This is a genomic window from Brenneria rubrifaciens, from assembly GCF_005484945.1.
Classification (GTDB): domain Bacteria; phylum Pseudomonadota; class Gammaproteobacteria; order Enterobacterales; family Enterobacteriaceae; genus Brenneria; species Brenneria rubrifaciens.
Genome location: NZ_CP034035.1, coordinates 3,689,542 through 3,920,227, shown reverse-complemented (window position 1 = coordinate 3,920,227; position 230,686 = coordinate 3,689,542). Strand labels below are relative to the sequence as shown.

The following is a 230,686-nucleotide window of genomic DNA, read 5'->3' as shown; positions in this document are numbered from 1 at the left end:
GGCTTCTTCCGGCGGCAGATCATATAGGTTCTTATCCATTGCATCGCCAGGATGGATTTTGTTGATGATACCGTCAACGCCAGCCATCAGTAGCGCGGAGAATGCCAGATATGGGTTAGCGGCCGGGTCCGGGAAACGGACTTCAATGCGGCGCGCTTTCGGGCTGGCAACGACCGGAATACGGATAGAAGCGGAACGGTTACGTGCGGAATAAGCCAGCATTACCGGTGCTTCGTAGCCCGGAACCAGACGCTTATAAGAGTTGGTGGTCGGGTTGGACAGGGCGTTGATGGCTTTAGCGTGTTTGATGATTCCGCCAATGTAGAACAGCGCGGTTTCAGACAGGCCGCCGTATTTGTCGCCAGAGAACAGGTTTGTCCCGTTTTTGGACAGCGACATATGGCAATGCATACCGGAACCGTTATCGCCGAACATTGGTTTCGGCATGAACGTTGCGGTTTTACCGAATGCGTGAGCGACGTTATGCACAACGTATTTGTAAATCTGGATTTCGTCGGCTTTCTTGGTCATGGAGTTGAAGCGGGTAGCTACTTCGTTCTGACCTGCGGTTGCAACTTCGTGGTGATGCGCTTCAACCACCAGGCCCATTTCTTCCATAGTCAGACACATGGTAGAGCGGATGTCCTGTGATGAATCAACCGGAGGAACCGGGAAGTATCCGCCTTTGACTGCCGGACGATGACCTTTGTTGCCGTCTTCATATTCTTTGCTGGAGTTCCAGGCGCCTTCAATATCGTCAATAGTGACATGAGAACCGGAGATGCTGCTGCCGAAGCGCACATCATCAAACAGGAAGAATTCAGGTTCTGGTCCAAATAGGACGGTATCGGCAATACCGGAAGAGCGCAGGAAATCTTCGGCCCGCTTAGAGATAGAACGCGGATCGCGGTCATAACCTTGCATCGTGCCGGGTTCGAGAATGTCACAGCGAATATTCAGCGTGGTTTCTTCAAAGAAAGGGTCGATAACCGCAGTGGTGGCATCCGGCATCAATACCATGTCGGATTCGTTGATACCTTTCCAGCCGCCAATCGAGGAACCGTCAAACATTTTACCTTCTTCAAAGAAGTCAGCATTAACCTGGTGAGCTGGAATAGTGACGTGCTGTTCTTTGCCCTTGGTATCGGTGAAGCGCAAATCAACAAACTTCACTTCATGTTCATTCAGCATCGTCAAAACATGTTCTACGGACATACTTGGTTCTCCCGATTGTCATTTATCGTCGTGGAACGAATATCATTATGGATTGATGTTGTTACCGTGCGTAGACTAAAGCTAAAAGTGTGCCAACTTTTTAAATGCGAGCAATGTGTTGCCCTTTGGGGGCTTTTCGCCTGAAAACCACTGCACCATTATAGCGTGTAGCACCATGTTGGTGCTTTCTTGTAAATCGTAGCACTATAATAGTGCAATAATTTGCGCTTGTAGCGCTTTTGCACCGCGAAAGGGATCACAAAGCTGGCAGTCATCAGTTGTTTATCATTGATGCTTGTGATCTTGTTTAGTCCCTCGATTAATCCGTGTACAATAGCGCGCTATTTCTAAATGCCTGAGGCAAAGCTGTGATCGAAAATTTGCGTAACATCGCCATTATTGCGCACGTTGACCATGGGAAAACCACCCTGGTCGATAAGTTGTTGCAACAATCCGGAACTTTCGGAGAACGTACTGAAGCAACCGAACGTGTAATGGACTCCAACGATTTGGAGAAAGAGCGTGGGATTACCATCCTCGCCAAAAATACCGCCATTAATTGGAAAAACTACCGCATTAACATTGTGGATACCCCAGGGCACGCCGACTTCGGCGGTGAGGTAGAACGCGTAATGTCGATGGTTGACTCGGTGCTGTTAGTCGTTGACGCGATGGATGGTCCGATGCCGCAGACCCGTTTCGTGACTAAAAAAGCATTTGCTAATGGTCTGAAACCGATTGTGGTGATCAATAAGGTTGACCGTCCCGGCGCCCGTCCTGACTGGGTTGTCGATCAGGTGTTCGACCTGTTCGTGAATCTGGATGCAACGGATGAGCAACTTGATTTCCCAATCATCTACGCTTCCGCGCTGATGGGTATCGCGGGTAACGACCACAATGATATGGCGGAAGACATGACCCCGCTGTATCAGGCGATCGTTGACCATGTCTCTGCGCCGCAAGTAGAGCTTGATGCGCCGTTCCAGATGCAGATTTCTCAATTAGACTATAACAACTACGTGGGTGTTATCGGTATCGGCCGTATCAAACGCGGTAAAGTTAAACCTAACCAGCAGGTTACTATCATTGATAGCGAAGGCAAAACCCGTAACGGTAAAGTCGGTAAGGTGCTGACCCATATGGGTCTGGAGCGTATCGAAGCTAGCCTGGCCGAAGCGGGCGATATCATTGCTATCACCGGTCTGGGCGAACTGAACATTTCCGATACCATCTGTGATGTGAACGCGGTTGAAGCTCTGCCGGCGCTCTCTGTTGATGAACCCACCGTGACCATGTATTTCAACGTCAACACTTCGCCATTCTGCGGTAAAGAAGGTAAGTATGTGACGTCTCGTCAGATCCTTGAGCGTCTTAACAAAGAATTGGTGCACAACGTCGCGCTGCGCGTAGAAGAAACCGAAGATGCCGATGCGTTCCGCGTTTCAGGCCGTGGTGAGCTTCACCTGTCGGTTCTGATCGAAAACATGCGTCGTGAAGGTTTTGAGCTGGCGGTTTCCCGTCCGAAAGTGATCAATCGCAAAATTGATGGCCGTATGCAAGAGCCATTCGAGAACGTGACGCTGGATATCGAAGAACAGCATCAGGGTGCCGTTATGCAAGCTATGGGCGAGCGTAAAGGCGATGTTAGGGACATGATTCCTGACGGCAAAGGTCGTATCCGTTTGGATTACCTGATCCCGGCACGCGGTCTGATCGGCTTCCGTACTGAGTTCATGACCATGACGTCCGGCACCGGTCTGCTGTACTCCACGTTCAGCCACTATGATGACGTGCGTCCGGGGGAAATCGGTCAACGTCAGAACGGTGTTCTGATCTCAAACGGTCAGGGTAAAGCGGTTGCGTTCGCCCTGTTCGGTTTGCAGGATCGCGGTAAACTGTTCCTGGGTCACGGTGCGGAAGTGTATGAAGGCCAGATTATCGGTATTCACTCACGCTCAAACGATCTGACGGTAAACTGTCTGACCGGTAAGAAGCTGACCAACATGCGTGCTTCGGGTACGGATGAAGCGACAACATTGGTTCCGGCCATCAAAATGTCTCTGGAACAAGCGCTGGAGTTTATTGATGACGACGAACTGGTTGAAGTTACGCCATTGTCCGTGCGTATTCGTAAGCGCCATCTGACGGAAAACGATCGTAAACGCGCTAGCCGCGGTCCTAAAGAGAGCTGATTTTTATCAGTCATTTCTTTTGTGAATAGCGCACCTTCGGGTGCCCTATTCACGCGTGGCGTTTTCCTGCTTACATTTTTTATACCTTTGCTTCCATTTTTTTCCTGCTTATCCTCCCTGTTCAGTTCTGCGATTTCCCGCTACAGTGAAAAACCAACGGTTACATCATGAGGAGAGGCCATGCTTTATATCTTTGATTTGGGCAATGTCGTCATCGATATTGATTTCAACCGGGTATTAGGTGTCTGGAGTAAGCTGAGCAGCGCGCCGCTGGCGACGCTGAAAGAGCGTTTTGTCATTGGGGAGGCGTTTGAACAGCATGAACGCGGTGAAATCAGTGATGAAGAATTTGCCGTTCGATTATGTGGTGAAATGGGCATTTTGCTGAGCTTTGAGCAGTTTTCCGCAGGATGGCAGGCTATTTTTGTGGCGTTGCGTCCGGAGGTAATCGCGATTATGCAGCAGCTGCGGAAAAATGGGCATCGTGCCGTGATCCTTTCCAATACCAATCGTCTGCACTGCAATCATTGGCCTAACCTGTTTCCTGAGGTGGAGAATGCGGCCGACCGTCTTTATCTCTCGCAAAATATCGGTTTGCGTAAGCCCGAAGCGGCTATCTACCAGCATGTGCTGACGCAGGAAGGTGTCACACCGGAACAAGCCATCTTTTTTGATGATAACCCTGCCAATGTTGCTGCTGCCCAGGCGCTGGGGATCCGCAGCATTCTGGTGACCGACCGTCAGGTGATCCCTGACTTTTTTGCCACTCAGTCAGCGGCGTCCGGCGTGTGAGCCGTTGTTGATCGGAGTCATCGTACATTGCTGCGATGAGTTCTGCCAATGTCATAAAAACAGGAGTGAAAACGTTCTATGATCGCGTTAATTCAGCGGGTATCCAGTGCCAATGTCACCGTGGACGATGCGATTATTGGTGAGATTGGGCAAGGATTGCTGGTATTGCTGGGCGTTGAGCAAGGCGATGATGAACAAAAGGCTGAGCGGCTTTGCGAACGGGTTCTGGGTTACCGCGTGTTCGCTGATGAAAATGGTAAAATGAACCTTAATGTCATCCAGGCGGAGGGCAGCGTATTAGTGGTATCACAATTTACGCTGACGGCCGATACCCAGAAGGGAATGCGCCCCGGTTTTTCCCGTGGCGCTACCCCTGTGCAAGCCGATCGGCTCTATCAGTATTTTGTCGGGCAGTGCCGTGAACGGGCCATTCATACGGAAACAGGGCGTTTTGCCGCAGACATGAAAGTTGCACTGGTTAACGATGGTCCGGTGACATTCTGGCTACAGGTATAATGTATTTTTTGATGAGGCGTGATTTAAGTAATGCACGGTTTTAATGAGGAAAAGTTTCAATGAGGCATGGTCATGTATCACCTGAGAGTACCTGAAAGCGCGGAAGAACTTGATGCGTACTACCAATTCCGCTGGGAGATGCTGCGTAGACCGCTGCATCAGCCGCTTGGCTCTGAGCGTGACGCTTATGACGCGCTGGCGCATCACCAGACGGTGGTTGATGAACAAGGGCGGCTGGTGGCGATAGGACGTCTCTCTATCAATGCCGATAATGAAGCGGCAATCCGGTTTTTAGCGGTGCATCCAGGGGTTCGCGGAAAAGGGTTGGGGACATTGCTGGCCATGACCCTGGAATCGGTGGCGCGTCAGGAAGGCGTAAAACGGGTGGTCTGTAGCGCGCGTGAGGACGCCAAGGGTTTCTTCGCCAAGCTGGGTTTTGTCGATCAGGGGGAAATCACCGTGCCACAGACCACGCCGATAAGACATTTTCTGATGATTAAACCGGTTGAGACGCTGGATGATATTTTACATCGCCCGGATTGGTGCGGTCAGTTGCAGCAGGCCTGGTATGAGCACATTCCGCTAAGTGAAAAAATGGGTGTACGCATTAGCCAGTATACCGGGCAGAAATTTATTACTACCATGCCGGAAGCAGGTAACCAGAATCCTCATCACACCTTGTTTGCCGGGAGTATGTTTTCGCTTGCCACGCTCACAGGCTGGGGATTGATCTGGCTGCTTTTGCGCGAAAGACGTTTGGGGGGAACGATTATTCTGGCCGATGCGCATATTCGTTACAGCACGCCAGTGACGGGCAGGCCCAGCGCGATTGCCGACCTTGGCTCACTGAGCGGTGATTTGGATCGTCTCGCCCGCGGACGCAAAGCCAGGGTGCAACTGAATGTGGATCTGTTCGGCGATGAGAAAAAAGGCGCGATGTTTGAGGGCGTTTATATTGTTTTACCCGCGCATCCCGAAGTACCGCTGGAACAGGGTGGGGGCGGGTCTGAAATACGGTGATGGCGTGGCCGCCATCACCCATGCTTATCTGCCTATTGTGCGGCAGGGGTCAATTCGCCCTGGTCCATTTGCTGATTGATGGGTTGCCCGTTGCCGTCAACGCCCTGAAGCGAACCATTCAGCGTTGGCTTCAACGGCGTACTGGCGGCGAGTCGTCCGTTGAGCTGCAATTGCAGGTTCGAATCGCCTGTGGGGGCTGAAGGTGATGTCGGCCATCCCCAGCGCGTCAAGATAACCAACGGAACGGAACGTCCTGTCATCGTAAATGAAAACGCACGGGCGGGTTGCTGGCTGACAGTGGCTTTGGCTTCCAATAGACCCGTCTGCACAAACGTGCTGAGTTCGGTGATGGAAATCTGATCGTCATTGGCTGTCAGGGCCAATGACGGACGCCGGATATCCACCCTGTTGAAGGTGGCGTCGCTAGCGTTCAAATTCAGACTGCCAGCCCAAATACCCCATTGATGATTACGCGCCAGCGTCAGATCGCGACCATATCCATCCAGCGCAGTAAGTTGGAATGGAAAATCCGGGTTGATGTCGATCAACAGGTTGCGGTTCGCCGTGAATTTTCGGAGGTTCACCTCTGCCAGCCAGTCCGGTAGCGACGTTTGCCAGTATTGACGCCAGTCGCCCGGCAGCGTGTATTCCAAGCCCGCCACCACGAATTCATCCAACTGCAAACGGTGGTTACTGCGCTGCCAACTGCCGTTGGTACGCAGCAGGCCGCCTTCCCAGCGCGTAGTGAACTGTTTGATACCCACGCCGTTCGGCGAGAGCGCCAGATTAACGATAGGATCAATGAAGTGCATGCCGCCGTTGACAATATCAGTGGCGTTGAAAGACAGCTCGCCGTCCTCGCTTTCCCAGTCGCCTTTTTTAAAGGTTACGCCCTGTAGCGTCACGTCAAGATCGTTAAACGCCCAACCCGGCCCTTCAATTCGGGCATCAATCAAATCAAAGCGATTGACCGTCACTGACGGGATGTGGGTCACCGGCTCCCAAAAATCCCGCATGTTTAGTGGGGTTTGCAGACGAACATTGCTGAGTCGCAGATTACCAATTTGCCAACTGCCATCTTCATCCCGGCTGGCGTTGCCCGTGAGTTGGCCTTGCGCGACATCGGCGCCGAAATTACTTAAAATAAGCTGGTTGTGGTTGATTTCACCCTGCATCAGCACCTGACTGGCGGGAATGTCATTAAGGCGCATTGAACTGGCGCTGAGCTGAAAGCGCCCCTGCTTGCCCAGTAAATATCCTGTTTCTGGCCGCCAGGGCGTCATACCGCCGTTGATGATCTGACCATTTAAATGCCAGTCGCCGTCTTGTGCCCGTACTGCCATCGAACGTAATTGTAAAACGTCTGCTTCGACGGGCAGCGTGACGTCTGTCGACGACAGATCCAGCGTGCCCCCTTCCAGCGTCAGGCTGGAGAAGTGACGTGGGTCGGTTATCTGACGCGCGCTGAAGCCTGCCGAGACGGTAGGCGCGGAGAGTGTCGGAGGCTGATCCTTGCGGCCGAAAATCACGTCTTTCAACTGAATATGGTCGGGTGAAGACCAGTCATGATTGATTTTACCTAATGAAAGCTGATAGCGGGTGTTTTGATTCACCCAGTTGCTGACCCAGCCTGCCGCCCATGCCGTTTGCAGTAATACATACAAAACAACCAGCGCCAGCAATGCCAGCAGAAACAGCGTCAGCAACAATTTCCCGAAAAATTTCATTGTGTCTGTCCAGGCCAATCGTCAGAGATAGTGAGTTTATGCCGCAATTACCTATAAGGCTCAATAGATAATGCAGTTATAAACAGTAAAAAGCGACCCGTGTTGCACACGTGTCGCTTCTTACTGTCAGGCGCCGCTATTTACGCTGGTTGATATTATTTTTCTTCCTGAGGGAAAACCAGGTTCAGTACGATTGCCGTGATACCGCCCGCGGCAATACCGGAAGAAAGCAGCGTTTTCATCCACTCAGGCGCGAATTGCAGAATCAGTGGCTGCTGCGACACGCCCAGCCCTACGGCCAGAGAAAGCGCGATAATCATGATGGCGCGGCGATTTAACGGCTCGCGAGAGACGATACGAACGCCGGATGCCGCGATGGTGCCAAACATGACGATTGTCGCGCCGCCCAAAACCGGCTCTGGAATGTGTTGCACAAAGCCGCTCACCGCCGGGAATAGACCCAGAACGATTAGCATCAGTGCAACAACAAAACCGACATAGCGGCTGGCGACGCCGGTAAGCTGAATGACACCATTGTTCTGACCAAAGCAGGAGTTCGGGAAAGTATTGAAAACCGCTGACAGGCAGGAATTCAGGCCATTTGCCAGTACGCCGCCTTTTAAACGTTTCATGTACTTCGGCCCGCTGACCGGCTGCTCTGATACATCGGAGGTCGCGGTGATATCCCCGATCGTTTCCAGTGAGGTCACCATAAAGACCAGCATCAGCGGGATGAGCAGGCTCCAGTCAAAGCCCAGTCCATAATACAGCGGTGTCGGCACCATGATGATCGAGCTTTCCGCCGTCGGCATGTTGTCCGGCAGCATGCCCATGATCCACGCGCCCAGATAACCGACCGCCATGGCGATCACCAGTGACGCTACGCGCAGATAGGGGTTGCGCTGGCGGTTCAGCACAATGATCACGATTAGAACAATCCCCGCCAGCAACAGATTCTTCGGTGCGCCGAACGTATGGTCGTTCATCGCGGCGTAGCCGCCGCCAATGGATGTCAGGCCAACCTGAATCAGAGACAGGCCGATGATCATCACGACAATGCCCGATACCAACGGCGTGATAATACGGCGCGCCAGGTGCAGGAAGCGGGAAAGAATAATTTCTGTGCAGGAGGCGACCATCAGCGTACCAAACAAGGCTGCCATCATGGTGGGAACATCCGCGCCGCCGTTTTTCAGCGCCAATCCGCCCATGATCAAGGGCGTAACGAAGTTAAAGCTGGTGCCCTGAATAGACAGCAGGCCCGAACCCACGGGCCCCCAGGTTTTAATTTGCAGAATGGAGGCAAGGCCGGAGGCAAAAAGCGACATGCTGATGATGTGCTGCGTGTCCTGTGCCGGCAACCCTAACGCCTGACAGATCAGTATGGCGGGCGTGATCACCGCGACAAACATCGCCAGCAGATGCTGACAGGCGGCAAACAGGGTTTGCGGCAGAGGTGGTCTGTCCTCCAGACGGTAGATCAACTCACTGTGCTTAGGTGCTGAAATTAGTTCTGACTGAGGAGTATCCGTGGTGGCGGTCATAAGAATGGGAGTACCTGAAATGACAAAGGAAGAATTTTAAAGATCTCTTTGGCAAAAGCAAACGTTTGCGAAACACTGTTTCTATATAATATGAAATTTGTCTGGCGCGCACTGACAGGTTATTTGAAGGCTATTCGGCAGGCGGGCGTATCACGACGTGATATTCATGCATTGGTATAACGGGCTCTTTCCGGTAACCAGCGTTCAATCAATGCCCTGGCGTGTTGCGGGTAACGTTGATGGAGGTGGCGCGCAACGCGCTGTATTTGCGGAATTAACGCCTGATCGCGTAGCAGGTCAGCTACTTTGAATTCGGTATTACCTGTCTGACGGGTACCTAATAGTTCTCCGGGGCCGCGAATTTCCAAATCGCGTTGCGCAATGACAAAGCCATCGTTGCTGTCACGCAATACCTGAAGCCGCTTCTGCGCGGTTTTACTGAGTGGTGTCTTATAAAGCAGCACGCAGTGCGAGGCAACAGCGCCGCGCCCGACGCGGCCGCGCAACTGGTGAAGCTGCGCCAGCCCCAGTCGCTCCGGGTTTTCAATAATCATCAGGCTGGCATTGGGGACGTCAACCCCAACCTCGATAACCGTGGTGGCGACCAAAAGCTGTAGTTCACCCTGTTTGAAAGCCTGCATAACGGTCTGTTTTTCCTGTGCTTTCATCCGACCATGCACTAATCCGACCGAGAGATCGGGCAGAGCCGCTTTCAACTCCGCGCACGTTGCTTCGGCGGCTTGTGCTTCCAACAGGTCGGATTCCTCAATCAGCGTACAGACCCAATAGGCTTGCCGACCTTCCTGCTGACAGGCACTGTTAACGCGCTGAATAATGTCATTACGGCGTGAGTCGGGGATCGCCACGGTGGTAACAGGCGTTCTTCCCGGCGGCAGTTCGTCGATGACGGAGATATCCAGATCCGCGTAAGCGGTCATAGCCAGCGTCCTGGGAATCGGCGTCGCGGTCATGATCAACTGGTGAGGGTGAAATCCCTGTTCTTCGCCCTTTTCCCACAGGGCCAGACGTTGATGCACGCCGAAACGGTGTTGTTCATCAATAATCACCAGCGCCAGCCCATTGAATTTTACCTGCTGCTGGAAAATGGCATGCGTACCGATCACCATGGATACCTGACCGTTGGCAATGGCGTCCTGCTGCGCCTGTCGCGCTTTTCCCTTTTGTTTTCCGGCCAGCCAGCCAACTTCAGTTCCCAGTGGTTCAAACCACTGGCGAAAGTTGTACGCATGCTGCTCCGCCAGCAGTTCGGTAGGCGCCATGAGCGCCACCTGTTTGCCATTTGCGATAGCGCGTAGCGCCGCGAGCGCGGCAACCAGCGTTTTGCCTGACCCGACATCTCCTTGCACCAACCGCATCATAGGAAAACCGTTGGTCATGTCGGCTTCAATTTCGCCGACGACCCTTGCCTGCGCCGGTGTGGGTGAGAATGGCAGGCTGGCGAGCAAGCGCTGTTTAAGCTGGTCGTTGGCTGGCAACGATATTGCCCGGTAACGCTGAGCACCCGCACGAACCGCCAGCATGCTCAGGTTATGCGCCAACAGTTCTTCCATGATAAGCCTGAGCTGTGCCGGATGTTTACCCTGCTCAAGCTCGCTGAGTTGCATATCGGGCGGCGGGCGGTGCAGGATATGCAAGGCTTCCGGCAGACTGATGAGCGATCGGCTCAGTTCTTCTGGCAACAGCTCATCGATGTGATTGTCATCCAGCATAGCCAGCGCCTGATCGGTTAATTTGCGCAACGTTGCCTGGCGAACACCCTCCGTTGTGGGATAAACGGGTGTCAGGGATGGCTGTAATTCAACCTGAGTGTTATCCCCTTGCAGCCGGTACTCCGGGTGGATAATTTCAGCGCCAATTTTGCCGCGCTTGATTTCACCGTAGGCGGTGACGCGCTGGCCTGGAGCCAGACTGTTCTTCATTGCGGCGTTGAAATTGAAAAAGCGCATGATCAGCAGACCGCTGCCGTCACTGATTTGGCAGGTCAGCATGCGGCGACGCCCAAACGTAATGTCATTGCGCAGGACTTCGCCTTGCACGGTGGCGTACATACCCGGAAGGAGATCGCCGATAGTATAAAGGTGGGTACGGTCTTCGTAGCGCAGCGGCAGATGAAGCAACAAATCCTGGACGGTTTCCAGTCCGAGACGAGCAAGTTTTGCTGCCTGACTGGAACCCACGCCAGCTAGCGAGCTTAGCGGTTGGGTATGCAGCAGGCGGCCTTGCATCAGGACTCCGACGCTTGCATCGCCGTCCACCAGGTGGCGGCGGCAACGATTTGGCCGTGATTGCCGATATGAGGGCGGGGTAAGCTTTTACGTTTGGCCACGCGTGCCAATACCGGATAACCCCCTTCAAACAGCAGCCGCTGCTGCTCTTCCTCCTCCAGCGGGCTCTTGTCTCGTTGATACATGCCTGCTATCTGCCGCTGTCGCTGAGCTTCATATAAAATCAAGGCGGATGCGACAGAGACATTCAGCGATTGCACCATACCCGTCATGGGAATGATGATATCCCGGTCGGCCAGCTCAAGCGCTTGCGCCGTAATGCCGGTTTTTTCCTGTCCCAGCAGAATGCAGGTTGGACGCGTGTAATCAATGTCGCGGAAATCGACGGCCTGCTCGGACAAGTGTGTTGCCAGAACCTGCATGCCTGTCGATTTGAGGTGGCTGACGGCATCATGAATGGTGCGGTGCGTTTTGACCTCAACCCAGCTATTGCTGCCCGCGGCGGAAGAAACCAGCGTTTTCATACGGCTGGTAGGCCAGACGGCATGAACCTGATGAACCCCAACCGCATCGGCGGTGCGGATCACCGCGGAAATATTGTGCGGTTTATGGACCTGCTCCATGCAAACCGTCAGATCGGGCTGACGGCAGGTCAGCATCTCTCTTATACGTGCATAACGTTGAGGGGTCATAACAGTTAATTTCGGTTACGGTTAACTTTTATCACATCCGGCATTACGCGGATCTTACGCATAATATTGGCCAAATGAACGCGGTCGAGCGTGGTGAGACGGATAAACGCACTGTAAACGCGACCGTCTCTTTCTTCCGTATTGATACTTTGAATATTGGAATTCGCGGCGTTGATCGCCGCCGTCAGGTTAGCCAGCGCGCCCTGATGGTTAAACATGTCTACTTTAATTTCGGCGATAAATTCTTGCTCGGTCACTTTATCCCATTCAACCGCCATGAACTTCTCGAGTTCTTTCTGGTAGCCTCGGATGTTACGACAGGATTCATGGTGGATGACCAGCCCTTTACCAGGACTGACGTGGGCAATAATCGGATCTCCCGGGATAGGACGACAGCATTTCGCGAAGGAAATCATCACGCCATCCGCGCCCTTAATGGGCAATTTGCGCAGCCCGGTATTGCCCAACTGGGATTGCTCGTTGAGCAGGTTTTTCGCCACCACCACACTCATGGCATTACCCATGCCGATCTCCGCCATCAAATCGTCCAGCGTCGCGAGCTTCATTCTCTCCAGCTCAAGCTGAATGTTTTTTGCAGGAATATCCGACAGCTTACGACCGCTGCCCAGCGCGTGGTTCAGCAAACGCCGTCCCAGACTGACGGAATCATCGCGTTTGAGATTTTTCAGCATCTGCCTGATTTTGGCGCGCGCACGAGAGCTGACCACAAAGTTCAGCCAGGCGGCATTCGGTCTGGCGCCAGGTGCGGTAATGATTTCAACGGTTTGTCCGCTGGTCAACGATTGAGACAGCGGGTAAGGCTGCCGGTCCACTCTGGCTCCGACGCAGGCATGGCCGATATCGGTGTGTACGGCATAAGCGAAATCCACCGGCGTCGCGCCCGCGGGTAATTCCACAATCCGGCCTTCCGGCGTGAACACATACATTTCGTCTGGAAAGAGATCGGACTTAACGCTTTCAATAAACTCAAAGGAACTGCCCGCGCTTTGCTGTAATTCCAGCAGGCTTTGCATCCACCGTTGCGCGCGAACCTGCGCGGTGGTGCTGCTTTCGCCTTCCTTATAAGCCCAATGCGCGGCAACGCCCATTTCCGCCATCTGATCCATGTCATCGGTGCGGATTTGGACTTCCACCGGCACGCCATGCGGACCAATCAGCGAAGTATGCAGCGATTGATAACCGTTGGCTTTAGGGATGGCAATGTAGTCTTTTACTCGTCCGGGACGCGGTTTATACAGGCTGTGTACCTGGCCCAACACGCGATAGCAGGTATCTACTTCTTTAACGATCACCCGAAAGGCGTAAATATCCATAATCGAATGGAAACGCTGTTCTTTCAGGTGCATTTTGCAGTAGATCGAGTAAAGATGTTTTTCGCGACCGCTGACCCGGCAGGTCATTCCAGCTTCGGTTAAGCGCCCCTTAATTTCGGCGAGGATTTTCTGAATCATCTCTTTACGGTTACCGCGAGCAGCCTTGACGACCTCTTTAATTACGCGGTAACGGTTGGGGTAGAGCGCTTCAAAACCTAACTCTTCAAGTTCGGTTTTGAGATGGTGAATACCCAGCCGATGAGCCAGCGGACTGTATATTTCCAGCGTTTCGCGGGCAATACGGCGGCGCTTGTCCGATCGCAGCGAACCCAGCGTGCGCATGTTATGGGTACGGTCCGCCAGTTTGATCAGAATGACGCGGATATCCTGCACCATCGCCATGATCATTTTGCGAAAGTTTTCAGCTTGCGCTTCTTTCTTATCCCGAAATGTCAGTTTATCCAGTTTGGAAACGCCTTCCACCAACTCGGCAACGCTTTTACCAAAAAGCTGTTCCATGTCCTGGTAGGTGGCGGGCGTATCCTCTATTACATCATGCAATAGCGCGGCCATCAGCGTTTCATAGTCGAGACGCATCTCGGCCAGAATGCAGGCCACCGCTACCGGATGAGTGATATAGGGTTCGCCGCTGGAGCGAGTCTGTCCCTCGTGGGCATCACGCGCAACCAGATAAGCCTGCTGTAAACGTTTTATCTGGTCTTCCGGCAGATAACGTTGAATCAGCAGATTGAGGCTTTCAAAAAGGTACAAGGGCGACTCGTGGTCTAATTAACGGCGGCCTTCAGCAATTGCGGTGACCGCCTGAATTTCAGCGGCTTCCTGCTCCTGCTGCTCCTGACGGTCACGAACGTCCAGAATCTGGGCGTTGATCAGACCTTCTTCGATCTCGCGCAATGCGATTACGGTATACTTATCGTTTTCTTCCGGCACCAGCGGATCTTTTCCGCCGATCTGGATCTGACGGGCGCGGCGAGCAGCGACCAACACCAGGTCAAAACGGTTACCAATTTTCTCTACAGCGTCTTGAACAGTTACGCGTGCCATAATGTGCTACTCCACAGGAAATAAAATGACTGCGCATCATACTGAAAGAGGCGTCAGTCTGCCAATAGTTTGGTGATTAATGCATCATGTCGTACTTTTTGTCTGCCCAAAAGCAGACGCTCCGCGCGAATAATGGTTTTCAGATCGAGTAAAGCCAGATCAAAATCATCATTCACAATTAAGTAATCATACTCGCTGTAGTGCGTCATTTCAGCCACCGCCAGCGCCATACGACGAGCGATGACCTCTTCGCTATCCTGACCGCGGCCTCGCAGACGGCGCGCCAGTTCTTCTTTTGACGGAGGCAAAATGAAAATACTGCGCGCCTGCGGCATCTGGGTGCGGATTTGCTGAGCGCCCTGCCAGTCAATATCCAGGAACACATCCACGCCACTCGATAATATCTGTTCAATGGCCAACCGGGATGTTCCGTAGTAGTTGCCGAAAACTTCAGCATATTCCAGGAATTCGTTCTCCTGAATCATACGCTTGAATTCGTCAACAGAAACAAAGAAATAGTGTTCGCCGTGATTCTCTCCCGGCCTTTGGGCTCGAGTGGTATGTGAAATCGATACCTGCGTGTCATAAAGCGGCTGCGTTTTTAATAACGCCTGAATCAAACTGGATTTCCCGGCCCCACTGGGAGCGGAAACGATATACAACGTGCCTTGAGCCATAGTGAAATTTTGCTAATTGCGATTATTGGAATATACCCCGTCATCTTTCAGCCGACAGGCTTATAGTGACCAGCATGATGAAATATTTGGGTACAGATGCGACAGAATGCGCATTCCCATAGTATACACACCGTTATGCCATCAGTCGCGCTGCGATAAATATCGTCGCGGGATGTTTTTTCTTATGCCATCAAATGCTTTGTCTGCCAACGTCTTTAATTCAATTTGCGTATCGCGTTCCATCACTTTTTCCATAGGTTGCAAGCGATAAATCATCCTGCGAGACGCTTTGCATTTTTTCTTTTTCGCACTCGTTTTATCTCTGTCACTGCGTTTTACTGCAGCTCTTTCTCTGTTGGAGATGAACATAATGTGTCACGGGTTCAGGCGGTTACTCGTTCTGGCGTTGTCCGGGTTTACCTGTTGCGTCTCGATGGCGGCGCCTGTTTGCCCTGATTGGTCGTTGGCGCGAGCGGATAAAGAAATCGATACGTTACAAAAACAGTTGGAAAGCTGGGATGACGCTTACTACAGGCTGGGGAAGAGCCTGGTTGACGATGAGGTATATGACCAACTCAGGGAGCGGTTGAGCCATTGGCAGTTGTGTTTCCAGCCAGATGCCGAAGCCGCTCGTATCAAACTGCCCGATAGCGGCAAACAAGCCCATCCTGTGGCACATACCGGCTTGAAAAAACTGTCTGACCACAGGCAACTGGCGCAGTGGATACAGCAGCGTAGGGATGTCTGGGTTCAGCCTAAAATAGACGGTGTGGCGGTAACGCTGATTTATCAGCAGGGAAAACTGATATCCGCCATCAGCCGGGGAAATGGTCGGCAAGGTGAGGACTGGACAGCCCAAGTACGGGATATTCCGGCGATCCCCCAAACACTGGAAAGCGCCCCGGCGGCACTAGTGTTGCAAGGAGAGCTGTTTCTTAACGTGACCGATCATCGGCAGAAGCTGCAAGGCGGAATCAACGCCCGTGCGGTGGTTGCTGGAGAAATGCGTCGGCACCGGCCTTCTCCTCTACGCTCGCGCATCGGTGTTTTTATCTGGGAATGGCCGGATGGCCCGGTAACGTTGCCTGAACGCCTGGAGGCATTACGCGCCATGGGGTTTGGCATGACAGCTGACTACACCCATCGCATTTCCTCGTTCGAGGAGGCTGAAAAATGGCGGGATATCTGGTATCGCACCCCTCTGCCTTTCGTAACGGATGGCGTGGTGATACGGCAGAATAAGGAACCGGAGGGGCGTCATTGGCGCGATAGGCCAGCCGATTGGGCCATAGCCTGGAAATATCCGCTGGTGCAGCGGGTGGCTGAAGTCAATGGTGTTGCATTCTCTGTTGGCCGGACAGGGAACATTTCTGTGGTGCTGAATATCCACCCATTGCAGTTGGATGACAAAATCGTTCGTCGGGTAAATGTGGGCTCGCTATCCCGCTGGAAGCAATGGGATGTACTGCCAGGCGATCAGGTCAAGATTGGTCTGGCCGGACACGGGAGCCCCCGGTTGGATAGCGTTGTCTGGCGAGTGGCGGAACGTCCGGCGGTCATTTTTCCGAAAGCAGGCGACTTTCACATTTTCAGTTGTTTTCAGTACAGCCTGGGTTGCCGGCAGCAAATGGTCGCCCGGTTGACCTGGCTAAGCGGAGAGCACGGGTTGAATATTAGCGGTATCGGCGAAGGCATATGGCAGCGTTTGGTTAGAAAAGGCATGCTGAATGATGTTTTATCCTGGCTAACGCTGACATCAGAACAATTGAAGTCGGTGGCTGACGTGGGGGACAAGCGGGGAGACAATATCTATGAACGTATGCAAACGGCCCGGCGGCAACCGCTGTCTCGTTGGCTATTGGCGCTGGGTATCCCGGTGCCAAAGTTAGCCAGAGAAGCGTTGGAAAATACTAACTGGTTACAGTTACAACAGCGTACCACATCGCAATGGCGGCAATTTCCCGGCATCGGCCCCAAACGGGCTGAAGAGATCATGGCTTTTTTACAGCATCCGATTATTGTTGAGTTTATTGCCCGGCTGGGCGGTGAAGGGATTAAAATATAATGTGTGGAGAGGAACGGATAAGGGCTGTGGCATGTGGCGGAATGGACATCAATGCTTTGATGTCAGACGCCTGGCGTCCGGGATCTCGAAAAATGCAGCGCAGAGTCACTCTCCTTTCTGGCGTCTGTAAATGGATATTAATTCTGATAAACACTTATTATCGTTTATTATCTGGTAGTCTCTGTTTCTACATAATGTTATTTTATGTAAAGAAAAAATCCCTCTTATTCGATGTTTGAACTCCGGCATAGCGCCGTTGTCGTATAGCTTCAGATAATAAGATCAGTTTTGCTGGAGCATTTGTTGCAATGAAGTTTGTTCATTCTTTATCACACCAGAAGTTGTCATTTGTACTGGCAATTTATGTCGGTCTTTTCCTCAACCTTTCCGTTTTTTATCGGCGGTTTGATGTTTTATCCATTCCCGCAGGCAAAACGCTTCCAATGTTTATTCCTGCGCTGATAGAGCTGACGGCCTGTATATTGTTCACCTTTTTCCTGATGCGCATCATTTCACTCGGAGGTCGCCACTTTTATCGCGTGGTTGCATCATTGCTGGTTCTGATTTCTGTTGCTGCCAGTTATTACATGACGTTTTTCAACGTTGTTATTGGCTACGGAATTATCGCGGCAGTCATGACAACCGATATTGACCTCTCTAAAGAAGTGGTTGGCTTACACTTTGTGCTGTGGATGATCGCGGTGAGCGCATTGCCGCTGTTTCTGATTTGGAAAAATACGTTACGCCATACGCTGATTGAGCAATTGGCTTCGCCGGGGAAGCGCCTGGTGCCCTTGGCGGTGTTATTGGTGGTGGTGGCGCTTGTCTGGTTGCCAATTCGTTATATGGATAAAGTCCAATCAGTGTCTGAAAAGCTCGCCAATGTCGATCTCCCCAGTTACGGCGGCGTCGTTGCGCACTCTTACCTCCCCTCCAACTGGCTGTCTGCACTGGGCTTGTTTGCCTATACCAAATATGACGAAAGTCAGGACTCTTCAAATCTTTTCGATCCGGGTAAGGCGTTCACTTACATTCCGCCCAAAGGAATTGAGGATACCTACGTGGTTTTCATCATTGGTGAAACAACCCGCTGGGACCATATGGGATTACTGGGATACGAACGAAATACGACACCGAAGTTGTCCAAAGAGCGGAATCTGGTTGCTTTCCGCGGTCAATCTTGTGATACCTCAACCAAGCTATCCATGCGCTGTATGTTCGTGCGCGAGGGGGGGACAGAAGATAACCCGCAGCGAACCTTGAAAGAGCAAAACATTTTCGCTGTGATGAAAGAACTAGGATTCACCTCTGAGCTTTTCGCGATGCAAAGCGAAGTGTGGTTCTACAATAGCATTGAGGCGGATAATTACTCTTTCCGGGAAATGATCGCGTCTGAAAAGCAAAACGATGGCAAGTCAGTGGATGATATGTTGCTGGTGGATGAGGTAAAGGATTCTTTAGCCCGTTACCCCACCGGCAAGCATCTGATCGTATTGCATACCAAGGGTTCACACTATCTTTATTCCATGCGCTATCCCCGCAGCTATGCCCGTTATCAGCCGGAGTGTATGGGGGTAGACGCCTCTTGCTCTCGCGAACAGCTTATCAACGCGTTTGATAATAGCGTGCTGTATACCGATAGCTTTATCCAGCGGGTCATCGATCAGGTCAGGGATAAAAAAGCGCTGGTGTTCTATGCTTCCGACCACGGTGAATCCGTTGACGATAACCAGCATCTGCATGGTACGCCGCGTGACATGGCGCCGCCGGAACAATTTCGTTCTCCCATGATGGTATGGGCATCGGATAAGTTTCTGGCTGAACCCAACAACATGAATGCGTTTGATCAGCTAAAGGCTCAGCAGCGGGTTGGTAAAATCCATCGCCATGAAGAGCTGTTTGATACCATTTTGGGATGTCTGGGATATACCTCGCCTGACGGGGGGATCAATCCGAAAAACAACTGGTGCAACAAGCCATCCAGATGATGTAAATACCCGGCAGGGATGCCGGATTAAGGCCGATAGATGGCAGTTTGGATACTTTGCAAACAGGCGTAATCCTTTTTCTAAAAAGGGATTGACGCCTCAATAGGGTAGCAGTAATATGCGCCCGCATTCGGTGAGTGGCGCAGCCTGGTAGCGCACTTCGTTCGGGACGAAGGGGTCGGAGGTTCGAATCCTCTCTCACCGACCATTTTTTCTTCCGCTTTATTTCTTCTTGAATGCTACCCGATTTTCTCCCACTTTCCCGCTGGTTAAAACCTGGGTGTCAGATACCAATTAAAATAATTTAAAAATACGCCTGCTTTGAACGTGAAGCATAACCCATTTTATTTGATCGTCCTTAAATACCATTTAGTGCGTGAAAGAGACGGCATATTATCAATACGTAAGTCATGACACTTATCAGGTTAAATATCATTCGCTCACGGCTGGCCGTCTTATCGTTTTAACGATATTGTCAGCATTTATGGGCTATTGATATTGGTTATTAAGGCACGAAAATTCATGACAACCGCGTTGAGATTTTTAGTGTTGGCGTAGGCCCTCGTTACTGATTTTCTCCTGCTAGTTTAATCGGCAGAACCCCCTCTGCCGGTTATTCACGTTTCTCTCTATTGTCGTTACTCACCATCAGCGCTGTTTTGTATTGTTAAGTCAGCTATCGGTTTATTGCTATTGTAATGAAGCCAGATGAGTAAAGACGCGTTGTCCATTGGTTTGGCATACAGAAAACCCTGTATGCAAATAACACCGCGCTGCCTTAGATAAGCCAACTGTTGTGTGGTTTCTACACCTTCCGCGACCATTTTAAGATTCATGCGATGACTCAAATTGATGATGGCGTCGAGTATCGGAGCTTCCTCGTCTAATGAGGAGATTGCACTCACAAACCCGCGATCGATTTTTAGATAGTCCAGCGGGAAATTTTGCAGATAGGAAAGGGAGCAATGGCCTGTACCGAAGTCATCAATCGCTATAATGAATCCGTCCGATCGTAATTGATGGAGCCGCTGGATAACGTCGGGGCCGTTGCTGATAAGGCTACGCTCTGTCAACTCCAGCGTGATGCTAATTTGATGGACGGAAATCTTTTTTTTGAAGGCGCGTACGTCTGAAATGAAATCGGGGTGCTGTATGTGCTCTGCTGCGACATTCAGGCTCAGATGGAAGCCGGGTTTGACTTGCCAACTATTAATGTCTTCCGCCACCAGCTTAAATAAGTGCCGGGTGATGGGAATGATCATCCCTTCCGTTTCGGCGGCTGCAATAAAAATGTCCGGTTTTATCCATTGGCCGTTATTACGCCGCCAGCGCATGAGCGCTTCCACACCGTTGCAGGATTGCGTCGTTACATTATAGAGCGGCTGATAATAGACGGAAAATTCGTCTCTTACGATCCCTTTTCTCATTTCGTCGCGGAACAGGAGTTTCCGTTTTTGCCGGTACCATATAGTGACGACGAAAAACAGCGACAGAATGAGGGACATGGGTAAAAAGGTGAAAAATATCTGCTTCCAGGCGCGAATGGATTCGGCAGCCGGGGCCACGGCCCGGATGGTAATAGGAAACCGATCTGATTTGAGTCCAATTTCGGAGGTGGGAAACGGACCTGATTCAGATTTGATGGTTGGGCCAACCTGAATCGGATAGCCGTTTTCTAACCTCAATGAGAGTTGATAGCCCCGCGCATGGGCTACCGCATCCATCACATCACTCAGGTATTGCGCCTCAACCATAGCATAAGCGCCATAACCATTAGGTTGCATATGGACGAATATCAGCGCCGGCCTGCTTGTAACGTTTTTTGAAACGGCAATCGACAGACTCCATTTTTCAGGAAGGGGAGAGGGTAACGGTTGTTGAATGACGTCGGTAAGCGAAGTCTGTGCATTGCCGAAAGTTGATGAACAATAGACTTCTGAATGATCGATAACGCCGATAGCGCGGAAATAGGAGAAAACGGAACCCAGACGCTGTAACTCGGCATGGATGTTGTCGCAAGACCGTCCACGAAAGTTCTGAAGATGGCCGACCATCTCCCAAGCCTGTTGCGAAATATTTTCTACATGATGCAAAGCGATGCGTGCGATGGATTCGAGGTCGCGTTTGACCATCACGCGAGATTCGACATAGGTAAACAGCAATCCGAGCAATAAAGGTAATACCCCGGCTATCAATAATGGCAATCCATTATAATGATGTTCGCCCACTTTTAATTTCATCCGCATCTCCTTATTAGGCGGCTCCATGTCTTTAGCAGGATACGTGAGTCGTTTGTGGTAGTAAGCTCATCGATGCGATAAAAAATATTACGTATTCTTAATGTGTCAGCGATCTGAATTCAATGCTATTTTCTCTAAACTTTTCTCTAAATGGCCTTTTTTTCCGCATAGAGGGTCAGACCTGCTTAATAAATAGCCTTTTCCTTCAGTTGCGCGATTCGGGCAGCGCCTGCGCGCAGGCCCAAGCTGAACTCCACGCCCATTGAAAATTGTAGCCGCCGAGCCAGCCGGTGACGTCAACCACCTCGCCAATGAAATAGAGCCCCGGCACCTTGTTGGCTTCCATCGTTTTGGAGGAGAGCTCTCGGGTATCTACCCCGCCCTGCGTGACTTCGGCCGTGCGATAGCCCTCCGTACCGTTGGGCTGTATCCGCCACTGCTGGATGTTGGTTTCAATTTGCTGTTGCTGGGTAGGGGTCAACTGTTTCAGCGTGATATCCGGCAACTGCCCCAGCGTTTGCAGGCATTCCACCAGACGTTTGGGGAGCCACTGAGCCAACGTGTTCTTCAGGCTTTGATTGGGGTGGGACAGACGTTCATCATTGATCAACGCGGATAAATTGTGATTAGGCAGTAAATTAAGGGTGACGAACTCACCGGGTTGCCAATAGCTGGATAATTGTAATACCGCCGGGCCGGAGAGACCGCGATGCGTAAACAGAATGTTTTCCCGGAAGGCGACGCCAATTTCCGCGGCGATCTGGGCGGGCAAAGAGATGCCTGATAATGTCTGCAAATGTTCCAGCAAGGGTTTATGCAGCGTAAATGGCACCAGCGCGGCACGGGTCGGCAAAACGTTCAGCCCGAATTTCTGCGCCAACTGGTAGCCGAATGGCGTCGCGCCCAGCCCCGGCATGGACAGACCGCCGCTGGCAATCACCAATGAGACGCAATGCAGTGTGACGCCGCCGTCCAATTGCAAAATGAAGGTCTTGTCCACTTTCTCCACTGAGATCACTTCGCTGCGCAGCCGTATGGTCACGCTGGCCTCCTCGCATTCAGTCGTCAGCATATCGACGATCTGCTGGGCGGAATCATCACAAAAGAGCTGACCGAGGGTTTTTTCGTGGTAGGCGATTTGGTAGCGGTTCACCAGACTGATGAAGTCCCATTGGGTGTATCGCGCCAGCGCAGATTTGCAGAAATGCGGGTTTTGCGACAAATAGGCTGCGGGCTCGGTATTTAGATTGGTAAAGTTGCAGCGGCCTCCACCGGACATCAATATTTTGCGACCGGCCTTTTTACCCTTGTCGAGCAGCAGCACGCGCAGCCCTCGCCGTCCCGCCTGCGCCGCGCAGAACAATCCCGCCGCGCCTGCGCCAATAATGACAACGTCAAACTGTTCCACGATGCTTTCTCCGGTTAGGGCGTGATATACCCGTTTTGCTGGCAGGTCGCCAGGGCGGAACATTGTCGTGCCCGACTTTGCAGGATGCCAGCGTAACAATTTGCGTGTTTGAGAAAAAAAATGCAATGAGTTGATTTTTATTAATTAAATGTTTTTTCCATTATAAATCACTATATGCGGTGTCAAAAAAAAATTCATATTTCCCTTTTCCCCACCCTGCTTGTCGCAGATAATGCGCCGCGTTCATGACCAATAATGGCCTAACGCTTATGCTGCATTTATTTGCCGGACTGGATTATTACACCGGCCTGATGTTGATTCTGGCTTTGCTGTTTGTACTGTTTTATGAAGCTATCAACGGCTTCCACGATACAGCAAATGCCGTCGCTACCGTTATCTACACCCGCGCCATGCGAGCGCAGTTCGCCGTTGTCATGGCGGGTCTCTTTAATTTTTTAGGGGTGCTGCTGGGCGGTTTGAGCGTTGCTTACGCGATTGTCCACCTGCTGCCGACCGATTTATTACTGAATGTCAGTTCCGCCCATGGTTTGGCGATGGTGTTTTCCATGCTGCTGGCGGCGATAATCTGGAATCTCGGAACCTGGTATTTGGGTATTCCGGCTTCCAGTTCACATACCTTGATCGGCGCCATCATCGGTATCGGTTTAACTAACGCGCTATTGACGGATACGTCGGTGGTAGATGCCCTCAATCTGCCTAAAATGATCACTATTTTCCTGTCACTCATCCTGTCACCGATTGCGGGCCTGATTATCGCAGGGCTGATGGTCTTTTTATTGCGCCGTTTCTGGAACAACAGCAAAAAACGTAAACGCGTTCACCTGACGCCTGTGGATCGTGAGAAACAGGACGGTAAGCGCAAGCCACCTTTCTGGACCCGCACCGCGCTGATTCTGTCCGCCATCGGGGTCAGTTTTTCCCACGGTGCGAATGACGGTCAGAAGGGTATTGGCCTGATTATGCTGGTGCTGATCGGGGTGGCGCCGGCCGGATTTATCGTCAATATGAGTGCGTCCGGCTACGACATCAGCCGTACTCGTGACGCGGTAGTGAATCTTCAGGAATATTCTCAGCAGCATGGCGCCGCCCTGAAGCAGGTTATTGACCTCTCGCCACCGCTGATCCCTGCGCCGGAAAAGACCATTTCCGCCAACAGACAAACTGAATTTCATTGCGATGGCGCACGCGTCATGCTTGCGATTGATCATGCCCTGGCACTGTTAAACAACCTGAAAAGTTACGATCAACTCGATGCGGAAGACCGTAGCCAGGTGCGTCGTCTGCTGATGTGCATTTCCGATTCCCTGGATCGGATTATCGCGTTGTCGGAAACCCCGGCGGAGGATAAACGCTATCTGAGCAATCTGCGTAAAGATCTGTTGCAAACTATTGAATACGCGCCGATTTGGATCATCATTGCGGTAGCTCTGGCGCTTTCGCTCGGTACGATGGTGGGTTGGAAACGTGTCGCCACCACGATTGGCGAGAAGATTGGCAAGAACGGCATGACTTATGCGCAGGGCGTTTCCGCACAGGTTACCGCGGCGCTGTCGATTGGTGTGGCGAGCTACACCGGGATGCCGGTGTCGACCACTCACGTCTTGTCATCGGCGGTTGCCGGAACCATGATTGTCGACGGCGGCGGGGTTCAGAGTAAAACGGTGAAAAACATTCTGTTGGCCTGGGTGCTGACGTTGCCCGTCTCGCTAATGCTGTCCGGCACGTTGTATTGGCTGGCGTTAAAGTTGATCTAGCGCCCAAAAAAGCGTCACGCATAAAAAAGGCGATTCGGTAAGGGATCGCCTTTTTGCGCGTTGAACAATTCATTGTTTCATGACCAAATTGGCTTTATTACCAAATAGATTTAATTAACAAATCAGGTTTCAGTACCAAATCAGCATCGCGATTAAACTGATAACCACCAATCCACATAGCGCCGTCGTCAGCAGGAACTGTCCCCGAACCCTTTCACAGCGGCGTATGAATTCAGGATCGTGATGTTCAAGATAACGTTGAGCGTAGATATAGCGTACCAGCCTGATTTGCTTGCTTGGCTGTCCGTGTGATGTGAAAAAACCACCCCCATCGACGTATTGGTAAAGCAGCGGGTCGCAGTCACGCAGCACCAGCAGCAGTACGCGTAGTGAAGAATAATATCGCGCCATATTGATGATACAGACAACACATAAAGCCCAGAAAAGCGCAAATGTACTGATCATGCTTCCCTCCCGGTAGGTGTCATTCGTCAGATGCCATCGCTTTGCCTGTCTGCCGGCACTGCATCTGCGAATACTTATGCCACACGTTTTCACGCGATTTTATTGTGTCCCTGGTTAGCCGACGGCTCTGACGGCTAGCCTCATTGCCATTTTTCACCTGTCGAAGATGGCGGAATCAATTTGCCGTCTTCCTGGACATTGTAGAAGAGGAACGCCTTTTTTTGCTATACCCGCAGGCACAATCGCGCTATCTGGCGATTTTCTCTGGCGTAATACCCTTTTTGAAAGGAGAACCTGTACGATTTAATGATAAAAATAAGCGATTTCTACTACACTTATAAGGAATATTAAGAGGTTTTAAGGTGTTGCTGCTCACTCTGCGCCATCTGAAGTTCGCTAAAATGCGGCGTTGTGATCTGCTAAACATACCGGTAAGACGGCCCGATGTTATCCTTTTAATCAGCTGATAAGCATCAAATTGGCAGAAGAAATATCTACTAACCATTAATTAGTCTTTACGGAAGGAGTCTTATTATGGCTTACAAACATATCCTTATTGCTGTTGATCTTTCTCCAGAAAGTAAAGTGTTAGTGGAGAAAGCGGTTTCAATGGCAAAACCGTATAACGCAAAGGTTTCTTTAATTCATGTCGATGTGAATTACTCCGATCTTTATACCGGGCTGATTGATGTCAATTTGGGCGATATGCAGCAACGAATTTCCGAAGAAACCCAGAATGCGTTGACCGAGCTGTCTCAGAATGCGGGGTATCCTATTGCCGAGACGCTAAGCGGCAGCGGCGATTTGGGGCAGGTACTGGTGGATGCGATCAAAAAATACGATGTTGATTTGGTTCTCTGTGGTCACCATCAGGATTTCTGGAGCAAACTGATGTCGTCCGCGCGTCAGCTGATTAACACCATTCACATCGATATGCTGATCGTTCCGCTACGCGACGAGGAGGAGGACTAGAAAGCACCTGATTTTGTCATCATTGTCATAGGGGTAACCCATCTCGCGACAGCGGCAGATAAAAATCAAAGCGGTGGCTTTTAGTTTCGAGCATGGATTGTGCCGGTACGCCCGCCAGCGGCGGGGCGTAATCCGGCCGTTTCACTACCACGCGTTTCTTTGCCAGCGTTCTCGCCGGCGCCAGTAAAGCATCGGCATCATCGTCGGCGCCCACCAGTGACTGAAAAACCCGCATCTCTTTTTTCACCAGCGCGCTTTTTCGCCGATGGGGAAACATCGGGTCGAGATAGACCACATCGGGCGCGGGCGCAATATCCCGGAGCGCCGTCAGACTTGAGGCGTGCAGCAGCGTGAGACGCTCTCGCAGCCACGGGCCGATTTCCGTATCCTGATAGCCGCGTTGCAATCCATCATCCAGCAGCGCCGCCACGACGGGGTGACGCTCCAGCATCCGGACGTGGCAGCCAAGCGACGCCAGCACAAAAGCATCACGCCCTAATCCCGCGGTGGCGTCCACCACATCGGGCAGATAATCCTTTTTGATGCCCACCGCTTTGGCGACGGCCTCGCCGCGTCCGCCGCCGAAACGACGCCGGTGCGCCATCGGTCCGGCAACGAAATCGACGTAGATGGCGCCGAGCCTGGGTTCATCCTGCTTACGCAGTTCCAACCGCTGCGGCGTCAGCACCAGCGTTACGGCGGCGCAGGGATCGGAAACCAATCCCCAACGCCCGGCCAGCAGGGACAAGGCGCCAGCGTCAGCGCCGTCTTCTGCCCTCAGGCAAATATTCATCCTTTAATGCCATAATGATGCAGCATGGCATCCAGTTCGGGTTCACGGCCCCGGAAGCGTTTGAAGAGTTCCATCGGCGCTTCGGAACCGCCGCGGGACAGGATGTTATCCAGGAACGACTGACCGGTTTCGCGATTGAAAATGCCTTCTTCTTTAAAACGGGAATAGGCATCGGCCGCCAACACGTCGGCCCACAGATAACTGTAGTAGCCTGCGGCGTAACCGCCCGCGAAAATATGGCTGAACGCGTGCGGGAAACGGCCCCAGGCTGGACTTGGCACCACGGCGACCTGCGCTTTGATTTCAGCCAGCGTTGGCAGGATCTGTGCGCCTTTGGCGGGATCAAACTCAGCATGCAGACGGAAATCAAACAGGCCGAACTCTAATTGACGCAGAATGAACAGCGCTGCCTGATAGTTTTTCGCCGCCAGCATTTTCTCCAGCAGCGCTTGCGGCAGTGGCTCGCCTGTTTCGTAATGACCGGAGATAAAGGCCAGCGCTTGCGGCTCCCAGCACCAGTTTTCCATGAACTGGCTTGGCAGTTCGACGGCATCCCACGGCACGCCGTCGATACCCGCTACCCCGGCGGTATCGATCTGAGTGAGCATGTGGTGCAGCCCGTGACCGAATTCATGAAACAGCGTGGTGACTTCGTTGTGGGTGAACAGCGCCGGTTTGCCGTTGACCGGACGGTTAAAGTTGCAGATCAGGTAGGCGACCGGCTTTTGCAGTTCGCCATTGCCTTTACGCAGGCGGCCTACGCAGTCCCCCATCCAGGCGCCGCCGCGTTTATGTTCGCGGGCATAGAGATCGAGATAGAAGCTGCCGCGCAGTTCGCCGCTTTCATCAAACAGATCGAAGAACCGAACATCCGGGTGCCACACATCCACGTCTTTGCGCTCTTTGGCCGTAATGCCGTAAATGCGCTTCACCACTTCAAACAGACCCGCCACCACACGGTGCTCCGGGAAGTATGGGCGGAGTTGCTCGTCACTGATGGCGTACAGGTGCTGTTTTTGCTGTTCGCTGTAATAGGTGATATCCCACGCCTGTAATTCATCCACACCGAAGTTTGCTTTTGCGAAGGCGCGTAACTGCGCCAGTTCCTCCTCGCCCTGAGGACGCGCGCGTTTTGCCAGATCGGTCAGGAAGTCGATAACCTGCTGCGGGGTTTCCGCCATTTTTGTGGCCAGCGACTGGTGCGCATAGCTGTCAAAACCGAGCAGTTGCGCCAGCTCGTGGCGCAGCGCCAGTTTTTCCGCCATGATTGCGCTGTTATCCCATTTCCCGGCGTGCGGCCCCTGATCGGAGGCGCGGGTCGCATAGGCGCGATACATTTCCTCACGCAGCGCCTGATTGGAACAATAGGTCATGACCGGCAGGTAGCTGGGGATATCCAGCGTCAGCAGCCAGCCTTCCTGTTCTTTTGATTCCGCCAGCGCTTTGGCGGCCGCCAAAGCGCTTTCCGGCATACCATCCAGCTCGGTGATATCCGTGACCAGTTTGCTCCAGCCCATGGTGGCGTCCAGCACGTTATTGCTGTACTGCGACCCCAGCTCTGACAGACGGGCGGCGATTTCACCATAGCGCTTTTGCTTTTCCGGCGGCAGACCGATACCGGACAACTCAAAATCGCGCAGCGCGTTGTCGACGGATTTCTTTTGTGCGACGCTCAGCGCGTGGTAATGCTCGCCGTCCCGCAGGCTGCGATAGGCCTGATAAAGTCCGGCGTGCTGGCCCATCCAGGTGCTGTGTTCGGACAGTAGCGGCAGGCACTGCTCGTAAGCGGTGCGTAATTCCGCGCTATTTTTAACCGAGTTCAAATGGCTGACCGGCGAAAAAACCCGGCTAAGGCGATCGTTGCTGTCTGCCAGCGGTTGGCAAAGGTTATCCCAGGTGAACGCACCTGACTGGGCTACAACGCGTTCTACCGTCTGACGGCACTCCTCCAGCGCGGTTTTTACCGCCGGAACGATATCTTCGATTTTCATGCTGGAAAAGGGGGGCAGCGTGAATGGGGTCAATAATGGGTTCGTCATGGCGCAGTCCTGATGATTGTAGGTTGTTTTGATGCCGTTCTTGACCGACAAGGCGGATGTAACTTGCGGATTAATCACTAAGATGAGGTCAAGTAAAGCGAAAATCAATGGTTGAAACGGCGGATGGAACGGGATCGCGTGGGATTGTTGCGGCATTTTCGGTGTCAGGCGGTTTATACTGTTGTCATACCATCTTTGTCCTGTCTGGCCGCGCCTCAATGACACGGCGTGCGCGCAGCGGGAGCAGCATCCAGGTTAAATCATCATAATCAACTGATTTACCTTGTTAATATCAAGCCATCGGAAAGCAATAATCACTATGCTAAGTTACCGCCACAGCTTCCACGCCGGCAATCATGCCGACGTGCTGAAACACACCGTTCAGAGCCTGATCATCACCGCACTGAAAGAGAAAGAAAAACCCTTGCTGTATCTGGACACTCACGCGGGAGCCGGGCGTTATCAGCTCAGCGGAGAACATGCCGGGCGGACAGGGGAGTTTCTGGAGGGGATCGCCAGGATCTGGCAGCGCGACGATATTCCGGCTGAACTCGAACCCTATATGCAGGCGGTGCGGACCTATAATCACCACGGACAACTGCGTTATTATCCCGGTTCGCCGCTGATCGCCCGTCAGTTGCTGCGCGAACAGGACAAAATTCACCTGACGGAACTGCACCCCAGCGATTTCCCGCTGTTACGCAATGAATTCCAGAAAGACGCCCGTTCCAAAGTGCTGCGCGCAGATGGCTACCAACAGTTGAAATCGCAATTGCCGCCGCTTTCCCGCCGTGGTTTTGTGCTGATCGATCCGCCTTATGAACTGAAAACCGACTATCAGGCGGTGGTGAAAGGCATTCAAGAAGGGCATAAACGTTTCGCCACGGGCGTGTTTGCGCTGTGGTATCCGGTGGTGCTGCGTCAGCAAATCAAACGCTTGCTAAAAGAGCTGGAAGCCACCGGGATCCGCAATATTCTGCAACTTGAACTGGCCATACTGCCGGATAGCGATCGCCATGGTATGACCGCCTCCGGGATGATTGTGATCAATCCGCCGTGGAGACTGGCGGGGCAAATGCAAAGCGTACTGCCCTGGCTGCACAGCGTGCTGGTGCCGGGGGGAACAGGCCACACGCGGGTAGAGCAAATCGTCCCGGAATAAGCCGCGTTAGCCACCTCACCGCTAACCTTGCCGGTTTTCTCTATTGATACCATCGGCATAAATTTTGTGAGGCGCGGAGTTCTGGCGCTACACTCTAGGCGAAATTTACTCACTTAAGCATGGATACCCTGATGACCAAACACTATGACTACCTTGCTATCGGCGGCGGCAGCGGCGGCATCGCTTCGATTAATCGTGCGGCGATGTATGGGCAAAAATGTGCGTTGATCGAAGCCAAATATCTGGGCGGTACCTGCGTTAACGTTGGCTGTGTGCCGAAAAAAGTGATGTGGCATGCGGCGCAGATAGCCGAGGCGATCCATCAGTACGGGCCTGATTATGGATTCGATACCACGGTTAATCAGTTTAACTGGGAAACGCTGGTGAAAAACCGTAGCGCTTACATTGACCGTATCCACCAGTCCTACGAAAACGTGCTGGGTAAAAATAAGGTTGATGTCATTCAGGGTTTTGCTCGTTTTATCGACGCGCACACTGTGGATGTGAACGGTGAAAGAATCACCGCCGACCATATTTTGATTGCGACCGGCGGGCGACCGGCGCACCCGGAGATACCGGGCGTTGAGTATGGCATCGATTCCGATGGCTTCTTTGCGCTGGATGCGTTGCCGAAGCGCACCGCGGTGGTCGGCGCGGGCTATATCGCCGTCGAAATCGCCGGGGTATTGAACGCGCTGGGTTCGCAAACGCACCTGTTTGTGCGTAAACACGCGCCGTTGCGCAGCTTCGATCCGCTGATTGTCGATACGCTGGTGGATGTGATGAGCGCAGGAGGGCCGACGCTGCATACCGAATCCATGCCGAAAGCGGTGGTGAAAAATGCCGATGGCAGTCTGACGCTGCAACTGGAAAATGGGCGGGCACACACGGTCGACTGTCTGATTTGGGCGATTGGCCGTGAACCGGCGACGGATAAGCTGAATCTCAGCGTGACCGGGGTTGAGCGGGATGACAAAGGCTATATTCAGGTCGATAAATTCCAGAACACCAGCGTACCGGGTATTTATGCGGTGGGGGATAACACCGGCGCGGTGGAGTTAACGCCGGTAGCCGTCGCCGCGGGGCGTCGTTTGGCCGAGCGTCTGTTCAATAACAAACCGGATGAGCATCTGGATTACAGCAACATTCCGACCGTGGTATTCAGCCACCCGCCGATTGGCACCGTCGGGCTGACCGAGCCGCAGGCGCGTGAGCAGTACGGCGACGATCGGGTGAAAGTCTATACATCGGCTTTCGCAGCCATGTACAGCGCGGTTACCCGGCATCGCCAGCCGTGCCGCATGAAGCTGGTTTGCGTGGGCAACGACGAAAAGATCGTGGGCATTCACGGCATCGGTTTCGGGATGGACGAAATGCTGCAAGGTTTTGCGGTGGCGCTAAAAATGGGCGCGACCAAAAAAGACTTTGATAATACCGTCGCCATTCACCCAACGGCAGCGGAAGAGTTTGTGACTATGCGGTAATGATTTTTGGAGTCTTGGTTTCCCTAAAAAACACTCATTAGGAAACTTTTGATGGCGGTTATCACCCCCGCCGCCACGATCTTAGCCGCTTTCTTTGTTGCGGGCTTAGAGCGATAACCGGAGGTTTGATTCAATTTCCGCTATCAATGTCTCCGGTACATTCTCCGTGGCCGCCAGTTTTCGCCATTGCGAGACATGGTTGATGGTGTCATCAATCATGCTGTTGATCTTTTCCCGCGTAAAGAGCGGGCTAAGCCTCTCAAGTGAATAGAAATCTCCGCGGGAAAAGTTATCGCGTTTGCCATTAAGACTCATCCAATGGCTATTGACCCAATTGCTTTCGGGTTTGTAGCTGTAAGCGATATCGTAGGCCGGCGCCAGCGCCCATGTGTTTCCCTGCAAAAGAAACGCAAAGTTTTTAGCATGGTCGTCATGATTTCTGGCGACGATGTTAAATACCATGCGCTTAAACAATTGTTCTGCGGCGGTGGCAGGAAGGCGGAGTTGTCTGGCTACGCCAAAAAGTTCCGCGTAGGAAAAGGAACCCGGTTTCTTATAATTTACATGAGCAATCCCATTCAGGGTTTGCACATGAATTTTTTGATTGCCTGCCCGGTCGAATCGCTGGGTGATGAAATGGCGGCGATCGCCTTCGTTCAGCAGCTTACAGGGCATCATGTCTATACCGCAGGCTCTGGCCATCAGATGGTAAACGTACTCCATCGCGCCATAGCCGAGCGGATCGCCGAATGTTTCTTTATTTTTATTGTGTTCGCTTACGCCATCAAATTTCATGAGGTAATGCGTGAACCCTTTGGGAACATCAACCTGACCGGAACGGACCTGAGTAAAATCATCATTAAAGGCCAGGACCGCTTTGGGGCGTGCGCCGCCGGCGCTCATACCGACGGATAACAGCGTCATCATGGCTTCGCGATCGGCCTGACCCGTTTTATTTAATTCCACTGAGAAGTTTGCCCGGCTATCCAGAATTTCCTGAGCAATACTGACTAAGGAAGCAATCTCCACCTGTTGCGAGGCATTCAGGCTTCTCAGCCTGGTGGCAGGCGTGTATTCCAGCGCGCCCATCCCTCGCTTGCCGGTATACTGCAATCGTTGTAATGGCGTAATGTCGCCGGGTTGTTTACCTCTGCTAGCTACCCAGGCGTTGAGTACGGCATTGCCGAAATCATCCGGCAAGGAGTCGGCGATTAATCCCGGCAACCCTTTGAATGTTTCAAAATCAAGCTCGGGGAACGAATATATTCGTTTGCCCAACGGCATTTTAAGGGGAGAGAGTTCAATCCCTTGCCGGATAAATGACGCGCTGTATTCAAATGCGCCAGTACCGGTTTCCGTGTTAAAGCTGACGGCGCCTGCTTCGCTATTTTTGTAATTGACGTTGATAACCTCCATTACCATTCCTGTACGTCCCCATGACTTTTGCTCTCTTTGGGTTTTCTCTGCCCGGACGCTCTTTGCCGCTGCTTGCCTTGCAACCTGGCAAGCTGGATGGGGGAAATAGCCTGAGGAGGCAGAAAATTGTCTAACTGTTCAGTCAGATTAAGCACCTCCATGATAGCAACCAACGCGTCCAGTTGGACTTTACCCTTTTCCGCGTTGAGCACCGCCTTTCTCGATAAACCGGCGAGCGCCGCGACTTCTGTCTGGGTTAAGTTACTGTTCAGACGAGCTTGCTTTAACCGCTCGCCAAGCGCTTCCGCAATGGCTGCCGGTGATTGACTGGCAATGCTCATAATGTTCCTTTATCTGGATATAAATGCGAGTAACACGACGTTAGATTACAATAATAGTACATTATAGTGTGATGATTTGAAGTAATTTATAATGTCCTTTTTATGGAACATAAAGCTGTATTTTTGGAGTTAAAGTACAATTATCTGCACATTAAAATAAATTTTTATCCCTGATACTTCACTTTAATGTCAGGCGCGTTGATGCATATCACGGTGTCATCGTGAATCGAAACCCGTGAGCGTGCCGAGAACCGAGCTGGCGTTATCTGTTCTCCCCAAATTGCCTTGAACTGTGCGTATCCCCCGATTGATTTGAGTTGTACAGTAGTCGGCTATTGGCTGAGATGAAGAGATATTCCCGATGTCGGTAAAAGATGGGTTGCTAGCGCTGTGTGTGGTGGTCTTATGGGGCATAAATTTCGTGGTCATCAAAATTGGCCTGCATGATATGCCGCCTTTTTTGCTGGCCGGATTGCGCTTTTCACTGGTGGCGATACCAGCGATTTTTTTTATCCCCGCGCCTCGCGTTCCTTTTCGCTGGCTGCTGGCGTATGGCATGACCATCAGTTTTGGTCAGTTCGGTTTCCTATTTTTAGCGATCAAACTGGGTATGCCGGCGGGGATCGCCTCGCTGGTGTTGCAGGCCCAGGCATTCTTCACTCTGCTGCTGGGGGTGGCGTTACTGTCGGAAAAACTCCGGTGGGATCACGTCGTCGGTATTCTGGTCGCCGCGGCGGGCATCGTGGTGCTGGCGGAAGGACGCGCTGAAGGGCAAAGCACCGTCGCCATGACGATCACCACGCTGTTGCTCACGCTGGCGGGCGCACTGTCGTGGGCTTTCGGCAATATCAGCAATAAAATCATCATGAGTAACAATCGCGGCGTCAACATCATGTCGCTGGTGGTGTGGAGCGCGTTGATTCCCATTGCGCCGTTTTTCCTGTGCTCCTGGCTGTTTGAAGGCCAGGCTGCCATTGTCTCCAGTCTGGTGAATATTCAGCTTCCTACTATTCTGTCGCTTGTCTATCTGGCTTTTGTCGCCACCATCATCGGCTATGGCATCTGGGGAAGTCTGCTGGCGCGCTATGAAACCTGGCGCGTAGCGCCGCTGTCGTTGTTGGTGCCTGTCGTGGGGTTGATAAGCGCCGCCGTTTTCCTGAACGAAGCCTTATCACCGCTACAAATCGTCGGCGCATTGATGGTTATGTTGGGGCTGGCGATCAATGTGTTTGGCGCCCGTTTGTGGTCATTGCTACCCGTCCGGCAAGGGTAGCGGCGCATCATGATTTTGAATTAACGCGCGCGGGGCGCCTCGCGCGTTAAAATCCAGATAAAACCCAAGATCTCAGAGAGACGCATCAAAACTTATCGACCGTGACGGGCCCTGAGTACGGCGGCATGGGTTCGATATGCAATGCTGCCTGACCTGAGACATGAACTTTATTAACGTGTGCGGCGATCTCTTCGAGCGTGGCGAACCAGACGCCGCCGCGAGACTGCATGTACTCGATGAAACGCACGGTTTCATGCCAGCGCGCCAGTCTGCCGGTCACGAAGGGGTGCCACACCGCTACGATCAGCCCGCCGTATTCCCACATGGCATCGAATTCCGCTTTGTACACCGCAATGGCTTCCTGCGGCGAGCGGATCGGCATCACATAATCGATATCGCTCATATGAACGTACGGCGGCCAGTCGTCCATCGCCCAGTGCGTCGGCAGCTCAACCAAATGTCCGTGTTTGCCGCGCAATAAATAAGGAACGTCATCTCCCATTAGCGAGGCGTCATACTGAAACCCCTCTGCTATCAGTAAATCGGTGGTGGCGGGTGAAAAGTTGTATAGCGGGGCGCGAAAACCGCGCGGACGCTGGCCGGTATGCCGTTCAATGATCTCAATAGACTTGCGCAGCCAGAAAAGCTCCTCCTCTTCACTGAGTTCATTGACATGCTCATGGATATAGCCGTGGTGCCCAACCTCGTGTCCGTCCCTGACCATGGCGTCCACCGCGTCCGGGTAACGTTCGATGCACCATGCCGGTACAAAAAAGGTCTGTTTCAGTCCGAGTTCGCGGTAGGTTTGCAGAATGCGCGGAACGCCGATTTTCGGGCCGTATTGCAGCGTGGAAAGGGTGCTGACCCGCTTGTAGCTGTCGGCCGGGCGATGCAGATGAAGAAAACTGTCGGCATCCATATCGAAGGTGATCGCTACGGCACACCGTGCCCCGTTGGGCCACGGGATGGGGTTTTTTATCATACTCTGTTTTGTTGTCATATCATTTCATCGCCTGATAGTCGGTAAGGTATGCCGTGCGTTATTTACCGCCGCGCTGATAGTGTTCGCCAGCCGCGGCCGGCGGCCTGATCTTCCCGGCGAAGATGATCAGGGCGCCGATCGACGCCACATAGGGCAGGATCACGAACAGTTGGTAAGGTACGCCGGGATGACCGAATTGCAGCCTCAATTGCAAGGCGTCCGCCAGCCCGAATAGCAGGCAGGCCGCCAGCGCGCCGAGGGGATGCCAGCGCCCGAGGATCAGCGCGGCCAGTGCGATGAACCCTTTGCCGGCGCTCATATGTTCGGTGAAGATAAAAACCTGCGACAACACCAGATAACAACCGCCAAGACCGGCAATCATCCCGGAGCCCACCACGCTGATAAAGCGAATGCCGAAAACGGATAACCCCGCGCTATCCACTGCTCGCGGGTACTCTCCGGTGGCGCGCAGATTCAGACCACAGGTGGTGTGAAACAGTAACCACCACGCCAGCGGAATCAGACCGTACATCACGTAGACGAGCACGTCCTGGTTGAACAGCAGGTTGCCAATCCACGGCAGGGAGGAGAGTCCGGGGATCGCCAGCGCGGAAAAACCGCTCAGGCTGTCTGACGCATTTTGTCCACTGAACGCCATGCGTGAGAGAAAGGAGGTGAGACCGATGATAAACATGTTGATGGCAATGCCCGCCACCATCTGATTTATCGCCAGCCAGACCGTCATCACGGCCAGCAATAGCCCGGTCAGCGCTGCGGCGAGCAGTCCGACGGCTAGCCCGGCCCAGGCGCTATGGAAATAGAAACTGCCTAACGCGGCGCCGAAGGCGCCGCTGAGGAGGCTGCCTTCCAGCGCCAGATTAAAAACGCCGGCGCGTTCCGACCAAATGCCGCCTAATGCGGCGAAAATCAGCGGAATCGACAGGCGCAACCCTGTGGCGAACAGCGCGAGATAGGCTTCATCCATCACGGTTGACTCCGGGAAGAAAGCGTTGAAGGGAGGGCGTTATTGTCGTTGACGGCCTGCTGCTGCGATCTGAGCTTCCAGATAAGACCCGCGGCGACAAAGATAACGATCAGGCCGCGCAGTGCTTCAATCGCGGTGACGTCAAGCCCGATGGCGCGTTGCATGTATTGCGCGCCGGTGCTGAGTCCGGCGAGAAAAAAAGCGGACAGCATGGCAAGCAGCGGATTGAGACTCGCCATAAACGCTACCACGATCCCGTCATAGCCATAACCGGGACTGAAAAGGTGATACAGCCGGTATTTGACGCCGATCACTTCAATGGCGCCCGCCAGACCCGCTATCGCGCCGCCGGCGATCATGCTGCCGATAACGTGACGAGGGATCGACATACCGGCATATTGCGCCGCTTTCGGGCTTTTACCCACTGCCGCCAGGGCGAAGCCGACGGTGGTATAGCGTAAAACCCAAAAGATGATAGTGCTGAGTACCGCGGCGATGATGACCCCGATATGGGTATCGGTGTTCGGCAGGAAAATCGGCAGCCACAAATTTTCGCTGATTTCATTGGAATAGGGATAGGGAGCGCCTTCCTGCATCATCGGGCCGCCGGCAAAATAGCTGACAATATTGATGCCGACGTAATTCATCAGGAGCGTCACGATGACTTCATTAATGCCGCGGGCGGCGCGCAGATAACCGGGTATCGCCCCCCACAGCCCGCCGCCAATCATGCCCGCCAGAAGGCACAGCAGCAGATGCAACCCGGTCGGCAGCGCAGGCAGGTAAAGGGCGACGGCCGCCGCAGCCAGACCGCCGATATAAATTTGTCCCTCTCCCCCCACGTTCAGCAAGCCGCAACGCATCGGGATTATCACCGCCAGACCGGTCAGCAGCATCGGACACATCTTGATCAGCGTGTCCGCCAGACCGTAGTAATCAAAGAATGCGCCCCGAAACAGCGCGGCATAGGCTTCAAACGGGTTGTGCCCGGTCGCCAGAATTAACAACGAACCAAGCGCAAAGCTGGCGAATACGGCCCAAACCATGCGTAAACTGTGAAGCCAACGCAGCAGATTATTCATGATGGATTTCCTCGACGGCGTCGCTGGTCATCAGCTCGCCAATACGTTCTGTCGTCGCGTCTTTACGCATGAGTATGCCGGTGATCTGGCCTGCGCACATCACGCCGATGCGGTCGGAAATCGCCATGATTTCGTCCAGCTCAGTCGAAATATAGAGCACGGCTTTCCCTGCCGTCCGCTGTTCGCGCACCACGCGCTGCACCGCTTCAATGGCGCCCACATCCAGTCCTTTACAGGGCTGCATGACGACCAGCAGCACCGGGTCGGATTCCACTTCACGGGCAAAGATCAGCTTTTGCTGATTACCGCCTGACAGAAAACGCACCTTTTGATTAACCCGGTGCATACGGATGTCGTATTTCATGCACCAGTCGCGCGTGATCTCTTGGGTCGTCCGGGCATTGATCACGCCGTTGCGTGCGAAAGGGGCGCGCTGGTAGCCGCGCAGCATGGCGTTTTGCCACAGCGAAAAATCCAGGATCAGTCCTGTGCTGTGGCGATCTTCGGGGACATAGGCGATCCTGAACCGATGCCGCCTTTCGTCCGCGTCGTAGCCTTGCAGCGATTCACCCAGAATGCGGATATCACCGGCGGTCGGCGTACGTAAACCGGTGATGGCCTCGGCGAGTTCAGCCTGACCGTTGCCGTCGACGCCGGCGATACCCAGCACTTCACCGGCGCGAATCTGGAGAGACACGCCCTGTAATGCCTGAATACCGCGGTCGTTGTTGGCGCTGAGCGAGGAGACCTGCAACACTATCTCGCCGGTTGGCATCGGCGGTAGCTCAGGCGGTTTCACCAGATCGCGCCCCACCATCATCCGCGATACCGCCTGTGGCGTGGTATCCGCAATGTCCGCGTGTCCGACGACCTTACCCCGGCGCAATACGGTCACCCGATCGCAAACCAGGAACACTTCGTCCAGCTTATGGGTGATAAACAGCATGGTTTTTCCCATGCCGCGCAGTTTTTCCAGAATCTGTAAAAACGCGGCGATTTCATCCGGGCCGAGTACGCTGCTGGGTTCGTCGAGAATAAGCAAATCCACATTGCGATAGAGCGCCTTGAGGATTTCCACCCGTTGGCGCATCCCGCTGGACAATTGCCATATCGGTCGGTCTGGATCGATATTCAGACCGACCTGTTCGCTCAGTTCAATCAGTTTGCGGCGGTGTTCGGCAAGCCGCAGCCGCAGCCCGCCGGACAAGCCTAAAATGACGTTTTCGAGCACCGTCAGGTTATCCACTAGCATGAAGTGCTGATGGATCATGCCCAGACCGCTCTCCAGCGCCTGTTTGGGGGATGACACCCGCAGCGGTTTGTCCGCAAGACGTATTTGCCCGGAATCGGGCTGATACAGGCCGTACAGAATATTCATCAGCGTCGTTTTACCTGCGCCGTTTTCACCCAGCAGCGCATGGATACTGCCTTTACTCACGTTGAGCGAAACCGTATCCAGCGCGGTAAAATCACCAAACCGCTTACTCAGCCCTTCAATGCTCAGGTAATGCATTACGATTTCTCGGCCGCATTGCGCTGTTTGATTTCTTCAATTAATGCGGCGACGTCGGTTTTTGTCTGTTCTGAAACAGACTTGCCATAGCTGCCAAGACGAAACGCTTTGGGCGTTTCAAAGCCGTAGACGTAGGCTTTGCCGCCCAGTGGCCCGCTTTTGGCGTGAGTCAGAACGGTGAGCAATGCGCCGCGCATATCGAGGACGGCGGATTGCAACAGGTTATCCGGCCAGTCGCTCAAGGCGTCATAGTAAATGCCAAAACCTTGTTTGTTCTTCTCTCTCACCGCCTGCAAACTGCCCAGCACCGCATTATCCATCGTCGGGAACAGCGTATCCGCTTTCTGATCGATCAGGTTCAGCGCCGCTTCTTTACCTTTGGCAAGATCGTCCCAGTCGTTGGTCCAGGCGCTTAAAACCTGTCCGTCCGGGCGGGCGGCTTTAAAGCCTTCGATAAAGCCTTCGTTCAGATCGGTATAGGCTTTGATTTTCTGCGCGCCGATGAAACCGCCGACGCCTGTCTCTGAACTTTTGCCGCCGATAAACCCAATCACATACCCCATATCTTTCATGTCAAAAGCCAGCGTGGAAACATTGCCGCCGCTTTTCGTGCCGTTCACAATCAGGAATTGGGTATCGGCGTTGCGTTTGGCCACCCGATCGACCGCGTCCTGAAATTCGCCGCCATGACCGATAACAATATCGTAGCCGCGGCGGGCGTAATCAGCCAGCGCCCGCGCCTGATCGGGCTGCGGGACTTTCTCGCTGTAGGCCACCTCGATATCCAGCGCTTTTCCCGCCAGCATCACGCCTTCGTAGCCGGCCTGGTTGAATGAGTGATCGGTGATATTGCCCGCCATCACGATGGCGACTTTCAAGGTCGCGGCCTGAACGACGGTGGTGTAAGCGAACGCGATCACCACGGCGGCTGTTGCAGCCAGACGGGTCAGCGCACGAAAAGAACGGGGGTGAAACAAGGCAGCCATCTTCATTTTTCATTCTCCGGTTCAACTATATTAACTTTCTTTCAAGTATCTTGACTTTAATTAAAGCAAATTTCATGCCTGCTTTTTTGTCTAAGGGATTTGAACGGATAAAAACGGCTCAGGGTCGGTGTCTGTCGGTGCGGTGAACGGCGGGCCAGGGCTGGAACCGTCGGGATGAAAGCGGTGTCTGCCAGGCGGCGGACAAAAAAATAAGCGGGATAAAACGGTGTAACTCAGGCGTTCCGGCGTGTCGATCGGGTGAGGCGTTTGTACCGAAAGTGCGCAGGTTGGCAGAAGTTTGCACTAAAAGAGTTCATAAATCGATCATCGGGCGCCGCGGGTCTGTCACAGAAAAAGCGCCCGTCAAACCCGCGCCGCTGTTCACGAAGCCGATGTTAATAAAGCAGATGTTCATGAAACCGATGTTCACGAATAGGGGTCGCTTCAGAAAACGGAATTTAAAGTACGTTAAGCATCAAGCTGCTCATCAATTCATGATGCCAGCACTTTATAGACCGTCGAACGACCGATCTTCAGCTGCCTGGCAATCTCCATCGCACTGACACCCAGATCGGTCAGAAGTCATCTTCTGAGTCTGATTGAACTTCCCTGAGAAGTCTGCCAGCCTCTTTTGTATCAACGTTTACTCCGGCTCTAGCCATTAATGCTTTCATCACTGTGCTTTCTCCTTCAGAGGGGGCTGAATGTTTTGAACCAATGACATTATTAGAAGATATATCTTGTGGTGTTCTCAATGCGCTTCCATTTTTAAAGTCAGGATCCATTTCGAAATACACGCCTTCTGCAAAGGTACGAACAAGTGTTGGCTTCGTGAAATAATTGAAATTCTTTGCTGATTCTTTATCCCTCATTACATAATTAAAATTCTTCGCATTTCTGACAAAAGATTCTTGCATCATGACTTCTTGTGTGAGTCTTGCTGTCGCGCCATCACGTTTTTTGCTTATTTTAAAACCATGTTTACGAATAGATCTTTTGCTATTTTTCTCTGTGGCATGATAAACAACGTTCTCTTCATAAACGGTTCTTGCTATTTTTTCTCTGTGTTCTGCATCTATTAGTTTTGCGCCAGCAGATGAAGAGCTACCACCTGCGCCGCCATTAACGGACGCATGTTCAGGCAGCATCCATACAGGCTCTCCGCTATCGAGTTTTGTTCGCTTCAGAGTGGCGTAGGCCTCTCCTGTACTGTCTTTGACTTCAAAGCGTGAGTTATCGCCTTTCATGTAGTCGCCCACCACCCTGGCTTTTTCACCATACGCAGTGAAAAACGGGACGATGTACATAGCCCTTTGCCAAGCCGCCTTCGGGTCATGACGAGAGTTGGCAAGAATGCTGGATTCATCAGCACGACTCGGTAGTTTTTCACGTGCTTCACTAGCCGAAGCAATCGAGCCTTCATGGCCTAACGTCAGTAGTGAATTGCCTTGGCGGTCCTTCACATCGATAAAGCCGAGAGTATCTGGCGCCTGCTCATCTCGCTGAAAATGAACACTCGTAGCATCATAGCTGGGACGAGCCAGGTTGAACTGACCACCCAGGGCGTCCTGACGTATATCGTTCACTGCGTCCTGCCCACTCAATGCACTGAGCGCTGCGTTCAAAAGCTGTTGCTGGCTGGGGGTGAGTCGTGCTTTTTGCTGATTTAACCAGTTACCAGATAACCGTAAACCAGCCCCACACGTAAGGTGCGGCGCGACAGCAATGTCTTTTTTTTCAGGAAGTTTGAAAGCGTTTTCGCGCTGAGGATTCAGTGCTGAAGACGCTAGATTTGAAATAGGTGCGGGCATGACTCACTTGACTGTTGGAAATGTCAAATGAGTGGACCGTTTTGATCAAATCGTTCCCAAGTTAAGCACCTGCGGCCACTTTCTTAGAAAATTAAGCGGGCCGAAGCTGGCAGCTACGGCGCATCTGTCAAGTTAGCACCTTGCAATGCCAGTACTTTGTAAACCGTCGAGCGACCAATCCTCAGTTGTCTGGCTATCTCCATCGCACCGATCCCCTGATTGCGCAGTGCGAGAACGATGATCTTGTCCACCGTAGGCTTACGGCCAAACTTGACGCCCTTGGCCTTTGCTTCCATACGACCTTCGTTGGTGCGCTCCACTATTCGCAGGCGTTCGGCCTAAGCCACCGCTGATAGGATGGTCACCACCATTTTTCCCATGGTTCCCTCTGTGCTGATGCCATCATCCTAAAAGCGGATGGCCACGCCCATGCCATCGAACTCCTTAATGAGCTGGATCATGTCCGCGGTATCGCGACCCAGCCGGTCCAGTTTTTTTACCAAGACCACATCGCCTTCTTTGACCTTGAGCCGCAGGAGCTTGAGGCCTTCGCGGTTCAGTGGAACACGGTTTACCTGGAGCGGTCCGCAAACGCATTACGCGGACATGGCACCGATATCGATGAATCGCTGCTGCAGTACCTGTCGCCGCTGGGCTGGGAGCACATCAACCTGACTGGTGATTACCTGTGGCGCACACCGCCAAGGTTGGTGGAGGAAGATTCGGCCATTACGACGACTGAAATCAGCTTAACGTGCTTTAAAATCCGTTTTCTGAGGCGATCCCCAATAGCCCAATTGGAGCTTAGCGCTGGCCGCCATGATCACCGCGGCCGACGCTAAGGGATGCTGCGACTCCGTAAAGGCACATGCGCGCTAGAACGTAACCGGGGTGTTGACCCAAAGCACATGAGCGACCGTCTTGCCGATATTGCAATAGCCGTGAGGGATCTGGCTGGGAAAATAAAAGGAGTCGCCAGCGCTTAAACGGTGGGTTTCTTCCCCCAGATACAGCTCGATATCGCCCGTCAGCACAAAGCCCATTTCTTCACCCTGATGCTCAATCAGCCCGTCGCTGGCGACGCCAGGCTCGATAACATGGATATTGCCCTGCAACAACCCGCCTTTATGGTGATAGGTCAGGTTTTCCAGTTCGATGCCGCCTTGTTTATTACGCTGCAAAAACCGTTTCCGCCGCCGCTGCTCCGGTTTAAGCACCGGCGATTCCGTCACCCAGTTTTCGGCCATCAGGTCGGAAATATTGGTTTCCAACGCGCGGGCTAAACGGTGCAACATCGCCAGAGACGGCGTTGCCACCTCATTTTCCAGTTTAGAGAGCAGGCTTTCGGAGCACGCCACCTTCTGCGCCAGCTGTTTTAACGTCAGTTCCTGCGCCAGACGAGCATGCCGCAACCGCATGCCCAGATTGGATAGTACAGTACCGCTGGTATCGCCATTTTTTTTCATAACAAGCTATCAATTATCGAAGTGGAAACGACTCGCCGTCTTCCTGACGACGAGTGGCGTGCTAATTAATTCGTTACACTAAAATGGATTGCCTGAGGATTACAACCATTGATTGGCACGATGTCTTGCGGACAGGCGGACATGACCACGATGCAATCCAGTTCCGCGCGGATTTCGACATAATCGCCCGCTTTGCTCACCGCCGGAAGCCAGGAAATCGAGTAATCGGGATTAACCGGCGTATTCATCCAAAGGTTCAGCGGCTGGGGAACTTCGCGTGCGCGCAGACCGATCGCGTTGAGCGCCAGTCGCATATTATCCGCACAACTATCATGGTATTCCGTGATCCCCATATTGCTATAGCGGAACAGATCGCAGGCGGCAATCAGGGTATCGTGGACGCCCGGCGAGGTGTCGGCCAGTAGCGTGCCAATCGGACGGCGCTGATTGGTGACCAGCACATCGCCCGGTTCAGGGATGATTTTATCGATAAACGCGCGGGTATGTTCCATTGAAGAAAATTCACTCAGGTCTTCACTGTTGAACAACCAGGTATCGCATACCTGGCTGCCCGGCGTGTTGATGATGCGAATAATCTGGCCTTTTTGCAGGCGGACGGCACAGCCGCAACGGGCCGGAACCGTATAGGTTTCCCCAGGCGTCGGCGTGCCGTCGGCCGAAATCGCCGAGGTGAGGGTCGCGTTGCTGCCTAGCGGGGTGCCGTTATCTTTTTCACAGCAGGCAGGATAGTGGATTGTGCTCATAAATTGACTCCTGTTAATGGGTTTGCCAGCTCGGTCAGGCAGCAGGCGAGTGCTCTGGCCCCAAGCCAGAGTGAATGCGGGTCGGTATACTCAGCCGGGTTATGGCTGATTCCTTTGTGGCTGGGAACAAAAAACATGCTGGTCGGACAGTGCCGCGCCAGACACATCGCGTCGTGGAACGCGCCCGAAACCAGTTGCGTGGTCGGGATCGCCAGCGCGTCGCAACACGCCTGCTGTTGCGCCAGCAGGGGGGGATCGAAGGCCACCGGCGCCTGATGCAGCAGTGAGGTCACGGTCACGTTGTCGGCGGCGAACCCGGCGATCACCGTATCGAAACGCGCTAGCACCTCAGCGTCGGGATGGCGAAAATCGATGGTGAAGCTGACCTGGCCTGCGATGGTATTGATGGAGTTCGGCATCACCTGCCAACTGCCAAAGGTGAGCCGCAACTGGTCGGCGGGCACATCGGACAGGGCGTTTTCAATGCGATCGGTCAGGCGTCGAGCCAGCGTCATGGCGTCGGCGCGGCTGCTCATCGGCGTGGTGCCGGCATGAGCGCTCTGGCCGGAACACACAACCTGATACCATCTGACGCCCTGAATTCCCTGCACGGTAGCCAGAGGCAGTCCGGCTTGCTCCAGCACGGGTCCTTGCTCAATGTGCAGTTCGATAAACGCCGCCATCGGGTATTTGGCCCGGCGCGGAAGACTAAAACGGCGGTGACAGTCAGCCAGCGCCTCTTTGAGCGTGACGCCGTTCTGATCCTGATTGTTTTGATATGCGGCAAGATATTCTGGATTGACGAAGGCATTTGATCCCATCGCCCCAGGCGCGAACCGGCTGCCTTCTTCGTTGGTCCAGATGACAACGTCCAGAGGCCGCCGGGTGACGATGCCTGCTTCATTGAGCGCCGTCAGACATTCGATACCCGCCATCACGCCGTAGCATCCGTCCAGATTACCGCCGCTCGGTTGGGTATCGATGTGGCTGCCGGTGACGACCGGCGGCAGATCGTCGACCCCGGCGCGCCGGATAAACAGGTTGGCGGCCTCATCGGTCATGACGTCACATCCCAGCGATTGCGCCAGATCGATCAGCCAGGCGCGGGCGTCCAGATCGTCGGCGGAAAGCGCCTGACGATTGACGCCGCCGTTCGCCAGCGCGCCGAACCGTGAGAGGGTCGCCAGATTATCAAGAAGCCGGGCCTGACTGACGCAGTCGGCCACGTTTTTAGCCTGTTCACTGACCATTGGCGAACTCCGGTTCATTGAGTTGTAACGGGCTTTTGAACCACGGCGCCAGAAAGGTTTGCAGGCGCTCGCTTTTCGGCGTGCGGAACAGCGTGGCGGGCGGCCCGCTTTCTATGATGGTACCGCCGGCCATGAAAACAATGCGCGAAGAGATATGCGCGGCGAACGACATCTCATGCGTGACCATCACCATGGTAATTCCCTTATTGGCGAGGGCTTTGATCACGTCCAGCACCTCCTCGACCCGTTCGGGATCGAGCGCGGATGTCGGTTCATCCAGTAACAGCAGTTCCGGCTCCAGCGCCAGCGCGCGGGCGATGCCGACCCGCTGTTGCTGCCCGCCTGACAGACGCAATGGCCAGGCGGCGGCTTTGTCCGCCATGCCGACCTGAGTCAGCGCGGCGGCGGCGCGCTGCCGGGCCGCCTGCCGGGGCAACTTTTTGCCCAGCACCAATGGCGCGGCGACGTTCTCCAGCACGGTCATATGCGGCCAGAGGTTGAACTGCTGGAAGACCATCGCCAGCGGGCGGCGAACTTGCGCAATCAGCGCGGGGCTGTCGCGGTGACGCCGCTCGCGTCCCGGCCCGCTGTAGCCCAGCAACTGGCCTTTTATCCAGATTTCGCCTTCATCATAGGCTTCAAGAAAGTTCATACAGCGCAAAGCGGTGGTTTTCCCCGAACCGGACGGGCCGATCAGCGTCACAATCTCGCCGGCGCTGACGGCCAGATTGATATTTTTCAGCACCTGATTGCCATCAAATGACTTGCCGACGTTGCGAAGTTCGATAATGGTTTCAGCCATAGGGTTATCCTTTAGAAGTCTGCCCGTTGCCCAGCAGATGAACGCTCAGACTGACGGCCTGCGCCAACAGCCAGTAGCTTAAGATCAGCAGCGCATAGGGCAGGATATAGGTATAGGTATTCGCGACGATTTGCCCTGTCGTCAGGGTGAGTTCGGGAACGGTAATCACTGACGCCACCGCGCTTTCTTTAATGGTCAGAATAAACTGATTGCCGAGCAGCGGCAGACTGAAGCGCATTGCCTGCGGCGTCTGGATATGCCAGAAGCTTTGCCAGCGTGAAATGTTATGAGCGTCGGCGGCTTCCAACTGTCCGCGGACGATGCTTTGCCAACTGGCGCGGAAGATCTCGCTGAAATAAGCGGCGCTATACAGCGTCAGCGATAAAATGGCGGCTTCAACGGCGCTCAGCATGATGCCCGCCGACGGCAGACCGAAATAGATGACCGCCAACTGCGCCAGATAAGGCGTGCCGCGAATCAGCCAGACGTAAAACCGCCAGGCGGCATACAGCGCACGCTGCCGCCGGCATAACGCGTGCAGCGCAAAACCGAGCGCAGCGCCCAGCAACGCGGAACAGATGCTGATCCCCAGGGTGACGCCTATCGCGCGCAGGTAATCGGGTAAATAAAGAAGAAGATCTTTCATGTTCTTTCCTTAACCCAGCGGCGTTCAAAATAGCGGCCCAGCAGTGCGAGCAAGCTGGTCAACAGCAGATAGACCAGCGCGGTGGCGATATAGACTTGAAGCGGTTGATAGGTGGACGAAGCCAACTGCTGGCCGACTCTCATCAAATCGGTAATGGCGATGACCGACACCACCGCGGACGCTTTCACCACATCGATCAACTCGGAGATCAACGAGGGAAGCGTCAGGCGTAAAACCTGCGGCACCTGAATTCGCCAGAGCGTCTGACGGGGACTCAAGCCGCAAATCGCGGCGGCTTCCCGTTGGCCGGGAGGGATCGCGGCAAAGCCGCTGCGCAGAATTTGCGATTGATAAGCGGCGGTGTTCAGCGTCAATGCCATCGCCGCGGCGAAATAGCTGGAAATCTCCAACCCCAGCTCGCCGGGCAAATAAAAGCACAGCAGCATCTGCGCCAACACCGGCGTGCCGCGAAACACGCTGACCCAAGCGTGGGCGATCCCCCGCCAGAGCCGCAGCGGGCTGCGTTCCATCAGGTAAATACCGACCCCGACAAAAAAACCGGCGACGATGGCGGTCAGGCACAGCGATGCCGTGGTAACGGCGCCGCTGAGCAAAACAGGAAGCCAGGAAAGGAATAGCCCGTAGAAATCAACCATGCTGATTCTTACAGACCCGGCGTCGGCATGCTATCGGCTGGGACCGTCATGGTGAAACCAAACCATTTTTCTTGCAGGGATTTCATCGTGCCGTCGCGGTTTGCTTCGGCAATCCCGTCGCTGAACAGTTTCACCAGTCTGGCGCTGTCTTCGTCCTTACGTCCTACCCAGCCGAAGTAAGTCGTGGGGCCAAGCATGGGCTTCAGGGTGCTGAATACGCCGGGACGACTTTTGATCAGCGGGCCGAGATTGGCTAGTGACTGTGCGACGCCATCAAGACGCTTATTCGCCAAATCGGAATAGGCTTCATCAAAGGAAACGTACTGTTTAATTGCTTTAATGCCGGGTTTGCCGCTGGCCTTCAACTGTTCATTGAACGATTGCAGGATCTGAAGTTGGCCGGAGCCAGCCTGTGAACCGACAATCTTTCCACTGAGATCGTCCAGCGACGTGATGGACGTGTCGCCGTCGCGCTTAAGCAGGGCGACGGTAGATTCGGCAATAGGAACGGTGAACGCAAAACGTTCTACGCGCTGTTTGTTAACGGTGACCGCCGTGACCACGAAATCGAACTTCTTGGCATCTAACCCCGGCAGAATTCCCTGAAACGGCAGATCCAACTGTTTCACTTTTACGCCCGGCAGACGTTTTTGCAAAATATGATTCATCAAGTCCACATCGTAGCCCACGATTTTGCCGTCCTGAACAAATTCAAACGGTGCGTAACGGGCTTCGGTGGCGATGGTAATGGTTTTATTGGCGGTAATCTTATCCAGCAGATCGGCGCTGTGGGCAGGAAAAGCAAGCGCGCTGACAGCACACAGCGTGGTAACACAGAAAGCAGTGGCGAATTGGCGTCGTATCATGATATTCCCCTGGTGAAAGTGACATGCTTTTAATTCAAGTAACTTGCATAAAATTACAAAAGCATGAAATGTGCCAGTCTTCGCGCCATGCTGACGAAATGAGTTTTATTTATTTATATTTCTGTTCTTAAAGAGAAAATTTATCGGTCACACTATGGGAGTGGCATGGAAAACGGCATCTATGGAAATGCGCTGGCGGTTTTTTGTTTGATTGTAGGGCGCGATGTACTTTCATGGTGCATGGTGTCGTGAAATTGTCTTTAAAACTGCCGCCGTTTATAGCGCTCTTTGGTTTTATCACGATCAAAAAAGTCTTCATCATCGGGAGCAACCTTCCTTGTTTTCCTTTTTGCTGTGATTGAGTTAATGAAAAAAAGCGCTGACGGGCAAGTTGATCTGCCAGTAAAGCACGGCGTTATCCGGGTGCAGTTCATGCGGGAAAGACAGCGGAACGCCGAGTGAAACGGATTGGTTGATCCAGCGGGAGGCGGCGGATAAACCCAGCGCGGCGCCGGTCATGTCGCCGCCGTCCACTTTGCCGGTTTTGCCGGCGACCCAGCCGCTGTCGAGAGCGGCGGTCAGGGTCAGATTGCCCAATAGCGGCAGGGTGGCGAATTGCCAGTTCAGTTCGTTGCGCCAGTAAAACCCGCGGTTGCCGGTCAGCGTCTGTTCTTTAAAGCCCCGCACGGAATACTCGCCGCCGAGAGAGAGGCGTTCGCTGGGGTAGAGATTGTCGGGGGAGGTTTGCCCGTAGACGGAAGTGAGGAAATACAGCGAGGGCGTCAGCGGATAGAAATAGCTGCTGCTCAACCCGAATTTCCGATACTTGCTGCGCGGCAGTCCGCTCGCTTCGTCTGCCTCGTCGGTCGCGCCCCAGGCGCTCAGGCCGTGGCTCAGCGTTGGGTTGAGCGTCGCATAGCCGCCCGCCAGCGTGGTGCTGTAGCTGAGGCCGACGCTGGCGCCGCTCAGGGTCGGGCTATTGACGTCAAGGCGTTGCCCGGCCACCCGGTTTTCGGTGCGTCGTCGACTGAGCGCCGTGTCCAACGCCAGTTTTTGTTTGCCATCCCGATACAGTGTTCTGCTGACGTTGAGTCGATGCGTATTGCTTTGGCCTGCATAGCGGTACTGTTTATCGCCGATTGGCGTCGGTTGGAAAAACGCATTCCAGGCGTATTGGTAGCTGAGCGTCCAGTAGCCGTAAGGGACGGCAGTCCCGCCGGACAAGGCGCGGCTGCCGTAGCGATGACTGAACGCGCTGTCGCGGCTGGCGGTGAGCCACCAGCGATCGGCAAGCCGCAGTGGGTTGTCGAGCGCGAGACGGGCGGAAAGTTGTTCACGGCCGGTGCTTTGCTGTCCGCTGTTGTCCGCGCCGATGTAAAGTTCAATCGGCAGCGTTCGTGACGAGCGCTTGAGGACCGCGACAGAACTGCCCGCTTGTTTCCCCGGTTGAATATCAATGGTGATTTGCCGGGAGGGAAGGCGGTTGAGTTGCTCCATTCCCTGTTCAAGATCGCGCAGATTCAGGATGCGGCCGATCAGACCGGGAAAGGCCATTTTTATCGCCAGCGGCGTTTCCCCCTCAAGCTCGATCGCCTCAAGCGTACCCTCGCTGACGCTGATGGTCAGCGTACCGCCGGAGAGATCCTGTTCCTGCAAATAGGCCTGACTGGTGATATAGCCATGCGCGAAGTAATGGTTGGTGGTTTCCCGTACCGCGTGATTAATGGCGGTGAGGTCGAGGCAGCGGTGTTGAAAACGTTGCTGAATGGCGGCCCTGTCTTTAACGGGAAGGTGTTCGGCGCCGCTAAAGGCGACATTTTGGATAGGGAAGCAGGGGCCTTCTGTGGTGGTGGGGGCCGCGATCGCCGGGATATTCAGGTCCGTGGCGTTCTCCAGGGACAGACGTTGCTGTCTGGCCTGATCGAGCAGGGCTTTCTGTTGTTGCGCTTGTGCGTCCCGGTCTGCCGGGTTGGTTGCGTCGGCGGCAAAGACTGGCTGGGTGACAGCCAGCAAAGCCAGGCTTAAAAGAGAAAGGGATTTACACAAAATGAACGCAATCCTTACGTTAACTTACATTTTGCGGGTATTTTACGAATGGCATGCGGATTTGCTATTTAAAAAACGGTGTGTAAGGGCAGTTCAGCATAACCGACCGGGCTGTGAAGCTTTTCTACCGGATTGCTCTGTTCACCCCTCTCTTATGTCAAAATACAGCAGGGTAAAGGACGAAAAGGACTGATATGTTTTTGTATCAAAAGCTTATATTTATTAGGTGATTGGCAGGTAGGGTATGTGCGTAGGGTTGCAATGGATTGTTTGCCGGGAGGGTCGGCGTATCCACGGCCGATTTGACCTTTTCATCTTTCATTTGTTCTCTTATGAATGCCAAAATTTCACCATCGGCAGCTCAGGAAATTTACCAAAACCAAAGGGCGTTACCTAAAAAACATCCTGTTAAGGTCGTTGTGTCGGGGGCGGATAAATGCACAGAAAAAGTGGACAATGCTTATCCAACGTTGGAATTAGACATTATCCACTATTAGCTATTTATTTTGACGTTCGGCTTAATAGCGCGATGACGCGGTTATGATTTTATCGTGGCACAGAGTATTGAACGCTCTCTATTTAGTAATCAAGATTAGGTCCGTAATAGGTTTTATCCGGCATCATGATAAGACTGACATAATTGGGGCAATCGTCCTCATCAGCGCCTTGACTAACATGTAGCCTGACTGCCGAAATGTTGTACATGTTACTGAGACTGAGTAAGTTTTTTTCTGCTTCTAAGCTACTTTCATCTTCGTCTTCCAGGGCGCATCCCCCGACAAGTTGAATATCAATACTTGTTTCTCCTCCCATTTCCTTTATTGAATTAATTAAATGTTCTATCGCGTCATTAGCGCTTTCAATACCTGAGTAATGATAAAGGCCCATTACCACATCTCCTGATTCATTTTTACTCCTTCCGCATATTCCAATACAAGGACCAAGTGCTTTGGTGCCGATACTGTCGTAGTGTTGTGAAGTCGTCGCCATGCATTCATCCATACCAACATCCAACACATTTCCGGCTTCCCGCATGCTGGTGCGATTGGTTACTTCGATACCTCCCCTTGTGAATAACGAACGATAGTTTTGTTCCAATCTTTGGTATGGCTTCATATCGATTCTTGTTGAGGACCCTTCCCAGTCCCTGGCGGTAGGGTGCGCCATTTGCGCCAGACTCAATTTGTGTTCATGGTCAGCCGCAGTATTCATGACTTGAGAGGATAATCGTTGTGGAGAATTCGTTATGTTGGGAGGAACAGGAACATCATGGTATTTAGAACGGCTTGACATGCCGGAGTTCGTTACCTCTTGATCGCCAAGATTTTGATTTTCAGTTTGCAAACTGTTTGGATAGGTCATGCTTGTGATATGCATATCTTTACTTTTTAGCTCAAATTGTTGATAATTATCAGTAAAATAATTTACTGTTTTATGCATTTTAACTGTGATGACAAATGCTTTTTTATGTGGTGATAAGGTCGTTTTCATCCCATTTTTATTTTCAGATTGGTGTTTTGAGCGTGAACCGTCCAAAATGTCGTCACTTTTGGTGGATTGATCTTACCCAGCGATAGTAGATACGGTACTCAGTGAGTAAACTTTCTGATCGCGGGTATAAAGCAAAACCTTACACCGACGAAAAACGATTCGTTTGATCACTTTTTCTTAATAACAACAGTCAGTCACAGGGTTATTCGTACCCTGTGACTGGGTTCCAAAAAAAATATAAAAATGAAACTAATATTTGTACCGGACTGATTTCGACCGTCTTCATGCAACTCGAATTATTTAGGGTATGTGCTTATATTTGTAAAGATGAGAGTAAACCCAATGATTTATTCCATTACACATCTCATAAGCAGATCGATAAAAACGTTTATGTTCAAGACGTCGCGTATTCAGCAACCGCCAAAGTGTGCCGTCTGCGTTCTCCGGCGACAAACTAAAACTATGACAATATCATTACAACTCCGATGTTTTTAAACCGTAACTGACGCATTTTCTTTCAGCGCAGCCTGGCTGTTCGAAAGGTTTTTTATTATCGAGAAAAATATTAGGTAAGAAACAGGCTGGTTTAAAGCATCGAGTTGATACGATCACGGTCATAAACGATTGCGCGTAGTTGCGAATTTCCCGCGCTCTGGGCTTTTACCTTGCACGTTCGGCAAAGTGGCGGGCTAAAAGGTGATGATATTTTTATTACGTCCAGTCGAGATAGCCATCGTCCAACACCCAGACCCCGCCGCCGGGGCACTCTTCAAGGAAAAACCAGACGTCTTCATTTTTTGCTTTCCACTCTTCTTCCGTTTTGGGGAAAGCCTGTTTATAACGTGCTATTTGTTCTTCAATAGACCCCTCCAGAAATTGATCGTGTTTGGCGAGTTTGATTTTTCCATCTTCCATCAGGCGCTGGAGAAGCTCGAAGAAAAATGCTTTTCGTTCTTCAAAAGGAAATTTATTATTCCATATGTCAGCATTAGGACAGCATACGTCCCAAACGGCAGCCAATGACATGCCTTCTTAAGCGCTGGCCCTTACTTGATACAGTTCTTCGCTTATCATGTCTCTTACCTGAATTTTATCTCAATACGTTTGACGTTTTCACCAACGACCCTTGATACATTGGAATCTTGCGATATTTCCACTGTCCATCGTGCTTTGGTTTGATCTGCGCTTTTGGATACGTTTCTCAGGCTGACGGTTGAGTTTTTACTTGCACGCCCGGCAAAGTTCCGGGTTAAAGGGTGATGATATTTTTACTACGTCCAGTCGAGATAGCCATCGTCCAGCACCCAGACCGCGCCGCCGGGGCAATCATCGTCCAGAAACCATATCTCTTCATCTCGTGCTTTCCATTCTTCTTCTGTCTTGGGAAAAGCGTCTTTAAAACGTGCTATCTGTTCTTTAATCGTTCCTTCCAGAAAAATACCGTGATTAGCCAACCTGACCTTGCCGTCTTCCATTAGCCGTTGGAGAAACTCGAAGAAAAATGCTTTTCGTTCCTCAAAAGGAAATTTATTATTCCATATGTCAGCATTAGGACAGCATACGTCCCAAACGGCAGCCAATGACATGCCTTCTAAAGCGCTGGCCCTTTCTTGATACAGTTCTTCGCTTATCATGTCTCTTACCTGAATTTTATCTCAATACGTTTGACGTTTTCACCAACGACCCTTGATACATTGGAATCTTGCGATATTTCCACTGTCCATCGTGCTTTCGTTTGATCTGCGCTTTTGGATATGTTTCTCAGGTTGACGGTTGAGTTTTTACTTGCACGCCCGGCAAAGTTCCGGGTTAAAGGGTGATGATATTTTTACTATGTCCAGTCGAGATAGCCATCGTCCAGCACCCAGACCGCGCCGCCGGGGCAATCATCGTCCAGAAACCATATCTCTTCATCTCGTGCTTTCCATTCTTCTTCTGTCTTGGGAAAAGCGTCTTTGAAACGCGCTATCTGTTCTTCAATCGTTCCTTCCAAAAAAATACCGTGATTGGCGAGTCTAATTTTTCCATCTTCCATCAGGCGCTGGATGAGTTCAAAAAAGAAAATCTTTCTTTTCTGAAACGGATAATTATCTTGTGGCCTGATTTCAGGAACACAAGACCACCATATACCGCTAAATGACAGCCCTTCTAATTCTACTTTCATTTCCTGATAGATTTCGTTGTTTAAGAACATATATGTTCCTGAGTTATCTAAATTTTATTTCAGTTGCTTCAGAGTTTTTACTTGCACGCCCGGCAAAGTTCCGGGTTAAAGAGTGATGATATTTTTACTACGTCCAGTCGAGATAGCCATCGTCCAGCACCCAGACCGCGCCGCCGGGGCACTCGTCAAGAAAGAACCAGACTTCTTTGTGTTTAGCTTTCCATTCTTCTTCTGTCTTGGGGAAAGCGTCTTTAAAACGCGCGATCTGTTCTTTAATCGTTCCTTCCAGAAAAACACCATGATTGGCGAGTTTTAGCCACCCTCTATCCATAAATTCATTGATAGTTTTGAAGAAAAGATTTCTACGAGAATAAAAATCACATTGTCCATAGAAGGAAGGTATGTTCCACCAAACAGCATCTATGGCTAATCCCTCACACTCATCCTTAAATTCATTGATATTGATTTTCTCATCCATATGGCTACCTAAATTTCATTTCCACTTTATTGTGAGACATATTTTCATTGTTAATGATATCTACCGTTCATCTGGCCTTAGTCTGATCCGCACTTTGGATACGTTTCTCAGATTGATCTTAGAACCGTCACTCAATGTAGCAGTCCAGACGTTACCCGGCGCGGTTTCCTTGAACGCCGCGCCGCCGGTTAGCGATTGCGCGTAGTTGCGAATTTCCCGCGCTCTGAGCTTTTACCTGCACGCCCGGCAAAGAGCCGGGCTAAAGGGTGATGATATTTTTACTACGTCCAGTCGAGATAGCCATCGTCCAGCACCCAGACCGCGCCGCCGGGGCACTCGTCAAGAAAGAACCAGACTTCTTTGTGTTTAGCTTTCCATTCTTCTTCTGTCTTGGGGAAAGCGTCTTTAAAACGCGCTATCTGTTCTTTAATCGTTCCTTCCAGAAAAACACCATGATTGGCGAGTCTAATTTTTCCATCTTCCATCAGGCGCTGGATGAGTTCAAAAAAGAAAATCTTTCTTTTCTGAAACGGATAATTATCTTGTGGCCTGGTTTCAGAAACACAAGACCACCATATACTGCTAAATGACAGTCCTTCTAATTCAACTTTCATTTCCTGATAGATTTCGCTGTTTAAGAACATATATTTTCCTGAGTTATCTGAATTTTATTTCAGTTGCTTTAAGGTTTTTGCCTTGTAAAGCATTCAATGACTCATTACCAATAACGTCCGCCGTGCTTTCGTTTGATCTGCGCTTTGGGATATGTTTCTCAGGTTGACGGTTGAGCCATCAGCCAGTTCCGCCGTCCAGACTTTACCCGGCGCGGTTTCCTTAAATGCTTTGCCGCCGGTCAGCGATTGCGCATAGTTGCGAATTTGCCGGTCGCTGAGGCTTTGACGGTTAAATATTTTGGTGGCAGTTCAAACAGCCACCAGTGTAGAAAAATAAGATCCAACCAATATTATTGATATGTGATATTAAAACACATCATTCATCACTTCTTCGTGATTCACTGGGCCATATTTCTCCGGCACAAAATTTTCTATACCAATACTCTTTAACATTATTATCATCTAACCGGTCAAAAAAATAAACAAAATCTATTATCTGTTGACTCACGGGGAAATGCTCTTTGTAAACAATGCTTGAGAAAATCCCTTGAAATTGCTCTAGTCTATGAAACTCTTTCTCACATTGAATAAATTTTTTTTTAGATATTGTTTCAATCAATTTCCGGCATTCGTTTTCACCGATATAGATGTATTGTCTCAATCTCGTTGCACTTGATTGATATTCATTTAATGCAATGTTTAATGAGTCTATTGTGGTCATTTTATTTTCCTTATAGGTTGAATATGCCATACTTCTTTAGTAATTGGGTTATAAATCATCTCCAACTCCGCACCTTCGTATTATAGGAATCCTGCTTTTTTGTTTGGATCAGGTGTTACTGTCGGTTTGCTTTTTAAAATCTCCTCTGCTTGTAAAAATGGTGCAGGTCGACCGCCAATACCCCATAGTTTTTCATAATAATTCTTACTAAATTTAAGATTGTCAGCCACGTAATATTTCCCATCAAAAGTAATATAGCGGCCACCTTTTGCTGCTTCAAGAACTAATCCCATTGAGGATAATACAGTGAATGTTTTCTGGAGAGAGTCTTTTGAAAATCCACTGTATTGACTTAGCTTTTCAATGAATTGATTTCGTGCGAATTGTTTGCTATCAGCAACTTCATCACCCGTCGTGTAGGTGGACAACTGCTGCATATCATACCCGGCATTGTTAAATTGGAGTCAAAAATAAAGTGGCCGTGCCAGTTTGGATCGGCAACCGTCACGTAATCACGTTGCCCTTCCTTTCCTAATTCTAATACAGAAAATATCCCGACATTTCGCCTTAAACAGCAGAAGTAGGTTCGATTATCTTCCCAATATACCCCAAATACATCTATCAGATGCCCATAGTAAGTTTTAACTTTCATATTTACTCCTTAACCGATGGTTTGGGTGTTGTTATTTTCATATCATATGTCTTTCCGGTATATTTGTTATACTGATGATGTATCTGCATTACACTGCCTAAATTTTATTTCATAGGGTTTTTGCCTTGTAAAGCATTCAATGACTCATTACCAATAATGTCCACCGTCCATTGTGCTTTCAATTTATCTGAGCTGGAAGAGACACTGCGCAAATTAATCTTCGAGCCATCAGCCAGTTCCGCCGTCCAGACTCTACCCGGCGCGGTTTCCTTGAACGGCGCGCCGCCGGTTAGCGATTGCGCGTAGTTGCGAATTTCCCGCTCTCTGGGCTTTTACCTTGCACGTTCGGCAAAGTGCCGGGCTAAAAGGTGATGATATTTTTACTATGTCCAGTCGAGATAGCCATCGTCCAGCACCCAGACCGCGCCGCCGGGGCACTCTTCATGAAAGAACCAGACTTCTTCGTGTTTAGCTTTCCATTCTTCTTCTGTCTTGGGGAAAGCCTGTTTGTAACGTTCAATTTGTTCCTCAATGCTTCCTTCAAGGAATTTATCATGCTTAGCCAACCTGACCTTGCCGTCTTCCATTAGTCGTTGGAGTAATATTAAAAAAAAGGCTTTCCTATTTTCATAGGTGAATGTTTCCTCGTCGTATTCATCGGGAGGTGTAACCCACCAAACACCACTTAGTGCATGACCTTCAAGTAATTCTTTATACTCTTGATATTCTTCATCACTTATATACATATCGACTGACCTGCTCCCCGTTGATTATTTCCACCGTCCATCGTGCTTTCGTTTTATCTGAGCTGGAAGAGACACTGCGCAAAGTAATCTTCGAGCCATCGGCCAGTTCCGCCGTCCAGACTCTACCCGGCGCGGTTTCCTTGAACGTCGCGCCGCCGGTTAGCGATTGCGCGTAGTTGCGAATTTCCCGCGCTCTGGGCTTTTACCTTGCATGTTCGGCAAAGTGCCGGGCTAAAAGGTGATGATATTTTTACTATGTCCAGTCGAGATCGCCATCGTCCAGCACCCAGACCGCGCCGCCGGGGCACTCTTCAAGGAAAAACCAGACGTCTTCATTTTTTGCTTTCCACTCTTCTTCCGTTTTGGGGAAAGCTTGTTTATAACGTGCTATTTGTTCTTCAATCGACCCCTCCAGAAATTGATCGTGTTTGGCGAGTTTGATTTTTCCATCTTCCATCAGGCGCTGGATGAGTTCAAAAAAGAAAATCTTTCTTTTCTGAAACGGATAATTATCTTGTGGCCTGGTTTCAGGAACACAAGACCACCATATACCGCTAAATGACAGTCCTTCTAATTCAACTTTCATTTCCTGATAGATTTCGTTGTTTAAGAACATATATGTTCCTGAGTTATCTGAATTTTATTTCAGTTGCTTTAGGGTTTTAGCCTTGTAAAGCATTCAATGACTCATTACCAATAATGTCCACTGTCCATCGTGCTTTCGTTTTATCTGAACTGGAAGAGCCACTGCGCAAAGTAATCTTCGAGTCATCGGTCAGTTCCGCCGTCCAGACTCTACCCGGTAAGGTTTCCTTGAACGCCGCGCCGCCGGTTAGCGATTGCGCGTAGTTGCGAATTTCGCGCTCTCTGGGCTTTTACCTTGCACGTTCGGCAAAGTGGCGGGCTAAAAGGTGATGATATTTTTACTATGTCCAGTCGAGATAGCCATCGTCCAGCACCCAGACCGCGCCGCCGGGGCACTCTTCAAGGAAAAACCAGACGTCCTCATTTTTTGCTTTCCACTCTTCTTCCGTTTTGGGGAAAGCCTGTTTGTAACGTTCAATTTGTTCCTCAATGCTTCCTTCAAGGAATTTATCATGCTTAGCCAACCTGACCTTGCCGTCTTCCATTAGCCGTTGGAGAAACTCGAAGAAAAATGCTTTTCGTTCCTCAAAAGGAAATTTATTATTCCATATGTCAGCATTAGGACAGCATACGTCCCAAACGGCAGCCAATGACATGCCTTCTAAAGCTCTGGCCCTTTCTTGATACAGTTCTTCGCTTATCATGTCTCTTACCTGAATTTTATCTCAATACGTTTGACGTTTTCACCAACGACCTTTGATACATTGGAATCTTGCAATATTTCCACCGTCCATCGTGCTTTCGTTTTATCTGAACTGGAAGAGACACTGCGCAAATTAATCTTCGAGCCATCAGCCAGTTGCGCCGTCCAGACTCTACCCGGTAAGGTTTCCTTGAACGCCGCGCCGCCGGTTAGCGATTGGGCATAGTTGCGAATTTCCTGGTCGCTGAGGTTTTCGCTGTTGAAGACCTTGGTGGTGCCGGTCCTGTTGCTGCCGCCTTTACCTGTGGCCTGAGTGAAAGTCTGCCCGTAAAGGGTCAGCGTACTCTGGTTCTGATTTCTGTCGAACAGCTTAATGAGTTCATCCGTGTGATACTTTTGTATATCACGCAGGTAATCCGATGCCTGATACGGGTATTTCCCCGCCGCCGGAGTGCCCAGACTGGCGAATTTGCCGGATTTGCCCAGCGTCGCCAGAGAAACGATTACCGACTCCGTATACCCCAGCGTTTCAATCGTTTCACGCGACCATCCGGTGATATCCGCCGCGTTTTCAATCCACTGGTTGCGGGAAAAAAGCTGACTGTCAGCTATTTTATCTGCCTGAGTATAGGTAAATAACTGCGCCACATCATACCCGGCATAGAGCGGATAATTCCCGGTGCGTTGCCGGGCTTTCTGCACCCAGTAGTTGGCCAGCAATCCATCTTCTTCACGGGTTGCCGGGTATTTTTCCATCAGGGCTTCATAGCGTTGGCGCTCGGCGGAATTTAAAGACTCCTGTGAGGTACAGTTAACCTGGCGACAGGATGCGGCTAACAAGCGTTCTTCTTTAGCTTTGTCGCCATCAGCCAGTTCTTTGATCGCCTTTAGCTCATCAAGGTGTAACTGGCGGTTAAAACGCTCAACCATTTCCGCGGCATTGGCGCCGCTGTCGACGCCACTGGCTTTCCCAGTTGCCAGCGCCCCGGCGAAGGCGCCGGCGACACGGCTGATTTGCGCCTGCTGCTCCTGCCAGTTTTCTGTTTTCACCAGATTGTCGTTGATGATAATCCCCGCCAACTCCGCGGCCAGCGCGCCGGCGGCCGCGCCTTTGGCGTTGCCGCGCCCAATTTCGGCCGCCACGCCGGAGACGACCGCATGACTCAGCATTTTGCCCGGCACCCCCAGCACCTGGCCGTTATCGCCAATCAGACTGGCGCCTTCGGCGTTTATCTGTCCGCCGATATTCGCCAGCAGCGCATCGGTGAAGTTGTCCTTAAAGCTGCCGCCGTTAATGCCGGTGTTGAGACTTGACTGGATAACCGACTGTCCTGCCACCCGCCGGGCGATTTTCCCCCAGTCGCCGACTCTGAGTAGAGGCAGCCTGGCTTTTTCGGGCGCGACGCCGCCGGCTGTCTGGTTGAATGTCATGATGTCATCAAAGCCCGCCAGCGCGCCGCCAATCACCATCGAGGTGACCAGCGATTTGACCGAACCGCTGCGGCCCATTGCCTGCAAGGTTTTGGAGAGGTTGCCTTCGTTCTCCACCAGCGCGACGGCGGCCTGGGCGGTGAGGGCGGTCATCCCCGAATAGGCGGCGCCATAGGTTGCCGGGGCGGCCCCGGCTCCTGCCGCGCCGACGGCGAAGTCGCCCGCTGCCGCCGCCAGCCCCGAACCGGCGGTGACGGCGGCCACGGCAATGGCAATCACCGCGCCGACCGCCGGGTTGAGGCTCTGGCTTTTGTAGTCCCAGTTGCTGTAGGCGTCCTGCACCGCATTCCATTGCACATCTTCGCGGGTGTTCAGCCCCTTCAGCCATGCGGTGCCCGGCGTGTCGCCCAGCGTCAGCAGGGCCTGTTGCAGCGACCGGGCGTTTTGGGTTTTGACATCGGCGGTGATGCCGGTAGCGGCATCGACGGTGAGGTTGCCGCCGGTATAAACGGCGGGCAGCAGCCAGGTGTCTTTGGCGTAGCCTTTGTCGGCGTTCTTGATGAAGAAGCCTTTGGCGGTGGTGATGGTCTGCTCGAAAGCGGTGTTTTTGACCGCCCTGAAGTTGACCTTGCCGTGGGTGCTGGTCAGGGTGGCATTGTTGCCGGCGTTGATTTTGCTGGCTTCGTAGGTGCTGTCGTCACGACTGAGCAGGTTGATATCGTCCCCGGCGGTAAACGCCGTGACCTTGTTGGTGACATCATGGCGTATGCGGCGAACGGTGACTTTTTTGCCATACCATTTACGGTCCTGCTCGATGCGCTCGTAACGGTTGCTTTCCTCCATCGCCTGCGCATAAAGAAAGCCACCGGTGGCCGCGGCGTCGAGCGCGCCTTTGGCGAGCAGTTGCGTGGCCTGGAAAAGGATGCTGCCGCCGGAAAGCAGGGTGAGGACGCCGCCGCTGGAAAGCTGAGTATTCTGCTGGGTAATGGATTCGGTGTGTTCCTTGTCGCCGGCCTGGTAGAGGCGGTTGGCGACGGCGTTGAACGCCATGTCGCCGTTGGCGCTGAAGGTCATGTCGTTGCCGGATGAGAAACGGGCGCCGTCGGCGCGCAGGGTATCCTGGGCGGTGACGGTTAGTTTGTTGCCGGCCTGCAACGCGGCGGCGACATGGCGCTGGTCTTTGTCGCCGTTTTCCGCCGCCAGCGCGTCGTAAGCGGACGCCGGCATCAGCAGGCGGCGGCCGGCGGAGACGGTGACATCCTTTCCGGCGGAAGCGGACAGCGCCTGCGCGTTGATGTCCGCGCCGCTGAACAGGCTGAGGTGGTTGCCCGCGTTCAGCGTGCTGCGAAGTTCGGGCGTGCGTGACGAAGGGAAATGACTCGCCAGCGCGTCAGGGAGCGGATTGGGTGACAGGTCAATGTGCCGCGCCGCGCTCAGGGTGATATCCCTGCCTGCGTCGATACGGGCTCCCCGGAGTGTCAGCGTACCGTTCGCATTGAGCAGAACCGATTCGTCGGCCTTGAGCCGACCGGTGGGGACGAGCGTCTGACCCCATGTCTTCTGCAGGGGTTCATTGCTGAGGGCTGTTCCGACGCGCCGTGAGGAGGATAACGCCACGGTGTTTTCGACAAGCAGGTCGTTGCCCGCCGTCAGGCTGATGTTGCGTCCGGGCGTGAAGACGATGTCGCTCAGGGAGAGGTCGTTGCCTGCCGAGAGGGACATATCGCCGCTGACGGTCAGTGCGCTTTTTTGCTCGTCGCGGGTGCTGTAAATGTCATACGCACTGTAAAACCGCGGACTCAGGCTGGTGCGGAAGGTGACGTCGCCGGTGCGGGCGGTAACATTGAGATTTTCAGCCTGGATGCTGCTTTGCCAGCCGTTGACGTGACCGGCGGCCAGCAGCGAAACGGTGTTGCCGGCGTTGAGTTCGCTGTCTTTAAGGTCGATGTTCTCCCGGGCGATGAGCGTAATATCATCTCTGGCGCCAAGTTTTTCAGTGCTGGTGATATGCTTTGCGGCAAGGGTAATATTCCGGGCCGACAGCGTATTGAATCTGAGTAACGGGTCGATGACCTCATCGGCGTTATCTTGTTCCGCAGGGGTGGGGGTAACGAGATTGATGGTCTCTTTAAAGTCGGCGACAAGGTTGCCTTTGGCGCTGATTTTACTTCTCTCGCGGTCTTTTACATCCCAGACGACGGCATCGCCGATGCTGTTAAAGAAATAGGTTTCAGTCTTCGTCCAGTCCTTCAGAAAGTACTCTTCCATGGTCGGGTCGACAAAGGGGAGGGGCCTATTTTCATAGGTTTTATAGAATTTGATGAACCCCGACGCTCTTCCTTCGATATTCAGCCGCTCCCCGGTCAGTAAAAGGTTGCGGTCTGCGGACATGTCGCCAACGATGTTATTGAGTTCGGTGGCGTGGATATAGAGGTTGGCACCTGCGTTTATTTCAGGTCTGTCGCCGGTCAGCACAGTGTTGTAGCGGTATTTTTTGAAGTTGACGTCGTTCAGGGCGGCGAAGGTTATCATATTGAACCAGTTCTGGTTCTTATGCTCGTCAAAATCTAGCGCGCCGTAAACGCGGACATAACGCTTTTCGTCCGGTAGCCATTTCCAGCCGAGCATGTGGCCTAAAGCCAGCCCCTGCGGGGCGCTGACCTCGGTCTTTTCATCCGTGGTCTGATGAAACACATTGTCCAGCCGCCCGGTGCGAATGACCAAATCGCCTCTGTGGGTTTTTATCGTCCCGGAGCGGTTTTCGACCCGCTGTCCTTTATTACCCTGCGCATCCTTCTGGAGCCATAAGTTGTTTTCAGCCGCAATCGTCGCCTGGGTATTGGTCAGCTGGTCGCTGAACAGGCGCATATCCCGGCCGGCGGAAAGCGTGCCGTGGTTATTCAGCGTGGCCGCGGACAGGGTGATATCGCGTTCGGCCACGACCTTCGCGCCGGGGTCGATATCGGTTTGCTGCGCGTTCAGATTCAGGTCGCTTTTGGCGCTCGCGTCGCCCAACCGAAGCTGGCCGTTGGCGCTGAGCGTGATGCCCTGCCGGGTCGAGGTCAGATTGCCCAGGTTGACGCCCACGCCTTCCTCCGTGGCGACCAGCCGGATTTTATCGGCGTACATTCCGCCCAACGCTTTGGTGTCCACCGCGAGTGGCGGTGTGTCGCCCTGACCGGCGATGGGGGTAACTGAACCGTCGGCGACGTTCACCCGGTTGGCGCCGAGCGTCAGCGAGAGGTTTGCGGCGTTGATTTTGCCGTTGAGTTCGGCGGCGCGGCTGATGATATCGACATAGTCCTGCGTGCCGGCGTCTAATCCGCCGGGGCCGATGACGACGCTGCCTTGTCTGACTGCCAATGCGTCCAGCGCGCCCTGTTTATCCAACTGCGGCTTGCCGGTGGTCAGCGTCACGCCGGGGGTATTGATAAAGCCGCAGCCGTCGCAGGTGATGCCATTGGGGTTGGCGATAAGGACGTTGGCTTTGTTGCCGAACACCTCCAGCTTGCCCTGAAGCTGTGAGCGGGCGGTGCCGGTGACTTCATTGATAATCAAATCAGCGGGGTGGCCTTTGAGGGCGGGGTTGGCCTCAAGCTGTCCGGCCAACGGTGATTTTCCGGCGACCGTACTGTTGTTCAGCACCGCGCCGGGGGTGCCGACGTTGAAGTCTTGATAGGTGTTGTGTGAAATGCCCGCGGCGTTCGGCGTGGCGATGTTCACTACCGGCACTTCACCCGGCAACACCTGGGTGTTGCCGCTGGCGGCGGTTATCCCTGCCGCGAACGCCGGGTGCAGCGGCTGGATGGCGGTCAGGTATATCAGCAGATAGCCGAGGCCGCGTGTGGCGCGGCGGTTGAGTGTTTCCATGTGACTTCCTTGTTTTCCTTTTTGCTGTGATTGAGGCAATCACAAAAGCGATGAGGCAAAAGGGCATATACAAAACGAACGTAACGCTTACGTTGATTTACAATTTGCAAATATTCTACAAATGGCGGGCGGAATGGCTATTTAAAAACAACGGGTAAGGGAAATTCAGGATAACTGACCATGCAGTCAGACTTTTCCGTTGGGTTGTCCTGCGCAAACCCTCTCCAGCGTCGAAAACGCAGAAGAGTACAAGGCAGTAAGGACTGATATTTTTTTCTATCAAAAGGTTATATTTATTAGTCAATTGGAAAACCATTAACGCCGACAGGACTGAAATGGACTGATTAAGGGGGCGGCAATGGCCGTCACTATTTAAAATCGGCTTAAGGCATCAGCGGCTGTGGCGGGCTGTCAAGATCGTCCTGCCAGCCAGCGGGGGAGTAACGCAGGTAAATCATGCCGTGGCTGGGGGTGAAGTCCTTTGCCTGTGGAATATCGACACCGACGCCCAGCGTCCCGGTGTCGAGGCGGTTTTTGTCCGGCGCGGCGGTCGAACCCATGACCGCGCCGTCGAGCCGGGTATGCTCGCCCACCGTCACATCAAAGCCGCCCTTGCCGGCGAAAATGCCGGTTTGCTCAACCACCGAGTCGTAGTTGCTGTGCATCTTGTCCCGGCTCAGGTTGACGCTCGCCGAGCCGCTCATCGAGCCAAAAGTGAAGCTGCCGCCGGCGCCGGCGTTCTGCTGCTTCGCGTCGTAGCGGTCGCTGTCCTGCTCCGAGGTCATCGTCAGGTTACGTCCCACATCGGCTTTCACTGTCTCGCCGCTCACCTGAACGTAAATACCGGAAACGCTGTCGATAGTGGTTCTGGCGAAACGGTTCTGATCCGCGGCGCTTTCCACGCTGCGAAGGGTAGTGGTGGCGTTGATATCGCGTCCGGCGCTGGCCAGCAGGCGGTCGTTGCCCTGAATAATGCCGCCTATATTGTTGATATCCGTCCGGGCATTCAGGCTGACATCGGCCCCCTGAATGGCGCCGGTCTGGTTGGTGATAGTGTCGGCATCCAACTGCAACACGCGCTTTTCAGCACGAGTATGCTACCGCTCCGCCGTGATTTTCCAGACTACAACCACACCATCCTAACAGCGCCATCTGCCGCTGATATTAGCCTTTCCTGTAACCCCCGGCTGGCTCATATCGGAGCTTTTACTCAATTCGCTGACGAACTAAAAACGCATGTAAGCGGCATTACACCGTCGGTTACGCCCCAACGGTGGTAAAAAACCGCCCAGCCCGAAACTTAAGTTCAGCCGTAATTGGCTGGAAGAACTCGGTTTTAACACCGGCCAGCCGGTTATCGTCACCGTTGAGCGCGGTAAACTGGTCATTGAGGCCGAGCTTAGGCTCTAAGCGCCAAAAACGACGATCCCGGCTCAGGGGCCGGGATATTTTTAATAAAAGTCGGGCTCTACTCGCCCTTCCGCTTTTAGGATCTCAAGGAAACGGTTGTAGGCGGTTTCGTCATATTCAAGAAGATCATCAAGAAGCTTTTCTTCTATCAACGGTTTATAAAAAATCCCATCCTCAAAGAATATAAAATCACCAGACATTTCATGATCAATGATCTTCACATTGCTAGCTTTGTAAGCAAGTAGTCCGTTATACCCCTTTGAAAAACCATAAAAATAAGTTTCTCCATTGCTCCAGTAAATAGCATAAACATCAATAATCTTTTCAGATCTATCATTTTTAATTTTCATTACTTACCCTTTAACGATGGACCAGGTTGCAATGGGTTAGCCTGTGGCGTCACCATTTTCATATCATAAGCCTTACCGGTATTTGAGTTGTATTGATAATGTATTGTGATATTAGAACCATCAGGTAATTCATGAGTAACCTGCATTTTCTGGAATCCCGCTGACGCAGGGAAGCGGGGGTCTTTATTCATTCCTTTAAGCACATCCCCAGCCGATGGATTAGCTTTAACCCCATTCCACAGAACCTTCTCATTCAGATCCCTTGGGAACGGATTCTGAATACCCTTGGCCGTTGTTATATATTCCGCGTTTCTGATTAACTGTTGCTGCTCTTTCGTCAAAGAAGATAAACCAGACGTCGAACTGCCACTCATCGGTTTCTCTACCGTCAGAGCATAAATAACACCCGCCAATATCCCTTTATTGAGGTTATCTTTGTGCAACTGCTGGTTATTCGCCACAGGCTCCAGTTCGGATATAGAGTAGCTGACCAGTTCACGACACTGAGCATTACATTCTGATGAGTCCATCAGTACCCTGAGTTTCACTAATTCTTCTTTTTGATCAGCGACCGATATCCCTGTGGTCTCTGCTTGTTGCTGCTGCGCTGCATCTTTTTTCTTCAGGTCAGCCAGAAGCTGCTCTTTCTCCGCGTCTGTCTTTGCGTTGGCGTATTTTTCAGTGAAGTCGGTGATGTCCGTATCACTCAGATAGTTATTCTCAACCGTCGTCTTCCCGGACTGAGCGCCGGCAAGGACGGATGCAGAACTGTCTCCCGCAAGACCTCCGGCCAGACCGGAGGCCAGCGTCGCCAGCGCCGATATCGTCTGCTTCTCGTCCTCGCTCAGTTCACCGACCTTTTTACCATACGCTTCGGTCGCTATCATCCCCATCAACTCGCCCGTCGCCGCGCCTGCCGCCGCTGCGCCATCCTTGCCCTGCATCGCCGCCAGCGCCGCGTTCACCGTCGCATGCGCCAGCACCCGGCCGGTCATATTATTTTCAGGTATTGTCCGGGCGATGACATTTGCAATATAAGGCGCCGCGCCACCGGCAATTGCCGCCTGCATATCGCCGCCAGCCAGCCCCTGCACCGCTGCCGTCGCCGCCTGTATCGCCCGCTGAACCGCGCTGCCCGTGCCATATTTCTGCATCTCGGCTTTGTAGATATCCGTTTCACGCAGTTGCCCGGCGGTATAATCCGGATACGTCTCTTTCGCGGCCTTCGTTGCCTGGATGCTGCCTTCCGTACGCGCAATGTCCGCTACCTGGTTGCCGATTTCGCCTATCAGTTGCGCCTGCTGCAACCGGTTTTGCTCTTTCTCCTTGTCGAATATCGGCGAGAGCGTCTGGTTGGCGTGCGCCACATCGCGGCTGAGTTGGTTTATATCCTGTTGCTGGTTCGCGCCGTCGCGGATAACCATTGTCCCTTCGGAGACCGCCGACCGGGTGGTCGTGCTGTCGTGGCCTTCACTATCGGCCCCGGCCAGCAGGCCGTTCGCCATATTGCCCGCGAACTGACTGCCGATGCCGCCGCCGGTGCTTATGCCGATGCTCTGGTGCTCCGCTTTATAGTCGGCGCGGTTTTCAATATCGCTGAAGCCCAGCGTCCCGGTGTCGAGGCGGTTTTTGTCCGGCGCGGCGGTCGAACCCATGACCGCGCCGTCGAGCCGGGTATGCTCGCCCACCGTCACATCAAAGCCGCCCTTGCCGGCGAAAATGCCGGTTTGCTCAACCACCGAGTCGTAGTCGCTGTGCATCTTGTCCCGGCTCAGGTTGACGCTCGCCGAGCCGCTCATCGAGCCAAAAGTGAAGCTGCCGCCGGCGCCGGCGTTCTGCTGCTTCGCGTCGTAGCGGTCGCTGTCCTGCTCCGAGGTCATCGTCAGGTTACGCCCCACATCGGCTTTCACTGTCTCGCCGCTCACCTGAGCGCCGCTGAGCGCGGTATCGCGCCCGCTCAGCAGGGTAACCCGGCGTCCCGCATCCACCGTGGTTTCGGTATGGGTGACGCCGTTACCGCTCTCGCTGCCTTTGCCTTTGTTGACGCTGGCGGAGACGCTGATGCCCCAGCCGCCGGAGCCGACGCCAATCCCCACGCCGACGCTGCCGCCGCGGCTTTCGTTTTTGCCATCAAGCTGCCGGGTGTTTTCCGCCGAAAGCAGGTTGATATCGCGATTGGCGGCAAGCAGCACGTTGTCGCCCGCGCTGAGCCGGCTGCCTTTCACCGTCAGGTCGCCGTCCTGACCGGTGGCGCTGATGCGGAGATCGTCGCCCGCCGTCAGGCTGCTGCCCTGTGCGGTGTTCTGCTCGCTGCGCTGCGTCTGTAAATAGACCCGTTTTAGTTCCACGCACTTTTTGAGATCCCGGCCAGATGGTGTTGTAATCGGTATTCCTCCGGTGTCAGGTTGCTCAGCGATTCATGTGGACGCTCACAGTTATATTCTGAAAGCCACCGCTCTGTGATTTCTCGTACTTCGTTCAGCGTCCTGAACAGATAGAAATCCAGTATTTCAGTGCGGTATGTCCGGTTAAAGCGTTCAATAAATGCATTCTGAGTCGGTTTACCCGGTTTGATAAATTCCAGCCTCACTGCGTGCATTTCTGCCCACTCAGCCAGAGTCAGTGAAATAAATTCCGGGCCGTTATCCATGCGAAGCATCGCGGGATATCCCCGGTTTGCTGCGATCCTGTCGAGCACTCGAACCACTCGTTGGGCCGGCAGGTTCAGGTCTATTTCGATCGACAAAGCCTCGCGATTAAAATCATCGACGACATTGAATGTGCGAAAGCGACGGCCGCAAATCAGCGCGTCATGCATGAAATCAACAGACCAGCTCTGGTTCAGAGCTTCAGGTGTGGTCAGCGGCGATGGGTTACGTACCGGCAGACGCTGTTTGCCTTTGCGACGAAAATTCAGTTTCAGCAGACAGTAAATACGGTGGATCCGTTTATGGTTCCACTGGTATCCCTGCCGCCGCAGAACCTGAAACAGCTTCGGGAAGCCGTATCGTGGATATCTTTCCGCAGCCGTCTGCAATGCGAAAATAACGGGTTCGTCACGCGTGTTGTCCGGACGGTAATGGAAAACCGTTCTGCTCAGGTTCATGCTCCTGCAGGCCTGACGGATACTCAGTCCGAACGTTGTTATCAGGTGCGTCACCAGCTCACGCTTAAAGGCTGGCTTCAGAGCTTTTTTTCGATAACATCTTTCAATGCCCGATTCTCAAGACTGAGGTCGGCAAACATCTGCTTGAGCCGACGGTTCTCGTCCTCAAGATCCTTTATTTTTTTAATATCAGATGCTTCCATGCCACCGTATTTAGACTTCCAGTTGTAATAAGTGGCTTCAGAGATTCCGGCCTCGCGGCAGACATCTTTCACTGTTCGTCCAGCTTCAACTGACTTAATCACCGTGATGATCTGATGCTCAGTAAAACGGGCTTTACGCATAGCGATCTCCTTCGTTGGCAAAATGAGTATGCCGGAAGATCTCTAAATGTGAATGGCACGATTATGCGGGATACTTACACGTCGACTTCGATGACTGGCTGCCGTAAGAGAGGCTGATGCCCACCGTATTGGTGTTTGCCGCATCCCCGCCTTGCGCCGCGTCCAGACGGACCGCCTGCGTCGCCTGAATGCCGCTCAGCGCCGCTTTCACCCCCTGCAATGCCTTCAGGCGGTCATTGTCGGTGTTTCCGGCCGTCCGCGCCGTGGACACGGCGGTATTCAATGCGCTGCCCGCCGCCCCGGAGAGCGCCAGCGTCAGGCCCGACGTTTTCTGCGCCACTTCGTGCGTCTGGCGGCGTTGATTCTGCGCCGCATCGATGTCGACGCGCCCGCCGCTGAGCGTCATATCGTTGCCCGCCGCCAGCGCTGAGCCGGTCACGGCGAGGTGGTTGCCCGCGCTGAGCGTCAGATCGCCGTTCACGCTGCCGACCGTACTGCCCAGTTGCGTCACGTCCCGGCCGGTATCGGTCACGTTCAGGCTGACATCGGCCCCCTGAATGGCGCCGGTCTGGTTGGTGATAGTGTCGGCATCCAACTGCAACACGCGCTTTTCAGCACGAGTATGCTACCGCTCCGCCGTGATTTTCCAGACTACAACCACACCATCCTAACAGCGCCATCTGCCGCTGATATTAGCCTTTCCTGTAACCCCCGGCTGGCTCATATCGGAGCTTTTACTCAATTCGCTGACGAACTAAAAACGCATGTAAGCGGCATTACACCGTCGGTTACGCCCCCAACGGCGGTAAAAAACCGCCCAGCCCGCAGCTCAAGCTCAGCGGCAGGTGGCTGGAAGAACTCGGCTTTAACACCGGACAGCCGGTTATCGTCACCGTTGAGCGCGGGCGGCTGGTGATTGAGATGGAACTGAGGTTTTGACCGGTCAAAGTGACGATCCCGGCCAAATGGCCGGGATTAACCATTTATAACTCTTGATATTTGATACCTTCATCGTGTTCATATGATGATGATAAAGAGTCACTAATATTTAGTTCATCACCAACATTTACAACAATCAAACTCAAACCACTTTCAAAAACCAGCTTTATTCCTATATAGGCATCCTCTATCGAAGAAAATATCGAATAAGCTTTCAATAGGGATTTTCCAATATAATCAACAAAAAATGTTGAATTTGAAACATCCATAATTATTTCCTTGCCATATTCTCCAAGATCATTTCCCTGAACAGGAAAGTCTGTTACCTCTAGGGTTGAACCATCTTTACCACACCTGAAACTGGCTATGCTCTCAGTATTGGAAAAAATAAACTGTAATTGCTGAGGATGTTCAAAGTCAGGCGTTTCAAAAACATAGATTAACCCTCTCACTCCTGAGAGTCTTTCACCAATAACATGGTTAGCCCATTCTTGATATTTACCTAAAGGATTCATCATTTCGGGTCTCCCTTAAGTGCATTTTTCACCGATGTATTATTAACCCCGTCCTTAAGGATAGTGACAAAACTGCCATCTGGCTTAGTGACAACAACATCATTCCCTTTTATTCTGAAGAATACATCTCCACGGCTAGCGCCGTTTCCTACACCTTGACCTGCAAATTTACCGGCGACGACCTTATCAGGATTAGAACCGATATCATTTATAATATCTAATACACGTTGCCTATCTGCCGCATTCGATGCATTACCGCCGAAATCTTCAACATGTTTTCCAAGTTTTTTACCCAATTGCGCATTAGTAACTGAGAATGCAGCATTAGATCCGACTCCAGAGTTGGGTAAAGATGCATGTCCGGGACTCGGTAAATAGCCTGATATCTCATCACTGGCCTTATTAATCAGCTTCGACGCTTCAGCAACATCCCCTTTCTTCAGCGCCACTTCTGCTGCTTTTATCGCCTTGCCCGCCGCATCACCCGCTACGGGGATCAACCCAGCCATTGCTCCAAGATAATCAATGGCTGACTGCGCTTCAGCAAAGCCCTTGATATCGCCCACAACCGGTATGAAGTCTAATCCAAAACCAGCAGCGCCTTTCAATAATTCATTGCGATGCTCACTTATCTTGGCCGAACACGCTTCTGCACTCATTCCAGCACAGTGCTGTGCCTTGAACTCTTCAACGGCAGCAACCAGTTCTTTTTGCGCATTTTGGTACTTCTCTTCCTGCGACACACCCGAGACTTTATTCTCAATAATGTCACTCAGCGCATTATTCTCAACCGCATTCTTACCAGCCTGTGCTCCCGCCAACGTGTTAGCACTGCTGTCACCCACTACGCCACCCGCCAAGCCTGCCGCCAGGGTGGAAAGGACGCTGATAGTTTGCTTCTCATCTTCTGTTAACGCATCCCGCGATATTCCTGGATAAAGCTGCTGGGCGATATACTCGCTTACCGTCGCGCCTGCCGCTCCCGCCAACGCGCTGTTGCCCTGCACCTTCGCTACTACCGCGCCCACCACTGCGTGGGCCATCAGGTTGGCTTCGGTGTTTATCTTGCCATCGGCGTCGGTTGTCATGTCGTGGATGACTTCCGCCAGATACGGAGCGCTTGCGCCTGCCAGCGCTTTCGTCATATCGCCCCCGGCCAGCCCCTGCACCGCTGCCGTCGCCGCCTGTATCGCCCGCTGAACCGCGCTGCCCGTGCCATATTTCTGCATCTCGGCTTTGTAGATATCCGTTTCACGCAGTTGCCCGGCGGTATAACCCGGATACGTCTCTTTCGCGGCCTTCGTTGCCTGGATGCTGCCTTCCGTACGCGCAATGTCCGCTACCTGGTTGCCGATTTCGCCTATCAGTTGCGCCTGCTGCAACCGGTTTTGCTCTTTCTCCTTGTCGAATATCGGCGAGAGCGTCTGGTTGGCGTGCGCCACATCGCGGCTGAGCTGGTTTATATCCTGTTGCTGGTTCGCGCCGTCGCGGATAACCATTGTCCCTTCGGAGACCGCCGACCGGGTGGTCGTGCTGTCGCGGCCTTCACTATCGGCCCCGGCCAGCAGGCCGTTCGCCATATTGCCCGCGAACTGACCGCCGATGCCGCCGCCGGTGCTCATACCGATGCTCTGGTGCTCCGCTTTATAGTCGGCGCGGTTTTCAATATCGCTGAAGCCCAGCGTCCCGGTGTCGAGGCGGTTTTTGTCCGGCGCGGCGGTCGAACCCATGACCGCGCCGTCGAGCCGGGTATGCTCGCCCACCGTCACATCAAAGCCGCCCTTGCCGGCGAAAATGCCGGTTTGCTCAACCACCGAGTCGTAGTCGCTGTGCATCTTGTCCCGGCTCAGGTTGACGCTCGCCGAGCCGCTCATCGAGCCAAAAGTGAAGCTGCCGCCGGCGCCGGCGTTCTGCTGCTTCGCGTCGTAGCGGTCGCTGTCCTGCTCCGAGGTCATCGTCAGGTTACGTCCCACATCGGCTTTCACTGTCTCGCCGCTCACCTGCGCGCCGCTGAGCGCGGTATCGCGCCCGCTCAGCAGGGTAACCCGGCGTCCCGCATCCACCGTGGTTTCGGTATGGGTGACGCCGTTACCGCTCTCGCTGCCTTTGCCTTTGTTGACGCTGGCGGAGACGCTGATGCCCCAGCCGCCGGAGCCGACGCCAATCCCCACGCCGACGCTGCCGCCGCGGCTTTCGTTTTTGCCATCAAGCTGCCGGGTGTTTTCCGCCGAAAGCAGGTTGATATCGCGATTGGCGGCAAGCAGCACGTTGTCGCCCGCGTTGAGCCGGCTGCCTTTCACCGTCAGGTCGCCGTCCTGACCGGTGGCGCTGATGCGGAGATCGTCGCCCGCCGTCAGGCTGCTGCCCTGTGCGGTGTTCTGCTCGCTGCGCTGCGTCGACTTCGATGACTGGCTGCCGTAAGAGAGGCTGATGCCCACCGTATTGGTGTTTGCCGCATCCCCGCCTTGCGCCGCGTCCAGACGGACCGCCTGCGTCGCCTGAATGCCGCTCAGCGCCGCTTTCACCCCCTGCAATGCCTTCAGGCGGTCATTGTCGGTGTTTCTGGCCGCCCGCGCCGTGGACACGGCGGTATTCAATGCGCTGCCCGCCGCCCCGGAGAGTGCCAGCGTCAGGCCCGACGTTTTCTGCGCCACTTCGTGCGTCTGGCGGCGTTGATTCTGCGCCGCATCGATGTCGACGCGCCCGCCGCTGAGCGTCATATCGTTGCCCGCCACCAGCGCTGAGCCGGTCACGGCGAGGTGGTTGCCCGCGCTGAGCGTCAGATCGCCGTTCACGCTGCCGACCGTACTGCCCAGTTGCGTCACGTCCCGGCCGGTATCGGTCACGTCCAGGCTTTGCGAGCCAATGCTGAAACCGATGCCGCCGGAACTCATCAGGCCGGATTTTTTCTCCTGTTTCTGATGCCGTTCGCTGTTACGCTCGCGCATGCCGCCGACGGTCAACTCGTTGCCTGCCAGCAGGGACACGTCGCCGCTGCCCGCCACGTTGCTGCCCAGTACGGCAAGGTCGTTGCCTGCCGTGATGTCCACGTTGTCGCCGCTCAGTTCGCTGCCTGCAACCGTCTGGCGGGAGACGGCGTCATGCGTGCGGGTGGTGGTCTTCGACAGCCAACTGCTGCTGCCGGTCACCTTGTGGCGTTCATCCAGATCGAGGGTGTTCTCCGCGCCTTTGATATTCACGTCATGCCCGGCGCTCAGTTGCAGCGCATTCTCCGATGAGAGCAACGCCGCCTGTGCGTTGATGTCGTTACCCGCCGCCAGCGTGAGGCCGCCTTTACCGACCACTTCGCTGCCCACGCTGTCGCGCTGGCTTTGCTTCAGGGTGTTGTCACCGTCCCAGACCAGGTCGTCGCGGCGGGCGGTCGTGACGGTATCGAGGTTCAGGTCGCGCCGGGCGATAAGCCGCGTCTGACCCTTTTCGCCGCTGTTCACGACCTGGGCCGCCGTCAGGTTCAGATCGCGTCCGGCCTGGAGGGTCAGCTTGCCGTCCGCGCCCTGAACGTAAATACCGGAAACGCTGTCGATAGTGGTTCTGGCGAAACGGTTCTGATCCGCGGCGCTTTCCACGCTGCGAAGGGTAGTGGTGGCGTTGATATCGCGTCCGGCGCCGGCCAGCAGGCTGTCGTTGCCCTGAATAATGCCGCCGATATTGTTGAGATCCGTCCGGGCATTCAGGCTGACATCGGCCCCCTGAATGGCGCCGGTCTGGTTGGTGATAGTGTCGGCATCCAACTGCAACACGCGCCGTCCGGCGAGGGTACCGCGGTTAAACAGGTCGCCGTCGAGCTTCATCACGACATTGTTACCGGCGATCAGCGCTCCGGCGCCATCGATATCGCCCGGTTTCACTTTGGCGTAGACCTGCGGCACCAGCACCGTGCTTATGGAGCCATCGGGCATTTTCACCTCTCGGTTCACCAGCCAGACGATATCGCCGGTCAAAAGCGCCATCTGATCTGCCGTCAGCGCCACGCCCAGCTTCAGCGAGAACTGTTTGCCGAACGTAATACCTTGATCCATTAATGATTTAAATTGCGCTTCGTCGCTGGTGTAGCCGTCCAGATAGCGCTGTCCGGTCAGATTAATGACCTGCTCGCGCACCAGACGCTGCTCATAGTAGCCGTCGCCAAGGCGCTTGGCCGTGTGATCTCCGTTCTGACTGAAGGCGTTCTGCATATAATCGCTGCCGAGCCACTGTTTCTCATTGGTGAAACGCGGATCGGTTTCCACCAGATAGGGCACATCCGTCGACGGGTTAACGGTGAACAGACTGTTATCCGGCAGCGTGGTGTCCGGGCCGACGATGCGGATTGTCCCTTCTGGTGGATTGACCTCAAACTGCTGACCCGGCGGCGGGGTGACCGGATCGCCAGCGGAAACCGACTGTAATTGGGGGAGGCGGGAGTCGCTGTTCACCTGCGCCGTGACCGCTTCCGTCTGGCCGATGGTCACATCGATACTTTGCGGGGTCAGCGGATTGAGGTTGACCGAGCTGCCCTGAACCTCGCCATTGCTGACAAGCTGGCCCGGCTTAAGCGCAATGGCCTGGATCACCGTTGGCGGGGTGTAGGCTGTGCGATCGGCGCCTTGTTCATCCGTCCCTTTATGGCGGATACGGTAGTAGTGCGTCACCCAGCCCTCATCGTTGGTATGGCGCTCGCCGGATACGTCGTCGTTTTTAATCTCTCTCATGCCGCGGGTTTCCAGCGTACCGCCCGCGATAATCCGGCTTTTATCGTTGAAGATCGCATCGCCGGCGACCGTGATGTCGCCGCCTGCGAGGATCTGCGCCGGGTCGGAGGTTTTAATCCGCGTCTCCTGAACCGTGCGGATGTAGTCGTACTGGCTGAAGCTGTCGTTGTTGGAACCCGTATCTTCCGGCGTGTTCAGGTTGCGCAGGCCGTCTGACGAGTTGCGGTCGACAAAGACGCCTTCTTCGTCGGCCTTCCAGCGATTCGGCGAGCCGGCATGCTGGTATTCAGTCACGGGTCCGCTGGAAACGGTGACGATCTCGGTGGCGAAGTTGTCGTTGACGTTATTAATCTGCCCGGCGGCAATCGTCATATTCCCGGCGGACTCAATGGTGGCGCTATGGTTGTTGATAGCGGCCGCCAGCCCCGTCGCCGCGCCGTTGGCGGCCAGCTCGCCGCCAATCGCCATATCGCCCGCGCTAGAGATCAGGCCGTGCCCGCTGTTGTTAAGGGTTTGAACGCCGATATCCACGCGCTCGCGGCCGGCAAGGGTGGCCGCCGTGCCGTTTTCGGCCTGGTTGTTGAACGTTGCCGCGTTCACGCCGATGACGTCGCCATAAATACGGCCGCTACCGGTGTTGGTGAGCGTACCGGCGTTAAGACGCGTATACCCGCCGTCAATCAGCCCGTGGTTAAGTAGTGTGCCGTCGACATTCAGCCAGTTCTGTCCGGCGTTGATTTCGCCGTCCGCCGTATTCGTCAGGTCGCCGCCGTGCAGATCGAGTTGACTCCCCGCCAGCAGCTTGCCGCTGTTGGTGATGCTCCCCGGTGTGACGAGCGTGAAATTGCCGTTGGCGATCGCCGTGCCGCTATTTGCAAACGACTGATCGCTTTGCAGCGTCATATCGCCCAGCGAGAGCAATTGCCCGTTTCCGTCGACGTTATCCGCCCGGATATCCAGTTGCTTGCCGGCTTGCACCACACCGTCACGGTTGATGAGATTAAGTCCTGAACCACTGATCTTCAACACACCGGAAGAGGCCAGTGCGCCCGCGCTGTTGTTCAACTCGCCATTATTGCCAATCGTCAGCGCATTATCGGCAAGGATACTGCCGTGCTGGTTGTTGAGTCCGCCGGTGTTGAGATTGACGGTCCGGCCTTCCAGCCCCTGATTCGCCCCCTGGGTGTTCTGATTAATGACATTAAGCGCATTGAGGGTAAGATCCGCACCGCTGCGGATAAGCCCGGAGACGTTATCAAGCGCGCCTTGGGCGTTATCGAGCAGCATATCGCCCACCGCCTGAATCTGCCCGCCGCCGTTTTGCAGGTTGCCGGTCTGCAAACTGGCGTTTGATTCACCGATAACGCGCCCACCGTTGCGGTTATCCAGCTCCGCGGCAACGAGGTCGAACGCGCCTTTCGCCGCCAGCGTGCCGCCCTGGTTATTCACTACGCCGCTGTTCAGGGTTAACGCGCCGAGGCTGTTAAGGGTTCCCGACCGGTTGTTGAACGTCTGTCCCTGGTTAGCGAGCGCGACGTTTCCGCCCTGTATCAGACCGGACTGGTTTGTGAACTCCCCGCTTAACGAGAACGTCAATGCATTTGCGGCAATTAGCCGCCCGGCGGTGTTATCAAGCGTGCCGCCGGACAACAAAAATTCGCTGCCGGAAAGCGCAAGGCCGAGGTCATTGGTGAAAGCATCGGCCGCGAGCGCCATTGCGCCCTGACTGATCAGGCCGCCTTTATCACCGCTGTTGCGGTTAGTGAGCTCGCCGGCGTCGACATCCAGGCTATCGCCGCTCTGAATAAGCCCGCCGTCATCGTTGTTGATCTGTTTACCGCTCAGGTGGAGCGCGTTTTGCGCCGCCAGTTGTCCAACGCGGTTGTCCAGCATATCGGCGTTAATCGACGCCGCATCGCCGCTGACCAACGTACCTTGTCGGTTACGCAGTTCACCGGCGTCGAGTGAGAGCGCCTTGCCCGCGCCGATAACGCCGCCGCGGTTATCCAGCCATTGCGAAGCGTTTAGGGTCATCCCGCTGCCGGATTTAATGGAACCGCCCTGATTGCTGAAGGTGGTGAAACTGGCCGCCAGCGCCTGTTCGGAGCCGAACACCCCGTTGCGGTTGTCCACCGCCAGACCTTTGTAGGTGAGCGTTCCCTGGCTGATGATCGATCCGTTCTGGTTATTCATTGCGCCGCTGTTGAGACCCAACGCGCCATAAGAGAGCAGGGTGCCGGACAGGTTATTGAGCGTACCGTCGTTCAACGCCAGTTCGAGCCCCTCAGCCAGCACGACGCCTTGCTGGTTCCCCATCCCGACGGATTCGATACGTTGTGATTTGGCCGCCTCAATACGCCCTTTACGGTTATTGATGGCCTGTTTGCTGCGGAGCTCGCCCTTGCCGGTTGAGGCGGAGACCAACCCTTCTTCATTGTTGAGCTCGGAAGCGTCTACGGTGGTATTTCCGGCCGCGGCAAGCGACCCTTTCCGGTTATCCAGCGTGCCTTTAACCTGCGCGTTCAGGCTGCCGTCCTGCGCCGCCAGTATTTTGCCGCGCTGGTTGTCAAGTGTCTGCGCGCCCAGGTTAATATTACCGTTGGCGGCAATTTTTCCCTGCTGGTTATTGAGCGCGCCCGGCAGGTTCAGCGCCAGATCGCCGCTGCCGGTCTGGACGATTTCTCCCTGCCGATTTGACAAACTCTGCGCTGAAAGCGCCATCGCGTCGGCGCCAAGCGCACCGCCATCGTTATTCAACTGCTTGTCGGTTCGCGCCGTCAACCGCTGCGCAGAAACCTGTGCATTTTGTGTGTTGAGGCTGCCTTTCCCGGCGTCCAGTTCAACATGCGTTCCCTGAGTCTGGCTAGCGCTGAGATCCATCCCCTGACTGCGGATGCTGAGATTGCCGCCCGCCAACATTTTGCCGTGCGCGTTCAACTGGCCGCCGGCGTTCAGTTGCAAATCGCCTTTTTCCGCCAGTTGCCCGTTATCTTTCACGCCTGCCGCCAGCACGCTTCCTTCGCTGCCGGTCAGCGAGTCGGACTGGACCAGCGTATTGTTGCCTGCAATGACGGAGCCGCTGTTGTTGAGCGCGCCTTTACTCTGGATGCTGGCGTTATTCCCGGCGCGAACCGCACCGCTATTGGTTACGCCCGCGTTAGACGTCAGTTGCGTATTGTCGCCGGCACTGATGGCGCCGCTGTTTTCAATTCGCCCGTCAGCGGTGATCACCACGCTTCCCGCCTGCGCGCCGATGGCGCCCGCATTGCGCACGCCCACGCCGCTTTCGGTGCCGACCATGCGGATTTTGCCCGCGAACATGCCGCCGAGGGAGGAGGTATCCAACGCCAGTTGAGGCGTAGTGGCGGGATCGGCGGTGGTTTTCTCGATACGGCCATGCTCGGCATCGACCTTATTGCGTCCGGTGGTGACTTTCAAATCCTTTGCCCACAACCCGGCATTGATTTTTACCGAACGGGCAATGATATCGGTGTAATCCGCACCGGCGCTATCCATACCCGGCCCATCCACCACGACCTCGCCCCGTTCAACGTTATAGCCGGTCAAGTTGCCGTTATTCATCTGCACCTGCCCGGTGGTGAGCGTGGCGCGATTGGCGTTGATAAAGCCGCAGCCGCTACAGGTAATGCCGGACGGGTTGGCGATCACCACCTGCGCTTTTTTACCCGCCACTTCAATGAAGCCGTTCAGACGGCTCGGGTCGCGCGAGTTGACCTCATTGAGGATGACGTTGGCTTCCCCCTTGGCAAGCCACGGGTTGCCGGTCACCATTCCCCCCAACTGCGTCTGCACGTTTTGGCGGGAGTTATTGAGGATGGCCCCCTTCTGATTCACATCAAACTGGCTGAAGTTGTTGCGTGAGACGCCGCCCGCGGAAGGGGTTTGAATATTGACTTGCGGCGTGCCGTTGGCGCTGTTGAGGATGGTCGGCTGCTGGTTTTTCGGCGCGCCGCTGTTAGCCACTATATTCGCCTGAACGGGCTGTATCACCCCCATCGCCAGCCAGAGACCGAAGCCGATGGCGCTGACTTTACCGATAAGACGACCAAGCGTATGCCCAATGCCGGAAGAGGGTGAAGAACCGGCGCGGCCGGAGCGGGCGATATCCGCCACTACCATCAGCATGCCGCGCGCTTTATTGAAAACGATACGATACAGGCTCTTGTTCATCATTGTGTCCTTACTGTTAAAACTTGCGGCAACTCAACGGGCAGGGGATGTGCTTTACACCAGTTTCTTGCCGCCTCGCGGCTTATTCTCGCGCCGTGAAACATCACTACGCGTTTACCGCGCTCCCGCCCGCGGTGGTACAACGCGCGGACGCAATGGTCGGGGAAGAGGTCATCGCGCATCAGCTTGTTCATTGCGGCGGTGTGTCCAAAAGGCGCTATCCAGTCGCAAAACCACATCCGATCGCCGCTGTCCCAGTCCTCTTCCTCCATGTGGATGGCAGGGCGGGTGAGATAGCGTGCTTCCGATTCCAGGTTGAGCCATGCCCAGCTCAGAAAGAAAATGGGGCGCTCCCGCTCGGCGACCAAAACGTACTGCCGGCGCTTGATGATGGGCAGCAGCAGCGTCGGTAGCGCATGTAACGGCGCATCGCGATGCAGCGGCGAATGCATCCACAGCCACACGGAAGCGCCAAGCACTTCCGCTTCGTTCGCTTCGCCGCCCAAGAGCAGCGGCGCTTTGATGTCATAATTTCCGACGCGCATCACCAGCTCCAGTTGAGGTTGAACCCGAAAGTCGCGGAATCGGTTTCAAAGCCGTCCGGCTTTGAGAAGGGAACGCCTGCAAACAGGTCATAGCTGGTGTTGAGCAGGTAGCCGCGCAGACCGGCGACGCCGCCCGCCAGATGATGACCGACCAGGATCTCCGTGCCTGCGCCGCCCACCCCGCCGTAGTCGGCGCCAAGATAGAGTTCCTGATTCGGCAGCGGCGTACTCCAGGCCAGATCGTTGCGTACATACCAGCCACGGCTGGCGTTAAGGGTGCGTTCGCCATCAAAGCCGCGCACTGTCCAACGGTTGCCGATAGCGAACTGATCCTGGGGCGTAAGCGGCGTGTTGCTGATCTGGCGCAGGTACTGCACGTTGTAACGGAACGTCTGCGAACCGATTGCAAAAGGCGCGTTGAGCTGAGCGTTGAACAGAAAGATTTTGCCGAGCGCCGTAGCATCGCCGACAGACTCTTCCGGCGCAGGACGCGCGCCAAACCAGCGGGTGCCGCGCTGGTAACTGACGCCGGCGTCAAGCGTGGTCTGGCCGATATAGTGACGGTGTTGCAGCCCCAGCCGCCATGCGGCGGTCTGGCGGCGCTGCACTTCCACCTCGGTGTCGTTGATAAAGTTACGGGTTTCGCGCGCCAGTAAATCATAGGTGAACGAGGTTTTCTGGCTGCTGCTGCGGTGCAGTACGCGACTTAACTGCACATTGAGGTTTTTACTTCTGCCGCTGTAACGGTAATCCTCATTCAGACCAGCCACCGTCTGGCGGTAGTCATAATTGCTGCCGGTGATCCCCAGCATCCAGTAACCAAAAGGCACCGAGTAGTGTGCCGTATAGTTGCGGCTGCTCTTGCCGCTCTGACCATGCAAATCGCGGCCGGCGGAAACGTAGAGGAGATCGCTAAGCGAAAAGGGATTATCCAGCGACAACGTGGCGGCCCCCTGATAGCGGCCGGTGCTTTTGGTTCCTGAGTCATCAAGCGACAGGCCAAGACGCCACATCTTTTCCTGCCTGCGGGTAATGACGATATCGCTCTCGCCCGGTTGTTCACCGGGAATAATCTCCATGCTTGCCTGAACGTTAGGAAGGCGTTGCAAATTTTCCAGTCCTTGCTCGATATCGCGCAGGTCGAGCAGATCCCCCTCATGCGCCGGAAAAGCACTGTAGAGCGGGATATCGTTATCGCTGTCCGGCGTCAGTCTCACCGCGCGGACATCGCCCGGCATGATAGCGAGCGTCAGCGTACCGCTTTTCAGATCCTGCGGCGGCGCCAGAACGCGCGCGGTGACATAGCCGTGATCGATCAGGCGGTTCTGCAATACGCTCATCAGCAAATTGATCCCTTTCGCCCCCAGGCACCGATCCACCGCTTGATCGGCCAGCCGCTGTAATGGCAGCCAGCCAGGGAAATCCTGAGTTCCTTGCAGATCGACTTTTTTGATCGGGAAGCACGGGGTCATTTCCACGGGGAAATGCAGACGGGTCAGGAAAGCGCTGGGAGGCTGCAAACGAACATCCGGCGCCCGTGGCGTCAGTTGTCGCTCTTGCGCGTGTTGCCGTTCCTGCTGATTGATTTGCTGTTGGTTGATCTGCCTGTTATCGATCTGTGAAGGATCAATCGGCGTAGCCGCACTTGTCGAAAATGTAAAGAAAGGTAAATAAATCGTTAATAACAAATGACGTAAAAAAGCCGTTTCTGCTCGGCCATTATTATTTAATTTATTGATTTTAAATGATAAATAAATAAAAGTAACGATCCTTGTCATTATTTTCATATCGGTGAGTTAAATGATTGCTTACATATTCCCATCATAAATGAATAGTCGCAAATGAAAACAATCTCTTTTGGATATATCTCATGGCCTGATAGACGAAATAATTTAATGAGATTAGCGCGTTGTGATTCTTTGAGGTTTGCCTGGATTCGATGGGGACCGCAATGGGCGGGACTGATTTCACTTGTGACCGATAGGACTGACGGGCGGGATGTTGCGAACAGGGATCGGCATACCCAACAGCGGTACTTTGTTCGATGCTCTCGCCCGTGCCATCGTGCAACAACAGCGAATGCAAGAGCGATGGACCCATGTTCATAGGGTTCGCTGGGATCAGAAAATTTGTGATCCCTATTGATGGTGCTAGAGTTTATTTTGATCCGCTTGGACAGTGAGGATAGACCGGAACGCCCTTCACAAAAAAGAAAATCAACCCATGGTGCAATCTTTTCCATTAGGTATCCGCCAGTTTTGGGATGAGCGGTTAACGTTGCAGTTGCCGGGATTATATTGGATTAATATTGATCGTCAGACTGATGCCACTCTGTTTTGCCCGCAAGTGATTAGCGCACAGACAGAGGACGCTCGGGTGGCGTTAATATGCTGTGGCGGCAATTCAGAATCGGTATTCATACCGTTACCGACTACCCGTTTAAAACGATTACCCTGCTATTTTTGTTACCTAAAAAAGAGCGGCATTGCTCGGCTTTACAGATGATCTAATGCGATCGATGAAACCGAAAAAGCGGTTATTCATTCTTTATATCCCCGCGAGGCTGTGGCGGGTTTTACGCAAGAAAAAAACAGTACTGGGTAATGGAAACGGGCGACGGGCTGCGCCGGCGCCAGTGATGAACGGCTGTTGCTGGCCTGCGGCGTGAATATCATCGTGACGCATTCCGAACCGCTGTCCCGCTTCTTGTCTCGGCTTGTAAACGCGCAGGGGCAACATTTTTCCAGACGGGTTCCCGCGGGTATCGATCAATTACCGACGACGATGCGGCCTTGCAGATCAAGGGCTATCTGCCCGCGGAGACGTTCAGGGTGTCGGTGCGATTGCTGCTTGAAAGCTCGCAGATGCCTGGCGTGGCTCAATATCGTTAACCTCTCCGGGCCGAGGGTGTCGGAAACCACCACGGCCGTCGAGATTCCAATTGGGGCGGTGATGCGTTGCCGCCGACGAATGAAAATCTGGCTGCCTATCTGGATCGGTTTTATACGCGGGAGAAAAGCCGGGTAATAGCGTTTCCCGCGCCGAGTCGCTATCTGGCTATTTCAGCATTGGTCGCGCGTCTGGTTGATGGCGGGTCTTCACCGCGTCTTCGGTTGACTGGACGAAGCTGACGAAAGATTTGCCGCAAACGGAAGCCGTTTCGGAAAACGAAAACGCAACAGTGATGCAATATCAGGATAAACCCTGTATCCGCCTGAATCGCGGGGAATGGGTTGCTTATCCGAATTGGCCACCCCCGCATCTCCGCGCCGTTAGAAGACGTCAGGTTCTCTTTACATTGGAGTTGAAAACACAGGGGCCGTTTTCTGGCTTGTCACGCCGATATACCCTATTCTGAGGCCGTTTGTCATCAGCACGGCGCCATCGTGGAAATGCGGGCTTAAGATTAAGATGAAATCCAGTGGATATCAGCATAAAACCGCATTGAGGCACCGATAAGCTGTCTTATACTACCGTTTTTGTCATATCGGTGCCATCAGTGAGCAAGTAAGGTATTTTCAACCCGTAATTGAGTGAAATTGCGGCATATTGGCGTTTTTTAGGCAATACGGATTGACGGAGAAGGCGCTTGCGGCTCAGACGTTCATTAACGATTAAGCAGATGACTGCCGTGTCCGCAGTGGCACTGGTTACCATCAGCCTTTTTATCGTGATACAGCTCTTTCACTTCGTGCACCAGCGTCGTGAGGATTATGCCAGGCAACTGGAGAGCATCGCTTATTCTGTGCGCCAGCCCTTGACGGAGGCGGTGTTGCAAGGCGAAGTGCAACGCGCCGAAGATATTCTCAATAACTTGCTGCCCGCCGGCTTTCTCAGTCGGGCTGAGGTGCTATTGCCCGGCGAATTCCAGACGCTACATGCCAATTTTCCAACCGAACGCCCGGTGCCTAACTGGATTGCACGCGTATTCAAACTGCCAATCCGTATCTCTGTACCGCTTTATTCGCCACCGCAGACGCAGAATACGACGCCGTTGGCAAACCTGGTGTTGCAGGCGGATTCCTACCGCATGTTTCAGTTTATCGTCAGTACGTTTTCGACCATGCTGGCGACGTATTTGCTGCTGGCATTGATCCTGTCCATTGCGATTACCTGGTGTATCAATCGACTTATGGTGCATCCGCTGCGCGCCATTATTACCGAGTTACAAAATCTGTCGGCGGAAGAGATTCCCCATCATCAATTGACCCTGCCCGCATGGCATCAGGATGACGAACTTGGCGCGCTGGTGCGCAGCTACAACCGCAATCAACAATTGCGGGAACAATGCCTTGATGCGATTGAAGGACGGTATGGTTTGCCGGGAAAAGACGATTTTTTGCTGCGATTGCGGCAACGTCTGTCAGAAAACGTCCCGCTCAGTCTAGTGGTGATCGGATTTGAGCCATCATTGGCGAGGCAGGACAACATGCGTTATACCTTGGTAGAGCAACTGAAATCCGCGCAGGAGGTGCCTGGGGAATCGGTCTTGCTGGCTTGTCTTGGCATAGATGAGTTCGCGATGCTGAGGCAACCGTCGCCAGCGGAGCAGGCGACGGACTGGGTACAGCATGTGGTGTTGCAGTGCAATGCGCCGTTTGCCTCCGCCGTCCAGTCGTCGCTGGCGGCCTGTGCAGGGGGGATTTATCTGATCCCGCCTGTGACGGAAGAACAAAAGGACGCCGCCTTATTACTGGCACGAGCACGTTTTGCGATGCAGACCGCCCGTTATAAAGGAAAAAATGGCATCCATCTCATTACACCCTGATTCAAGCGTTTTTATAGGCTAATAACATTATATTTTATATGGTTTTTGCTGTTTTTCTTGTGCAAGTCTTGTCGTGACTGGCTTTGGCTGTTTTTTACGGCTGCGTTATCTCTGCTGTTATCAGCTATTTGTTACAAATAAATTGCATAACTGTTTATTATTCACATCTATTGAAGCGATTTAGCTCTTGTTTTTAACCTAACGTTCACAAACTAAAGTTATAAAACGTTCCCCGCTTGTTATTGCAATGTTACTTTCCGGCGCAATCACAGGTGGCTGCGTACCCGATTTGTCCTCCTGTGTTTCCCCACCATAGGACATATAATTATGAAACTATCAATTGTTAAAAGTCTTTATTTCCAGGTGATTGTTGCTATTACGGTAGGGATACTGTTGGGTCATTTTTATCCGGATCTTGGTGCTCAGATGAAACCGCTCGGCGATGGGTTTGTTAAATTAATTAAAATGATCATTGCGCCGGTTATCTTCTGTACGGTGGTAACGGGTATTGCCGGCATGGAAAGCATGAAATCGGTGGGCCGTACCGGTGCGGCCGCCCTGCTGTACTTTGAAATCGTCAGTACGATTGCCTTGATCATTGGTCTGATCGTGGTAAACGTCATAAAACCCGGCGTGGGAATGAATGTCGATCCGAGCACGTTGGATGCCTCCGCCGTGGCGGTTTATACCCAGCAGGCTTCTCAGCAAGGTCTGGTTCCATTCCTGATGGATGTGATCCCGTCAAGTGCGGTAGGGGCGTTTGCCAGCGGTAATATTTTGCAGGTACTGCTGTTTGCCGTCATGTTTGGTTTTGCACTGCATCGTCTGGGCAGTAAAGGGAAAATGATTTTTGATGTGATCGAAAGCTTCTCCAAAGTCATTTTCGGTATCATTAACATGATTATGAAACTGGCGCCGCTGGGGGCATTCGGCGCGATGGCCTTCACCATCGGTAAATATGGCGTGGGTTCGCTGGTGCAACTGGGGCAATTGATCATTTGCTTCTACATCACCTGTCTTCTGTTTGTTTTCCTGGTGTTGGGCAGCATCGCCAGAGCGACCGGGTTCAATATCTTCAAATTCATTCGCTATATAAAAGAAGAACTGCTGATCGTGCTGGGCACCTCGTCTTCTGAATCCGTCTTACCGCGGATGCTGGAAAAGATGGAGAAAGTCGGCTGTAAGAAGTCCGTAGTCGGTTTGGTAATCCCCACCGGTTACTCGTTTAACCTTGACGGAACGTCGATCTACCTGACGATGGCTGCGGTGTTTATTGCGCAGGCAACCAATAGCCAGATGGATATCTGGCATCAGGTCACCCTGCTGGTTGTACTCCTGCTCTCCTCCAAGGGCGCGGCTGGGGTAACAGGCAGTGGATTTATCGTGCTGGCTGCGACGTTGTCCGCCGTCGGCAACCTGCCGGTGGCAGGCCTGGCGCTAATTCTGGGCATTGACCGTTTCATGTCGGAAGCCCGTGCGCTGACCAACCTGATCGGTAACGGTGTGGCGACTATCGTCGTGGCGAAATACTGCAACGAACTGGATGAGGAACAACTGAATAATGTGCTTTCCGGTCATAACAAACGCGATAATACGACAGAGCCAACGACGCTGTCATAATTACAACGCGCTGTTCTGAACATTTCCCCACGGTGTGGTTGCATCGCGGGGAATTTTTTATGGCGGGCAATTTAATATTTCGATAAAAATATTAACCAACGCAAATCCCCCAAAGAGAACGTGATGATATTACCAATAACTTTACTACGTTACAGGAATTCATGATTAATATTCTGGATAGAAAATAAATAAACTACTGTGTATAAGAATTTTAATGAAGCGGCATTTGTTCCATGTATAAAATAGCGTAACGTTGGCGGATTATTCGTTAGCGTAACAGTGCCTTATCTGACAGTTAATGATATTTAAATTATCAAGCCAACAAGGGGCGGGTAATCGAACATGACGCGTAAATTAAGCAGTATAAAACTTAGCTCGGTAATTAAGTTTACCCTTAAAATAATCCTTTAACGTTTACTACTTTGGTGATTGTTGCGGTTATTACATTTACCTATACCAGCACACGTAACTATCTCGGCTCTCGCATCTGGGATAATCAGCGAATGGGAAAACGTTACACGACTCAGGAACGGTTGGATATTTCTATTGGTAATTATCTGCAAAGACAAACAGTTATTGGTCTTTTGGACATCGAGTTTTTCACCAACAACAACAGACGAAAAGGTGAATTTTTTGAAGAGTTGGTAAAGCGATTTATCTTGATGCCTTATAACAGCAAAGAGGAGTTTTTAAAAGAGAATCCTCGTTGTTACGAGCGCACCTGGGGACTGGTGGAAGGTGGCCAGTTCGGTTTTTGGGCGCGAACGGAGCAGGTGACGGAATGTTTATCTTTCATCATAAAATTCGCTATATCGACAGAGAAACTGGGTCCCATAAAGAAATGATATCTCGAAATACTTATTACCAGGTTAATGACTGCGGCTATGCCCGGAATTAGGAGTTAGTCAAATTTTCAGCTTCTGGAATCAATGTTTAGATGATTTTAATTGAGGCGCCATATTTCTAAGTTCATCGATTCAAGGAGAGCGTGATGGTACTTCCCTGCGCAGAGCAGGTCACTAATAAGTCTCTGTATGGCACCGACAACAAACCCGAACATATACTGGAACCGTTAATTCTCAATCACCGCAGCGAGTTATTAAAAAAATACAGTTCTTATTAATGCAACCGAATGCATGATAAGTGGTGCGGGACAGTTGTTAATTCAGCCAACTTCGATATGGTTGAAAAATTCTTTAATGTGTCTCTACCGCCCGGTACTTATACCAAGACTGACATTCTGCATCGGTTCGGTTATATTGACCCTCAAACTGGTGAGGGCGTTGGCAATGGCAATGGCGATGGCCGCATGAGTAACGGCAATGAATTATTCGGCAACCACACTATGCTGAGCAACGGCCAGAAAGCCGACAACGGATTCAAGGCGCTCGCCGAGTATGACCACAACAGCGACAATATCATTGAGGCGCAGAACCTCGCCTACGACACCCTGCAAATTGAAACGCGGATGGCGATTGATGGCAAGACCATCCATCTCAACCCTGGCATGAACCTCACCGCTGAAATCAAGACTGGCAAGCGCTGCCTCATCGAATTCATTACCCGTCCGATCCAGCGTTCGGCGACGGAAAGTTTGCGGGAAAGATAAATAGTCGCCCCCCTTTCTGTACCTGCCTCTTTTTTCTGAGCGGTCGTCCTGTCCGCCGCTATCTGTCCAATAACGTAACCAGATTGTTAAATATGAATATTTTTCTTTTTTTGAGGATCATTTCGTTCCGCTGGTGACATAGATAAAAGCACGTGGTCAAAGGGAGTGGTACACTTCGCCTTTCTCATTTTCCGTGATGCATACATGAGCGTGTTCGGTGGCAAACGCAAGGCCGCCATTATTATCAACAACAACCACATTGTGTTGGATAGTTATTTAAGTAGGGGTTCACATGCAGGGCACCAAAATTGGCCTTTTAGTTGGTGGAATGTTGCTGGCGGCTGTCGGCAGTAACGTGCAGGCTGAAACACTACAACCCGATCCGGCCTGGCAACAGGGTAAGCTGGACAACGGTTTTACCTGGCAATTACTGACCACGCCACAGCGCCCTGGCGATAAAATAGAGCTACGGCTGATGGTCAATACCGGTTCGCTGGTGGAGAATGCCCAGCAAATCGGGTTTGCTCATTTTCTTCCCCATCTGGCGCTTGCCTTCGGCGAGAAGCTTCCGGCCCTACAGTCGATGTGGGCACAGGACGATAACGGCATGTTTCCTCTGCCGCCGGTGGTGACGTCCTATGATTTCACGTCCTACAACCTGAGCCTGCCGATTAACCAGCCAGAATTGCTGAAAGAGGCGCTGGGCTGGCTGGCGGAAACCGCGGGACAGATGACGATCGACGATGAAAGTATTCAGGCCGCGTTTAACGCTCCCGATCGGATCACGACCTTTCCTAAGAATCCCCAGGAACCCAGTTGGCGCTACCGGCTGAAAGGATCGGCATTATTGGCCCACGATCCCGGTCAGGACGTGAAAGCGCCGCTGGACAGTAAGCCGTTGCAGCAATTTTATCAAACCTGGTATACGCCTGATGCCATGACGCTTTATATCGTCGGACATGTGGATAGCCGAAGTGTTATCGAGCAAATCGGCAAGGCGTTCTCCGCGTTGCAGGGCAAACGGGAAGCGCCTGCTCCAGTGCCGACATTAACCCCGCTGCCGACACAGGCCATCAGCCTGATGAATGAAGATGCCCGGCAGGATACGTTGTCGCTGGTATGGGACATGCCCTGGCATCCTATTCGTGAGTCGCAGGCGTTAATGCGTTACTGGCAACGTGATTTGGCGCGCGAAGCGCTCTACTGGCATTTAAAACAGGCGATGGAAAAGCAGCAGCAGAAAGACAACAATCTGCGCTTTGATTGCAATGTGTTTTATACCCGGGCGCAGTGCGCGATCCATCTGGATATGCCAAACAGCGGCGGCGCGATAACGGGCGCGACGTTTCTGGCTAAGGAGTTGGCGGTGCTGCGGGATAAGGGACTGACGCAACAGGAGTTTGATGCGTTGGTTTTGCGTAAAAAGGATGAACTGAACAAACTGTTCGCCACCTATGCCCGCACCAGCACCGACATACTGATGTCGCAACGTTTGCGGTCGCAGCAGAATGGGGTGGTGGATATCTCCCCTGAGCAATATCAGGAACTGCGGCAGGCTTACCTGTCGGCGCTGACGGCCGACATGCTGAATCAAGCGCTGTACCAGCAGCTTTCGCAGGACGCGACGTTGATGCTGGTGCAGCAGCAGGGTGAACCGGAGGTGAATATGAAAGATCTTCAGGCTGCCTATGACCGGATCATGACGCCCGCGGCGGATGGCGCAGAAACGCCTCCGTTGCAAGGCGACACGCCCGCTGCCCCGTAGGGGCCAAAGGCCGCGAACGCGGCCTGCTCTTCTTTGTTTAAACCGGCATGGCTGGCTGCGGGATAATCGCCCCGCGATATTGGATAACGGTGCTGGCGATCAGATGACCGTGCTGAGCCGCTTCCTGAACGCCGCCGCCGTTGAGTCGAACCGCCAGATAACCGGCGCTGAAAGAATCGCCAGCCGCGGTGGTATCAACCACTTTTTCTTTCGGCAGCCTCACCGCCGGTACGTCGATGACCGTCTGCCCGCGCACTGAAACGAGACAGGAATTCGCGCCGCGCTTCACCACGATTTCCGTCACGCCAAAGCCGTGGGTACGTTCCAGCACGTCTTCAACCGCTTTTTCGCCCCACAGCATCTCTTCATCGTCCAGGGTCAGGAACGCGATATCCGTGCAGGACAGGATTTCCGTGTAGGCTTGCCGCGTTTCTTCTTTGCTCTGCCACAGACACGGGCGGTAATTGTTATCAAAAATCACGTTACCGCCATTGGCGCGGCAGGCGCGCAGCAAAGATAACAAGCGCTGGCGGCTTGCGGGATTGAGGATCGCCAGGCTGATGCCGCTGAGGTAAAGGTAATCAAAACGCGCCAGACTTTGACAGATTGCTTCCGCTTCGGCGTTGTCCAGCCAGTAACGGGCTGCGGCGTCATTGCGCCAGTAATGAAAGGTACGCTCACCGGCGTCGTCTGTCTCAATAAAGTATAAACCGGGCAGTTTGTTATCCATGCGCTGGATCAAATCGGTTTTCACCCCTTCTTTCCGCCATGCGACGACCATTTCGTCACTGAAGCTATCGGTGCCGAGCGCGGTAACGTAGTGAACGCCCAGCGCGTCGGGCTTTACCTGACGAGCGATGTAGACGGCCGTATTCAGGGTATCGCCGCCAAATCCACGGTGAATCGCCGTGCCTTTTTGCGACAGTTCGATCATGCATTCGCCGATTACGGCAATGTGGTTAGTTGTCATCACGGTGGCCTGTTTAAAAAGAGAAGCCGGTTAAACGCGGAAATCAGCCTCAGTTTTAAGATAACGTGAGACGGAGTCAATAGTGTTGAAACGATGTTTTATTTTTTTATGACAAAGGTCGAAAAACCCGTGCTTTCCGACCCGTTTTATTGAACAAGAGCATGAGCGCTACGGGGTTATTTTTGGCGTAAGCGGGTCACGCTTTCTCCACCGATACCCCAGTTGTCGGTATCGACTTCATCAATGACGACCACGGTGGTGGCGGGGTTTTTCCCCAGCGTATCGACCAGAAGTTGTGTGACCCCCGCAATCAGGGCTTTCTTTTGCTCTGCGGTGGCACCTTCCCGGGTGATTTTGATATTGACGTACGGCATAGGTTCTCCTGTCTGGATTGAGGATCTTATCGGGCTAGGTCGGCGAATCCTTGCTCTGCGTTTCGCTTTGCTGCTCATTACGGTCAGTTGAGGTGTCGCCTTTATAATTGGCGGTGGCAATCCAGGCGGCGCAGAAAAGGGTTAACCGGGCGAAGAAATAGAAAAAGGCCATCAGGCCGATCACGGAACCAAAAGCGGCGCCGGAAGGTGAACTGGCGAGCTTGGGCAATGTGACGGTCATGGCAAACTTGATCACCTCGAAACCAATCGCGGCGAGCAAGGTTCCGCGCAACAATGCTTTACGTTTGGGTTTGTGGCGCGGCAACACAAAAAAGATCCAGAGGAAAAGCAGGTAGTTGGCGAAAATCGAGATCGACAGCGCGATGAGCGTCAGCGCGGGCCGCAGCCATTCGATGCCGCCCAGCCCCAGTGCATTCACAATTATATTCTGCGCGGTGCCGGCCACCGAGGTCAGGAACAGCGTAATGACCAGGGCAACCATCAGCCCGATCAGCGACAGGAAATCGCGGGTGTACTGAAAGTAAATCTTCTCTTCATCACGCGGGTTGCGTTCCCAGACATCGCGCGACTGCGCGCGGATGGCTTCACGTAAGTTACCCATCCAACTGACGCCGGAGTACAGGGCGATCAATAACCCCGTCAGCCCGACGGTGGTGCGCTGCTGAATGGCGGTGTTAACCGTATTCTCCAGTGTGCTGGCCAGACTGGGATCGCTGATGCTGCTGACGATTTTGTTAATAATCCCGGTGAGCAAATCCGGGTTGGAGGCCAGCACGAAACCGACGGCTGCAAAGGACACCATAAGGATCGGTATCAGCGACAGAAAAGAAAAATAGGTGATCGCCGCGCCAAACTGGTTGCCCATACGATCATCAAAGCGTTCGCCGGCACGGATCATATGCGCAACGCTAGGAATGGCCTGAATGCGCTTCATTAAACGTTTGGTCCGGGTTAAAACAGAGCGCGGCTTTTTTGAGCCGCCGCACTCTTTATGGGTGGGGTGGGCCGGTGGTGAATGACGATCCGAGTCTGCCGGTTCGGGCATCGAACTTCTCCTGCGGTCAGGTTTGGGTGATAGAGAACAGATTTGATTATAACCAACATTATGAGAATGCCCTGCTTTCAAGGTTTGCCGCTCTCCTGTTCAAGTTGCTTGTGCTGTGGCTGCGCGCCTTGCGGGCCGTTGCAACTTTACGCCTCCTTGCAAAGATGAAATGAAATCACAAAACGGTTCGGTTTCGGATGAACGGCGTAGTTCACGCGCAATCTGCCAAATCGCGGGCTTGAAGGGGGCGCCTCGGAAAACTGAAAGTAAATCACGCTAAGCTTGCGCTGGGAAGCAGGCTTAGCGACAACGCGTAGGAATACCCCAATCACAGGTATTAGTCATTGTAAACCAATTAATTTTGAACCAGGCAAGGGAACTAAACTTGCCGGTTTTACATTTAAATACGGTTCATTATGGAAAACCTTAACGTAGGTTTTCGTGTCACAAGGAGCTTCCCGTTACGAAAACCAAACCTTTACTTAGAGAACTCGTATGAAAGTAAACAGTACTATTCCCCCACACGCCAATAACCCCTCTGCTTCACCTTCATCATCAAAGAGTGCCGACCGAGTTACGGTGGCCTCAAACGATCCTCCTCATCAGCCGACCGAGTCACTCAGCTTCGCATCTGCGTCCACTCAGGCAATTACTTATGGGGAGCGCGTTCGCGAACAGGTTCGTGTGCAATCAGTTGCACCGGGAATAATCAAGACCACGATAAAACCGTTAAAGCAAGGTGAAGCAACTATCGCGGGCGATAACACGCCGTTTGCACGCATGCAAAACCTTATGAATCCGCATTCTGAGTATACCCGTCTGACCGTTGTAGGCGGCGCCTCGGCGACACGTGTGATTGGCACCAAAGAAGGAGCTTTACCGGAGCGCCCCGAAGCGTTATCCAAAAACACGCCCGCCCCGACGGCAATTGTCAACGGCGGGTATTTTATCCACAAGCCAGGCTTGATAGGTGACGATGGAAAGCACATCACCAACATTGGCGCGACGATCGGCCCAACCTCTCACCGAGGGGATCATCAACCGATCTCCCGGCTCTGGAAGCCGTACTATGGACAAATCATGATTGATGGCAAGACCAGTCTGTGCAGTGGACCGCTGTTAGCCCGAAACGGAAAGCAGGAGGCGGTGCCCTTCGGAGACAAAAAATTTATATATCGGCCAGACGGAAAAAATGAAAACGAACTTAACAAATATGGCGGGTCCATGACGCCATCTGGCGACCCGATCGAACGATCGGCGATTAGCGTTAACCCATCCAAAAAGGGATCGGGCGGTGATGTCGTCATGCATGCCTTAACCGCGGGAGGAAGCCGGAAAAATGGTGTCGCCATGGCAGTCTGGCAAAAGCTTACTCAGATCGGCGCAGACTCCGCTCAAGGCCATGCTCATTCGAGTGGGGCCAGAGGCAATGCGTCTACGCTCGCTTTGGATGGAGGCGGCTCGACGTATCTTGGCATACTAGACGGGAATGGCGTAACGACGCTTGCACATGGTCGCGGAGGTATTTCGGGCGATTCCATCCGGCCAACACCCAACGTCATCGTTTCGACACCAGCATTTCAGCGGCAAGAAGCGGGTCCAACGGAGGGCCGAAGCGGTCATATTTCGATCGATCAGGCGCCACAGGACGAAAAATGATGCAGCTATCAGTCAATGCGCTGATCTTCCTTGGTGAGTCTGCCCCGGATTTAGTGGGTCTGCTATTTTCATCTCAATGACGCCGATTGGTGACGTCTCAGAAAACGGTTAAGCGTTCGTCGCCTCTTAGCTTATTCGATCATGCTGTCGGTCATCTTCGGTTTGCGGATTTTCTTGAGGTCGTTGCAATCGGCTTAATGTAGGTTATTTACCGTTTTCTGAGACACGCCTAAGCATGTTGAAATGTAACGCATTATTCTGCCAACCCCCTCTGTTTTCTGATAAAACCAAGCCGTAGTGCTTGTTTCGGGTGAGCACGGTGAGAGTGGACTCACGTTTAATTCCCTACTTTTTGTGTTGAAATGACGTCAAGCACGCATAACTCAAAAAAATACTGTTCAATTCTCACCTGCCATTGTCCCCTTAGCCATTGTGTCGTCATCCCATGCGCATAGGGGGCGGGGGAAACCGTTGGCGGCGTACACGGCGCCGTCGGGCTTGCAGTATCGCCATGACCTTTGGTCGTCTAGCCGGAAAAAATGCGGCATTAAACGATCGAACGTCATCAATCGCAGGCGCGTTTTCAACGCCACGCAATGACGGTCGCAGGGGGGCGGGCAGAATGCCCGCCATAAAAAAGACAGTCGGCAGATGACGTTATATCTTTGCGGCAGGCGGGGTATTTATTTCAGCTTCAGCGTGTGAATGATGTTTTCCGCTGTAGTCTGTGCCTGCTGTTGATTGTCTGCGGGCAGGGTGATCTGTAAGGTCAGCAGATGGTTGTCCACTTTGCCCAGCACCACCGAGGAATAGGCCTGCTGTCCGCTGCTGGTGATGATACTGTCTAATTGTTGCAGTTTCTGCCCGTCAACCTCGATGGTTTTATTGGTTACAACCTGAAGGTTGGCATCACGGGTTCGCTGTTGATCTTCCAGGCGTTGCGTCAGTACGGACAGCGCCTCCGTGGTTTTGTCGCCCAGGATCACGATCACCGCTTTTTGTCCGTTACCGTTGGCGTACACATGCATATTGTTTGCCTGCGTCCCTAATTTACCGCTTTGATCCTGCATGTCGGCCGGCAGCGTAAACGAGATTTTCCCTGACAGCAGTTCAACCGTCTGATTCGCGGAGGCTTCCGCCGCCGGTTTATCTTGTTCGGGCGCGTTTGCCGCATCGTCCGTTTTGCCATCACAGGCCGCCAGCACGGTCACCAACAGGCTGACACCGAAGTATTTTACTAAGTTAGACATAGGTCCCTTTCTCAGTATTTTTTTAACAGGTGAGCACAGTATGGCACCCTATTCAGACGGCATAAACAAGCATTTTACCGCCAATATCGGCAACACTCGGCGGCGGATTCTGTTAGCTGTGGCCTTTAACCGACTGACAGGACGCCGTATCTTGCTGTTCACTCAGGTATTTCAACACCCTATTTAGCATCACACCATACATCGGTACGAAGAAGGTCAGGCTAATCAACAGCTTGAATGTGTAATCCACCAGCGCTATCTCGACCCAGTTCGACGCCATGAAAGGATCGCTACTGCGATAGAACGCAATAAAGAAAAAGGCCAGCGTATCGCTGAGATTGCCGAATACGGTTGAAACCGCCGGCGCGACCCACCAGGCATTACGCTGGCGCAGCCGGTTAAACACGTGAACATCCAGAATCTGACCCAGAACGTAAGCCATAAAGCTGGCGCAGGCAATGCGGGCAACCACGATATTAACCTGGCTCAGCGAACCGAACCCTTGCCATGTCCCCTGATAGAACAGCGCGGAAATAAAATAGGAAATCACCAGCGCGGGCACCATAACGGTCAAGATGATACGACGCGCCAGCGGCGCACCAAAAATCCGCACCGTCAGATCGGTCGCCAGAAAGATAAACGGGAAGGTAAACGCGCCCCAGGTGGTATGGAAACCGAAGATTGATACCGGAAGCTGTACCAGGTAGTTACTGGAAGTAATAATCAGAATGTGAAACAACGATAGCCAGATCAGCGCGCTAAGCTGCTGCCGGGGAGTAAAACGATACATAATGTGACCTTTTTGGTTATTGGGGTTAGGGAACCCAAGAAATCATCCTGCGCCGTTTTTTCCGGCGATACGGCGGCATAATACGCAACCGCTTTGGTAATGCAATGGTTGCTTTTTACGCAAACGTTGTCGTGGCTTGCGTCACAGAATCTCCGGCGTAAACTAAAGCGGTTTTTTATGACTGCCTGCCACCCTGCCACAGAGAACGTTGATGACCGACCTATTCGCCAATCCTGATAAAACCCTTGATGTTCAGGGACTGCGCTGTCCCGAACCGGTGATGATGATGCGCAAGACGGTACGCCAGATGGCGTCTGGACAAACGCTGTTGGTGATCGCAGACGATCCCGCGACCACCCGTGATATTCCCGGTTTCTGCCGCTATATGGAGCATGATCTGCTGGCGCAAATGACCGAACAGCTTCCCTACCGTTACTTGCTGCGCAAAAAGGGTTAAGCGACAACGCCCTGCATGACAGGGCGTTGAAATGCGTCAATCCTGTTTTTTAAGCAGCCGCAACGCGTTGGCGGTGACCAGCGCCGTGGCGCCGGAATCCGCCAATACCGCCAGCCACAGCCCGGTGATCCCCAATATGCTGGTGATCAGGAAAACCGCTTTCAGCCCCAGCGCGATGGTAATATTCTGACGAATATTCCGGTGCGTTGCGCGCGACAGCCGGATCATGCTGGCTAATCCTCCCAGACGGCTGTGCGTCAGGGCGGCGTCCGCGGTTTCCAGCGCGACATCGGTGCCGCTTCCCATCGCAATGCCGATGGTTGAGGCTTTCATGGCGGGCGCGTCGTTGATGCCATCGCCGACCATGGCGACCGGATGCTGCTGATTAAGCTCACTCACGGCGGCCACTTTGTCGGCAGGCAGCAAGCCTGCCCGGTAGTCGATACCTAAATCGGCCGCGATTGCGGCGGCGGCACGCGGGTTGTCGCCGGTGAGCATGACGCAGCGTATGTTCATATTTTGTAGCGCGGCCAGCGCGTTTCGCGCGTCATTTCGCAATGTGTCGCGCAGGGCCAGCAAACCCTGTACTTGCCCCTCTTCCTGTACGACAACCACCGTTTTGCCTGCGCTTTCCAGCGTATCAACCTGCTGTTGCCAGAGAGGAGCCAGCGTACCCGCGGGCAGTCTGGCGGGGGCGCTAACCTGAACTCGCTTACCCGCGATGGTGCCTTCCACGCCGATGCCGGCTAAGGCGCGGCGATCCGCCGCGATTGGCAGGAAAACGCTGGTGGCGCGGGCGTGTTGCACAATCGCCTGCGCCAGCGGGTGGTGTGAGCCGGCCTCCACTGCCGCGGTTCGCGCCAGCAGCGCCGCCTCACTCACGCCAACCGCCGGTAAAATATCGGTAATCTGTGGTTTGCCTTCGGTCAGCGTGCCGGTTTTATCAAAGGCGATAGTGCGAATTCCTCCCAGCGATTCCAGCGCCGCGCCCCCTTTGATCAGCGCGCCCTGGCGGGTTGCCGCCGCCAGACCGGAGGTAATCGCCGCCGGCGTGGAAATCACCAGCGCGCATGGACAGCCGATCAGCAGTAGCGTCAGGCCGCGATAAATCCACTCTTGCCACGGCTGGCCCATCAGCAGGGGGGGAATCAGAATAACCAGTAACGACAGCAACATAATGGCTGGCGTGTAATAACGGCTGAAGCTATCGAGGAAACGTTCGATTGGCGCACGTCGCGTTTCGGCTTCCTCAATCAGTTGCAGAATGCGATCGATGGCGCTGTTGCCCGGTTGTGAAATGACGCGCAGTTGTACCATTTTATCGACGCACAGGCTGCCGGCGGCGACTTTTTCGCCTGCGCTACGCTCAACGGGCATTGATTCGCCGGTGAGGGCGCTTTCATCAAAGCTGGCTTCCACATGCAGCAATTCCGCATCGGCAGGCAGTCGTCCGCCGGGGGCGATTTCAATCACATCGCCGGGTAACAGACTGGCAATCGGCACCTTAACGCGCCGCTCGTTTCTGAGCACGATGGCGTCTTCAGGGATCAGGGCCATTAAAGCGGTGACGCCTTGCCGCGCACGGTTGGCCGCATAGGATTCCAGTCGTTCACCCAGCATAAAGAGCAGCAGAATCACCGTGGCTTCTGTTGTGGCGCCAATCAGTAAAGCCCCGATGGAGGCCACGCTCATCAGCGTTTCAATCGCGAAAGGGGTGCTGGAGCGGGTAAGCTGTATGGCTTTTTTCAGTACGGGAATGAGGCCGACAACCGTGGTGGCGATAAACGCCATTTCACTGAGCCTATCATCCAGAAATGAAAGCCCCCAACTGATGGCGGTCAACGACACAAAGAGAATCAGGAAACCATATTCTTGAAAATAAGAGCCGTGCATGAAACGGCGTGAATTCGCCGCAGGTGGCGTGCTTGGGGCAAGATCATGCAAGGTGAAACCAATTTGCGAAACTGCGTTTTGTACCTGTGAGCGGACATCGTCGCGGGCGGCGACAACCAGTTTTTCGGTTGCGAACAACACATTGGCGCGTTCGATTCCCTGGAGATTTTTTACTGCATTTTCAACTTTACGGGCACAGCTTGGACAATCCATTCCAGTGATTTTCCAACTGAAATTCTGAAAGGCGCGGGGGCGGTCACTGTCTCCGCCGTCGGGGTCGTCCGAGTCGGCATTATCGCCGCTTTCCGATGCGGTGTTATCGGGAGTGCGACCTGTATTGATTGCGGCGGCAGGGGCGTGTTTTACCGCGCAGCAGCTTTTTTCCGCGCGTGATACCGGTTTGGCATGCGCCTGACAGCAGGCTGACTTTTCACCGCTATGATGGTGGTGCTGATGAGAATGCATATACTCCTCCTGTATTGATGATAATGATTTCCATCAGAAACTTTACACCGTTGTATCGGGTTACTCCAGCAATTCGCGTGCGGGGTGAACGTTAAAAATAGAGTGAGCGCACGATAAGAAAATGTCCGCCAAAATAGCAGGCCGCCACAATGACCTGATGGGCGCGGAAGCTGATGCGATAGTGATGAATAAGCCAGGTCGCGTGGGCGATGAATAGCAGCGCGCAGCCTGCCAGTAATGAGAAATTATAATCGCTTTCCAGTGCAAAATAACGCTCCCCGGCGATCCATACCATTAAGGTGGTCATGAGGATAAAAGCGCATGTCGGCCAGCGTAAGGTATCGAGTCTGCTCCAGATGATGGCGATCAGCACCGCCGCCAGCACCGCGAGCGCCAGCGCCAGCGGCCAGAAGAATGTCAGCGTGATCTGGCTGGTGAAAAAGCTGATGGTGTAAAGCAGGTGAGACACGAAATAGGCGGCAAACGCGTAGAGCAGACGCTGTGTCGGAAGCAGAAGCAGAGTGTCGGCGACCAGCGTGGCCAGCAAGCCTGCGACTACCAAATAACCGGGTACGCTCAGGAGCGGGGTTTGCCAGGCCAGCGCCAGCAATAGTAACAACGTGACCGGTTTGAACAGCCAGCGCTGCCACACCGGGCCGCGATAGCTGGCGTCAACGTATAGCCAGCCAGAGAAAAGTACGGCAATAAATGACCAGAGCATAGATCGTCCTTATGAGAGAAGGTAACCAGTATCAGATGTAACCCTTTCTTTATTCAATGTAGGGGGCTGCTATAAGTATAAACAACATCGGGTGAGACTGATGCGAATACCCGTGCTTCATGCTATTTTATCGACCTGTTTTTACTGCCGATGGGGGCGGTAAAATCGCTTGAAGGAGTGTAGTGTTGAATGAGTAAGGAATCCGCACTGTATCGTATTCAATTCATTAATAATGGTAAGAACTACCAGCTTTATGTGCGTGAATTAGTGTCGAGCACGCTGTTCGGTTTTATTGAAATCGCCGACTTTGTCTTCGATAGCCAATCAACGGTGCTGGTCGACCCTTCGACAGAAAAGCTTAAAACGGAGTTTTCCGGCGTCAGCCGCAGCTTTATCCCTTTGCAGGCAATTATTCGTATTGATGCGGTGACGGAAAAAGGCAGCGCCCGTATTTCCGAACTGGGGGATAACGTGACGCACTTCCCTTATCTTCCCGGAAAAAAAACCTGACCCATGAGCAAGTTTCCTCTGCTGTTGATACTGGTCTTTGCGTTAATTCTTGTGCTGGCTGGGCGACAATATCTGCGCCAGCGAAAACAGGAGGCGTTGAATGATGCCGCTCCGCTGCGTACCGTATTGGTGGAGGTAACAACTAAGTAAGCGGGCGTATCCGCGTAGTCGCAGCCGTTCCCGTGAACATCAGATCGTGGTGCCGCAGGAGATGCGTTATGAAGCAACGTTTCATCCGGTATATGGCGGGACGGATATGACTCTGCGGCTCGATAGTCCCGATTATCACCAACTCAATACGGGCATGCTGGGTATGTTGCAGGTGAAAGGCACCCGTTTTATCGGTTTTGCGCCCCAGCAGGCGTGAAGATTATTTTTTGGTCGATTTGGGCTGTTTCTTTTGCCACGCCAACAGTTCAAACACGCCAAATAGAAAAATACGCGCCTGTTGCGCCCGGTTGAGTGACGGAGTGTCTTTAGGCGGGCTGGATTTCAACAGCAGCAGTTGGAAACCATGCATCAGGATCATAAACACCATCGCCACCGTCATAAAAATATTCAGCGGTCTGGGAAACGGCTGAATCAGGTTAAAAACCAGAAAACCCCACACGCCCAGCATCAACAGTCGTCCCAAATTAATCCATAACATCTGTGCGCCTCTTTATGTTTTTGAGAATGGCTTTGAGCCGATCATTGACGGATGTACAAACGGTAGGCGACCTGACCCGCTATCTTTTCGCGGTGCAGTTGCCAGTTATTCGGAATAGCCAACTGCGTATTTTCTGACTCGGTTTCCACGTAAATCCATGCCTCCGGCGCCAGCCAGCCTTGTTGTTCCAGCAGGGATAGCGTGTTGTTCAATAAGTCTTTACGAAAGGGCGGATCGAGAAACACCACGTCAAAAGGTTCTCCCGGTTGCCCCAGCCAGCGTAGTGTATCCGTATTAACCACCTGTGCGTTTTCCGCCCGAAGCAGAGCCAGATTCTGCGTTAATTGCTGGGCCACCGCTCGCTCGGCTTCCAATAATGTCGCATGGGTCGCATAACGCGACAGGGCTTCCAGGCCCAGCGCGCCGCTGCCGGCAAAACAGTCCAGACACCGGGAATCCTGAATCACCGGCGCCAGCCAGTTGAACAGCGTTTCACGTACCCGATCGGTCGTAGGCCGTAAGCCCGGACTGTCGGGAACCGGAAGTTTTCTGCCGCGCCATTGACCACCGATAATTCGGATCTGGCCGGCGGCTGACGATGCATGTTTTTTTGCCATAGCTCACGGGTTGGTTGGTGTGCCGCATTGCCGGCAGGCACAGTCAGGAAAATTCAGGCGCTATTCTAACGGCGGTTACGTGTAGAGGGAATGTTAAGATGAAGGCTGACATATTTCGTTACGCAGATTGTCTGCCTTTGCCTCTTCCGGCTGCGTGTTGCTGGCGGCAGGAAAGTGTTAAACTCGTTGTTTAGCTATGATTTTCATTGATTCATTCGCTGCGCGGAGCGGCGTGGAGCGCGATTGCACATGACAAAAGAAAAGAAGCGCGGTTTTTTTTCCTGGCTGGGATTAGGGAAACAGGAAGAAGAACAAAAAGAGCAACCGCAAGAGAAACCGGTCGTCGAAGATGTGCCCGCCGCGTCGCCGGATAGTGAGAGTTCGGCTCGGCAGGTTGCTGAAAAAGAAAAGGAACTGGCGGATGCCGCCGTGCAGGAAAAGGAATCCCCGGCGGAAAAGCCGATTGTCGACGTGGTAAAAGAGACGGAACAGGCGAGCGTGGAGGACGCCGCGCCGATGGTCGAAGCCGAACCGGAAGCGGTTCAGCCGGATGATGCCCCGGTCGTGTCGCACGAGCAGGAGCGGCCGTCGAAAGCGGGATTTTTCTCCCGCCTAAAACACAGCCTGATTAAAACTCGTCAAAATTTGGGTTCAGGATTTATCGGATTGTTTCGCGGCAAGAAAATCGACGACGATCTGTTTGACGGACTGGAAGAGCAACTGTTGATTGCCGACGTGGGCGTGGAAACCACCCGCAAAATTATCACCAGCCTGACCGAGCACGCCAATCGTCGACAACTGAAAGATGCTGATACGCTTTTTGCTAAGCTGAAAGAAGAAATGGCGGCGATTCTTGCTAAGGTTGATGAGCCGCTGAATATCGAGGGCAAAATGCCTTACGTGATCCTGATGGTCGGGGTAAACGGCGTGGGTAAAACCACCACCATCGGCAAGATGGCGCGTCAGTTCCAGGCCCAGGGAAAATCGGTCATGCTGGCGGCTGGCGATACTTTCCGCGCCGCGGCGGTAGAGCAGCTTCAGGTCTGGGGGGAGCGCAACAATGTGGCGGTGGTGGCTCAGCATACCGGCGCCGATTCCGCCTCGGTGATTTTTGATGCGATTCAGGCGGCAAAGGCGCGTGGCGTTGATGTGTTAATTGCCGACACTGCGGGCCGATTGCAGAACAAAGCGCATCTGATGGAAGAGTTGAAAAAGATTGTGCGCGTGATGAAAAAACTGGATGAAGATGCGCCGCATGAAGTGATGCTGACGCTGGATGCCAGTACCGGACAGAACGCCGTCAGCCAGGCGAAGCTGTTTAACGAGGCGGTAGGGCTGACGGGTATCGTTCTGACGAAGCTGGACGGCACCGCCAAAGGCGGGGTGATTTTCGCCATTGCCGATCGGTTCGGCATTCCTATCCGCTATATTGGGGTAGGGGAAGGCATTGAAGATTTGCGGCCATTCAAGGCTGACGATTTTATTGAGGCACTTTTTGCCCGAGAGGATTAAAACGGATGATTCGTTTTGAACAGGTCAGTAAAGCTTATCTCGGCGGGCGTCAGGCGCTACAAGGCGTGGATTTTAATCTGCGGCCGGCGGAGATGGCGTTTCTGACCGGTCATTCCGGCGCGGGGAAAAGTACCCTGCTGAAACTGATTTGCGGCATTGAACGTCCCAGCGCGGGGCAGATTCTGTTTGCCGGGCACAACATCAGCCGCCTGAAAAAACGTGAAGTTCCGTTTCTACGCCGCCAGATCGGTATGATTTTTCAGGATCACCATCTGCTGATGGAAAGAACCGTCTATGACAATGTGGCGATGCCGCTCATTATCGCCGGCGCCAGCAGCGAAGATATCCGCCGCCGGGTATCGGCGGCGCTGGACAAGGTGGGGCTGTTGGATAAAGCCCGAAATTACCCTATCCAGCTTTCGGGCGGTGAACAGCAGCGAGTCGGCATTGCGCGTGCGGTGGTGAATAAGCCCGCTGTTTTATTGGCGGACGAGCCGACCGGTAATCTGGATGATGCCCTGTCCGAAGGTATTTTGCGTTTGTTTGAAGAGTTTAACCGGGTTGGCGTCACGGTACTGATGGCAACCCACGATACCGGGCTGATCGCCCGCCGTCATTACCGGGTTCTGACGCTGTCGGATGGCCGCATGATTGGGGGAAATCATCATGGCGAATAATACCCGTAATGCGAAAAAGCCGGTAGCGAAGGCCAAAGCCTTACGCGGCGGCTGGCGGGAGCAATGGCGCTACGCCTGGACCAATACGCTGGATGACATGCTGCGTCAGCCGCTGGCGACGCTGCTGACCGTGATGGTGATCGCCATTTCTCTGGCATTGCCCAGCATCTGCTATTTAGTGTGGAAAAACGTCAGTCAGGCTGCGGCGCAGTGGTATCCCTCACCTCAGTTAACGGTCTATCTGGATAAGTCCCTGGATGACGGCGCCGCGCAGGGGGTGATCGCACGACTTCAGTCTGAAGACGGCGTCGACAAGGTGAATTACTTGACGCGCGATGAAGCGATGGGGGAATTCCGCAACTGGTCTGGCTTTGGCGGCGCGCTGGATATGCTTGAAGAAAACCCGTTACCCGCCGTTGCCATTGTTACGCCAAAAATGAATTTTCAAAGTGCCGACACGCTGACGACATTGCGCGATCGCATCGGTGCTACGCAGGGAGTGGATGAAGTGCGGATGGATGACAGCTGGTTTGCCCGGTTGGTGGCGTTGACCGGCTTGGTCGGCCAGATTGCGGCGACAATTGGCGTCTTGATGGTTATCGCGGTGTTTTTGGTGATCGGCAACAGCGTGAGACTGAGTATCTTTAGCCGCCGTGAAACCATTAATGTCATGAAATTGATCGGTGCGACAGACGGCTTTATTTTGCGCCCGTTCCTCAACGGCGGCGCCGTTATGGGATTTGGCGGCGCGGTATTGTCGCTGGTTCTGTCGCAGGCGCTGGTGTGGAAGCTCGGCGCGGTGGTGGCGCAGGTGGCTTCGGTGTTCGGTACGACCTTTACAGTCAAAGGGCTGAGCTGGGAAGAGTCTCTGTTGCTGTTGCTCGTCGCCGGGATGATTGGCTGGCTGGCCGCTTGGCTGGCGACCGTTCAACATTTACGCCGCTTTACACCACAGTAGTCTTTTTTTGATATACTTTCCCCTGTAGCTTCAACTGTGCGGCAGGGGACGCGCTCCTCGGTAGTTTCTCTTCTTGCCTTGTTCCCGCGTATTTCTCCTGCCTTGTCGACGTATTATTTTCTCGCCGTATCCAGCTTGATATGTAAAATAAGATGGATAATATTGTAGGAACTTGCGAGGGAAATCACAGTCTGAATACTGAGATGCCGTGCCGGTTTTTACCGGTTCGCGTAAAAAGGATGCTAAGCGATGCTGGCATCGCGAGTTGTCGGTGACAGCCGTTTGAGCGGGTTGGTTGAAAAGCACCGCGTAATCGTAGCAATGAGAGGGTTGAATGACTAAAGATATGCAAACTTTCACCTTAGTTCCCCAGGGCAGTCTGGAAGGTTACATTCGAGCCGCCAATGCCTATCCGATGCTGACAGCGGAGGAAGAGCGGGCGCTGGCTGAACGGCTGCATTATCAGGGCGATCTGGATGCGGCCAAGCACTTGATTCTGTCGCATCTGCGTTTTGTTATTCATGTGGCCCGTAATTATTCCGGCTATGGCTTGCCGCAGGCCGACTTGATTCAGGAAGGTAACATCGGCTTGATGAAGGCGGTGCGCCGCTTTAACCCTGAAGTGGGGGTGCGTCTGGTTTCTTTCGCCGTACATTGGATCAAGGCTGAGATTCACGAATATGTGCTGCGCAACTGGCGTATTGTGAAAGTCGCGACCACTAAAGCGCAGCGCAAATTGTTCTTTAATTTGCGTAAGTCCAAAACGCGTCTTGGCTGGTTTAATCAGGATGAAGTTGAACTGGTTGCCCGTGAACTGGGCGTGACGAGTAAAGATGTGCGTGAGATGGAATCGCGGATGGCCGCGCAGGATATGACCTTCGATCCGACGCCGGATGAAGAAACCCATGATGGCAAGGCCATGTCCCCGATGCTGTATTTACAGGACAAGTCCTCCGACTTTGCCGACGGCATTGAAGAGGATAATTGGGAAAACCATGCGGCAGACAAGCTGACGGACGCGTTGCAAGGGCTTGATGAACGCAGCCAGCATATTATCCGTGCGCGTTGGCTGGATGACGACAACAAGTCAACATTGCAGGAACTGGCTGATACATATGGCGTATCCGCAGAGCGGGTACGGCAGTTGGAAAAGAATGCCATGAAAAAGCTGCGTGCGGCGATTGAAGCCTAAACGATAGCAAATAGCAGGACGGCCGGGCATTGTCCGGCCGTCCTGCTTTTATAGCGGCTATCCTGCCCGCCCTTCGGCCGCCGTAAGCGACATTGAATGTCTCCCGAAAAATTTTTAACCCTGGCTACGGATATAACGCCAGCCGCCGGATACCGGTGAAAAGCCGCAGGCAATCATGAATTTTGCCAACACTTCCTCTTTGACCGCGGCGTGATCGTCAGTTGCCAGCCACCATTCTTTAACGCCCGGCAGTTGTTTCCGTACTTCGTCTATCAGATATAGCCCAACGCCGCGTCGCCGGGTGGTTTCACGCACCAGAAGATCGCTTAATTCGGCGTATTCCCCTTTAATCTCAACCAGCACCGCAGCCAGCAGCCGTTCGTTAAAACGTGCGGCAAACAGGCGGCGATCCGGCGAAAGTCCATTTTCCAGAAGGTCAAGATTCTGGTGCGGCCAAATTTTGGCCAGATCAATTTTATCCTGGTGGCTGAATTGGGTGAGGCATTCAACGGTTAGTTTCATTTCCTAGCACTCCATTAAATGAGTCTAAAATTAATGCAATAGTTTTGTGGTGGAACAGGAGTGTAGTTTTTTATGACGGACTACCCCCGCCAACCTCCAGGCCATCGCAAGTGATGTTGGAACATGCTCAAGGCATTTTCTGCTGTAAGGCAACAGGGAAAATGCTTTCCTCTGCGACTATTTTTCGAGTATTGCATCAGCAATGAATGTACAGAGCAGCATAACTGACTATATGTAGGTCAAATACTGGTTTTTAAAACGCATATTTTATGCTGTTTATCTGTTTTGTTTATGATGATGTCAGTTGATTTGCAGCATATTATTCCTGTTTAATAATATGAAAAATAAAGCCTTATTAGAAACGATTAGTAATAATAACCCTAACCTGTTCTTACTTATAAGAAAAAGGTTAAGTTATGACGAATGGCGGTCATATTTTTAGCAATATCCATAATAAAAGATGGGGTAAAACGAATGAAATTGAGTCAAGGCAGAACACTGCTGATGGCCGGTATAGCGGTTGCGCTGAGCCATGCGGCGAGCGCTGCGGATATTAAGGTGGCCATCGTGGGCGCCATGTCTGGTCCGGTTGCACAATATGGTGATATGGAATTCACCGGCGCACGTCAGGCTATTGCGGATCTCAACGCCAAAGGCGGCATCAACGGCGATAAACTGGTTGGCATCGAATACGACGATGCGTGCGACCCGAAACAAGCGGTTGCCGTGGCGAACAAAGTCATCAACGATGGCATTCGTTATGTCATTGGTCATTTGTGCTCTTCCTCTACACAGCCGGCTTCTGATATTTATGAAGAAGAGGGTGTGATCATGATCACGCCCGCCGCAACCAATGCTGATTTAACCACGCGCGGCTATCAGATGGTGCTGCGTACGACCGGTCTGGATTCCGATCAAGGGCCAACGGCAGCGAAATATATCGTCGAAACGATTAAACCTCAGCGCATTGCCGTTGTGCATGATAAGCAGCAGTACGGCGAAGGGCTGGCCCGCTCTGTTCAAGATAGCCTGAAAAAAGCCAGTGCGGATGTCGTATTGTTTGAAGGTGTGACCGCGGGTGATAAAGATTTCTCCTCACTGGTGGCGCGCCTGAAGAAAGAAAATGTGGATTTCGTTTATTTTGGCGGCTACTACCCGGAAATGGGGTTGCTTATGCGCCAGGCTCGTCAGGCCGGCATGACCACCAAATTCATGGGGCCGGAAGGCGTAGGTAACTCCTCTCTATCCAATATCGCGGGTGACGCGTCTGAAGGCATGCTGGTGACGCTGCCGAAGCGTTATGACCAGGTTCCAGCGAACCGACCGATCGTCGATGCGTTGAAAGCCAAAAAACTTGACCCGACCGGTCCGTTTGTCTGGACCACCTATGCGGCATTGCAATCTCTGACTACCGCCATGCAGCGCAGCGGCAGCATGGAACCGGAAAAACTGGTCAGCGATCTGAAAGCCCAGGCTGTGGATACCGTGATGGGGCCACTGAGTTGGGATGAGAAAGGCGACCTGAAAGGGTTTGAGTTTGGTGTCTTTGAGTGGCATGCAGACGGTAGTTCCAGCGAAGCGAAGAAATGATTGCGTGGTGACGATTGCGGCGATGGCAGCCTCCGTATGTTCTGCATGCGCCTGAACCGCAACCGCTTCTGTATTAATTCCTCAATACCGCATGCCCCCGTTGCCATAATGCGCGGGGGCAGAATCTAAGGTTAGGGTATGTCCGAGCAGTTCCTTTACTTTTTTCAGCAGATGTTCAACGGCCTGACGTTGGGCAGCACTTATGCGCTGATCGCCATTGGCTACACCATGGTTTACGGCATTATCGGCATGATTAACTTCGCCCACGGCGAGGTTTACATGATCGGTAGCTATGTCTCCTTTATTGTTATCGCCGCCCTGATGATGATGGGCATCGAGGCGAACGGGGTGTTGATCAGCGTCGCATTTGTGGCCGCCGTCGTCATATCCAGCGCTTACGGCTGGAGTATTGAACGGGTCGCCTACCGGCCGGTACGCACGTCCAAACGCTTGATTGCACTGATCTCCGCCATCGGGATGTCTATTTTTCTGCAAAATTACGTCAGCCTGAATCAGGGCTCACGCGACGTCGCACTCCCCAGCATGATTACCGGACAATGGGTATTGGGCGAGACGAATGGCTTTGCCGCGACAATCAGCACCATGCAGTTGACTATCTGGATCGTGACGTTCCTTGCGATGCTGGCGTTGACGCTGTTCATCCGTTATTCGCGCATGGGACGAGCCTGTCGCGCCTGTGCGGAAGATTTGAAAATGGCCAGCCTGTTGGGTATCAGCACTGACCGCGTCATTTCCCTGACTTTTGTGATTGGCGCGCTCATGGCTGCGGTCGCGGGCGTGCTGCTGGGACAATTCTATGGCGTGATTAACCCCTATATCGGTTTTATGGCCGGTATGAAAGCTTTTACGGCGGCGGTATTGGGCGGAATCGGCAGCATTCCCGGCGCGATGATCGGCGGACTGATTCTGGGGGTGGCGGAAGCGCTGACCTCCGCATACCTGAGCACGGAGTACAAGGATGCGGTATCGTTCGCGTTGCTGATTGGGGTATTGCTGGTCATGCCTACCGGTATCCTCGGCCGCCCGGAGGTTGAGAAAGTATGAAAAAACTCAATCTGTTCAATGCGATTATCTCCGCGTTTATGTTACTGGTGCTTGCCGCGTTTTTAATGGGCATGCAGTTGGGGCTTAACGGCACCAAACTGGTGGTTCGCGGCGCCGATGAGGTTCGCTGGTACTGGATTGGCGCAGGCTGCATTGTGGTGTTTTTTTTCCAGTTGATTCGTCCCTATTTCCAGGCGGGCATGAAAAAGTTTTCTGCCCCGTCGCTGGTCTTGCCAAGCTTTGATGGCGGTACGCCGCGGCAAAAGCTGCTGGCGGCGTTGGTGATCGTCGCGGCCGTCGCCTGGCCATTTCTGGTGTCTCGCGGCACCGTCGATATCGCCACACTCACGTTGATTTATGTGATGTTGGGGCTGGGGCTGAACGTTGTGGTCGGGCTTTCCGGTTTGCTGGTATTAGGCTACGGCGGCTTTTATGCCATTGGCGCTTATACTTATGCTTTATTGAATCACTATTACGGACTGGGATTTTGGGAAAGTCTGCCGCTGGCAGGCATGGCGGCGGCGTTGTCCGGTTTCCTGCTGGGTTTCCCGGTATTGCGTTTGCGCGGGGATTATCTGGCCATTGTCACATTGGGATTCGGTGAGATTGTGCGTATCTTGCTGCTCAACAATACCGAAATCACCGGTGGCCCTAACGGTATCAGCCAGATTCCGAAGCCGACCTTCTTTGGTCTGGAGTTTAGCCGCAACACCCGCGATGGCTGGGATACCTTCCACAATTTCTTTGGTCTGCAATACAACCCCAGCGATCGCATCATTTTCCTTTATCTGGTCGCGCTGTTGTTGGTGGTATTAACGCTGTTTGTGATTAACCGTCTGTTGCGCATGCCGCTGGGCCGCGCTTGGGAAGCCTTGCGTGACGACGAAATTGCCTGCCGTTCATTGGGCCTGAGCCCGACCCGCATCAAGCTGACCGCATTTACCATCAGCGCTGCGTTCGCCGGGTTTGCCGGTACGCTGTTTGCTGCGCGCCAGGGTTTTGTCAGCCCGGAATCCTTCACTTTCGCCGAGTCGGCATTCGTATTGGCGATTGTGGTGCTGGGGGGAATGGGTTCGCAGTTCGCGGTGATCCTCGCCGCCGTTCTGCTGGTGGTTTCCCGTGAACTGATGCGTGATTTGAATGAGTACAGTATGTTGCTGCTGGGCGCGCTGATGGTGCTGATGATGATTTGGCGTCCACAAGGCTTACTGCCGATGAAGCGTCCGCAAATGAAGCTGAAAGTCGCTAAGAAGGAAGAGCAGGCATGAATAGCACGAAGCCATTATTATCGGTCAAAGGCCTGATGATGCGTTTTGGCGGCCTGCTGGCGGTCAACAATGTTGAACTGGATATTTACGCGGGGGAAATCGTATCGTTGATCGGCCCTAACGGGGCAGGCAAAACCACGGTATTTAATTGCCTGACTGGTTTTTATTGTCCGAGCGGCGGCGCCATCATGCTGCGCGATCGCCATCTTGAAGGTTTGTCAGGGCAGGCGATTGCCCGGATGGGCGTGGTGCGGACGTTCCAGCATGTACGTTTATTCCGCGAGATGACCGTGGTGGAAAACCTGCTGGTGGCGCAGCATCAACATCTGAAGAGCGGCGTGTTTGCCGGACTTCTGAAGACGCCGGCGTTTCGTCGTGCGGAAGCGCAGGCGCAGGATCGCGCGGCGGTCTGGCTGGAACGCATCGGTTTGCTGGATCTGGCGAATCGTCAGGCGGGCAATCTGGCTTATGGTCAGCAGCGCCGGCTGGAGATAGCCCGTTGCATGGTGACCCGGCCCGAACTGCTGATGCTGGATGAACCGGCGGCCGGGCTTAACCCGAAAGAAACCGAAGAGCTGGATCGACTGATCGTGGAATTGCGCGATAGTCATCAGGTGTCGGTCCTGCTGATTGAGCACGACATGAAGCTGGTGATGGGGATTTCCGACAGGATTTATGTCGTCAATCAGGGCACGCCGCTGGCCCAGGGTACCCCCGCTGAAATTCGTAACAACCCGGATGTGATCCGCGCTTATCTGGGTGAAGGATAATGTTATGCTGTCATTAAATCAGGTTTCTGCTCACTATGGTAAAATTCAGGCGCTGCATCAGGTTAGCCTGCACATTGAACAGGGCGAAATCGTTACGCTTATCGGCGCCAACGGCGCCGGTAAAACCACCCTCTTAGGGACACTCTGTGGTGAGCCCCGCGCCACGGAAGGCGCCATCACGTTTGATGGCAAAGATATTACCCATCTGCAAACCGCGCAGATTATGCGTGGGTCGATTGCCATTGTTCCTGAAGGCCGCCGTGTCTTTTCCCGCATGACCGTTGAAGAAAATCTGGCGATGGGGGGGTTCTTCGCGGATCGTCATCAATACCAGCAGCGGATAACCCGGGTCTATGATCTGTTTCCGCGATTGTATGAGCGACGCGCTCAGCGTTCCGGCACCATGTCCGGCGGCGAGCAGCAGATGCTGGCGATTGGGCGCGCGCTGATGAGTCAGCCCCGTTTATTGTTGCTGGATGAACCGTCTTTAGGGCTGGCGCCGATTATCATTCTGCAAATTTTTGATACTATCGCGCAACTGCGCGAAGAGGGCATGACCATCTTCCTGGTAGAGCAGAATGCTAACCAGGCGCTGCGTCTGGCCGATCGAGGTTATGTGCTTGAAAATGGTCATATCGTGCTGGAGGATTCCGGCGCGGCATTGCTGGCGAATGAAGCGGTACGTTCAGCCTATCTGGGCGGGTAATTGATATAGAGCCGGTTATCCGGCCCGTTTGATAACGAGGGTTCAAAAAAGATGGCCAATGAAGGGTTACTGGCGCACCGCATTGCTCAGTTGAAGAGTTCCGCGATTCGCGAACTGCTTAAGCATAGCAAGATGGACAATATTATCTCGCTGGCCGGCGGTATCCCGTCTGATGCGCTGTTTGATTTTGAAGGATTAAATCAGGCGACGCAGTTAGCCATTACCGGGCAGCCGAAAACGGCTTTCCAGTATGGGCTGACAGAAGGCAGCGGCGTGTTGCGTGAGCGTATCGCTGATCTGTGCGCCTTGCGCGGTATGAGAACGCAGGCGGAAGACATGGTGATCACCGCGGGTTCGCAGCAAGCGCTGGATTTGATTATGCGGGCGATGGTCGATCCGGGCGATGTCTTTGTGGTTGAGCGTCCGACCTATCTTGCCGCGCTGCAAACGCTTGAACTGGCGCAAGCGCAGGTGATGTCCGTCGCATCCGACGATCAGGGTATGGTGGTGGATGATCTGGAGGCGCTGTTGCACAAGCAGCGTATCAAAGGCGTTTACATCGTCCCGAACTTTGGTAACCCCAGCGGCGTCACGCTGAGCTATGAGCGCCGTAACCAGCTGATTGCGCTGGCTGCGCGTTATGGTTTTGTCATTATTGAAGATGACCCATACGGCGAGCTGCGTTTTACCGAAGAGCGCCAGCCGACGCTGTTCCAACTGGCGCAGGAACAACTGGGCAGCACGGAATATGTGCTTTACACCTCTACGTTTTCAAAGGTTCTGGCGCCGGGGTTGCGTCTGGGGTGGGCGATCCTGCCGCACTGGTTGCTGCATAAAGTCGCGATTATCAAACAGGCGGCGGATCTGCATGCCAGCGCATTGTCACAAACCGTGGCGGAGTGCTATCTGGGACTGGGACGTCTGGAGGCGCAAATCGAGAAGATTCGCCACGCCTACAAACACAAAGGTGAGTTGTTTGCACAGTTGGTGGAACAGGAGCTGGGTGATGTCATCACCTTCAACCGGCCGAAAGGCGGCATGTTTCTGTGGGCGAAGTTCCGTCATGAATTCAACACCACGGAATGGCTGAAGCAGACGCTTCATCAAGGGGTGGTGTTTGTTCCCGGCGAATTCTTCTTTTCCGATCGCCCTGACCACTCGACGCTGCGTTTTTCCTTTGCGACCGCGACGGATGAACAGATGCACGAGGCGGTTGCCCGCTTGCGCCGCGCACTGTAAACGGCAACCAGTGAAAACCGCGGCAGCAATGAACTGACGCGGTTTTTTGTTTATTGGTTATCAACCGCCTTCCGGGAAGGCGGCTTTATCAGAATGTTTCCCAATCTTTATTGGACGAACTCGTCAACGCCAAGGTGGAACTAAGACCTTTAGGCGTCTGCGGTGCGGTACGCTGCGTTTGTCCGCCTTCAATGGTGAAAACTCTCATCAATTCGACCAGATGTCTGGCCTGATCGTTCAGGCTGTCCGCTGCGCTGGAGGATTGCTCCACCAGAGCGGCATTTTGCTGGGTAACCTGATCGAGCTGGTTCACCGCAGTATGAATCTGTGAAATGCCGGATTCCTGCTCCTGAGTTGTGACGCCAATTTCATTAATCAAGTCAGCGACATGCCGAGACTGACGCACCAGTTCATTAATGGTTTCCCCGGCGCCTTCAACCTGTCGCGAACCCGCCGTCACTTTGTTGACGCTGGTGCTGATGAGTTCTTTGATTTCTTTGGCGGCCGAGGCGGAACGCTGGGCCAGCGAACGTACTTCTCCGGCAACGACCGCGAAGCCACGGCCCTGTTCACCCGCGCGAGCGGCTTCCACCGCGGCATTCAGCGCCAGAATATTGGTCTGGAAGGCAATACCGTCGATGACGCCGATGATGTCGCCGATTTTATGCGAACTGTCGGTGATATCTTTCATGGTCACAACGATGTTGCTTACCGCTTCTCCACCTTTGGCGGCGGTGTCACTGGCGGCTTGCGCCAGTGCAGTGGCATTGCGCACCGTATCGGCGTTTTGGCGCACGGTCTGACTCATTTCTTCCATCGACGCGGCTGTCTGCTGGAGATTCGCCGCCTGTTCCTCCGTTCGCTGACTAAGGTCGGCGCTGCCTGCGGCGATTTGATTCGAGCCGGTGGCGATGGATTCGCTGCTCTGACGTACCTGCTCGACGATAGACGTCAGGCTTTCCCGCATGCTGTTCATGGCGGCCAGAACGCTATGGTTGTCGCCTGGACGGAGATTGACGTCGATAGCCAGATTGCCTTGCGCCACCTGACGGGCAATCTGGGCGGCATAGGCTACTTCGCCGCCCAGTTGTCGTTTAATGGTCCGGGTGATTAACATCGATACAAGAAGACCTAACAGCACGGCGATGATGGACAATATCAACATGAAGTTGCCATCGGATTTGGCTTCACGCATGGAGGTATTGGTGACTTCCAGCGTCAGTTTCTCCTGCTGTTTGACCATGCTGTCCAGCGCGGCGAAAACGGGCGCCTGCGTTTGCTGCATATCGTTAACCATCACGTTCAGCGCCTGCGCTCGCTGCCCAGGCTGATCGGATACGCCCAGCTCAATGGCGGTTCTGACGGCCTGCATATAGGCGGGACGCGCGGCGGTCAGACGATCCAGTGAGTCACGGGTTTCCGGCTCGGACAGCCGCTTATACAACTGCTCCAGAATCTCCGTATTACGGATAATCTGCTGATCGATCCGCAGCTTTTCTTCCTGTATACGATTTTTGTCGGTATGCAAACCGATATTGCGCACGGAGCGGGCGACGGTGTCAAAGCCGTTTTTGGCGTTTTGTATCAGCATCAGGTTCGTCAGATTTTTTTCAGAAAGCGATTCGATATTCTCTCCCAGCGAAACTAATTGTACGCGACCGAATATGGCAACCAGCAGGCCGATAATGATCACCGATGCAAAGCCCGCCCCCAGCATGGTTCCAAGCTTCATTTTTTCTATAAAGTTCATAAGTTGCCTTAAACTCCTGCGTCTAATTGATATGTGGCGCGACATTCCAGAGGCAAAGGAAATATCGCTTTCATTTATCATTGAAGTCGCGCCTGCTGCTTAGCTGAACCAGCTTATGGGATTTGCCTCTCCCTCTTTCGAAACCGATAGCGTAGAGATTGTTTTGATTGAAGGCTGTGTTAACTCAGAGTGAACGCAAACGCCATGCTCTGACTTATTTTCGAGTAAATAAAATTAAATAAAATAAAAAACTAACACCAGAAATAATAAAGATAACGGCCTCTCAGCGTGGCGGGGAATACGGCTATAAATTGGGTGCTTTTATTGGTATCGGGACTGGTGTTATGTGAAAAACGCAGGAAAAGGCGGGAGACACGATGAAGTAAGGCCGCATTCGCGGCCTTGGGGTGAGATCAACGGCGAAGTTTTCTGTATTGCTCAGAATGCTTCCCAGCTCTGCTGCGTTGGCGCTTTGCTCGCGAGTTTCAGCGGCTGTGCCGGACGCGGGGCCGCCTGCTGGCTGGCTTTGCGGGTGCCGCCATCAAGCTGGAAGACACTCATCAGTTCCACCAGACGTCTGGCTTGATCGCTCAGGCTGTCTGCGGCGGTAGCGGATTCCTCCACCAGCGCGGCGTTTTGCTGGGTCACTTCATCCAGTTGATTAACCGCATCGTTAACTTGCGAGATACCCTGCGACTGCTCGCGGGTGGTGACCCCGATTTCGGCCAGTAAATCGGCCACGCGGCGCACTTGCTCAACAATTTCGCCCATCGTGGCGCCCGTCTCATTAACCAAATGTGAACCGGTCTCCACTTTCTCCACGCTTTCGCCGATCAACTCTTTGATCTCTTTGGCGGCGGAGGCGGAGCGCTGGGCCAGCGAGCGAACTTCGCCCGCGACAACGGCGAAACCCCGACCCTGTTCTCCGGCGCGAGCGGCTTCCACCGCGGCGTTTAACGCCAGAATATTGGTCTGAAAGGCAATACCGTCGATGACCCCGATAATATCGCCGATTTTGCGTGAGCTGGTGGTGATGTCTTCCATCGTGTTCACGACGTTGTTGACCATGTCACCCCCTTTGATCGCGGTTGAACTGGCGGATTGCGCCAGTTCTGACGCCATATTTACCGTATCGGTATTCTGCTTAATGGTGATATTCATCTGCTCCATCGATGCTGCCGTCTGTTGCAGATTGGACGCCTGTTCTTCCGTTCGCTGGCTTAAATCGGTATTGCCGATGGCGATTTGGCTGGCGCCGGTGGCGATGGACTCACTGCTCTGGCGCACTTGATCGACAGTATGGCTCAGGCTGTCCCGCATGGTCGCCATCGCCGCCAGTACGCTGTTGTCATCGCCCGAACGCAACGCAATTTTCAACGCCAGATTACCCTGCGCCACCTGCTGGGCAATCTCAACCGCGTAGGTGGGCTCTCCCCCCAGTTGTTTCTTGATACGCCGCGTAATGCTCCATGCAATCAATGAACCTAACAGCGCGGCGATGACAGCAGAAATCAACATCAGCGATCCTGACGTGTCCGCCTGCTGCGCCGAGGTGTTCGCCGCTTCCACCGTCAGGGATTTCTGATAGGCGACCATCTCATCCAACGCATTAAATACGTTGGTTTGTGCGACGCGCATTTCGCCGAACACCACAGCGCGCGTTTCTGCCTTTTGCCCTGACATACCCAGATCGATCGCCTTATACAGTGCGTCACGGTAAGAAGGGCTGTGCTGAATAAGCGCTTCAATGCGCTGGCGTGCTTCGGGCGATACCGCTGTCGTGCGTAGCGTGTTAAGCAGTTTGGTATTGATTGACAGTCGTTCATCTACGCGTTTCTTTTCCTTCTCCATTTCCTGGGGATTGTCCATCAACGCGATATTTCTGACGACGCGAGAGATGATATTGACGTTGTCTTTTACCTCTTGCATCAGCAGTAGGTTGTTAATGCGGACTTGAGACAGCAGTTGAATATTGTTGCTTAGTTCGGTGAGTTGAACACGGCCGAATAAGGCAATGAAACAGCCAATCAAGATGACAATGGTGAAGCCGGAGCCGAGCATGGTCCCCAGCTTCATGTTTTTTAAAAAATTCATACGTTTCCTTGGTGGATGAATGCCAGCCGATAAGTGAATTTACCTGCGTGAGCATCAATAAAAGTGTTTATAAATCAGGCCGCGGTTGTGAAAAGTGGGCCTGTTGTTGTGTCTCCGTCACCTGCTTGTCTGGCTGAAAAACGGGCCGAAAAAGAGAAGGCGACAACCTACTATAAAGGGAGATGGCGTAAGTTAATTAACGGATAAATGGGTAAAAAACCGCGTGATTGTCGCCATACAATAGTTAATGTCTATTATTTAAATTGAAATAAATACTTTTGACTATTACTTGAAATTGTTCGTAGGGGTTTTTGACGTTTTTTTCATTGCCGCGATAGGTGTTGCTCAATGGTGTGTGTTTATTAAGGCGCCCTGTGCCGCCTTTCTGATCGCTTTGCTGACGTTGTTCAACGGCGTTATTACCGATGGCGGATTGTCGGTCGCGCCTGGGTGTTACCGAAGCGATGAAAGCGCCTATTTTTAAACAGCGCTTGCCCTCCTTTCTGTCACCTTTTCGTCATCTCTTGGTTATTTTTCTGTCATACGCGCGTGTCATGTTACCTCCGCATAATAAACACAAGGCGTGTTTTCAACGTTGCCTGGCAACGGTTCGAAAGGAGACGGGCAGGACGCCCGCCATAAAAAAAGCGCCTCTGTGATGCGGGCGCACCTATCTATTGCAGGAGACTGGCATGTTTAACCTTAACATCCGTAAAGCAACAGCATGCGTGGCATTGGCGCTCGTATGCAGTGCCAATGCGCAGGCCGCCGTAACCGAAATCCCTTTTTGGCACTCAATGGAAGGCGAATTAGGTAAAACCGTTAATTCGCTGACTGACCGTTTTAATCAGTCCCATAGTGATGTGAAAATTGTCCCGGTTTATAAAGGCGACTACGAACAGAGTTTGGCCGCCGGGATCGCCGCTTATCGTGCTGGAAATGCGCCCGCGATTTTGCAGGTTTATGAAGTGGGCACCGCGACCATGATGGCCAGCAAGGCCATTAAGCCTGTTTATGAAATTTTCAAAGAGGCGGGCATCAATTTTGACGAGTCGATTTTTGTTCCGACTGTGTCCGGCTATTACGCCGATGCGAAAAGCGGCCATTTGTTGTCGCAGCCCTTCAACAGTTCGACGCCGGTACTGTATTACAACAAAGACGCCTTCAAAAAGGCGGGATTAGATCCAGAACAACCGCCAAAAACCTGGCAGCAAATGGCCGAGTACACGGCAAAACTGCGCGCGGCGGGCATGAAATGCGGCTATGCCAGTGGTTGGCAGGGCTGGATTCAGATTGAAAACTTCAGCGCCTGGCATGGTTTGCCAGTCGCCAGTAAAAATAACGGTTTCGACGGCACCGACGCGGTACTGGAATTTAATAAACCGACACAGGTCAAGCACATCCAGCAATTACAGGACATGAACAAGAAAGGGGATTTCACCTACTTCGGTCGTAAGGATGAGCCGACCGAGAAGTTCTATAATGGTGATTGCGCTATCACTACCGCCTCTTCCGGTTCGCTGGCGGATATTCGTCAGCATGCCAAATTCAACTATGGCGTGGCGATGATGCCTTATGACGCTGATGTGCAGGGCGCGCCGCAGAACGCCATTATCGGCGGAGCCAGCTTGTGGGTGATGAATGGTAAAGACGCGGCGACCTATAAAGGCGTAGCCGAGTTTATGCAGTTCCTGACTCAGCCGGAAATCGCAGCCGAATGGCATCAGAAAACCGGTTATCTGCCGATTACCAAAGCCGCGTATGAGCTAACCCGGCAGCAAGGCTTCTACGAGAAAAATCCGGGTGCGGACATCGCTACGCGTCAGATGTTGAACAAGCCGCCGTTGCCCTTCACTAAAGGGCTGCGTCTGGGCAATATGCCGCAGATCCGCACCGTGGTGGATGAAGAGCTGGAAAGCGTCTGGACGGGCAAGAAAACCCCGCAACAGGCGCTGGATAACTCGGTTGAGCGTGGTAATGCACTGTTACGTCGCTTCGAGCAGTCAGCCAAATAAGCTGACGGACAGAGTCTGCCCCAACCCTCCCCATCACTGGGGAGGGAACCGGAACAACCCGTTAGTATCGTCTCCTGTGAGGGATGGGGTTTAAAGGTCTTCACCATTTTTTTCAGCCAGCAATGAGTTACCGCATGACATCATCCCGTCCCGTTTTTCGCCGCAGTTGGCTTCCCTATGCGCTGGTCTTGCCTCAGTTGCTCATCACCATCATTTTTTTCATCTGGCCTGCGGGTCAGGCGCTGTGGTATTCGGTGCAAAGTCTCGATCCGTTCGGGTTATCCAGTGAGTTTGTCGGTATGGAAAACTTCAGGCAACTGCTCGATAACCCCTATTATCTCGATTCGTTTTACACCACGATGATTTTTAGTTTTCTGGTGGCGGGGTTTGGCCTGCTGATTTCGCTATTTCTGGCGGCGCTGGTGGACTATGTCATTCGGTGTAGCCGCCTGTATCAGACGTTGATTATCCTGCCTTATGCGGTTGCGCCCGCGGTCGCCGCCGTGCTGTGGATGTTTCTTTTCAACCCCGGTCTGGGTTTGATTGCTCATTTCCTCGGGACGTTGGGCTACTCATGGAATCATGCGCAGAACAGCGGACAGGCCATGTTTCTGGTGGTACTGGCGTCAGTCTGGAAACAGATCAGCTATAACTTCCTGTTTTTTCTAGCGGCGCTGCAATCCATCCCCCGATCGTTGATCGAAGCGGCCGCCATTGACGGCGCCGGGCCGGTACGCCGATTCTTCAATTTGGTGCTGCCGCTGATTTCGCCAGTAAGCTTTTTCCTGCTGGTGGTCAACCTGGTTTACGCTTTCTTCGATACCTTTCCGATTATTGATGCCGCCACTGCCGGCGGGCCGGTGCAGTCAACCACCACGCTGATCTACAAAATTTACCGGGAAGGTTTTGCCGGTCTGGATCTGTCCAGCTCGGCGGCGCAGTCGGTGGTGCTGATGCTGCTGGTCATCGGCTTGACGGTCATCCAGTTCCGCTTTGTTGAACGGAAGGTGAACTACCAATGATTGAGAATCGCCGAGGGTTGGATATCTTCAGCCACCTGATGCTGGTCATCGGGATTGCCGCCGTGTTATTCCCGCTGTACGTGGGTTTCGTCGCCGCTACTCTGGACAATCAGGAAGTCTTTCAGACGCCGATGACGCTGATTCCGGGGGCGCATCTGTGGGAGAATCTGCGAGATGTCTGGTTGCACGGCGCAGGTAACATTACGACGCCTTTTGGACTGATGCTGCTGAACAGCTTTGTCATGGCGCTGGCGATTACACTTGGCAAGATCACCGTATCGATTTTATCCGCCTACGCCATTGTCTATTTTCGCTTTCCGCTGCGCAGCCTGTTTTTCTGGATGATTTTCCTGACGCTGATGCTGCCGGTGGAAGTGCGTATTTTCCCCACGGTCGAGGTGATCGCCAGGCTGGACATGATGGACAGCTATACCGGGTTGACGCTGCCGCTGATGGCTTCGGCCACGGCGACCTTTTTGTTTCGCCAGTTCTTCATGACCCTGCCTGATGAACTGCTGGAAGCGGCGCGCATTGATGGCGCGAGTCCTATGCGTTTCTTCTTCGACATGGTGCTGCCGCTGTCAAAAACCAATCTGGCGGCGCTGTTTGTGATTACGTTTATCTATGGCTGGAACCAGTATTTGTGGCCGCTGCTGATTATCAGCGATGCCGATCTGGGCACGGCGGTAGCCGGAATCAAAAGCATGATCGCCTCCGGTGACGGCGCGACCCAGTGGAATCAGGTGATGGCCGCGATGTTGCTGACGATGCTCCCGCCGTTGATGGTGGTGCTGCTGATGCAGCGCTGGTTTGTGCGTGGTCTGGTGGATAGCGAAAAATAATACATTCTGGCGGGGGAAGTTTGCCCCGCTCCCCTTTGGGACGTCGCGAGCGACGTTGAAACACACGCGGGGTGTTTTTTTATGGCATGTTTAAAACTTCAGGCTGTCACCAAGTCCTATGATGGCAAAACGCAGACTATTCACCCCATCGATCTGGATGTCGCCAATGGCGAGTTTGTGGTGATGGTAGGGCCATCGGGGTGTGGAAAATCGACGCTGCTGCGTATGGTGGCCGGTCTGGAACGCACGACCAGCGGGGATATCTACATTGGCGACCGGCGTGTGACCGAGCTGGAACCTAAAGATCGCGGCATTGCGATGGTGTTCCAGAACTATGCGCTTTATCCCCATATGAACGTGTATGACAATATGGCCTATGGGCTGAAAATCCGTGGTTTCGGCAAGGTACAGATTCGTCAGCGGGTGGAGGAAGCGGCGCGTATTCTGGAATTGGCGCCGTTGTTGCAGCGCAAGCCGCGCGAGCTTTCGGGCGGGCAGCGTCAGCGCGTGGCCATGGGCCGGGCGATAGTGCGCGAACCGGCGGTGTTTTTGTTTGATGAACCGCTATCTAATCTGGATGCCAAGCTGAGGGTACAGATGCGGCTGGAATTGCAGCAACTACATCGACGGCTGGAAACCACCAGCCTGTATGTGACGCACGATCAGGTGGAAGCCATGACGCTGGCGCAGCGTGTGATCGTAATGAATAAAGGGATTGCCGAGCAGATTGGCGCGCCATCGGAGATTTACCGCCATCCGGCGTCACTGTTTGTCGCCAGCTTTATTGGCTCGCCCGCCATGAACCTGTGGTCGGGGCGAATCAGTGATGACGGTTGCCGCTTCGAGATTAGCGGGGATATCGCGGTTTCGCTGCCGACAGCGAAACCGCAATGGCGCGGGCGGGCATTGACGCTTGGGGTGAGGCCGGAGCATATTCAACTGACCACGCAAGAAACCGGCGGTATCCCGTTGCAGGTTTCAACACTGGAACTGCTGGGCGCCGACAATCTGGCGCATGGTCAGTGGGGCGGACAAAACGTGATCGCCCGTTTGTCTTATGAGCATTGTCCGGCGATCGGATCGACGCTCTGGCTGCATCTGCCTGAGTCATCATGGCACCTGTTTGATTCGCAAAGCGGATTACGGATGGAATAATGGTAACTGTCTGGCCTTACCCAAAAATTGTCGCTCATCGCGGCGGCGGATCACTGGCGCCGGAAAACACGCTGGCGGCGATTGATGTGGGCGCGAGCCTGGGCCACAAGATGATCGAGTTCGATGTCAAGCTGTCGCAGGATGGCCAGATCTTTTTACTGCACGATGACACATTGGAACGCACCAGTAACGGCTGGGGGTGCGCCGGGGAACTGCCGTGGGACAAGCTGGTTGGCCTGGATGCCGGCGGCTGGTACGGGAAAAAATTCGCAGGCGAGCAACTGCCGTTGCTGTCAGAGGTGGCAAAGCGCTGTGCACAGTATGGCATGGCGGCTAATATCGAAATCAAGCCGACCACCGGTCAGGAGCAGGAAACCGGGCGCGTGGTCGCGCTGGCTGCGCGTCAACTGTGGGCCGATCATTCCGTTGCGCCGTTGCTGTCCTCCTTTTCGATTGACGCGCTTGCCGCCGCGCAACGGGCGGCGCCGGAATTGCCGCGCGGCCTGCTGCTGGATGAGTGGCATGACGACTGGCAAAATCTGACCCGGCTACTGGGGTGCGTGTCCCTCCATTTGAATCACGAACTGCTGACAGCGGAACGGGTGGCATTAATAAAGGCGGCGGGCCTGCGAATGCTGGTCTACACCGTCAACCAACCTGCGCGAGCGCAAACTTTGCTCGATTGGGGCGTTGACTGTATCTGTACTGACCGAATAGATTTAATCGGGCCGGGTTTTGCTACCGGCTGAATTTTGTCTGTTGTATACCTCATCTTGGATTTCGCGGTTCACCAAGCCGGCACGCGGGTGATGTGAAAGATGACGGGTACATATGCTTTCCGCTATTGGCGTCCGCAATAAGGAAGTGGTTCAATGCCCGCATTTGTTAGTTCTCTCTGGTACCAGATTTCTCTTTCTTTACCGTTGTTCATTGTGATCGCACTGGGCTACTGCCTGATCCGTTATGGCAAGTGGCCGACCACCATTACCGATGGCATGACCCGCTTTGTCTTCTCTGTGGCGATGCCCGCCATGTTATTCCGCCTGATGTGTGATTTTTCCAAGCGTCCCGTGGTGGATGCCCGGCTGTTGATCGCGTTTTTCGGTGGTTGCCTGATCGTTTTTGTACTGGGCCGCTTTGTGGCGCGCAAGATTTTTCATCTCGACGGCGTTTCCGGTTCTATTTTTGCGCTGAGCGGCATCTTCTCCAACAATGTCATGCTGGGGTTGCCGATCGCCACGCTGATGCTGGGGGAAGAGGCGATACCGTCCGTTGCGCTGGTGGTGGTGTTTAACGGCCTGATTCTGTGGACGCTGGTGACCGTGTCGGTGGAGTGGGCGCGCAACGGGGCGCTGTCGTTGCAGGGATTTACTAAAACCGCGCTGAGCGTGCTGAAAAACCCGCTGATTATCGGCATTCTGTCCGGGACGGCATTCGGCCTGACCGGGCTGTCGCTCCCTTCCTATGTCGATCAGCCGCTCAGCATGCTGGGGCAAATTGGGGTGCCGCTGTCGCTGGTCGCCCTGGGTATGGGGTTGGCCGAATACCAGATCCGCGATGGCTGGCAGATCAGCGCTGTGATTTGCGTCATCAAGCTGATGGTGCAGCCGTTAGTGATCTGGGGGATCGCGATCGCGATCGGCCTGCCTGAAATGGAAACGCGGGCGGTAGTGTTGCTGGGGTCGATGGCGGTAGGCGTGAACGTTTATCTGATGTCGCGCCAGTTCAACGTGCTGGGTGGCCCGGTGGCGTCGAGCCTGCTGATGTCAACGACGCTGGCCGCGCTGACCACGCCGTTGATCCTGGCACTGATGGGCGTGCGGCTGTAAATCGCCGCGTTAGGGCGTTTGCTTGATCGGCGGCGGGGGCGTGGTTTGCTGCGTACGTTGCCGATCCCGCTGTAACTGCTGCTGGCGTTGCTGTTGTAACTGAGAATTGCGCTGCTGCAATTGTTGATTCAGCCGCTGTTGCTGCAATTGCTGACTCTGCTGCATATTCTGCTCTAATTTTCGTTGGCTGGTGATGCCGTTTTCAAGCCGTTGTTGTGTGGAGGGGACTTTCGTCGTGTTGGCCTGGGTGGTCAGCGGCAGGCTAAACAAAGCGCACAAGGATAGGGATATCAGTCGGGTTTTCATTATTGCCTTACCTACATGAACAATCGTGTTACTCATAGTGTAATCGCTGGCGGCGAAAACGTCGTGCGGAGTTATCCGTATTCATTGCCCGCTCTGGTTTTGGGGGCGATGAGGATGTTATATACTGGCGCTGAATTTTTCTTTGCGACTTAAAGTTACCCCATGTTTCATATTGCGCTCTATGAGCCACAAATCGCCCCAAATACCGGAAACATTATCCGTCTGGCCGCCAACAACGGTTGCAGCCTTCACCTGATTGAACCGCTGGGTTTCGATTTTGAAGAAAAGAAGCTGCGCCGGGCAGGGCTGGATTACCACGATCTGGCTAACGTCAGCCGCCATAATAACTATCAGGACTTTCTGGCCGCGGTCACAGGAAGACGCATTTTCGCCTGTACTACCAAAGGTAGCTGTCCGTACGATCAGCCCGCATATGCTCCGGGTGATGTTTTGCTGTTTGGTTCGGAAACGGCGGGTTTGCCCGATGCAATCCGTAACGGTTTCTCAGCGGATTTTCGTATTCGAATCCCAATGCAGCCAGACAGCCGTAGCCTGAACCTGTCCAACGCGGTGGCGATTATCAGCTATGAAGCCTGGCGGCAGAACGGTTTTGGCGGTCGTTCCTGACCGTGCCGGTTACTCCTATCGCTGATCCAGAGGAAGCCAGATCACTAACCGCAAGCCACCCAGCGGGCTATCTTCAGCTTTCACCCAGCCTTTGTGCTGGGTAATTGCCGTCTCGACAATCGCCAATCCCAGGCCCGTACCGCCAGATTCGCGATCGCGGGCCTCATCGGTGCGGTAAAAAGGCCGGAAAATTTGCTCGCGATCTTCCGGGCTGACGCCAGGGCCGTCATCGTCAACTTTGATGGTGATACCCTGGTTATCGACGGCGAAGGCGACAGCAATGTGATGATGGGAATAACGCAGCGCGTTGCGCACAATATTCTCCAGCGCGCTGTCGAGCGCGTTCGGGTTGCCGAAGAGTGTCCACGGGCCGGGGGGATAGGTGACCTCCAGCGTTTTCCCCATTTGCTCTGCTTCAAACGCCGCATCGTCCAGCACGTCGCCCCACAGTTCGTCCGCCCGCAAAAATTCACGGGTCAACTCATTCTTGTGCTGGTTTCGTGACAGAACCAGCAGGTCGTTGATCATGCTGTCGAGCCGCTGGGTTTCCATCTCGATGCGACTAAGCTCGTTCCCCTCTCCCTGCCGTCTGCGCAAGAGCGCGGTGGCAAGTTGCAAGCGGGTGAGCGGAGTACGCAACTCGTGTGAAATGTCCGACAGCAGGCGCTGCTGCGCCGTCACCATACGTTCAAGCGCGCTGACCATCTGGTTAAAGCTGACGCCGGTAGCCTGAAATTCCGGTGGTCCTGATTCCAGTTCAGGATGTTGACGTAGATCGCCACGGGCGACCTCGTCAGCCGCGTGTTTCAGTTTACGGGCTGGTTTAGCAAGGCTCCAGGCGAGCCACAACAACAAGGGGGAGCTGATTAACATGGTGAAAATCAGCAACAGCAGCGGCCGGTCGAACAGCAGATTAATAAAATCTGACTGAGGACTGCTGGCCGGACGTATCAGGTAAAGCTGATAGTGGTCTTCGCCGTCCCTGATGGAGAACGGCCCCAGCAGTTCAACCCGGCCGTACTTTTTCTTCTGCGGATGATCGGCGTTGTCGGACAGACCGATAAAGTTGCGTACAATTTGCGTCTCATTCTTCTGAGCGCCCAGCACTCGTCCTTCGCTGGTGACCAGCAAGAGGCGCTGCCCCGGCGGCGCCCATTTCTCAATGACCCAGAACAGCCTCAGCCACCAGCGCAAATCGTTGGCGGGAGTGTTGGCTAGATCGGCTTCAATATGCTGTTCCAGCATAACGCCTTGCCGCTCTTCACTTTCCAGTAGCGCCGTCAGTTGACGGGAATCCAGCTTGGGCACCATCAGCACCAGCATGAGAACCAAAGCCAGCGTTAGCCAGAAAATAGCGAAAATGCGCGCGGTCAGGCTATTAATCATGCAGCGGATACCATCAGGTAACCCCGTCCGCGCAAGGTTTTAAACCAGGGCAACCCGTCTTTGCGCTCTGGCAACTTACGGCGCAGATTGGAGATATGCATATCTATGGCGCGGTCAAAGGGCGTCAGGCGCTTACCCAGCACTTCCTGACTCAGGTGTTCACGTGAAACCACCTGACCCAGCCGTTGGGCCAGCAGATAGAGCAGCGTGAATTCCGTCCCCGTCAGATCCAGCACGGTATCGTCGAAGCTGGCTTCCTGACGTCCGGGATTGAGCCGCAGACCGTCAACTTCCAGCGTCGGCGCATTGTTTTCGCCGGCCTGTTGCTGATCTGTCCAATTTGAACGGCGCAAGATGGCTCGGATACGCGCCACCAGTTCACGGTCGTTAAAGGGTTTCGGCAGATAATCGTCCGCGCCCAACTCCAAACCGAGTACCCGATCCAGTTCACTGCCACGCGCGGTCAACATAATCACCGGCGTCTGATGTTGTTGCCGCACTTCTTTTAGTGTGTCGATGCCATTCTTTTTCGGCATCATCACATCGAGTAAAAGCAGGTCAATTGTACTATCCAAGGCGCTTAACGCCTGCTCGCCATCATAGGCGACCACGACATTAAATCCTTCCATTTCGAGCAGTTCTCTCAGTAAGGACGTTAGCTCTTTATCGTCATCAACCAGCAGGATCTTATTCATGTGTTGTCTACCTCCAGGGGCAAAATACGTCATAGATTCGTGGCATTCCATGACTTTACGTAGTTTTACATCCTCTGACGCATGTTTGCAGCAAGACAATTAGACTGATACGCATTGATTCACAGAACAGCGAACTAAAAAGGAGATTATAGATGCAACAAGTCACAACGTTATCTCTCGCTTCACTGCTGATGCTGAGTGCTTTCACTGCGTTTGCGGCAGAGCTTGGGAGTGCGTCTGTGAATAACTGGCATCAGGATGACCCTTCCATGAGAAGGATACACGATCAGCAGGCGATGTTTGATGGCGTGAAATTAACCGAGCAACAGCGGCAACAAATGCGCGATTTGATGTATCAAGGGCGTCAGGAGATTCCGGCGTTTAATGTGAAAGATGTTGAAACCATGCATAACCTGGTGACGAACAGCACCTTTGATGAAGCTGCGGTTCGCCAGCAGATTACTAAGATGATGGAAGTACAGATTGAACGTCAGGTGCAAATGACGCGCGTGCGCAATCAAATGTACAACCTGTTGACGCCAGAACAGAAAAGTATTCTGGAGCAGAAACATCAGCAACGAATGCAACAAATGGAGCGGCAAATCTCGATGTTAAATCAGATGCCGATGCCATCGTCAGGCACCACAGTTAACCCTGAGTAGCAGTGTAGAGTAGTCGTTCGAGTAGTGACGTGTAGTGAGTAGTGAGTACGCACCTTTTTTCCTTGCCATAGACACCATCCCTGTCTTTTCGCCCTCCATGATGGAGGGCTTTTTTTTGCGGTTTTTCTGGAAAATCGTCTTAAAACAACCGCTTATTAAGCGATTACAAGCAACTATAAACGGTTAGAAAGTGGTCAAAAACCGGTCGTTTTTGGCAAATGTGGTCACTGAGTGGTCACTGATAAACGGATATTTTCCCCCGCAACGGGTTGAGCGTAATAGCGTTTTCCAGATAGTCCGGTGCCAGGTGCGCGTAAGTCATGGTCTGCTGGATGCTGGCATGACCTAAAATCTGCTGTAGCGCAACCAGGCTTCCTCCATTCATCACAAAATGACTGGCGAACGTATGCCGCAATATGTGTGATGCCTGGCCTTTCGGTATATCCGGTTTCACCGCTCTGATTTGTTCGCAGAACGCCGAATAGTCCACCTTAAACAGCCTGCCGGTTTCGCGGGTTTTGATAGCCCGTTCCACTTCTTCCGAAATGGGGATGGTTCTATTTTTGCCGTTCTTTGTTTCCGTAAACGTAACCCGGCAGTTTATCACCTGATCGGCGCGCAATGCGCTGGCCTCTCCCCATCTTGCCCCGGTGCTCAGGCATAACACCGCCAGCCTGTACGAGTCGTCTTCCAGCACGGCCAGCAACCGCGCGATCTCCGCTTCCGTCAGGAATGTGACCGATGCCGGTTTTTCGGTTAGCGGCGGCAAGCCTTTTAGTGGATTATCACCCGCGTAGACTTCCAGCTTAATCAACGCTGAAAACATGCCGGAAAGCCGGTACATGTCGCGGTTAATAGTTGACGGGTTAATGCCGCCAGTAAGCCGCAGTGTACGAAATTCCAGTATCGCGCGTTTATTTATCCGGCAGATCTCCGGGTCGCCCATCTGTCCGGTTGTGCGCTTCAGGTGTCGCTTTTCAATCATGCCATTTTTCAACGTCTGGCCGTGATAAAGCCACCATAATTCGACCAGCTCGCTGAGCTGGCGACGCTCAACGCCATAGCCGTGCTGCCATTGCTTTTTGTCTGCTCTGGATAGCGTATAGCGCTCAAAGGCTATCGCCTCTGTCTTTTTCTCAAATTTCCGCCGGGTGCGTTTTCCTTGCATTCCGATCGGGCGTATGTCCACTTCATATCGACCATCATCGAGCTTCTTAATTGCCATTACGAAGCCCTCATGATGAGAGTGATATCAACTACAGATATGGATTTCGATGTATAACACTGTTTAAAACGCTGATGCCTGCAAATGTAAGCAACATAGAGACTTATCCAGCTTTTTGGCCTGAGCGCGGTGAGATTGTTTCTTCTGGCCCAATGTGTGCGAGGGCCGGTGCAATTTGACCAGCCTCTGGCGCTGTCTTATCCGTCATTAGCCAGAGGGTGTACTTCTCGAATAGTTTGGTGTTGGTCACTTGTAGCACTACTTGGATCCCCGGCTCTTGGTGCCCTCCTTCATAATTTTTTACTGTTCCCAATGCTATTCCGCTGATTTCACAGAATTTAGCCTGAGTCAGACCCTCAGCTTTCCTGATCGCCCTTAGTTTTTGTGAAATTTTCATTTGACAAGTTCCTGACTTAATGACTATATTCACCTCAAAAGGTTTGTAACTCAGTACCTTTCAAGACACGAAATACCAACCGCGCAAGCAAGCAACAGAAAGCAAGCCTAAGCGATTGGCGATCGAGTGAGAGTATCACGACACAGTGAAGGGGTGAACGGATGGGAAGCGAGAATAAAGCACAACCGAAAATATTCCGGGCGGGGTTGAGTGATGATGAATTGATTGGATTCCTGCGTGATGTGATTAAAAAGATTGAGATCCGCAAGATTTCCGAGGGAAGGCCGGAAAAATTGCGGGCTCAAGCAGTAGAGGCTGAAAAAGACTTAGTTAAACTGGATAAGGATATTAACTCAGCCATCTTTCGGTAAATTCAGGATCCCATTCAGAGTCCTGAAAATAACGCTTTTCATCCGGAACAGATTGAGAATCAGGGTTGTTAGCATAATAGAAATTTTTTCGGATAAATTCATCAACGTCCGTGGGTAAATTGTATGCCGTAATATCATCCCATAGAACAATTAAAGAATCATGAAGCCCCATGTTCTTCGCTGTTTCTAATGGAATACCCTTTTTAGTGAAAAGGTAATGATAAAGCGCGTTTTTTCCAAATAAAACGAGTCGTTCATTATCGAATTTTTCTCTGTGTTCAATAAGGAGAACGTCAAGTTTGAAAATAATTAGCGCTCTATGGGTTATGTAGTTTTTTGCCTCACTCATACAGCTATCTTTGATATTTAAAGAGTTATCAACGCGCGTGACGATTTTATCAAACACGCGGTGACAGGAAGAAATATTCAATTCCATGTTGATTCCTTGTGGTTGGTTGTTTTGCCCGTGGTTCCGCTCAGAACAAGGCGGGCATAGCAAAAATAGCATAGCCCACGCGCCGGGCGTGGTGAAAAATCCCGGCACACATTCCAATAATTGAAAAAAGGAGTCTAGCAATGAGCGACGGTGTTTATGAGATTCGCCACCCGGTTGATGCGGTGCCGTATCAGAAGTTTGCAGAAATGATCGGGAAGTCGGAAGCGGCAGTAAAGGGCATGGTTGATAACGGCAAGTTGCCGCTGATTCCGTGGGTTAACCCAGAAAACCCAAGCCCGCGCCGCGGGGAAAATTGGGTATATATCCCAGAGTTTAATCGCGCTATGCGTGATGCCTTCATGAATCGGCCGAAAGAACAGCGCGACGCATGGTTATTGTGGCTGGGGCTGTAATAAATAAGAGAGGCGCCGTGAATCTGGTTCAGCTAAATAGCAAAACGTCGCTATATCGTGGTTTCACTATTTTAAAGTTGCCACGTAAAAAACCATATAACCGTCAGCGTTATCAAATCACGCGAGAATGCAATTATTTCGGGTTGGACTTTGCGTTGGCAGAAGCATGTAAAACTATAGATAAATTATGTGGGGTTAAAAATGATTAGCATCGCGCGTTTATTAATATCTCAATCACCCGCCCCACAGCCTGAAAATAAAGGCTGGTTGGAATTGCCGAACGGCCGGCGTGTTCAACCAACACCCACGCAAGCCTACTTTGCACCGTCGAGTAAAAAACCTTACGTGCCAACACCGAAGCGCCGCCGCTGGTTTGCGTGGTTGCTAGGTATTACGGCGTAACTGTCATGGCTAACACCGAAGCCGCCCGCGCCGTTCCGCTGAGTATCGCCGCCAGAACTGACGGGCTGAACCATATAGCAATGCTGAGAGGTAAACACTTCAAGACAAATAGCGAAAAAGACATGTGCCGATTTATTGACGATATGCGGGATAAAATAGACGACGATTATCACAAAAATATGCGTGTGCTATCAGCGATATTTGAATTAGCGGATATAGAGATAGAAAGGCATCACTTGAAATTTAATGAACTGACAACTGACGAGAAAGAAAGGCTGATTAAAGCAATGAATAAACTTAAGGCAGTTGTGAGTTTATTTCCCAGACATTTAATTCTTTAACCGTAATAAAAACCCATTTTTTAGGCGTAAACCCGCCGGGCTTTTTATTACCTGAAAAAAGGAAATCACGATGAAAAATGCAGAAATTAAACAGATGCAAATCGCTGGCAGTGACGCGCTTGTTGAACTGCTGAAAAAAGAAAAACAGGGAGAACGTCAAGATCAGCATTTGGCCTTTTCGCTGCGCCTTGCTGCGCTGTCGATCCATGCTCAGAAAAATGAATTTTCTGCCCCTGAAATCATAGAAATACTGCGTAAAGAGTCGGAACGGTTTGAAAACTCAGCACAGGAAATAACGCTATGAACAATGTCATGATCGATCTGGAAACAGTGGGTAAGAAGCCCAATGCACCAATAGCGTCTATCGGTGCCGTTTTCTTTAATCCGGCTGAGTATGGTCTGGGTGAAAAGTTCTATTGCCGTGTTGATTTTGAAAATCATATGAAAAACGGCGCAGTGCCAGATGGCGACACTATCAAATGGTGGTTGCGCCAACCATCCGAAGCGCGCGCCGAGTTAATCAGCGATGATGCCTTGCCGATCTGGGATGCGGTTAGTCAGTTTAGTGATTGGCTGACAGATAACGCTGATGAATTGGAAACGCTGAAAGTGTGGGCGAAAGGCCCGTCTTTTGATTTTGTCATTCTGAAATTAGCATTTGAGTGCACTGATACGGATGTTCCGTGGAAGTATTGGAATGAGCGGGATGTCAGGGCCATTGAAGATATCGGGCGCGAAAAGAATATCGGCACCCACATGTTCGATGGGCGCAAACACCATGCGTTAGATGACGCAGTTAATCAAGCAGGCTTGGTTACTTTCATCTGGAATAACTTACCTTATGAAAAGGCGCTCCCGCAAAAAATAGGCGGTTACGACTGGATTGATTGGAACGAAATAAGCGCGCGAGGATTGTTACAGACGATCAATGAAGAGCTTTTGCATCCGCTGGGGCTGGCCGTTTTTCGCGATCCAGAAACGGGGGTTTCAGCAGGCGCACTAATTTCTAATGATGGTCAATGGGAGTACGACAAGACTCTACATAAGCCGTTAAGTGATTTGGTATTCAGTGAGGTTGCGGATTTCTTTGCAGGATTGGATCAGCCTGGCGAACCATCATCACCCGCAGAAATGCAGAGAGCGCTGCTTGTCCGCTTGGAACAAGTAATCAATGCGAGGGCGCCGAAATGATCCGCCCGTTCATCAAATGGGCGGGGGGTAAAACCCGCGTCCTTCCTGATTTGTTGCCGCACTTGCCGAAAGGCGATCGCCTGTTTGAGCCATTTGTCGGCGGTGCATCGGTATTCCTGAATACCGACTATCCCCGTTATGTACTGGGTGATATCAACGCCGATCTTATTAATACGTACCAGATGGCTAAGAATGCCACCAAACCTTTTATCCGCATCGCGAAAGAGCTATTCGAAAACGGCAATAGCCTGATCGAATTTTGCCGTAATCGCGACACGTTCAACGCCATATCAGACGATGAACATATGTTAAAGGCCGCTTTATTCCTATACCTAAATCGCCACTGCTATAACGGCCTTTGCCGTTACAACCGTGCCGGTTTGTTTAATGTCCCGTTCGGGAACTATAAAAAGCCTTACTTCCCGGAAGCCGAAATAAAGTTATTCGCAGAGAAGGCAAACGACACCACAACCTGTTTTGTCAGGGCCGATTTTCGGGAAGTACTGAAAGCAAGGACGATAAACGAAAATAGCGTTATCTATTGCGATCCGCCGTATTTGCCGGCCAGCGATACAGCCAATTTTACTCAATATCACCACGCCGCATTTACCGGCGAACATCACCGCGAATTAGCAGCGGCATTGCTGAACGTGAACCAGTCACGCGGCGCGGCTGTTGTTATCTCAAACAGCGATACCCCAGCAACCCGCGAGATTTACCAGAACTACCGGTTTCATGAGATCAGCGTAAACCGTTCGCTGAGCGCTGCCGCCGCATCACGGAAAAAGATCGGGGAATTGATTGGCGTGCTGGAGGCAGATCAATGACCGCCTACTACAACGAGATCGATCCCTTTGCAGCCCAATGGCTGCGCAATCTTATTGCCGCCGGCCATATCGCGCCGGGGGACGTTGACGAGCGTTCAATCGAGGATGTAACACCTGATGACCTTAGAAACTACACCCAATGTCACTTTTTCGCCGGGATCGGAGTGTGGTCATACGCCCTGCGCCGCGCGGGATGGCCGGATGATAAACCCGTCTGGACGGGATCATGCCCTTGCCAACCTTTCAGCGCGGCAGGCAAGAAAGGCGGGTTTGCTGATGAGCGGCACTTGTGGCCCGCTTTCTATCACCTCATTAACCAATATCGGCCTACAGTTGTCTTTGGAGAACAGGTTGCAAGTAAAGACGGCCTCGCTTGGCTCGACGTTGTACAAACTGACATGGAAGCATCGTTCTATGCCGTCGCAGCGGTTGATTTATGCGCTGCGAGCGTCGGCGCGCCGCACATCCGCCAACGTCTTTTTTGGGTGGCCGACTACAACAGCGAACAATGGAACCGGGGCGGGAACAAACGGCAGGATGGGCGGCATGAATCTGCAAACGGTGGCGCAGTTAGCGGGGTGGAATACACCGACAGCAACCGATCACAAAGGCGGGTATTTGGGGGGGCGAATGAGAAACGGAAAGTTGAGCACGGATCGGTTGGATGTGACGGCACAACTGGCGGGATGGCCTACCCCGCTATCGGGCAGCAACGACAGATCGGGAGTGCCAGACCGCGCACTGAACATGAAAGATCAGCGCGGGAAAAAGTATCAGCAGCGCTTACAGGATTTCGCGGCGATAGCGGAGCCTTGCAGGTTAACGGTTTTTGGCGTGATGCAGATTGGCTCTTCTGCCGGGATGGAAAGTGGAGGCCAGTTGAACCCGGCACATTCCCGCTGGCTCATGGGATTACCAACCGTGTGGGACGACTGCGCGCCTATGGAAACGCGATCAACGCGGAAGCAGCCAAAGAGTTTATAACGGCATTTCTTGATGTTCGGCGGGGTAATTAATGTCCGAGCAGTGGGCCTACCCCTGGAACGCGCCGCGCCCCGCGATCTCCGCGTATCAGGGGATCGCTGATTCCCTTCCTTCTCTGGCGGTAAATACTACCGAGCCGCATCCCGTCGTCGAGGAGCATCTTAAGCGGCTGGTATCACGCGCTGCTTTCTCTGATCTGGATATCGATCAGGCCGTCGCGCGGCTGGACTATTTCGAGTCTAATGCAACATTGCTGACGATGCGCCGCCGATTCGCTGAAGCGGTGCAGGCAGAGCATCAGGCCGCATTAAAAAACTGGATGGAAACGCCGGAAGGTGTGGAAGCCCGGTTGCGCGAACAACCGTTTTTTATCCGTGATACCTACCGGCAAAAAATAGAATGGCTGTGGGCCAACCGCGAACCGCGACACGTCAGCGCCTTTTTCATGGGAACCGTGAAAAAAGCCCTGCTGCGTCTGGATGCCGTGCGCACAAAACAGGGCGTGCGCGATGGTTTTGTGTCAGAACTCGCGAGCTACTGGCGGGCGCGCTGGGCGCATCTGGCCGAGTTCACCAAGCGTGAAGTAATTAACGCCGGTCATGCTATCGCCGCCAGCGTCGCGGAAATGTTTGAAACCGAATGCGGTAATTCTTCGCCGGAAAATCTGACAAATGAAGAGATACAGACGCTTTTTTGGCATCTGGGGCGAGAAATGCTGGCGCTGCGGGTTACTCCGCCATGCTGGGGCGTGATTATCGGTGATAACGAATCACGAAATCGTATTTACTCCGCCATTCTGCGCATTACTAACCCTGAATGGTGGGGACGTAAGCTATGGCGTTTACGCTGTGAATGGAGAGAAAACCAGTTCCGCGCTATTGGCGTGATCCATAAAAAGCGTATGCCTTATGTCAGCATTGACGCGCTAAACCAGTGGCAAGAGCAGCGCCGCAAAAATCGCGCCTTCTTTAAGGCACATGAATTGGTTGATGAAGATGGCAACATTGCATCACTCGAAGATATGGTGTATGCCAGCATTAGCAATCCGGTTATTCGTCGGCATGAGCTAATGACGCGCATGGCGGGTGTTGAAATGGTTGCTATTTCGCGTAGTGATGAGGGGATTTTTCTTACTATTACCTGCCCGTCCCGCTATCACGCCACAATTCAGAGCGGCCATCAAAATCCCAAGTGGGATACCTCATCCCCTCGTCAGGGACAGCGTTACTTATGCAAAACTTGGGCTAAGGCTATGTCGGCACTCAACCGTCGCGGCCTGCGGCCCTATGGTTTTCGTGTTGCCGAGCCGCATCACGACGCTACACCACACTGGCATGTTTTGCTGTTTATGCCGCCAGAAGACAGAAAAGAAATTACCTGCATTCTGCGTGAATACTTTATTGCCGAAGACCGCGCGGAGTTGGGCCGCAATACCGGCGCCCGTTTCAAAGCGAAGAGACTCGATCCGAAAAAAGGCAGCGCTACGGCATACGTGGCGAAATACATCAGCAAAAACATTGATGGTTACGCACTTGATGGCGAGCTTGATGGCGAAACCGGAAAGCCCCTGCGCGAGACGGCTAAGTTTGCGATGGCGTGGGCGTCACAGAATAACATTCGCCAGTTTCAACCGTTCGGCCTGCCGCCGGTCACGGTATGGCGCGAACTGCGCCGACTGGCGAACCAGCTTACTGCGATGCAGAAAGAAGCCGGAACATTTAAACGCGGTGCCGCTCAACTTGCCGATCCCTCAATGGATGCCGTGTTAGCGTCTGCCGATGCCGGATGTTTTGCTACTTATATTGAAAAACAAGGCGGCGTGCTGATCCCGCGTGAGCGATACACGGTACGCATCGCTTATGAAGAGGCAGACGAGCAAAACACCTACGGCGAAACGCCGGAAAAAATCTACGGGGTATTTTCTCCGCGCCTGGGGGCGCTCTCGCGTATCTGTACCCGGTTAATCAAGTGGAAAATCAGAAAAAAACAGGCCGTTGACGATGGCGCCAATGCCAGCGCCGTGAGGGTTTTGGCCGTTACGTCGCCCTCCGGCGACGCTTGGAGTTCTGTCAATAACTCTACGGTAGGCGAAAAAACAGTCATTCCGGAAGACATAGCTGGGGGTGACTGTGCCAGCTGTGAACCGCCGCACGGAGAGATTGACAGCACATCAGAACAAGAAAGCATCGACTTTGAGCAGATGACGGACGCGGAACGGCGCGAATTGCTAAACCGGCTCAGGTCGCAACCGCCGGATCGGCGACAAAATAAATACTCGTCCACAACTCAGCCCATTAAAGCGAATGAAAAACAGACGGTTAGCAAACTGTCGGACGAGTGGCGCGTCAGCGTTACCGATTTCGCCCGGTCGCTGGGTTGGGATATCAGCCGCGGGGAAGTTCAGCGCCTGGCAATGGGCTATGCGATCACCTTTGCTGGTCGGCCATACATTGCGCGCGCTGACGGGTGCCTGTACTGCGCGCCGGTGAAGGGACGGGAATCTGTGGATCAGGATAAAGCGGTGACGTTATTGAAACGTGTCGCCGCGCTGCGGGAGTTAGCCGCACAGTCGTAAATGGCTGTGTTGGCCAGCGGCATCGATCACCGTCAGAAATGACACTGCTGCAGCACAGATAAACACAGCTATGTGGTACCGAAAGGGGGAAATATGGGGTATTTGGGAAGTAAGGCCGCGTCCGGAGCGTATCAGAAAATTATCGCTAACATGCCGCCGCATGATGTGTATGTTGAAACACATCTGGGCGGCGGTGCGATCATGTTGAATAAACCACCCGCGAGGTTAAATATTGGGATTGATATTGATCCGGATACCGTTGAGGCGTTTTGCCAGTTCAATCCTGATTTTGTAGATCGGCTAGATACGCAGCTAAGAATCATAAATGAGGATGCCATTGATTTTTTGCAAAGCCACGACCTCGAACCAATGGGTCGTACTTTGATTTATGCAGACCCTCCCTATCTGCTGGAGACCAGAACCAGCCGCGCCCGCTATCGGCATGAATACACTGTTGATGATCATCGGGATTTAATCGCTATTCTACAGCAGGTTCCTTACAGCGTAATGATTTCCGGCTATCCGTCAGCGCTCTATGACGAGCTTTTAAAGGGCTGGCGATCGGTAACGTTCCAGGTGATGACGCGCGGTGGGGCCAGGACAGAAAAACTATGGATGAACTATCCAGAAAGCTCGGCCTACAGCGCCAAATATGCTGGTAAAGATTACATTGATCGGCAGCGTATCAAGCGAAAAGCGGAACGATGGGCGGCAAAATACCGGGCTATGATGCCAGCGGAACGGCTGGCGGTGATGACGGCATTATGTGAAGTTGATGTCAGAGCACAAAATAATTAGATAATTATTGATAAGATTAGATAAATATCTTATTATTATCTCATCCCAAGCGGATATGCTCTTTAAAAAACCGAGGAAGCTGATGGTAAAGGTAATCTGGACAAGGAAAGCGTTGAAACAACGTTCAACGATAGACCGAAGATATCAGGACACCATAAGTGAGAAAGTTGCCGAACTGGAGAACTTCCCCGCCGTCAAACTGGATATTACTACGCTGAAGGGTGAGGCGGGTAAATTCAGGCTACGGACTGGAGACTACAGGGTAATTTTTGAAATCATTAAAGGTGAGCCAGTTGTCTGTGAAGTTCAGGCGGTCAAGCGCAGAACATCAACAACTTACTAATTATCAGGCGGGGTAACCCGCCAGTTTCCTTATGACATACACCGCGACTCACTGACACCCGGATGAAATTATGTCAAAACTACAATTTATCAATGACGTGAATGGTAAACCACAGTTCGTGGTATTATCAATCAAAGAGTATGAAAAGATGTTGTCTGATAGCGATTCAGGCTATGAGGACATTCCTTATGTTGCTGATGAGCACGATAACGAAACCGTGCCTAATGACGTGGTAGAAATCATGTTCCGTGATGATGTTAGCCTGCTTGCTGCCTGGCGCATTCATCGCGGATTATCACAATACGATGTGGCCGAAAAGCTGGGGACAACACAATCAGCGGTTTCACAGTGGGAAGCGAAAGATTCCCGCCCGCAGAAAAAAACCCGCGAAAAACTGGCTGAACTTTATCACTGCCGTCCTGAGCAAATGACGCTTTGATGATGTTGCTACTGACCCGCTTCGGCGGGTTTTCTTTTGCCTGAAAAGCACTGCACAATCCCGCACAAATTTGCACAATTTTTTCACATCATTGAATCCCATCCCGCGCCAGTCACGGCGCGGTTTTCTCTACCCTGATATATTGCACAAAAAGAGGCATGTTTAGCGCGCAGGCGAGGCGGGGGAGCAAGCGCGCGCTTTGGGGGGTAGGTAGGGGGCTGATGCCTCCTAAATCGCTTGCTGGGAGGTGCGCACCGCATCGGTGCGTCAATCGGATAGGTGTGAGAAAACGCGCCAGTGTGCCGCCTGTCGCGTCTGGTGTGGGGTTAATGGGCTGCGGTAAATGGATCGGTTGTGGCTATGCTCGATGCATAATGTTTGGGGAGTTATCGGGGCGTTGGCCGGAATAGTCAGCCATGACTATGTTATCCTGATCGCCACGCCGCCGCCGGGCAGCATGGCCGTGATGATTATTTGTCGGTATCCAGCAGCGCGTAAGGGTTGAAGCGTATCACTTCCTCGCCCAGCCATTCATTTACATACTTCATCGCTTCCATGACCGGGGTAAGTTCATTGATGGCGAATACCTTTGCGGCCTTTTCGATATCACCAAATGAACCATTGCCTTCGGGTATAGCGCCCATCAGTTGAGGCGGCACACGATGCGCTGCCAGAATGTCATCACGCGTTGCCGACTTAACGCCAATGAATTCATCCTTTGCCGATATCTGACTAAACGGCAGGATCTGCACGGAGTCTTTACCACCATTTGGCGCATGTAGCAGAATGTTTTTGAAAGCCCCGCCCCGTCGCGTATCCGTCAGCGTCTTTTTTAATTTGTCCAGGCTTTCCTGATCGGCAATGGCGCTGTTAACGTAGACGATGCAGCCCGCATGACTGCCATTGTCGTAGTACAGTTTGCGAAACATATCGGCAGAGTGAGACAGGTTGGCGGACAGCAGCCCCGCCAGATATTCCGGCATCCCGTAGATTTCCTGATGAATATCAGGATTGATAACGTGACAAACATCACCGGTCTTAAACGAATAATCATCCAGCCCAGACTGAATAAACCAGTAGGTATCCAGATCGGAACCGCGCCGGGTGTATTTTGCCAGGACATGACGTAATGATAGCGGGCCACCAAACACGTTCTTTCGTAATTCAAGATAGGCATTGCCGAAAACCAGCCAGTCAAGCGCAAACGCGGAGAACATCTGGCGGGACAGCAGCTTGTGAGGAATGAAACAGCCAGCCAGTACATTGCGCTTGAATATCAGCGCCGACTGGTGCCAACTGGCATGACCGAATTGTCGCGCCAGACCGTACCAATTGATCGGCGTCTCGTAGTACCGGCCATTGTCGGCGCAATACATCGAGTCCAACAAGTCATAGGACGATGTGAGCGGCCAGGGGCCGTCAAACGTAAACGTGTTCAGGCCGGGGAGTTTTTGTAGTTCTGCGGCCAGATCCGTCCCGGATTGCCGCCGCGCACGCGGTGATTTTCGTCTGCTCAATTTAATACTCCATAACCGTCATTGTGCTGCCGCCGTCTTGCCCCAGCGGTTCGTTAATAATTGCGAGCATGGTCGCCCAGGCAAGATCGCCGTGGCTAACGCCTCGTGTGCGATCGGTGTCATACGTTATAACCCCGCCGGGGGTAACAATCTTGCGAACAGCGCTGAACGCTGTGATCAGGTCATATTCTCCCCTGTCATACTCCCAGCGCCCACCCCGGACTATCTGTTGCATTTTCAATACCAGCATCCGCTTGCTGGCTGGTGAGAACTGATAGCAGGCTGCCGCCGGGAATCTTTTCTTTATCAGTTGGTAAACCGCCTCACCAATCCCACTGCCGTCAATACCAATGTGCTGAACGTTGTAGCGTGACAACATGCCAATAATCAGGTTGGCCTGTTCTTCAAACTCCATGCCCCGGATACGTAACGTTTCAATGGTGCGGAATTTGCCTCCGCCGACCAACGGCGCCGCACTGACTGAAATAGCGCCGCTATCACCTTTCCCGCTGGCGCCGTTGGGATCGTAACCAATCCATATCGGGCGATCGGCCATTGGCCGCATTGCATACGGTTTCCAGTCCGGCCAGTCGTCATAACCATCAGCGCCGCAGGTCAGCAGCATGTTGTAGTCGAAAGCCGATTCGCCGTTTTTAATAAACTGGCAATCGTAAAGATTGTTGTATTCCTCCGGGCTGTTCTCCTGGCGGATTTCGTCAATGTCAGTGAGATCCCAGCCGTGATCGATGGCGTCCTGTAGGGTGACAATCTGCCGCCAAATGTTGTCGGGACACATCAGGCCGCTGTTGAGCGTCTTCCATGAGGTATCGAATTCAACGCGCTTTGCGTGTGTGCGCCCCTTGTTGAAGGCTTCCCCTGTCCAGAACGGATAAGCCTCATGACTTTCAGCAGATGGGGTAGAAAAATAGGTGCGCGTTAACCCTTTCAGGGTTGCCATTGCGCCCGCCACTTTTTTGAGGTTGGCGAACCGACCGACCCAAAAAAACTCATCAAAATACAGATTGCCGGTGTAAGACTGCGCCGTCGCCGCCGAGGTGCCGAGAAAATGAAGCTCGCCACCGTTGGCAAGTTGGATCATGTCGCCGCCTTTCAACTCAACGTCAACCTCTTCCGCAGCAGAACGAATAAAGCTGCGGAACTGGTACGCCTGGCGACGGCTGGCCGACAGAAATATCTGGTTGCGCTGATGCTTGTACTTCACCTCATCTGTCAGCGCCCGTAATAACGCTTCGCGGGCGAAATACCAGGTCGCCCCAATCTGACGAGATTTAAGGATTGCCCGATTACGGTGATGATGATTGTCGTACCAGCCCTGCTGATGCCAGTGCAGCGAACTAAGGATGTTTTCACGCAGCGCGGCGATCTGCGCCTCTGAAAAAAAATTCTGTTTCTTGCGGATCTTTTTTTTCGGTTGAGTGGCCGCTGTGCCGTTATCCAGCTTTTTCAACTGACGCGTCAGCAGGTCGATTTCTTTGAAGTCTCCGCCGGTCTTTTTTTCCTTGCTGGTCAGTTGCACCAGTCGCGCATCAATGGACGTGGTGATCCGTTGAATCGGCGGCGTTTCGTCCCATTCGTCGCGCTTTTTCCAGGCATAGACCGTATTTTGGTTGATACCCATCAGACGCGAGATCTCCGCCGGGGGGTATCCCTGCCAGTAAAGCTGTCTCGCCCGCTGCCTGATGAATGCTTCCTGAACCGTCATTGCCGTCCCCTCATTTACTGATGGGGAGGTTAACCCGCGCGCGCGGGTGTTTTCCTGCGGCTACGGTTGTCTGATTTCTCCTACAACAACAAGGTGTTGAGAGGACAGCTACCGCCCTGCCATCATCATCGGGAACTCAACAAATTCGTGAGCAAGCGAACATGGCAGGCAAAACGAGTACCCGTAAAAAATTCCGCGTGATGACCTCCGGCACCACTATTGATGGCCGTAGCGTCAGTCGCGATCAAATTCATGCGATGGCGGCGGCATATAACCCGGCGGTTTATGGCGCTCGCGTCAATATTGAGCATTATCTGTCGCCATTCCCGGACAGCACATTTTGTGCAATGGGCGATGTGATGGCCCTGTCCGCCGAGGATATCGCTGAGGGGCCATTAACAGGCGAAGCGGCATTGTTTGCCGAAATTGAACCTACTGACCGCATGAAAACCATGACCGACGATGGGAAAAAGATTTATTCCAGCGTCGAAATTCACCCCAAATTCTCTCTGACTAACGGCCCGTATCTGGTCGGCCTGGCAATGACTGATACACCGGCCAGCCTGGGAACTGACAAGCTGAAATTTGCCGCTGAAAAACGCAGTGAAATTATGCGGTTCAACGTGGTAGATGCTGTACCAACCATGTTTACCGCAGCTATTGAAGCTGATTTGGTGCAGGCAGAGCAGGCGCGCGCCGACTCCGGCAAAGAGTGGTTTTCCCGCGTGATGGGCATCCTGGGTAAAGGCAAGAAAACCGACGATGAGCGATTCAGTCAGGTGCATCAGGCGGTTGAAGTGGTTGCACAGTCACAGGCCGATTTAAGTGACCAGTTCAGTACCGCAGAGCAGGAATGCGCCAGCAATAAACAGGCCATCGAAAAGCTGACCACTGATCTGACCGCGCTGCAACGGAAGCTGGAAACCACGGACGGTAATTTCAGCCGCCGCCCGCCTGCCAGCGGTGGCGACGCCGGTCAACTGGCTGAATTCTAATTCAATACGAGAGAACCCAGACATGAGAAATGACACTCGCAAACTGTTTGATCAGTATGTGTCCCAACAGGCGTCGCTGAATGGCGTCACCGTGAACTCGGTGGCGGCGCGGTTCAACGTCGATCCCAGCGTACAGCAAAGGATGGAAGCGGCGGCACAGGAAAGTGATGCTTTCCTGAAACAAATCAACGTATTCGGCGTTAATGAACAGATTGGTGAAAAAATCCTGATCGGCAGTAAGGGGCCATTGGCCGGCGTGAACAACAGCACAACCACGCGCCGCAACCCCGCCCCCAACGGCAGCATGACGCCTTACGATTATATGTGCCGTAAGGTCAACTACGACTATGCGATTAAATACGCACAGTTGGACGCCTGGGCGCATCGGCCTAATTTCCAGCCGCTGATCAGCGCGGCGATGGTGCGCCAGATGTCGCTTGACCGCATCATGATCGGCTTTAACGGCACCAGTTATGCCGATCCGTCAGACCGCACAGCCAATCCGCTGTTGCAGGATTGCGGGATTGGCTGGTTGCAAAAAATCCGCAACGAGGCATCACACCGCATTATCAGCGGCGTGACCATCACTTCGCGCGACCAGAACAACGGCATTATCGCGACCGGCACCTATGGCAACGTGGACGCCGCCGTGTATGACGCGAAAAACAGTCTGATGGATGAGTGGCACAAGCGTAACCCGGATAACGTGGTGATCCTGGCCGGTGATCTACTGACAACCAGTAGCTTCCCGACCATTAACGCCATGAGTCAAACCAACCCCAACAGCGAAATGTTGGCCGGTCAGTTGATTGTGGCCCGCGAACGCGTGGGAAACATGCCGACCTTTATCGCGCCGTACTTTCCGGTCAGCGGCATTCTGATCACGCCGTTTAAAAACCTGTCGCTGTATTACCAGAACGGCGGGCTGCGCCGCACCATCAAGGAAGAGCCGGAATATAACCGCGTCGCTACCTACCAATCGTCTAACGATGATTTTGTCGTGGAGGATTACGGCGCCGTGGCATTTATCGACGGCATCACCTTTGCGCAGGCAGAAAACGGCGGTTAATGACACGCAGGCGGGCCATGCCCGCCGCTATTCGGGGACAGGATAATGCTGACACCGGCACAAAAACATTTTCAAAGGGTCATGGCCGAGCGCCACGGCAACGCGGAAACGCAGACGGACACCGCCCGCACCGCACATGAACAAATTATGCACCGGCTGCGCATGGATCAGAGTGCATTGCGCAAAGTGCAGTCCGACCAGGCGAAAGCTGCCATGAAACAGCGGTTGCTGCCGCAGTATGAGGGCTGGATTGACGGAACGATTGAAGGCGACAGCGGGCGACAGGATGAAGTGATTGTCACTCTGATGGTGTGGGCGATCGATGCCGCTGATTATCCGCTTGCGGTGCGTATTGGCCGCTATGTTGTTACTCACGGCCTCGCCATGCCAGACCGCTTTAACCGTACTGCGCCGACCGTGTTGGTTGAAGAAATCTGCGATCCGATTCTGGTACAGGTGAAAGCCGACGATAGCGCCGATATTTCCAGTTATCTGACTGTGCTGGATGACGTCACCCAGATTGTTGACAGCAAAGACATGCCGGATCAGGTGCGCGCCAAACTGTTTAAAACCCGCGCCTTTGCGCTACGTGGCGGAACTGAGGCAGACCAGGCGACGGCGCTGGAATACCTGCGCGAAGCGTTAAAGCTGGATGCGGGCGCGGGTGTGAAGAAAGAAATCGAACGCCTGGCGCGTCTGGTTAAGAAAGCCAGCCAATCCGTTGATGCAGAGGGTAGAACTGACGCGGGTAACGGGGAGGATGCCGGTAATGCTGCCAATAGTGCCGGGGATGCAACCGAAGGCGTGACGGCTGACGGAAACGCTGAAGCATCGTCAAATGCGGCAGTGGTGGCCATGGCAACGAATAAGACCTCAACCCGCAAAACGGCGGCGACAGCCAGGAAAACAACGCCCCGCAAGGCCGCGGCTAAGAAAACAGAGACCGAAAAAACCGAATAAACGACTTGCGCCCCGTGCGCTGGCGGCGCGGGCGGAGATCTGCAACGTATCGCGTGCGCTTTTCTCCACTCGCTCACCGCCAACTTTTAAGGAGATTGGGCTATGAGCCTTGTTGCCGGACGCACCGTCACCGCCGCCGCTGACGATGTGCCTGATATCGATGATAACGGCGAGAAAGTCAGCGTTAGCGCGTTCTGGCCGGATATTTCATTGAGTGCCGCTCGTATGGAAATGCGCATCAATGGTGCGGTGACCACTACCCGGCTAAAACACGTCGTGATTGAAGCGGTCGCGCATGTCACCGACCAGTTGGAAAAGTGGCAGGTTAGCCAGGAAAGCAACAGTTATTCAACGCTGGCTGACGTACCGGCAAAGCAGGTGAACGGCGAAAGCGTGAAAGTACACCGTTACCGCCGCGCCGTGTTCAGTATCGCGCGCGCATTGCTTATTGAGAACTATCGCGATGTTGACACCACCGGGGACGCTGGCGAGAAGCACGCCAGCGCGCTGACTTTGCAGGCGGCAGATCTATGGCGTGATGCCCGCTGGGCGATAGCAGACATTCGCGGCGCTGTACGCAACTTTGCGGAGGCGTTTTAGTGAAAGTGAAAGCGCTACAGGGCGATACCGTCGACCAACTGTGTTACCGGCATTACGGACGCACGGAAGGCGTAACCGAGGCGGTTATTGCCGCCAACCCCGGCCTGAGTGGTCAATTATTTCTGGCTGCGGGTCAGTCAGTCGAAATGCCGGATAGCGTTGAGGCCGAAGAGCCGCAAATCATCCAGCTTTGGAGCTAATTGTGAATGAAGCGGAAAAAAGCGTCGTCACGCTGTTTGTTATCGGTGTGTTGATAGCAGTGGGAAAAGTATTAGCCGGTGGTGAACCGATCACCTTGAGATTATTTATCGGGCGCATGTTGTTGGGCGGGTTTGTATCAATGGTGGCCGGTGTGGTGCTGGTTCAGTTTCCGAATCTGCCACTTACAGCCATATGCGGCATTGGCTCCATGCTGGGGATTGCCGGTTACCAAACCATTGAGTTACTGATCCGGCGGCGTGCCAATCAATTGGGAAAGAAAAACGATGAGGCAAGCGGGGGCGAAAATGGCTAACCATCCGAATGTTATTGCATTTCTTGACATGCTGGCCTTTTCGGAAGGCACGGCCTATCACCCGCTGACGCGTAATTGTGGCTATGACGTGATCGTAACCGGCATGGATGGCAAGCCGGAGGTTTTCACCGACTACAGCGATCACCCTTTTGCATCTGGGCGACCAGGCAAGGTATTCAACAAACAGAGGCAGCGATCAACGGCGGCCGGGCGTTACCAGCAGCTTTACCGGTACTGGCCGCAATACAAGGCGCAGTTGGCATTACCGGATTTCAGCCCCGAATCACAGGACAGGCTGGCGATACAACTGATCACTGAACGCGGCGCGCTAAATGATGTGATCGCCGGACGGTTTGACCGTGCCGTATCGAAGTGCCGGAACATCTGGGCGTCGTTACCGGGCGCCGGATATGGACAGCGTGAGCATAACCTTGATCGCCTGCTGGTTGCCTACCGGCAGGCAGGTGGGCAAATCGCATGAAGACTGCGCTGATTATTGGCGTAGCAGTCTTGCTGCTGCTGTCCGGTCTTGGCGTGCAATCGCTAAGACTCAGTAATGCGCAAGAACTGAATAACCAGCAAAGCGAGACGCTAAAACAGCAGCGGAATGCGTTGGATGAAAAAAATAGCCAGATTACCGCGCTGGCCGGCCAGTTGAAACGCAGTGATGAAGAACAGGCGCGGCTGCGTGAGTTGGCGGCAAAGAATCACGCGGCATTGTCCGACAGGCAGAAACTGATTGAGAGGTTAAAACGTGATAATCAAGAGCTTAAGCGGTGGTCTGATACTCCTTTGCCTGCTGATATTGTCAGGCTGCGGCAACGTCCCGGCTTCACCGGCGGTAGTGCTTACCGTAAATGGTTGTCCGAAGCTGACGCCGTGCCGGTTTCCGGCATCCAGTCCGCAGACCAACGGCGAACTGAATAACCAGCTTGATGAAACAGAAGCGGCCCTGGCTGACTGTGCCGATCAGGTTGATCTCACTATCGCCTGTCAGGATCGCGCAGATGCGCCGACAGGATTAAATCAGAAGCGGGAATAAGGGTTAAACCATGCTAAAGGCTGAATCATTGCGCGCAGCGCTGACAGAAAAAAACCGTTGGTGCAAAGCCAACCCGGAGGGCGTAACCGTCTGGGTTGAAAAAGGCTCTATTGAAATAGCCGGTGATGATAGCTCTTTCATGTACCGCTATCCGATAAGCGTTTTTGCAATGGACTATCCCGGCAATATTGACGATCTCACTTTGCCGATTCTGGACTGGCTGCGCATTAATCAGCCCGACCTGCTGCTAAACCCCGATAAGAACAAACTGATTGAATTCGATGCGGATATTGCCAGCGACGACACCGCAGACGTGCTATTTAAAATCCCCGTCTGGGAGCGAGTCATCGTCACGCGCGACGAGAACGGCGCGGTGACCGCCGAACACCTGGCCGAGTCTCGCCCTCGTCTGGGCGGCGGCGAATGGGACGCTGTTTTTGACGGTGAAATGGCGCAAGAGGCCCGGTCATGAGCAACAATGATGCGCTGTTTCTTCAGCTTGATGAGGTATTCAACGGCATCCTGGCAGGAATATCCGTACAAGGGCGCCGCGCATCAGCCAGGACAATCGCGATCGCCCTGCGCCGTAGCCAGCAGCAACGCATTGCAGGGCAGCAGAACCCGGACGGCTCAAAGTATGAGAAGCGCCGCCGCAAGGTGCTGCGCTCACAGACCGGGATCAGCTTTATCTGGAACGATGAAACACGGCACCTGAAAAACTGGCGTGCTACCCGTGGGAAACGTGGGCGAATGCTGACCGGTTTCGATGAGGATCGCGGGGCTGTACGCTCATTTTATCGCGCCGACATAGCGCGCTATCTCAATATTAATTTTGCTCAAACCAAAAAGGATACGACAAAAACCGATCCGATGTTCCGCCGTCTCAGAGCAGCCAAATGGCTGCGCACTAAAGCAGATGCAGCAGGCGCTACGGTGGGTTTTTCAGGTGTATCCGCCCGCATTGCTCGTGCACATCAGTTTGGGCTGGAAGATAAGGTCGGTGGCAATGCGTCGGTGACGTACCCGCGCCGTGTGCTGCTGGGATTGAGCGAATCAGACCGGCGGATTGTTGCAGATAAAATGATTGAATCAATGAGGTTGTCATGACTGCTGAACTACTCCGGTTGCTGGGGAATGTGCTGCGGGTCGGCACGGTGACAGAAATAGACGTGGACGATTGGCGAGTCCGTGTCAATTCGGGGGAATTGAACACGGATTGGTTGCGTTGGCAAACGACACGCGCAGGCGCTTTCAGTATCTGGCTCCCGCCGTCCGTAGGCGAACAGGTTTTGCTCGGCTGTATCGGCGGAAACCCGGAAACAGCCGTTATTCTCGGCAGTTTGTACAGCGATGAAACCCCGGCCCCAGGTGGCAGCATCAGCGAATTGGTGATCAAAGCCCCGGACGGCGCAACGTTGCGTTATAACGCTGCCGCCGGCGCGCTTGAAGCCAACGGAATGAAAACGGCACGCATCGTCGCGTCAGTGGGAGTCACGATTGATACGCCGATCGTTGAATGCACCAATCATCTGATTGCCAAAACTTTCGCAATCACCGAGGGCGGAGAAATGCGCGGCGACGTCAATCATCAGAGCGGCGCGTTCAAGTCAAACGGTGTGCAGGTTGACGATCACGCGCACGGCGCAGTAGAGAGCGGGCCAAGTTGGACGGCGGGCACAAGATGAGCACGCGCTATACGGGCATGAACCCAGACGGGCTGGGAACGCTGACAGACAGCGATCATCTGTGGCAGTCCGCGCGCGACATACTGACTACGCCGATCGGCTCCAGAGTGATGCGCCGTGATTTTGGGTCGATCGTGCCTGATTTGATTGATGCCCCACAAAACGAGGTAACACGCCTGCAACTGATGAGCGCAACAGTGATTGCGTTAACGCGCTGGGAGCCGAGGATTGCGCTGAACGTGATAGATATTGTCTATTCCGCATCCGGCAAAGTAGAAGCGAATTTAACCGGGCTGATTACTGAAACGATGGAATTAAGCAGCGGATCAATAACGATAAAAGGGGGCGACAGTGGCAACGGTTGATTTATCGCAGTTACCCCAGCCGCAGATCATCGAGACGCTGGATTTTGAAGCGATTTTGTTGGACGTAAAAGCAGTTATGATCGCCGCCTTCCCCGACGATCAGCAGGCGTCCGTGACTGCCGCGCTTGCGTTGGAGTCTGAGCCGTTAAACCAACTAGCGCAGGTCATCACGTATCGCGAATTGATGTTGCGGCAGCGGATTAATGACGGTGCCGCAGCTTGCATGCTAAGTCATGCGGTTTCCGGCGATCTGGATAACCTAGCGGCAAATCTGAACACGGAGCGGTTAGTCATTACGGAAGACACAGAAACGGCTGACGCCATCATGGAGAGTGATGAGGCGTTTCGCCTGCGCGCACAAGCGGCATTTGAAGGGCTTAGCGTGGCCGGGCCAACGGCGGCATATGAGTATTTTGCTAAGAGTGCGAACGGAAAAGTCAAAGACGCTAAAGCGACCAGCCCGTCACCGGCTGCGGTGGTTGTGTCGGTGCTTTCTTCCGAGGGGAACGGCGGCGCATCTACTGAATTGCTGGCTACCGTTGAAGCGGCACTTTCTGCCGAGGATAAGCGACCGGTCGGTGACCGATTGACCGTGCAGAGCGCGGAGATCGTCAGTTATCAGATTAACGCCCTGCTTTATCTTTACCCCGGCCCGGAATCAGAGCCGATACACAATGCGGCACAAAAGGCGCTGGAATCGTGGATCAGTGAGCAAGGGAAAATTGGGCGTGATGTGGTTCGCTCGGCAATCATGGCGGCGCTGCATGTGCAGGGTGTGCAGCGTGTTGAACTGCTGGAGCCTGTGGCGGATATCGTTATCAGCGATACCCAGGCGGGATACTGCGAAGCCTTCACCATAGAAGACGGGGGTACGGATGAGTAATAGCCTGCTGCCGCCTTCTGCCAGCGGTTTTATGCGCAATGTGGCGACGGGTGCCAGCCGCCTTAGCCGTCTGCCAGTCGATCTCAATACGTTATGGAACGCGGATAAATGTCCGCTCGAACTGCTGCCCTATCTGGCCTGGGCGCTGTCAGTTGATCGCTGGGACAAACGCTGGTCGGAGCAAACCAAACGCCAGGTAATTAAGGCGGCATGGCTGGTACACCGTCAAAAGGGAACTATCGCCGCCATACGGCGTGCAATCGAGCCGTTTGGCTATCTCGTTCGTGTTGCTGAGTGGTTTCAGTATGGCGGTGAACCCGGCACGTTTCAGATTGATGTCGGTGTTAACGAGCAGGGTATTACAAATGAGGTTTATTGGGAAATTGAGCGGCTTATAGACCAAACCCGTCCATGTTCCCGGCATCTTACCGCGCTATCCATCAACCTTGACGTTAACGGTGTGATATCTGCTGCTGCGGTGGGTTATCTGGGTGATGAGCTTACTGTTTACCCATACATGCCGGAAGTTATCAGCGCTACCGGACACAGCGCAGCCGGGGCAGGCATTCACATTATCGACAATATGAGCGTAACCGCATGAGCACATACTTTGCATTATTAACAATCACCGGCACCGCAAAGCTGGCAAATGCCGCCGCGCTGGGTACTCAATTAAGTATTACTGAAATGGCGGTCGGTGATGGCGGTGGTATTTTACCAACCCCAAACACTGCGCAAACCGCATTGATTAATGAAAGGCGCCGTGCTGCGCTCAATATGTTGAGCATTGATCCCGCCAATGACAGCCAGATTATTGCGGAGCAGGTGATACCGGAGTCTGATGGTGGATTCTGGATACGTGAAATCGGTCTATACGACGATGAAGGCGACCTAATCGCTATCGCCAATTGCCCGGAAACCTACAAGCCAAGATTGCAGGAAGGATCTGGCCGCGTTCAGACCGTGCGCATGATTCTAATAGTCAGCAGCACTGATGCAGTAACGCTGAAGATTGATCCGTCCGTTGTGTTAGCAACGCGCCGCTATGTAGATGAATCAGTTATTGTAATACAACAGAAAATTGAAAATGATGGCGCGAAGATAATCGGGCTGGCGCAAGGTGGAACGGTTCAGGATGCAATATTGTTTTTAACCCCTGAAATGTTTGGCGCCATCGGGGATGGTGTCGCTGATGATACGATTGCCATACAGACCGCCATTGAATACTTAAAAACGAGTGGGGCTAAACGTGCAATTATTGGTCACGGTGATTATGCAATATCGGCATCGCTGACAATAACCAACTTTGCTTACGGTTTTAAAATGCACTTGCGCAGCCTGCGGGCGCATAACACCTGGCCGAATTATGATAACTGGAAAAATGCCAAGCCTCTGATTTCTGTCGGGGGTAATGGCGGCATGGTTGGTTTAGATATTCGCTGTGATTATGTCAATGGCGGCGATAAAGCCGACTGGGTAAACGTTGTCGCGCAAGGCTGTGGCGGTTCGCATTTTCACGCTGAACGTTTAACCAATGTGGTTAACGGGTATGTCCCGAAAAACATTACCTGGCCGTCAGCGTCAAACAGAATAACTGGGGGATACTGGAGTGACGGAACGGGTATAGGAATATGGCTGCAAAAAGGATCGGATGGTATAAAGCCCATCGTTGAGGGCCACATAATTGATGTGAATTTTATCACTGGCTTTAAACGTGGCGGGACGCTTCTCCGCGACGGGGCACAATACAGTGATGTGCGGGGTTTATTCGATTTTAACGGTCGTTTTTTATCTGAGGTTGCTGTTACCGTTAATCCTGAGGGGGTACTGGTTCGGGGAGATACCGTTACAAACGGATCAAATACAGCAGAAGTTATTGCATTTTACCAGCAGCCTGTTGGCTCCTATAAACTGTTGATCGCAGAGGGCCATGACGTATCTAACGATGGGAGTTATTTTTCTTCTGATGATGAGATCACAAACTCAGACAGCAGTTGGGCTTCTGCTGTTAATTCGGTAAAAACGCCGGATTCTGCGGAATGGTATCCTGATATTATTCACGATTTTACCGGCAGTGCGTTTGGTAAATGTACGATATATGCATCCTATTGCGGCGGTATCGTTGGGGGGCTTCTCCATAGCAGCGTTTACCATTTTGCTAATAGTAACGACGCCAAAACAAACGGAATAAACGGCGCACAATGGGTGCATTCCAGTTCAATTCTTTCCTTACGTGATGCCTATAAAGATAATTATGTATTAGATATTAACGATAAATATATTGCACCCTACCGTCATTTATATATGCGCAGCTATCGTATATATGGAACCGAAGTCTTTTTAACGTTATTACAATCTGCTACCACGGGTGTTCGCACATTTTCAAAAATTGGTGACGGCACAGTAACGGCGACAAAAGAGGTCTGGCGGGTTACGGTTTCTGGGGCATTGAATGGCGTGAGCGGGGAATGTCTGATTTATGTGTCTGCATCGGAAGTGACGTTGGTTGACAACACGGTGACGGGCGTAACTTTGTCCGTCACAAACTTAACGCTTTATGCGGTGCAGGGATCGCAGGCGTCTATGTCGGTCATGTTTAATTTTCAAAGGATACTGTGATGAATATTATTGGCCCATTCAAAAGCTATCAGGCTGTAGATGAAAACCCTGATTTATATATAGGCTATGAAAATGCCGTTGGCCTCGTTGATGAACAAATAGATTGCGGTACGGAGATACAAGGATATATAGCGATATACGCCGATAATAATATGAGAGAGCGAGTTTTTAGTTTCCCTGTGCTCATAACAAAACCTGAAAATAAAGACGACTCCGAAGAAGCACTGCTAAAAGAAGCTATACGTGCGGTTTGCTCAGATATGGTTATTTCTTATTAGTTAATTAGCATAGACGGGAATTGTTTAGGTTTTTACTGAAGCATAGATATTGATGTCTATGTTACCAGCTGACACAGCCAGTTATGACTGTGTCAGCTGGTAGTCAGGAAAGCAGCCCACCGGCCGAAGCATTAACCGCATTATATGCTTCCGTTGCGCTGCTGCGGATATTGGTCAGCATGTCGCTGAATGACTGTGATTGCAGCCGTTCGCGATAATCTTCGTCAACCCGTTGCAGGCTGATGGAAAACTCTATTTTTTTCGCATTGCCGTACCGGTCAAACTCCGCCCCGGTACGCTGCAAGCCGGTTAAAACATACATCCCGTAGATCTTTCCGCTCCCTTCAATCAGCGGCCAGGGACGCCCCATATATCCCATCGTCGTTAGCGCGGAGAGCGAAAGATTACCACCGGTGATTTCCGGGTAGAGAACGCCGCTCAGCGTGATCTGAGATTCCCCGGAGCCGATATATTGCCAACTTGCCGATCGGTTAATGCGATCATTCTTGACATGGCGCCACTGCTGGGACTGCTGCAATTGCTGATAAGGTACGGTTTTGAGGGCAAAAACAAACATACCGAATACCATCATCATAATATTTTCTCCTTAATCCGCATCACGGAATGAACCGCGCTGATTGCGTTCTCTTTCGTTGAGGATTTGCCTTATTTTCTGTTCAACAAGCTGTGCCAGTTCGCGCGGATCTTGTTTGCCAACATCGTTAAATACCAGGCTGAACGATGGCGCCGCGCTGGGTGATGCAGACACAGGCGCGGTTTGGGCCTGCCGGATAGGTTGCGTAGTAATGTCCTGCATCTGCTGAGAAATAACGCGCGGGACTTTCTGCGCAGCGACACGTGTTTCCTGCCAGGCGCCTTGCACGGCAAAAGCGCGGGGAAGGTTTTTAAAAACGATATCCCCCGGCCCTATCTGTTTTTTGGTTTCATCCAGTAATCCGCTGGTATTGTCAGAGATTTTCTGTAGTCTCCGCTGGGTGCCTGTTTCCCCTGTCAATGGCTGCGGCGGGGTTGTAATCACAGGAGGATTGCTGCTGGCACCTTTGGGCGACCAATCCCATCTCTTTTTAACCATCTTCCCTTGTTTTTCGTCCCATTCCCACATGACGGGATCTTTCTTGAGGCTTTCAGCTTTAAGGCGCGCAGCTTCCAGCCCGGAAGGGATAAGATCGAGTTTTTCCAGTACCCAGCCGATACCCTCCATCAGTTTTTGCAGCGGCCAGAGAAGCACATTAAGCGCCGTACCCAGCACGCGCCCGAAAGTTTCCCCGGCGCTGGTGCATTTTTCCAGTGATTCGCGGGAAGACTCTATCGGGGTAAAGAGTTGCTTAAACCAATCCCAGACGCGGGAAACGGCTGCGCCGATGGCATCAAAAACAGGTGATAGAGAAGCGAAAGTGTCGCGGAGTGGTTGCAGCGCCTGCATCACCCCGGAAAAGAACCCGCTGAAAAATGCCTTAATCGGTTCCCAGAATCGCCAGATAAGCAAGCCAGCCGCAACAAAGGCCGCGCCAATCAGACCAATGGGGCTAAGTAGCAATGATAATGCCCCACCCAGAACAGATACCGCGCCACTAATCAGCCCCCATAATGCAGGCAGGCCGGTGAGTCTTAGCAGTAACAGACCAATGCCTTTCGCCAGGGAGACGAGCGACGATAACGGCGAGGTAAATACAGCAAGCAACATTCCGCGCAACGGCATGAGCAATCCCGGCAGACGGCCAAATCCTGCGGCCAGCGACTTCATCACCTGCGACCAGCCGCCGATCCGCGCCATAGAACTGCCCGCCACGCCGCCGAGCGTGCGGAACATGGCGATCGTGCCGCCGATGCCTCGCCCGCCAGTCAACAGAGTGAAACCAAGTTGCAGTTTAGCCAATGGCCCCATCAGTATCCCTATAGCAAGGGAGGTCACGCCAATTGCGGCAGTAAGAGCCAGGGCGCCGCCGCCAACAAGTAGTAATGTCTGCGTAAGTTCGGGGTTTTCTTTAGCCCATTCCATCATGCTATTGATGACGCTACTGAGGCTTTGTGTGAGTAGGCGCAATGGGCCGTCGATAGTCTCTTCAATCTGTATGCGAAACCCTTCCCATGCGCTATCCAGTTCTTTCAGATCACCGCTAAGATTGTCGGCCATTGTTTTAGCAGCGGCTGCTGCTTCACCGCTGGCGTTTTTCATTTCGCTGGCAAGTTTTCCTAATGCGCCACTGCCCGCCGCTTGGACTAACGTTTGCAGGCCTACAAATGCCTCTTCTCCCGCAATATCTTTAAAGAACGATACCTGATCGACGTCTCCGTATTTTTTTGTGGCTTTATACAAATCACCCAATACATCCTGCATTGGGCGCATTTTGCCCTGAGCGTCAGCGACAGATACGCCAAGCTCTTTCAACGCGTTAGCGGCTGCTTTGGGGGGTGATGCCAAACGGGAAAGACTGGCGCGCATTGCTGTACCTGCATCGCTGCCCCGAATGCCATTATTAGCCAGCATACCGGCCATTGCCGCCGCATCTTCAAGGCTGATACCTAGCTTGGATGCAACAGGCCCGGCATACTTCATCGTATCGCCCAGGTTGCGTAAATCAGTGTTGGTGCGGGTGAATGCGGCGGTCAGGGTGTCACTGACGCGATCCATTTGACTGGCATCCAGCGCAAACTGAGAGAGGACGTTAGAACCAATATCAGCGGATTCGCCCAGATCCATACCGCCAGCCAGCGCCATATTAAGAACGCCTGGTAAGGCGTCTTGAATAGATTGCGGCGTAAAACCCGCCATTGCTAAAAAAGCCTGGCCGCTGGCGGCGTCGCGCGTGCTAAATGCTGTCTCAGCGCCAAGTTTCTTCGCCTGAGCGCGCAATGCGCCCATTTGCTGATCGCCTTTATCCAGCCGGGTTAGCGCCTGAACGCGTGACATTTCCTCATCAAAACCCACGGCAGGTGCCAGAAAGCGCCCTCCGGCATACCCCGCGCCAGCCGCGCCCAATGCGACTCCGGTGCCTGAACTACGTAAATTGCCTGCGGTCTGCTGCATCTTGTCATAACGGGCGCGCGCCTGAGTGACAGCGGCAAGCTGGCGCCGCTCTCGTTCAAGTGATTGGCTGTATTGTTCTGTGCGTCGGATAGCGCTTTGTATCGCCCCGCTGCCGCTGGTCAGCGTGATCCCGTGCTGGCGCAATGCCTGCACACCTTCCCGGAGTTTGGCGGTCTGTGCGCTGTAGGCAGTGGTCAGCTTGGTGATCTTTGTTCTCAGACCATCGAGTTTGGCCCGCTGCGCCTCTGACAATGTGCCGGTTTCATTCAGCCGCTGGCTCAGCCCTGCTGCTTCGCGCTGCGCCCGGTTCAGTTTTTGTGCGGTGTCGTTGGTGCTGTTGCGCAGCTTCTGAAAAGAGGTGCTTTGGGATTCCAGGCTTTTGATCGCGGCCTGCGTTTTTTTGATGGATTCAGAAAGACCGCCCGTGCTGTTGCGGGCGGCATTGACTGGGCGGGTAAATTTATCGATGGCGCTGAATGCGACACGGATATCAAGGCTCTTCATCCTTATTGGCTCCACTTCTGATAGCCGCCCGCTCACGCCAGGCTATCAGCTCGCAAAGCTCCATGCCGTACATTTCCGAGGGCGGCCAATGAAAAATTGTGGCGATATCTGCTATCAGATCCTCCACGCGGTCAAACAGCAGGACGGTTACTGATCCTCCGTCTCCGCCTCGCTCTGTTCGGCAGGCGCCTGCGGAGCTAAAAAAGGAACTAACACCTCATTCAGTCGAACAAAATCGGAAGTCGGCAGGCTGGCGATTTCGGGCAGGGTAAGCGCTGGCGCAGTGACGCGGGTTAGCAGCGTTGACACGGCGTCAAAGTCCAGGTTAATGACGTCACCCAGCCGCAACCCGCGCAGCGATCCGGCCTGCTTAATTGCCGGGGTGATTTCAATCTGCGTGATTTCGCTGCCCTTGCGCTTGATGGGCACCGAAAGCGTGATTTTGCTTACAGTCATGTTTTTTATCTCCGGGCGGCGAGTGCCACCGTTTAAATATTGAGAGTTGGCCGGAATAGTCAGTCATAACTATGTTTGCCGGTATCGCTATGCCGCGGCCCGACAGCATGGTGATAGTGTTATTGGTTAACCGCCCAGCCCCAGCGCGGAGCGAACGCGGTCGGGGTACAGGTTTTGACCGTTTCGCTTGTAAATGAAATTGAGTAAATCAAATTCAAGCAATGGCTGATCATCAATAGACAGTTTGTAATACGTGTTTTTGATGGCGTAAGTGTGATTGGTGTCATCACCCTGTTTTGATTCGCCGGGGTCGATTTCCGTGATCCGTCCGCGCATCTCAACTTCAACGATGGAACTGGTGCCGCCGGTGTAAAACTCACCGACAAAGCGCAATTTCAGTTCGTCAATGTCGCCGCCATATTTCAGGATCAGTTGTTCCTCAAAGCCGCCGACCTGCATTGACGCATCGAGCGCGCCGGAGTCCAGGCCGAGATCAACAGCAACGGCGCCAATCATTCCGCCGCCTTGAAAATCTTCCGTTTTGCGGGTGATTTTAGGTAGCGTTACGCTGGGGATCTTCCCGATATGGTTGTCGCCGTCCACGTAGCACGTAAACAGGCGGAGCTTTTTAGGTACGGACATTTACGCGCCCCCTAATGAAGAAAAAGCTGTTTCAAAATACTGATCGGTGAACGTCTGGTAGAGACTCAGATCTTCCAGCGGCGGCACGGGCGTATAGTTGTAACGCACAATACACTTGCCTTGCCGTAACCCGGTCGTCGGGTTGTCCTCGATATCGAACCAGCAGGCCGCGCCGATCAGTTTCCCGGCGGTCACCAGCGCCTGTAATTTGGCGTCAATGCCGCTGACCACGTCCTTGACGTTGCCTGGCGTCATGGGTTTATCGACAGTGGTAAATTGCGCCTCTGCGATACTGTCAGCCAGGATCTGCGCGGTGCGGGTGTACACCTCAAAGATGTATTCTTTATCGGGATCAGTGGTACGGTTGCCCCAGAATCGGAACCCGTCGCGTTTAATCAGCGTGGTGATCTCGTTAGCGTTGAGTTCGTTGGCGTCGCTGTCTTCCGCCTGCAACGCCCAGAACACATCTTTTGCAATCCCCAGCACATTGTTAACAGCAACGTTGGACAAGGATTTGTGCCAACCCTGGGTGTTATCGATCAGCGCCCGCAGACCGCAGGCATAGGCCGTGGCCGGGAATTCTTCGTTTTGCCCGGTCAACGGGTTGTACGCGATGAAGTTGGGCCAGATTGTCATCACTTCGCGATAGTTCAGTGTGGTGCGGTATGCCTTCGCTTCCGCAATGGTTTCGCAGCCGTGACAGTGCGCGTAAACGAATGCCCGCAGTTTCTGCGCGATAACGCAAAGTTGTGTAGCAACCTCGATCGTGTCGTGGTCGGGAACGGCCAGAATACGCGGGCGATAGCCGGTTTTCTGTTCTGCCGTTAAAAACGCATATATGCCGGTATAGCTACCATCAGCAGCAGTGCCGCCAATCACAAGCTGTGATTGCGTCGGATTGTCTTCCCCTTCAACAGCCTGAGCCACTCGCACCACAATAACTTTAGGGCTGCACTGGTCAGAAATCGCTCTCAGGCTTTTATAAAGCGATCCGGTCATGCCGGCCTTACCCAACACATTGTTAACGCGGGTGATAAGTACGGGAGTATTTAACGGAAACGTATCCGGGTCTGCATCGTTCGCAACCGCCACGATACCAATGACTGTCGAGTCAATGTCATTGATGGCTGTTACCAGATCGGTGTTTTCCCGGACGCGAACGCCGTGGAAAAAATTGTCGGTCATTTCTTGCCGCCTCGTCAGTGAGTTCACCGTGATATTCGCCGAAAACAACAGGCCAGACACGCGCTTAGGGTTGTTACAGATCGGCGACAACAAACGGCTGTTTGTCGTTTCGCGCACGCATGAAACTATCAGCGCCGGGGGTTAAAAATGGCATTCAGTAATTTGACGGATATTCAGCAAACGCTGAAATCGGGGCTTTCAGATCTTGATAACGCACTGACGGAAGCCGTTAAGGTTCCAGGCTTTAACATCACAATGGGCGGGGAAACGCTGCTGTTGCTTGATGAACGACTGATTTCGCTTTCAATGACAGATAACCGGGGCTTTGATGCCGACCAGTTAACAATTTCCGTTGATGATGCGGACGGACGCATTGACCTGCCGCCGCGTGGCGCCGAATTATCCGTGTCGCTGGGATGGAAGGGTGAAGCGCTGGTTCACAAAGGCATTTTTGTTGTTGATGAGGTCGCACACACAGGGCCACCGGACGCCATCGAGATCACCGCCCGAAGCGCCGACTTTCGTGACGAATTTAACGTCAAGCGCGAAGTGTCTTGGCATGACGTAACGGTTGAGCGTGTAGTATCGGCAATCGCCCATCGATACAGCCTAAAGCCCTTAATCAGTGCGCAACTGATGGATCTGGAAATTGACCATGCAGATCAAACCCAAGAAAGCGATATGTCGTTTTTAACCCGCATGGCGGAAATGCTGGGCGCTATCGCCACGATTAAAAACGGATGTTTGTTGTTTATCCTGCCCGGCGGCGGCGTCAGTGCATCCGGTAAGCCCTTACCAGCGGCTGAAATCACCCGTTCCAGCGGCGACCGGCACAGTTTCCGCATTGCAGATCGTGATGCCTATACCGGCGTGCGCGCTTACTGGCTGGATCTGAACTTCGGGAAAAAGAAAAAGGTCAGCGTAAAAAAACGGACAGCAAAAAAGAAACAGGAAAAAAGCAGCAGCCGCGAAGGTGATTATATGGAAGGTGAAGACGGGAATGTCTACGTGCTGCGCAAAACCTATCAGAATGAAACGGCGGCGAATCGTGCTGCGGCAGCGAAATGGCAACAACTCCAACGCGGCGCGGCGCAATTCTCGATCACCCTAGCGCGTGGCCGTGCTGACCTTTACCCGGAAGTGCCGGTTTCAGTCAGAGGATTTAAATCAGACATTGATAATCAGGAATGGATAATATCACGTATAGAACATGTCATTGATGGGAGCGGTTTTACTTCCCGTCTGGAACTGGAGGCAAAGATTGCTGACTGGATAGCAGAAAGTGACTAGAATGGAATTGAGTCAAACCCCGCCGGGGATTCAATCATGTTTATTTGCCCTCACTGCGGCGCAGTCGCCCGCACACGTACCAGCCGCCAGCTAAGTGAAATGACCGTGCGTCAGTATCATCAATGTCAAAATCTGGAATGTAGCATCACATTTACGACGCTTAACAGCGTTGAACGCCTGGTTACAGCCCGCACCAAATGCGAGGATGTGCCACCGGACTTTGTACCGAAAGACGCATTTCCCTCATCACACTATGGCCGTGATCAGCTTAATTTAAACCTGTAGATTATCACCCCAACGAAATGGGGCATCCATCTTCACTTATATAATTTAGGTGCCACAACATGAAGTGATAAGGTTGATTGACGTGTAATAATTGAAGATGTATACATTAATGCTATGAGTAATCACAAAAAAAATAAAATGTTATGGAAATTATCGGCGATTTAGATAGCTCTACCGAACTGCAAAGATATATGAGTTTCCCCAAATTCATTGACTTAATTGATAGAAATAAAATTTTCTTGTCTAAGGCGTCTTGTTTTGAAGATAAATTAGAAGGATGTCTAACATTTGAATCAGATTTATTAAGGAGTGGGGATGCTATGCTGTACGATATAGCAGTGAGTTTTTCGATGCCCACAGTAAGAAAGTTGACAGAAGAAGAAAAAGAACAAAATGATAAACTACGTGAAGATGCATCGTTAGCATATGATAATAGAGTGCATCATACTGTGTTTGGTGATATCCCTGATAAGGAAATGAGTCATGAGGTAATTTATAATAAATATAATGAATGGATTGATGTTAGTTGCTGGCATTCCAATGAGCATGAAAGCATGGCGATGTGGAAAATATACGGTGGTGATGATTGCGCAGTTTGTATAGTTACTGACTTAGAGCGACTGATAAACAGTATTGTTGAGTCATCCGACTATAAATTAATAATTGCTAAAATCGCATATATCTCTCATCAGAATGATTCTTTCACATATGACCATATTCTTTCACAATATATGCATAAAGCCCATTTTTATTCTTACGAAAATGAAGTCAGGATATTAGGATATAATCCTTCAACAGATATTAGAGGTGAAAGAATGAGTTTTGGCACAGATATTGACATCAACCTTTCCACTTTAATCAAGGAGATTAGGGTGTCACCAACAGCGCCGAATTGGTTCTTTAACGTTGTTAAATCTTTGTGTGATAAATACTCATTGAATGTAAAGGTCAACAGATCAGAAATTTATTAATGTTTTCCTTTGGTAAACTTATAACATTTACTTACAAATATCTCTGTATTTATTGTTATGGGTTAGGTTTGGTTTTGTTGATATCAAGTTGAGTCATCATCTTACTGCCTATAAAAAGAAAGCCCGCAGGTTTTGCGGGCGTTTTGTCGATGTGGTCAACGTGTGGACATTGAAAGAAATAAATCCTTTTATTTCATATCGATACGGGGATAAATTCTACACCATCCCTGTCTTTTGCCCTCCATGATGGAGGGCTTTTTTTTGGGGGGCTTTCCCAGTATTTTCCACCCTATGTATCCTCCATGCTCTTCCTGAAAGTTATGTTGCATGAGCAGGGTAGTGAAACCGCGCCGGATTAAAGTGGTGAAGTTATTTTTTTCTCTTCCCTTGCCTGATTTTCATAAAAATTAATTTAAATCATAATGAGGCGCCTGAATTTTGAGCTAAATAGGGATGTAAAACTCATTACAACAACATTATTCTGGCGGAAAATATGAGCATAAATGTCAAACGTGCGTTGGTATTGGTAGTGACTTTGTTTCCGATACTGGTGTTCGCTCACACCGGAAATGACGGCGGCACGCACCATGTGCTTGGCTTTGCGGAAGGGTTCAGCCATCCTCTCACCGGCTTGGATCACCTGTTTGCGATGACGCTGGTCGGGGTATGGAGTGCGATGAATACTCGCAAGTGGTGGGTGGCTCCGGTGTTGTTTACGTCCCTGTTGTTAGTCGGGGCGCTGATCGGTATGGCGGGAGTTGCTATTCTTGCCGCGGAGCATATCGTTGCGGCATCGTTACTGGGTGTCGGTCTGATGGTGGCGATGCAGTTGAAGCTGCGGTCTGCCGCGGGCGCACTGAGTATCGGCGCCTTTGCGATATTTCATGGCCTGGCTCATGGCGCCGAGCTCTCCCCTTCGGCGGCGGTATTATCAGGGATGGTAATTGCAACCGCACTGCTGCACCTATTGGGGCTGGGTATGGGATATCTGCTGATCGCTTCAAAATCGACGATATGGTGGCCGCGTCTGATCGGGGGCTGTTCCTGCGTACTGGGCCTTGGTTTACTGGGTAGTTTGATTTAGTCCCCGTCTACTGTGTGCTGATGCTATTTCTCGAGAAGCCAGCCTGTGACGGCTGGTTTTTTTACGATGCGGGCGTCAGCGTCAAAAAACGATCCGCGGGGGTGGACTCCTAGCACAGAACGGCACGAAAAAAGACAGTGCGAGGGACAAGTAAGGAGTAGAATATCAACGAAAAATAATGCTCATGAGTGTTCCCCAAGCTGTTTTCAGGCTTTTTGATCCCTCATAAAAGCACGCTGAACACCGTTGACCGCCGGTTTTACACGGCGATATCATACTTTCTCTGTGCCATTGCTCCACCGTGCCAGGCTCTGCCAGAACAAGGCGGCATATTCTTTCTTTAACTTTTGATACCTATATCATGACCCGTTCTCCCCGATCGGCCGCCTGGTTGAGAGTTGTCAGCCTCTCTCTCGCGGCATTCATTTTTAATACCGCCGAGTTTGTTCCGGTCGCGTTACTTTCAGATATCGCCGTCAGCTTTTCGATGAGCGCGGCGCAGGTAGGGTTGATTATCACTATCTATGCCTGGATTGTCGGGGTGGCGTCGTTACCCTGCATGTTGCTGTCCAGTGACATGGAGCGGCGTGGTTTGCTGATTAAAATTTTTATCTTGTTTGCTGTCAGTAACCTGCTATCCGGCATCGCGTGGAATTTCTGGGTATTGGTGATCGCCCGTATTGGCGTGGCGTTGTCTCACGCGGTTTTCTGGTCGATAACCGCGTCATTGGCGGTGCGTCTGGCGCCTGCGGATAAAAAAGCGCAGGCTTTGAGCCTGCTGGCGACCGGCACGGCGTTGGCGATGGTACTGGGGTTGCCGCTGGGACGCGTGGTTGGTCAATATCTGGGCTGGCGCAGTACGTTCTTAATTATTGGCGTGGTGGCTGCTGCGGTTATGCTGGTCATGATGAAGCTGTTGCCCGTGCTTCCCAGCACGCATTCTGGTTCGTTAAAAAGCTTGCCGGTAATGTTTAAACGTCCTGCGTTACTCTGTATTTTTGGTTTGACGGTGGTGACGATTACCGCGCATTTCACTGCTTACAGCTATATTGAACCTTTCATCCAAAAAGTGGCGTTACTGAGTGAAAACTTCATCACCATGCTGCTGCTGGTGTTTGGCGGCGCCGGAATTATTGGTAGCATCATCTTTAGCCGCTATAGCAGCCGATATCCTTCCGGGTTCCTGATCACGTCGATTGCGTCTTTGACGCTGTGTCTAATGTTGCTGCTACCCTTGTCGTTCAGCGGATGGAGCGTCTCGCTGCTTTGCGTGGTGTGGGGGATAGCTATTATGGCGCTGAGTCTGGGGATGCAGGTCAAAGTGTTGACGCTGGCGCCGGATGCGACAGACGTTGCCATGTCGCTCTATTCCGGCATCTATAATATCGGCATTGGCGCTGGCGCACTGCTGGGCAATCAGGTGATTATCCATATGAATCTGACGGAGGTCGGTTTCATTGGCGCAGCCCTGAGCGTGGTTGCGCTGGGATGGTGTATTTTCACGTTTAATCGCTATGCCCGTGTGTTAAACAATACGGTGATAAACTGAAGAGAACCTTATGAATTCACAGTATGCGCGTCTGGTGACGACGGCAGCGCTTGGCGCCACGGCTGTTGCGCTGCTTTTGTTTACCATGAAAGTTTTTGCGTGGTGGTACACAGGATCGGTAAGCCTGCTGGCCTCACTGGTGGATTCTTTGGTTGATATTGCCGCTTCGCTGATCAACCTGCTGGCGGTTCGCTACTCGCTTCAGCCAGCGGATTTTGAACACGCATTTGGTCACGGCAAGGCCGAATCACTGGCGGCGCTGGCGCAGAGTATGTTTATTTCCGGTTCTGCGCTGTTTCTGATACTCACCGGCTTGCGGCATATAATAGATCCTCAGACGCTGCGTGCCCCGGAAGTGGGGATGTGGGTAACGGTGATTGCGTTGCTGTCAACGTTGCTGCTGGTGTCTTTCCAGCGGTGGGTGGTTAAGCGTACTCATAGTCAGGCGGTGCGTGCGGATATGCTGCACTATCAGTCTGACCTGTTGATGAACGGTGCGATTCTGGTTGCGTTGGCATTGAGCTGGAAAGGCATCACCCGCGCCGATGCGTTATTCGCGCTGGGTATCGGCGTCTATATTTTATACAGCGCACTACGTATGGGTTATGAGGCCGTACAGACGCTGTTGGATCACGCCTTGCCGGATGCAGAACGTAACATGATTGTCAGGATTGTCTCCAACTGGCCGGGTATTCGCGGTGCACACGATTTACGAACCCGGCGCTCCGGTCAGACCCGCTTTATTCAATTGCACCTGGAGATGGACGACGCTCTGCCGCTGGTGCAATCTCATCAAATTGCCGACGACATAGAGCAGGCGTTGCTCAAGCAATTTCCAGGCTCCGACATTATTATTCATCTGGACCCGGTTTCGGCGGTGCCGGAAGCGCAGAAAGGACACCTGAAGATGTCGTAGCCCTTGACGGCGATGGGGTCTTTCCCGTTTATGTTTAAAACGTGATATGCAGTGGAAGTTTGGGCACTTATTAGCCTGACCTGAATCAATTCAGCTACGGGTATTTGTTATAGTATGCTCATAAAAGATAAGAGGTCGCTGTCGTGTAACAAACGGCGGTTAATTTGCGTTATACCCGTCATCTCGTAATCTATTGGGTATAAGTATCCTGCGAAATTACATCTACAAGTCCAGAGGTTGTCATGATTAAAAGAATCGGAGTATTGACGAGCGGTGGTGATGCACCCGGAATGAATGCGGCAATTCGTGGTGTGGTGCGAGCCGCACTGACGGAAGGGCTGGAAGTGTTTGGTATTTATGATGGTTATCTGGGCTTGTATGAGAATCGGATGATTGAACTGGATCGCTACAGTGTATCGGACATGATCAACCGCGGCGGGACATTCCTGGGCTCGGCGCGTTTCCCTGAGTTCCGTGATGAAAAGGTGCGTGAAGCCGCCATTCAAAATATGAAAAACCAGGGGCTGGATGCGCTGGTTGTCATCGGCGGCGATGGTTCCTATATGGGGGCTAAGCGCCTGACGGAAATGGGGTTCCCCTGTATCGGTCTGCCAGGCACCATCGATAACGATGTAGCAGGAACGGACTACACCATTGGTTACTTTACGGCGCTGGAAACGGTTCTGGAAGCTATTGACCGTCTGCGTGATACGTCTACATCCCACCAGCGTATTTCGATTGTTGAAGTCATGGGGCGTCACTGCGGTGATTTGACGCTGGCGGCGGCGATTGCGGGTGGATGCGAATTCATCGTGCTGCCGGAAGTGCCTTTCAGCCCGGAAGATCTGGTGAGTGAAATCAAAGGCGGTATCGAAAAGGGTAAAAAACACGCGATCGTGGCGATTACCGAACACATTTGCGATATCGACGAATTGGCGAAATATATCCAGAAAGAGACAGGGCGCGACACGCGCGCCACGGTACTGGGTCACATTCAGCGCGGCGGTTCTCCAGTGGCTTATGACCGTATTTTGGCTTCCCGTATGGGCGCGTACTCCATCGAACTGCTGTTGCAAGGCTATGGCGGCCGTTGCGTCGGTATCCAGAACGAAAAACTGGTTCATCACGATATTATTGATGCTATTGAGAACATGAAACGCCCCTTTAAAGGCGACTGGCTGGAAACGGCGAAAAAATTATTCTGACCCCCCATGGCGTCGTAAATCCTGCCATGAAAGCGGGATTAGATGATTGACTGACCCCCGGTTTTCGGGGGTTTTGTTTTTAGCGGCGCTGGGCTGGGAACGCGTGCGTTTTTTCGGACACACACTATTAAGTGTTTACCGTCCATATGCCGCAACAACAGGTTTTTCAGGTACGTTTTATATTGTTCAGGAGGGGGCATGTCAGAGCCGAACTATGCCAAGGCACTATTGTTACGCTGGGTTGAGAGACAGGCGGGCGTAGACGGCACGCCCGATATTGAAGCGGACGTTCAGGTTCTATTCAACGGGCAAACGCTTTTTTTAAGGTTGCCTGACTCACGGGAAACCCTGTTTGTTTTTATGCCGATCTATACGTTGGATTTTGAACGGGATAGCGATCTGCTTGCGTTAGGTATGATGTTAAATCTTGAGCCTGGTTTGATGTGCGGTGCGGCAATCGGTCTGGAAACACAACAGCGCAATCTGATGTTGACGGCACATCAGAATGTTTTGTCTTTTAATGAGCGGGCGTTGAGCGCATGGATAGAAAATGTGGTGAGCCTCGGTCTGCGTATACGAGAAGAATTTGCTTCGGTTGCGGCCGCTCGCAAGGCGTCGCCCGACGTCAAAACGTTGCCGTCATCCGGTCTTGACCGGTATCGGGCGCACTTGTTTCAGTCTCCCTTTTCCCGTTAAGACGCCTGCTCCGCCAGTATCGCCATGTGTTCATTTAGCTCCACGAGATCGTTGCTATGCATATTCATCAAGCGGTTTTACCTGAAATAACCACGTCACAGTCACAAGCAAAAAGCGAACTGTCGGGCGCGCCCCGGTCGGGTGTCATGCAAGAGCAGGCGGCGTTTACGCCATTGACCCAAAAAGAAGGACATGCCAGTTTTTCGTTGCAAGGGTTGATGAACAAACTGCCGTCCATGCCGTTTGCCATTTCGATGCCTGATAGGAGTCATCTTTTATCAAGCGGGGAAAGCAGGGATATGAATATGTCAGGCAGGACGTCAAGGCGTTATGAATCGAATCTTGAGCTAGCCTGTAACCAGCATTCGGGGCAAACCATCAACATGGAACAGCGTGACTACCTTCAGACGATAAAAGCCCAAATGCCCGAGATGCGTGAAAAGGTAGAAAGCGTGGAAGACGGCGTGTGCCTGGGTCTGACGAATCTCTGGTTGCTGGGGCGTCACAGCGGTCTGGATGACAGTAAGGTGATGGGTAATTTACTGGGGTACGATGCGGATAACGACGAGGTCACATCCAAAGCCAGAGCGAAAACCGGGTTTGAGAAAGTTTATGTTGTGCAGGACACGTTTCAAAGCAGCGCACGCTATGACGGTCAATATCTGGACAGGCGTTTTGACGGCGCCTCTGCGGTCGTTCGCCGCTATGATGTGTCGCAACGTATTGCTAATCTGGCGAGAATGTCCGTGGTTCCGGTAAGAGGGGAAACGCCGTTTGTGTTGCTCAATCGCCGAGAGGCGTTGGGTGATGGCCTGGTAAGAGAGGTGTTGCATGAAGGACGAGAGCAACTTTTGTCGATTCAAACTGACAGTCATGTCATGGCGATATACAGCGACGGTCACAATCAGCATGCGTTTTATGATCCTGAAAATGGTATGTTCAGTTTTCAGAGTAAAGCAAACTTCACCTCCTTTATGAATCAGATAGGAAAGATACTGTCCTATCCATCCGACATATTGGGACGCGGTGATCGTGATCAATTGATGATCATTGAGTTGAAGATTCATTAAGATGGCGCTAAAACGCCGAATCTCTTCTTCAAGACCATGCCTCTATAACGCTGTGTTTACTGAACCTTTTATCCCTCATAGTGAATTATCGCTATTAACTGGCATAATAGTCTCGCCTATTTTCGGTGAATGCCGGATTCAGGCATGATCAAGTCAGGCATTGGTCGGTTTGTTGGCCTAAACTCGTTGTGGTAACCCCCGCGGAGCAAACGTAGACCGTGTTGTTCGTCGTTGGCATATATAGAAGATATTACTGAGGTTTTCGCATGAAAAAAGTGACCGTCGCCGCAACACAAATGGCATGTTCCTGGGACCTGCCCAGCAACATTGAGAATGCCGAAAAACTGGTGCGGCAAGCGCATGCAAAAGGGGCGCAGATTATTCTGATTCAGGAGCTGTTTGCCGCGCCTTATTTCTGTATCGATCAAAGTCCCGAGCACTATGCGTTGGCACAGGAACGGGAGACCAGCCCGCTGATACAACACTTCTCTGCGTTGGCGGCTGAGCTGGAAGTGGTGTTGCCGCTGAGCTTTTTTGAGCGAGCCAACAACGCTTATTACAATTCACTGGTGGTGATTGACGCGGATGGCGCCGTGCTCGATGTGTATCGCAAAACCCATATTCCGAACGGCCCGGCCTATCAGGAAAAGCAATTCTTTATTCCAGGCGATACCGGCTTTAAAGTCTGGCAAACCCGTTACGCGAAAATCGGCGTCGGCATCTGCTGGGATCAATGGTTCCCGGAAACCGCGCGCAGCCTGGCTTTGCAAGGGGCGGAATTGATTTTCTACCCAACCGCCATTGGTTCAGAACCGGCTTACCCAGAGATCGACAGCCAGCCGCACTGGACGCGTGTTCAGCAAGGTCATGCGGCAGCGAACCTGGTTCCGGTGATTACCTCCAACCGCATTGGCACTGAATGCAGCAAGTTTATCGACGGTTTGGAAATGACCTTCTACGGTTCTTCCTTTATTGCCGATCAAACGGGTGAACTGGTGGCGCAGGCCGGCAAAACGGATGAAGCCGTTCTGGTTCATGAGTTTGATTTAGACGCTATTGCCGCGCAGCGTGCATCCTGGGGACTGTTCCGCGATCGCCGCCCGGAAATGTATGGCGCGATTGCCAGTTCCGACGGCAAGACCCGGAGATAATTGATGTCACAGTCAGATCTATTTCATCTCACTACGCCTCGTCAGGACGGCTTTGCGATGCCTGCCGAGTGGGCGCAGCATGAAGCTGTATGGATGATTTGGCCCTATCGCCGGGATAATTGGCGTGAAGAGGGCGTTCCTGCCCAGAAAACCTTTGCACAGGTGGCGGAAACCATCATGCGGACGACGCCAGTGATCATGGGGGTGCCCGCACACTGCATGGCTGACGCGAAGCGCGTAATGCCCGTCAACGTCACGCTGGTCGAGATGGAAAGTGACGATGCCTGGATGCGTGATACCGGACCGACGATGGTACTGAGTCAGGCCGGGGAGCGCCGTGGTATCGACTGGCGGTTTAACGCCTGGGGCGGTGAACGGGGGGGGCTGTATGACGACTGGCGGCAGGACGAAAAGGTCGCGGCGCAGGTGCTGTCTTATCATCAAAGTGCGCGGTATGCCGCTCCTCTGGTTCTGGAAGGCGGTTCGATTCATACCGACGGTGAAGGCACATTGCTGACCACGGCTGAGTGTCTGCTGAATCCCAACCGTAACCCGCATTTGAGCAAAATGCAGATCGAACAGCTGATGCGCGATTATCTGGGGATATCGACGATTATCTGGTTGGAAGAGGGCGTGTATAACGATGAAACTGACGGACACATCGATAATATGTGCTGCTTTGTACGCCCCGGCGAAGTGGCGCTGCACTGGACGGATGACGAGCACGATCCGCAATATGCGCGCTCAATGGCGGCATACCGGGTGCTCTCAACCGCTAAAGACGCACAGGGCCGCCAACTGAAAATCTGGAAACTGCCCGCGCCGGGGCCGTTATATGCGACCCAGAAAGAAACCGCCGGCGTGGATACCGGCAATGCGGTGGAGCGTAATGCCGGATCGCGTCTGGCGGGATCGTATGTAAACTTCCTGATCAGCAATCGGCAGATCATTTTCCCGCTGCTGGATGCGCGGACGGATGATATCGCCCGCGATTTGTTACAACAGATGTTCCCGGATTATTTGATCAGCGGTGTGCCGGCCCGTGAAATCCTGCTGGGCGGCGGTAACATCCACTGTATTACGCAGCAAATCCCCGCGGTGAAGTAAGCGAAAAGCGATATTGTCTTGCATAAAAAATCGCCGCCATTTGTTTATAAAAAATGGCGGCGTTGGTTAATGATGACGTGAGCGCGGTTTAGCCGCGTTTTGCTTCAGCCGCAGCTTTCACAATCACGGCAAAAGCATCAGCCTTCAGGGAAGCCCCACCGACCAGCGCGCCGTCAATATCAGGTTGAGTAAACAGCTCTGCGGCGTTGGAGGCGTTAACAGAACCGCCGTACTGGATGATAACCTGTCTGGCAACCGCGGCGTCCCGTTTGGCGATATGATCGCGGATGAATTTGTGAACGGCTTGCGCCTGCGCCGGGGTCGCTGATTTGCCGGTGCCGATGGCCCATACCGGTTCGTAGGCAATGACGGTGTTTTCAAACGCTTTGACGCCCAGCGTATTCAGCACGGCGTCCAATTGGCGGGCACATACGGCTTGCGTCTGTCCGGCTTCGTTTTCCGCTTCAGTTTCACCGATACACAGCACCGGGATCAGACCGGCGTCTTTCAACACACCAAATTTTTTGGCAATGAATTCATCGCTTTCTTTGTGGTAGGTCCGACGCTCAGAGTGACCGATAATAATATATTTCGCACCGATATCTTGCAGCATGTCGGCAGAGATTTCCCCTGTAAACGCACCAGACAGGTTCACGTCAACGTTCTGCGCACCCAGTGCAATACGGCTACCAGCCAGTTGATGATTAGCCTGATCCAGATAGATGGCCGGTGGCGCGATAGCCACACCACAACCGTCAACGGCGCTTAACTCTTTACGCAGACCAGCGATCAGTTCGTTGACCATGATGGTGCTACCATTCAACTTCCAGTTACCCATAACTAATGGATGACGCATCTTTTTTCCTCCAGATGGATCGCGAATAAATCAATAGAAAACTGCCTGCCGACAGTATAAAGACGAAATGGTGTCGTGGCTCGGTTTTTCGTCATGAATTGCCCTGCTGATCACGGTTCAGATAATGTTAGCTTAATCGGTTCAACAGCAAACGTTAGCCCTTTATCGCCGTTATCTGCGACAACATAACGCAGAGCCCCTTCCGTTTGCTGGTAAAAGCGCTGACCTTGGCCTTTTGCCAGTAACTCGGTAACTTTTTCAATGCTTTGTTCTTCCGTCAGTGATGGAACAAAAGCCCGCGACAGCGCCGCCATGTAATTGATGGCCAGTGTGCGTTTCGCTTCGGCCTCTTCTTGCTGCGGCAGCCAGGTGATTTGCAACGTTTTGATTTTTCCCGTGCCTTTCTCCAGCGCGGTTGACGCATACAGGCGATCGTTGATTTTGCTGGCGGCACGTGTCAGCAGACTGGAAATGTTACCGGTGTCGACAACCCGGAATTCCCCAATCGGCAATGACGGATTGCTCAGGTTATAACGTGTACGGAACTGAACAATGGTTTGATCAAATGTCGGCGCGCCCGCCAGCAGATAAGGAGCGGTTGCTGTGGTTTTCGAGGGTAAAACGGGATCGGACCACGCGCAGGGTTGGTAGAGCATCAGAGTGGAAAACGTAAAAATTGCAGCGATACAGTGTCGTGTCATAAGGGTTTTATCAGGCAAGCCATGATGATCGGTTGAGGCCATAGTCGGCGATAACAATGCGATATCTGATTAAAACGGCATTCGTGAGTAATTGTCAAAAATCGTGTGAAGATTACGGGCGCGAGGCTCATCAGTTAAGGTAAACTCGGCACGAGAGAGTGCAGGCAAGCGCTGTTTGGCCGGGTTCGCCTGTCTCTCATTAATATAATCGATCAATATCTTTCCCGTTGTGCCTGATGGGATTATCTCTGTAATTCAGGATTCTGTATTTGATGACGCTACAGCAATGGTGTTTCTCGTTTAAAGGTCGTGTTGGCCGCCGTGATTTTTGGGTCTGGATTGCCTGCTGGTTGGCGCTGATGGCGGCGCTTTTCACCTTGTCGGGCCAAAACTGGCTGGATATCCAAACCACGGCATTTCTGATTGTCGCGTTACTGTGGCCGACGGCGGCCATCTTAGTAAAACGCCTGCATGACCGCAATAAAAGCGGTTGGTGGGCGTTGTTGATTATCGTCGCCTGGGTATTGGCCGCCGGCAACTGGTATATGTTGCCGGCTATCTGGCAATGGGGCGTTGGCCGGTTTATTCCAACGCTGATTGGCCTCATGGTGGTACTTGACTGCGGCGTTTTTTCGGGCACGAAAGGGGGAAATCGGTTTGGACCTGAAACCACGCCGTTCACAATCCGCCGCTAAGTACGCTTAACCTATGCTCGAAGCTTGCATTCCATCACTGACCGCGATGATAGCGATACCATGCCCTCATGCCTGCTGGTTGAAGGGCGAAGAAAGTTTCACCCGGATCATGTGAAACATCTCCCGGCGAGAAACCATTAACAGATCTTCCGTACCTGGCTTTTCACCAAACAGCGTTTTTAGCGCTTCTGCTGAAATACCAGAGCAAATGGCGTTTTTCCACGGTTCCAGTTCATGGTTTACCGCGAGGTTTGCCCTGTGTGCTGATCTATCGTTAAAAGTGCTGATATATTGATGATGCGAAATATTATTGCCAACGCGAAGATGCGCCCAGTCGGGGTGGTTCATAAAAAGCGGCATTGACTGCACCGGGTCCAGTTCGCGGGTTAACTGAATCAGGGAAAATCGCAGAACGTCCTGTTGATGAGAATGGTGTGCCAGTGCGTTACGATACGCTTGCGCAATGCCGTTAAAACCTAGCCGGGGTGGGTTGAACACGTATGCGCTGATCTTCCCTTGCGCACCTTTAGACCGTAGAAAATTGGCGATATCGATACTTGCCAGCGTAGCGACCGCCGCTCCCAGGCTGTGTCCGACAACATTTACCGATAACAGCTTGTTGTCTTTCTGCGCCTGCTGTGCGTACTGGGTGAGAATATCTGCAAGCTGCTCGCCGTTTCGGGTTTTACTGGCCTCGAATTGCCAGCGCTCCTGCCAGCCCGCGCCAATATGTCCGAGACTGGGCAAATCGGTGTTCAGGGAATTGACATGCGCCAGGGGAAGCTGTCCTCTAATGTCACAAAGCAGATCGGCGCTTTCCGTCATACGTGTGCCGCTAAAACCCAGTACGACAGAGACGACCTTCGGATGTGACGTCGATTCCCAGATTTTGAATGTGGGCGTGCTCTTGTCCGTACTGAGTTTCATGTTGCCGATATCTGGAATGTCTTCAAGTTTTTCCGTATAGGCTTCTCCTGCAAATTTGCGCATACATTCGAGAAGTTCACGGCGCTGTCTGTCTAGTTTCCCGGCGTTGCAGGCCGACGTGTCGTTACAAAAATCCACATCATGAAAAGTGTCTGAAAGGTAAACATGGGCTGGGTTGATTTCGTCTGACGCTTCGCCCGACGCCAATGTTTTTTCCGCTGCGTATATGTGGGTAAATTCACGTCCTGTTGTGAATGAAGGCTCATTTGTAACGAAAGCGAAAGTATTCGACACAGTTTTGTATAGGGTGCCGCTTAATTTGCTCAATAGCCTACTGGCTGGCGGCTTGTCCTGAAATAAGGGAATTGGCGTTCGTTCACTAACGGATAAAGCGCCATTTTCCCCACTTGCAGGTTTAATATCCGGGGCGACAAACGAGGCTTGAACCGTTCTGTTTGTCCCGGTGGAGTAACCCTTATTGGCGGGAGCCGGATGAGGCATACCTTGTGTGGTAAACAGTGACGTCATACCGGTGCTGAGTATTTTGACCATTTTGTGTGTAAGTTCCATCTTGATAACAGTGATAATCTTTTTCAGGCAGGGCATCGCTGGCTGCGCAGTGGCTGTTCAGTGGCTTGAAATGAAAATCGGTTCCAGGTAACGAGCCCGGTTTGTCAGGATAAAACCGGGCTGGAGGGGAAAACGGACTTAAGCTTATGTGAACGGTATTTGCGTCTTGAGGGGAATGTTACCAATAATGCTCACTGGTGATGTGGCCCGGTTTGCGACGCAGGTGCTTGGTCATCTGCCGTTCGTCCTTAAGGATTTGTTGCGTATCGCGCACCATCTGGGGATTACCGCACAGCATGACATGGCCGGTTGTCGCATCGATCGGCAAGCCTACCGCGGCTTCCAGCGAGCCGTTGCTGATTAACGCCGGGACACGGCCGGTCAAGGAACCCGCCTCATTCTCACGGCTGACCACCGTCTGAATACGTAACTTGCCGTTATAGCGTTGTTGTAACTGCTGCATCAGCGGCAGATAGCTTAAATCACGGGCGAAACGAGCAGCGTGAACCAGTACGATGTTTTTGAAACGCGCCAGATCTTTGCCCTCCTGGAGAATGGAAAGATAAGGGCCGATTGCCGTACCTGTCGCCAGCATCCACAGCGTTTCACAAGGCGGAATTTCTTCCAGAACGAAAAAACCTGCGGCGTCTTTGGTGATCATGATTTCCGCGCCCGGTTGCATTGCATGTAAAGGGGGGCTGAGTTTTCCTTCTGGCACGTTAACCAGATAGAACTCAAGGTTACGGTCACTGGGAGCGTTAACATAGGAATAGGCGCGTTGGACTTTTTCACCATTCAACTCCAGCGCAAGTTTGGCATATTGTCCGGCCGTGAACGGATCGGTGGGAGCATTTACCCGGATGCTAAACAGACTTTCTGTCCAGTGTTCCACCTGAATCACTTTGCCGGTCACCCATTCAGCCATAATGCTGTGCTCCTGTTTCTGTTATTGCCGCTGTTACTTAATACAATTGCCGGCGAGGTAGTGCGGCCATTCATCTGCCGCCTTTAAGATACGCTATTTATTAACAACTGTTAAACAATCACTCAGTGAAAACCGCGGGCCGAATTGCCGGGTTACAGCAGGAAATCATGCAGCGCGCGATCTTTGCGATCGAGGTAATGGGTGGACATGATGCGACGAATCGTCCGCGATTTGCCGCGGATCAGCAATGTCTCGGTGGTGGCGATATTTCCCCTGCGTGAGATGCCTTCCAGCAAGTCGCCTTTGGTAATGCCCGTGGCTGAAAAAATCACGTTATCATTACGGGCCATATCGCCGAGGCGCAGTATGCTACCGGCTTCAATCCCCATTTGTTGACAGCGTGCCAGTTCATCTTCACCGATTCGGCGATTTTCAGCGCTATCGCCTTTCACCTGATGGCGTGCCAGCAGCCGACCCTGCATGTCACCGTCGAGCGCCCGGATGACGGCGGCGGAAATGACCCCTTCCGGCGCGCCGCCAATGCCGTATAGCACATCGACTTCGCTGTCCGGCATGCAGGTAAGAATAGACGCGGCGACATCACCATCAGGAATGGCGAACACTTTCACGCCCAACTGCTGCATTTCAGCAAGGCAGGTATCGTGGCGCGGCTTAGCCAGGGTAATCACGGTTAACTGGTCAAGCGGCTTATTCAGCGTCTTGGCGATGTTGCGCAGGTTATCCGCCAGCGGAAGCGCCAAATCAATCGCTCCTTTTGCGTCAGGCCCGACAATCAGTTTCTCCATATACATATCCGGCGCGTGCAGAAACGCGCCCTTTTCACCGACGGCCAGTACGGCGAGGGCATTGGCCTGACCCATGGCGGTCATACGCGTGCCTTCAATGGGATCAACGGCGATATCCACGGCGTCGCCCTGTCCGGTGCCCACTTGCTCGCCGATAAAAAGCATCGGCGCTTCGTCGATCTCTCCTTCGCCAATCACAATCCGACCATTGATATTGACCTGATTGAGCATAATGCGCATGGCCTGTACCGCTGCATTGTCGGCGGCATTTTTGTCGCCACGGCCTAACCATTTGTAGCCTGCCAGCGCCGCCGCTTCAGTGACGCGTGAGAATTCGATGGCTAATTCACGTTTCATGGATACCTGTCTATTGTCGATTGGGGTACAAAAGGAATAAGGGCGGGATTTTATCACAATGGCTTGTCTGGGGAGTCAATGGCAGGCTATAAAAAAAACGGGCGCGGTAGTCGCGCCCGGCGTAGCGTTATGCGTCGTGTTCTTCCCAGTCACGGGCGCGGGCGACGGCTTTCTGCCAGCCGCTGTAACGGTAGTTGCGCTCCACGGTTTCGATGCCGGGGCGGAATTCACGTTCAATAGCGGCTTTGCTTTTCACTTCATCCAGATCGCTCCAGAATCCCGTTGCCAGGCCAGCCAGGAAGGCCGAGCCCAGAGCGGTGACTTCACGTACTTCCGGGCGCTCGACGCGGGTGCCGAGAATATCGGATTGGAATTGCATCAGGAAGTTATTGGCGACGGCGCCGCCGTCTACGCGCAGTGCTTTCAAGCGGGTATCCGCGTCTGCCTGCATAGCATCCAGCACGTCGCGGGTTTGGTACGCGATGGATTCCAGCGTGGCGCGGATGATGTGATTGGCGTTAACGCCTCGGGTCAGACCAAAGATCGCGCCGCGGGCATACGGGTCCCAGTAGGGAGCGCCCAGGCCAGTAAAGGCGGGAACGACGTAGACGCCGTTGGTGTCCTTCACTTTGGTGGCAAAGTATTCTGAATCCGTAGCATCGCCAATCAGCTTCAACTCGTCACGCAGCCATTGGATAGACGCGCCGCCAACGAAAACCGAGCCTTCCAGTGCGTAATTGACTTCGCCACGCGGTCCGCAGGCAATCGTGGTTAACAGGCCGTGTTTGGACAACACCGCTTCGGTGCCGGTATTCATCAGCAGGAAGCAACCGGTGCCGTAGGTGTTTTTCGCCATTCCCGGATGGACGCAAAGCTGCCCGTACAGCGCCGCTTGCTGATCGCCCGCGATACCGGCGATCGGAATACGAGTGCCGCCCTTGCCGCCAATGTTGGTTTGCCCATAAACCTCGGAGGAGGCGCGCACTTCCGGCAGCATGGCGCGAGGAATATTCAATGCCTGCAACATGCGCTCATCCCACTCGAGCGTATGAATATTGAACAGCATGGTTCGGGAAGCGTTGGTGTAATCTGTAACGTGGACGCGCCCTTGCGTCATTTTCCAGATCAGCCACGTATCCACCGTACCAAACAGCAGTTCACCGCGATGAGCGCGTTCGCGCGCGCCCGCAACGTGATCCAGAATCCATTTCGCTTTGGTACCGGAGAAATAAGGGTCAATCACCAGCCCGGTGGTGTTACGAACGTACTCTTCCAAACCGCTTTTCTTGAGCTGTTCGCAGATCTCTGCGGTGCGGCGGCATTGCCAGACGATAGCGTTATAAATCGGCTTGCCGGTTTCTTTTTCCCACACAATGGTGGTTTCACGCTGATTGGTGATACCGATGCCCGCCACTTCATCCGCATTGATGCCGGCTTTGGCCAGTACTTCGACCAGCGTCGAGCTTTGTGACGCCCAGATTTCCATAGGATCGTGTTCCACCCAGCCCGCTTTCGGATAAATTTGGCTGAATTCACGCTGTGAGACGCTGATAATGTTGGCATCGTGATCCAGAATAACGGCACGAGAGCTCGTGGTTCCCTGGTCGAGCGCGACAATGTATTTTTTTTCCGGGTGCATAAATTCAATCCTGTTGTAAGGGTTACCGTAAAAGGGGAAGCGCCGTAGCACCAAATTTAGCGGGTTTCCGTGCGTGCCGTTACTTCGCTGCCGGTTTCACACGCATCGCACGGCAGATGGCGGCCAATCAATGTGCGATAGCCGAATGCGCCCAGACAGGCGCCGACCAGCGGACCCAATATCGGCACCAGAAAGTACGGAATGTCGCGTCCGCCGGTAAAGGCGATCTCTCCCCAGCCTGCCAGGAATGAGAACAGTTTCGGGCCAAAGTCGCGCGCCGGGTTCAGCGCAAAGCCAGTGAGCGGCCCCATAGAGGCACCGATGACGGCGATCAAAATACCGATTAGCAGCGGTGCCAGTGGTCCGCGGGGAATACCGTTACCATCGTCAGTCAGCGCCAGAATCAGACACATCAGGATCGCGGTAATCACCATTTCAATCAGAAATGCCTGCACGACTGAGATATGCGGGTTAGGGTAAGTTGAGAAGATACTGGCCAGATTCAGACTTTCCACGCTTCCGCGCACCATATTGTGTGTCTGTTCAAAATCCACGAACAAATTGTAATACAGGCCGTAGATCAATGCCGCGGCGCAGAAGGCGCCGGCTACCTGAGCGAAAATATAAAGGGCGACTTTCTTGCCGTCGAAACAAGCAAATAACCACAAAGCAATAGTAACTGCGGGATTCAGGTGCGCACCGGAAATGGCGGCCGTCAGATAGATCGCCATCGCCACCCCCAAACCCCAGGTGATGCTGATTTCCCATTGACCGAAGCTGGCGCCGGCCAGTTTTAAGGCGGCGACACAGCCTAAACCGAAGAAAATCATCAGGCCGGTGCCGAGAAACTCGGCGATACACTGACCTTTTAGGGTTGAACGTTCTGATTGACTCATAATGGTTTCCTGCTGCTAGGAGACAGAGTAGTGGGTCTTGAAGGTCACCGTAAACGGCGGCCTCTGTTTTAACGTACCTATTATGTTAATTTATCGTTAATGCTCGAAATCGAGAAATATCGAAATTAAATTGTGTGTTGTTGGTCAACAAAATGTGCGGATTCGATTATCTTTTTGTGATTTGGCGGTTGGTAACGCCCAGCGGATGTTAAGCAATCGATGCAATGATTAACATTTGTTGTTCGTGAGGCGGCGGATAGCGCATCCATTGTTTCAGTTTGTGCTGATAGTGGTGATAAAGAAAAACGGTCAGACTCGGCGTTGTGTGGGATGTCTGCTAGACAGGGGTTCATTGGCTACATACAATTCAGCAACGGCCAGTTTCGCCATCAGGATATCTCCAGAGGCGTATTGAACGAGCATCGTTTAGGGTGTGCTGTTGCGTTGTGGTTATGCGGATATGATGACACAGCGTTAACCGATTTATGCCGAGTGATTAAAAGGGGTTTGAAGAATGTCATTTGAAGTGTTTGAAAAGCTGGAAGCGAAAGTTCAGCAGGCGATTGATACGATCACGCTGTTACAAATGGAAATCGAAGAGCTGAAAGAACAAAACAGCGCGTTGTCACAAGAGGTCCAGTCAGCGGCGGGTTCCCGTGAAGCGCTGGTACGCGAGAACGAACAACTGAAAGAAGAGCAGCAGGTATGGCAAGACCGTTTGCGTGCGCTGCTCGGCAAGATGGAAGAAGTTTAATTTTTTAGCGAAGTCGGGCGCTCACCTGTTTTTAAGTTTTGCCGACGTCATATAACGCCTTCCCCGCTTCGGTGGGGATGGCGTTATAAGCCTAATGCGCTTTCTTGGCGTGATGAAGATTATTCAATATCCAGCGGATCTTCCGCCAGAATAATCCCCGTGTTGTCGGCGTAGAGATGATCGCCGGAGAAAAATGTCACTCCGCCAAAATTCACGCGAATATCACTTTCCCCAATTCCTTCGCTGGTTGCACCAACCGGAACCGCCGCCATAGCCTGAATGCCAATGTCCAATTCCGCCAGATCGTCCACCTGGCGCACGGCGCCGTAAATGACAATCCCTTCCCATTCATTCTGGGTAGCGAGTCTGGCCAATTCTGCGTTAATCAAGGCTCGGCGCACCGACCCACCGCCATCAATCAGGAGTACGCGCCCGCTGCCGTTTTCTTCCAATAGATCATAAAGCAGGCCGTTATCCTCAAAACATTTCACCGTGGTGATTTTGCCACCAAATGAAGTACGCCCGCCAAAATTGGAGAACAAAGGCTCAACAACGTTAACCTCTTCGTGGTAAATATCGCACAGTTCGGAAGTATCGTATTTCATAAGATTGATGTCAGTTTGCCACTGGGGTAGTGAGTATATCCCTTTCTGACGGACGTTGGCAAAATCATCAAATGTTAACTTGATGTGTATCAGTAAAACCGCGGTGAAGCATTCATGCGCGGTTAGCTGAGCATAACCCCGACAGCGAACAGGATGTTGGTCAGCAACGCGCCCTTGACGGTTTTTTCCAGCATTGGACGCATACTGAATGCGCTGGTTTCGCGCAGAACGTAAATGGCCTGCTTAAGCAGCAAAGGCAGCGTCAGGAGAAAAAGCCAGCCAGCCAGACTGTTCAGGTAAAGCATGGCGAACAGGCCCAGACAGAACGGGGCCAGCATTAACAGCAGCGTGTGATAACAGCGGGCTTTTTGCGCGCCAAGACGAACGGCCAGCGTGTTCTTTCCGCTGAGACGGTCGTTATCGATATCACGCAGGTTATTAATGTTCAATACGGCGGTCGCGAGCAGACCGCAAGCGGTGGCCGGCAACATGACGATGCTGTCGAAATGGCCGGTTTGCAGGTAATAAGAACCGGCAACGCTGAGCCAGCCGAAAAATATCAGCACCGAAATATCGCCCAGCCCGATGTAGCCGTAAGGTCGATTGCCGACGGTATAGGTGATGGCGGCGAGAATAGCCAACAACCCCAGAATCAGAAAACCGATGATATCGCCGGGTTTTTCACAGGCGATAATCACCAGCGATACGCCGGATATAATGGTCAGTACCACGGTGGCGACCAGCGCATTTCGCAACTGGATAAGACTAATGGCGCCGGTTTGGATGCCGCGTAATGGCCCGATGCGCTCTGCGGTGTCGCTGCCTTTTACCGCATCCCCATAGTCATTGGCCAAATTGGAAAGAATTTGCAGTAATCCCGCCGTGAATAACGCCAGCAACGCGACGCCTGGTTTAAAACCGCTGTGCCAGCTTGCAATCGCGGAACCGGTGACAATAGAAGCGAAAGCTAATGGCAACGTTTTTGGACGCAGACTATCCAGCCAGGCCTTAGTTATACTGCTGTGGGTTGATGAGGTCATAGTGTGCTTCAATTTTATTGTTTATGAGTTGTACCCGACTTCATGCAAGTTGCCGATGCGTTGGCTGGTCAAATTCGTTCCCGATGAATTTGTCTTCCGGTTGTGCCGACCTGAAACTCGAAATCTATTGGGTATAATAATTTCTTTAATTACAGAACAATAAACACAAACGGGAGGCCAAGGCCCCCCGCTCAATAGTTAACAGGACGATCCGTAAAACGGATTATAAGATAAATCGGCTCAGATCTTCATCTGCTACTAGTTCATCCAGGTGACTACGTACGTAATCTGCGTCAATGGTAACATTTTGACCATTCATTTCGCTGGCATCATAAGAGATATCTTCAACCAGACGCTCCAAAACGGTATGCAAACGACGTGCGCCGATGTTTTCGGTACGTTCGTTAACCTGCCATGCGGCTTCAGCGATACGGCGAATACCCTCTGCGGAAAACTCAATGTCGACGCCTTCCGTCGCCATCAGCGCTTTATACTGCTCAGTCAGTGATGCGCTCGGCTCCGTCAGGATCCGCTCAAAATCTTCCGTCGTCAGCGCCTGCAATTCAACACGAATCGGCAACCGCCCCTGCAATTCCGGGATCAGGTCGGACGGACTGGCAACCTGGAAGGCGCCTGACGCGATAAACAGGATATGGTCGGTTTTGACCATGCCGTGTTTGGTCGAGACGGTACAACCTTCAACCAGTGGCAGCAGATCGCGCTGTACGCCTTCACGGGAGACGTCCGGGCCGGTGCTTTCGCCGCGTTTACAGATTTTATCGATCTCATCAATAAAAACGATGCCGTGTTGTTCGACCGCCTCAATAGCTTGCTGTTTCAGCTCTTCAGGATTCACCAGCTTGCCGGCTTCTTCTTCCACCAACAATTTGAACGCTTCCTTGATTTTCACTTTACGGGTTTTCTGTTTTTGACCCGCCAGGTTCTGAAACATGGATTGCAACTGATTGGTCATCTCTTCCATGCCGGGAGGCGCCATGATTTCAACCCCTACCGGTGAGGCGGCCAGATCGATTTCAATTTCTTTATCGTCTAACTGACCTTCGCGCAGCTTCTTGCGAAAAGCCTGACGAGCAGCGGAAGGTTCAGGGTTTTCCTCCGACTGTCCCCAGTTGTTTTTCGCCGGCGGGATCAGGACATCAAGAATACGCTCTTCCGCCAGTTCTTCTGCGCGGTAACGGTTTTTCTCAATGGACTGCTGACGTACCATTTTTATCGCTGAATCCGTCAGATCGCGGATGATCGAGTCGACTTCTTTACCCACATAACCGACTTCGGTGAACTTGGTGGCTTCGACCTTGATGAATGGCGCATTGGCCAGTTTAGCCAGGCGGCGGGCAATTTCGGTTTTACCGACGCCGGTCGGACCGATCATCAGAATGTTTTTAGGCGTGACTTCATGGCGCAGCGTTTCTTCCAGTTGCGTCCGACGCCAGCGGTTACGCAGGGCAATCGCCACGGCACGTTTGGCCTTGTGCTGACCGACAATATAGCTATCAAGTTCGTTGACTATTTCGCGCGGGGTCATTTCAGACATAGTTGATCCTTACGCCTTCGAGGCTAATTCTTCAATCGTGTGGAACTGGTTGGTGTAGATGCAGATATCGCCAGCAATCCCTAGCGACTTCTCGACAATATCCCGTGCGCTTAATTCTGTGTTTTCGAGTAAGGCCCGAGAGGCGGCCTGGGCGTACGGACCACCAGAGCCGATAGCAATCAGGTCGTTTTCCGGCTGCACGACATCGCCATTACCCGTGATAATCAGTGAAGCATTTTCATCAGCAACGGCAAGTAAGGCTTCAAGCCGGCGCAGCATGCGATCGGTACGCCAGTCCTTCGCCAGCTCTACTGCCGCTTTCACCAGGTGCCCTTGATGTATTTCCAGTTTGCGCTCGAAAAGTTCAAACAGGGTAAACGCATCCGCCGTACCGCCCGCAAAGCCTGCAATAACGTGATCGTTGTAGAGACGGCGAACTTTACGCACGTTTCCTTTCATGACGGTGTTGCCCTGCGTGGCTTGCCCATCACCGCCAATGACCACGTGGCCGTTGCGGCGTACACTTACAATAGTTGTCACGAGTAATCCCCCGTTACGGAAGAAAAAGGCCCTCGCCGCGAGGGCGAGGCATATTGAATTTATAAATGGGGTAAGGCGTGGAGTTTTTCAACCCCCACTGGCGAGCGGGATACAGTTGGAAGTACCGATCTCTTTGAGACGCCGCAACATTTTGTCAGCTGCGGCTCGGTTGTTATAAGGACCCAGCATAATGCGATTCCAGCCACCGTTGGATGAAATACGGCTTTCCACACCGGCAAACGCCAGTTGCGCTCTGACCGACTCGGCCGGCTCCATGGTTTTGAACGAACCGCATTGAACAATCCAACGCTGCGTTTTCTCTTTTTCCGACGGCTGTTTTACCGGCGCTTGTTTATCCGTTTCCTGTTTTGGCGCCGGGGTAACAAGGGCCTTCGCCGCGGGCGGCGGTGTAGTGTCTGCGGGCGTTTGCGGCGAGGGCGGCTTGATTGTCACCTGTGAGCGCGGAACCTGAGTCTGGTCGTTATAAGGCACTTCCGTGAGCGGCGTTGGCTGGCGCCGCATATCCGACTGCATTTGCTCCAGCAACTGACGCTGTTCATCCGTCAGTTGCACCGGTGACTGGATTTCTCCGCCGGCAGAGGGTTCGGTAGGCGACGTGACGCCTAACTGACGGTTCTCCAACTCCTTAATATAACGCCAACGCTCCTCCGGCTTAGGCGGCAACCCGCTGCCTTTACCCGCCGCGTTTTGATGCGGCAGTACCGGCGTTTCTTCTGGTTTATTATTGGCGATAAAGTACAACCCCCCCGCAAAAGTGACCAACACGGCGACAGCCAGAGCCACCATGATTTTGGATGTTCCTGAGGCGTTGCTTTTTCTTCGGCTGGTTGTCTTTTTTCGGCGCGTACCTGAACGGCCCCGGCTGACATAGTCTCTTTGTGCCACTGTCGTTTCGCTGTGAATTGAATTTAAGGGAAATTAGAAGGCCATGTTACTGAACCCTAAAATATTTGACCAGCACCTGAATTCTTAAAGCCTGTTACGTGAATAATTCAGGGCTGCCGAGCTTTCTCGTATTACCAACTCACTGGTCATCAGCCGTGAGCCGCTGCGTACGGTATTGCCGTGTAGTTGCTCCAATAGTAGCAGCATTGCCTCGCGTCCGATCTGATAACGTGGCTGTGCCACCGTTGTTAGCGGCGGCCAGCAATACCGCGCCTGAGCAATGTCGTCAAAACCGATCACGGAAATATCTCGCGGTATATCCAGCCCCATCTTTTTCGCCTGCGATAGCACGCCCAGGGCCATGATGTCGCTATGGCAGAAAATCGCGCTGGGGGGCAGCGGATGTTTCATTAATGCAATCAGTCCGTTGACCCCGGTTTCATACGTGAAGTCGCCCTGGAAAATGTATTGGTTATCGATCGTGATCCCGCTGCGGCGGAGTGCCTGCACATAACCCTGTAGCCGATATCGGCTCAGGTGCATATGCTCGGGGCCGGCGATACAGGCGATCCGCTGGTGGCCGAGCTGTTGCAAGTAATGCACGGCTTCAAATGCGGCGGTCAGGTTATCGATATGGACCGTCGGCAATTCCAATTCCGGTGCAAATTCATTGGCCATGACCATCGGGGGAAGGTTGCGCTGTTCTTCTTTTCCGGCATCGAACGGCAGGTCTGAACCCAGCAGCAGCATGCCGTCAATTTGTTTGGTGAGGAACAAATCAACAAAGGTTTTTTCTTTCTGGCGTTGATGCGCGCAGTCGCCAATGAGAACCAGATAGCCATGCTCTGCCGCTGTCTCTTCAATGCCTCTGAATATTTCAGAAAAGAAGGGATCGCAGATATCCGGCACGATGGTCAAGATGGTTCGCGTTTCATGACGTTTCAGGTTTCTGGCCAGTGCATGGGGAGAGTACCCTACGGTAACGACCGCTTGTTCCACTTTTTTTCGGGTGGCCGCGGAGACCTTTTCTGGATTCATCAACGTGCGGGAAACCGTGGCGGTGGATACGCCGGCCTTGTCCGCTACGTCTTTCATTGTCGCTGTGGCGACGTCTTTCTTCTGATCCAACGCTTTTTTCTCCTTGCGTCAGCCTGAACTGGCGTTACCGGCCCGGGTTATCGCGTTTCCCCCAGTTCAGGCCGAAATATGAGCGGCCGCCATTGCTTAATGACAGTTGTAATATTTTGTGCCGCAATCTTTTCCACAATACTGCCTTCGCAAACACTCTTAACAGATTGAACGCAATTTTTGTTGCTTAATTTGCATAGAAAACGTGACTTATATCGGTTTTTCGATGTGATTCGCAATAATTTGTCACTGACTGTCAGGCGTGAAAATGTTAGCTGTCCGTAGGGTCGACATCCAGCACCCACTTCACCTTGCGTACTTGCGGTAACGTGTTGATCAGCGACACGGAGGCTTTGACCAATCGTTGCAGATGCGACCGGGATGGATGTTGCAACAGCAACTGCCAGCGGAAGCGGCCAGCGCGTTTGGGTTGCAGGGCAGGAACCGGCCCCAGCAGCCAGAGCGTTTCATCCCGCAGCGGACTGACTTCCAACAAATTGCGCAACTGTTGCAGGAAGAGGAGAGCTTGTTGATTATCGTGATCGTCGGCACGGAACAGGATATGACTGGTGAAGGGCGGCAGAAAAACGCTTTTTCGCTCTTTCAAGGTCTGACTGGCGAAGGCGTCGTATCCCTGTTGCAGCAGAATTTGCAATAAAGGATGCTCCGGGTGGTGCGTCTGTAGGACGACTTCACCTGCTTTACCGGCACGTCCGGCCCGGCCTGATACCTGAGTGTAGAGCTGGGCGAATCGTTCGGCCGCGCGAAAATCCGCAGAGAACAGGGAACTGTCGACATCCAGCAGCGCGACCAGCGTGACGTCGGGAAAATGGTGCCCTTTTGCCAGCATTTGCGTGCCGATCAGAATACGGGCGCCGCCTTGTATCACCTGCGATAACTGCTGTTCGAGCATCCCTTTGCGGCTGGTGGTGTCGCGGTCGATACGGGTAATCGGCGTGTCCGGGAATAGCGGCGCCAGATTCTGCTCCAACTGTTCTGTTCCCATTCCGACGGGCACCAGATGGGTGGAGCCGCAGCCTGGGCACTGGTGCGGCACCGGGCGCTGGCTGTCGCAATGGTGGCAGCGCAAACTGTGCTGCTGTTGGTGCAACGTATAATAGTGATCGCAGCGTGGGCATTCGGCAATCCAGCCGCATTCATGGCACATCACCACGGGTGCAAAGCCACGGCGGTTAAGGAACAGGATTACCTGATTATCTTGTGCCAAATGGTGTCGGATACGGGTAATGAGCGGTTGCGACAACCCGGTCGTAAGGGGTAACCCTTTTAGGTCGAGAATGTGCTGGCGGGCCGGCATCGCGCTGCCGGGGCGTTTGGTGAGCCTCAACTGGCGGTATTTGCCGATTTGTACGTTATACAGCGTTTCCAGCGCGGGCGTCGCGGTGCCCATCACGATAGGGATATTTTCCTCTCTGGCGCGGAACACCGCCAGATCGCGGGCATGATAGCGCCAGCCGTCCTGCTGCTTGTATGAGCTGTCATGCTCTTCATCAATCACGATCAGCCCCAGCCGGGAAAACGGCGTAAACAGGGCGGAGCGCGTGCCAATGACGATCGCCGCCTCGCCGCTGCGGGCGCGCAGCCAGACAGCAAGCCGTTCACTGTCATTCAGACCGGAATGCAGCACATCGACGGGCGCGTTGAAGCGCTCACGGAAACGGGCAATCGTCTGCGGCGTCAGGCCGATCTCCGGCACCAGCACCAAAGCCTGCTTTCCTTGCGCCAGCACGTTTTCCAGAACGCTGAGGTACACTTCCGTTTTGCCCGAGCCGGTGATACCGGCCAGTAGCCAGGCGGCAAAATGATTATCTTCACTACGAATGGCGCCGACGGCGGTGGCCTGCTCAGTGTTCAGTCGCAGGCGCTCCGTGTTGGTACTGAAATCTTTACGCCAGTCACGGGGCGCCCGTTCGGCCGCTTTCAGATCGCACAACCCTTTACTGCGCAACGTCTGAAAGGCGGTTTCCGTCAATTCGGTTTCACGGATCTGATGGCGATACAGCGGCGCCTGAAGGAGCGCGGCCAGCGCCTGCTGTTGTTTGGGCGCGCGTTTTAACGAGCTCAACGGCGTCGCTCGCCCCTGTTCGGTGGCGAACCATTGCCAAAGGGGGGCGCAATGGGCGGGTTTGCCTTGGCGCAGTAATATCGGCAGGGCATGGAACAGCACTTCGCCTATCGGATAGTGATAATAATCCACCGCCCACATTAAAATGCGCCACAGGCTGGCGGGGATCAGCGGTTGATCATCCAACACGACATGCACGGGTTTCAACTGCTCCGGCGGGAGCTGGCTCGTCTCGCTCAATGCGGTAACAATGCCAATCGCCTTACGGTTGCCAAAGGATACGCTGACGCGGACCCCGACCTGCGGTTGAACGCCCGCCGCGGGGAACAAATAATCGAATGTACGTGCCAATGGCACGGGCAATGCGACCTGGGCGACAGACATAACATCTCCAGTTGGATCGGCGTGAAATAATGTAAGCTGCTAGTGTACATGTTGCAGGTAATAATGTGTGGATGCGATTGCATCGGGTTATCAGTTTCTGTATGATCCGCCGCCATTGTGCTGTTTGCATAATGAACTCACTTACTCAACTTCGTGTGGTGTCTGGCGGAACAGGGCTGGATAGCGACACGGCCTTAACAGAGGTTTCCCATGAAAAAAGGTATTCACCCGAATTACGTTGAAGTTACTGCAACTTGCTCTTGCGGTAATGTTATCAAAACTCACTCTACTGTGGGTCGCGACCTGAACCTGGACGTTTGTGGCGAGTGCCACCCGTTCTACACCGGCAAACAACGTGTTGTTGATACTGGTGGACGTGTTGAGCGCTTCAACAAGCGTTTCACCATGCCGGGCATCAAAAAATAAGTTTTCAGGTTAGCAGTAAAAGCCAGCAAGGGCGCCTACGGGCGCCCTTGCTGTTTTCCGGTATCTGGTACGGCGGGTAATCATTCTGGGCGGGGAATCATCTGCATATGCAAGAAAACCGCAGGCAGTTTCGACCGGCAGCGGATTCCAACAGCCTGCTTGCTTAATATTCCCAGGTATCGGGGTCAATCCCCATCTCCCGCATGATGATTTTTGCTTCTTCAGGAATTTCATCACTGCGTTCCTTACGCAAATCTTCATCATTTGGCAGAGGCTGTCCGGTGAAGGCATGCAAAAACGCCTCACACAGGAGTTCGCTGTTTGTTGCGTGCCGCAGGTTGTTAACCTGGCGTCTTGTCCGTTCATCCGTCAATATTTTCAAGACTTTCAGCGGAATAGATACCGTGATCTTTTTTACCTGTTCGCTTTTTTTACCGTGTTCAGCGTAAGGGCTGACATACTCGCCGTTCCACTCAGCCATGGGATACCTTAAATATTAATCGTAATGAAGACAGCATTTGCCATGAAATACCAAGATTCTAGCGGTTATTATGCTTATGCTCAATCTATACGCAAAGAAGTTTAGAAGTCTAGATGTATTGACGTCTATTAAAACTGGGTTTACTCTTTAACCTCCTATGATTCAGCCTCCAGCGAGGAAAAAGCCGATGACGCGTAGACAGGCCACGATCGCAGTTCGCAGCGGGTTAAATGATGATGAGCAATATGGCTGTGTCGTCCCCCCGATTCACCTTTCCAGCACCTATAACTTTACCGGATTCAATCAGCCAAGAGCCCATGATTATTCTCGCCGCGGTAACCCGACGCGCGATGTTGTGCAACGGGCGCTGGCCGAACTGGAAGGTGGCGCGGGCGGCGTGATGACCAGCAGCGGGATGTCGGCTATCCTGTTGGTTTGCACAGTATTTCTGCGTCCGGGGGATTTACTGGTGGCGCCTCATGACTGCTACGGCGGCAGCTACCGCCTGTTCGACAGCCTGAATAAACGCGGCGCATTTCGCGTGAAGTTTGTCGATCAGGGCGACGAAGCGGCACTGAATGCCGCGCTGGCGGAAAACCCCAAACTGGTGCTGATAGAAAGCCCCAGCAATCCTTTACTGCGCGTGGTGGATATTGCGGCGATTTGCCGTGCCGTTCGCGCGGCGGGAGCCGTTAGCGTGGTGGATAACACCTTCCTGAGTCCTGCTTTGCAACAGCCGCTGGCGCTGGGTGCGGATTTGGTTGTCCATTCCTGTACCAAATACCTGAATGGCCACTCCGATGTCGTGGCTGGCGCCGTGATTGCTAGCGATCAGGAAACGGTGACCGAGCTGGCTTGGTGGGCTAACAATATCGGAGTCACGGGCGCCGCGTTTGACAGCTATCTGCTGTTGCGCGGTCTGCGCACGCTGGCGCCGCGTATGGCCGCTGCACAGCGCAATGCGTTACAACTGGTTGAATACCTGCAACAGCAGCCGTTAGTGAAAAAATTATATCATCCGTCACTACCGCAAAATCCCGGTCATGAAATTGCCTGTCGTCAGCAATCCGGGTTTGGCGCCATGCTAAGTTTTGAGCTGGATGGCGACGAAGAGACGCTGCGGCGTTTTCTGGAACCGCTGGAATTGTTTACGCTGGCAGAATCCCTGGGGGGCGTGGAAAGCCTGATTTCCCATGCCGCAACCATGACCCATGCCGGCATGTCGCCCGAAGCGCGTGCCGCTGCCGGGATCTCCGAAACGTTGTTGCGTATTTCAACCGGAATTGAAGACGGTGATGACCTGGTTGCCGATCTGGATCGTGCATTTCAGGCTGCGAAGAGGTAAGAATGAGTGCATTAGGCGTAGCGGCGTCGGCGACAGGCCGGCAACTGCACAAATTTGGTGGCAGCAGTTTGGCCGATGGGAAGTGCTATCAGCGTGTGGCGGAGATCATGGCTGAGTATAGTCATCCGGGCGATTTGATGGTGGTGTCCGCTGCGGGCAGTACCACGAATCAACTGATTAGCTGGTTAAAGCTGAGTCAGAGCGATCGCCTTTCCGCCCATCAGATTCAGCAGGCGTTGCGTCGATACCAGAGCGATCTGATCGCCGGGTTGCTCCCTCCTGATGTGGCTGAGCCGTTGATTTCCCAGTTTATCCGCGATCTGGAGCGTTTAGCGGCGTTGCTGGATGGCAAAATTACCGATGCCGCGTACGCCGAAGTGGTGGGACACGGCGAAATCTGGTCTGCGCGTCTGATGTCCGCCTTGCTTAACCATCTGGACATGCAGGCCTCCTGGCTGGACGCGCGTGATTTTCTGCGTGCGGAACGCGCCGCTCAGCCTCAGGTGGATGAGAGCCGTTCCTGGCCGTTGTTGCAACAATGCCTGGCGCAGCACGCGGGGCACCGTCTGGTGATGACCGGGTTTATCTGCCGTAACGACGCGGGTGAGACGGTCCTGCTGGGACGCAACGGTAGTGACTATTCCGCGACGCAAATCGGTGCGCTGGCGGGCGTGGAACGCGTGACCATCTGGAGTGACGTCGCCGGTGTCTACAGCGCCGATCCACGCAAAGTAAAAGATGCCTGTCTGCTGCCGCTGCTGCGGTTGGACGAAGCCAGCGAACTGGCGCGGCTGGCGGCGCCAGTGTTGCATACGCGCACGCTGCAACCCGTTTCCGGCAGCGATATCGACTTGCAATTGCGCTGTAGTTATCAGCCGGAGCTGGGATCGACGCGTATCGAACGCGTGCTGGCTTCCGGGACCGGCGCCCGGATTGTCACCAGCCATGATGATGTCTGCCTGATTGAAATTCAACTGCCTACGGAACACGATTTCTCTCTGATCCAGCGGGAAATTGAACAGTTACTGAACCGGGTGCAGCTAAAACCGTTGGCGAAAGGGGTTCATCAGGATCGTAATCTGCTGCAACTCTGCTTCACCTCTGAAGTTGTGGACAGCGCCTGGGCGTGTCTGGAACAGGCGGCCTTGCCGATGCGATTGCACAAGCGGGAGGGACTGGCGCTGGTCGCTGTGGTGGGGGCCGGCGTGAGTAAGAATCCGTTGCACAGCCATCGCTTTTATCAGCAGTTGAAAGACCAGCCGGTCGAGTTTGTCTGGCAATCGGAAGATGGGATCAGTCTGGTCGCCGTTTTGCGCGTCGGGCCGACAGAGCATCTGATACGTGGTCTTCATCATTCCTTGTTCCGTGCGGAAAAACGAATTGGTCTGGTGCTATTCGGTAAAGGGAATATCGGTTCTCGCTGGCTTGAACTGTTTGCCCGTGAGCAGAGTAATATCTCTGCCCGCACCGGTTTTGAGTTTGTGCTGGCGGGTGTAGTGGACAGTACCCGCAGCCTGCTGAATTACGATGGCCTGGATGCCAGCCGGGTATTGGCCTTCTTTGCAAATGAAGCACAGGAGCGGAATGGGGAAGATCTGTTCCTGTGGATGCGCGCGCATCCGTTTGACGATCTGGTGGTGCTCGACGTCACGGCCAGTGAATCGGTCGCCGATTTGTATCTTGATTTCGCCAGTTATGGTTTTCACGTCATTAGTGCGAACAAACTGGCAGGGGCGTCCGGCGGCAACAACTATCGTCAAATTCGGGATGCTTTTGCCGAGACGGGCCGCTACTGGTTGTATAATTCAACGGTGGGGGCGGGGTTGCCGGTGAACTTTGCCGTCAGGGATCTGCGCGAAAGCGGCGACACTATTCTTGCTATTAGCGGCATTTTTTCCGGCACGCTTTCCTGGCTGTTTCTGCAATTCGATGGCTCGGTGCCATTCATCGATCTGGTGGATCAGGCCTGCCAGCAGGGGTTGACCGAACCCGATCCGCGAGTGGATCTGTCGGGGCAGGATGTTATGCGTAAACTGGTGATTCTGGCGCGAGAGGCAGGATATGAAATCGAACCGAGCCAGGTTAGAGTCGAATCGTTGGTGCCGCCAGGCTGTGAGGAAGGGTCTGTCGATCACTTCTTCGAGAATGGCGAATCGCTTAACGAACAAATGATACAGCGTCTGGAAGCCGCCCAGGAGATGGGGTTGGTGCTGCGGCATGTTGCCCGGTTTGACAGCAATGGCAAAGCACGGGTGGGGGTGGAGGCCGTGAGGCCGGATCACCCGTTGGCGGCGCTGCTGCCCTGCGACAACGTGTTCGCCATCGAAAGCCGCTGGTATCGGGACAACCCCTTGGTGATCCGCGGTCCGGGCGCGGGGCGCGATGTTACCGCCGGCGCCATTCAATCGGATTTAAACCGTTTGGCGCAACTGCTTTAGCCTAACTCTCAGATGCGCAGAAACGGCTTTCTGCGCATCTCCTGACCTGCCGTACGATCTCATTCCTTCTTTCGCCGCCATTATGAATTTTCTTCATGTAGATTGAGCAATCATCACTGCCTATGCTGATTAAAAGCGTTGACTCTTTAAGTGGATTCCGTCATTTTCTATATGGACGTCTAAACGTATAGACGTTTATGAGAATGATAATAACAGTATCGGTGAATGGGGTAGCAGGGTATGAGTTTTTTTCACGCAAACCAGCGGGAAGCGCTAAATCAAAATCTGGCGGAGTTGCAGGGGCAGATGAATGTTTCATTTGAGTTTTTTCCACCGCACACCCGCGAGATGGAAGAAACACTGTGGGCTTCCATCGATCGTCTGAGCAGTCTGAAGCCGAAGTTTGTTTCCGTAACCTATGGCGCCAACTCTGGCGAGCGCGATCGGACTCACGGCATCATTAAAACCATTAAAGAGCGTACAGGTCTGGAAGCGGCTCCGCACCTTACCTGTATCGATGCTTCCCGTGAACAGTTACGTGAAATTGCCCAGGATTACTGGCAGAGCGGTATTCGCCATATTGTGGCGTTGCGTGGTGATTTGCCAGCGGGCGGCGGCAAGCCGGAAATGTACGCTTCCGATTTGGTTGCGCTGCTCAGAGAGGTCGGTGACTTTGATATTTCTGTTGCCGCCTATCCTGAAGTGCATCCAGAAGCGAAAAGCGCGCAGGCCGATCTGATCAATCTGAAGCGCAAGATCGATGCCGGCGCGAATCGTGCCATCACGCAGTTCTTTTTCGATGTGGAAAGCTACCTGCGTTTCCGTGATCGCTGTGTGGCGACAGGTATTGATGTCGAGATCGTGCCGGGCATTCTGCCGGTTTCCAACTTCAAGCAATTGCAGCGTTTTGCCACTATGACGAATGTTCGTGTGCCGAATTGGATGACGGCCATGTTTGACGGACTGGATAATGACCCGGAAACCCGAAAGATGGTGGGCGCCTCCATTGCGATGGACATGGTGAAGATCCTCAGCCGCGAGGGGGTAAAGGATTTCCACTTCTACACGCTTAACCGTGCTGAATTAAGTTATGCGATCTGCCATACGCTGGGGGTGCGTCCGGCGTTAGCGATATAAGCGAGGATTCCGGGGTTGATGAAATACCTCGGAGGTTCAACATAATCAGTGCGTTCAATCATGACGCGCTAACCTCGATGCTGCTTTTTCTACCAATATCCATGCCGTTGGTAAACTCACCGTTTTCGTCTGGAATGCAGGTGATGCTGACGGCCTTCCAGACATTCACTGCAACATACAAGATGCGACCCACATCAAATTGCTTGAATATATTAGCCGACTCATTATAGCGTGGCAGAGGTTAGAAGCACAGGCGGTGTAAACGCCGTAGGTAAACATGGCTTAATCTTAATGATAAAACCCTTGTGAAATTTATGTAGAAAGAAGTAGATACATGCGATGGAACATATTATTCAATTTGTGTATTGATAGGGATAATCGTTCATTGCTATTCTATTTATCGCCATTTGCTATCATGATAAGGAGAATAATAAATGAATATTCGGGATTTAGAGTATCTTGTGGCGCTGGCGGAACATCGTCATTTTCGCCGTGCCGCGGACTCTTGCCACGTTAGTCAGCCAACACTCAGCGGACAAATTCGTAAGTTGGAAGATGAACTCGGCGTTATGTTGTTGGAACGGACCAGTCGGAAAGTCTTGTTTACCCAGGCCGGATTGTTACTGGTTGAACAAGCGCGAACCGTACTCCGTGAAGTAAAAGTATTGAAAGAAATGGCAAGCCAGCAGGGGGAAACAATGTCAGGCCCTCTGCATATCGGCCTGATTCCGACGGTAGGCCCCTACCTGCTGCCGCAAATTATTCCGATGCTGCACCGTACATTTCCCAAGCTTGAAATGTATTTGCATGAAGCACAAACTCATCAGCTATTAGCGCAACTGGATAGCGGCAAACTGGATTGCGCGATATTGGCGATGGTGAAAGAGTCTGAAGCCTTTATCGAAGTTCCCTTATTTGATGAGCCGATGAGACTGGCGATTTATCAGGATCATCCCTGGGCAAATCGTGAGCGGGTTGCCATGGCCGATCTGGCTGGCGAGAAATTGCTGATGCTGGAAGATGGGCACTGTCTGCGCGATCAGGCGATGGGATTCTGTTTCCAGGCGGGTGCGGATGAAGATACCCATTTCCGGGCGACCAGTCTGGAAACGCTGCGTAACATGGTAGCGGCAGGAAGCGGCATCACGCTGTTACCGTCACTGTCAGTACCGCATCAACGCGAGCGTGATGGCGTCTGCTATTTGAACTGCTACAAACCGGAGCCAAAGCGTACCATCGCACTGGTTTACCGCCCTGGCTCTCCGCTGCGCGGACGTTATGAGCAACTTGCCGATACCATCCGCGAACATATGCAGGGCTATATGGATAACCTGTCAAAACAGACGGTTTAAACCATTTAATGCCGCAACCCGGTAGGCTTCCGCCATCGTTGGGTAATTGAAGGTGGTATTGACGAAATATTCGACGGTATTGCCTTCGCCTTTTTGCTCCATGATGGCCTGACCGATATGAATGATCTCAGCCGCACGCTCACCGAAACAATGGATACCCAGTATCCGTTTCGTTTCCCGGTGGAATAAAATTTTCAGGCTTCCCACATTCATCCCGACAATCTGCGCGCGCGCCAGATGCTTGAACTGTGCGCGGCCCACCTCGTAGGGGACTTTCATTGCCGTGAGCTGCTGCTCGGTTTTGCCCACAGAACTGATTTCAGGAATGGTATAAATCCCGGTGGGAATATCTTCGATCAGATGCGCGGCGGCATCGCCTTTGGTCATCGCCTGCGCAGCAATGCGTCCTTGATCGTAAGCCGCGGAAGCCAGGCTGGGATAACCGATGACATCACCCACGGCGTAAATATGCGCCAGGCCGGTCTGATACATGCTGTTGACCTTGATCTGCCCGCGACTATCGGTGCTCAGGCCGATCGTGTCCAGATCCAACGTTTCGGTGTTACCGGTTCGGCCATTGGCATAGAGTAGACAATCCGCTTTCATCTTCTTGCCGGACTTCAGATTGACGATAACGCCGTCAGGCAACCCCTCAATGCTTTCAAACTCTTCGTTATGGCGGATAACCACGCCATTGTTCCAGAAGTGATAGGACAAGGCATCCGACATCTCCTGATCGAGAAAAGCCAGCAGGCGGTCGCGGGTATTGATTAAGTCGACCTTGACGTTCATGCCGCGGAAGATTGACGCGTATTCACAGCCGATGACGCCGGCTCCGTAGATGATGACGTGCTGTGGCTCGTGATCCAGTTGCAGAATGGAATCGCTGTCGTAGATACGAGGGTGGGAGAAATCCACTTCCGCCGGATGGTATGGGCGTGAACCCGTGGCGATGACGACATTCGCGGCGGTCAGCGTGTCCTGAGTGCCGTCGGGATAGTCTATGGCGATGGTATGCGGATCGCTGAACCGCGCTTCACCAGAAAACAACTCACACTGATTACGTTCATAAAACCCCTGACGCATCCGGGTTTGCTGGCCGATAACGCTATCGGCATGGCGAAGAATATCAGAAAAAGAAGAGCGGATGATGCGGGCGTTATCACTGTACAGTGGGTTTTGGTTGAATTCGATAATACGGCTAACAGCGTGGCGTAGCGCTTTGGAGGGAATGGTTCCCCAATGGGTACAGCCACCGCCAACATTATAATGCCGCTCAATCACTGCAATCTTGGCGCCCTGTTTGGCTAATCCCATGGCGGCGCCTTCCCCGCCGGGGCCGGAACCAATCACTATCGCATCATAATCGAACTGCTTTTGTATGGTCATGGTAGGCTAACCCTGTGTTATATAAAATAATAACTTGATTGTAACATCAGCGGATACACAACCCAATTATCCTTGTTTTTATGATGGGTAACGGTGGTCGCATTTTAATAAGACAAACTTTGTCTCAGTATGCTCAGAGTAAAGTTTGTTATAGTGCTTTTTTGGAAAGGAGAGTAATTGATTTGGGTAGGATAATGGGTGTCAGAGCACAACAAAAAGAACGAACGCGCCGCTCCCTGATTGAAGCGGCGTTCAGCCAGTTAAGCGCTGAACGCAGTTTTGCCAGCCTGAGCTTGCGTGAAGTTGCGCGTGAGGCCGGCATTGCTCCAACCTCTTTCTATCGCCATTTTCGTGATGTGGATGAACTGGGGCTGACGATGGTGGATGAAAGTGGATTGATGCTGCGCCAGCTAATGCGTCAGGCCCGGCAGCGTATCGCCAAAAGTGGTAGCGTAATCAGAACCTCAGTTTCCACCTTTATGGAGTTTATTGGCAATAACCCTAACGCTTTCAGATTGTTATTGCGTGAGCGTTCGGGAACGTCCGCTGCATTTCGTGCGGCCGTCGCACGTGAGATACAGCATTTCATCGCAGAGCTGGCGGACTATCTGGAAGTTGAAAATCATATTCCCCGCAGTTTTGCGGAGGCGCAATCGGAAGCAATGGTTACCATTGTTTTCAGCGCCGGGGCTGAGGCGCTGGATGTCGATCTGGAACAGCGCAGGAAGCTGGAGGAGCGCCTGGTATTGCAATTGCGCATGATCGCCAAGGGCGCCTATTACTGGTACAGAAAAGAGCATGACAGCAGTTTCAGTCTTCCATAGGTAAAAAGCTCTAGGAGTCTAAATGAGAAGGGAGAAACGATGATAGAACAACCTCATTCAGAAAAAGGCACGCTGATTTTAGCGTTAGCTGCCGGCCTGTCCGTAAACGGCTCATTTGCCGCGCTGTTCAGCTCAATCGTTCCGTTTTCGATGTTTCCTCTGATTGCGCTGGTTTTATCTATCTACTGCTTGCATCAGCGTTATATGAATCACAGCATGCAGGAAGGGGTACCGATGTTGGCCGCGGCCTGTTTTCTGTTGGGGTTGCTCCTCTACAGCGCGATTGTCCGTGTTGAATATCCGGCCATCGGTTCCAACTTTGTCCCTTCGTTGCTTTGTGTGGCGCTGGTGTTCTGGATCGGCCTCAAACTGCGCGCCAGAAAGTTAACAAAAGAGAGCGATACGCCATAAGGACATCGAACCTGGCGGTTGCACGTCGCCAGCGGCAAGTTTGAATTACGAACGTTTTTCCAAAAGCACGCCGCATTCCATATGATGGGTATAAGGGAACTGATCAAACAGCGCCAGACGGCGAATTTGATGGGTTTCGTTCAGTGTTTCCAGGTTGTGGCACAGCGTTTCCGGGTTGCAGGAAATATAAAGAATGCGCGGGTAAGCCTGTACCAATCTGACTGTTTCCGAATCAAGCCCGCTACGCGGCGGATCGACGAAAATGGTTTCACACTGATAGCTCGTCAGATCGATACCCTCCAATCGATTAAACTTTCGTACGCCTTGCATTGCCTGAGTGAACTCTTCTGCCGCCATACGGATAATCTGTACGTTACCAATCTGGTTTGCCGCAATGTTATGTTGCGCCGCCGCGACGGAAGGTTTGGCGATTTCGGTGGCCAGTACCCGATCAAAATTTCGAGCCAGCGCCAGCGAAAAGTTTCCGTTACCGCAGTAAAGCTCCAGCAAATCCCCTTTTGATCCTTCAGTCGCCTCCAACGCCCATTCCAGCATCTGAATATTCATTGCCGCGTTAGGTTGAGTAAAACTGTTCTCTACCTGACGATAAATCATATTCCGGCCCGCCACGGGCAAACATTCGTCAACGTAATCCCGTTCGAGGCAAATTTTGGTTTTTGTCGCACGCCCAATGAGCTGTAAGCGGAAGCCTTGCGCGCGCAGACTCGCGCGCAGCGCATCGGCATGCTGACGCCACACATCGTCCAGCGCGCGGTGATATAACAGCGATACCGCTACCTCGCCGCTCAGCGTGGATAAATAATCAATCTGGAACAGCCTGCGGCGCAGGACCGGGTTAGGCCGCAATGCGCTAATCAGCGCGGGCATCAGATGGTTAATCAGTTCACTGGCGGCGGGAAATTGATCGACCCGGATCCGCTGTTTTGTCTGCTGATCAAACATGATGTGATAGAGCTCGTCGCCGTCATGCCAGATGCGGAATTCCGCCCGCATCCGATAGTGGCTGACGGGCGAGCGGAAAACCGCAGGCCGCGGGGCATTAAAAGGCGCCATCATCCCGCACAGACGTTCAGTCTTTTGTGCAAGCTGGTCGTCATATTGATCGATAGGCAGGATTTCTGGCGTCATGGTTTTCTCGTCCGAACAGCGTCTAGAAAGGGCTTATTGGCGGGGAATTGTAGGGAATCCCGCTGGGAAGTCCAGTTTTGTTGCGTGATCGTCTTGCAACGAAATGGCAGTCTAGACATCTGCATAGCGCGATCGTAGCATGTGCGTCCGGCCTCGTATCACGAGTTAAAAGGGAATCCAGTGTGAATCTGGAGCTGACGCGCAGCGGTAAGGGAAAGCCAGAGCAATAGCATGATTGCAGACACTGTCTTTTTAAAGATGGGAAGTCATCGCTCTTTGTTGTTAACCATGCCTTCGCTTTGAGTCATGGTAACAACGGCACCCAAGCCCGAAGACCTGCCGGTATACGTCGCAGTCACCATGACCATCGCGTGCTATCGATCGTGGTAATGCGGCATCCTTGATATATGGTTTGGATGCTCGATTCATGTTTAAACAAACAACGCTGCTGACAGCGCTTTCTGTCACAGCTTTTCCTGCTTGGACGCAAGACGGCAATTTATCGCAAAACTCTTCTGAAAACATGGTAATAACGGCAAATCGCTTCCAGCAACCTGTTTCCTCTGTACTTGCCCCAATGGATATTGTTACTCGCGATGATATTGAGCGTTGGCAGGTTAAAAGCCTGACCGATGTTATGCGGAGGCTTCCTGGGGTGGATATCGCACAGAATGGTGGACGTGGACAAAGTGCGTCGATGTTCATTCGTGGCGCAAATTCCAGCCATATACTCGTCCTGATTGACGGCATTCGAATGGCTTCACCTGGCGTTACCGGCAGCGTGGATTTTAATCAGATACCGATGTCTTTGGTGCAACGTATCGAGTATATCCGGGGACCTCGCTCAGCCGTTTACGGCCCGGAGGCCATCGGCGGAGTGATAAATATCATTACTCGGAAAGGAACTGACGGCGGAAAACTAGAGGCTGGCGTTGGCTCAAATAAATATCAACTCTATGATGGCAGCATACGACAGCATATTGGTGATAATACTGCGCTAAGTTTAGCGGGCTCTTTTGAAGAGATGCGGGGTTTTAATGTGTACTCTGCATCATCCGTTCCAGCCGATAACGATAATGACGGTTTTCGTAGTAAGGCCCTTTGGGGAAGCGTAGAACAGAGATTCAGCGATTCATTTTCGGGTTTTGCGCGTTTGTATGGTTACGGTAATAAAACCGATTATGATCAGGTTGTTGCGGACTCCAGCGATGAGCGACAGTTATACAGCCGAAATTTTGATGGCGGTCTACGATTCCAGCATAGCGATTTTGCATCGCAGCTTATTGGAAGCTACCAGACGTACAAAGATTATAATTTTGAATCTGCCAGAGGTAATTATGTTCCCGGCTACTCGTTAAATGAAGTTACGCAACAAAGTTTATTGTGGGGCAATACGCTACAGATTCTAAATGGTTCGGTCAGTGCTGGCGTTGATTGGCGTAGAGAAGAAAACAAACCGGGTACGAGTAATCAAGGACATACGCGCGATAATACGGGGCTTTATATTACCGCCCAACAGCAGTATTTTGAGCAAGTGACGTTAGAAGGGGCTATACGTACAGACGAGAGTAGCCAATACGATCGGCATAATACTTGGCAGGCCGCCGCGGGTTGGGCGTTTATGCCGGACTATCGTTTCATTGTGTCTTATGGTACTGCGTTTCGTGCCCCCGCATTCGGTCAGATATACGGTACTTGGGGTAATGAAGATATTAAAGCAGAAGAGTCATCCCAATGGGAAGCCGGGCTGGAAGGCCTCACGGGACCGCTATCATGGCGTTTATCCGCTTATCGCAACAAAATTGATAACCTTATAGATTACGATTTTACGACTAACAAGTATTTCAATACGGATAAAGCAACCCTGAAAGGCATTGAGTGGACGGGTTACATTGATACAGGGATATTTAGTCATCGTTTAATATTAGAATACCTGAACCCAAGACGGGATTCGGATAATAGCGTGTTGTCACGTCGATCCAAGCAAAAAGCTTCTTATCAGATTGACTGGACTATGTTTGATGTCGATATAAATATCGCTTATCAGTACAACGGTAAACGATACGATAACAGCCCAAATCTGTTTAACTCTCATCAACGTCGCCTCCCAAGCTACAGCACGGTCGATTTCGCCGCGTCATATCCGATAACCTCTCAACTAACGGTTCGTGGTAGAATTGCCAACCTGTTTGATAAAGAGTACGAGACGGCATATGGCTACCGAACGGCAGGGCGAGAATACTATCTCACCGGAAGCTATACCTTCTGATCTGCTATCCCGACCTACGGTTCTGGTGTTTGACTCCGGCGTGGGCGGGTTGTCTGTTTATGATGAGATCCGGCAACTTTTGCCGGATCTCCATTATATTTATGCATTCGATAATGAAGCGTTTCCCTACGGTGAAAAGCCAAGACAGTTTATTGTCGAACGTGTTGTCGAGATCGTTACTGCCATTCAGCAGCGTCATCAACTGGCATTGGTTGTGATTGCCTGTAACACCGCCAGTACCATTTCTCTTCCCGCCTTGCGTGAGCGTTTTACTTTCCCTGTAGTGGGTGTGGTTCCTGCGGTTAAACCGGCGGCGAAACTGACGCGTAATGGCATTGTTGGCCTGCTGGCGACCCGTGCGACGGTGCAGCGTCCTTATACGCACGAACTTATCGCCCGTTTTGCGCATGATTGCCAGATATTATCACTCGGCTCATCAGAGCTGGTTGAATTGGCGGAAGCAAAATTGCAGGGGGAGACTATCTCAATTGCCGATTTGCAAAATCTTTTGCGCCCCTGGCTACGTTTACCTGAGCCACCGGATACGGTTGTGCTTGGATGTACACATTTCCCATTACTGGCAGAAGAATTGCAAATGGCGTTACCCGATGGGACGCGGCTGGTGGATTCAGGTTCGGCAATCGCTAGAAGAACCGCGTGGCTGGTCGCTAATCTTAGACGTCCCGCACTCTCAACAGAAAAAAATCTGGTTTATTGCCTGGCGATTACACCTAAAGTTGCCACCCTATGGCCAGTGTTGCAGCGTTATGGCTTCTTTTCGTTAGAAAGATTGCCACTTTAATACGCTAATGGGTAAATTGTAGGCGATCGACAGTTTTTTCGCATTTAGCGCTTGTAAGCCGCCGTGAAGTCCCTATAATGCGCCTCCACTGACCCGGGAACGGCGGCAACGCGGTTGTGAGGGCAGCATGAAGTCGGGCATCAATCGCTTGACTTTACAGCGGAACCGCGTAGATTATGCGGCCCGCGCCGCAGGATAATGCGGCACCGCTCTTTAACAATTTAATCAGACAATCTGTGTGGGCACTCACAAGACCGTATCTCAAAGATATACCAAGTCTTGAAGAGTGACTGACAGTAAATTCATTACGAATAAACAGTTATTGATTCTTTGAGCAAAGCTATTCACTTAGCGAATCAAACCATTCTTAAATTGAAGAGTTTGATCATGGCTCAGATTGAACGCTGGCGGCAGGCCTAACACATGCAAGTCGAGCGGCAGCGGGAAGTAGCTTGCTACTTTGCCGGCGAGCGGCGGACGGGTGAGTAATGTCTGGGGATCTGCCTGATGGAGGGGGATAACCACTGGAAACGGTGGCTAATACCGCATGACGTCGCAAGACCAAAGTGGGGGACCTTCGGGCCTCACGCCATCGGATGAACCCAGATGGGATTAGCTAGTAGGCGGGGTAATGGCCCACCTAGGCGACGATCCCTAGCTGGTCTGAGAGGATGACCAGCCACACTGGAACTGAGACACGGTCCAGACTCCTACGGGAGGCAGCAGTGGGGAATATTGCACAATGGGGGAAACCCTGATGCAGCCATGCCGCGTGTGTGAAGAAGGCCTTCGGGTTGTAAAGCACTTTCAGCGGGGAGGAAGGGGAAAGGTTTAAGAGACTTTTTCATTGACGTTACCCGCAGAAGAAGCACCGGCTAACTCCGTGCCAGCAGCCGCGGTAATACGGAGGGTGCAAGCGTTAATCGGAATGACTGGGCGTAAAGCGCACGCAGGCGGTCTGTTAAGTTGGATGTGAAATCCCCGGGCTTAACCCGGGAACTGCATTCAAAACTGACAGGCTGGAGTCTCGTAGAGGGGGGTAGAATTCCAGGTGTAGCGGTGAAATGCGTAGAGATCTGGAGGAATACCGGTGGCGAAGGCGGCCCCCTGGACGAAGACTGACGCTCAGGTGCGAAAGCGTGGGGAGCAAACAGGATTAGATACCCTGGTAGTCCACGCCGTAAACGATGTCGACTTGGAGGCTGTGGTCCAGAACCGTGGCTTCCGGAGCTAACGCGTTAAGTCGACCGCCTGGGGAGTACGGCCGCAAGGTTAAAACTCAAATGAATTGACGGGGGCCCGCACAAGCGGTGGAGCATGTGGTTTAATTCGATGCAACGCGAAGAACCTTACCTACTCTTGACATCCAGAGAAGACTTCAGAGATGAGGTTGTGCCTTAGGGAGCTCTGAGACAGGTGCTGCATGGCTGTCGTCAGCTCGTGTTGTGAAATGTTGGGTTAAGTCCCGCAACGAGCGCAACCCTTATCCTTTGTTGCCAGCGATTCGGTCGGGAACTCAAAGGAGACTGCCGGTGATAAACCGGAGGAAGGTGGGGATGACGTCAAGTCATCATGGCCCTTACGAGTAGGGCTACACACGTGCTACAATGGCGCATACAAAGAGAAGCGAGCCTGCGAGGGTGAGCGGACCTCATAAAGTGCGTCGTAGTCCGGATTGGAGTCTGCAACTCGACTCCATGAAGTCGGAATCGCTAGTAATCGTAGATCAGAATGCTACGGTGAATACGTTCCCGGGCCTTGTACACACCGCCCGTCACACCATGGGAGTGGGTTGCAAAAGAAGTAGGTAGCTTAACCTTCGGGGGGGCGCTTACCACTTTGTGATTCATGACTGGGGTGAAGTCGTAACAAGGTAACCGTAGGGGAACCTGCGGTTGGATCACCTCCTTACCAGCAGAGCGGATTGAGTGAAGTGCTCACACAGATTGTCTGATGAAAATAACGAGCAAAAGCGTCAACAAAGTACGGTGTCGTGTCCCCTTCGTCTAGAGGCCCAGGACACCGCCCTTTCACGGCGGTAACAGGGGTTCGAATCCCCTAGGGGACGCCAGCGCATCCGACCATTCCGGTGAAAGCGGGGGTCTTCAGTAAGTGTTCATGCTTATCTTTTATCTTAAAACTGACTAGCGATAGTCAGGGTTTGCGATATTGCTCTTTAACAATCTGGAACAAGCTGAAAATTGAAACGATGCGGCGGCATGAGTCTTTAGCGATAAAAAGGCGGTCGCATCAGAGTCTCTCAATAATCACGGCGCGAAGAGGCTTTGAAGAATCAAAGACACCTTCGGGTTGTGAGGTTAAGCGACTAAGCGTACACGGTGGATGCCTAGGCAGTCAGAGGCGATGAAGGGCGTGCTAATCTGCGATAAGCGTCGGCAAGGCGATATGAGCCGTAATACCCGACGATACCCGAATGGGGAAACCCGGTGCACTAGTGCATCATCGTTTGATGAATCCATAGTCAAACGAGGCGAACCGGGGGAACTGAAACATCTCAGTACCCCGAGGAAAAGAAATCAACCGAGATTCCCCCAGTAGCGGCGAGCGAACGGGGAGAAGCCCAGAACCTGAATCAGTTTGTGCCTTAGTGGAAGCGTCTGGAAAGTCGCGCAACAAAGGGTGACAGCCCCGTACACGAAAAGGCACAGACGGTGAGTTCGATGAGTAGGGCGGGACACGAGACATCCTGTCTGAAGATGGGGGGACCATCCTCCAAGGCTAAATACTCCTGACTGACCGATAGTGAACCAGTACCGTGAGGGAAAGGCGAAAAGAACCCCGGCGAGGGGAGTGAAACAGAACCTGAAACCGTGTACGTACAAGCAGTGGGAGCCTCTCTTAATGGGGGGTGACTGCGTACCTTTTGTATAATGGGTCAGCGACTTATATTCTGTAGCAAGGTTAACCGAATAGGGGAGCCGCAGGGAAACCGAGTCTTAACTGGGCGTTAAGTTGCAGGGTATAGACCCGAAACCCGGTGATCTAGCCATGGGCAGGTTGAAGGTTGGGTAACACTAACTGGAGGACCGAACCGACTAATGTTGAAAAATTAGCGGATGACTTGTGGCTGGGGGTGAAAGGCCAATCAAACCGGGAGATAGCTGGTTCTCCCCGAAAGCTATTTAGGTAGCGCCTCGTGAATTCATCTTCGGGGGTAGAGCACTGTTTCGGCTAGGGGGTCATCCCGACTTACCAACCCGATGCAAACTGCGAATACCGAAGAATGTTATCACGGGAGACACACGGCGGGTGCTAACGTCCGTCGTGAAGAGGGAAACAACCCAGACCGCCAGCTAAGGTCCCAAAGTCATGGTTAAGTGGGAAACGATGTGGGAAGGCCCAGACAGCCAGGATGTTGGCTTAGAAGCAGCCATCATTTAAAGAAAGCGTAATAGCTCACTGGTCGAGTCGGCCTGCGCGGAAGATGTAACGGGGCTAAACCATGCACCGAAGCTGCGGCAGCAATAGCGATATTGTTGGGTAGGGGAGCGTTCTGTAAGCCTGCGAAGGTGGCCTGCGAGGGCTGCTGGAGGTATCAGAAGTGCGAATGCTGACATAAGTAACGATAAAGCGGGTGAAAAACCCGCTCGCCGGAAGACCAAGGGTTCCTGTCCAACGTTAATCGGGGCAGGGTGAGTCGACCCCTAAGGCGAGGCTGAAAAGCGTAGTCGATGGGAAACAGGTTAATATTCCTGTACTGGGTGTTACTGCGAAGGGGGGACGGAGAAAGCTAGGTTGGCCGGGCGACGGTAGTCCCGGTTTAAGCGTGAAGGTGGATGACCCTGGAAAATCCGGGTCGTCATTAACACTGAGGCGTGACGACGAGCCACCAAGGTGGCGAAGTAACCGATGCTACGCTTCCAGGAAAAGCCTCTAAGCACCAGGTAACACGCAATCGTACCCCAAACCGACACAGGTGGTCAGGTAGAGAATACTCAGGCGCTTGAGAGAACTCGGGTGAAGGAACTAGGCAAAATGGTGCCGTAACTTCGGGAGAAGGCACGCTGGATTTGGTGAAGTCCCTCGCGGACGGAGCTGAGACCAGTCGCAGATACCAGCTGGCTGCAACTGTTTAATAAAAACACAGCACTGTGCAAACACGAAAGTGGACGTATACGGTGTGACGCCTGCCCGGTGCCGGAAGGTTAATTGATGGGGTCAGCCGCAAGGCGAAGCTCTTGATCGAAGCCCCGGTAAACGGCGGCCGTAACTATAACGGTCCTAAGGTAGCGAAATTCCTTGTCGGGTAAGTTCCGACCTGCACGAATGGCGTAATGATGGCCAGGCTGTCTCCACCCGAGACTCAGTGAAATTGAACTCGCTGTGAAGATGCAGTGTACCCGCGGCAAGACGGAAAGACCCCGTGAACCTTTACTATAGCTTGACACTGAACCTTGAGCCTTGATGTGTAGGATAGGTGGGAGGCTGCGAAATGCGGACGCCAGTCTGCGTGGAGCCGACCTTGAAATACCACCCTTTAATGTTTGATGTTCTAACGTGGGCCCCTGAGCGGGGTCGCGGACAGTGTCTGGTGGGTAGTTTGACTGGGGCGGTCTCCTCCCAAAGCGTAACGGAGGAGCACGAAGGTCAGCTAATCCTGGTCGGACATCAGGAGGTTAGTGCAAAGGCATAAGCTGGCTTGACTGCGAGAGTGACGGCTCGAGCAGGTGCGAAAGCAGGTCTTAGTGATCCGGTGGTTCTGAATGGAAGGGCCATCGCTCAACGGATAAAAGGTACTCCGGGGATAACAGGCTGATACCGCCCAAGAGTTCATATCGACGGCGGTGTTTGGCACCTCGATGTCGGCTCATCACATCCTGGGGCTGAAGTAGGTCCCAAGGGTATGGCTGTTCGCCATTTAAAGTGGTACGCGAGCTGGGTTTAGAACGTCGTGAGACAGTTCGGTCCCTATCTGCCGTGGGCGTTGGAAGACTGAGAGGGGTTGCTCCTAGTACGAGAGGACCGGAGTGAACGCACCGCTGGTGTACGGGTTGTGATGCCAATTGCATTGCCCGGTAGCTAAGTGCGGAAGAGATAACCGCTGAAAGCATCTAAGCGGGAAACTTGCCTCGAGATGAGTCTTCCCTGGGACTTTAGGTCCCCATAAGGGCCGTTGAAGACGACGACGTGGATAGGCTGGATGTGTAAGCGTAGCGATACGTTGAGCTGACCAGTACTAATGACCCGAGAGGCTTAACCTTACAACGCCGAAGGTGTTTTGAGAGAGAAGAGATAGTCAGCTTGTTCCGTGATAGGTTCCGGTGGTTGTGCGAGAGGAAAGGCGCATGACGGTCGGGACGGAAAAGAATTTGCCTGGCGGCGATAGCGCGGTGGTCCCACCTGACCCCATGCCGAACTCAGCAGTGAAACGCCGTAGCGCCGATGGTAGTGTGGGGTCTCCCCATGTGAGAGTAGGGAACTGCCAGGCATCAAATAAAACAGAAGGCCTCATGCGAAAGCATGGGGCTTTTTGCGTTGGGGCCGGTTATGAGAAGTGCTTCTGGAAGCGAACGTTGCCTTGTTTTGTCTGTAATAACCATTGCCAATGAAACGGAATTTGCCTTTTAGCTGTCCACTCGTAGCAACAGCATGTATAAAACAACGCTGATATCCGACTCGGATCGGATAAACTATGACGTATCTAAACCAATGAGTATGAATGCGATGGCGAATGATGTCATATCACTAAAACCTTATAATTCCTTTTCATTATCGGTATCTACGTCATCTATCATTGTGGCTGATACACAGGCGTTGTTAATCAATGGATGGCAATCAGCTATTTCATCGCATAAGCCAGTCTTATTGCTGGGTGAAGGGAGTAATGTCCTTTTTTTGGAAGACTTTGCCGGTACAGTTTTGCTTAATCGTCTTAAAGGTATTGTGGTAACCGAGGATCGCGAGGGCTGGCATCTCTGCGTTGGCGCTGGCGAAAATTGGCATTATTTAGTTGAATATACGCTTAAACGAGGCATTGCTGGGCTTGAGAATCTGGCGTTAATTCCCGGCTGCGTGGGGTCCGCGCCGATTCAGAATATTGGCGCTTACGGTAAAGAACTTCAGCATGTATGTGAATATGTTGATCTATTGGATCTTTCCAAAGGAACAGTACAGCGTCTAGATGCCGCCGATTGTCGGTTTGCTTATCGTGAAAGCATATTCAAGCATCAATATCGTAATGGATTTGCTATCACTGCGGTAGGTTTTTATCTGAGGAAAGATTGGCATCCAATATTAAGCTATGGTGGTTTGACGAAACTAGATCCTGCCACGGTTACACCACAACAAATCTTTGATTCAGTATGCCACATGAGGCGTAGCAAACTTCCTGATCCAGCAATTACAGGTAATGCCGGTAGTTTCTTTAAGAACCCTGTTGTTACACAACAGCATGCTGAACTTATTTTAAAAAAATACCCAAATGCACCTCACTATCCGCAGCCGGAAGGGAAGGTAAAACTTGCAGCAGGTTGGCTGATCGAACAATGCCATTTAAAAGGTTTTCAAATCGGTGGCGCTGCGGTTCACAGCCAGCAGGCATTGGTACTGATAAATAAAGACAATGCGATAAGTGCAGATATTGTTGATTTAGCACGCCATGTTCGCTATCAGGTCGCCAGTAAATTCAATGTCTGGCTTGAGCCTGAAGTGCGTTTTGTTGCTGCACATGGAGAGGTAAATGCCGTTGAGGTATTGTTATGAGAGATATTAAAGTTCCTCTCAAACTCATTCAGGTCCTATCGAATGGTGAGTTTTACTCAGGTGAGCTCTTGGGTGAAATGATGGGAATGAGTCGGGCAGCGATCAATAAACATATCCAGACGATCCGGGATTGGGGAATCGATGTTTTTACCATAACCGGAAAAGGATATTGTTTAACTGCGCCGATGCAATTATTGGACGAGAAAAAAATTCGAAGTGTTTTACCCGAAGGCGGTATCACGGTTTTGCCGGTCATTGATTCGACAAATCAATACATTTTAGATAGGTTAAACTCACTGTCCTCAGGAGATGCTTGTATCGCTGAATATCAGCAATCCGGGCGAGGTAGGAGAGGTAGACAATGGTATTCTCCTTTTGGGGCTAATTTATATTTTTCTTTATATTGGCGCTTGGAACAAGGGCCTGCGGCAGCGGTAGGTGTAAGCTTGGTCATTGGCATGGTGATGGCAGAAGTATTACATAAACTGGGAGCAGAAGGCGTTCGGGTAAAGTGGCCTAATGACTTGTATTTAAATGATAGAAAACTGGCAGGTATTCTTGTAGAGCTGACGGGAAAAACCGGGGATGCTGCACATCTAGTTATTGGTGCAGGCATTAATCTACGAATGCGTGACCCGGTAAATGACGTAATTAATCAAGGATGGATAAATTTGCAGGAAGCTGGAATTACAATAGATCGTAATGCATTGGCATCAAGCTTGATTTCAGAACTTCGCTCGGCACTTGCGACTTTTGAACAGCGTGGGCTAGAGTTTTTTATCTCCAGGTGGGAGACACTGGATAATTATTTCAATCGCCCCATCAAATTGATCATTGGTAATCGAGAAATATATGGTGTTGACAGAGGTATTGATCGGCAAGGTGCTCTGTTGCTGGAAAGTGGGGGCGTGTTAACACCTTATCTTGGTGGTGAGATTACGTTGCGTGGTGTTTAAACAAGTGAAGCTGCAAAAGCTATGGATGCTGGCCTTTCAACAATGACCCGATGGGTCAGACAATTACGGGACGAACGACAGGGAAAGACACTGACACTGACACTGACCCTGACCCAAAATCCTGCTCCATTCAGAAACAGAATTCCGGCATGATAAACACTCCCCTGAACGGAGGCTGTGCCGATGAAAAAGTCACGATTCACTGAAGAACAGATTGTTTTTGCCCTTAAGCAGGCTGAACTGGGTACATCAGTGCCGGACGTCTGCCGCAAGCTGGGTATCTCCGATGCCACTTTTTACACGTGGCGTAAGAAATACGGCGGGATCTCCCCTTCAGAACTGAAACACATGCGGCAGTTGGAAGAAGAGAATCTCAGGCTGAAGAAGCTGGTTGCCGACCTGAGCCTCGATAAAGCCATGCTACAGGACGTGTTGGCAAAAAAGATCTGACGCTGGCACGTCTGCGCGAATGGGTCAGGGATTTGCAGGCCCGTTACGGAGCCAGCGAGAGGCAGGTTTGCTTTGCGCTACGCGTCAGTCGCAGCTCATTCCGCTATCGTTCTGTGGCCGCAGACGATAGCGCGCTGCGCTTGCGCATTCGGGAGATCACCGAAACCCGGGTGCATTACGGTTACCACAGGGTACACGTGATGCTCAGGCGGGAAGGCTGGCGTGATAATCACATGCTGTAATCTTAAAATGATCCCGGCATGTGATATCTGAGGTGGCCGCCATGACAACCTTCATTGGACTTGATGTTTCTCAAAAGAAAACAAGCATCTGCGTTATAGCTCATAACGGTAATAAAATTCGTACGGTTAACGTCGATAAGCATCCTGGTGTTATAGCTGATTATGAAGTGGCACACTGAATTTGGCCACCTGAACAGAGGTGATATGCTCACCTCAGAACAACACAGGTGCTCCAATGAAAAAAAGAAATTTTAGTGCAGAGTTCAAACGTGAAGCAGCTCAGTTGGTTGTCGAGCAGAGCTACACCGTTGCTGAAGCAGCAAAAGCCATGGATATTGGCCTTTCAACAATGACCCGATGGGTCAGACAATTACGGGATGAACGACAGGGAAAAACACCGAAAGCTTCCCCTATTACCCCGGAGCAAATTGAAATACGTGAGTTGAAGAAAAAACCACAACGTATTGAAATGGAAAATGAAATATTAAAAAAGGCTACCGCGCTCTTGATGTCAGACTCCCTGAACAGTTCTCGTTAATCAGAAAACTCAGGGCGCGTTATCCCGTGGCTACACTCTGTCACGTATTTGAGGTTCACCGCAGCAGCTATAAATACTGGAAATGCCGTCCTGATAAGCCGGACAGAAAGCATACAGAGTTACGCAGTCAGGTTCAGGAACTATACAACATTAGTCATGGCTCAGCCGGGGCAAGGAGTATCGCCGCAATGGCAACGCTCAGAGGCTTCCTGATGGGGCGCTGGCTTGCCGGCAGACTCATGAAAGAGCTGGGGCTGGTCAGTTGTCAGCAGCCCATCCATCGGTATAAACGCGGTGGCCATGAACACATCGCTATCCCGAATCACCTTGAGCGTCAGTTCGCAGTGACAGAGCCTAATCAGGTGTGGTGCGGCGACGTGACGTATATCTGGACAGGTAAGCGCTGGGCATACCTCGCCGTTGTTCTCGACCTGTTCGCGAGGAAACCGGTGGGCTGGGCAATGTCGTTCTCACCGGACAGCAGACTGACCATCAAAGCGCTAGAAATGGCGTGGGAAGTTCGCGGCAAACCAGCCGGGGTGATGTTCCACAGCGATCAGGGCAGCCATTACACAAGCAGGCAGTTCCGGCAGTCACTGTGGCGGTACCGGATCAGGCAGAGTATGAGTCGTCGTGGAAACTGCTGGGATAATAGTCCGATGGAACGCTTCTTTAGAAGTCTGAAGAACGAGTGGGTGCCGGTGACTGGTTACACAAGCTTCAACGATGCTACCAGTGCAATAACGGACTATATCGTTGGGTATTACAGTGCGCTCAGGCCACACGAATATAACGGTGGGTTACCACCAAACGAATCGGAAAACCGATACTGGAAAAACTCTAAAGCGGTGGCCAGTTTTAGTTGACCACTTCAAATATAACGGTGGATTACCGGCAAACGAATCGAAACACTGATACTGGAAAAACGCCAAAGCGGTGGTCAGCGGGGGTATAACGATTCCCTCATGAGATTCTGATAGTTATTTTCTCAATCGAACATATTCCACAGCATGATTTGAACTCTTGGTCATAATAAGACTCGCTCTTTCACGGGTAGGAAGAATATTCTCTTTTAAATTAAGTCCATTAATATCCTGCCAAAGTTGTGAGGCGATCCCAATCGCTTCTTTTTCTGTCAGTTTTGCATAACTATGGAAGTAAGAGTTCGGATCTGAAAATGCACCTTGTCTGAACTTCAGAAAGCGATTGATATACCATGTTTTTAAAAGTTCTTCTGGTGCATCAACGTAAATTGAAAAATCAACAAAGTCAGAAACAAAAACTCTATGTGGATCATGTGGGTAGTCCATTCCACTTTGCAGCACATTTAGGCCTTCCAAAATTAAAATATCAGGTTGATCCAGAACTTTATTATTATCGGGAACGATATCATAGATTAGATGTGAATAGGTGGGAGCAATGACTTTAGGAGCGCCTGATTTAATATCAGAGACGAATTTAACCAGGCTATGTATGTCATAAGATTGCGGGAACCCTTTTTTCTTCATCAAATTACGATCTTTTAATACTTTGTTTGGATGAAGAAATCCATCGGTAGTAATCAGTTCAACACTTCGATGTTCTGGCCAGCGGCTGAGTAATGCCTGCAATACGCGTGCAGTGGTGCTTTTACCGACCGCGACGCTGCCTGCAATACCAATAATATAAGGGATCTTTTGGCCGTCGGTTCCCAGAAATTGCTCCAAAACGGCCTGACGGCGTAAGTTAGAGCTGATATAGAAATTAAGCAGGCGTGATAAAGGAAGGTAGATTTCAGCGACTTCATCCAGTGACAAGTCTTCGTTAATCCCTTTAAGTTTAACTATCTCTTCTTCTGTCAATATCAATGGGACCGAGTCACGTAAGGCCGCCCATTGGAGGCGATTAAACTGTAGATATGGCGTAGCCAAAGATTGCTCTCTATTTCTCATGAGTCTGATTCAGCCTGCTTATACAGGTAGGAAAAGGGACTTCAGCCTATCTAGGTTGAATGCACACATAGTAAAGTCTACTCAACTCAGGCTGTCGAATCTTTTCCTCATATAGTAATTTCCTATTACACGCAGATTACCACTTTGCTGATGAAAAAAAGAAGAGAAAATCAGTTTGATACTCAATGCTTTTTTTTTAAGGGCATTGTGGTAAGCATCATCTTGCTATGGATCGTTCTATGAGATTCACAGCGAAGAAATGTTTGTTGTAGATGGCCGTGAGATGTTAATTGAATCGCCATCAGGAGTACAGGCATAATCTGGTAGTTTCCCCAGATAGCGATACCCGAGTGCCCGATAAAAAGCTTCCGCAGATGAACCAGCCTGTGTATCCAAATAAATTAAGCCACGTTGCTGGAGTAGCGCGGTTCTTTCCAACACGCGTATCAACTGTCTCCTTACGCCCATCCTGCGGGCACGGCTATGTACCAATAACTTTTGAATTTCCGCCCGATTGTGTCCGTTTGGTTTCTGGCATAGCTCCCATTGTACGCCGGCGATAACACCTTCAAGCTCACGGAGTATCCACAACACGCGCTCACCTTTTGTTAAAGAAAGGTCGTAGATTATGAAATTAGCAATCCAACCGAGTGCTTTTAGCCACGGCATCTACCAGTGAAGCGGCAAGTTCTCCGCGATAAACGGGCAGAGTAGCCACATTGAGTGATGCGATTTTCATAGGTTATCTCCTGAGCGGTGGATAAAAACTTTGATAAGGCAATATCCGTTCCAGGTTTAAATGCCTTAAATGTGATCTTTTGGCTCAAAAAACGTCTTTCCAAGATGCTGATGTTGCATCTTTGGTGCAAAGAATATGGGTTAAATTTGACCGTTTGCACTTTGGGATTTTATTAAATGTGCCTGTTCCTTGCGCGAATTCTTGATGGTATTGTGAATTGATGTTCAAATTTGGATAAAATCTAAGCGATAGCGCATTTTACGCAATTTTTTTGTTGCATAGGTCGTTCGGTCTACCTAGAATGCGCAGCACTTGATGCCGGCTTAGCTCAGTAGGTAGAGCAACTGACTTGTAATCAGTAGGTCGCCAGTTCGATTCCGGCAGCCGGCACCATCAAGTACACAATCAGGTGGGGTTCCCGAGCGGCCAAAGGGAGCAGACTGTAAATCTGCCGTCACAGACTTCGAAGGTTCGAATCCTTCCCCCACCACCAAATTCAATCCTGGTGACAGGATAAACTCGATACGGTATGTAACACTAAGCCGGATCGATGAATGAAGGGGTGTGTGAAATTTATTCCCCGAGTTCAAAATCTACAGAAAAATCAGGTAGCCGAGTTCCAGGATGCGGGCATCGTATAATGGCTATTACCTCAGCCTTCCAAGCTGATGATGTGGGTTCGATTCCCACTGCCCGCTCCAAGATGTGCTGATATAGCTCAGTTGGTAGAGCGCACCCTTGGTAAGGGTGAGGTCGGCAGTTCGAATCTGCCTATCAGCACCACTTCTTTATTATTCCTCCTGATTTTCTTCTGTTAAAAAATTCAGCAAGCAACTGCTTGGTTGATGTGGTGATACCACCGATTTATCCGTGTCTTAGAGGGACAATCGATGTCTAAAGAAAAATTTGAACGTACAAAACCGCACGTTAACGTCGGTACTATCGGCCACGTTGACCATGGTAAAACAACGCTGACCGCCGCTATCACCACCGTTCTGGCTAAAACCTACGGTGGTAGCGCACGTGCATTCGACCAGATCGATAATGCACCGGAAGAAAAAGCCCGTGGTATCACCATCAACACGTCTCACGTTGAATACGATACCCCGACCCGTCACTACGCGCACGTTGACTGCCCAGGGCACGCCGACTACGTGAAAAACATGATCACCGGCGCAGCCCAGATGGACGGCGCGATCCTGGTTGTTGCCGCCACTGACGGCCCGATGCCGCAGACGCGCGAGCACATCCTGCTGGGTCGTCAGGTAGGCGTTCCTTTCATCATCGTGTTCCTGAACAAATGTGACATGGTTGATGACGAAGAACTGCTGGAACTGGTGGAGATGGAAGTTCGCGAACTGCTGTCTCAATACGACTTCCCGGGTGACGACACGCCTGTGATCCGCGGCTCCGCGCTGAAAGCGCTGGAAGGCGATGCAGAGTGGGAAGCGAAAATCATCGAGCTGGCTGAAGCGCTGGACAACTACATACCAGAACCGGAGCGTGCGATTGACAAGCCGTTCCTACTGCCGATCGAAGACGTGTTCTCTATTTCCGGGCGTGGCACGGTTGTGACCGGTCGTGTAGAGCGTGGTATCGTTAAAGTGGGTGAAGAAGTTGAAATCGTGGGCATCAAAGACACCACGAAAACCACTTGTACCGGCGTGGAAATGTTCCGCAAACTGCTGGACGAAGGCCGTGCAGGGGAGAACGTTGGTGTTCTGTTGCGCGGTACTAAACGTGATGACGTAGAGCGTGGTCAGGTACTGGCTAAACCGGGTTCAATCAAGCCGCACACCCAGTTTGAATCAGAAGTGTATATCCTGAGCAAAGATGAAGGGGGGCGTCATACGCCGTTCTTCAAAGGCTACCGTCCGCAGTTCTACTTCCGAACAACTGACGTGACCGGCACCATCGAACTGCCGGAAGGGGTAGAGATGGTAATGCCAGGGGACAACATCAAGATGGTGGTAAACCTGATAGCGCCAATCGCGATGGATGACGGTCTGCGTTTCGCCATCCGTGAAGGCGGTCGAACTGTCGGCGCGGGCGTTGTTGCCAAAGTTATTGCTTAATTGCTGATAACGTTTGACGTGATACGCGATAAAAGGGCATCATTTGATGCCCTTTTCTACGCTGTCATAGTAGAACCTATCTCATCAGCGATTGTGAGATATAATCATTGGTGAGATGGGCTCTATAGGTACGGCGTAAATACCGAATTATTCGTTTTAAAGAACATCTTTCGGTTTGGTTTGCCCTGCTTTGCGGGGTAAAGTTATTTGTCTGAATTATTGTGACAGGTTGGTTTATGAGTGCGAATACCGAAGCTCAGGGTAGCGGGCGTGGCCTGGAAGCGATTAAATGGCTGGTAGTGGCTGTCCTGCTGGTAGTTGCGATTGTCGGCAACTACTACTACCGTGAATTTAGTCTGCCCCTGCGAGCATTAGCTGTTGTCGTTCTGATCGCCGCAGCCGGTGGTGTGGCACTGCTGACCACGAAAGGCAAAGCAACAGTAACGTTTGCCCGTGAAGCTCGTACCGAAGTACGTAAAGTGATTTGGCCGACTCGCCAGGAAACGTTACATACCACGTTGATCGTTGCCGCGGTTACTGCCGTGATGTCACTGATTTTGTGGGGGCTGGATGGTATTCTGGTCCGTTTGGTATCGTTTATCACTGGCCTGAGGTTCTAAGATGTCTGAAGCCCCAAAAAAGCGTTGGTACGTCGTGCAGGCGTTTTCTGGTTTTGAAGGCCGCGTGGCCCAGTCGTTGCGTGAGCACATCAAGCTCCATAACATGGAAGATCTGTTTGGTGAGGTCATGGTGCCAACCGAAGAAGTGGTTGAAATCCGTGGCGGCCAGCGTCGCAAGAGCGAACGTAAATTTTTCCCTGGTTATGTGTTAGTGCAGATGGTTATGGAAGATGCCAGCTGGCACTTGGTTCGCAGTGTTCCTCGCGTGATGGGGTTTATTGGCGGCACCTCGGACCGTCCAGCGCCGATCAGTGATAAGGAAGTGGATGCGATTATGAATCGTCTCCAACAGGTGGGTGATAAACCACGTCCGAAAACGCTGTTCGAGCCGGGTGAAATGGTTCGTGTCAATGATGGGCCGTTTGCTGATTTCAACGGTGTGGTTGAAGAAGTCGATTACGAGAAGAGCCGCCTTAAAGTGTCGGTTTCTATTTTCGGTCGTGCGACCCCTGTAGAGCTAGACTTTAGCCAAGTCGAAAAAGGCTGATTTATCGAACGTCGCTAGCTATGTTAATAGCTGCTTGCCTCTGGCGCGAAATTAATCTACAATTTCGCGCCTTTGTTTTTCGGGTGCTGATTGCGCCTGAAGCGTAATAAAACCACGGGGAGCCTTTCTGCAAGGCGTTATTACCCATTCGAGGAATGTTTAAATGGCCAAGAAAGTACAAGCCTATGTCAAGTTGCAGGTTGCAGCTGGTATGGCTAACCCGAGTCCACCGGTAGGTCCGGCTCTGGGTCAGCAAGGTGTAAACATCATGGAATTTTGTAAGGCGTTCAATGCTAAAACTGAAAGCATTGAAAAAGGTCTGCCGATTCCAGTGGTTATTACCGTTTATTCTGACCGTTCTTTTACCTTCGTTACCAAAACGCCTCCGGCAGCTGTTCTGCTGAAGAAAGCGGCTGGTATCAAGTCTGGTTCCGGTAAGCCGAACAAAGACAAAGTCGGTAAAGTAACGAGTGCTCAGGTTCGTGAAATCGCAGAAACCAAAGCTGCGGACATGACTGGTGCCGACGTAGACGCTATGGCGCGTTCTATCGCTGGTACTGCTCGTTCCATGGGCCTGGTAGTGGAGGATTAATAAATGGCTAAGCTGACCAAGCGCCTGCGCGTGATCCGTGAAAAAGTTGATGTAACCAAACAGTATGACATCAACGAAGCCGTTGCTCTGCTCAAAGAGCTGGCCACTGCTAAGTTTGTAGAAAGTGTAGACGTTGCCGTTAACCTCGGCATTGATGCACGTAAATCTGACCAAAACGTTCGTGGCGCCACCGTTCTGCCTCATGGCACCGGTCGTTCTGTTCGCGTTGCCGTCTTCACCCAGGGCGCAAACGCTGAAGCGGCTAAAGCTGCTGGCGCTGAACTGGTAGGTATGGAAGATCTGGCCGATCTGATTAAGAAAGGTGAAATGAACTTTGACGTAGTTATTGCTTCCCCGGATGCAATGCGCGTTGTCGGCCAGTTAGGCCAGGTTCTGGGGCCACGTGGCCTGATGCCGAACCCGAAAGTGGGTACTGTAACGCCTAACGTTGCTGAAGCAGTTAAAAATGCTAAAGCCGGTCAGGTTCGTTACCGCAATGACAAAAACGGTATCATCCATACCACTATCGGCAAGGTTGATTTCGATTCAAACCAACTGAAAGAAAACCTGGAAGCTCTGCTGGTTGCGCTGAAAAAAGCGAAACCTTCTCAGGCGAAAGGTGTGTACATCAAAAAGGTTAGCCTGTCTACCACTATGGGTGCAGGCGTTGCGGTTGACCAGAGCGGTCTGAGCGCAGTCGCTAACTAATCGCTTTTGTTTCGCTTTACTCGGGTGTGAGATTTACCTATAATCTTACGCCCGTTGTTCCGTTAGCGGAATTAAAGAAGAATTTTCGGTTGGAGCCTGGCCTATCCAGGCCTCCGTCCAAGACCGCAGGTGTTTCATTGGAAACTTAATTTTCCTGCGTAGACGGTGACAGAGCCTGAAGAACATTATTTTTTCTTTCTATGAAGAATAGTCTTTGCTGGATTCTGCTCACCGTGTTTAAGCGCTTATCTCCGTTTCGGCGATAGGTGATGTGAGTTCCGGGGGAGTTCCTCCGGCTAAATCCAGGAGCAAAAGCTAATGGCATTAAATCTTCAAGACAAACAAGCGATTGTTGCTGAAGTCAGCGAAGTAGCCAAAGGTGCGCTGTCTGCGGTTGTTGCGGATTCCCGTGGCGTGACCGTAGATAAAATGACTGAACTGCGTAAAGCAGGTCGTGAAGCTGGCGTTTACATGCGTGTTGTTCGTAACACCCTGCTGCGCCGCGTCGTTGAAGGCACTCAATTTGAATGCCTGAAAGACACGTTTGTTGGTCCGACCCTGATTGCATACTCTTTAGAACACCCGGGCGCGGCAGCTCGTCTGTTCAAAGAATTCGCTAAAGCGAATGCAAAATTTGAGGTCAAAGCTGCAGCCTTTGAAGGCGAGCTGATCCCGGCGGCTCAAATTGACCGTCTGGCAACGCTGCCGACTTACGAAGAAGCACTGGCACGTCTGATGTCGACCATGAAAGAAGCCGCTGCCGGCAAACTGGTCCGCACCTTGGCTGCCGTACGCGATCAGAAAGAAGCCGCTTAATTGCTCTTTTTTCTCTTCCGCACTTGCTAACGTATAAACTATTTCTGATTCTTAGGAACAATTGTTATGTCTATCACTAAAGATCAAATTCTGGAAGCAGTAGCCGCGATGTCTGTAATGGATGTTGTTGAGCTGGTTTCCGCTATGGAAGAAAAATTCGGTGTTTCTGCCGCCGCTGCTGTAGCTGTTGCTGCTGGCCCGGCTGAAGCTGCTGAAGAAAAAACTGAGTTCGACGTTGTGCTGAAAGCTATCGGCGCTAATAAAGTTGCCGTAATCAAAGCCGTTCGTGGCGCAACTGGTCTGGGCTTGAAAGAAGCCAAAGATCTGGTTGAATCCGCTCCGGCAGCGCTGAAAGAAGGCGTTAGCAAAGATGATGCTGAAGCTCTGAAGAAAGCACTGGAAGAAGCTGGCGCAGAAGTTGAAGTCAAATAAGCCAACCCTTTCAGGTTACAGCCTGATTTATTAGGCTGATGGCTGGTGACTTTTTAGTCACCAGCCTTTTTGCGCTGTAGGGTATCAATGGGATTTCACACTGTTTAGCCATTGATTTTCCCAAATATCTTTTTCTATTGACGACTTAATATACTGCTTCCCTGCGTGGGTTCCCTGCCTGAGCAAGAGCAATGAAATGGTTTAAGAGTAATAGAAAGACGTATTACGGAAAGATCTTCATTTTCCGACCAACATAAATAGTGTTGCATGAACTGTCCTTGTTAGGACGGACAGAGTGGTTCGACTTGTCAGCTAGCTGAGGAACCCTATGGTTTACTCCTATACCGAGAAAAAACGCATTCGCAAGGATTTTGGTAAACGTCCACAGGTTTTGGACATACCTTATCTCCTTTCTATCCAGCTTGACTCGTTTCAGAAGTTTATCGAGCAAGATCCGGAAGGTCAGTACGGTTTGGAAGCTGCATTCCGTTCTGTTTTCCCCATACAAAGCTATAGCGGCAATTCAGAGCTGCAATACGTTAGCTATCGCCTGGGAGAACCGGTATTTGACGTTAAAGAATGTCAGATCCGTGGCGTGACGTTTTCTGCGCCGCTGCGTGTAAAACTGCGCCTGGTGATATACGAACGTGAAGCGCCTGAAGGCACCGTTAAAGACATCAAAGAACAAGAAGTTTACATGGGCGAAATCCCGCTCATGACCGATAACGGTACTTTTGTGATTAACGGGACTGAGCGTGTTATCGTTTCCCAGTTGCACCGTAGTCCGGGTGTATTCTTCGATAGCGATAAAGGTAAAACCCACTCTTCAGGTAAGGTGCTGTATAACGCACGTATTATTCCTTACCGTGGTTCATGGCTGGATTTTGAGTTTGATCCGAAGGATAACCTGTTTGTCCGTATTGACCGTCGCCGCAAATTGCCTGCGACCATTATTCTGCGTGCGCTGAGTTACTCCGCCGAGCAGATTCTTGATCTTTTCTTCGATAAAATTGTCTATGAAATCAATGGCAATAAATTGCAGATGGATCTGGTTCCTGAACGTCTGCGTGGCGAAACGGCTTCATTCGATATTGAAGCAAACGGCAAGGTCTACATTGAAAAAGGCCGTCGTATTACCGCCCGCCATATCCGTCAGTTAGAGAAAGACGGGATTGAGCGCATTGAAGTTCCGGTTGAATACATTGTTGGTAAAGTGCTTTCCAAAGATTACATCGACGAAAGCACAGGCGAACTGATCGGCGCAGCCAATATGGAGCTGTCGATGGATCTGCTGGCCAAGCTGAGCCAATCAGGTCACAAACGTATTGAAACGCTGTTCACCAACGATCTGGATCACGGGCCGTATATTTCTGAAACCTTGCGCGTCGATCCATCCAGCGATCGTCTGAGCTCATTGGTTGAAATTTACCGCATGATGCGCCCTGGTGAGCCACCAACGCGAGAAGCAGCGGAAACGCTGTTTGAGAATCTGTTCTTCTCCGAAGACCGCTATGACTTGTCTGCGGTCGGGCGTATGAAGTTCAACCGTTCTCTGCTGCGTGAAGAGATCGAAGGTTCGGGTATTCTGAGCAAAGAAGACATCATTGACGTGATGAAAAAACTCATTGATATCCGTAACGGCAAAGGTGAAGTGGACGATATCGACCACCTCGGCAACCGTCGCATTCGTTCTGTTGGCGAAATGGCGGAAAACCAGTTCCGCGTTGGTCTAGTCCGTGTAGAGCGTGCGGTGAAAGAGCGTCTGTCCCTGGGCGATCTCGATACGCTGATGCCTCAGGATATGATCAATGCCAAGCCGATTTCGGCTGCGGTGAAAGAGTTCTTTGGTTCAAGTCAACTGTCACAGTTTATGGATCAGAACAACCCGTTGTCCGAGATTACGCATAAACGCCGTATCTCCGCACTGGGCCCAGGTGGTTTGACCCGTGAACGCGCAGGCTTTGAAGTTCGAGACGTACACCCGACTCACTATGGCCGTGTTTGTCCAATCGAAACGCCAGAAGGTCCGAATATCGGCCTGATTAACTCCCTGTCCGTTTACGCACAAACCAACGAATATGGTTTCCTGGAAACCCCGTATCGTCGCGTGCGTGACAATGTGGTGACGGATGAGATCCATTACCTGTCAGCGATAGAGGAAGGTAACTTCGTTATCGCGCAGGCGAACACCAATCTCGATGAAGAAGGTCGTTTCATCGATGAACTGGTGACCTGCCGTAATAAAGGCGAGTCTAGCTTGTTCAGCCGCGATCAGGTTGAATATATGGACGTTTCTACACAGCAGGTTGTCTCTGTCGGTGCTTCACTGATCCCATTCCTGGAACACGATGACGCCAACCGTGCATTGATGGGTGCGAACATGCAACGTCAGGCCGTTCCTACTCTGCGTGCTGACAAGCCGCTGGTTGGTACGGGTATGGAACGCGCCGTTGCGGTTGACTCCGGTGTAACAGCCGTAGCAAAACGCGGTGGTACGGTACAATACGTTGATGCTTCACGTATCGTCATCCGCGTGAATGACGATGAGATGTATCCGGGTGAAGCCGGGATCGACATCTATAACCTGACAAAATACACCCGTTCTAACCAGAACACCTGCATCAGCCAGATGCCGTGCGTGTCTCTGGGCGAACCGGTTGAACGCGGCGACGTTCTGGCTGATGGCCCATCCACCGATCTGGGTGAGCTGGCGCTGGGTCAAAACATGCGCGTGGCGTTTATGCCGTGGAACGGTTACAACTTTGAAGACTCCATCCTCGTTTCCGAGCGTGTGGTTCAGGAAGATCGCTTTACCACTATTCACATCCAGGAACTGGCTTGCGTATCTCGCGACACCAAACTGGGGCCGGAGGAAATTACCGCGGATATCCCGAATGTGGGTGAAGCCGCGCTTTCCAAGCTGGATGAGTCCGGTATTGTTTATATCGGTGCGGAAGTGACCGGCGGTGATATTCTGGTCGGTAAGGTAACCCCGAAAGGTGAAACCCAACTTACGCCGGAAGAAAAGCTGCTGCGTGCGATCTTCGGTGAGAAGGCGTCTGACGTTAAAGACTCTTCTCTGCGCGTACCAAACGGCGTTTCCGGTACGGTTATCGATGTGCAGGTCTTTACCCGCGACGGCGTGGAAAAAGACAAGCGTGCGTTGGAAATCGAAGAAATGCAGCTCAAGCAGGTGAAGAAAGACCTGACTGAAGAACTGCAAATTCTGGAAGCGGGTTTGTTTGCCCGTATTCACGCCGTGCTGGTTTCTGGCGGTGTGGAAGCTGAAAAACTGGACAAATTGCCGCGCGAGCGCTGGTTGGAACTGGGTCTGACTGATGAAGAGAAACAGAATCAGTTAGAACAGTTGGCGGAACAGTATGATGAGCTGAAGCACGAGTTTGAGAAAAAACTTGAAGCTAAGCGCCGCAAAATCACCCAGGGTGACGATCTGGCGCCGGGCGTGCTGAAAATCGTTAAGGTTTATCTGGCCGTTAAACGTCAGATCCAACCGGGTGACAAGATGGCGGGTCGTCACGGGAACAAGGGTGTTATCTCCAAGATCAACCCGATCGAGGATATGCCCTACGATGAGAACGGCGTACCGGTCGATATCGTATTGAACCCGCTGGGCGTACCTTCACGTATGAATATCGGTCAGATTCTGGAAACCCACCTGGGTATGGCGGCTAAAGGTATCGGCGACAAGATTAACGCCATGCTCAAGCGGCACGAAGAAGTGTCCAAACTGCGTGAGTTTATCCAGAAAGCCTATGACTTGGGCGACGATGTGCGTCAAAAAGTCGACCTGAGTACTTTCTCTGACGAAGAAGTCGTGCGTCTGGCAGAAAACCTGAAGAAAGGGATGCCGATTGCAACGCCGGTATTCGACGGTGCAAAAGAGAAAGAGATTAAGGAACTGTTGCAGATGGGCGGTATCCCGACCTCCGGTCAGATTACCCTGTACGATGGACGTACCGGTGAGCAATTTGAGCGTCAGGTTACGGTGGGCTACATGTACATGCTGAAGCTGAACCACTTGGTTGACGATAAGATGCACGCGCGTTCTACCGGTTCTTACAGCCTGGTTACTCAGCAGCCGCTGGGTGGTAAGGCGCAGTTCGGTGGCCAACGCTTCGGTGAGATGGAAGTGTGGGCGCTGGAAGCTTATGGTGCGGCTTATACCTTGCAGGAAATGTTGACCGTTAAGTCTGATGACGTAAATGGTCGTACCAAGATGTATAAGAACATCGTGGACGGCAACCATCAGATGGAACCAGGCATGCCGGAATCCTTCAACGTATTGTTGAAAGAAATCCGCTCGCTGGGTATCAACATCGAGCTGGAAGAAGAGTAATTCCAGCCTCTGTATTGCTGGTATTCGTCATAGGGGCGCCTGAACTTTGTTTTTTAACGGCATGGTTCAGGTGCCCAACAGGTCTAACTCCGACAGGAGCCAATCCGTGAAAGACTTATTAAAGTTTCTGAAAGCGCAAACTAAAACCGAAGAGTTTGATGCGATCAAAATTGCTCTGGCTTCGCCAGACATGATCCGTTCGTGGTCTTTTGGTGAAGTAAAAAAACCAGAAACCATTAACTACCGTACGTTCAAACCCGAACGTGACGGCCTTTTTTGCGCCCGTATCTTTGGGCCGGTGAAAGACTATGAATGCTTGTGCGGTAAGTATAAGCGTCTGAAACACCGCGGTGTAATCTGTGAGAAGTGCGGCGTCGAAGTGACCCAAACCAAAGTTCGCCGTGAGCGTATGGGCCACATTGAACTGGCTTCCCCGACTGCGCATATTTGGTTTCTGAAATCGCTGCCGTCCCGTATCGGTTTGCTGCTGGACATGCCGCTGCGCGATATCGAACGTGTATTGTACTTTGAATCTTATGTTGTGGTTGAAGGCGGCATGACCAATCTGGAACGTCGTCAGATCCTGACTGAAGAACAGTATCTGGACGCGCTGGAAGAATTTGGTGATGAGTTCGACGCCAAGATGGGCGCCGAGGCGATTCAGGCCCTGTTGAAAAACATGGATCTGGAGCAGGAATGCGAGCAACTGCGCGAAGAGTTGAATGAAACCAACTCCGAAACCAAACGCAAGAAGCTGACCAAGCGTATCAAGCTGTTGGAAGCGTTCGTTCAGTCCGGCAACAAGCCTGAGTGGATGATCCTGACCGTTCTGCCGGTTCTGCCGCCGGATCTGCGTCCGCTGGTTCCGCTGGACGGCGGCCGTTTCGCAACCTCCGATCTTAACGATCTGTACCGTCGCGTCATAAACCGTAACAACCGTCTGAAACGTCTGCTGGATCTGGCCGCGCCGGATATCATCGTACGTAACGAAAAACGTATGTTGCAGGAAGCGGTCGATGCCCTGTTGGATAACGGCCGTCGCGGTCGTGCCATCACTGGTTCCAATAAGCGTCCGCTGAAGTCATTGGCTGACATGATCAAAGGTAAACAGGGGCGTTTCCGTCAAAACCTGTTGGGTAAACGTGTCGATTATTCCGGGCGTTCCGTTATCACCGTTGGTCCGTACCTGCGCCTGCATCAGTGCGGTCTGCCGAAGAAAATGGCGCTGGAACTGTTCAAACCGTTTATCTACGGCAAGCTGGAACTGCGTGGTCTTGCCACCACCATCAAAGCCGCCAAGAAAATGGTGGAACGCGAAGAATCTGTCGTTTGGGATATCCTGGACGAAGTTATTCGTGAACACCCGGTACTGCTGAACCGTGCGCCAACCCTGCACCGTTTGGGTATTCAGGCGTTTGAACCTGTTCTGATTGAAGGTAAAGCCATCCAGTTGCATCCGCTGGTTTGTGCGGCATACAACGCCGACTTCGATGGTGACCAGATGGCCGTTCACGTACCGTTGACGCTGGAAGCCCAGTTGGAAGCGCGTGCGTTGATGATGTCCACCAACAACATTCTGTCTCCAGCGAACGGCGAACCTATCATCGTTCCTTCTCAGGACGTGGTGTTGGGTCTGTATTACATGACCCGTGACTGTGTTAACGCCAAAGGCGAAGGTATGGTGTTGACGGGGCCGAAAGAAGCTGAGCGCGTCTACCGCGCTGGTCTGGCCTCTCTGCATGCGCGCGTCAAAGTGCGTATTACGGAAGAGATCAAGAATACTGAAGGCGAGTTAACGCATCAGACATCGATTATCGATACAACTATCGGTCGTGCCATTCTGTGGATGATCGTGCCTAAAGGTTTGCCGTATTCGATCGTCAACCAGCCTCTGGGTAAAAAAGCGATCTCTAAAATGCTGAACGTCTGTTACCGCATTTTGGGCCTCAAACCGACGGTTATCTTCGCTGACCAGATCATGTATACCGGTTTTGCCTACGCTGCACGCTCCGGCGCTTCCGTGGGTATCGATGACATGGTTATCCCGGAGAAGAAAGCAGAGATTATCGAAGAAGCGGAAACCGAAGTCGCCGAGATTCAGGAGCAGTTCCAGTCTGGTCTGGTGACGGTTGGCGAACGCTATAACAAAGTTATCGATATCTGGGCTGCGGCGAACGAGCGTGTTGCCAAGGCGATGATGGAAAACCTGTCCGTTGAGGACGTGGTTAACCGCGATGGCGTGGTTGAGCAGCAGGTTTCTTTCAACAGCATCTTTATGATGGCCGACTCCGGTGCGCGTGGTTCTGCGGCACAGATTCGCCAGTTGGCGGGGATGCGTGGCCTGATGGCGAAGCCGGATGGCTCCATCATCGAAACGCCGATCACCGCGAACTTCCGTGAAGGTTTGAACGTACTCCAGTACTTCATTTCAACTCACGGTGCGCGTAAAGGTCTGGCGGATACCGCACTGAAAACAGCGAACTCCGGTTATCTGACTCGTCGTCTGGTTGACGTGGCGCAGGATCTGGTCGTTACCGAAGATGACTGCGGCACGCATGAAGGCATCATGATGACCCCGGTTATTGAAGGTGGCGATGTTAAAGAGCCGCTGCGTGAGCGCGTACTGGGTCGGGTGACGGCTGAAGATGTTCTTAAACCGGGAACGGCGGATATTCTGGTTCCACGTAACACGCTGTTGAACGAGCAGTGGTGTGATCAGTTGGAAGAGAACTCCGTTGACGCCGTTAAAGTACGTTCTGTTGTGAGCTGTGAAACTGACTTCGGCGTGTGCGCGAAGTGCTATGGTCGCGATCTGGCTCGTGGTCACCTGATTAATAAAGGTGAAGCCATCGGCGTTATCGCCGCGCAGTCCATTGGTGAACCGGGTACACAGTTAACCATGCGTACGTTCCACATCGGTGGTGCGGCATCGCGTGCGGCGGCTGAGTCCAGCATTCAGGTGAAAAATAAAGGTAGCCTGAAACTGAGCAACGCGAAGTTCGTGGTTAACAGTAACGGTAAACTGGTTATTACTTCACGTAATACCGAGTTGAAGCTGATCGACGAATTCGGTCGTACTAAAGAGAGCTATAAAGTGCCTTACGGTGCGGTCATGGCGAAGGGAGATGGCTCCGACGTTAACGGCGGCGACACTGTCGCGAACTGGGACCCGCATACCATGCCGGTTATCTCTGAAGTGAGCGGTAGCATTCGCTTCACGGATATGGTTGACGGCCAGACCATTACTCGTCAGACCGACGAGCTGACGGGTTTGTCTTCCATCGTGGTTCTGGATAGCGCAGAGCGTACCGGTAGCGGTAAAGACCTGCGTCCGGCACTGAAAATCGTTGATGACAAAGGTGAAGATGTATTGATCCCAGGTACGGATATGCCTGCTCAGTATTTCCTGCCGGGGAAAGCGATTGTTCAGTTGGAAGATGGTGTGAAGATCAGCGCGGGTGATACGTTGGCGCGTATTCCTCAGGAATCCGGCGGTACTAAGGATATCACGGGTGGTCTGCCACGCGTTGCCGACTTGTTTGAAGCTCGCCGTCCGAAAGAGCCGGCTATTCTGGCCGAGATCAGCGGGGTTATCTCGTTCGGTAAAGAAACCAAAGGCAAACGTCGTCTGGTGATTACGCCGCTGGATGGCAGCGAACCGTATGAAGAGATGATTCCGAAATGGCGTCAGCTCAACGTGTTCGAAGGCGAACGTGTCGAACGTGGCGATGTGGTATCCGATGGCCCGGAGTCTCCGCACGATATCCTGCGTCTGCGTGGCGTACATGCGGTGACGCGTTACATCACCAACGAAGTGCAGGAAGTTTATCGTCTGCAAGGCGTTAAGATTAACGATAAACATATTGAAGTTATCGTTCGCCAGATGTTGCGTAAAGGCACCATCGTGGATGCGGGCAGCACGGAGTTCTTGGAAGGCGAACAGGCGGAAGTCTCTCGCGTCAAGATTTCCAACCGTCAGTTGGAAGCGGATGGCAAGATCCCGGCGACTTACAGCCGCGACCTGCTGGGTATCACCAAAGCGTCTCTGGCAACCGAGTCCTTCATCTCTGCGGCCTCGTTCCAGGAAACCACGCGCGTTCTTACTGAAGCGGCTGTTGCAGGTAAACGTGATGAGCTGCGCGGCCTGAAAGAAAACGTAATTGTGGGTCGTCTGATTCCGGCGGGTACGGGTTATGCCTATCACCAGGATCGGCTGCGTCGCCGTCAGGCTGGCGAGACGCCTGTTGTGCCTCAGGTGAGTGCGGATGAAGCGTCTGCTAATTTGGCGGAACTGCTGAACGCCGGTTTCGGTAAAAGTGACGACGAATAAGTCATCTCTTTCCGATGTTTGATTAACCGCGCGCCTGTTAAGCGGTAAATAACTAAAGCCCCGGCCATCAAGACCGGGGCTTTTTTATCGCGTGCCCCCCTCGGGCCGTTGCTTTGCAACGGTAAAACCTCTGGAAGGCAGGATGCCTTCCACCCTGACGGGCCAATGTTTCACATTGTCAGAGAAACGCGCCTGGCGTTTTTTCCTTTTGAAATTTTTTGTTGTACAGTAGTGTAAAGTAAAAAGAACGGGATAGACATGAACACCTCATCAACGTCAGTACTTATACAGAATGACAACGCGTTATCAATCGATCATGACGTATCTGCAAACAGTGACATCACATCACAAACCCAGTCACAAAGCCATATTCAAGGCCGCGCTCGTCGCGCTGCATGGGGAAGTTTTATCGGCGCCGTCGTTGATTGGTACGATTTTCTGCTGTACGGAATAGTTGCCGCGCTTGTATTTAATACGGAGTTTTTCCCACAGGTCAGCCCGACGATGGGGACGCTGGCGGCTTTTGGTACGTTTGGCGTTGGTTTCTTGTTCCGCCCATTAGGGGGAATGGTGTTTGGACACTTTGGCGATAAATTTGGCCGCAAGCGCATGCTGATGATTACTGTCTGGATGATGGGGATCTCTACGGCATTAATTGGCCTGTTGCCGTCTTTTGATTCAATCGGCTGGTGGGCGCCGGTATTACTGGTGACGCTACGAGCGATTCAAGGATTTGCTGTTGGCGGAGAGTGGGGCGGTGCGGCGCTACTGGCTGTCGAGAATGCGCCGAAAAAGAAAAAAGCATTTTACAGCAGTGGCGTACAGGTAGGCTATGGCGTGGGGCTGTTGTTGGCGACGGGCTCGATTTCACTGGTTAGCCACTACACCACGAACGCTGACTTTATCAACTGGGGCTGGCGTTTGCCGTTTTTATTCAGCGTCGTATTGGTGGCGATCGCCTGGTGGATACGCTCCGGGATGGAAGAATCTCAGGAATTTGAAGCCAACAAAAAATTGCAGCAAAGAACGGAATCAATTCGTTCGTTCCCAATCATTGATGCGTTGTGTAAGCACCCCAGGGCATTTTTGTTGATTATCGCCCTACGCTTGGGTGAACTGCTGACGATGTATATCGTTACGGCATTTGCGCTCAATTATTCCACCGCTAATCTGGGGATGCCGAGAGAATTCTTCCTTCATATCAGCCTTCTGGTAGGAGGGATAAGCTGCCTGTCTATTCCGCTGTTCGCCCGACTAGCCGATAATTTTGGCCGGCGCCGGATTTACGTCACCGGCGCATTGATCGGCGCCGCCTGCGCGTTTCCGTTCTTTATGGCGCTGGAAGCGCATGCCAATCTGTGGGTACTGTTTTTTGCCATCATGCTGGCCAACGTTGCCCACGATATGATCGTCAGCGTTCAGCAGCCGATGTTTACCGAACTCTTTGGTACGGCATACCGTTATAGCGGCGCCGGCGTCGGTTATCAGGTGGCAAGCGTGGTCGGTGGCGGATTTACCCCTTTTATCGCCGTCTTGCTGGTGGATTTTTTTGGCGGCTCCTGGCATGGCGTTGCCACTTACCTTACGGTGGGTTGCCTGCTGTCGGCGATTGTCGGGGTTAGGATGAAACCGCAAACGCTGGATTGATATCATCCCCGGTTTACGGGGATGATATTTATGCTTCTGATTGCAGCTATTCCGCATTTGAGTGTTGGCCGCATTACTGTTGGGCGATGTATCTGTTGAAGGAGGGAATGTTCTCAATTCTTTCAGGACGTTTGACCAGAGAAGCGGCATCACGCATTTTCTGCTCTAGTTGCTCGCGTTTGGCGGCGAATTCGGTGGTAATTTCATCCAGGGGCACGCCGGGCGGTATGTCAGGGAGTTGTCGCAATTTCTCATAATATCGATGTGTCTTGAGTTTGTTGTGCAGGCTCGAACTGGTATGGAACTGGATCTCAAAGTCCCCTTGTAGAGTGCCGCTTCTGTGCAGGTTTATATTCAGGCCGACATAGGTGGTATCCTGAATAGTAAAGGCATTGTTAATACGCATTACGGTGATGGCGCTTTGTTTCAGCGTGTTAACTATGCCTTGTGCGGCCTGGTAAAACTGTTCGTAAGGCAATATGACCACATAACGCAGCCCGTCGCGTATCTGTTGCGCTGCGGCTTCTGGGGATATTTGCTCTTTTTGCTGCACCAGGTCTATCTTGCGCGCGATTGATTTTTCATTTTTAAATATATGGGATTGCCAGTTCTGGTCTCCATAAAGTTTTGCATCAAACTGCGCTAAAATCGGCAATAGTACGGGAGTTACGCGTTTTTCTAGCGCTTGCGCCGTGCTGACAACTTGTCGCACGGGTACGGCGAGATGAGGTGGAATGACAGGATTCTTTCCCGAGGAGCGCGGTGGCTTTGCGGGGGATGGTGTCTGCTCGGGTTCCTTCATGGCCTCCCAATTATCCAGCTCATCGCAACCTGGAGGCAGGGGAACAGCCCGGAACGCCTCTCTTGCGGGGCGGAGAGTTTCTCGTTCTTGATCGGAATTGCTGCTCTGATAGCGCACCGCCTGCGCTTTCTTGTAAAGATCATGAAACTTCTCTTTTAACTCAAATGTCTGTGGCGTGTGAAACTGAATCTCCCACACGATTCCGTCCGGGCTGTTCAGTTTGGTGCTGATGGCTCTGAACGCATACCCCTGTTGGTTAAAATGGTTAATGCGCTGGGATAATCGATGCCCGGCATCGTCGAGCGCCGCCAGTATATGGCGACATCCGCGGGTGAAAGTGTCATGCGGCAGCACGATGCTGTAGCGCAGTGCGTCGCTGACCTTTGCTACCGCCTCCTGCAAGGAAACAGATTTGTATGCCATCAGATAGCGCAACTTGTCACTGAGAGAGCCGACCGATTTGACGGCATGTTCCAGGCCTGCCAGCCGCGCCTGTTCGCCAGGGCTGTTTTTCAGCAGATTTTGCAGCATGCTGGTGATGGCGGGCTCGGCCTTAACAGCTTGCAGGTTAAGCGTTCGTGCGTTTTGCAGGATATCTTGCGGGCGGATGGCAGTCATCTGTGTCACCGGGGTAGGTAATGGGGAGAGTACCCCGGCCTGTTGCAGCGTTTCCACGGCGATTTCCATCACGCCAGCCGCCATGGTGGGAATCTGCGAGAGTGTGTTACGGGCTTGTTCGGGATCGAAATGACCGTCGCGTATCGCACGTGCTGTCTGCTTCGTATGGGGAACGTGATGTATGCGCTCAGGTGTTGAATGCAATGAAGCCTCACACTTTTCCATAATATGGGTAAACAATTCTGTACCGGTATCGGATTTTAGTGCATCCGTGCCCACTTTTACCGCTATGGTAAAGAGGTTTCGCATGGTCAGCTCTGGATGGCCCTCGATAAGCCCCGGTTGTCCGTTGGGAAACTCAGAGTGCGCCAGCCGGCATATCGGATAATTGTTCAGAATGGCCTCGATACGCATGGGTGTGTTTTCGGCCTGACTATAAGCCTGGTCCAGTTGTGGGAAGTGCTCCGCCAATTCGGCGGGGATTTGTGACGGCGGCTCCGTCTTTTGCCCCGCTAACTGTTGTATCAACTGAGAGAGTAGCTCTAAAGCCTGGCGAGCTTCGGGCAGATGCGCTCGCTCGATATCCTGTTGTGCGATTTCTTGCAGTGTTTGCAGAGACGGGGCATTCTCTCTGTTTCCCAGTAGGGCGTTGAGGCCGTTGCGTAACTGGCGATCAATACCATCATAGGTGCCGAACATCATATTGTAAGCAAGTTTCTTGCGCAGTTCGTCCGGCTGAGAAAAGAAAAATGTGGCGGTATTACTTGCCATCCCCATTAATTTGCCGCCTTTTTGCTCCGCCAGAATTTCTTTGCCTCGTCCCGCCTGGTAGTGGCCTTCGTCATCAAATGCTGAGTGAGCCGTTTTGGGTGGTTTGAATGAGTGTACGGTACCGCGTGTGGCGTCGCGCTCCTGCATGGTTTGACGAATGGCTGCCGATAATTTGGGGTAACCTGCATAGATAAAGGCATCGTCGCCATCGGTGTCCATATTGCGCTTTCTTAGTTCACTGATAGGGATAGCGCCCAACTGGCCGGGCACCAAGATATCTTTAACCCGCAGGCTACCCGTACTGACGATTTGCTGCGGT

The 230,686-nt window shown here is 52.6% G+C and carries 201 protein-coding genes, 6 tRNA genes, 3 rRNA genes, 12 pseudogenes and 1 riboswitch (2 of these 223 running past the window's edge); of the genes and pseudogenes, 122 read left to right on the top strand and 100 right to left on the bottom strand.

The features are described from left to right. Positions 1-1,215, bottom strand: the 5' portion of a protein-coding gene (gene glnA, locus EH207_RS17565; RefSeq protein ID WP_137715131.1) for a glutamate--ammonia ligase. Its footprint begins 195 nt before the window's first position; 1,215 of the gene's 1,410 nt are visible here — the first part of the coding sequence; its start codon is at positions 1,213-1,215; its stop codon lies off the left edge, out of view. A gap of 368 nt (positions 1,216-1,583) precedes the next feature. Between glnA and typA the strand changes: the two genes are divergently transcribed. The 4 genes from typA to fabY all read left to right on the top strand — a co-directional run bounded on the left by typA (position 1,584) and on the right by fabY (position 5,735). After that, the gene (gene typA / locus EH207_RS17560; RefSeq protein ID WP_137715130.1) at positions 1,584-3,407 is read left to right on the top strand and encodes a ribosome-dependent GTPase TypA; all 1,824 of its coding nucleotides are present in this window, start codon (positions 1,584-1,586) and stop codon (positions 3,405-3,407) included. Positions 3,408-3,587: 180 nt separating this feature from the next. Continuing rightward, complete coding sequence (gene yihX / locus EH207_RS17555) at positions 3,588-4,199, top strand: glucose-1-phosphatase (RefSeq protein WP_137715129.1); 612 nt, start codon at positions 3,588-3,590, stop codon at positions 4,197-4,199. A 78-nt stretch (positions 4,200-4,277) separates the two neighbouring features. Continuing rightward, positions 4,278-4,715, top strand: coding sequence for a D-aminoacyl-tRNA deacylase (gene dtd, locus EH207_RS17550; protein WP_137715128.1), 438 nt, complete (start codon positions 4,278-4,280; stop codon positions 4,713-4,715). Between the two features lie 72 nt (positions 4,716-4,787). Continuing rightward, positions 4,788-5,735 carry a fatty acid biosynthesis protein FabY gene (fabY, locus tag EH207_RS17545; protein ID WP_137715127.1) on the top strand — a complete coding sequence of 316 codons (948 nt, stop codon included), beginning with the start codon at positions 4,788-4,790 and terminating at the stop codon, positions 5,733-5,735. 32 nt (positions 5,736-5,767) lie between these two features. Here fabY and EH207_RS17540 read toward each other — a convergent pair whose 3' ends face one another. The 8 genes from EH207_RS17540 to EH207_RS17505 all read right to left on the bottom strand — a co-directional run bounded on the left by EH207_RS17540 (position 5,768) and on the right by EH207_RS17505 (position 15,389). After that, complete coding sequence (locus EH207_RS17540; RefSeq protein WP_137715126.1) at positions 5,768-7,462, bottom strand: AsmA family protein; 1,695 nt, start codon at positions 7,460-7,462, stop codon at positions 5,768-5,770. A gap of 155 nt (positions 7,463-7,617) precedes the next feature. Further along, a complete protein-coding gene (locus tag EH207_RS17535; protein WP_137715125.1) occupies positions 7,618-9,006 on the bottom strand; it encodes a nucleobase:cation symporter-2 family protein in 1,389 nt (462 codons plus the stop codon). 164 nt (positions 9,007-9,170) lie between these two features. Continuing rightward, complete coding sequence (recG, locus tag EH207_RS17530; RefSeq protein ID WP_137715124.1) at positions 9,171-11,252, bottom strand: ATP-dependent DNA helicase RecG; 2,082 nt, start codon at positions 11,250-11,252, stop codon at positions 9,171-9,173. Next, positions 11,252-11,944, bottom strand: a complete 693-nt coding sequence (gene trmH, locus EH207_RS17525) for a tRNA (guanosine(18)-2'-O)-methyltransferase TrmH (protein ID WP_137715123.1) — start codon at positions 11,942-11,944, stop codon at positions 11,252-11,254. The genes recG and trmH overlap by 1 nt, the downstream gene beginning before the upstream one ends. 5 nt (positions 11,945-11,949) lie before the next feature. Continuing rightward, the gene (gene spoT / locus EH207_RS17520) at positions 11,950-14,049 is read right to left on the bottom strand and encodes a bifunctional GTP diphosphokinase/guanosine-3',5'-bis pyrophosphate 3'-pyrophosphohydrolase (protein ID WP_137715122.1); all 2,100 of its coding nucleotides are present in this window, start codon (positions 14,047-14,049) and stop codon (positions 11,950-11,952) included. Between the two features lie 18 nt (positions 14,050-14,067). Then, the gene (gene rpoZ / locus EH207_RS17515; RefSeq protein WP_137715121.1) at positions 14,068-14,343 is read right to left on the bottom strand and encodes a DNA-directed RNA polymerase subunit omega; all 276 of its coding nucleotides are present in this window, start codon (positions 14,341-14,343) and stop codon (positions 14,068-14,070) included. A gap of 53 nt (positions 14,344-14,396) precedes the next feature. Continuing rightward, a complete protein-coding gene (gene gmk, locus EH207_RS17510) occupies positions 14,397-15,020 on the bottom strand; it encodes a guanylate kinase (protein ID WP_137715120.1) in 624 nt (207 codons plus the stop codon). 141 nt (positions 15,021-15,161) lie between these two features. Continuing rightward, positions 15,162-15,389 (bottom strand): hypothetical protein, encoded by a 228-nt coding sequence (locus EH207_RS17505; protein ID WP_137715119.1) that lies wholly within the window; start codon positions 15,387-15,389, stop codon positions 15,162-15,164. Between the two features lies 1 nt (position 15,390). On the opposite strand from EH207_RS17505, the gene ligB reads away from it, so the two are divergent. From ligB to EH207_RS17490, 3 genes are all read left to right on the top strand, one after another. After that, positions 15,391-17,085 (top strand): NAD-dependent DNA ligase LigB, encoded by a 1,695-nt coding sequence (gene ligB / locus EH207_RS17500; protein WP_137715118.1) that lies wholly within the window; start codon positions 15,391-15,393, stop codon positions 17,083-17,085. Positions 17,086-17,393: 308 nt separating this feature from the next. Continuing rightward, a complete protein-coding gene (gene eptB / locus EH207_RS17495) occupies positions 17,394-19,073 on the top strand; it encodes a kdo(2)-lipid A phosphoethanolamine 7''-transferase (protein ID WP_137715117.1) in 1,680 nt (559 codons plus the stop codon). A 131-nt stretch (positions 19,074-19,204) separates the two neighbouring features. Next, a tRNA-Pro gene (locus EH207_RS17490) sits at positions 19,205-19,281 on the top strand. A gap of 430 nt (positions 19,282-19,711) precedes the next feature. Here the strand turns inward: EH207_RS17490 and EH207_RS17485 are convergent. After that, positions 19,712-21,313, bottom strand: a complete 1,602-nt coding sequence (locus tag EH207_RS17485) for an EAL domain-containing protein (protein WP_137715116.1) — start codon at positions 21,311-21,313, stop codon at positions 19,712-19,714. Between the two features lie 205 nt (positions 21,314-21,518). Continuing rightward, positions 21,519-22,721, bottom strand: coding sequence for a BaiN/RdsA family NAD(P)/FAD-dependent oxidoreductase (locus tag EH207_RS17480; RefSeq protein ID WP_137715115.1), 1,203 nt, complete (start codon positions 22,719-22,721; stop codon positions 21,519-21,521). Positions 22,722-22,990: 269 nt separating this feature from the next. On the opposite strand from EH207_RS17480, the gene pitA reads away from it, so the two are divergent. Further along, positions 22,991-24,496: an inorganic phosphate transporter PitA gene (gene pitA / locus EH207_RS17475; RefSeq protein WP_137715410.1), complete on the top strand. Its 1,506-nt coding sequence runs from the start codon at positions 22,991-22,993 to the stop codon at positions 24,494-24,496. 129 nt (positions 24,497-24,625) lie between these two features. Here pitA and uspB read toward each other — a convergent pair whose 3' ends face one another. Further along, entirely contained in the window at positions 24,626-24,961 is a 336-nt protein-coding gene (gene uspB, locus EH207_RS17470) for a universal stress protein UspB (RefSeq protein ID WP_113869514.1), read from the bottom strand. Positions 24,962-25,495: 534 nt separating this feature from the next. Between uspB and uspA the strand changes: the two genes are divergently transcribed. Next, positions 25,496-25,933 carry a universal stress protein UspA gene (uspA, locus tag EH207_RS17465; protein ID WP_137715114.1) on the top strand — a complete coding sequence of 146 codons (438 nt, stop codon included), beginning with the start codon at positions 25,496-25,498 and terminating at the stop codon, positions 25,931-25,933. Between the two features lie 25 nt (positions 25,934-25,958). On the opposite strand, the gene rsmJ is transcribed toward uspA, so the two are convergent. Both rsmJ and prlC read right to left on the bottom strand, forming a co-directional pair. Continuing rightward, entirely contained in the window at positions 25,959-26,726 is a 768-nt protein-coding gene (gene rsmJ / locus EH207_RS17460) for a 16S rRNA (guanine(1516)-N(2))-methyltransferase RsmJ (RefSeq protein ID WP_137715113.1), read from the bottom strand. Continuing rightward, positions 26,723-28,765 (bottom strand): oligopeptidase A, encoded by a 2,043-nt coding sequence (gene prlC, locus EH207_RS17455; protein WP_137715112.1) that lies wholly within the window; start codon positions 28,763-28,765, stop codon positions 26,723-26,725. The genes rsmJ and prlC overlap by 4 nt, the downstream gene beginning before the upstream one ends. Positions 28,766-29,084: 319 nt before the next feature. Between prlC and EH207_RS17450 the strand changes: the two genes are divergently transcribed. Both EH207_RS17450 and gorA read left to right on the top strand, forming a co-directional pair. Continuing rightward, a complete protein-coding gene (locus EH207_RS17450) occupies positions 29,085-29,927 on the top strand; it encodes a 23S rRNA (adenine(2030)-N(6))-methyltransferase RlmJ (protein WP_137715111.1) in 843 nt (280 codons plus the stop codon). Between the two features lie 131 nt (positions 29,928-30,058). Next, positions 30,059-31,411 carry a glutathione-disulfide reductase gene (gorA, locus tag EH207_RS17445; RefSeq protein WP_137715110.1) on the top strand — a complete coding sequence of 451 codons (1,353 nt, stop codon included), beginning with the start codon at positions 30,059-30,061 and terminating at the stop codon, positions 31,409-31,411. Positions 31,412-31,516: 105 nt separating this feature from the next. On the opposite strand, the gene EH207_RS17440 is transcribed toward gorA, so the two are convergent. Together EH207_RS17440 and EH207_RS17435 are read right to left on the bottom strand one after the other, a co-directional pair. Then, complete coding sequence (locus tag EH207_RS17440; protein ID WP_246048907.1) at positions 31,517-32,827, bottom strand: type II toxin-antitoxin system HipA family toxin; 1,311 nt, start codon at positions 32,825-32,827, stop codon at positions 31,517-31,519. Next, entirely contained in the window at positions 32,827-33,168 is a 342-nt protein-coding gene (locus tag EH207_RS17435) for a helix-turn-helix transcriptional regulator (RefSeq protein WP_137715108.1), read from the bottom strand. The genes EH207_RS17440 and EH207_RS17435 overlap by 1 nt, the downstream gene beginning before the upstream one ends. A 361-nt stretch (positions 33,169-33,529) precedes the next feature. On the opposite strand from EH207_RS17435, the gene EH207_RS17430 reads away from it, so the two are divergent. Continuing rightward, positions 33,530-34,441: an EamA family transporter gene (locus EH207_RS17430; RefSeq protein WP_137715107.1), complete on the top strand. Its 912-nt coding sequence runs from the start codon at positions 33,530-33,532 to the stop codon at positions 34,439-34,441. Between the two features lie 85 nt (positions 34,442-34,526). Here EH207_RS17430 and EH207_RS17425 read toward each other — a convergent pair whose 3' ends face one another. From EH207_RS17425 to EH207_RS18270, 9 genes and pseudogenes are all read right to left on the bottom strand, one after another. Beyond that, on the bottom strand, positions 34,527-35,441 hold the full coding sequence (locus EH207_RS17425; RefSeq protein ID WP_217496108.1) for a polysaccharide deacetylase family protein: 915 nt from the start codon (positions 35,439-35,441) through the stop codon (positions 34,527-34,529). Positions 35,442-35,481: 40 nt separating this feature from the next. After that, positions 35,482-36,408: an ABC transporter permease gene (locus EH207_RS17420; RefSeq protein WP_175413712.1), complete on the bottom strand. Its 927-nt coding sequence runs from the start codon at positions 36,406-36,408 to the stop codon at positions 35,482-35,484. After that, a complete protein-coding gene (locus tag EH207_RS17415) occupies positions 36,408-37,490 on the bottom strand; it encodes an ABC transporter permease (protein WP_137715105.1) in 1,083 nt (360 codons plus the stop codon). The genes EH207_RS17420 and EH207_RS17415 overlap by 1 nt, the downstream gene beginning before the upstream one ends. Further along, positions 37,483-39,003 carry an ABC transporter ATP-binding protein gene (locus EH207_RS17410; protein WP_137715104.1) on the bottom strand — a complete coding sequence of 507 codons (1,521 nt, stop codon included), beginning with the start codon at positions 39,001-39,003 and terminating at the stop codon, positions 37,483-37,485. The genes EH207_RS17415 and EH207_RS17410 overlap by 8 nt, the downstream gene beginning before the upstream one ends. After that, complete coding sequence (locus tag EH207_RS17405) at positions 39,003-39,995, bottom strand: BMP family protein (protein ID WP_246048906.1); 993 nt, start codon at positions 39,993-39,995, stop codon at positions 39,003-39,005. The genes EH207_RS17410 and EH207_RS17405 overlap by 1 nt, the downstream gene beginning before the upstream one ends. Positions 39,996-40,302: 307 nt before the next feature. After that, positions 40,303-40,404: a hypothetical protein gene (locus tag EH207_RS18680; RefSeq protein ID WP_425456733.1), complete on the bottom strand. Its 102-nt coding sequence runs from the start codon at positions 40,402-40,404 to the stop codon at positions 40,303-40,305. Between the two features lie 77 nt (positions 40,405-40,481). Next, the gene (locus tag EH207_RS18675) at positions 40,482-40,544 is read right to left on the bottom strand and encodes a helix-turn-helix domain-containing protein (protein ID WP_217496135.1); all 63 of its coding nucleotides are present in this window, start codon (positions 40,542-40,544) and stop codon (positions 40,482-40,484) included. A gap of 20 nt (positions 40,545-40,564) precedes the next feature. Then, complete coding sequence (locus EH207_RS17390; protein WP_137715102.1) at positions 40,565-41,800, bottom strand: hypothetical protein; 1,236 nt, start codon at positions 41,798-41,800, stop codon at positions 40,565-40,567. A gap of 113 nt (positions 41,801-41,913) precedes the next feature. Next, positions 41,914-42,357 (bottom strand): annotated as a pseudogene (locus tag EH207_RS18270) (recombinase family protein); the annotation flags it as partial. Here EH207_RS18270 and EH207_RS17375 point away from each other — a divergent pair. Further along, a pseudogene (locus tag EH207_RS17375) lies at positions 42,346-42,553 on the top strand (Tn3 family transposase); the annotation flags it as partial. The pseudogenes EH207_RS18270 and EH207_RS17375 sit on opposite strands and share 12 nt — an antisense overlap. A 122-nt stretch (positions 42,554-42,675) precedes the next feature. On the opposite strand, the gene EH207_RS17370 reads toward EH207_RS17375, so the two are convergent. The 21 genes and pseudogenes from EH207_RS17370 to EH207_RS18670 all read right to left on the bottom strand — a co-directional run. Next, positions 42,676-43,266, bottom strand: a complete 591-nt coding sequence (locus EH207_RS17370; RefSeq protein WP_137715100.1) for a cupin domain-containing protein — start codon at positions 43,264-43,266, stop codon at positions 42,676-42,678. 65 nt (positions 43,267-43,331) lie between these two features. Then, on the bottom strand, positions 43,332-44,030 hold the full coding sequence (locus EH207_RS17365; RefSeq protein WP_175413711.1) for a DUF1989 domain-containing protein: 699 nt from the start codon (positions 44,028-44,030) through the stop codon (positions 43,332-43,334). After that, entirely contained in the window at positions 44,027-45,280 is a 1,254-nt protein-coding gene (locus EH207_RS17360) for a M20 family metallo-hydrolase (RefSeq protein ID WP_137715099.1), read from the bottom strand. Before EH207_RS17360 ends, EH207_RS17365 begins: the two co-directional genes overlap by 4 nt. Then, entirely contained in the window at positions 45,270-46,082 is an 813-nt protein-coding gene (locus EH207_RS17355) for an amino acid ABC transporter ATP-binding protein (RefSeq protein ID WP_137715098.1), read from the bottom strand. Before EH207_RS17355 ends, EH207_RS17360 begins: the two co-directional genes overlap by 11 nt. A 4-nt stretch (positions 46,083-46,086) precedes the next feature. Further along, on the bottom strand, positions 46,087-46,728 hold the full coding sequence (locus EH207_RS17350) for an amino acid ABC transporter permease (RefSeq protein WP_137715097.1): 642 nt from the start codon (positions 46,726-46,728) through the stop codon (positions 46,087-46,089). Then, on the bottom strand, positions 46,725-47,384 hold the full coding sequence (locus EH207_RS17345; protein WP_137715096.1) for an amino acid ABC transporter permease: 660 nt from the start codon (positions 47,382-47,384) through the stop codon (positions 46,725-46,727). Before EH207_RS17345 ends, EH207_RS17350 begins: the two co-directional genes overlap by 4 nt. Before the next feature lie 8 nt (positions 47,385-47,392). Continuing rightward, a complete protein-coding gene (locus tag EH207_RS17340; RefSeq protein ID WP_175413710.1) occupies positions 47,393-48,250 on the bottom strand; it encodes a transporter substrate-binding domain-containing protein in 858 nt (285 codons plus the stop codon). Positions 48,251-48,613: 363 nt separating this feature from the next. Next, positions 48,614-50,296 (bottom strand): ShlB/FhaC/HecB family hemolysin secretion/activation protein, encoded by a 1,683-nt coding sequence (locus tag EH207_RS17335; RefSeq protein ID WP_137715095.1) that lies wholly within the window; start codon positions 50,294-50,296, stop codon positions 48,614-48,616. 579 nt (positions 50,297-50,875) lie between these two features. Continuing rightward, positions 50,876-51,832, bottom strand: a complete 957-nt coding sequence (gene xopAK, locus EH207_RS17330; protein ID WP_137715094.1) for a XopAK family type III secretion system effector — start codon at positions 51,830-51,832, stop codon at positions 50,876-50,878. A gap of 666 nt (positions 51,833-52,498) precedes the next feature. Further along, positions 52,499-52,813 carry a DUF596 domain-containing protein gene (locus EH207_RS17325; RefSeq protein WP_137715093.1) on the bottom strand — a complete coding sequence of 105 codons (315 nt, stop codon included), beginning with the start codon at positions 52,811-52,813 and terminating at the stop codon, positions 52,499-52,501. Between the two features lie 245 nt (positions 52,814-53,058). After that, a complete protein-coding gene (locus EH207_RS17320; RefSeq protein WP_246048905.1) occupies positions 53,059-53,421 on the bottom strand; it encodes a DUF596 domain-containing protein in 363 nt (120 codons plus the stop codon). 197 nt (positions 53,422-53,618) lie between these two features. After that, a complete protein-coding gene (locus EH207_RS17315; RefSeq protein ID WP_246048904.1) occupies positions 53,619-53,981 on the bottom strand; it encodes a DUF596 domain-containing protein in 363 nt (120 codons plus the stop codon). A 97-nt stretch (positions 53,982-54,078) separates the two neighbouring features. Further along, positions 54,079-54,429 (bottom strand): DUF596 domain-containing protein, encoded by a 351-nt coding sequence (locus EH207_RS17310; protein WP_137715092.1) that lies wholly within the window; start codon positions 54,427-54,429, stop codon positions 54,079-54,081. A gap of 281 nt (positions 54,430-54,710) precedes the next feature. After that, on the bottom strand, positions 54,711-55,073 hold the full coding sequence (locus tag EH207_RS17300) for a DUF596 domain-containing protein (RefSeq protein WP_246048903.1): 363 nt from the start codon (positions 55,071-55,073) through the stop codon (positions 54,711-54,713). A 346-nt stretch (positions 55,074-55,419) separates the two neighbouring features. After that, a complete protein-coding gene (locus EH207_RS17290) occupies positions 55,420-55,764 on the bottom strand; it encodes a hypothetical protein (RefSeq protein ID WP_137715091.1) in 345 nt (114 codons plus the stop codon). 80 nt (positions 55,765-55,844) lie between these two features. After that, the gene (locus EH207_RS17285; protein ID WP_137715090.1) at positions 55,845-56,201 is read right to left on the bottom strand and encodes a hypothetical protein; all 357 of its coding nucleotides are present in this window, start codon (positions 56,199-56,201) and stop codon (positions 55,845-55,847) included. 598 nt (positions 56,202-56,799) lie between these two features. Next, complete coding sequence (locus EH207_RS17275) at positions 56,800-57,162, bottom strand: DUF596 domain-containing protein (protein WP_137715089.1); 363 nt, start codon at positions 57,160-57,162, stop codon at positions 56,800-56,802. Between the two features lie 253 nt (positions 57,163-57,415). Further along, a complete protein-coding gene (locus tag EH207_RS17265) occupies positions 57,416-57,778 on the bottom strand; it encodes a DUF596 domain-containing protein (RefSeq protein WP_137715088.1) in 363 nt (120 codons plus the stop codon). Between the two features lie 310 nt (positions 57,779-58,088). After that, positions 58,089-58,451: a DUF596 domain-containing protein gene (locus EH207_RS17255; protein WP_175413709.1), complete on the bottom strand. Its 363-nt coding sequence runs from the start codon at positions 58,449-58,451 to the stop codon at positions 58,089-58,091. Between the two features lie 5 nt (positions 58,452-58,456). After that, positions 58,457-63,751, bottom strand: coding sequence for a DUF637 domain-containing protein (locus EH207_RS17250; protein WP_137715087.1), 5,295 nt, complete (start codon positions 63,749-63,751; stop codon positions 58,457-58,459). A gap of 461 nt (positions 63,752-64,212) precedes the next feature. Next, a pseudogene (locus EH207_RS18670) lies at positions 64,213-64,584 on the bottom strand (hemagglutinin repeat-containing protein); the annotation flags it as partial. 487 nt (positions 64,585-65,071) lie between these two features. On the opposite strand from EH207_RS18670, the gene EH207_RS17240 reads away from it, so the two are divergent. After that, positions 65,072-65,161: a SymE family type I addiction module toxin gene (locus EH207_RS17240; RefSeq protein WP_137715398.1), complete on the top strand. Its 90-nt coding sequence runs from the start codon at positions 65,072-65,074 to the stop codon at positions 65,159-65,161. A 41-nt stretch (positions 65,162-65,202) separates the two neighbouring features. Here EH207_RS17240 and EH207_RS17235 read toward each other — a convergent pair whose 3' ends face one another. From EH207_RS17235 to EH207_RS17220, 4 genes and pseudogenes are all read right to left on the bottom strand, one after another. Then, positions 65,203-65,511: a hypothetical protein gene (locus EH207_RS17235; protein WP_137715085.1), complete on the bottom strand. Its 309-nt coding sequence runs from the start codon at positions 65,509-65,511 to the stop codon at positions 65,203-65,205. Between the two features lie 704 nt (positions 65,512-66,215). Continuing rightward, positions 66,216-67,829: pseudogene (locus EH207_RS17230) on the bottom strand (hemagglutinin repeat-containing protein); the annotation flags it as partial. A 20-nt stretch (positions 67,830-67,849) separates the two neighbouring features. Then, positions 67,850-68,961 (bottom strand): IS3 family transposase gene (locus EH207_RS17225; RefSeq protein ID WP_137712232.1). Its coding sequence is split into 2 segments (ribosomal slippage): positions 67,850-68,700 and positions 68,700-68,961, totalling 1,113 coding nucleotides; the frame shifts between segments, so codons are not numbered across the junction. A gap of 82 nt (positions 68,962-69,043) precedes the next feature. Next, positions 69,044-69,502: pseudogene (locus EH207_RS17220) on the bottom strand (hypothetical protein); the annotation flags it as partial. Between the two features lie 290 nt (positions 69,503-69,792). On the opposite strand from EH207_RS17220, the pseudogene EH207_RS18665 reads away from it, so the two are divergent. Further along, positions 69,793-69,900 (top strand): annotated as a pseudogene (locus EH207_RS18665) (SymE family type I addiction module toxin); the annotation flags it as partial. 44 nt (positions 69,901-69,944) lie between these two features. Here the strand turns inward: EH207_RS18665 and EH207_RS17210 are convergent. The 4 genes from EH207_RS17210 to EH207_RS17195 are packed head-to-tail and all read right to left on the bottom strand — an operon-like array spanning position 69,945 to position 81,641. After that, the gene (locus EH207_RS17210; RefSeq protein WP_137715082.1) at positions 69,945-70,418 is read right to left on the bottom strand and encodes a hypothetical protein; all 474 of its coding nucleotides are present in this window, start codon (positions 70,416-70,418) and stop codon (positions 69,945-69,947) included. After that, entirely contained in the window at positions 70,415-79,318 is an 8,904-nt protein-coding gene (locus EH207_RS17205) for a hemagglutinin repeat-containing protein (protein WP_137715397.1), read from the bottom strand. Before EH207_RS17205 ends, EH207_RS17210 begins: the two co-directional genes overlap by 4 nt. Further along, positions 79,318-79,863, bottom strand: coding sequence for a toxin-activating lysine-acyltransferase (locus EH207_RS17200; protein ID WP_137715081.1), 546 nt, complete (start codon positions 79,861-79,863; stop codon positions 79,318-79,320). Before EH207_RS17200 ends, EH207_RS17205 begins: the two co-directional genes overlap by 1 nt. Then, the gene (locus EH207_RS17195; protein WP_137715080.1) at positions 79,863-81,641 is read right to left on the bottom strand and encodes a ShlB/FhaC/HecB family hemolysin secretion/activation protein; all 1,779 of its coding nucleotides are present in this window, start codon (positions 81,639-81,641) and stop codon (positions 79,863-79,865) included. The genes EH207_RS17200 and EH207_RS17195 overlap by 1 nt, the downstream gene beginning before the upstream one ends. A gap of 445 nt (positions 81,642-82,086) precedes the next feature. On the opposite strand from EH207_RS17195, the gene EH207_RS18660 reads away from it, so the two are divergent. The 8 genes and pseudogenes from EH207_RS18660 (at position 82,087) to EH207_RS17160 (ending at position 89,625) form a co-directional block, all read left to right on the top strand. Continuing rightward, on the top strand, positions 82,087-82,368 hold the full coding sequence (locus EH207_RS18660; RefSeq protein ID WP_175413708.1) for a BcsE family c-di-GMP-binding protein: 282 nt from the start codon (positions 82,087-82,089) through the stop codon (positions 82,366-82,368). A gap of 159 nt (positions 82,369-82,527) precedes the next feature. Then, on the top strand, positions 82,528-82,890 hold the full coding sequence (locus EH207_RS18655) for a BcsE family c-di-GMP-binding protein (RefSeq protein WP_425456732.1): 363 nt from the start codon (positions 82,528-82,530) through the stop codon (positions 82,888-82,890). Next, positions 82,890-83,107, top strand: a pseudogene (bcsG, locus tag EH207_RS18495) (cellulose biosynthesis protein BcsG); the annotation flags it as partial. The gene EH207_RS18655 and the pseudogene bcsG, both read left to right, overlap by 1 nt. Positions 83,108-83,452: 345 nt before the next feature. Then, a complete protein-coding gene (locus EH207_RS17180; protein WP_217496107.1) occupies positions 83,453-84,631 on the top strand; it encodes a HAMP domain-containing protein in 1,179 nt (392 codons plus the stop codon). A gap of 327 nt (positions 84,632-84,958) precedes the next feature. Beyond that, positions 84,959-86,251 carry a dicarboxylate/amino acid:cation symporter gene (locus EH207_RS17175; RefSeq protein WP_137715079.1) on the top strand — a complete coding sequence of 431 codons (1,293 nt, stop codon included), beginning with the start codon at positions 84,959-84,961 and terminating at the stop codon, positions 86,249-86,251. Positions 86,252-86,673: 422 nt separating this feature from the next. Beyond that, positions 86,674-87,096 (top strand): hypothetical protein, encoded by a 423-nt coding sequence (locus EH207_RS17170; RefSeq protein ID WP_137715078.1) that lies wholly within the window; start codon positions 86,674-86,676, stop codon positions 87,094-87,096. Between the two features lie 287 nt (positions 87,097-87,383). Then, a complete protein-coding gene (locus tag EH207_RS17165; RefSeq protein WP_137715077.1) occupies positions 87,384-87,860 on the top strand; it encodes a hypothetical protein in 477 nt (158 codons plus the stop codon). Positions 87,861-88,152: 292 nt separating this feature from the next. Further along, complete coding sequence (locus EH207_RS17160) at positions 88,153-89,625, top strand: M16 family metallopeptidase (RefSeq protein ID WP_137715076.1); 1,473 nt, start codon at positions 88,153-88,155, stop codon at positions 89,623-89,625. Positions 89,626-89,662: 37 nt separating this feature from the next. Here the strand turns inward: EH207_RS17160 and kdgK are convergent, their stop codons facing one another. From kdgK to yhjD, 3 genes are all read right to left on the bottom strand, one after another. Next, on the bottom strand, positions 89,663-90,595 hold the full coding sequence (gene kdgK, locus EH207_RS17155; RefSeq protein ID WP_137715075.1) for a 2-dehydro-3-deoxygluconokinase: 933 nt from the start codon (positions 90,593-90,595) through the stop codon (positions 89,663-89,665). 176 nt (positions 90,596-90,771) lie between these two features. Further along, positions 90,772-90,969 (bottom strand): 2-hydroxymuconate tautomerase family protein, encoded by a 198-nt coding sequence (locus EH207_RS17150; protein WP_137715074.1) that lies wholly within the window; start codon positions 90,967-90,969, stop codon positions 90,772-90,774. 34 nt (positions 90,970-91,003) lie between these two features. Further along, positions 91,004-92,035: an inner membrane protein YhjD gene (yhjD, locus tag EH207_RS17145; protein WP_137715073.1), complete on the bottom strand. Its 1,032-nt coding sequence runs from the start codon at positions 92,033-92,035 to the stop codon at positions 91,004-91,006. Between the two features lie 495 nt (positions 92,036-92,530). Between yhjD and EH207_RS17140 the strand changes: the two genes are divergently transcribed. Then, positions 92,531-93,694: a phosphodiester glycosidase family protein gene (locus EH207_RS17140; protein WP_137715072.1), complete on the top strand. Its 1,164-nt coding sequence runs from the start codon at positions 92,531-92,533 to the stop codon at positions 93,692-93,694. 683 nt (positions 93,695-94,377) lie between these two features. Here the strand turns inward: EH207_RS17140 and EH207_RS17135 are convergent. Both EH207_RS17135 and EH207_RS17130 read right to left on the bottom strand, forming a co-directional pair. Continuing rightward, entirely contained in the window at positions 94,378-94,944 is a 567-nt protein-coding gene (locus tag EH207_RS17135; protein ID WP_137715071.1) for a DcrB family lipoprotein, read from the bottom strand. A 112-nt stretch (positions 94,945-95,056) separates the two neighbouring features. Beyond that, the gene (locus tag EH207_RS17130) at positions 95,057-95,734 is read right to left on the bottom strand and encodes a 7-cyano-7-deazaguanine/7-aminomethyl-7-deazaguanine transporter (RefSeq protein WP_137715070.1); all 678 of its coding nucleotides are present in this window, start codon (positions 95,732-95,734) and stop codon (positions 95,057-95,059) included. 211 nt (positions 95,735-95,945) lie between these two features. On the opposite strand from EH207_RS17130, the gene tusA reads away from it, so the two are divergent. Further along, on the top strand, positions 95,946-96,191 hold the full coding sequence (tusA, locus tag EH207_RS17125; protein WP_137715069.1) for a sulfurtransferase TusA: 246 nt from the start codon (positions 95,946-95,948) through the stop codon (positions 96,189-96,191). A 36-nt stretch (positions 96,192-96,227) separates the two neighbouring features. On the opposite strand, the gene EH207_RS17120 is transcribed toward tusA, so the two are convergent. Together EH207_RS17120 and EH207_RS17115 are read right to left on the bottom strand one after the other, a co-directional pair. Next, a complete protein-coding gene (locus EH207_RS17120) occupies positions 96,228-98,549 on the bottom strand; it encodes a zinc/cadmium/mercury/lead-transporting ATPase (RefSeq protein WP_137715068.1) in 2,322 nt (773 codons plus the stop codon). 91 nt (positions 98,550-98,640) lie between these two features. Then, positions 98,641-99,270, bottom strand: a complete 630-nt coding sequence (locus EH207_RS17115; RefSeq protein ID WP_137715067.1) for a lysoplasmalogenase — start codon at positions 99,268-99,270, stop codon at positions 98,641-98,643. 189 nt (positions 99,271-99,459) lie between these two features. Here EH207_RS17115 and EH207_RS17110 point away from each other — a divergent pair, with 189 nt between their 5' ends. From EH207_RS17110 to EH207_RS18485, 3 genes are read left to right on the top strand one after another with little or no spacing between them, the layout of a single operon-like run. Then, the gene (locus tag EH207_RS17110; RefSeq protein ID WP_137715066.1) at positions 99,460-99,780 is read left to right on the top strand and encodes a DUF1820 family protein; all 321 of its coding nucleotides are present in this window, start codon (positions 99,460-99,462) and stop codon (positions 99,778-99,780) included. A 3-nt stretch (positions 99,781-99,783) separates the two neighbouring features. Then, a complete protein-coding gene (locus EH207_RS18490; RefSeq protein ID WP_246048902.1) occupies positions 99,784-99,930 on the top strand; it encodes a hypothetical protein in 147 nt (48 codons plus the stop codon). 46 nt (positions 99,931-99,976) lie between these two features. Further along, positions 99,977-100,147 (top strand): DUF2500 family protein, encoded by a 171-nt coding sequence (locus EH207_RS18485; protein WP_342774134.1) that lies wholly within the window; start codon positions 99,977-99,979, stop codon positions 100,145-100,147. 3 nt (positions 100,148-100,150) lie between these two features. Here EH207_RS18485 and EH207_RS17100 read toward each other — a convergent pair whose 3' ends face one another. Both EH207_RS17100 and rsmD read right to left on the bottom strand, forming a co-directional pair. Further along, positions 100,151-100,429, bottom strand: a complete 279-nt coding sequence (locus tag EH207_RS17100; RefSeq protein WP_137715065.1) for a DUF1145 family protein — start codon at positions 100,427-100,429, stop codon at positions 100,151-100,153. Positions 100,430-100,470: 41 nt separating this feature from the next. Next, the gene (gene rsmD, locus EH207_RS17095) at positions 100,471-101,046 is read right to left on the bottom strand and encodes a 16S rRNA (guanine(966)-N(2))-methyltransferase (RefSeq protein WP_137715064.1); all 576 of its coding nucleotides are present in this window, start codon (positions 101,044-101,046) and stop codon (positions 100,471-100,473) included. Between the two features lie 249 nt (positions 101,047-101,295). Here rsmD and ftsY point away from each other — a divergent pair, with 249 nt between their 5' ends. The 4 genes from ftsY (at position 101,296) to rpoH (ending at position 105,385) form a co-directional block, all read left to right on the top strand. After that, positions 101,296-102,558, top strand: a complete 1,263-nt coding sequence (gene ftsY, locus EH207_RS17090; protein ID WP_137715063.1) for a signal recognition particle-docking protein FtsY — start codon at positions 101,296-101,298, stop codon at positions 102,556-102,558. A gap of 5 nt (positions 102,559-102,563) precedes the next feature. After that, entirely contained in the window at positions 102,564-103,235 is a 672-nt protein-coding gene (ftsE, locus tag EH207_RS17085; protein ID WP_137715062.1) for a cell division ATP-binding protein FtsE, read from the top strand. Beyond that, positions 103,225-104,193, top strand: coding sequence for a permease-like cell division protein FtsX (gene ftsX, locus EH207_RS17080; protein ID WP_137715061.1), 969 nt, complete (start codon positions 103,225-103,227; stop codon positions 104,191-104,193). Before ftsE ends, ftsX begins: the two co-directional genes overlap by 11 nt. A 334-nt stretch (positions 104,194-104,527) precedes the next feature. Next, positions 104,528-105,385, top strand: a complete 858-nt coding sequence (rpoH, locus tag EH207_RS17075) for an RNA polymerase sigma factor RpoH (RefSeq protein WP_137715060.1) — start codon at positions 104,528-104,530, stop codon at positions 105,383-105,385. 114 nt (positions 105,386-105,499) lie between these two features. On the opposite strand, the gene panM is transcribed toward rpoH, so the two are convergent. Continuing rightward, positions 105,500-105,907 carry an aspartate 1-decarboxylase autocleavage activator PanM gene (panM, locus tag EH207_RS17070; protein WP_137715059.1) on the bottom strand — a complete coding sequence of 136 codons (408 nt, stop codon included), beginning with the start codon at positions 105,905-105,907 and terminating at the stop codon, positions 105,500-105,502. Between the two features lie 474 nt (positions 105,908-106,381). Here panM and EH207_RS17065 point away from each other — a divergent pair, with 474 nt between their 5' ends. The 6 genes from EH207_RS17065 (at position 106,382) to EH207_RS17040 (ending at position 112,545) form a co-directional block, all read left to right on the top strand. Continuing rightward, a complete protein-coding gene (locus tag EH207_RS17065; protein WP_137715058.1) occupies positions 106,382-107,497 on the top strand; it encodes a branched-chain amino acid ABC transporter substrate-binding protein in 1,116 nt (371 codons plus the stop codon). 138 nt (positions 107,498-107,635) lie between these two features. After that, complete coding sequence (gene livH, locus EH207_RS17060) at positions 107,636-108,562, top strand: high-affinity branched-chain amino acid ABC transporter permease LivH (protein WP_137715057.1); 927 nt, start codon at positions 107,636-107,638, stop codon at positions 108,560-108,562. Next, entirely contained in the window at positions 108,559-109,830 is a 1,272-nt protein-coding gene (locus EH207_RS17055; protein ID WP_137715056.1) for a high-affinity branched-chain amino acid ABC transporter permease LivM, read from the top strand. The genes livH and EH207_RS17055 overlap by 4 nt, the downstream gene beginning before the upstream one ends. Further along, a complete protein-coding gene (gene livG, locus EH207_RS17050) occupies positions 109,827-110,600 on the top strand; it encodes a high-affinity branched-chain amino acid ABC transporter ATP-binding protein LivG (RefSeq protein ID WP_137715055.1) in 774 nt (257 codons plus the stop codon). The genes EH207_RS17055 and livG overlap by 4 nt, the downstream gene beginning before the upstream one ends. Positions 110,601-110,604: 4 nt before the next feature. Beyond that, positions 110,605-111,306, top strand: a complete 702-nt coding sequence (livF, locus tag EH207_RS17045; RefSeq protein ID WP_137715054.1) for a high-affinity branched-chain amino acid ABC transporter ATP-binding protein LivF — start codon at positions 110,605-110,607, stop codon at positions 111,304-111,306. 51 nt (positions 111,307-111,357) lie between these two features. After that, positions 111,358-112,545, top strand: a complete 1,188-nt coding sequence (locus tag EH207_RS17040) for an aminotransferase-like domain-containing protein (protein ID WP_137715053.1) — start codon at positions 111,358-111,360, stop codon at positions 112,543-112,545. Positions 112,546-112,633: 88 nt separating this feature from the next. Here the strand turns inward: EH207_RS17040 and EH207_RS17035 are convergent, their stop codons facing one another. Both EH207_RS17035 and EH207_RS17030 read right to left on the bottom strand, forming a co-directional pair. Further along, on the bottom strand, positions 112,634-114,295 hold the full coding sequence (locus EH207_RS17035; RefSeq protein ID WP_137715052.1) for a methyl-accepting chemotaxis protein: 1,662 nt from the start codon (positions 114,293-114,295) through the stop codon (positions 112,634-112,636). Positions 114,296-114,733: 438 nt separating this feature from the next. Next, positions 114,734-116,389 carry a methyl-accepting chemotaxis protein gene (locus EH207_RS17030; RefSeq protein WP_137715051.1) on the bottom strand — a complete coding sequence of 552 codons (1,656 nt, stop codon included), beginning with the start codon at positions 116,387-116,389 and terminating at the stop codon, positions 114,734-114,736. Positions 116,390-117,081: 692 nt separating this feature from the next. On the opposite strand from EH207_RS17030, the gene ugpB reads away from it, so the two are divergent. The 6 genes from ugpB (at position 117,082) to EH207_RS17000 (ending at position 123,252) form a co-directional block, all read left to right on the top strand. After that, positions 117,082-118,404: a sn-glycerol-3-phosphate ABC transporter substrate-binding protein UgpB gene (gene ugpB, locus EH207_RS17025; RefSeq protein WP_137715050.1), complete on the top strand. Its 1,323-nt coding sequence runs from the start codon at positions 117,082-117,084 to the stop codon at positions 118,402-118,404. Between the two features lie 134 nt (positions 118,405-118,538). After that, on the top strand, positions 118,539-119,426 hold the full coding sequence (gene ugpA, locus EH207_RS17020) for a sn-glycerol-3-phosphate ABC transporter permease UgpA (protein WP_137715049.1): 888 nt from the start codon (positions 118,539-118,541) through the stop codon (positions 119,424-119,426). Then, positions 119,423-120,268 (top strand): sn-glycerol-3-phosphate ABC transporter permease UgpE, encoded by an 846-nt coding sequence (gene ugpE, locus EH207_RS17015; protein ID WP_137715048.1) that lies wholly within the window; start codon positions 119,423-119,425, stop codon positions 120,266-120,268. Before ugpA ends, ugpE begins: the two co-directional genes overlap by 4 nt. A gap of 81 nt (positions 120,269-120,349) precedes the next feature. After that, positions 120,350-121,423 (top strand): sn-glycerol-3-phosphate import ATP-binding protein UgpC, encoded by a 1,074-nt coding sequence (locus tag EH207_RS17010; protein ID WP_137715047.1) that lies wholly within the window; start codon positions 120,350-120,352, stop codon positions 121,421-121,423. Then, a complete protein-coding gene (gene ugpQ / locus EH207_RS17005) occupies positions 121,423-122,172 on the top strand; it encodes a glycerophosphodiester phosphodiesterase (RefSeq protein ID WP_137715046.1) in 750 nt (249 codons plus the stop codon). The genes EH207_RS17010 and ugpQ overlap by 1 nt, the downstream gene beginning before the upstream one ends. 123 nt (positions 122,173-122,295) lie before the next feature. Beyond that, complete coding sequence (locus tag EH207_RS17000) at positions 122,296-123,252, top strand: AEC family transporter (RefSeq protein ID WP_137715045.1); 957 nt, start codon at positions 122,296-122,298, stop codon at positions 123,250-123,252. 9 nt (positions 123,253-123,261) lie between these two features. Here EH207_RS17000 and EH207_RS16995 read toward each other — a convergent pair whose 3' ends face one another. Beyond that, positions 123,262-123,594 (bottom strand): hypothetical protein, encoded by a 333-nt coding sequence (locus EH207_RS16995; protein ID WP_246048901.1) that lies wholly within the window; start codon positions 123,592-123,594, stop codon positions 123,262-123,264. A 126-nt stretch (positions 123,595-123,720) separates the two neighbouring features. Between EH207_RS16995 and EH207_RS16990 the strand changes: the two genes are divergently transcribed. Beyond that, positions 123,721-124,185, top strand: coding sequence for a tRNA (cytidine(34)-2'-O)-methyltransferase (locus EH207_RS16990; RefSeq protein WP_137715043.1), 465 nt, complete (start codon positions 123,721-123,723; stop codon positions 124,183-124,185). Positions 124,186-124,200: 15 nt separating this feature from the next. On the opposite strand, the gene cpxA is transcribed toward EH207_RS16990, so the two are convergent. Both cpxA and cpxR read right to left on the bottom strand, forming a co-directional pair. Next, positions 124,201-125,571, bottom strand: coding sequence for an envelope stress sensor histidine kinase CpxA (cpxA, locus tag EH207_RS16985; RefSeq protein ID WP_137715042.1), 1,371 nt, complete (start codon positions 125,569-125,571; stop codon positions 124,201-124,203). Then, positions 125,568-126,266 (bottom strand): envelope stress response regulator transcription factor CpxR, encoded by a 699-nt coding sequence (gene cpxR / locus EH207_RS16980; protein WP_137715041.1) that lies wholly within the window; start codon positions 126,264-126,266, stop codon positions 125,568-125,570. Before cpxR ends, cpxA begins: the two co-directional genes overlap by 4 nt. 152 nt (positions 126,267-126,418) lie before the next feature. Between cpxR and cpxP the strand changes: the two genes are divergently transcribed. Continuing rightward, on the top strand, positions 126,419-126,928 hold the full coding sequence (gene cpxP / locus EH207_RS16975; protein ID WP_137715040.1) for a cell-envelope stress modulator CpxP: 510 nt from the start codon (positions 126,419-126,421) through the stop codon (positions 126,926-126,928). A gap of 235 nt (positions 126,929-127,163) precedes the next feature. Here the strand turns inward: cpxP and EH207_RS16970 are convergent, their stop codons facing one another. Both EH207_RS16970 and EH207_RS16965 read right to left on the bottom strand, forming a co-directional pair. Beyond that, a complete protein-coding gene (locus EH207_RS16970) occupies positions 127,164-128,153 on the bottom strand; it encodes a phage integrase (protein ID WP_137715039.1) in 990 nt (329 codons plus the stop codon). Between the two features lie 103 nt (positions 128,154-128,256). Then, the gene (locus EH207_RS16965; RefSeq protein ID WP_137715038.1) at positions 128,257-128,550 is read right to left on the bottom strand and encodes a helix-turn-helix domain-containing protein; all 294 of its coding nucleotides are present in this window, start codon (positions 128,548-128,550) and stop codon (positions 128,257-128,259) included. A gap of 161 nt (positions 128,551-128,711) precedes the next feature. Here EH207_RS16965 and EH207_RS16960 point away from each other — a divergent pair, with 161 nt between their 5' ends. Next, complete coding sequence (locus EH207_RS16960; protein ID WP_137715037.1) at positions 128,712-128,921, top strand: hypothetical protein; 210 nt, start codon at positions 128,712-128,714, stop codon at positions 128,919-128,921. Here EH207_RS16960 and EH207_RS16955 read toward each other — a convergent pair. Then, positions 128,899-129,357 (bottom strand): ECs1072 family phage-associated protein, encoded by a 459-nt coding sequence (locus EH207_RS16955; RefSeq protein ID WP_175413705.1) that lies wholly within the window; start codon positions 129,355-129,357, stop codon positions 128,899-128,901. The two genes, EH207_RS16960 and EH207_RS16955, sit on opposite strands and share 23 nt — an antisense overlap. A 140-nt stretch (positions 129,358-129,497) precedes the next feature. On the opposite strand from EH207_RS16955, the gene EH207_RS16950 reads away from it, so the two are divergent. The 13 genes and pseudogenes from EH207_RS16950 (at position 129,498) to EH207_RS16895 (ending at position 137,670) form a co-directional block, all read left to right on the top strand. Next, the gene (locus tag EH207_RS16950) at positions 129,498-129,770 is read left to right on the top strand and encodes a Cox family DNA-binding protein (protein ID WP_137715035.1); all 273 of its coding nucleotides are present in this window, start codon (positions 129,498-129,500) and stop codon (positions 129,768-129,770) included. After that, positions 129,746-129,979, top strand: coding sequence for a DUF4761 domain-containing protein (locus EH207_RS18480; RefSeq protein WP_137715034.1), 234 nt, complete (start codon positions 129,746-129,748; stop codon positions 129,977-129,979). The genes EH207_RS16950 and EH207_RS18480 overlap by 25 nt, the downstream gene beginning before the upstream one ends. Beyond that, entirely contained in the window at positions 129,972-130,172 is a 201-nt protein-coding gene (locus EH207_RS16940) for a phage filamentation protein Fil family protein (RefSeq protein WP_137715033.1), read from the top strand. The genes EH207_RS18480 and EH207_RS16940 overlap by 8 nt, the downstream gene beginning before the upstream one ends. A 5-nt stretch (positions 130,173-130,177) precedes the next feature. After that, the gene (locus EH207_RS16935; protein ID WP_137715032.1) at positions 130,178-130,513 is read left to right on the top strand and encodes a DUF5347 family protein; all 336 of its coding nucleotides are present in this window, start codon (positions 130,178-130,180) and stop codon (positions 130,511-130,513) included. Positions 130,514-130,583: 70 nt separating this feature from the next. After that, entirely contained in the window at positions 130,584-130,817 is a 234-nt protein-coding gene (locus EH207_RS16930) for a DUF2732 family protein (protein ID WP_137715031.1), read from the top strand. After that, positions 130,814-131,350: pseudogene (locus EH207_RS18475) on the top strand (3'-5' exonuclease); the annotation flags it as partial. The gene EH207_RS16930 and the pseudogene EH207_RS18475, both read left to right, overlap by 4 nt. Continuing rightward, the gene (locus EH207_RS18650; protein WP_425456731.1) at positions 131,324-131,704 is read left to right on the top strand and encodes a DUF7415 domain-containing protein; all 381 of its coding nucleotides are present in this window, start codon (positions 131,324-131,326) and stop codon (positions 131,702-131,704) included. The pseudogene EH207_RS18475 and the gene EH207_RS18650, both read left to right, overlap by 27 nt. Continuing rightward, positions 131,701-132,531 (top strand): DNA adenine methylase, encoded by an 831-nt coding sequence (locus tag EH207_RS16920; protein ID WP_137715029.1) that lies wholly within the window; start codon positions 131,701-131,703, stop codon positions 132,529-132,531. The genes EH207_RS18650 and EH207_RS16920 overlap by 4 nt, the downstream gene beginning before the upstream one ends. Then, the gene (locus tag EH207_RS16915) at positions 132,528-133,547 is read left to right on the top strand and encodes a DNA cytosine methyltransferase (protein ID WP_137715028.1); all 1,020 of its coding nucleotides are present in this window, start codon (positions 132,528-132,530) and stop codon (positions 133,545-133,547) included. The genes EH207_RS16920 and EH207_RS16915 overlap by 4 nt, the downstream gene beginning before the upstream one ends. Next, positions 133,547-136,090 (top strand): replication endonuclease, encoded by a 2,544-nt coding sequence (locus EH207_RS16910; RefSeq protein ID WP_137715027.1) that lies wholly within the window; start codon positions 133,547-133,549, stop codon positions 136,088-136,090. Before EH207_RS16915 ends, EH207_RS16910 begins: the two co-directional genes overlap by 1 nt. Positions 136,091-136,183: 93 nt before the next feature. Then, positions 136,184-136,888, top strand: a complete 705-nt coding sequence (locus tag EH207_RS16905) for a DNA adenine methylase (RefSeq protein WP_137715026.1) — start codon at positions 136,184-136,186, stop codon at positions 136,886-136,888. 82 nt (positions 136,889-136,970) lie between these two features. Then, complete coding sequence (locus tag EH207_RS16900; RefSeq protein ID WP_137715025.1) at positions 136,971-137,231, top strand: type II toxin-antitoxin system RelE family toxin; 261 nt, start codon at positions 136,971-136,973, stop codon at positions 137,229-137,231. A 70-nt stretch (positions 137,232-137,301) separates the two neighbouring features. Continuing rightward, complete coding sequence (locus tag EH207_RS16895; RefSeq protein WP_137715024.1) at positions 137,302-137,670, top strand: helix-turn-helix domain-containing protein; 369 nt, start codon at positions 137,302-137,304, stop codon at positions 137,668-137,670. A 470-nt stretch (positions 137,671-138,140) separates the two neighbouring features. Here the strand turns inward: EH207_RS16895 and EH207_RS16890 are convergent, their stop codons facing one another. Continuing rightward, positions 138,141-139,187, bottom strand: a complete 1,047-nt coding sequence (locus EH207_RS16890) for a phage portal protein (RefSeq protein ID WP_137715023.1) — start codon at positions 139,185-139,187, stop codon at positions 138,141-138,143. Between the two features lies 1 nt (position 139,188). Next, the gene (locus tag EH207_RS16885) at positions 139,189-140,910 is read right to left on the bottom strand and encodes a terminase large subunit domain-containing protein (protein ID WP_137715022.1); all 1,722 of its coding nucleotides are present in this window, start codon (positions 140,908-140,910) and stop codon (positions 139,189-139,191) included. 161 nt (positions 140,911-141,071) lie between these two features. On the opposite strand from EH207_RS16885, the gene EH207_RS16880 reads away from it, so the two are divergent. The 17 genes and pseudogenes from EH207_RS16880 (at position 141,072) to EH207_RS16800 (ending at position 151,920) form a co-directional block, all read left to right on the top strand. Beyond that, positions 141,072-141,905, top strand: coding sequence for a GPO family capsid scaffolding protein (locus EH207_RS16880; RefSeq protein ID WP_137715021.1), 834 nt, complete (start codon positions 141,072-141,074; stop codon positions 141,903-141,905). Between the two features lie 22 nt (positions 141,906-141,927). Then, a complete protein-coding gene (locus EH207_RS16875) occupies positions 141,928-142,974 on the top strand; it encodes a phage major capsid protein, P2 family (protein WP_137715020.1) in 1,047 nt (348 codons plus the stop codon). 45 nt (positions 142,975-143,019) lie between these two features. Next, positions 143,020-143,934, top strand: a complete 915-nt coding sequence (gene gpM / locus EH207_RS16870) for a phage terminase small subunit (RefSeq protein ID WP_137715019.1) — start codon at positions 143,020-143,022, stop codon at positions 143,932-143,934. A 102-nt stretch (positions 143,935-144,036) separates the two neighbouring features. Next, a complete protein-coding gene (locus EH207_RS16865) occupies positions 144,037-144,534 on the top strand; it encodes a head completion/stabilization protein (protein WP_137715018.1) in 498 nt (165 codons plus the stop codon). Beyond that, the gene (locus EH207_RS16860) at positions 144,534-144,734 is read left to right on the top strand and encodes a tail protein X (protein ID WP_137715017.1); all 201 of its coding nucleotides are present in this window, start codon (positions 144,534-144,536) and stop codon (positions 144,732-144,734) included. The genes EH207_RS16865 and EH207_RS16860 overlap by 1 nt, the downstream gene beginning before the upstream one ends. A 2-nt stretch (positions 144,735-144,736) precedes the next feature. Further along, positions 144,737-145,048: a phage holin family protein gene (locus EH207_RS16855; RefSeq protein ID WP_121575103.1), complete on the top strand. Its 312-nt coding sequence runs from the start codon at positions 144,737-144,739 to the stop codon at positions 145,046-145,048. Continuing rightward, positions 145,041-145,529 (top strand): glycoside hydrolase family 24 protein, encoded by a 489-nt coding sequence (locus tag EH207_RS16850; RefSeq protein WP_137715016.1) that lies wholly within the window; start codon positions 145,041-145,043, stop codon positions 145,527-145,529. The genes EH207_RS16855 and EH207_RS16850 overlap by 8 nt, the downstream gene beginning before the upstream one ends. Further along, positions 145,526-145,882, top strand: a pseudogene (gene lysB / locus EH207_RS18470) (Rz-like lysis system protein LysB); the annotation flags it as partial. The gene EH207_RS16850 and the pseudogene lysB, both read left to right, overlap by 4 nt. Beyond that, complete coding sequence (lysC, locus tag EH207_RS18265; RefSeq protein WP_217496106.1) at positions 145,803-146,090, top strand: Rz1-like lysis system protein LysC; 288 nt, start codon at positions 145,803-145,805, stop codon at positions 146,088-146,090. The pseudogene lysB and the gene lysC, both read left to right, overlap by 80 nt. Before the next feature lie 10 nt (positions 146,091-146,100). After that, positions 146,101-146,562 carry a phage tail protein gene (locus EH207_RS16835; RefSeq protein WP_137715013.1) on the top strand — a complete coding sequence of 154 codons (462 nt, stop codon included), beginning with the start codon at positions 146,101-146,103 and terminating at the stop codon, positions 146,560-146,562. Continuing rightward, positions 146,559-147,197: a phage virion morphogenesis protein gene (locus EH207_RS16830; protein WP_137715012.1), complete on the top strand. Its 639-nt coding sequence runs from the start codon at positions 146,559-146,561 to the stop codon at positions 147,195-147,197. The genes EH207_RS16835 and EH207_RS16830 overlap by 4 nt, the downstream gene beginning before the upstream one ends. Continuing rightward, the gene (locus EH207_RS16825) at positions 147,194-147,775 is read left to right on the top strand and encodes a phage baseplate assembly protein V (protein ID WP_137715011.1); all 582 of its coding nucleotides are present in this window, start codon (positions 147,194-147,196) and stop codon (positions 147,773-147,775) included. The genes EH207_RS16830 and EH207_RS16825 overlap by 4 nt, the downstream gene beginning before the upstream one ends. Continuing rightward, on the top strand, positions 147,772-148,140 hold the full coding sequence (locus tag EH207_RS16820) for a GPW/gp25 family protein (RefSeq protein WP_137715010.1): 369 nt from the start codon (positions 147,772-147,774) through the stop codon (positions 148,138-148,140). Before EH207_RS16825 ends, EH207_RS16820 begins: the two co-directional genes overlap by 4 nt. Further along, the gene (locus EH207_RS16815; RefSeq protein WP_137715009.1) at positions 148,127-149,023 is read left to right on the top strand and encodes a baseplate assembly protein; all 897 of its coding nucleotides are present in this window, start codon (positions 148,127-148,129) and stop codon (positions 149,021-149,023) included. Before EH207_RS16820 ends, EH207_RS16815 begins: the two co-directional genes overlap by 14 nt. Beyond that, complete coding sequence (locus EH207_RS16810) at positions 149,016-149,624, top strand: phage tail protein I (protein WP_137715008.1); 609 nt, start codon at positions 149,016-149,018, stop codon at positions 149,622-149,624. Before EH207_RS16815 ends, EH207_RS16810 begins: the two co-directional genes overlap by 8 nt. Continuing rightward, positions 149,621-150,097, top strand: a pseudogene (locus EH207_RS16805) (phage tail protein); the annotation flags it as partial. The gene EH207_RS16810 and the pseudogene EH207_RS16805, both read left to right, overlap by 4 nt. Before the next feature lie 1,544 nt (positions 150,098-151,641). Next, positions 151,642-151,920 (top strand): hypothetical protein, encoded by a 279-nt coding sequence (locus EH207_RS16800; protein WP_137715007.1) that lies wholly within the window; start codon positions 151,642-151,644, stop codon positions 151,918-151,920. 103 nt (positions 151,921-152,023) lie between these two features. Here the strand turns inward: EH207_RS16800 and EH207_RS16795 are convergent, their stop codons facing one another. From EH207_RS16795 to EH207_RS16770, 6 genes are all read right to left on the bottom strand, one after another. Further along, positions 152,024-152,515, bottom strand: coding sequence for a phage tail protein (locus EH207_RS16795; protein WP_137715006.1), 492 nt, complete (start codon positions 152,513-152,515; stop codon positions 152,024-152,026). A 12-nt stretch (positions 152,516-152,527) separates the two neighbouring features. Further along, positions 152,528-155,473, bottom strand: coding sequence for a phage tail tape measure protein (locus EH207_RS16790; RefSeq protein ID WP_137715005.1), 2,946 nt, complete (start codon positions 155,471-155,473; stop codon positions 152,528-152,530). Further along, positions 155,460-155,537, bottom strand: a complete 78-nt coding sequence (locus EH207_RS18465) for a GpE family phage tail protein (RefSeq protein ID WP_246048982.1) — start codon at positions 155,535-155,537, stop codon at positions 155,460-155,462. Before EH207_RS18465 ends, EH207_RS16790 begins: the two co-directional genes overlap by 14 nt. 83 nt (positions 155,538-155,620) lie before the next feature. Beyond that, the gene (locus EH207_RS16780; protein ID WP_137715003.1) at positions 155,621-155,929 is read right to left on the bottom strand and encodes a phage tail assembly protein; all 309 of its coding nucleotides are present in this window, start codon (positions 155,927-155,929) and stop codon (positions 155,621-155,623) included. Positions 155,930-156,055: 126 nt separating this feature from the next. Continuing rightward, positions 156,056-156,571 (bottom strand): phage major tail tube protein, encoded by a 516-nt coding sequence (locus EH207_RS16775; RefSeq protein WP_137715002.1) that lies wholly within the window; start codon positions 156,569-156,571, stop codon positions 156,056-156,058. Continuing rightward, entirely contained in the window at positions 156,572-157,756 is a 1,185-nt protein-coding gene (locus EH207_RS16770) for a phage tail sheath subtilisin-like domain-containing protein (protein ID WP_137715001.1), read from the bottom strand. A 147-nt stretch (positions 157,757-157,903) separates the two neighbouring features. Here EH207_RS16770 and EH207_RS16765 point away from each other — a divergent pair, with 147 nt between their 5' ends. The 11 genes from EH207_RS16765 to aguA all read left to right on the top strand — a co-directional run bounded on the left by EH207_RS16765 (position 157,904) and on the right by aguA (position 169,080). Continuing rightward, positions 157,904-159,046, top strand: coding sequence for a phage late control D family protein (locus tag EH207_RS16765; RefSeq protein WP_137715000.1), 1,143 nt, complete (start codon positions 157,904-157,906; stop codon positions 159,044-159,046). Between the two features lie 36 nt (positions 159,047-159,082). Then, positions 159,083-159,331 (top strand): Ogr/Delta-like zinc finger protein, encoded by a 249-nt coding sequence (locus EH207_RS16760; protein ID WP_137714999.1) that lies wholly within the window; start codon positions 159,083-159,085, stop codon positions 159,329-159,331. A 143-nt stretch (positions 159,332-159,474) separates the two neighbouring features. Further along, a complete protein-coding gene (locus EH207_RS16755) occupies positions 159,475-160,302 on the top strand; it encodes a DUF2971 domain-containing protein (protein WP_137714998.1) in 828 nt (275 codons plus the stop codon). A 493-nt stretch (positions 160,303-160,795) separates the two neighbouring features. Then, on the top strand, positions 160,796-161,386 hold the full coding sequence (locus tag EH207_RS16750) for a HupE/UreJ family protein (RefSeq protein ID WP_137714997.1): 591 nt from the start codon (positions 160,796-160,798) through the stop codon (positions 161,384-161,386). Between the two features lie 361 nt (positions 161,387-161,747). Then, positions 161,748-162,935 (top strand): sugar transporter, encoded by a 1,188-nt coding sequence (locus EH207_RS16745; RefSeq protein WP_137714996.1) that lies wholly within the window; start codon positions 161,748-161,750, stop codon positions 162,933-162,935. Positions 162,936-162,945: 10 nt separating this feature from the next. Next, positions 162,946-163,851, top strand: a complete 906-nt coding sequence (gene fieF, locus EH207_RS16740; protein WP_137714995.1) for a CDF family cation-efflux transporter FieF — start codon at positions 162,946-162,948, stop codon at positions 163,849-163,851. A 242-nt stretch (positions 163,852-164,093) separates the two neighbouring features. Further along, positions 164,094-165,056, top strand: a complete 963-nt coding sequence (gene pfkA / locus EH207_RS16735; RefSeq protein ID WP_137714994.1) for a 6-phosphofructokinase — start codon at positions 164,094-164,096, stop codon at positions 165,054-165,056. 198 nt (positions 165,057-165,254) lie between these two features. Beyond that, positions 165,255-165,752, top strand: coding sequence for a CesT family type III secretion system chaperone (locus tag EH207_RS16730; RefSeq protein WP_137714993.1), 498 nt, complete (start codon positions 165,255-165,257; stop codon positions 165,750-165,752). 56 nt (positions 165,753-165,808) lie between these two features. Next, on the top strand, positions 165,809-166,822 hold the full coding sequence (locus tag EH207_RS16725) for a YopT-type cysteine protease domain-containing protein (RefSeq protein WP_137714992.1): 1,014 nt from the start codon (positions 165,809-165,811) through the stop codon (positions 166,820-166,822). A 266-nt stretch (positions 166,823-167,088) separates the two neighbouring features. After that, positions 167,089-167,973 carry an N-carbamoylputrescine amidase gene (gene aguB, locus EH207_RS16720; RefSeq protein WP_137714991.1) on the top strand — a complete coding sequence of 295 codons (885 nt, stop codon included), beginning with the start codon at positions 167,089-167,091 and terminating at the stop codon, positions 167,971-167,973. Between the two features lie 3 nt (positions 167,974-167,976). Then, the gene (gene aguA, locus EH207_RS16715) at positions 167,977-169,080 is read left to right on the top strand and encodes an agmatine deiminase (protein ID WP_137714990.1); all 1,104 of its coding nucleotides are present in this window, start codon (positions 167,977-167,979) and stop codon (positions 169,078-169,080) included. 88 nt (positions 169,081-169,168) lie between these two features. Here the strand turns inward: aguA and tpiA are convergent, their stop codons facing one another. After that, positions 169,169-169,936, bottom strand: a complete 768-nt coding sequence (tpiA, locus tag EH207_RS16710) for a triose-phosphate isomerase (protein ID WP_137714989.1) — start codon at positions 169,934-169,936, stop codon at positions 169,169-169,171. 110 nt (positions 169,937-170,046) lie between these two features. Further along, positions 170,047-170,637: a DUF1454 family protein gene (locus EH207_RS16705; protein WP_137714988.1), complete on the bottom strand. Its 591-nt coding sequence runs from the start codon at positions 170,635-170,637 to the stop codon at positions 170,047-170,049. A 272-nt stretch (positions 170,638-170,909) separates the two neighbouring features. On the opposite strand from EH207_RS16705, the gene EH207_RS16700 reads away from it, so the two are divergent. Continuing rightward, positions 170,910-171,332, top strand: coding sequence for a DUF805 domain-containing protein (locus EH207_RS16700; protein ID WP_137714987.1), 423 nt, complete (start codon positions 170,910-170,912; stop codon positions 171,330-171,332). A 66-nt stretch (positions 171,333-171,398) separates the two neighbouring features. Here EH207_RS16700 and xopAP read toward each other — a convergent pair whose 3' ends face one another. The 5 genes from xopAP to EH207_RS16675 form a co-directional block, all read right to left on the bottom strand. Further along, positions 171,399-172,760 carry a XopAP family type III secretion system effector gene (gene xopAP / locus EH207_RS18215; RefSeq protein WP_281279169.1) on the bottom strand — a complete coding sequence of 454 codons (1,362 nt, stop codon included), beginning with the start codon at positions 172,758-172,760 and terminating at the stop codon, positions 171,399-171,401. A 247-nt stretch (positions 172,761-173,007) separates the two neighbouring features. After that, positions 173,008-173,754, bottom strand: coding sequence for a ferredoxin--NADP(+) reductase (gene fpr / locus EH207_RS16690; RefSeq protein ID WP_137714985.1), 747 nt, complete (start codon positions 173,752-173,754; stop codon positions 173,008-173,010). A 152-nt stretch (positions 173,755-173,906) separates the two neighbouring features. After that, a complete protein-coding gene (glpX, locus tag EH207_RS16685) occupies positions 173,907-174,917 on the bottom strand; it encodes a class II fructose-bisphosphatase (RefSeq protein ID WP_137714984.1) in 1,011 nt (336 codons plus the stop codon). A 127-nt stretch (positions 174,918-175,044) separates the two neighbouring features. After that, positions 175,045-176,556: a glycerol kinase GlpK gene (glpK, locus tag EH207_RS16680; protein ID WP_137714983.1), complete on the bottom strand. Its 1,512-nt coding sequence runs from the start codon at positions 176,554-176,556 to the stop codon at positions 175,045-175,047. Between the two features lie 56 nt (positions 176,557-176,612). Continuing rightward, positions 176,613-177,452 (bottom strand): MIP/aquaporin family protein, encoded by an 840-nt coding sequence (locus EH207_RS16675; protein WP_137714982.1) that lies wholly within the window; start codon positions 177,450-177,452, stop codon positions 176,613-176,615. Positions 177,453-177,966: 514 nt separating this feature from the next. Here EH207_RS16675 and zapB point away from each other — a divergent pair. Further along, positions 177,967-178,206, top strand: coding sequence for a septal ring assembly protein ZapB (gene zapB, locus EH207_RS16670; RefSeq protein ID WP_137714981.1), 240 nt, complete (start codon positions 177,967-177,969; stop codon positions 178,204-178,206). A gap of 119 nt (positions 178,207-178,325) precedes the next feature. On the opposite strand, the gene rraA is transcribed toward zapB, so the two are convergent. The 7 genes from rraA to priA all read right to left on the bottom strand — a co-directional run bounded on the left by rraA (position 178,326) and on the right by priA (position 186,450). After that, the gene (rraA, locus tag EH207_RS16665; protein ID WP_137714980.1) at positions 178,326-178,811 is read right to left on the bottom strand and encodes a ribonuclease E activity regulator RraA; all 486 of its coding nucleotides are present in this window, start codon (positions 178,809-178,811) and stop codon (positions 178,326-178,328) included. 122 nt (positions 178,812-178,933) lie between these two features. After that, positions 178,934-179,851 carry a 1,4-dihydroxy-2-naphthoate polyprenyltransferase gene (locus tag EH207_RS16660; protein WP_137714979.1) on the bottom strand — a complete coding sequence of 306 codons (918 nt, stop codon included), beginning with the start codon at positions 179,849-179,851 and terminating at the stop codon, positions 178,934-178,936. Positions 179,852-180,074: 223 nt separating this feature from the next. Beyond that, the gene (gene hslU, locus EH207_RS16655; RefSeq protein WP_137714978.1) at positions 180,075-181,406 is read right to left on the bottom strand and encodes an ATP-dependent protease ATPase subunit HslU; all 1,332 of its coding nucleotides are present in this window, start codon (positions 181,404-181,406) and stop codon (positions 180,075-180,077) included. Between the two features lie 9 nt (positions 181,407-181,415). After that, positions 181,416-181,946 (bottom strand): ATP-dependent protease subunit HslV, encoded by a 531-nt coding sequence (gene hslV, locus EH207_RS16650; protein ID WP_137714977.1) that lies wholly within the window; start codon positions 181,944-181,946, stop codon positions 181,416-181,418. 87 nt (positions 181,947-182,033) lie between these two features. Then, the gene (gene ftsN / locus EH207_RS16645; RefSeq protein WP_137714976.1) at positions 182,034-182,852 is read right to left on the bottom strand and encodes a cell division protein FtsN; all 819 of its coding nucleotides are present in this window, start codon (positions 182,850-182,852) and stop codon (positions 182,034-182,036) included. An 84-nt stretch (positions 182,853-182,936) separates the two neighbouring features. Continuing rightward, positions 182,937-183,980 carry a DNA-binding transcriptional regulator CytR gene (gene cytR, locus EH207_RS16640; RefSeq protein ID WP_137714975.1) on the bottom strand — a complete coding sequence of 348 codons (1,044 nt, stop codon included), beginning with the start codon at positions 183,978-183,980 and terminating at the stop codon, positions 182,937-182,939. Between the two features lie 271 nt (positions 183,981-184,251). Next, the gene (gene priA / locus EH207_RS16635) at positions 184,252-186,450 is read right to left on the bottom strand and encodes a primosomal protein N' (RefSeq protein WP_137714974.1); all 2,199 of its coding nucleotides are present in this window, start codon (positions 186,448-186,450) and stop codon (positions 184,252-184,254) included. Between the two features lie 210 nt (positions 186,451-186,660). On the opposite strand from priA, the gene rpmE reads away from it, so the two are divergent. Then, the gene (gene rpmE / locus EH207_RS16630; RefSeq protein WP_137714973.1) at positions 186,661-186,876 is read left to right on the top strand and encodes a 50S ribosomal protein L31; all 216 of its coding nucleotides are present in this window, start codon (positions 186,661-186,663) and stop codon (positions 186,874-186,876) included. A gap of 163 nt (positions 186,877-187,039) precedes the next feature. Here the strand turns inward: rpmE and metJ are convergent, their stop codons facing one another. Next, complete coding sequence (gene metJ / locus EH207_RS16625; protein WP_136157964.1) at positions 187,040-187,357, bottom strand: met regulon transcriptional regulator MetJ; 318 nt, start codon at positions 187,355-187,357, stop codon at positions 187,040-187,042. A gap of 187 nt (positions 187,358-187,544) precedes the next feature. On the opposite strand from metJ, the gene metB reads away from it, so the two are divergent. The 4 genes from metB (at position 187,545) to oxyR (ending at position 193,629) form a co-directional block, all read left to right on the top strand. After that, positions 187,545-188,702 carry a cystathionine gamma-synthase gene (gene metB, locus EH207_RS16620; RefSeq protein WP_137714972.1) on the top strand — a complete coding sequence of 386 codons (1,158 nt, stop codon included), beginning with the start codon at positions 187,545-187,547 and terminating at the stop codon, positions 188,700-188,702. Positions 188,703-188,704: 2 nt separating this feature from the next. Continuing rightward, the gene (locus tag EH207_RS16615) at positions 188,705-191,140 is read left to right on the top strand and encodes a bifunctional aspartate kinase/homoserine dehydrogenase II (RefSeq protein ID WP_137714971.1); all 2,436 of its coding nucleotides are present in this window, start codon (positions 188,705-188,707) and stop codon (positions 191,138-191,140) included. A 240-nt stretch (positions 191,141-191,380) separates the two neighbouring features. Beyond that, a complete protein-coding gene (gene metF, locus EH207_RS16610) occupies positions 191,381-192,277 on the top strand; it encodes a methylenetetrahydrofolate reductase (protein WP_137714970.1) in 897 nt (298 codons plus the stop codon). A gap of 434 nt (positions 192,278-192,711) precedes the next feature. Continuing rightward, positions 192,712-193,629, top strand: a complete 918-nt coding sequence (gene oxyR / locus EH207_RS16605) for a DNA-binding transcriptional regulator OxyR (RefSeq protein WP_137714969.1) — start codon at positions 192,712-192,714, stop codon at positions 193,627-193,629. Here oxyR and sthA read toward each other — a convergent pair. After that, on the bottom strand, positions 193,612-195,018 hold the full coding sequence (gene sthA, locus EH207_RS16600; RefSeq protein WP_377804820.1) for a Si-specific NAD(P)(+) transhydrogenase: 1,407 nt from the start codon (positions 195,016-195,018) through the stop codon (positions 193,612-193,614). The two genes, oxyR and sthA, sit on opposite strands and share 18 nt — an antisense overlap. A gap of 194 nt (positions 195,019-195,212) precedes the next feature. On the opposite strand from sthA, the gene fabR reads away from it, so the two are divergent. Both fabR and EH207_RS16590 read left to right on the top strand, forming a co-directional pair. Beyond that, a complete protein-coding gene (fabR, locus tag EH207_RS16595) occupies positions 195,213-195,842 on the top strand; it encodes an HTH-type transcriptional repressor FabR (protein ID WP_175413703.1) in 630 nt (209 codons plus the stop codon). A gap of 39 nt (positions 195,843-195,881) precedes the next feature. Continuing rightward, a complete protein-coding gene (locus tag EH207_RS16590) occupies positions 195,882-196,253 on the top strand; it encodes a YijD family membrane protein (protein WP_137714967.1) in 372 nt (123 codons plus the stop codon). 45 nt (positions 196,254-196,298) lie between these two features. Here EH207_RS16590 and trmA read toward each other — a convergent pair whose 3' ends face one another. Then, positions 196,299-197,402, bottom strand: coding sequence for a tRNA (uridine(54)-C5)-methyltransferase TrmA (gene trmA / locus EH207_RS16585; protein ID WP_137714966.1), 1,104 nt, complete (start codon positions 197,400-197,402; stop codon positions 196,299-196,301). A gap of 134 nt (positions 197,403-197,536) precedes the next feature. Next, positions 197,537-197,760, top strand: a riboswitch (cobalamin riboswitch). Positions 197,761-197,829: 69 nt separating this feature from the next. On the opposite strand from trmA, the gene btuB reads away from it, so the two are divergent. The 11 genes and pseudogenes from btuB (at position 197,830) to EH207_RS16535 (ending at position 210,248) form a co-directional block, all read left to right on the top strand. Beyond that, on the top strand, positions 197,830-199,671 hold the full coding sequence (gene btuB / locus EH207_RS16580; RefSeq protein WP_137714965.1) for a TonB-dependent vitamin B12 receptor BtuB: 1,842 nt from the start codon (positions 197,830-197,832) through the stop codon (positions 199,669-199,671). After that, the gene (gene murI / locus EH207_RS16575; RefSeq protein WP_137714964.1) at positions 199,616-200,473 is read left to right on the top strand and encodes a glutamate racemase; all 858 of its coding nucleotides are present in this window, start codon (positions 199,616-199,618) and stop codon (positions 200,471-200,473) included. Before btuB ends, murI begins: the two co-directional genes overlap by 56 nt. Before the next feature lie 369 nt (positions 200,474-200,842). Next, positions 200,843-202,384, top strand: a 16S ribosomal RNA gene (locus EH207_RS16570). An 84-nt stretch (positions 202,385-202,468) separates the two neighbouring features. Next, positions 202,469-202,544, top strand: a tRNA-Glu gene (locus tag EH207_RS16565). A gap of 245 nt (positions 202,545-202,789) precedes the next feature. Continuing rightward, positions 202,790-205,695, top strand: a 23S ribosomal RNA gene (locus tag EH207_RS16560). Between the two features lie 111 nt (positions 205,696-205,806). Then, a 5S ribosomal RNA gene (gene rrf, locus EH207_RS16555) occupies positions 205,807-205,922 on the top strand. The 16S, 23S and 5S rRNA genes sit together here with 1 tRNA gene alongside, the layout of an rRNA operon. A 236-nt stretch (positions 205,923-206,158) precedes the next feature. Then, entirely contained in the window at positions 206,159-207,196 is a 1,038-nt protein-coding gene (gene murB / locus EH207_RS16550) for a UDP-N-acetylmuramate dehydrogenase (protein ID WP_137714963.1), read from the top strand. Continuing rightward, positions 207,193-208,152, top strand: coding sequence for a bifunctional biotin--[acetyl-CoA-carboxylase] ligase/biotin operon repressor BirA (birA, locus tag EH207_RS16545; protein ID WP_137714962.1), 960 nt, complete (start codon positions 207,193-207,195; stop codon positions 208,150-208,152). The genes murB and birA overlap by 4 nt, the downstream gene beginning before the upstream one ends. 183 nt (positions 208,153-208,335) lie before the next feature. Then, positions 208,336-208,832 (top strand): annotated as a pseudogene (locus tag EH207_RS16540) (transposase); the annotation flags it as partial. A gap of 53 nt (positions 208,833-208,885) precedes the next feature. Continuing rightward, positions 208,886-209,023, top strand: a complete 138-nt coding sequence (locus EH207_RS18210; protein ID WP_175413702.1) for a hypothetical protein — start codon at positions 208,886-208,888, stop codon at positions 209,021-209,023. 56 nt (positions 209,024-209,079) lie between these two features. Continuing rightward, positions 209,080-210,248 (top strand): IS3 family transposase gene (locus EH207_RS16535; protein ID WP_137714961.1). Its coding sequence is split into 2 segments (ribosomal slippage): positions 209,080-209,329 and positions 209,329-210,248, totalling 1,170 coding nucleotides; the frame shifts between segments, so codons are not numbered across the junction. Between the two features lie 114 nt (positions 210,249-210,362). Here EH207_RS16535 and coaA read toward each other — a convergent pair. Next, positions 210,363-211,313, bottom strand: a complete 951-nt coding sequence (coaA, locus tag EH207_RS16530) for a type I pantothenate kinase (RefSeq protein ID WP_137714960.1) — start codon at positions 211,311-211,313, stop codon at positions 210,363-210,365. Between the two features lie 217 nt (positions 211,314-211,530). Further along, a pseudogene (locus EH207_RS18460) lies at positions 211,531-212,052 on the bottom strand (GNAT family N-acetyltransferase). A 317-nt stretch (positions 212,053-212,369) separates the two neighbouring features. Between EH207_RS18460 and EH207_RS16520 the strand changes: the two are divergent. From EH207_RS16520 to shiA, 14 genes are all read left to right on the top strand, one after another. After that, a tRNA-Thr gene (locus EH207_RS16520) sits at positions 212,370-212,445 on the top strand. Positions 212,446-212,460: 15 nt separating this feature from the next. Then, positions 212,461-212,545 (top strand) — tRNA-Tyr (locus tag EH207_RS16515). Positions 212,546-212,678: 133 nt separating this feature from the next. Then, positions 212,679-212,753 (top strand) — tRNA-Gly (locus EH207_RS16510). A 6-nt stretch (positions 212,754-212,759) separates the two neighbouring features. After that, positions 212,760-212,835: transfer RNA gene (locus EH207_RS16505), tRNA-Thr, on the top strand. A gap of 107 nt (positions 212,836-212,942) precedes the next feature. Next, positions 212,943-214,127, top strand: coding sequence for an elongation factor Tu (gene tuf / locus EH207_RS16500; protein WP_137712293.1), 1,185 nt, complete (start codon positions 212,943-212,945; stop codon positions 214,125-214,127). A gap of 236 nt (positions 214,128-214,363) precedes the next feature. Then, a complete protein-coding gene (secE, locus tag EH207_RS16495; protein ID WP_137714959.1) occupies positions 214,364-214,747 on the top strand; it encodes a preprotein translocase subunit SecE in 384 nt (127 codons plus the stop codon). A 1-nt stretch (position 214,748) separates the two neighbouring features. After that, a complete protein-coding gene (gene nusG / locus EH207_RS16490) occupies positions 214,749-215,294 on the top strand; it encodes a transcription termination/antitermination protein NusG (RefSeq protein ID WP_048636588.1) in 546 nt (181 codons plus the stop codon). 163 nt (positions 215,295-215,457) lie between these two features. Then, positions 215,458-215,886, top strand: coding sequence for a 50S ribosomal protein L11 (rplK, locus tag EH207_RS16485; protein ID WP_109491412.1), 429 nt, complete (start codon positions 215,458-215,460; stop codon positions 215,884-215,886). 3 nt (positions 215,887-215,889) lie between these two features. Further along, on the top strand, positions 215,890-216,594 hold the full coding sequence (gene rplA, locus EH207_RS16480) for a 50S ribosomal protein L1 (RefSeq protein WP_137714958.1): 705 nt from the start codon (positions 215,890-215,892) through the stop codon (positions 216,592-216,594). Between the two features lie 318 nt (positions 216,595-216,912). Next, on the top strand, positions 216,913-217,410 hold the full coding sequence (gene rplJ / locus EH207_RS16475; RefSeq protein ID WP_137714957.1) for a 50S ribosomal protein L10: 498 nt from the start codon (positions 216,913-216,915) through the stop codon (positions 217,408-217,410). A 66-nt stretch (positions 217,411-217,476) separates the two neighbouring features. Beyond that, on the top strand, positions 217,477-217,842 hold the full coding sequence (gene rplL / locus EH207_RS16470) for a 50S ribosomal protein L7/L12 (RefSeq protein ID WP_137714956.1): 366 nt from the start codon (positions 217,477-217,479) through the stop codon (positions 217,840-217,842). Between the two features lie 328 nt (positions 217,843-218,170). Then, positions 218,171-222,199 carry a DNA-directed RNA polymerase subunit beta gene (gene rpoB / locus EH207_RS16465; RefSeq protein ID WP_137714955.1) on the top strand — a complete coding sequence of 1,343 codons (4,029 nt, stop codon included), beginning with the start codon at positions 218,171-218,173 and terminating at the stop codon, positions 222,197-222,199. A gap of 106 nt (positions 222,200-222,305) precedes the next feature. Then, complete coding sequence (rpoC, locus tag EH207_RS16460; RefSeq protein WP_137714954.1) at positions 222,306-226,529, top strand: DNA-directed RNA polymerase subunit beta'; 4,224 nt, start codon at positions 222,306-222,308, stop codon at positions 226,527-226,529. Between the two features lie 258 nt (positions 226,530-226,787). Further along, the gene (gene shiA / locus EH207_RS16455) at positions 226,788-228,176 is read left to right on the top strand and encodes a shikimate transporter (RefSeq protein WP_137714953.1); all 1,389 of its coding nucleotides are present in this window, start codon (positions 226,788-226,790) and stop codon (positions 228,174-228,176) included. A 73-nt stretch (positions 228,177-228,249) separates the two neighbouring features. Here shiA and xopAD read toward each other — a convergent pair whose 3' ends face one another. Further along, positions 228,250-230,686 carry the 3' portion of a XopAD/skwp family type III secretion system effector gene (xopAD, locus tag EH207_RS16450; protein ID WP_246048900.1) on the bottom strand. Its footprint extends 4,832 nt past the window's final position, so the window shows 2,437 of its 7,269 coding nt (coding positions 4,833-7,269); the start codon falls outside the window, past its right edge — the gene reads right to left on this strand; its stop codon occupies positions 228,250-228,252.

Coding starts and splice junctions, on each gene's coding strand:
- EH207_RS16910 (WP_137715027.1), top strand. CDS start 133,547: ATGTCCGAGCAGTGGGCCTACCCCTGGAACGCGCCGCGCCCCGCGATC.
- EH207_RS17235 (WP_137715085.1), bottom strand. CDS start 65,511: ATGAAAATTAAAAATGATAGATCTGAAAAGATTATTGATGTTTATGCT.
- fieF (WP_137714995.1), top strand. CDS start 162,946: ATGAATTCACAGTATGCGCGTCTGGTGACGACGGCAGCGCTTGGCGCC.
- secE (WP_137714959.1), top strand. CDS start 214,364: ATGAGTGCGAATACCGAAGCTCAGGGTAGCGGGCGTGGCCTGGAAGCG.
- EH207_RS16850 (WP_137715016.1), top strand. CDS start 145,041: ATGGCTAACCATCCGAATGTTATTGCATTTCTTGACATGCTGGCCTTT.
- EH207_RS16885 (WP_137715022.1), bottom strand. CDS start 140,910: ATGACGGTTCAGGAAGCATTCATCAGGCAGCGGGCGAGACAGCTTTAC.
- EH207_RS16705 (WP_137714988.1), bottom strand. CDS start 170,637: ATGACACGACACTGTATCGCTGCAATTTTTACGTTTTCCACTCTGATG.
- EH207_RS17360 (WP_137715099.1), bottom strand. CDS start 45,280: ATGGTCAGTGAACAGGCTAAAAACGTGGCCGACTGCGTCAGTCAGGCC.
- EH207_RS17440 (WP_246048907.1), bottom strand. CDS start 32,827: ATGGAGGTTATCAACGTCAATTACAAAAATAGCGAAGCAGGCGCCGTC.
- EH207_RS16960 (WP_137715037.1), top strand. CDS start 128,712: ATGGGAAGCGAGAATAAAGCACAACCGAAAATATTCCGGGCGGGGTTG.
- rpmE (WP_137714973.1), top strand. CDS start 186,661: ATGAAAAAAGGTATTCACCCGAATTACGTTGAAGTTACTGCAACTTGC.
- EH207_RS17350 (WP_137715097.1), bottom strand. CDS start 46,728: ATGAAAGATCTTCTTCTTTATTTACCCGATTACCTGCGCGCGATAGGC.
- EH207_RS17165 (WP_137715077.1), top strand. CDS start 87,384: ATGCATGATAAGTGGTGCGGGACAGTTGTTAATTCAGCCAACTTCGAT.
- EH207_RS17370 (WP_137715100.1), bottom strand. CDS start 43,266: ATGAAAAAAAATGGCGATACCAGCGGTACTGTACTATCCAATCTGGGC.
- EH207_RS16955 (WP_175413705.1), bottom strand. CDS start 129,357: ATGGAATTGAATATTTCTTCCTGTCACCGCGTGTTTGATAAAATCGTC.
- EH207_RS17310 (WP_137715092.1), bottom strand. CDS start 54,429: ATGGATGAGAAAATCAATATCAATGAATTTAAGGATGAGTGTGAGGGA.
- EH207_RS18660 (WP_175413708.1), top strand. CDS start 82,087: ATGGTGCAATCTTTTCCATTAGGTATCCGCCAGTTTTGGGATGAGCGG.
- sthA (WP_377804820.1), bottom strand. CDS start 195,018: ATGACCATACAAAAGCAGTTCGATTATGATGCGATAGTGATTGGTTCC.
- glpK (WP_137714983.1), bottom strand. CDS start 176,556: ATGCACCCGGAAAAAAAATACATTGTCGCGCTCGACCAGGGAACCACG.
- EH207_RS17450 (WP_137715111.1), top strand. CDS start 29,085: ATGCTAAGTTACCGCCACAGCTTCCACGCCGGCAATCATGCCGACGTG.
- ftsX (WP_137715061.1), top strand. CDS start 103,225: ATGGCGAATAATACCCGTAATGCGAAAAAGCCGGTAGCGAAGGCCAAA.
- EH207_RS16835 (WP_137715013.1), top strand. CDS start 146,101: ATGCTAAAGGCTGAATCATTGCGCGCAGCGCTGACAGAAAAAAACCGT.
- EH207_RS16590 (WP_137714967.1), top strand. CDS start 195,882: ATGATAGAACAACCTCATTCAGAAAAAGGCACGCTGATTTTAGCGTTA.
- rpoB (WP_137714955.1), top strand. CDS start 218,171: ATGGTTTACTCCTATACCGAGAAAAAACGCATTCGCAAGGATTTTGGT.
- EH207_RS17320 (WP_246048905.1), bottom strand. CDS start 53,421: ATGATAAGCGAAGAACTGTATCAAGAAAGGGCCAGCGCTTTAGAAGGC.
- rsmJ (WP_137715113.1), bottom strand. CDS start 26,726: ATGAATATTTGCCTGAGGGCAGAAGACGGCGCTGACGCTGGCGCCTTG.
- EH207_RS17175 (WP_137715079.1), top strand. CDS start 84,959: ATGAAACTATCAATTGTTAAAAGTCTTTATTTCCAGGTGATTGTTGCT.
- cpxP (WP_137715040.1), top strand. CDS start 126,419: ATGCAACAAGTCACAACGTTATCTCTCGCTTCACTGCTGATGCTGAGT.
- ugpA (WP_137715049.1), top strand. CDS start 118,539: ATGACATCATCCCGTCCCGTTTTTCGCCGCAGTTGGCTTCCCTATGCG.
- priA (WP_137714974.1), bottom strand. CDS start 186,450: ATGTCTGTCGCCCAGGTCGCATTGCCCGTGCCATTGGCACGTACATTC.
- recG (WP_137715124.1), bottom strand. CDS start 11,252: ATGCAAGGCCGCCTGCTGCATACCCAACCGCTAAGCTCGCTAGCTGGC.
- EH207_RS16750 (WP_137714997.1), top strand. CDS start 160,796: ATGAGCATAAATGTCAAACGTGCGTTGGTATTGGTAGTGACTTTGTTT.
- EH207_RS17110 (WP_137715066.1), top strand. CDS start 99,460: ATGAGTAAGGAATCCGCACTGTATCGTATTCAATTCATTAATAATGGT.
- EH207_RS16935 (WP_137715032.1), top strand. CDS start 130,178: ATGGCTAACACCGAAGCCGCCCGCGCCGTTCCGCTGAGTATCGCCGCC.
- rraA (WP_137714980.1), bottom strand. CDS start 178,811: ATGAAATACGATACTTCCGAACTGTGCGATATTTACCACGAAGAGGTT.
- EH207_RS16775 (WP_137715002.1), bottom strand. CDS start 156,571: ATGTCCGTACCTAAAAAGCTCCGCCTGTTTACGTGCTACGTGGACGGC.
- EH207_RS17390 (WP_137715102.1), bottom strand. CDS start 41,800: ATGCCCGCACCTATTTCAAATCTAGCGTCTTCAGCACTGAATCCTCAG.
- EH207_RS17255 (WP_175413709.1), bottom strand. CDS start 58,451: ATGATAAGCGAAGAACTGTATCAAGAAAGGGCCAGAGCTTTAGAAGGC.
- cpxA (WP_137715042.1), bottom strand. CDS start 125,571: ATGATTAATAGCCTGACCGCGCGCATTTTCGCTATTTTCTGGCTAACG.
- EH207_RS16745 (WP_137714996.1), top strand. CDS start 161,748: ATGACCCGTTCTCCCCGATCGGCCGCCTGGTTGAGAGTTGTCAGCCTC.
- EH207_RS17345 (WP_137715096.1), bottom strand. CDS start 47,384: ATGGTTGATTTCTACGGGCTATTCCTTTCCTGGCTTCCTGTTTTGCTC.
- fabR (WP_175413703.1), top strand. CDS start 195,213: ATGGGTGTCAGAGCACAACAAAAAGAACGAACGCGCCGCTCCCTGATT.
- EH207_RS17135 (WP_137715071.1), bottom strand. CDS start 94,944: ATGTCTAACTTAGTAAAATACTTCGGTGTCAGCCTGTTGGTGACCGTG.
- ugpE (WP_137715048.1), top strand. CDS start 119,423: ATGATTGAGAATCGCCGAGGGTTGGATATCTTCAGCCACCTGATGCTG.
- yihX (WP_137715129.1), top strand. CDS start 3,588: ATGCTTTATATCTTTGATTTGGGCAATGTCGTCATCGATATTGATTTC.
- EH207_RS17205 (WP_137715397.1), bottom strand. CDS start 79,318: ATGAACAAGAGCCTGTATCGTATCGTTTTCAATAAAGCGCGCGGCATG.
- EH207_RS17120 (WP_137715068.1), bottom strand. CDS start 98,549: ATGCATTCTCATCAGCACCACCATCATAGCGGTGAAAAGTCAGCCTGC.
- EH207_RS17275 (WP_137715089.1), bottom strand. CDS start 57,162: ATGTATATAAGTGATGAAGAATATCAAGAGTATAAAGAATTACTTGAA.
- rpoH (WP_137715060.1), top strand. CDS start 104,528: ATGACTAAAGATATGCAAACTTTCACCTTAGTTCCCCAGGGCAGTCTG.
- EH207_RS17535 (WP_137715125.1), bottom strand. CDS start 9,006: ATGACCGCCACCACGGATACTCCTCAGTCAGAACTAATTTCAGCACCT.
- EH207_RS17065 (WP_137715058.1), top strand. CDS start 106,382: ATGAAATTGAGTCAAGGCAGAACACTGCTGATGGCCGGTATAGCGGTT.
- uspB (WP_113869514.1), bottom strand. CDS start 24,961: ATGATCAGTACATTTGCGCTTTTCTGGGCTTTATGTGTTGTCTGTATC.
- shiA (WP_137714953.1), top strand. CDS start 226,788: ATGAACACCTCATCAACGTCAGTACTTATACAGAATGACAACGCGTTA.
- rplK (WP_109491412.1), top strand. CDS start 215,458: ATGGCCAAGAAAGTACAAGCCTATGTCAAGTTGCAGGTTGCAGCTGGT.
- EH207_RS16725 (WP_137714992.1), top strand. CDS start 165,809: ATGCATATTCATCAAGCGGTTTTACCTGAAATAACCACGTCACAGTCA.
- EH207_RS17265 (WP_137715088.1), bottom strand. CDS start 57,778: ATGTTCTTAAACAACGAAATCTATCAGGAAATGAAAGTTGAATTAGAA.
- EH207_RS17290 (WP_137715091.1), bottom strand. CDS start 55,764: ATGACCACAATAGACTCATTAAACATTGCATTAAATGAATATCAATCA.
- EH207_RS16755 (WP_137714998.1), top strand. CDS start 159,475: ATGGAAATTATCGGCGATTTAGATAGCTCTACCGAACTGCAAAGATAT.
- ftsE (WP_137715062.1), top strand. CDS start 102,564: ATGATTCGTTTTGAACAGGTCAGTAAAGCTTATCTCGGCGGGCGTCAG.
- rsmD (WP_137715064.1), bottom strand. CDS start 101,046: ATGGCAAAAAAACATGCATCGTCAGCCGCCGGCCAGATCCGAATTATC.
- fabY (WP_137715127.1), top strand. CDS start 4,788: ATGTATCACCTGAGAGTACCTGAAAGCGCGGAAGAACTTGATGCGTAC.
- EH207_RS16990 (WP_137715043.1), top strand. CDS start 123,721: ATGTTTCATATTGCGCTCTATGAGCCACAAATCGCCCCAAATACCGGA.
- EH207_RS17035 (WP_137715052.1), bottom strand. CDS start 114,295: ATGAACTTTATAGAAAAAATGAAGCTTGGAACCATGCTGGGGGCGGGC.
- prlC (WP_137715112.1), bottom strand. CDS start 28,765: ATGACGAACCCATTATTGACCCCATTCACGCTGCCCCCCTTTTCCAGC.
- EH207_RS16940 (WP_137715033.1), top strand. CDS start 129,972: ATGATTAGCATCGCGCGTTTATTAATATCTCAATCACCCGCCCCACAG.
- tusA (WP_137715069.1), top strand. CDS start 95,946: ATGACCGACCTATTCGCCAATCCTGATAAAACCCTTGATGTTCAGGGA.
- EH207_RS17210 (WP_137715082.1), bottom strand. CDS start 70,418: ATGATGAATCCTTTAGGTAAATATCAAGAATGGGCTAACCATGTTATT.
- EH207_RS17355 (WP_137715098.1), bottom strand. CDS start 46,082: ATGGCTGAAACCATTATCGAACTTCGCAACGTCGGCAAGTCATTTGAT.
- EH207_RS17150 (WP_137715074.1), bottom strand. CDS start 90,969: ATGCCGTACGTCAATATCAAAATCACCCGGGAAGGTGCCACCGCAGAG.
- rplL (WP_137714956.1), top strand. CDS start 217,477: ATGTCTATCACTAAAGATCAAATTCTGGAAGCAGTAGCCGCGATGTCT.
- EH207_RS16810 (WP_137715008.1), top strand. CDS start 149,016: ATGAGTAATAGCCTGCTGCCGCCTTCTGCCAGCGGTTTTATGCGCAAT.
- EH207_RS17415 (WP_137715105.1), bottom strand. CDS start 37,490: ATGAATAATCTGCTGCGTTGGCTTCACAGTTTACGCATGGTTTGGGCC.
- EH207_RS16865 (WP_137715018.1), top strand. CDS start 144,037: ATGAGCCTTGTTGCCGGACGCACCGTCACCGCCGCCGCTGACGATGTG.
- metJ (WP_136157964.1), bottom strand. CDS start 187,357: ATGGCTGAGTGGAACGGCGAGTATGTCAGCCCTTACGCTGAACACGGT.
- EH207_RS17300 (WP_246048903.1), bottom strand. CDS start 55,073: ATGTTCTTAAACAGCGAAATCTATCAGGAAATGAAAGTTGAATTAGAA.
- EH207_RS16900 (WP_137715025.1), top strand. CDS start 136,971: ATGGTAAAGGTAATCTGGACAAGGAAAGCGTTGAAACAACGTTCAACG.
- EH207_RS17140 (WP_137715072.1), top strand. CDS start 92,531: ATGAAAGTAAACAGTACTATTCCCCCACACGCCAATAACCCCTCTGCT.
- EH207_RS16930 (WP_137715031.1), top strand. CDS start 130,584: ATGAAAAATGCAGAAATTAAACAGATGCAAATCGCTGGCAGTGACGCG.
- murB (WP_137714963.1), top strand. CDS start 206,159: ATGGCGAATGATGTCATATCACTAAAACCTTATAATTCCTTTTCATTA.
- EH207_RS16875 (WP_137715020.1), top strand. CDS start 141,928: ATGAGAAATGACACTCGCAAACTGTTTGATCAGTATGTGTCCCAACAG.
- tuf (WP_137712293.1), top strand. CDS start 212,943: ATGTCTAAAGAAAAATTTGAACGTACAAAACCGCACGTTAACGTCGGT.
- EH207_RS17325 (WP_137715093.1), bottom strand. CDS start 52,813: ATGTCATTGGCTGCCGTTTGGGACGTATGCTGTCCTAATGCTGACATA.
- EH207_RS17285 (WP_137715090.1), bottom strand. CDS start 56,201: ATGCAGCAGTTGTCCACCTACACGACGGGTGATGAAGTTGCTGATAGC.
- coaA (WP_137714960.1), bottom strand. CDS start 211,313: ATGAGAAATAGAGAGCAATCTTTGGCTACGCCATATCTACAGTTTAAT.
- EH207_RS17250 (WP_137715087.1), bottom strand. CDS start 63,751: ATGGAAACACTCAACCGCCGCGCCACACGCGGCCTCGGCTATCTGCTG.
- livF (WP_137715054.1), top strand. CDS start 110,605: ATGCTGTCATTAAATCAGGTTTCTGCTCACTATGGTAAAATTCAGGCG.
- EH207_RS16915 (WP_137715028.1), top strand. CDS start 132,528: ATGACCGCCTACTACAACGAGATCGATCCCTTTGCAGCCCAATGGCTG.
- EH207_RS17505 (WP_137715119.1), bottom strand. CDS start 15,389: ATGTTCATCTCCAACAGAGAAAGAGCTGCAGTAAAACGCAGTGACAGA.
- EH207_RS16770 (WP_137715001.1), bottom strand. CDS start 157,756: ATGACCGACAATTTTTTCCACGGCGTTCGCGTCCGGGAAAACACCGAT.
- rplJ (WP_137714957.1), top strand. CDS start 216,913: ATGGCATTAAATCTTCAAGACAAACAAGCGATTGTTGCTGAAGTCAGC.
- EH207_RS17100 (WP_137715065.1), bottom strand. CDS start 100,429: ATGTTATGGATTAATTTGGGACGACTGTTGATGCTGGGCGTGTGGGGT.
- EH207_RS17405 (WP_246048906.1), bottom strand. CDS start 39,995: ATGAAGATGGCTGCCTTGTTTCACCCCCGTTCTTTTCGTGCGCTGACC.
- EH207_RS16760 (WP_137714999.1), top strand. CDS start 159,083: ATGTTTATTTGCCCTCACTGCGGCGCAGTCGCCCGCACACGTACCAGC.
- hslU (WP_137714978.1), bottom strand. CDS start 181,406: ATGTCTGAAATGACCCCGCGCGAAATAGTCAACGAACTTGATAGCTAT.
- EH207_RS16970 (WP_137715039.1), bottom strand. CDS start 128,153: ATGGCAATTAAGAAGCTCGATGATGGTCGATATGAAGTGGACATACGC.
- EH207_RS18680 (WP_425456733.1), bottom strand. CDS start 40,404: ATGAACATCTGCTTTATTAACATCGGCTTCGTGAACAGCGGCGCGGGT.
- livG (WP_137715055.1), top strand. CDS start 109,827: ATGAATAGCACGAAGCCATTATTATCGGTCAAAGGCCTGATGATGCGT.
- ligB (WP_137715118.1), top strand. CDS start 15,391: ATGTGTCACGGGTTCAGGCGGTTACTCGTTCTGGCGTTGTCCGGGTTT.
- EH207_RS17485 (WP_137715116.1), bottom strand. CDS start 21,313: ATGAAATTAAAAGTGGGCGAACATCATTATAATGGATTGCCATTATTG.
- cpxR (WP_137715041.1), bottom strand. CDS start 126,266: ATGAATAAGATCCTGCTGGTTGATGACGATAAAGAGCTAACGTCCTTA.
- yhjD (WP_137715073.1), bottom strand. CDS start 92,035: ATGCCCGAACCGGCAGACTCGGATCGTCATTCACCACCGGCCCACCCC.
- EH207_RS16950 (WP_137715035.1), top strand. CDS start 129,498: ATGAGCGACGGTGTTTATGAGATTCGCCACCCGGTTGATGCGGTGCCG.
- EH207_RS16675 (WP_137714982.1), bottom strand. CDS start 177,452: ATGAGTCAATCAGAACGTTCAACCCTAAAAGGTCAGTGTATCGCCGAG.
- birA (WP_137714962.1), top strand. CDS start 207,193: ATGAGAGATATTAAAGTTCCTCTCAAACTCATTCAGGTCCTATCGAAT.
- ugpQ (WP_137715046.1), top strand. CDS start 121,423: ATGGTAACTGTCTGGCCTTACCCAAAAATTGTCGCTCATCGCGGCGGC.
- EH207_RS17420 (WP_175413712.1), bottom strand. CDS start 36,408: ATGGATGAAGCCTATCTCGCGCTGTTCGCCACAGGGTTGCGCCTGTCG.
- metB (WP_137714972.1), top strand. CDS start 187,545: ATGACGCGTAGACAGGCCACGATCGCAGTTCGCAGCGGGTTAAATGAT.
- btuB (WP_137714965.1), top strand. CDS start 197,830: ATGTTTAAACAAACAACGCTGCTGACAGCGCTTTCTGTCACAGCTTTT.
- EH207_RS16965 (WP_137715038.1), bottom strand. CDS start 128,550: ATGAAAATTTCACAAAAACTAAGGGCGATCAGGAAAGCTGAGGGTCTG.
- zapB (WP_137714981.1), top strand. CDS start 177,967: ATGTCATTTGAAGTGTTTGAAAAGCTGGAAGCGAAAGTTCAGCAGGCG.
- EH207_RS17130 (WP_137715070.1), bottom strand. CDS start 95,734: ATGTATCGTTTTACTCCCCGGCAGCAGCTTAGCGCGCTGATCTGGCTA.
- dtd (WP_137715128.1), top strand. CDS start 4,278: ATGATCGCGTTAATTCAGCGGGTATCCAGTGCCAATGTCACCGTGGAC.
- EH207_RS16795 (WP_137715006.1), bottom strand. CDS start 152,515: ATGATGATGGTATTCGGTATGTTTGTTTTTGCCCTCAAAACCGTACCT.
- EH207_RS18465 (WP_246048982.1), bottom strand. CDS start 155,537: ATGGAGCTTTGCGAGCTGATAGCCTGGCGTGAGCGGGCGGCTATCAGA.
- metF (WP_137714970.1), top strand. CDS start 191,381: ATGAGTTTTTTTCACGCAAACCAGCGGGAAGCGCTAAATCAAAATCTG.
- EH207_RS16920 (WP_137715029.1), top strand. CDS start 131,701: ATGATCCGCCCGTTCATCAAATGGGCGGGGGGTAAAACCCGCGTCCTT.
- EH207_RS16830 (WP_137715012.1), top strand. CDS start 146,559: ATGAGCAACAATGATGCGCTGTTTCTTCAGCTTGATGAGGTATTCAAC.
- EH207_RS16820 (WP_137715010.1), top strand. CDS start 147,772: ATGAGCACGCGCTATACGGGCATGAACCCAGACGGGCTGGGAACGCTG.
- EH207_RS17010 (WP_137715047.1), top strand. CDS start 120,350: ATGGCATGTTTAAAACTTCAGGCTGTCACCAAGTCCTATGATGGCAAA.
- EH207_RS16700 (WP_137714987.1), top strand. CDS start 170,910: ATGACGCTACAGCAATGGTGTTTCTCGTTTAAAGGTCGTGTTGGCCGC.
- EH207_RS16660 (WP_137714979.1), bottom strand. CDS start 179,851: ATGACCTCATCAACCCACAGCAGTATAACTAAGGCCTGGCTGGATAGT.
- EH207_RS17160 (WP_137715076.1), top strand. CDS start 88,153: ATGCAGGGCACCAAAATTGGCCTTTTAGTTGGTGGAATGTTGCTGGCG.
- EH207_RS17115 (WP_137715067.1), bottom strand. CDS start 99,270: ATGCTCTGGTCATTTATTGCCGTACTTTTCTCTGGCTGGCTATACGTT.
- trmH (WP_137715123.1), bottom strand. CDS start 11,944: ATGACCCCTCAACGTTATGCACGTATAAGAGAGATGCTGACCTGCCGT.
- murI (WP_137714964.1), top strand. CDS start 199,616: ATGGCTACCGAACGGCAGGGCGAGAATACTATCTCACCGGAAGCTATA.
- panM (WP_137715059.1), bottom strand. CDS start 105,907: ATGAAACTAACCGTTGAATGCCTCACCCAATTCAGCCACCAGGATAAA.
- trmA (WP_137714966.1), bottom strand. CDS start 197,402: ATGACGCCAGAAATCCTGCCTATCGATCAATATGACGACCAGCTTGCA.
- EH207_RS16790 (WP_137715005.1), bottom strand. CDS start 155,473: ATGAAGAGCCTTGATATCCGTGTCGCATTCAGCGCCATCGATAAATTT.
- rplA (WP_137714958.1), top strand. CDS start 215,890: ATGGCTAAGCTGACCAAGCGCCTGCGCGTGATCCGTGAAAAAGTTGAT.
- pfkA (WP_137714994.1), top strand. CDS start 164,094: ATGATTAAAAGAATCGGAGTATTGACGAGCGGTGGTGATGCACCCGGA.
- tpiA (WP_137714989.1), bottom strand. CDS start 169,936: ATGCGTCATCCATTAGTTATGGGTAACTGGAAGTTGAATGGTAGCACC.
- EH207_RS16780 (WP_137715003.1), bottom strand. CDS start 155,929: ATGACTGTAAGCAAAATCACGCTTTCGGTGCCCATCAAGCGCAAGGGC.
- EH207_RS16895 (WP_137715024.1), top strand. CDS start 137,302: ATGTCAAAACTACAATTTATCAATGACGTGAATGGTAAACCACAGTTC.
- EH207_RS16765 (WP_137715000.1), top strand. CDS start 157,904: ATGGCATTCAGTAATTTGACGGATATTCAGCAAACGCTGAAATCGGGG.
- EH207_RS17000 (WP_137715045.1), top strand. CDS start 122,296: ATGCCCGCATTTGTTAGTTCTCTCTGGTACCAGATTTCTCTTTCTTTA.
- EH207_RS16615 (WP_137714971.1), top strand. CDS start 188,705: ATGAGTGCATTAGGCGTAGCGGCGTCGGCGACAGGCCGGCAACTGCAC.
- EH207_RS18480 (WP_137715034.1), top strand. CDS start 129,746: ATGGTTATTGTGGCTGGGGCTGTAATAAATAAGAGAGGCGCCGTGAAT.
- EH207_RS18490 (WP_246048902.1), top strand. CDS start 99,784: ATGAGCAAGTTTCCTCTGCTGTTGATACTGGTCTTTGCGTTAATTCTT.
- fpr (WP_137714985.1), bottom strand. CDS start 173,754: ATGGCTGAATGGGTGACCGGCAAAGTGATTCAGGTGGAACACTGGACA.
- xopAP (WP_281279169.1), bottom strand. CDS start 172,760: ATGCCTCATCCGGCTCCCGCCAATAAGGGTTACTCCACCGGGACAAAC.
- kdgK (WP_137715075.1), bottom strand. CDS start 90,595: ATGACAACTAACCACATTGCCGTAATCGGCGAATGCATGATCGAACTG.
- gpM (WP_137715019.1), top strand. CDS start 143,020: ATGCTGACACCGGCACAAAAACATTTTCAAAGGGTCATGGCCGAGCGC.
- EH207_RS16880 (WP_137715021.1), top strand. CDS start 141,072: ATGGCAGGCAAAACGAGTACCCGTAAAAAATTCCGCGTGATGACCTCC.
- aguB (WP_137714991.1), top strand. CDS start 167,089: ATGAAAAAAGTGACCGTCGCCGCAACACAAATGGCATGTTCCTGGGAC.
- EH207_RS16800 (WP_137715007.1), top strand. CDS start 151,642: ATGAATATTATTGGCCCATTCAAAAGCTATCAGGCTGTAGATGAAAAC.
- EH207_RS17365 (WP_175413711.1), bottom strand. CDS start 44,030: ATGAGCACAATCCACTATCCTGCCTGCTGTGAAAAAGATAACGGCACC.
- eptB (WP_137715117.1), top strand. CDS start 17,394: ATGAAGTTTGTTCATTCTTTATCACACCAGAAGTTGTCATTTGTACTG.
- EH207_RS17200 (WP_137715081.1), bottom strand. CDS start 79,863: ATGCGCGTCGGAAATTATGACATCAAAGCGCCGCTGCTCTTGGGCGGC.
- EH207_RS16995 (WP_246048901.1), bottom strand. CDS start 123,594: ATGAGTAACACGATTGTTCATGTAGGTAAGGCAATAATGAAAACCCGA.
- ftsY (WP_137715063.1), top strand. CDS start 101,296: ATGACAAAAGAAAAGAAGCGCGGTTTTTTTTCCTGGCTGGGATTAGGG.
- EH207_RS16730 (WP_137714993.1), top strand. CDS start 165,255: ATGTCAGAGCCGAACTATGCCAAGGCACTATTGTTACGCTGGGTTGAG.
- EH207_RS17430 (WP_137715107.1), top strand. CDS start 33,530: ATGTCGGTAAAAGATGGGTTGCTAGCGCTGTGTGTGGTGGTCTTATGG.
- EH207_RS17410 (WP_137715104.1), bottom strand. CDS start 39,003: ATGCATTACCTGAGCATTGAAGGGCTGAGTAAGCGGTTTGGTGATTTT.
- gorA (WP_137715110.1), top strand. CDS start 30,059: ATGACCAAACACTATGACTACCTTGCTATCGGCGGCGGCAGCGGCGGC.
- livH (WP_137715057.1), top strand. CDS start 107,636: ATGTCCGAGCAGTTCCTTTACTTTTTTCAGCAGATGTTCAACGGCCTG.
- EH207_RS17040 (WP_137715053.1), top strand. CDS start 111,358: ATGGCCAATGAAGGGTTACTGGCGCACCGCATTGCTCAGTTGAAGAGT.
- EH207_RS18210 (WP_175413702.1), top strand. CDS start 208,886: ATGACAACCTTCATTGGACTTGATGTTTCTCAAAAGAAAACAAGCATC.
- EH207_RS16905 (WP_137715026.1), top strand. CDS start 136,184: ATGGGGTATTTGGGAAGTAAGGCCGCGTCCGGAGCGTATCAGAAAATT.
- EH207_RS17540 (WP_137715126.1), bottom strand. CDS start 7,462: ATGAAATTTTTCGGGAAATTGTTGCTGACGCTGTTTCTGCTGGCATTG.
- nusG (WP_048636588.1), top strand. CDS start 214,749: ATGTCTGAAGCCCCAAAAAAGCGTTGGTACGTCGTGCAGGCGTTTTCT.
- EH207_RS17195 (WP_137715080.1), bottom strand. CDS start 81,641: ATGACAAGGATCGTTACTTTTATTTATTTATCATTTAAAATCAATAAA.
- EH207_RS17030 (WP_137715051.1), bottom strand. CDS start 116,389: ATGAATTTTTTAAAAAACATGAAGCTGGGGACCATGCTCGGCTCCGGC.
- EH207_RS16825 (WP_137715011.1), top strand. CDS start 147,194: ATGACTGCTGAACTACTCCGGTTGCTGGGGAATGTGCTGCGGGTCGGC.
- aguA (WP_137714990.1), top strand. CDS start 167,977: ATGTCACAGTCAGATCTATTTCATCTCACTACGCCTCGTCAGGACGGC.
- gmk (WP_137715120.1), bottom strand. CDS start 15,020: ATGGCTCAAGGCACGTTGTATATCGTTTCCGCTCCCAGTGGGGCCGGG.
- rpoZ (WP_137715121.1), bottom strand. CDS start 14,343: ATGGCACGCGTAACTGTTCAAGACGCTGTAGAGAAAATTGGTAACCGT.
- ugpB (WP_137715050.1), top strand. CDS start 117,082: ATGTTTAACCTTAACATCCGTAAAGCAACAGCATGCGTGGCATTGGCG.
- EH207_RS17340 (WP_175413710.1), bottom strand. CDS start 48,250: ATGATACGACGCCAATTCGCCACTGCTTTCTGTGTTACCACGCTGTGT.
- oxyR (WP_137714969.1), top strand. CDS start 192,712: ATGAATATTCGGGATTTAGAGTATCTTGTGGCGCTGGCGGAACATCGT.
- uspA (WP_137715114.1), top strand. CDS start 25,496: ATGGCTTACAAACATATCCTTATTGCTGTTGATCTTTCTCCAGAAAGT.
- EH207_RS17435 (WP_137715108.1), bottom strand. CDS start 33,168: ATGAGCATTGCCAGTCAATCACCGGCAGCCATTGCGGAAGCGCTTGGC.
- EH207_RS17425 (WP_217496108.1), bottom strand. CDS start 35,441: ATGACAACAAAACAGAGTATGATAAAAAACCCCATCCCGTGGCCCAAC.
- pitA (WP_137715410.1), top strand. CDS start 22,991: ATGCTGCATTTATTTGCCGGACTGGATTATTACACCGGCCTGATGTTG.
- EH207_RS17315 (WP_246048904.1), bottom strand. CDS start 53,981: ATGTTCTTAAACAACGAAATCTATCAGGAAATGAAAGTAGAATTAGAA.
- EH207_RS17055 (WP_137715056.1), top strand. CDS start 108,559: ATGAAAAAACTCAATCTGTTCAATGCGATTATCTCCGCGTTTATGTTA.
- glpX (WP_137714984.1), bottom strand. CDS start 174,917: ATGAAACGTGAATTAGCCATCGAATTCTCACGCGTCACTGAAGCGGCG.